General features: G+C 70.5%; 195 protein-coding genes, 6 tRNA genes, 1 other RNA gene and 8 pseudogenes (1 of these 210 cut by a window edge). 73 read left to right on the top strand and 137 right to left on the bottom strand.

All coding sequences use genetic code 11. The annotated features are described in order from the left end of the window. Positions 1-433, bottom strand: partial view of a PH domain-containing protein gene (locus tag ACFQWG_RS01050; RefSeq protein WP_380971330.1) — the 5' end (the start) only. 1,208 nt of this gene lie to the left of the window's left edge; only the first 433 of its 1,641 coding nucleotides appear in the window; it begins with the start codon at positions 431-433; the stop codon falls past the left edge of the window. Next, on the bottom strand, positions 430-912 hold the full coding sequence (locus ACFQWG_RS01045) for a PH domain-containing protein (RefSeq protein WP_380971328.1): 483 nt from the start codon (positions 910-912) through the stop codon (positions 430-432). The genes ACFQWG_RS01050 and ACFQWG_RS01045 overlap by 4 nt, the downstream gene beginning before the upstream one ends. A 164-nt stretch (positions 913-1,076) precedes the next feature. Here ACFQWG_RS01045 and ACFQWG_RS01040 point away from each other — a divergent pair, with 164 nt between their 5' ends. The 4 genes from ACFQWG_RS01040 (at position 1,077) to ACFQWG_RS01025 (ending at position 4,967) form a co-directional block, all read left to right on the top strand. Next, a complete protein-coding gene (locus ACFQWG_RS01040) occupies positions 1,077-1,796 on the top strand; it encodes a response regulator transcription factor (RefSeq protein ID WP_291496285.1) in 720 nt (239 codons plus the stop codon). A gap of 4 nt (positions 1,797-1,800) precedes the next feature. Then, a complete protein-coding gene (locus tag ACFQWG_RS01035; RefSeq protein ID WP_380971327.1) occupies positions 1,801-3,375 on the top strand; it encodes a sensor histidine kinase in 1,575 nt (524 codons plus the stop codon). 77 nt (positions 3,376-3,452) lie between these two features. Next, entirely contained in the window at positions 3,453-4,514 is a 1,062-nt protein-coding gene (locus ACFQWG_RS01030) for an HD domain-containing protein (protein ID WP_380971326.1), read from the top strand. A 159-nt stretch (positions 4,515-4,673) separates the two neighbouring features. Next, on the top strand, positions 4,674-4,967 hold the full coding sequence (locus tag ACFQWG_RS01025; RefSeq protein WP_380971324.1) for a WXG100 family type VII secretion target: 294 nt from the start codon (positions 4,674-4,676) through the stop codon (positions 4,965-4,967). Between the two features lie 115 nt (positions 4,968-5,082). Here ACFQWG_RS01025 and groL read toward each other — a convergent pair whose 3' ends face one another. Next, positions 5,083-6,705, bottom strand: a complete 1,623-nt coding sequence (gene groL / locus ACFQWG_RS01020; protein ID WP_380971322.1) for a chaperonin GroEL — start codon at positions 6,703-6,705, stop codon at positions 5,083-5,085. A gap of 252 nt (positions 6,706-6,957) precedes the next feature. Next, on the bottom strand, positions 6,958-7,575 hold the full coding sequence (locus ACFQWG_RS01015) for a LytR C-terminal domain-containing protein (protein ID WP_380971320.1): 618 nt from the start codon (positions 7,573-7,575) through the stop codon (positions 6,958-6,960). Positions 7,576-7,689: 114 nt separating this feature from the next. On the opposite strand from ACFQWG_RS01015, the gene ACFQWG_RS01010 reads away from it, so the two are divergent. After that, a complete protein-coding gene (locus ACFQWG_RS01010) occupies positions 7,690-8,391 on the top strand; it encodes a uracil-DNA glycosylase (protein ID WP_380971318.1) in 702 nt (233 codons plus the stop codon). Positions 8,392-8,418: 27 nt separating this feature from the next. On the opposite strand, the gene ACFQWG_RS01005 is transcribed toward ACFQWG_RS01010, so the two are convergent. The 4 genes from ACFQWG_RS01005 to ACFQWG_RS00990 all read right to left on the bottom strand — a co-directional run bounded on the left by ACFQWG_RS01005 (position 8,419) and on the right by ACFQWG_RS00990 (position 11,624). After that, complete coding sequence (locus tag ACFQWG_RS01005; protein WP_380971316.1) at positions 8,419-8,586, bottom strand: hypothetical protein; 168 nt, start codon at positions 8,584-8,586, stop codon at positions 8,419-8,421. Between the two features lie 232 nt (positions 8,587-8,818). Then, positions 8,819-8,894: transfer RNA gene (locus ACFQWG_RS01000), tRNA-Thr, on the bottom strand. A 103-nt stretch (positions 8,895-8,997) separates the two neighbouring features. Continuing rightward, positions 8,998-9,879, bottom strand: coding sequence for a thioredoxin domain-containing protein (locus tag ACFQWG_RS00995; RefSeq protein ID WP_380971314.1), 882 nt, complete (start codon positions 9,877-9,879; stop codon positions 8,998-9,000). 101 nt (positions 9,880-9,980) lie between these two features. Continuing rightward, positions 9,981-11,624 carry a serine/threonine-protein kinase gene (locus tag ACFQWG_RS00990; protein WP_380976156.1) on the bottom strand — a complete coding sequence of 548 codons (1,644 nt, stop codon included), beginning with the start codon at positions 11,622-11,624 and terminating at the stop codon, positions 9,981-9,983. 172 nt (positions 11,625-11,796) lie between these two features. Between ACFQWG_RS00990 and ACFQWG_RS00985 the strand changes: the two genes are divergently transcribed. The 3 genes from ACFQWG_RS00985 to ACFQWG_RS00975 all read left to right on the top strand — a co-directional run bounded on the left by ACFQWG_RS00985 (position 11,797) and on the right by ACFQWG_RS00975 (position 15,134). Continuing rightward, positions 11,797-12,927: an ABC transporter ATP-binding protein gene (locus ACFQWG_RS00985; protein WP_380971312.1), complete on the top strand. Its 1,131-nt coding sequence runs from the start codon at positions 11,797-11,799 to the stop codon at positions 12,925-12,927. Positions 12,928-13,051: 124 nt separating this feature from the next. Beyond that, positions 13,052-14,386 (top strand): DUF4032 domain-containing protein, encoded by a 1,335-nt coding sequence (locus ACFQWG_RS00980; protein ID WP_380971310.1) that lies wholly within the window; start codon positions 13,052-13,054, stop codon positions 14,384-14,386. Continuing rightward, complete coding sequence (locus ACFQWG_RS00975) at positions 14,379-15,134, top strand: glycerophosphoryl diester phosphodiesterase (RefSeq protein WP_380971308.1); 756 nt, start codon at positions 14,379-14,381, stop codon at positions 15,132-15,134. The genes ACFQWG_RS00980 and ACFQWG_RS00975 overlap by 8 nt, the downstream gene beginning before the upstream one ends. A gap of 24 nt (positions 15,135-15,158) precedes the next feature. Here ACFQWG_RS00975 and ACFQWG_RS00970 read toward each other — a convergent pair whose 3' ends face one another. From ACFQWG_RS00970 to ACFQWG_RS00960, 3 genes are all read right to left on the bottom strand, one after another. Continuing rightward, the gene (locus ACFQWG_RS00970; protein ID WP_380971306.1) at positions 15,159-15,593 is read right to left on the bottom strand and encodes a hypothetical protein; all 435 of its coding nucleotides are present in this window, start codon (positions 15,591-15,593) and stop codon (positions 15,159-15,161) included. A gap of 983 nt (positions 15,594-16,576) precedes the next feature. Then, a complete protein-coding gene (gene fbaA / locus ACFQWG_RS00965; RefSeq protein ID WP_380971304.1) occupies positions 16,577-17,602 on the bottom strand; it encodes a class II fructose-bisphosphate aldolase in 1,026 nt (341 codons plus the stop codon). A gap of 123 nt (positions 17,603-17,725) precedes the next feature. After that, a complete protein-coding gene (locus ACFQWG_RS00960; RefSeq protein WP_380976154.1) occupies positions 17,726-18,367 on the bottom strand; it encodes a TrmH family RNA methyltransferase in 642 nt (213 codons plus the stop codon). Between the two features lie 106 nt (positions 18,368-18,473). On the opposite strand from ACFQWG_RS00960, the gene ACFQWG_RS00955 reads away from it, so the two are divergent. Continuing rightward, positions 18,474-19,295, top strand: a complete 822-nt coding sequence (locus ACFQWG_RS00955) for an HAD-IIA family hydrolase (RefSeq protein WP_380971302.1) — start codon at positions 18,474-18,476, stop codon at positions 19,293-19,295. A 52-nt stretch (positions 19,296-19,347) separates the two neighbouring features. Here ACFQWG_RS00955 and ACFQWG_RS00950 read toward each other — a convergent pair whose 3' ends face one another. Further along, the gene (locus tag ACFQWG_RS00950) at positions 19,348-20,481 is read right to left on the bottom strand and encodes a LacI family DNA-binding transcriptional regulator (RefSeq protein WP_380971300.1); all 1,134 of its coding nucleotides are present in this window, start codon (positions 20,479-20,481) and stop codon (positions 19,348-19,350) included. A 170-nt stretch (positions 20,482-20,651) separates the two neighbouring features. Here ACFQWG_RS00950 and ACFQWG_RS00945 point away from each other — a divergent pair, with 170 nt between their 5' ends. After that, the gene (locus tag ACFQWG_RS00945; protein WP_380971298.1) at positions 20,652-26,741 is read left to right on the top strand and encodes a GH92 family glycosyl hydrolase; all 6,090 of its coding nucleotides are present in this window, start codon (positions 20,652-20,654) and stop codon (positions 26,739-26,741) included. A gap of 128 nt (positions 26,742-26,869) precedes the next feature. Here the strand turns inward: ACFQWG_RS00945 and ACFQWG_RS00940 are convergent, their stop codons facing one another. The 3 genes from ACFQWG_RS00940 to ACFQWG_RS00930 form a co-directional block, all read right to left on the bottom strand. Continuing rightward, entirely contained in the window at positions 26,870-31,804 is a 4,935-nt protein-coding gene (locus ACFQWG_RS00940; RefSeq protein ID WP_380971296.1) for an ATP-dependent helicase, read from the bottom strand. 83 nt (positions 31,805-31,887) lie between these two features. Beyond that, on the bottom strand, positions 31,888-32,676 hold the full coding sequence (locus ACFQWG_RS00935; RefSeq protein WP_380971294.1) for a MarR family winged helix-turn-helix transcriptional regulator: 789 nt from the start codon (positions 32,674-32,676) through the stop codon (positions 31,888-31,890). 115 nt (positions 32,677-32,791) lie between these two features. Further along, positions 32,792-33,349 carry a PPA1309 family protein gene (locus ACFQWG_RS00930; protein WP_380971292.1) on the bottom strand — a complete coding sequence of 186 codons (558 nt, stop codon included), beginning with the start codon at positions 33,347-33,349 and terminating at the stop codon, positions 32,792-32,794. 149 nt (positions 33,350-33,498) lie between these two features. Between ACFQWG_RS00930 and ACFQWG_RS00925 the strand changes: the two genes are divergently transcribed. The 4 genes from ACFQWG_RS00925 to ACFQWG_RS00910 all read left to right on the top strand — a co-directional run bounded on the left by ACFQWG_RS00925 (position 33,499) and on the right by ACFQWG_RS00910 (position 40,220). Then, entirely contained in the window at positions 33,499-36,564 is a 3,066-nt protein-coding gene (locus tag ACFQWG_RS00925) for a UPF0182 family membrane protein (protein WP_380971291.1), read from the top strand. A 187-nt stretch (positions 36,565-36,751) separates the two neighbouring features. Beyond that, a tRNA-Met gene (locus tag ACFQWG_RS00920) sits at positions 36,752-36,828 on the top strand. A 497-nt stretch (positions 36,829-37,325) separates the two neighbouring features. Further along, entirely contained in the window at positions 37,326-39,182 is a 1,857-nt protein-coding gene (locus ACFQWG_RS00915; RefSeq protein ID WP_380971289.1) for an AMP-dependent synthetase/ligase, read from the top strand. A 288-nt stretch (positions 39,183-39,470) separates the two neighbouring features. Next, complete coding sequence (locus ACFQWG_RS00910; protein ID WP_380971287.1) at positions 39,471-40,220, top strand: patatin-like phospholipase family protein; 750 nt, start codon at positions 39,471-39,473, stop codon at positions 40,218-40,220. A 41-nt stretch (positions 40,221-40,261) separates the two neighbouring features. Here the strand turns inward: ACFQWG_RS00910 and ACFQWG_RS00905 are convergent, their stop codons facing one another. Next, the gene (locus tag ACFQWG_RS00905) at positions 40,262-40,825 is read right to left on the bottom strand and encodes a TetR/AcrR family transcriptional regulator (RefSeq protein WP_380971285.1); all 564 of its coding nucleotides are present in this window, start codon (positions 40,823-40,825) and stop codon (positions 40,262-40,264) included. Between the two features lie 187 nt (positions 40,826-41,012). On the opposite strand from ACFQWG_RS00905, the gene ACFQWG_RS00900 reads away from it, so the two are divergent. Further along, positions 41,013-41,276 (top strand): hypothetical protein, encoded by a 264-nt coding sequence (locus tag ACFQWG_RS00900; RefSeq protein WP_380971283.1) that lies wholly within the window; start codon positions 41,013-41,015, stop codon positions 41,274-41,276. Positions 41,277-41,405: 129 nt separating this feature from the next. Continuing rightward, a complete protein-coding gene (locus ACFQWG_RS00895) occupies positions 41,406-42,134 on the top strand; it encodes an SGNH/GDSL hydrolase family protein (protein WP_380971281.1) in 729 nt (242 codons plus the stop codon). A gap of 17 nt (positions 42,135-42,151) precedes the next feature. Here ACFQWG_RS00895 and ACFQWG_RS00890 read toward each other — a convergent pair whose 3' ends face one another. Beyond that, positions 42,152-43,453, bottom strand: coding sequence for a YlbL family protein (locus ACFQWG_RS00890; protein ID WP_380971279.1), 1,302 nt, complete (start codon positions 43,451-43,453; stop codon positions 42,152-42,154). Positions 43,454-43,585: 132 nt separating this feature from the next. Between ACFQWG_RS00890 and ACFQWG_RS00885 the strand changes: the two genes are divergently transcribed. Further along, on the top strand, positions 43,586-45,157 hold the full coding sequence (locus ACFQWG_RS00885) for a zinc-dependent metalloprotease (RefSeq protein WP_380971277.1): 1,572 nt from the start codon (positions 43,586-43,588) through the stop codon (positions 45,155-45,157). 95 nt (positions 45,158-45,252) lie between these two features. Continuing rightward, positions 45,253-46,251: a hypothetical protein gene (locus ACFQWG_RS00880; RefSeq protein ID WP_380976364.1), complete on the top strand. Its 999-nt coding sequence runs from the start codon at positions 45,253-45,255 to the stop codon at positions 46,249-46,251. A gap of 21 nt (positions 46,252-46,272) precedes the next feature. Here ACFQWG_RS00880 and ACFQWG_RS00875 read toward each other — a convergent pair whose 3' ends face one another. From ACFQWG_RS00875 to nudC, 3 genes are all read right to left on the bottom strand, one after another. After that, entirely contained in the window at positions 46,273-48,513 is a 2,241-nt protein-coding gene (locus tag ACFQWG_RS00875) for an ATP-dependent DNA helicase UvrD2 (RefSeq protein WP_380971276.1), read from the bottom strand. A 438-nt stretch (positions 48,514-48,951) separates the two neighbouring features. Then, positions 48,952-49,395, bottom strand: coding sequence for a hypothetical protein (locus tag ACFQWG_RS00870; protein WP_380971274.1), 444 nt, complete (start codon positions 49,393-49,395; stop codon positions 48,952-48,954). 211 nt (positions 49,396-49,606) lie between these two features. After that, the gene (gene nudC / locus ACFQWG_RS00865; protein ID WP_380971272.1) at positions 49,607-50,773 is read right to left on the bottom strand and encodes an NAD(+) diphosphatase; all 1,167 of its coding nucleotides are present in this window, start codon (positions 50,771-50,773) and stop codon (positions 49,607-49,609) included. 36 nt (positions 50,774-50,809) lie between these two features. Between nudC and rph the strand changes: the two genes are divergently transcribed. Both rph and rdgB read left to right on the top strand, forming a co-directional pair. Further along, complete coding sequence (gene rph / locus ACFQWG_RS00860) at positions 50,810-51,607, top strand: ribonuclease PH (protein ID WP_380971270.1); 798 nt, start codon at positions 50,810-50,812, stop codon at positions 51,605-51,607. Further along, positions 51,607-52,230, top strand: coding sequence for an RdgB/HAM1 family non-canonical purine NTP pyrophosphatase (gene rdgB / locus ACFQWG_RS00855; RefSeq protein WP_380976153.1), 624 nt, complete (start codon positions 51,607-51,609; stop codon positions 52,228-52,230). The genes rph and rdgB overlap by 1 nt, the downstream gene beginning before the upstream one ends. A 44-nt stretch (positions 52,231-52,274) precedes the next feature. Here rdgB and ACFQWG_RS00850 read toward each other — a convergent pair whose 3' ends face one another. The 4 genes from ACFQWG_RS00850 to clpS are packed head-to-tail and all read right to left on the bottom strand — an operon-like array spanning position 52,275 to position 54,781. Continuing rightward, entirely contained in the window at positions 52,275-53,072 is a 798-nt protein-coding gene (locus ACFQWG_RS00850; protein ID WP_380971268.1) for an MBL fold metallo-hydrolase, read from the bottom strand. Further along, positions 53,069-53,905: a glutamate racemase gene (gene murI, locus ACFQWG_RS00845; RefSeq protein ID WP_291500598.1), complete on the bottom strand. Its 837-nt coding sequence runs from the start codon at positions 53,903-53,905 to the stop codon at positions 53,069-53,071. Before murI ends, ACFQWG_RS00850 begins: the two co-directional genes overlap by 4 nt. Before the next feature lie 10 nt (positions 53,906-53,915). Beyond that, entirely contained in the window at positions 53,916-54,494 is a 579-nt protein-coding gene (locus ACFQWG_RS00840; protein WP_380971266.1) for a DUF2017 family protein, read from the bottom strand. After that, a complete protein-coding gene (gene clpS / locus ACFQWG_RS00835; protein ID WP_380971264.1) occupies positions 54,491-54,781 on the bottom strand; it encodes an ATP-dependent Clp protease adapter ClpS in 291 nt (96 codons plus the stop codon). The genes ACFQWG_RS00840 and clpS overlap by 4 nt, the downstream gene beginning before the upstream one ends. Before the next feature lie 177 nt (positions 54,782-54,958). Here clpS and ACFQWG_RS00830 point away from each other — a divergent pair, with 177 nt between their 5' ends. After that, positions 54,959-56,302 (top strand): nicotinate phosphoribosyltransferase, encoded by a 1,344-nt coding sequence (locus ACFQWG_RS00830; RefSeq protein WP_380971262.1) that lies wholly within the window; start codon positions 54,959-54,961, stop codon positions 56,300-56,302. A gap of 33 nt (positions 56,303-56,335) precedes the next feature. Here ACFQWG_RS00830 and ACFQWG_RS00825 read toward each other — a convergent pair whose 3' ends face one another. The 17 genes from ACFQWG_RS00825 to prfB all read right to left on the bottom strand — a co-directional run bounded on the left by ACFQWG_RS00825 (position 56,336) and on the right by prfB (position 74,814). Continuing rightward, positions 56,336-58,087 (bottom strand): DEAD/DEAH box helicase, encoded by a 1,752-nt coding sequence (locus ACFQWG_RS00825; RefSeq protein WP_380976151.1) that lies wholly within the window; start codon positions 58,085-58,087, stop codon positions 56,336-56,338. Between the two features lie 62 nt (positions 58,088-58,149). Then, a complete protein-coding gene (locus ACFQWG_RS00820) occupies positions 58,150-58,524 on the bottom strand; it encodes a DUF3039 domain-containing protein (RefSeq protein ID WP_291498490.1) in 375 nt (124 codons plus the stop codon). Between the two features lie 76 nt (positions 58,525-58,600). Then, on the bottom strand, positions 58,601-59,374 hold the full coding sequence (gene nagB, locus ACFQWG_RS00815; protein WP_380976149.1) for a glucosamine-6-phosphate deaminase: 774 nt from the start codon (positions 59,372-59,374) through the stop codon (positions 58,601-58,603). Between the two features lie 203 nt (positions 59,375-59,577). Further along, a complete protein-coding gene (locus ACFQWG_RS00810; protein ID WP_291500766.1) occupies positions 59,578-59,862 on the bottom strand; it encodes an HU family DNA-binding protein in 285 nt (94 codons plus the stop codon). A gap of 153 nt (positions 59,863-60,015) precedes the next feature. After that, positions 60,016-61,539: an arabinosylfuranosidase ArfA gene (gene arfA / locus ACFQWG_RS00805; protein ID WP_380971259.1), complete on the bottom strand. Its 1,524-nt coding sequence runs from the start codon at positions 61,537-61,539 to the stop codon at positions 60,016-60,018. A 99-nt stretch (positions 61,540-61,638) separates the two neighbouring features. Further along, complete coding sequence (locus tag ACFQWG_RS00800) at positions 61,639-62,457, bottom strand: carbohydrate ABC transporter permease (RefSeq protein ID WP_380971257.1); 819 nt, start codon at positions 62,455-62,457, stop codon at positions 61,639-61,641. A 59-nt stretch (positions 62,458-62,516) separates the two neighbouring features. Continuing rightward, complete coding sequence (locus ACFQWG_RS00795; protein ID WP_380971255.1) at positions 62,517-63,458, bottom strand: carbohydrate ABC transporter permease; 942 nt, start codon at positions 63,456-63,458, stop codon at positions 62,517-62,519. 77 nt (positions 63,459-63,535) lie between these two features. Further along, positions 63,536-64,915: an ABC transporter substrate-binding protein gene (locus ACFQWG_RS00790; protein ID WP_380971253.1), complete on the bottom strand. Its 1,380-nt coding sequence runs from the start codon at positions 64,913-64,915 to the stop codon at positions 63,536-63,538. Positions 64,916-65,237: 322 nt separating this feature from the next. Further along, positions 65,238-66,746, bottom strand: coding sequence for an L-arabinose isomerase (gene araA / locus ACFQWG_RS00785; RefSeq protein WP_380971251.1), 1,509 nt, complete (start codon positions 66,744-66,746; stop codon positions 65,238-65,240). Continuing rightward, complete coding sequence (locus tag ACFQWG_RS00780) at positions 66,746-67,528, bottom strand: L-ribulose-5-phosphate 4-epimerase (protein WP_380976147.1); 783 nt, start codon at positions 67,526-67,528, stop codon at positions 66,746-66,748. Before ACFQWG_RS00780 ends, araA begins: the two co-directional genes overlap by 1 nt. 145 nt (positions 67,529-67,673) lie before the next feature. Then, the gene (locus tag ACFQWG_RS00775; RefSeq protein ID WP_380971249.1) at positions 67,674-68,747 is read right to left on the bottom strand and encodes a LacI family DNA-binding transcriptional regulator; all 1,074 of its coding nucleotides are present in this window, start codon (positions 68,745-68,747) and stop codon (positions 67,674-67,676) included. 781 nt (positions 68,748-69,528) lie between these two features. Beyond that, positions 69,529-69,904: a transfer-messenger RNA gene (gene ssrA, locus ACFQWG_RS00770) on the bottom strand. A 115-nt stretch (positions 69,905-70,019) separates the two neighbouring features. Further along, entirely contained in the window at positions 70,020-70,547 is a 528-nt protein-coding gene (smpB, locus tag ACFQWG_RS00765) for an SsrA-binding protein SmpB (protein ID WP_380971247.1), read from the bottom strand. A gap of 102 nt (positions 70,548-70,649) precedes the next feature. Beyond that, a complete protein-coding gene (locus tag ACFQWG_RS00760) occupies positions 70,650-71,948 on the bottom strand; it encodes a peptidoglycan DD-metalloendopeptidase family protein (protein WP_380971245.1) in 1,299 nt (432 codons plus the stop codon). A 12-nt stretch (positions 71,949-71,960) separates the two neighbouring features. Next, positions 71,961-72,875 carry a permease-like cell division protein FtsX gene (gene ftsX / locus ACFQWG_RS00755; RefSeq protein WP_380971244.1) on the bottom strand — a complete coding sequence of 305 codons (915 nt, stop codon included), beginning with the start codon at positions 72,873-72,875 and terminating at the stop codon, positions 71,961-71,963. Positions 72,876-72,879: 4 nt separating this feature from the next. Next, positions 72,880-73,569 (bottom strand): cell division ATP-binding protein FtsE, encoded by a 690-nt coding sequence (gene ftsE, locus ACFQWG_RS00750; protein WP_291497436.1) that lies wholly within the window; start codon positions 73,567-73,569, stop codon positions 72,880-72,882. Positions 73,570-73,695: 126 nt separating this feature from the next. After that, positions 73,696-74,814 carry a peptide chain release factor 2 gene (gene prfB, locus ACFQWG_RS00745; RefSeq protein WP_380971243.1) on the bottom strand — a complete coding sequence of 373 codons (1,119 nt, stop codon included), beginning with the start codon at positions 74,812-74,814 and terminating at the stop codon, positions 73,696-73,698. A 142-nt stretch (positions 74,815-74,956) separates the two neighbouring features. On the opposite strand from prfB, the gene ACFQWG_RS00740 reads away from it, so the two are divergent. The 9 genes from ACFQWG_RS00740 (at position 74,957) to ACFQWG_RS00700 (ending at position 84,333) form a co-directional block, all read left to right on the top strand. After that, entirely contained in the window at positions 74,957-75,976 is a 1,020-nt protein-coding gene (locus tag ACFQWG_RS00740) for an LLM class flavin-dependent oxidoreductase (RefSeq protein ID WP_380971241.1), read from the top strand. A 54-nt stretch (positions 75,977-76,030) separates the two neighbouring features. Next, on the top strand, positions 76,031-76,444 hold the full coding sequence (locus tag ACFQWG_RS00735) for a DUF4186 domain-containing protein (protein ID WP_380971239.1): 414 nt from the start codon (positions 76,031-76,033) through the stop codon (positions 76,442-76,444). Between the two features lie 55 nt (positions 76,445-76,499). Then, positions 76,500-76,880: a GntR family transcriptional regulator gene (locus ACFQWG_RS00730; RefSeq protein ID WP_380971237.1), complete on the top strand. Its 381-nt coding sequence runs from the start codon at positions 76,500-76,502 to the stop codon at positions 76,878-76,880. Then, the gene (locus ACFQWG_RS00725; protein WP_380971235.1) at positions 76,859-77,839 is read left to right on the top strand and encodes an ABC transporter ATP-binding protein; all 981 of its coding nucleotides are present in this window, start codon (positions 76,859-76,861) and stop codon (positions 77,837-77,839) included. The genes ACFQWG_RS00730 and ACFQWG_RS00725 overlap by 22 nt, the downstream gene beginning before the upstream one ends. A gap of 1 nt (position 77,840) precedes the next feature. Beyond that, a complete protein-coding gene (locus ACFQWG_RS00720) occupies positions 77,841-78,494 on the top strand; it encodes an ABC-2 transporter permease (protein ID WP_380971233.1) in 654 nt (217 codons plus the stop codon). A 181-nt stretch (positions 78,495-78,675) separates the two neighbouring features. Then, entirely contained in the window at positions 78,676-80,040 is a 1,365-nt protein-coding gene (gene gdhA, locus ACFQWG_RS00715) for an NADP-specific glutamate dehydrogenase (protein ID WP_380971231.1), read from the top strand. Positions 80,041-80,114: 74 nt separating this feature from the next. Further along, positions 80,115-82,853 (top strand): PEP/pyruvate-binding domain-containing protein, encoded by a 2,739-nt coding sequence (locus ACFQWG_RS00710; protein WP_380971229.1) that lies wholly within the window; start codon positions 80,115-80,117, stop codon positions 82,851-82,853. A gap of 77 nt (positions 82,854-82,930) precedes the next feature. Continuing rightward, positions 82,931-83,737, top strand: coding sequence for a thymidylate synthase (locus ACFQWG_RS00705; protein ID WP_380971227.1), 807 nt, complete (start codon positions 82,931-82,933; stop codon positions 83,735-83,737). Further along, positions 83,734-84,333, top strand: coding sequence for a dihydrofolate reductase (locus ACFQWG_RS00700; RefSeq protein ID WP_449329127.1), 600 nt, complete (start codon positions 83,734-83,736; stop codon positions 84,331-84,333). The genes ACFQWG_RS00705 and ACFQWG_RS00700 overlap by 4 nt, the downstream gene beginning before the upstream one ends. Here the strand turns inward: ACFQWG_RS00700 and rmuC are convergent. The 3 genes from rmuC to ACFQWG_RS00685 form a co-directional block, all read right to left on the bottom strand. Next, positions 84,308-85,606 (bottom strand): DNA recombination protein RmuC, encoded by a 1,299-nt coding sequence (gene rmuC / locus ACFQWG_RS00695; RefSeq protein ID WP_380971225.1) that lies wholly within the window; start codon positions 85,604-85,606, stop codon positions 84,308-84,310. The two genes, ACFQWG_RS00700 and rmuC, sit on opposite strands and share 26 nt — an antisense overlap. Before the next feature lie 83 nt (positions 85,607-85,689). Continuing rightward, positions 85,690-87,234, bottom strand: coding sequence for a lactate/malate family dehydrogenase (locus tag ACFQWG_RS00690; protein WP_380971223.1), 1,545 nt, complete (start codon positions 87,232-87,234; stop codon positions 85,690-85,692). 129 nt (positions 87,235-87,363) lie between these two features. Then, positions 87,364-88,590 (bottom strand): NAD(P)/FAD-dependent oxidoreductase, encoded by a 1,227-nt coding sequence (locus ACFQWG_RS00685; protein WP_380971221.1) that lies wholly within the window; start codon positions 88,588-88,590, stop codon positions 87,364-87,366. Between the two features lie 243 nt (positions 88,591-88,833). On the opposite strand from ACFQWG_RS00685, the gene ACFQWG_RS00680 reads away from it, so the two are divergent. The 3 genes from ACFQWG_RS00680 (at position 88,834) to ACFQWG_RS00670 (ending at position 93,804) form a co-directional block, all read left to right on the top strand. Then, positions 88,834-91,407, top strand: a complete 2,574-nt coding sequence (locus tag ACFQWG_RS00680; protein WP_380971219.1) for a sodium-translocating pyrophosphatase — start codon at positions 88,834-88,836, stop codon at positions 91,405-91,407. 13 nt (positions 91,408-91,420) lie between these two features. Continuing rightward, the gene (locus tag ACFQWG_RS00675) at positions 91,421-92,476 is read left to right on the top strand and encodes a glycosyltransferase family 1 protein (RefSeq protein ID WP_380976143.1); all 1,056 of its coding nucleotides are present in this window, start codon (positions 91,421-91,423) and stop codon (positions 92,474-92,476) included. A 263-nt stretch (positions 92,477-92,739) separates the two neighbouring features. Continuing rightward, positions 92,740-93,804, top strand: a complete 1,065-nt coding sequence (locus ACFQWG_RS00670) for a DUF559 domain-containing protein (protein WP_380971217.1) — start codon at positions 92,740-92,742, stop codon at positions 93,802-93,804. A gap of 118 nt (positions 93,805-93,922) precedes the next feature. Here the strand turns inward: ACFQWG_RS00670 and pyrE are convergent, their stop codons facing one another. The 6 genes and pseudogenes from pyrE to ACFQWG_RS00640 all read right to left on the bottom strand — a co-directional run bounded on the left by pyrE (position 93,923) and on the right by ACFQWG_RS00640 (position 98,370). Beyond that, complete coding sequence (gene pyrE / locus ACFQWG_RS00665; RefSeq protein ID WP_380971216.1) at positions 93,923-94,489, bottom strand: orotate phosphoribosyltransferase; 567 nt, start codon at positions 94,487-94,489, stop codon at positions 93,923-93,925. Between the two features lie 104 nt (positions 94,490-94,593). Then, on the bottom strand, positions 94,594-95,382 hold the full coding sequence (locus tag ACFQWG_RS00660; RefSeq protein ID WP_380971214.1) for an SDR family NAD(P)-dependent oxidoreductase: 789 nt from the start codon (positions 95,380-95,382) through the stop codon (positions 94,594-94,596). 24 nt (positions 95,383-95,406) lie between these two features. Then, entirely contained in the window at positions 95,407-96,159 is a 753-nt protein-coding gene (locus ACFQWG_RS00655) for a TetR/AcrR family transcriptional regulator (protein WP_380971212.1), read from the bottom strand. After that, on the bottom strand, positions 96,156-97,061 hold the full coding sequence (locus tag ACFQWG_RS00650) for an MFS transporter (protein WP_380971210.1): 906 nt from the start codon (positions 97,059-97,061) through the stop codon (positions 96,156-96,158). The genes ACFQWG_RS00655 and ACFQWG_RS00650 overlap by 4 nt, the downstream gene beginning before the upstream one ends. A gap of 130 nt (positions 97,062-97,191) precedes the next feature. Beyond that, a pseudogene (locus tag ACFQWG_RS00645) lies at positions 97,192-97,707 on the bottom strand (MFS transporter); the annotation flags it as partial. 99 nt (positions 97,708-97,806) lie between these two features. Next, positions 97,807-98,370 carry a GNAT family N-acetyltransferase gene (locus tag ACFQWG_RS00640; protein ID WP_380971208.1) on the bottom strand — a complete coding sequence of 188 codons (564 nt, stop codon included), beginning with the start codon at positions 98,368-98,370 and terminating at the stop codon, positions 97,807-97,809. Between the two features lie 120 nt (positions 98,371-98,490). Here ACFQWG_RS00640 and ACFQWG_RS00635 point away from each other — a divergent pair, with 120 nt between their 5' ends. Then, on the top strand, positions 98,491-99,285 hold the full coding sequence (locus tag ACFQWG_RS00635; RefSeq protein ID WP_380971206.1) for an exodeoxyribonuclease III: 795 nt from the start codon (positions 98,491-98,493) through the stop codon (positions 99,283-99,285). Positions 99,286-99,316: 31 nt separating this feature from the next. Here ACFQWG_RS00635 and ACFQWG_RS00630 read toward each other — a convergent pair whose 3' ends face one another. From ACFQWG_RS00630 to clpB, 3 genes are all read right to left on the bottom strand, one after another. Continuing rightward, entirely contained in the window at positions 99,317-100,138 is an 822-nt protein-coding gene (locus ACFQWG_RS00630; RefSeq protein WP_380971204.1) for a serine hydrolase domain-containing protein, read from the bottom strand. A gap of 49 nt (positions 100,139-100,187) precedes the next feature. After that, entirely contained in the window at positions 100,188-100,934 is a 747-nt protein-coding gene (locus ACFQWG_RS00625; protein WP_380971202.1) for a TetR/AcrR family transcriptional regulator, read from the bottom strand. Between the two features lie 148 nt (positions 100,935-101,082). Then, positions 101,083-103,737: an ATP-dependent chaperone ClpB gene (gene clpB / locus ACFQWG_RS00620; protein WP_380971200.1), complete on the bottom strand. Its 2,655-nt coding sequence runs from the start codon at positions 103,735-103,737 to the stop codon at positions 101,083-101,085. A 285-nt stretch (positions 103,738-104,022) separates the two neighbouring features. Here clpB and ACFQWG_RS00615 point away from each other — a divergent pair, with 285 nt between their 5' ends. The 5 genes and pseudogenes from ACFQWG_RS00615 (at position 104,023) to ACFQWG_RS00595 (ending at position 112,782) form a co-directional block, all read left to right on the top strand. Continuing rightward, entirely contained in the window at positions 104,023-105,639 is a 1,617-nt protein-coding gene (locus ACFQWG_RS00615; protein ID WP_380971198.1) for a methyl-accepting chemotaxis protein, read from the top strand. A gap of 8 nt (positions 105,640-105,647) precedes the next feature. After that, a complete protein-coding gene (locus ACFQWG_RS00610; protein ID WP_380971196.1) occupies positions 105,648-106,799 on the top strand; it encodes a sugar ABC transporter substrate-binding protein in 1,152 nt (383 codons plus the stop codon). Between the two features lie 1,359 nt (positions 106,800-108,158). Further along, a pseudogene (locus ACFQWG_RS00605) lies at positions 108,159-109,271 on the top strand (radical SAM protein); the annotation flags it as partial. Beyond that, the gene (locus ACFQWG_RS00600; protein WP_380971194.1) at positions 109,268-110,599 is read left to right on the top strand and encodes an MFS transporter; all 1,332 of its coding nucleotides are present in this window, start codon (positions 109,268-109,270) and stop codon (positions 110,597-110,599) included. The pseudogene ACFQWG_RS00605 and the gene ACFQWG_RS00600, both read left to right, overlap by 4 nt. After that, positions 110,587-112,782, top strand: a complete 2,196-nt coding sequence (locus ACFQWG_RS00595) for a prolyl oligopeptidase family serine peptidase (RefSeq protein WP_380971192.1) — start codon at positions 110,587-110,589, stop codon at positions 112,780-112,782. The genes ACFQWG_RS00600 and ACFQWG_RS00595 overlap by 13 nt, the downstream gene beginning before the upstream one ends. 59 nt (positions 112,783-112,841) lie before the next feature. On the opposite strand, the gene ACFQWG_RS00590 is transcribed toward ACFQWG_RS00595, so the two are convergent. Further along, entirely contained in the window at positions 112,842-113,273 is a 432-nt protein-coding gene (locus ACFQWG_RS00590) for a hypothetical protein (RefSeq protein ID WP_380971190.1), read from the bottom strand. Positions 113,274-113,314: 41 nt separating this feature from the next. Between ACFQWG_RS00590 and ACFQWG_RS00585 the strand changes: the two genes are divergently transcribed. After that, positions 113,315-113,497 (top strand): hypothetical protein, encoded by a 183-nt coding sequence (locus tag ACFQWG_RS00585; protein WP_380971189.1) that lies wholly within the window; start codon positions 113,315-113,317, stop codon positions 113,495-113,497. A gap of 359 nt (positions 113,498-113,856) precedes the next feature. On the opposite strand, the gene ACFQWG_RS00580 is transcribed toward ACFQWG_RS00585, so the two are convergent. From ACFQWG_RS00580 to dnaK, 6 genes and pseudogenes are all read right to left on the bottom strand, one after another. Beyond that, positions 113,857-114,660 carry a type 1 glutamine amidotransferase gene (locus tag ACFQWG_RS00580; protein ID WP_380971187.1) on the bottom strand — a complete coding sequence of 268 codons (804 nt, stop codon included), beginning with the start codon at positions 114,658-114,660 and terminating at the stop codon, positions 113,857-113,859. Then, positions 114,657-116,030: a Mur ligase family protein gene (locus ACFQWG_RS00575; protein WP_380971185.1), complete on the bottom strand. Its 1,374-nt coding sequence runs from the start codon at positions 116,028-116,030 to the stop codon at positions 114,657-114,659. Before ACFQWG_RS00575 ends, ACFQWG_RS00580 begins: the two co-directional genes overlap by 4 nt. A gap of 42 nt (positions 116,031-116,072) precedes the next feature. Then, complete coding sequence (locus ACFQWG_RS00570; RefSeq protein ID WP_380971183.1) at positions 116,073-116,693, bottom strand: heat shock protein transcriptional repressor HspR; 621 nt, start codon at positions 116,691-116,693, stop codon at positions 116,073-116,075. 85 nt (positions 116,694-116,778) lie between these two features. Then, the gene (locus ACFQWG_RS00565) at positions 116,779-117,828 is read right to left on the bottom strand and encodes a DnaJ C-terminal domain-containing protein (RefSeq protein WP_380971182.1); all 1,050 of its coding nucleotides are present in this window, start codon (positions 117,826-117,828) and stop codon (positions 116,779-116,781) included. 60 nt (positions 117,829-117,888) lie between these two features. Continuing rightward, entirely contained in the window at positions 117,889-118,617 is a 729-nt protein-coding gene (locus ACFQWG_RS00560) for a nucleotide exchange factor GrpE (RefSeq protein WP_380971180.1), read from the bottom strand. Next, positions 118,614-120,484 (bottom strand): annotated as a pseudogene (dnaK, locus tag ACFQWG_RS00555) (molecular chaperone DnaK). Before dnaK ends, ACFQWG_RS00560 begins: the two are co-directional and overlap by 4 nt. Before the next feature lie 296 nt (positions 120,485-120,780). Here dnaK and ACFQWG_RS00550 point away from each other — a divergent pair. The 4 genes from ACFQWG_RS00550 (at position 120,781) to ACFQWG_RS00535 (ending at position 123,918) form a co-directional block, all read left to right on the top strand. Then, entirely contained in the window at positions 120,781-121,383 is a 603-nt protein-coding gene (locus ACFQWG_RS00550; RefSeq protein ID WP_380971178.1) for a MarR family winged helix-turn-helix transcriptional regulator, read from the top strand. 35 nt (positions 121,384-121,418) lie between these two features. Further along, positions 121,419-122,606 carry a methyltransferase domain-containing protein gene (locus tag ACFQWG_RS00545; RefSeq protein WP_380971176.1) on the top strand — a complete coding sequence of 396 codons (1,188 nt, stop codon included), beginning with the start codon at positions 121,419-121,421 and terminating at the stop codon, positions 122,604-122,606. 128 nt (positions 122,607-122,734) lie between these two features. After that, positions 122,735-123,433, top strand: coding sequence for a hypothetical protein (locus ACFQWG_RS00540; RefSeq protein ID WP_380971174.1), 699 nt, complete (start codon positions 122,735-122,737; stop codon positions 123,431-123,433). A 32-nt stretch (positions 123,434-123,465) separates the two neighbouring features. After that, positions 123,466-123,918, top strand: a complete 453-nt coding sequence (locus tag ACFQWG_RS00535; RefSeq protein WP_380971172.1) for a GNAT family N-acetyltransferase — start codon at positions 123,466-123,468, stop codon at positions 123,916-123,918. A 71-nt stretch (positions 123,919-123,989) separates the two neighbouring features. Here ACFQWG_RS00535 and ACFQWG_RS00530 read toward each other — a convergent pair whose 3' ends face one another. Then, positions 123,990-124,502 (bottom strand): MarR family winged helix-turn-helix transcriptional regulator, encoded by a 513-nt coding sequence (locus ACFQWG_RS00530; protein WP_380971170.1) that lies wholly within the window; start codon positions 124,500-124,502, stop codon positions 123,990-123,992. 82 nt (positions 124,503-124,584) lie between these two features. Next, entirely contained in the window at positions 124,585-125,427 is an 843-nt protein-coding gene (locus ACFQWG_RS00525; protein ID WP_291497812.1) for an aldo/keto reductase, read from the bottom strand. A gap of 62 nt (positions 125,428-125,489) precedes the next feature. Here ACFQWG_RS00525 and ACFQWG_RS00520 point away from each other — a divergent pair, with 62 nt between their 5' ends. Further along, positions 125,490-126,797 (top strand): M18 family aminopeptidase, encoded by a 1,308-nt coding sequence (locus ACFQWG_RS00520; protein ID WP_380971167.1) that lies wholly within the window; start codon positions 125,490-125,492, stop codon positions 126,795-126,797. A 22-nt stretch (positions 126,798-126,819) separates the two neighbouring features. On the opposite strand, the gene ACFQWG_RS00515 is transcribed toward ACFQWG_RS00520, so the two are convergent. Both ACFQWG_RS00515 and ACFQWG_RS00510 read right to left on the bottom strand, forming a co-directional pair. Further along, on the bottom strand, positions 126,820-127,260 hold the full coding sequence (locus tag ACFQWG_RS00515; RefSeq protein ID WP_380971165.1) for an organic hydroperoxide resistance protein: 441 nt from the start codon (positions 127,258-127,260) through the stop codon (positions 126,820-126,822). 107 nt (positions 127,261-127,367) lie between these two features. Next, positions 127,368-127,853: pseudogene (locus tag ACFQWG_RS00510) on the bottom strand (NUDIX hydrolase); the annotation flags it as partial. A 59-nt stretch (positions 127,854-127,912) separates the two neighbouring features. Here ACFQWG_RS00510 and ACFQWG_RS00505 point away from each other — a divergent pair. Continuing rightward, the gene (locus ACFQWG_RS00505) at positions 127,913-128,956 is read left to right on the top strand and encodes a hypothetical protein (RefSeq protein WP_380971163.1); all 1,044 of its coding nucleotides are present in this window, start codon (positions 127,913-127,915) and stop codon (positions 128,954-128,956) included. Between the two features lie 22 nt (positions 128,957-128,978). Here the strand turns inward: ACFQWG_RS00505 and ACFQWG_RS00500 are convergent, their stop codons facing one another. After that, on the bottom strand, positions 128,979-129,602 hold the full coding sequence (locus tag ACFQWG_RS00500) for an FMN-dependent NADH-azoreductase (RefSeq protein ID WP_291497801.1): 624 nt from the start codon (positions 129,600-129,602) through the stop codon (positions 128,979-128,981). A 134-nt stretch (positions 129,603-129,736) separates the two neighbouring features. Continuing rightward, positions 129,737-130,738, bottom strand: coding sequence for a DUF5692 family protein (locus tag ACFQWG_RS00495; protein WP_380971161.1), 1,002 nt, complete (start codon positions 130,736-130,738; stop codon positions 129,737-129,739). A 251-nt stretch (positions 130,739-130,989) separates the two neighbouring features. Between ACFQWG_RS00495 and ACFQWG_RS00490 the strand changes: the two genes are divergently transcribed. The 4 genes from ACFQWG_RS00490 (at position 130,990) to ACFQWG_RS00475 (ending at position 134,475) form a co-directional block, all read left to right on the top strand. Further along, positions 130,990-131,601 carry a TetR-like C-terminal domain-containing protein gene (locus ACFQWG_RS00490; RefSeq protein WP_380971159.1) on the top strand — a complete coding sequence of 204 codons (612 nt, stop codon included), beginning with the start codon at positions 130,990-130,992 and terminating at the stop codon, positions 131,599-131,601. 64 nt (positions 131,602-131,665) lie between these two features. After that, positions 131,666-132,715, top strand: coding sequence for a hypothetical protein (locus ACFQWG_RS00485; RefSeq protein ID WP_380971157.1), 1,050 nt, complete (start codon positions 131,666-131,668; stop codon positions 132,713-132,715). A 4-nt stretch (positions 132,716-132,719) separates the two neighbouring features. Next, positions 132,720-134,006, top strand: coding sequence for a DNA glycosylase AlkZ-like family protein (locus ACFQWG_RS00480; RefSeq protein WP_380971155.1), 1,287 nt, complete (start codon positions 132,720-132,722; stop codon positions 134,004-134,006). A 43-nt stretch (positions 134,007-134,049) separates the two neighbouring features. Then, positions 134,050-134,475, top strand: coding sequence for an RNA-binding S4 domain-containing protein (locus tag ACFQWG_RS00475; RefSeq protein WP_380971153.1), 426 nt, complete (start codon positions 134,050-134,052; stop codon positions 134,473-134,475). A gap of 132 nt (positions 134,476-134,607) precedes the next feature. Here the strand turns inward: ACFQWG_RS00475 and ACFQWG_RS00470 are convergent, their stop codons facing one another. Next, the gene (locus ACFQWG_RS00470; RefSeq protein WP_380971151.1) at positions 134,608-135,147 is read right to left on the bottom strand and encodes a PadR family transcriptional regulator; all 540 of its coding nucleotides are present in this window, start codon (positions 135,145-135,147) and stop codon (positions 134,608-134,610) included. Positions 135,148-135,582: 435 nt separating this feature from the next. On the opposite strand from ACFQWG_RS00470, the gene ACFQWG_RS00465 reads away from it, so the two are divergent. From ACFQWG_RS00465 to ACFQWG_RS00450, 4 genes are all read left to right on the top strand, one after another. After that, positions 135,583-137,322, top strand: a complete 1,740-nt coding sequence (locus ACFQWG_RS00465; RefSeq protein ID WP_380971149.1) for an ABC transporter ATP-binding protein — start codon at positions 135,583-135,585, stop codon at positions 137,320-137,322. After that, positions 137,319-139,307 (top strand): ABC transporter ATP-binding protein, encoded by a 1,989-nt coding sequence (locus tag ACFQWG_RS00460; protein ID WP_380971147.1) that lies wholly within the window; start codon positions 137,319-137,321, stop codon positions 139,305-139,307. The genes ACFQWG_RS00465 and ACFQWG_RS00460 overlap by 4 nt, the downstream gene beginning before the upstream one ends. A 173-nt stretch (positions 139,308-139,480) precedes the next feature. Continuing rightward, entirely contained in the window at positions 139,481-140,347 is an 867-nt protein-coding gene (locus tag ACFQWG_RS00455; protein WP_380971145.1) for an aldo/keto reductase, read from the top strand. A 31-nt stretch (positions 140,348-140,378) separates the two neighbouring features. Then, positions 140,379-141,077: an LmeA family phospholipid-binding protein gene (locus ACFQWG_RS00450; RefSeq protein WP_380971143.1), complete on the top strand. Its 699-nt coding sequence runs from the start codon at positions 140,379-140,381 to the stop codon at positions 141,075-141,077. A 250-nt stretch (positions 141,078-141,327) separates the two neighbouring features. Here the strand turns inward: ACFQWG_RS00450 and ACFQWG_RS00445 are convergent, their stop codons facing one another. Next, the gene (locus tag ACFQWG_RS00445; RefSeq protein ID WP_380971141.1) at positions 141,328-141,768 is read right to left on the bottom strand and encodes an Hsp20/alpha crystallin family protein; all 441 of its coding nucleotides are present in this window, start codon (positions 141,766-141,768) and stop codon (positions 141,328-141,330) included. 245 nt (positions 141,769-142,013) lie between these two features. Between ACFQWG_RS00445 and ACFQWG_RS00440 the strand changes: the two genes are divergently transcribed. Beyond that, complete coding sequence (locus ACFQWG_RS00440; protein WP_291497779.1) at positions 142,014-142,424, top strand: ACT domain-containing protein; 411 nt, start codon at positions 142,014-142,016, stop codon at positions 142,422-142,424. A gap of 41 nt (positions 142,425-142,465) precedes the next feature. Here the strand turns inward: ACFQWG_RS00440 and ACFQWG_RS00435 are convergent, their stop codons facing one another. Beyond that, positions 142,466-143,602, bottom strand: coding sequence for an NADH:flavin oxidoreductase/NADH oxidase (locus ACFQWG_RS00435; RefSeq protein WP_380971139.1), 1,137 nt, complete (start codon positions 143,600-143,602; stop codon positions 142,466-142,468). Between the two features lie 98 nt (positions 143,603-143,700). Here ACFQWG_RS00435 and ACFQWG_RS00430 point away from each other — a divergent pair, with 98 nt between their 5' ends. Beyond that, on the top strand, positions 143,701-145,023 hold the full coding sequence (locus tag ACFQWG_RS00430; protein ID WP_380971137.1) for a DUF4921 family protein: 1,323 nt from the start codon (positions 143,701-143,703) through the stop codon (positions 145,021-145,023). A 15-nt stretch (positions 145,024-145,038) separates the two neighbouring features. On the opposite strand, the gene ACFQWG_RS00425 is transcribed toward ACFQWG_RS00430, so the two are convergent. Next, on the bottom strand, positions 145,039-146,196 hold the full coding sequence (locus ACFQWG_RS00425) for a substrate-binding domain-containing protein (protein WP_380971135.1): 1,158 nt from the start codon (positions 146,194-146,196) through the stop codon (positions 145,039-145,041). Positions 146,197-146,342: 146 nt separating this feature from the next. Here ACFQWG_RS00425 and ACFQWG_RS00420 point away from each other — a divergent pair, with 146 nt between their 5' ends. After that, on the top strand, positions 146,343-146,594 hold the full coding sequence (locus ACFQWG_RS00420) for a DUF4235 domain-containing protein (RefSeq protein ID WP_291497772.1): 252 nt from the start codon (positions 146,343-146,345) through the stop codon (positions 146,592-146,594). 25 nt (positions 146,595-146,619) lie between these two features. Here ACFQWG_RS00420 and ACFQWG_RS00415 read toward each other — a convergent pair whose 3' ends face one another. From ACFQWG_RS00415 to ACFQWG_RS00400, 4 genes are all read right to left on the bottom strand, one after another. Beyond that, positions 146,620-146,877: an HPr family phosphocarrier protein gene (locus ACFQWG_RS00415; RefSeq protein WP_380971133.1), complete on the bottom strand. Its 258-nt coding sequence runs from the start codon at positions 146,875-146,877 to the stop codon at positions 146,620-146,622. Positions 146,878-146,954: 77 nt separating this feature from the next. Next, positions 146,955-148,994, bottom strand: a complete 2,040-nt coding sequence (locus ACFQWG_RS00410) for a PTS fructose transporter subunit IIABC (RefSeq protein WP_380971131.1) — start codon at positions 148,992-148,994, stop codon at positions 146,955-146,957. Between the two features lie 64 nt (positions 148,995-149,058). Next, the gene (locus ACFQWG_RS00405; RefSeq protein ID WP_380971129.1) at positions 149,059-150,015 is read right to left on the bottom strand and encodes a 1-phosphofructokinase family hexose kinase; all 957 of its coding nucleotides are present in this window, start codon (positions 150,013-150,015) and stop codon (positions 149,059-149,061) included. Continuing rightward, complete coding sequence (locus ACFQWG_RS00400) at positions 150,012-150,809, bottom strand: DeoR/GlpR family DNA-binding transcription regulator (RefSeq protein WP_380971127.1); 798 nt, start codon at positions 150,807-150,809, stop codon at positions 150,012-150,014. Before ACFQWG_RS00400 ends, ACFQWG_RS00405 begins: the two co-directional genes overlap by 4 nt. 204 nt (positions 150,810-151,013) lie before the next feature. Between ACFQWG_RS00400 and ACFQWG_RS00395 the strand changes: the two genes are divergently transcribed. Beyond that, the gene (locus tag ACFQWG_RS00395) at positions 151,014-152,774 is read left to right on the top strand and encodes a phosphoenolpyruvate--protein phosphotransferase (protein WP_380971125.1); all 1,761 of its coding nucleotides are present in this window, start codon (positions 151,014-151,016) and stop codon (positions 152,772-152,774) included. A gap of 49 nt (positions 152,775-152,823) precedes the next feature. Here the strand turns inward: ACFQWG_RS00395 and ACFQWG_RS00390 are convergent, their stop codons facing one another. The 20 genes and pseudogenes from ACFQWG_RS00390 to ACFQWG_RS00295 all read right to left on the bottom strand — a co-directional run bounded on the left by ACFQWG_RS00390 (position 152,824) and on the right by ACFQWG_RS00295 (position 173,992). Beyond that, a complete protein-coding gene (locus ACFQWG_RS00390; protein ID WP_380971123.1) occupies positions 152,824-154,209 on the bottom strand; it encodes an Nramp family divalent metal transporter in 1,386 nt (461 codons plus the stop codon). Between the two features lie 208 nt (positions 154,210-154,417). After that, the gene (locus tag ACFQWG_RS00385; protein WP_291497760.1) at positions 154,418-154,792 is read right to left on the bottom strand and encodes a sterol carrier family protein; all 375 of its coding nucleotides are present in this window, start codon (positions 154,790-154,792) and stop codon (positions 154,418-154,420) included. 89 nt (positions 154,793-154,881) lie between these two features. Continuing rightward, entirely contained in the window at positions 154,882-155,892 is a 1,011-nt protein-coding gene (gene gap, locus ACFQWG_RS00380; RefSeq protein WP_380976141.1) for a type I glyceraldehyde-3-phosphate dehydrogenase, read from the bottom strand. A 162-nt stretch (positions 155,893-156,054) separates the two neighbouring features. After that, a pseudogene (locus ACFQWG_RS00375) lies at positions 156,055-156,528 on the bottom strand (TetR/AcrR family transcriptional regulator); the annotation flags it as partial. 179 nt (positions 156,529-156,707) lie between these two features. Next, on the bottom strand, positions 156,708-158,012 hold the full coding sequence (locus ACFQWG_RS00370; RefSeq protein WP_380971121.1) for an NAD(P)-binding domain-containing protein: 1,305 nt from the start codon (positions 158,010-158,012) through the stop codon (positions 156,708-156,710). Positions 158,013-158,015: 3 nt separating this feature from the next. Continuing rightward, positions 158,016-158,567, bottom strand: a complete 552-nt coding sequence (locus ACFQWG_RS00365; RefSeq protein ID WP_380971119.1) for an NADPH-dependent FMN reductase — start codon at positions 158,565-158,567, stop codon at positions 158,016-158,018. A 150-nt stretch (positions 158,568-158,717) separates the two neighbouring features. Then, entirely contained in the window at positions 158,718-161,090 is a 2,373-nt protein-coding gene (gene purL, locus ACFQWG_RS00360; protein ID WP_380971117.1) for a phosphoribosylformylglycinamidine synthase subunit PurL, read from the bottom strand. A gap of 283 nt (positions 161,091-161,373) precedes the next feature. Continuing rightward, positions 161,374-162,084 carry a phosphoribosylformylglycinamidine synthase subunit PurQ gene (purQ, locus tag ACFQWG_RS00355; protein WP_291499272.1) on the bottom strand — a complete coding sequence of 237 codons (711 nt, stop codon included), beginning with the start codon at positions 162,082-162,084 and terminating at the stop codon, positions 161,374-161,376. Then, positions 162,081-162,362 (bottom strand): phosphoribosylformylglycinamidine synthase subunit PurS, encoded by a 282-nt coding sequence (locus tag ACFQWG_RS00350; protein ID WP_380971115.1) that lies wholly within the window; start codon positions 162,360-162,362, stop codon positions 162,081-162,083. Before ACFQWG_RS00350 ends, purQ begins: the two co-directional genes overlap by 4 nt. Positions 162,363-162,438: 76 nt before the next feature. Further along, positions 162,439-163,410 (bottom strand): phosphoribosylaminoimidazolesuccinocarboxamide synthase, encoded by a 972-nt coding sequence (locus ACFQWG_RS00345; protein ID WP_380971113.1) that lies wholly within the window; start codon positions 163,408-163,410, stop codon positions 162,439-162,441. Between the two features lie 36 nt (positions 163,411-163,446). Continuing rightward, positions 163,447-164,778 carry a phosphoribosylamine--glycine ligase gene (purD, locus tag ACFQWG_RS00340; RefSeq protein WP_380971111.1) on the bottom strand — a complete coding sequence of 444 codons (1,332 nt, stop codon included), beginning with the start codon at positions 164,776-164,778 and terminating at the stop codon, positions 163,447-163,449. A 233-nt stretch (positions 164,779-165,011) separates the two neighbouring features. Further along, complete coding sequence (locus ACFQWG_RS00335) at positions 165,012-166,103, bottom strand: hypothetical protein (RefSeq protein WP_380971109.1); 1,092 nt, start codon at positions 166,101-166,103, stop codon at positions 165,012-165,014. Next, complete coding sequence (locus ACFQWG_RS00330; protein ID WP_380971107.1) at positions 166,093-167,133, bottom strand: VWA domain-containing protein; 1,041 nt, start codon at positions 167,131-167,133, stop codon at positions 166,093-166,095. Before ACFQWG_RS00330 ends, ACFQWG_RS00335 begins: the two co-directional genes overlap by 11 nt. Further along, a complete protein-coding gene (locus ACFQWG_RS00325; protein ID WP_380971105.1) occupies positions 167,130-167,831 on the bottom strand; it encodes a TetR/AcrR family transcriptional regulator in 702 nt (233 codons plus the stop codon). Before ACFQWG_RS00325 ends, ACFQWG_RS00330 begins: the two co-directional genes overlap by 4 nt. A gap of 9 nt (positions 167,832-167,840) precedes the next feature. Further along, positions 167,841-168,860 carry a hypothetical protein gene (locus ACFQWG_RS00320; protein ID WP_380971103.1) on the bottom strand — a complete coding sequence of 340 codons (1,020 nt, stop codon included), beginning with the start codon at positions 168,858-168,860 and terminating at the stop codon, positions 167,841-167,843. Beyond that, complete coding sequence (locus ACFQWG_RS00315; protein WP_380971101.1) at positions 168,857-169,378, bottom strand: hypothetical protein; 522 nt, start codon at positions 169,376-169,378, stop codon at positions 168,857-168,859. The genes ACFQWG_RS00320 and ACFQWG_RS00315 overlap by 4 nt, the downstream gene beginning before the upstream one ends. Then, positions 169,368-170,249 (bottom strand): DUF58 domain-containing protein, encoded by an 882-nt coding sequence (locus ACFQWG_RS00310; protein WP_380971099.1) that lies wholly within the window; start codon positions 170,247-170,249, stop codon positions 169,368-169,370. The genes ACFQWG_RS00315 and ACFQWG_RS00310 overlap by 11 nt, the downstream gene beginning before the upstream one ends. 17 nt (positions 170,250-170,266) lie before the next feature. Next, a complete protein-coding gene (locus ACFQWG_RS00305; RefSeq protein ID WP_380971097.1) occupies positions 170,267-171,256 on the bottom strand; it encodes an AAA family ATPase in 990 nt (329 codons plus the stop codon). Between the two features lie 38 nt (positions 171,257-171,294). Beyond that, positions 171,295-172,008: a hypothetical protein gene (locus ACFQWG_RS00300; RefSeq protein ID WP_380971095.1), complete on the bottom strand. Its 714-nt coding sequence runs from the start codon at positions 172,006-172,008 to the stop codon at positions 171,295-171,297. A 124-nt stretch (positions 172,009-172,132) separates the two neighbouring features. Then, on the bottom strand, positions 172,133-173,992 hold the full coding sequence (locus tag ACFQWG_RS00295; protein WP_380971093.1) for a phosphoenolpyruvate carboxykinase (GTP): 1,860 nt from the start codon (positions 173,990-173,992) through the stop codon (positions 172,133-172,135). Between the two features lie 208 nt (positions 173,993-174,200). Here ACFQWG_RS00295 and ACFQWG_RS00290 point away from each other — a divergent pair, with 208 nt between their 5' ends. Genes ACFQWG_RS00290 through ACFQWG_RS00280 form a run of 3 tightly spaced genes read left to right on the top strand, consistent with a single transcriptional unit; the run spans position 174,201 to position 176,394 of the window. Continuing rightward, complete coding sequence (locus tag ACFQWG_RS00290) at positions 174,201-174,830, top strand: DUF47 domain-containing protein (protein ID WP_291499298.1); 630 nt, start codon at positions 174,201-174,203, stop codon at positions 174,828-174,830. Between the two features lie 4 nt (positions 174,831-174,834). Next, entirely contained in the window at positions 174,835-175,893 is a 1,059-nt protein-coding gene (locus ACFQWG_RS00285) for an inorganic phosphate transporter (protein ID WP_380971091.1), read from the top strand. Between the two features lie 51 nt (positions 175,894-175,944). Further along, positions 175,945-176,394 (top strand): septum formation family protein, encoded by a 450-nt coding sequence (locus tag ACFQWG_RS00280; RefSeq protein WP_380971089.1) that lies wholly within the window; start codon positions 175,945-175,947, stop codon positions 176,392-176,394. Between the two features lie 121 nt (positions 176,395-176,515). Here ACFQWG_RS00280 and rplA read toward each other — a convergent pair whose 3' ends face one another. The 5 genes from rplA to ACFQWG_RS00255 all read right to left on the bottom strand — a co-directional run bounded on the left by rplA (position 176,516) and on the right by ACFQWG_RS00255 (position 179,307). Beyond that, entirely contained in the window at positions 176,516-177,232 is a 717-nt protein-coding gene (gene rplA / locus ACFQWG_RS00275; protein WP_291499304.1) for a 50S ribosomal protein L1, read from the bottom strand. Between the two features lie 70 nt (positions 177,233-177,302). Next, on the bottom strand, positions 177,303-177,734 hold the full coding sequence (gene rplK, locus ACFQWG_RS00270) for a 50S ribosomal protein L11 (protein WP_291499305.1): 432 nt from the start codon (positions 177,732-177,734) through the stop codon (positions 177,303-177,305). A gap of 141 nt (positions 177,735-177,875) precedes the next feature. Continuing rightward, complete coding sequence (gene nusG, locus ACFQWG_RS00265) at positions 177,876-178,745, bottom strand: transcription termination/antitermination protein NusG (protein WP_380971086.1); 870 nt, start codon at positions 178,743-178,745, stop codon at positions 177,876-177,878. A gap of 97 nt (positions 178,746-178,842) precedes the next feature. Continuing rightward, positions 178,843-179,193: a preprotein translocase subunit SecE gene (secE, locus tag ACFQWG_RS00260; RefSeq protein ID WP_380971084.1), complete on the bottom strand. Its 351-nt coding sequence runs from the start codon at positions 179,191-179,193 to the stop codon at positions 178,843-178,845. Positions 179,194-179,231: 38 nt separating this feature from the next. Continuing rightward, positions 179,232-179,307: transfer RNA gene (locus ACFQWG_RS00255), tRNA-Trp, on the bottom strand. A 170-nt stretch (positions 179,308-179,477) separates the two neighbouring features. Here ACFQWG_RS00255 and ACFQWG_RS00250 point away from each other — a divergent pair. Next, positions 179,478-180,692 (top strand): pyridoxal phosphate-dependent aminotransferase, encoded by a 1,215-nt coding sequence (locus ACFQWG_RS00250; RefSeq protein ID WP_380971083.1) that lies wholly within the window; start codon positions 179,478-179,480, stop codon positions 180,690-180,692. Between the two features lie 68 nt (positions 180,693-180,760). Here ACFQWG_RS00250 and ACFQWG_RS00245 read toward each other — a convergent pair whose 3' ends face one another. The 7 genes from ACFQWG_RS00245 to ACFQWG_RS00215 form a co-directional block, all read right to left on the bottom strand. Further along, a complete protein-coding gene (locus ACFQWG_RS00245) occupies positions 180,761-182,170 on the bottom strand; it encodes a nuclear transport factor 2 family protein (RefSeq protein ID WP_380971081.1) in 1,410 nt (469 codons plus the stop codon). 19 nt (positions 182,171-182,189) lie between these two features. Next, a complete protein-coding gene (locus ACFQWG_RS00240) occupies positions 182,190-183,521 on the bottom strand; it encodes an MFS transporter (protein WP_380971079.1) in 1,332 nt (443 codons plus the stop codon). A 17-nt stretch (positions 183,522-183,538) separates the two neighbouring features. Then, positions 183,539-184,312 (bottom strand): SDR family NAD(P)-dependent oxidoreductase, encoded by a 774-nt coding sequence (locus ACFQWG_RS00235; RefSeq protein ID WP_380971077.1) that lies wholly within the window; start codon positions 184,310-184,312, stop codon positions 183,539-183,541. Positions 184,313-184,392: 80 nt separating this feature from the next. Then, positions 184,393-185,340 (bottom strand): sugar kinase, encoded by a 948-nt coding sequence (locus ACFQWG_RS00230; RefSeq protein WP_380976139.1) that lies wholly within the window; start codon positions 185,338-185,340, stop codon positions 184,393-184,395. Between the two features lie 53 nt (positions 185,341-185,393). Further along, positions 185,394-186,374 (bottom strand): C-terminal binding protein, encoded by a 981-nt coding sequence (locus ACFQWG_RS00225; protein WP_380971075.1) that lies wholly within the window; start codon positions 186,372-186,374, stop codon positions 185,394-185,396. A gap of 52 nt (positions 186,375-186,426) precedes the next feature. Continuing rightward, entirely contained in the window at positions 186,427-187,128 is a 702-nt protein-coding gene (gene eda / locus ACFQWG_RS00220; protein WP_380971073.1) for a bifunctional 4-hydroxy-2-oxoglutarate aldolase/2-dehydro-3-deoxy-phosphogluconate aldolase, read from the bottom strand. Then, positions 187,125-187,922: an IclR family transcriptional regulator gene (locus tag ACFQWG_RS00215; RefSeq protein WP_380971071.1), complete on the bottom strand. Its 798-nt coding sequence runs from the start codon at positions 187,920-187,922 to the stop codon at positions 187,125-187,127. The genes eda and ACFQWG_RS00215 overlap by 4 nt, the downstream gene beginning before the upstream one ends. A 303-nt stretch (positions 187,923-188,225) precedes the next feature. Here ACFQWG_RS00215 and ACFQWG_RS00210 point away from each other — a divergent pair, with 303 nt between their 5' ends. Genes ACFQWG_RS00210 through ACFQWG_RS00195 form a run of 4 tightly spaced genes read left to right on the top strand, consistent with a single transcriptional unit; the run spans position 188,226 to position 191,878 of the window. Next, a complete protein-coding gene (locus ACFQWG_RS00210; protein ID WP_380971070.1) occupies positions 188,226-189,011 on the top strand; it encodes an alpha/beta hydrolase in 786 nt (261 codons plus the stop codon). Next, positions 189,011-190,243, top strand: a complete 1,233-nt coding sequence (locus ACFQWG_RS00205) for an adenosine deaminase (protein ID WP_380971068.1) — start codon at positions 189,011-189,013, stop codon at positions 190,241-190,243. The genes ACFQWG_RS00210 and ACFQWG_RS00205 overlap by 1 nt, the downstream gene beginning before the upstream one ends. Continuing rightward, positions 190,230-191,072 (top strand): esterase/lipase family protein, encoded by an 843-nt coding sequence (locus tag ACFQWG_RS00200; RefSeq protein WP_380971067.1) that lies wholly within the window; start codon positions 190,230-190,232, stop codon positions 191,070-191,072. Before ACFQWG_RS00205 ends, ACFQWG_RS00200 begins: the two co-directional genes overlap by 14 nt. Next, a complete protein-coding gene (locus ACFQWG_RS00195) occupies positions 191,069-191,878 on the top strand; it encodes a Rossmann-like domain-containing protein (protein ID WP_380971065.1) in 810 nt (269 codons plus the stop codon). The genes ACFQWG_RS00200 and ACFQWG_RS00195 overlap by 4 nt, the downstream gene beginning before the upstream one ends. Here the strand turns inward: ACFQWG_RS00195 and ACFQWG_RS00190 are convergent. The 3 genes from ACFQWG_RS00190 to rpmG form a co-directional block, all read right to left on the bottom strand. Then, positions 191,856-193,004: a UDP-N-acetylmuramate dehydrogenase gene (locus tag ACFQWG_RS00190; protein ID WP_380971063.1), complete on the bottom strand. Its 1,149-nt coding sequence runs from the start codon at positions 193,002-193,004 to the stop codon at positions 191,856-191,858. The genes ACFQWG_RS00195 and ACFQWG_RS00190 overlap by 23 nt on opposite strands. Before the next feature lie 133 nt (positions 193,005-193,137). Continuing rightward, positions 193,138-194,676: an MFS transporter gene (locus ACFQWG_RS00185; protein WP_380971061.1), complete on the bottom strand. Its 1,539-nt coding sequence runs from the start codon at positions 194,674-194,676 to the stop codon at positions 193,138-193,140. A gap of 41 nt (positions 194,677-194,717) precedes the next feature. After that, complete coding sequence (gene rpmG / locus ACFQWG_RS00180; protein ID WP_366109415.1) at positions 194,718-194,888, bottom strand: 50S ribosomal protein L33; 171 nt, start codon at positions 194,886-194,888, stop codon at positions 194,718-194,720. Positions 194,889-195,271: 383 nt separating this feature from the next. Here rpmG and ACFQWG_RS00175 point away from each other — a divergent pair, with 383 nt between their 5' ends. After that, entirely contained in the window at positions 195,272-195,967 is a 696-nt protein-coding gene (locus ACFQWG_RS00175) for a deoxynucleoside kinase (RefSeq protein WP_380971059.1), read from the top strand. 38 nt (positions 195,968-196,005) lie between these two features. Here ACFQWG_RS00175 and ACFQWG_RS00170 read toward each other — a convergent pair whose 3' ends face one another. The 5 genes from ACFQWG_RS00170 to ACFQWG_RS00150 form a co-directional block, all read right to left on the bottom strand. After that, entirely contained in the window at positions 196,006-197,235 is a 1,230-nt protein-coding gene (locus ACFQWG_RS00170) for an ADP-dependent glucokinase/phosphofructokinase (RefSeq protein WP_380971057.1), read from the bottom strand. 24 nt (positions 197,236-197,259) lie between these two features. Beyond that, positions 197,260-198,120 carry a ketose-bisphosphate aldolase gene (locus ACFQWG_RS00165; RefSeq protein WP_380971055.1) on the bottom strand — a complete coding sequence of 287 codons (861 nt, stop codon included), beginning with the start codon at positions 198,118-198,120 and terminating at the stop codon, positions 197,260-197,262. Positions 198,121-198,153: 33 nt separating this feature from the next. Continuing rightward, entirely contained in the window at positions 198,154-198,963 is an 810-nt protein-coding gene (locus ACFQWG_RS00160) for a carbohydrate ABC transporter permease (RefSeq protein ID WP_380971053.1), read from the bottom strand. A 35-nt stretch (positions 198,964-198,998) separates the two neighbouring features. Further along, on the bottom strand, positions 198,999-199,817 hold the full coding sequence (locus ACFQWG_RS00155; RefSeq protein ID WP_380971052.1) for a carbohydrate ABC transporter permease: 819 nt from the start codon (positions 199,815-199,817) through the stop codon (positions 198,999-199,001). 203 nt (positions 199,818-200,020) lie between these two features. Continuing rightward, positions 200,021-201,337 carry an ABC transporter substrate-binding protein gene (locus tag ACFQWG_RS00150; protein WP_380971050.1) on the bottom strand — a complete coding sequence of 439 codons (1,317 nt, stop codon included), beginning with the start codon at positions 201,335-201,337 and terminating at the stop codon, positions 200,021-200,023. A 141-nt stretch (positions 201,338-201,478) separates the two neighbouring features. Here ACFQWG_RS00150 and ACFQWG_RS00145 point away from each other — a divergent pair, with 141 nt between their 5' ends. Together ACFQWG_RS00145 and ACFQWG_RS00140 are read left to right on the top strand one after the other, a co-directional pair. Next, positions 201,479-202,294 carry a DeoR/GlpR family DNA-binding transcription regulator gene (locus tag ACFQWG_RS00145; RefSeq protein WP_380971048.1) on the top strand — a complete coding sequence of 272 codons (816 nt, stop codon included), beginning with the start codon at positions 201,479-201,481 and terminating at the stop codon, positions 202,292-202,294. A 66-nt stretch (positions 202,295-202,360) separates the two neighbouring features. Continuing rightward, positions 202,361-203,575: an AGE family epimerase/isomerase gene (locus ACFQWG_RS00140; RefSeq protein ID WP_380971046.1), complete on the top strand. Its 1,215-nt coding sequence runs from the start codon at positions 202,361-202,363 to the stop codon at positions 203,573-203,575. 68 nt (positions 203,576-203,643) lie between these two features. Here ACFQWG_RS00140 and ACFQWG_RS00135 read toward each other — a convergent pair whose 3' ends face one another. From ACFQWG_RS00135 to ACFQWG_RS00105, 7 genes and pseudogenes are all read right to left on the bottom strand, one after another. After that, positions 203,644-204,336 carry a hypothetical protein gene (locus ACFQWG_RS00135; protein ID WP_380971044.1) on the bottom strand — a complete coding sequence of 231 codons (693 nt, stop codon included), beginning with the start codon at positions 204,334-204,336 and terminating at the stop codon, positions 203,644-203,646. Between the two features lie 174 nt (positions 204,337-204,510). Next, positions 204,511-204,903 (bottom strand): annotated as a pseudogene (locus ACFQWG_RS00130) (NAD(P)H-dependent oxidoreductase); the annotation flags it as partial. Between the two features lie 157 nt (positions 204,904-205,060). Further along, a complete protein-coding gene (locus ACFQWG_RS00125; protein ID WP_380971042.1) occupies positions 205,061-206,017 on the bottom strand; it encodes a DMT family transporter in 957 nt (318 codons plus the stop codon). Next, complete coding sequence (locus ACFQWG_RS00120) at positions 206,014-206,580, bottom strand: TetR/AcrR family transcriptional regulator (protein WP_380971040.1); 567 nt, start codon at positions 206,578-206,580, stop codon at positions 206,014-206,016. Before ACFQWG_RS00120 ends, ACFQWG_RS00125 begins: the two co-directional genes overlap by 4 nt. 207 nt (positions 206,581-206,787) lie before the next feature. Next, on the bottom strand, positions 206,788-208,713 hold the full coding sequence (locus tag ACFQWG_RS00115; RefSeq protein ID WP_380976138.1) for a heavy metal translocating P-type ATPase: 1,926 nt from the start codon (positions 208,711-208,713) through the stop codon (positions 206,788-206,790). A gap of 17 nt (positions 208,714-208,730) precedes the next feature. Beyond that, positions 208,731-209,099 (bottom strand): Cd(II)/Pb(II)-sensing metalloregulatory transcriptional regulator CmtR, encoded by a 369-nt coding sequence (gene cmtR, locus ACFQWG_RS00110; RefSeq protein ID WP_380971038.1) that lies wholly within the window; start codon positions 209,097-209,099, stop codon positions 208,731-208,733. Between the two features lie 344 nt (positions 209,100-209,443). Then, positions 209,444-209,893 carry a hypothetical protein gene (locus ACFQWG_RS00105; protein WP_380971036.1) on the bottom strand — a complete coding sequence of 150 codons (450 nt, stop codon included), beginning with the start codon at positions 209,891-209,893 and terminating at the stop codon, positions 209,444-209,446. Between the two features lie 140 nt (positions 209,894-210,033). Between ACFQWG_RS00105 and ACFQWG_RS00100 the strand changes: the two genes are divergently transcribed. Beyond that, positions 210,034-211,644, top strand: a complete 1,611-nt coding sequence (locus ACFQWG_RS00100) for an InlB B-repeat-containing protein (protein WP_380971034.1) — start codon at positions 210,034-210,036, stop codon at positions 211,642-211,644. Between the two features lie 415 nt (positions 211,645-212,059). Here ACFQWG_RS00100 and ACFQWG_RS00095 read toward each other — a convergent pair whose 3' ends face one another. After that, a complete protein-coding gene (locus tag ACFQWG_RS00095) occupies positions 212,060-213,316 on the bottom strand; it encodes an IS256 family transposase (RefSeq protein WP_380971033.1) in 1,257 nt (418 codons plus the stop codon). Next, complete coding sequence (locus tag ACFQWG_RS00090) at positions 213,313-213,543, bottom strand: helix-turn-helix domain-containing protein (RefSeq protein ID WP_380976137.1); 231 nt, start codon at positions 213,541-213,543, stop codon at positions 213,313-213,315. The genes ACFQWG_RS00095 and ACFQWG_RS00090 overlap by 4 nt, the downstream gene beginning before the upstream one ends. Positions 213,544-213,638: 95 nt before the next feature. On the opposite strand from ACFQWG_RS00090, the pseudogene ACFQWG_RS00085 reads away from it, so the two are divergent. Continuing rightward, positions 213,639-213,860 (top strand): annotated as a pseudogene (locus tag ACFQWG_RS00085) (hypothetical protein); the annotation flags it as partial. A 104-nt stretch (positions 213,861-213,964) separates the two neighbouring features. Here ACFQWG_RS00085 and ACFQWG_RS00080 read toward each other — a convergent pair. The 3 genes from ACFQWG_RS00080 to ACFQWG_RS00070 form a co-directional block, all read right to left on the bottom strand. Next, positions 213,965-214,041 (bottom strand) — tRNA-Met (locus ACFQWG_RS00080). A gap of 36 nt (positions 214,042-214,077) precedes the next feature. Further along, positions 214,078-214,150, bottom strand: a tRNA-Thr gene (locus ACFQWG_RS00075). A 95-nt stretch (positions 214,151-214,245) separates the two neighbouring features. Continuing rightward, positions 214,246-214,327 (bottom strand) — tRNA-Tyr (locus ACFQWG_RS00070). A 98-nt stretch (positions 214,328-214,425) separates the two neighbouring features. Between ACFQWG_RS00070 and ACFQWG_RS00065 the strand changes: the two genes are divergently transcribed. Beyond that, positions 214,426-214,935, top strand: a complete 510-nt coding sequence (locus tag ACFQWG_RS00065; RefSeq protein WP_380971031.1) for a YajQ family cyclic di-GMP-binding protein — start codon at positions 214,426-214,428, stop codon at positions 214,933-214,935. A gap of 57 nt (positions 214,936-214,992) precedes the next feature. Here ACFQWG_RS00065 and htpX read toward each other — a convergent pair whose 3' ends face one another. Together htpX and ACFQWG_RS00055 are read right to left on the bottom strand one after the other, a co-directional pair. Then, positions 214,993-215,865: a zinc metalloprotease HtpX gene (gene htpX / locus ACFQWG_RS00060; RefSeq protein WP_380971029.1), complete on the bottom strand. Its 873-nt coding sequence runs from the start codon at positions 215,863-215,865 to the stop codon at positions 214,993-214,995. A 154-nt stretch (positions 215,866-216,019) separates the two neighbouring features. Next, on the bottom strand, positions 216,020-217,543 hold the full coding sequence (locus ACFQWG_RS00055; protein WP_380971027.1) for an FAD-dependent oxidoreductase: 1,524 nt from the start codon (positions 217,541-217,543) through the stop codon (positions 216,020-216,022). Between the two features lie 337 nt (positions 217,544-217,880). Between ACFQWG_RS00055 and ACFQWG_RS00050 the strand changes: the two genes are divergently transcribed. Further along, positions 217,881-220,106 (top strand): bifunctional metallophosphatase/5'-nucleotidase, encoded by a 2,226-nt coding sequence (locus ACFQWG_RS00050; protein WP_380971025.1) that lies wholly within the window; start codon positions 217,881-217,883, stop codon positions 220,104-220,106. A 262-nt stretch (positions 220,107-220,368) separates the two neighbouring features. Here the strand turns inward: ACFQWG_RS00050 and ACFQWG_RS00045 are convergent, their stop codons facing one another. From ACFQWG_RS00045 to ACFQWG_RS00005, 9 genes and pseudogenes are all read right to left on the bottom strand, one after another. Next, positions 220,369-221,382: a polyprenyl synthetase family protein gene (locus tag ACFQWG_RS00045; RefSeq protein ID WP_380971023.1), complete on the bottom strand. Its 1,014-nt coding sequence runs from the start codon at positions 221,380-221,382 to the stop codon at positions 220,369-220,371. Next, the gene (gene nuoN / locus ACFQWG_RS00040; RefSeq protein ID WP_380971022.1) at positions 221,379-222,941 is read right to left on the bottom strand and encodes an NADH-quinone oxidoreductase subunit NuoN; all 1,563 of its coding nucleotides are present in this window, start codon (positions 222,939-222,941) and stop codon (positions 221,379-221,381) included. The genes ACFQWG_RS00045 and nuoN overlap by 4 nt, the downstream gene beginning before the upstream one ends. Then, a complete protein-coding gene (locus ACFQWG_RS00035) occupies positions 222,938-224,593 on the bottom strand; it encodes an NADH-quinone oxidoreductase subunit M (protein ID WP_380971020.1) in 1,656 nt (551 codons plus the stop codon). Before ACFQWG_RS00035 ends, nuoN begins: the two co-directional genes overlap by 4 nt. 17 nt (positions 224,594-224,610) lie before the next feature. Beyond that, positions 224,611-226,602: an NADH-quinone oxidoreductase subunit L gene (nuoL, locus tag ACFQWG_RS00030; protein ID WP_380971018.1), complete on the bottom strand. Its 1,992-nt coding sequence runs from the start codon at positions 226,600-226,602 to the stop codon at positions 224,611-224,613. A gap of 13 nt (positions 226,603-226,615) precedes the next feature. Beyond that, the gene (gene nuoK, locus ACFQWG_RS00025) at positions 226,616-226,915 is read right to left on the bottom strand and encodes an NADH-quinone oxidoreductase subunit NuoK (protein WP_291496058.1); all 300 of its coding nucleotides are present in this window, start codon (positions 226,913-226,915) and stop codon (positions 226,616-226,618) included. Next, positions 226,912-227,988 (bottom strand): NADH-quinone oxidoreductase subunit J, encoded by a 1,077-nt coding sequence (locus ACFQWG_RS00020; RefSeq protein ID WP_380971015.1) that lies wholly within the window; start codon positions 227,986-227,988, stop codon positions 226,912-226,914. The genes nuoK and ACFQWG_RS00020 overlap by 4 nt, the downstream gene beginning before the upstream one ends. After that, positions 227,985-228,623 (bottom strand): NADH-quinone oxidoreductase subunit NuoI, encoded by a 639-nt coding sequence (nuoI, locus tag ACFQWG_RS00015; RefSeq protein ID WP_380976136.1) that lies wholly within the window; start codon positions 228,621-228,623, stop codon positions 227,985-227,987. The genes ACFQWG_RS00020 and nuoI overlap by 4 nt, the downstream gene beginning before the upstream one ends. A 97-nt stretch (positions 228,624-228,720) precedes the next feature. Next, complete coding sequence (gene nuoH / locus ACFQWG_RS00010; RefSeq protein WP_380976134.1) at positions 228,721-230,079, bottom strand: NADH-quinone oxidoreductase subunit NuoH; 1,359 nt, start codon at positions 230,077-230,079, stop codon at positions 228,721-228,723. A gap of 14 nt (positions 230,080-230,093) precedes the next feature. Beyond that, positions 230,094-230,686, bottom strand: a pseudogene (locus ACFQWG_RS00005) (NADH-quinone oxidoreductase subunit G); the annotation flags it as partial.

Below are 230,686 nucleotides of genomic sequence, written 5' to 3'. Positions count from 1 at the left end.
ACAGGCGGCCCAGGCCGAAGAGCCGTCCGAGCAGGGGGTGGACCATGTCCACCGACTGCACCCGGTCCAGCCGGGCATGGCGCTGGGAGCGGAAGAGGATGCCCGAGCGGTACCAGACGGCCTCGTCCGTGACGGCGTAGGAGGTCGAGCGCCAGGCGAGCCACGAGTACGCGGCGGCGATCAGCAGGAAGACGATCAGGCCGGCGACCACGATGAGGGCGACGACGCCGGCTCCCCTCTCCCGGGCCCATGAGGAGCTGAGGACGTCGGCGACCAGGTCCGCGTTCTGGTAGACGATGACCGCGAGCAGGGCTGCGAGCGCCTTCCACGCGTTGAGGACCGGGGAGACGGGGTGGACGCGGCGCCACTGGTCGGCGGGGACCCCGGCATCGACGGCCCGCACGCGCTCCGGGGCCCGGCCCCCGCCGCTCACAGCCCCGCCTGCTCTGCTGAACCGCGGTGGGCCAGCATGTCGCGCAGGCGGGCGGCCTCTTGGGCCGGCAGGCCGTCCAGCGACCCGGAGGTCTCCGCGGACGCCGTGTGCAGCGCGATGGAAGCGATGCCGAAGTGCCGGGCGATCGGCCCCTCGGACACGTCGACGTACTGGATGCGCCCGTAGGGCACCACGGTCAGGCTGCGGAACATGATGCCGCGTCGGATCATGAACTCGTGGTCCGTCTCCGCGAACCCCTGCGCCCGCACCTGGCGCGGAATCAGCCACAGCAGCCAGACCATCAGGACGAGCAGTGCGGCGGCCCCGGCCCAGATCCAGGGGGTGAGCACCACGGCCAGCACCGCGCACACGACCGCGGGCAGCGCCGTCCACAGCAGCACCGCGATGACGCGCACCGTGACCAGGGCGGATGAGACCGGGGCGAAATGGACGTCCAGCGGGTTGAGGGGGTCTGGCATCGTCGGATCTCCTGTCTGAGGGAAGCAGAGCCCTCGCAGGAACCATCGTCGCACAGCCCGCCTCCGGCTCCGTCCGCCGCCCGTCGAGGGCGCCGCCGCCCTCGTCCCCATCGCTCCCAACGAACACCCAGCGAACACCCAGGGTCGACCGGCAGACTGTCCCCATGCCGATGCGAGACACCACACCCAGCGAGGGCGAGGCCCGCCTCCTGGTCGTCGACGACGAGCCGAACATCCGCGACCTGCTGGCCTCGTCGCTGCGCTTCGCCGGATTCGAGGTCCTCTCCGCCGCCGACGGCGCCACGGCCTACCGTCTGGCCAGCGAGGAGCGCCCGGACCTCATCGTCCTCGACGTCATGCTCCCGGACATGGACGGCTTCACCGTCACCCGCCGGCTGCGCGAGGCGGGCGTCGACGTGCCCGTCCTGTTCCTCACCGCGCGCGACGACATGCGCGACAAGATCCAGGGGCTCACCGTGGGCGGGGACGACTATGTGACGAAGCCCTTCGGACTGGAGGAGGTGGTCGCCCGGATCCGCGCGATCCTCAGGCGCACCCGCCAGAACAGCGACGAGGACGGGACCCTGCGCGTGGGGGACCTGGAACTGGACGAGGACGCCCACGAGGTCCGTCGGGCCGGCGTCGAGATCGACCTGTCCCCCACCGAGTTCAAGCTGCTGCGCTACCTCATGATCAACGAGGGCCGCGTGGTCTCCAAGATGCAGATCCTCGACCACGTCTGGGAGTACGACTGGGACGGGGAGGCCGCCATCGTCGAGTCCTACATCTCCTACCTGCGCCGCAAGCTGGCGGTGGAGGGCTCCAGCGGCGAGATCATCCACACCCGCCGGGGGGTCGGGTACATCCTGCGCGAGGAGAGCTGAGCCGATGCGCTGGGTCGACGGCATCCAGGAGGCCTGGCGGGCCAAGCCGCTGGTGACGCGGCTGGTGGCCCTCATCATCGTGCTGCTCGCGGCCGGGCTGGCGCTGGCCGGGACCGTGATGATCGGGCTGCTCCAGCGACACCTCATCGCCCAGGTCGACGACCAGTTGGAGAACTCGGCCCGCAGCCTGGTCGCCGACACGTCCGGGCCGGTGAGCACCCAGCCGAACGTGCCCACCCCCTACTACATCCGCCGGACCCTGGCCGACGGGTCGACCTCCGTCCTCGTCTCCGCCGACACGCTGCAGCGCTCGGGCACACCGATCATCCCGGACCTGCTGGGCCTGGGGGAGGTGGCCGACACCGACAGCCTGTGGACGCATCCCGTCACAGTGCGATCGACCCAGCCGGGCTCCACCTGGCGAGCCGTCGCGATCCCGCTGGTCTACGAGGACACGACCACCCCGGCCGGCGTCATGACGATCGCGCTGCCCCTGGGCGACGTCCAGCGCACCCTGGCCAACACCGGCTCCTATTTCCTCATCGCCTCGGCCGTCATCGTCGCCGTCGGCGGCTCGCTCGGCCGATACCTGGTGCACCGCTCCCTGTTGCCGCTGCGCAGCATCGAGTCCGTCGCCGGCAAGATCGCGGCCGGCGACCTCACCCAGCGCGTCGACGCCGAGCCGCCCACGACAGAGGTCGGATCCCTGGGGCTCTCCCTCAACACGATGCTCAGCCAGGTCGAGCAGTCCTTCGAGGCCCGCGAGCAGTCCGAGCGCAAGATCCGCCGTTTCGTCTCCGACGCCTCCCATGAGCTGCGCACGCCCCTGGCGGCGATCCGCGGGTACGGCGAGCTCTACGAGATGGGCGGCGTGCCCCCCGAGCGCGTCCCCGATGTCATGGGGCGCATCCACTCCGAGGCGACTCGCATGGGCAGCCTCGTGGAGGACCTGCTCACCCTTGCCCGCCTGGACGAGGGCCAGCCCCTGGCCCTCACCGAAGTGGACCTGGTCAAGCTGGCGGACAACGCCGCCTTCGACCTGCAGGCGCTGGACCCCACGCGGGGCGTCCGCGTGATGTCGCTGAGCGGGCACAAGCCCCCGATGACGCTGGTCGTCACCGCCGACCGCGACCGGATCCAGCAGGTCTTCACGAACCTCATCGGCAACATCGACCGGTACACCCCGGCCGGCTCGCCCGTCGAGCTGGCCCTGGGCGTCCAGGACGGCCAGGCGGTGGCCGAGTTCCGCGATCACGGGCCCGGCATCGCCCCCAAGGACCAGGACCGGGTCTTCGAGCGCTTCTACCGCGCCGAGGACTCCCGGGCACGCGCGACCGGGGGCACCGGCGTCGGGCTGGCCATCGTGGCCGGCATCATGTCGGCCCACCACGGGGCGGCCTCGATCTCGCGCACGCGCGGAGGCGGGCTGACCGTGCGCGTCGCCCTACCGCTCACTCAGCCGGCGGTGCCGCCGTCGCCGTCACCAGCGGCGACGCGCCCGGAACCGGATTTCGCTCCGATCCCGGGCGAGGCCGGCGCGGCGGGAGAGGACCAGAGGCCCCGAGGGGGCCGCCAGTGAGGCGCGCCATGTCATGTGACGGGGCTCTGCGACCCGGCTAGCATGGGCCGGTATGACCCCTGACAGGAGCGATCGACATGGGTACTGAAGCACCTCAGTGGCTGTACCGTTCGTTCATTGACGCCATGCGCGAGATCGGCGCGACGGCCTCCGACGCGGAGCTCCTGACCGAGGCCCGGGACCTCATCGGCCGGTGGAACGAACCGATCCGGCACCTCCACAACATCCACCACCTCATCAATGTGCTCGCCCATGTCGATGAGCTGTCGGCCACCGCCCACGACCCCGACCTGCTGCGCGTGGGCGCGTGGTACCACGGGGCGGTCCTCAACACGGCCGTCGAGGCGGCGTTTGCCGGCTCAGACGCCGATGAGATCGCGCGGCGTTGCGCCGGCTTCACGTCCCAGCGGCTCTCCCGCCTGGGCGTGGGGCGAGAGGCGAGCGAGCGCGTCGCCGAGCTCATCCGCGACGTCGCCCTCCACGTGGCGCCCCGCGACGATGTCGACGCCCAGGTGCTCGTGGACGCCGACCTGGCGACCCTGGCGTGCAGCCCGCAGGAGTACAAGAAGTACCGGCAGACGCTCCGCCAGGAGTACTCCGACCACGACGAGCTCGCGTTCCTGCGGGCACGCCGGCGCGTCGTGCGCCACCTGCTGTCCCGTCCGGCCCTGTTCCAGTCGCCGCGCGGCCAGGCCTGGGAGTCCCGGGCGCGGGAGAACCTCGAGGCGGAGCTCGCCAAGACCGAGGAGACCATCGCGAAGCTCGACCCCGGCGACCCGGAGGCCACGACCGTGGAGCGCCCGGATCCCGATGTCGAGGTCGTAGCCGGTCCGACGCGCTCGGGCCAGGACCCCGACGAGGCCCTCACCGCCACCGGCACGCTCATCATCCGCCGCCGCCACGTGCTGCGAAAACCGGGCCCGGGCGGCTCCGACACCGCTGCCGCCCCGGTCACCGGGGACGAGGCCGGCGCCTCCGCGGGGCCGGACCGCGACCATGAGGCGCCCCAGCGGCGCCTGCCCGACCTGCGGCCCGACCCCGCGGAGGAACGCCACCCGGTGGAGGATGAGGAGGACGCCTCCTCCCTGGAGACCGCCATTGACGCCCTGGACGTGCCCTCCCGGCCCGCCGAGCGCTGAGGGACGGGGCCACCCGCGCCAGGCGTCGTCCACAGACCCGCCCCGGGACGGCATCTGAATCCACAGCCCTCCGGACCGCGCATCGACGCCCAGTCCGCATCCTCGTAGCGTCGTCCCGACGGGCTCCGCCGGGGAGCCCCGTTGGAGAGGATGACCACGATGGCGACCTTCACTGTGAACTCCGATGAGGTCGCGGCCTCGGCCGCCCGCACGACCGCCACCGGCGAGAGGATCCGAGCGGAGGCGGCGGCCATGATGACGGATCTCTTGACGCTCCAGGGCTCCTGGGGAGGCGTCGCGGCGGCCAGCTTCGCCGACTGCGCGGCCCAGTGGCGGGCCACCCAGGCGCAGGTGGAGGCCTCGCTCGAGGCGATCGCCTCCCAGCTGGCGGCCGCGGCCGGCGTCTACGCGGATGCCGAGGCCCAGTCGGCGTCGCTGTTCTCCGCCCGCTGACCGGAGCGCCGCGAAGACGGAGCTGCCCCCGTCCCGGGTGGGGGACGGGGGCAGTCCGACGGCGGGCCGGGGGCCCGCGGTCAGGGTCTCAACCGACAGGCGGGACCGGCTGGGCTCAGTACATGCCCATGTCGTCGCCACCGGCGGCCGGGGCCGGAGCCGGGGGCTCCGGCTTGTCGGCCACGACGGCCTCGGTGGTGAGGAACATGCCGGCGATCGAGGCCGCGTTCTGCAGGGCCGAACGCGTCACCTTGACCGGATCGGCGATGCCCTCCGCCATCAGGTCGGCGTACTCGCCCGTCGCGGCGTTCAGACCGTGGCCGGGCACCATGTCGGCCACGCGGTCGGCGACCACGCCGCCCTCGAGCCCGGCGTTCTCCGCGATCTGCTTGAGCGGAGCGGACACGGCGATCCGGACGATGTTGATGCCGATCTCCTCGTCGCTCTCGGCCTCGAGGCTCTTGAGGGCCTCGTTCGCGGCCTGGATGAGGGCCACGCCGCCGCCGGCGACGATGCCCTCCTCCGAGGCGGCGCGGGCGTTGCGCACGGCATCCTCAATGCGGTGCTTGCGCTCCTTGAGCTCGACCTCGGTGGCGGCGCCGGACTTGATGACGGCGACACCGCCGGCCAGCTTGGCCAGGCGCTCCTGGAGCTTCTCGCGGTCGTAGTCCGAGTCCGTGTTCTCGATCTCGGTCTTGATCTGGCGCACGCGGCCGTCGATGGCGTCCTTCTCGCCGGCGCCCTCGACGATCGTGGTCTCGTCCTTGCTCACGACGACCTTGCGGGCGCGGCCGAGGAGATCCAGGTCCGCGTTCTCCAGGGACAGGCCGACCGTCTCGGAGATGACCTGGCCGCCGGTGAGGATGGCCATGTCCTGCAGCATCGCCTTGCGGCGGTCCCCGAAGCCCGGGGCCTTGACCGCGACGGACTTGAAGTTGCCGCGGATCTTGTTGACCACCAGGGTGGCCAGCGCCTCGGCCTCGACATCCTCCGCGACGATGAGCAGCGGCTTGCCGGTCTGCATGACCTTCTCGAGCACGGGCAGCAGGTCCTTGACCGAGGAGATCTTCGACTCGACGAGCAGGATGTAGGCGTCCTCCAGGACGGCCTCCTGGCGCTCGTTGTCGGTGACGAAGTACGCCGACAGGTAGCCCTTGTCGAAGCGCATCCCCTCGGTGGTCTCCAGCGTTGTGTCGAAGGAGTTCGTCTCCTCGACGGTGACGACGCCCTCGGCGCCGACCTTCTCGAAGGCCTGGGCGATGAGATTGCCGATCTCGGGATCGTTGGCGGAGATGGAGGCCGTGGCCGCGATCTGCTCGGTGGTCTCGATCGGCTTGCCGTCCTTGTGCAGCTGGGCGACGATCGCCTCCACCGCCCGGTCGATGCCGCGCTTGAGGGCGATCGGGTTGGACCCGGCGGCCACGTTGCGCAGGCCCTCGTGGACCAGGGCCTGGGCGAGAACGGTCGCGGTGGTCGTGCCATCGCCGGCGACGTCATCGGTCTTCTTGGCGACCTCCTTGACCAGCTCGGCGCCGATGCGCTCGTACGGGTCCTCCAGGTCGATCTCCTTGGCGACGGACACGCCGTCCTTCGTGATCGTGGGCGCGCCCCACTTCTTGTCGAGGACGACGTTGCGGCCCTTGGGGCCCAGGGTCACCTTGACCGTGTCAGCCAGGAGATTGAGGCCGCGCTCCATGCCACGGCGAGCATCCTCGTCGAACTTGATGATCTTCGTCATGCTGTCTGCATTCCTTCCGCGGTGCGGATCGGGTCCCGGCGCCCGCGACGGACGATCGCCTCGGTGACGTTCTGGTCACGTCCCCGCAGCGACCTCACCGGATCCCTGGGTTGTTATCACTCTGCCTTGGCGAGTGCCAACACACAGTCTGGCACTCGCCCCCCAGGAGTGCAAGACGTGGGACGCCGGACGACGCGACGGGCGGGATGCCCGTCCGCATCCCGCCCGCCCCATGGCCTCCGCCCGCGCCGCTCAGCGCAGCAGGACGATGATGTCCGCTCCGCCCAGGTCGGCGTCGTCCGTCGTCGACACCGCGTCGACGCCCAGGACCCGCGCGACCTCGTTGGCCGTCGCCTCGAGATCGGGGTCCGAGTAGTAGACGACCGAGCTCTGTGACGCCCAGTCGCCGGCGTTGGCCGCCGAGGTGCCCGGGAAGCCCGCATTGTTGAGCTGCGCGGCGGCCTCGGCCGCGTATCCCTGGACGGTCGTCCCGTTGAGGACGGAGATCACGACGTTGTAGTCGACGCTCTGGGTCGGTGTCGGCGTGGGGGTCGGAGTGGTCTCCTCCGGCGTCGCCGACTCGCTCGGCTCTGGCGTCCCGCTGGGCGACGCCTCGCTGGAGCTCTGGCCACCGGAGGACTGGGAGGACTGCGCCGACTGGCTCGTCGGCGCGGTCGTGTCCGACTGGGCGCCGCCCAGGCCCTGCGAGGTCAGCAGGTGGCTGGCCCCCCATCCCAGGAGCGGGACGACGACGAGGATGACCAGGAAGGGCAGGACCGAGCGCCACCGGGACGGCTGGGGCCGGTGCATGCCGACAGGCATGTCCTCGCCCGCGCGGTCGAATTCATCCTTGGGGTACTGAGAGCTCACGGGGACAGACTAGCGGCAACGTGCCGCCCGCGGGCCTTCCGCGCCCCTCGCGCCGCCTGCCGACGACCCCGCGATCCCCCCGCCACCAGCCCGCCGCCCGTCTAGGCTGGGCCCGTGACCACTCCGTCCCCGTCCCCCGCCCCCGGCGTCCATCCCCTGTCCGAGATCCTCGATCCGGGTTGGGCGCGCGTCCTCGCCCCGGTCGAGGACCAGGTCCACCACCTGGGCCGGATGCTCCGCGAGGAGATCGCCTCGGGCAACGGCTACCTTCCGGCAGGCACGGATGTGCTGCGCGCGTTCACGTATCCCTTCGACGGCGTCAAGGTCCTCATCGTCGGCCAGGACCCCTATCCCACCCCCGGCCATGCGATGGGGCTGTCCTTCTCGGTCGCCCCGGGCGTGCGCCCGCCGCGATCCCTGGAGAACATCTTCACCGAGCTCGGCGACGACCTCAGCGTCCCCCGCCCCACCTCGGGCGATCTCACCCCGTGGGCGCGCGAGGGCGTGTGCCTGCTCAACCGGGTCCTCACCGTGCGTCCCGGAGCGCCCGCCTCCCACCGGGGCCGGGGCTGGGAGCAGGTCACGGACTGCGCGATCGACGCGCTCGTGGCGCGCGGCCGCCCGTTGGTCGCCATCCTGTGGGGCCGCGACGCCCAGACCCTGGAGCCGCGGCTCGGCTCGACGCCCGTGATCAAGTCCCCCCATCCCTCGCCGATGTCGGCGCGCTACGGGTTCTTCGGGTCCCGCCCCTTCTCCCGCGCCAATGAGCTGCTGGCCGCCCAAGGCGCGGAGCCCGTGAACTGGGCCCTGCCCTGATCCCGCCTCCGCGCACCGGACGACGGCTCAGTTCTGCTGGACGGCGCCGCCCGCGGCATCCGCGCTGGAGAACGCCGACCGGTAGTCGCCGGTGATCCCCGTCGCCATCCGCACCGGCCCGCCGTCGGCCGTGGGCGACCGCTCGACGTGCACCAGCTGGACCTCCTCGTCGAGCTGGTCGGCGCGGATCGCCACCTCGTCGAGGGCTCGGACTGGATCGTCCCTGGTTGGGAACCCGGCCAGGGCGGGCGCCCGCCCGCATCGGCACCGGGGGATCCTCGACGAGGATGATGTCGGGCGCGGCCGCTCCGAGGCGCACGATCGCGACCAGCGCGAAGAGGACCGGCCCGGCGACGAAGGCCGCGACACCGACCCGGCCGGCGGCTCCGCGAGAGCGTCGAGCGGGAAGGGGCCGTTCCCACAGACCTGGAGCCACCTGCGAGATTCGAACTCGCGACCGTCCGCTTACAAGGCGGGTGCTCTACCAGCTGAGCTAAGGTGGCGGGCCCCCACAGTGTGCCATGCGCCGGAGGGCGGAACCGAATCGGGTCCGCGCCGCGGGTCGGTCCGGCGGCGCCCAGCCCGATCCGCGGTGTCAGGCTGCGGTCACTCGCCCGAAGAGCTCCCCGACTGGTCGCCCGACCCAGACTCGGGGGCGGAACCGCTCATCCCCTCGGTGAGGGAGCCGAGGATCTCGTCGGCGCTGGTGCCGCTCAGCGTGATGACCGACGTGCCGTCCCTGACGAACTCCGGGGTGCCGAACTGCTCGACCCGCCCCTCGGGGTCGAGGGCGATCCAGGCGTTCGTCGTGGTGGTGAGGTAGGCGTCCACGGCGTCCTCCGTGAAGGTGGAGATGACGTCCTGGGACACGCCGGCATCGGCCGCGATGGACTTGACCTGCGCGAAGGACGCGTCCAGATCATTGATGACGGTGCCGTCTCCCCCGTTGTACTGGGTCTGGAAGTAGGCGAGCAGTGCGTGGTGGAAGTCCACCCAGTGCTCCGGGTCCTTCTGGGCGACGATCAAGGAGGCGGTGGTCGACGGCTTCTGGTACTCCATGCCCACCGTCGTCACGGACTGGTAGGCGATGTTGAACGCCCCGGACTCGGCCTTCTCGCTGAGCTGCGGCCCGACCATGACGTCGACGTTGGCGCACACGTGGCACGTGTAGTCGAAGTACTCCGTGAGCGTGGGCAGCGACGGATCCGAGGTTCCCACGCCGTCGGGGCCCAGCAGCACCGGCGCCCCCGAGGCGAACGGCCCCAGGACGGCGGCGGACTCGCCCGACTGCTCGCTCTGCGCGGCGTCCTGCGCCTTCCTCTGATTGACGATGACCAGCGCCACCGCCACGACGATGGCGACGACCAACACGGCGACCACGCCGATGATGGTGTTGCGCGTGCGCCGGTCCTTGCGCGCTTGCTCCTCACGCATGCGCTGAGCCTTCAGACGCGTCGCGTCGGTCGCGGTCGTGCTCTTCTTGGCCATGGAGGTCCTCCGCAGGATCGATGATGGTCACAGCCTAACGACGCTCGCCCTCAGCCGCCTCCCGCGCCCGCGTGAGGCCGCACTCTCCCCCGTCCGGGGGATCACAGCCCTCCGGTGGTGATCAGCCAGGTGCCCGCCAGGACGGCCACGATGATCGCGCAGAAGGCGATGCGCGCCCACAGCGGCCCGAGAAGCGTCCCCACGACCAGTCCCGCCCCGTCGCGCAGGCCCGTGCTGGTCGGCATCGCCCAGGCGACCGCGAGGACGAGCAGCACGAGCCCCCAGGCGAGGGGTTGGAGCACCGGATCCAGGATCCGGGCGCCCGGATCGTAGTTCGCCGACGCCCGGAAGAGCGCCTCGAGGGGCCAGGCCAGGGGCGGGGGGTTCGCGAGCGAGGGCCGGGCCCCCAGCCAGACCGCTGCGGCTGCGCCGCTGCCGACCGCGAGGCCGAGGACGAGCTGGGCGAGTGCACGCAGGACGTGCAGCGGAGCGGCCGCCAGCGCCATCGCCGTGTCCGAACGGCGCGGTCCCCCCGCCCGCTCCCGTCGACGCTCCCGCCAGGAGAATCCCTCTCCCAGCGCGGCGAGGACGCCGAGGGCGAGGAGCGTCGCCGCCGTGCCCCTCGATGCGGCCAGCACCGGCGGGGCCGCGAGCGCCGCCAGGAGGACCAGCCCGACGACGGGCACGCGCCGGGGCCGCCGGCGCAGGTACGGCACCGGCAGGACGCCCGCCTCGGGCGGCGCCCACGAGGAGGGGAACGCCGCCGCGGGACCGGTCCCCGGCATCGGCGAGGGCGGCCACTGCCGCTCCTGCCACGCGGGCGCCTGCTGGAGGGGCATCGTGCGGGTGGGTGAGGTCAGTGCCCGGGTCTCCTCCTCCGCCTCCCCCGGCAGGCCCGCGGGATCGTCCGAGGCCTCCATCACCTGTGTCGCTCCCGGATCGGCGACGGGCGCGCCGTTCCATGCGGCGGGATCCTCCAGCAGCGCGCAGAGCCGATCGGGCCCTGCCCGGCCCGCCGGATCGACGGCGAGCGCCCGGGTCAACGCCGCGGCCACGGGGCCGGGCAGGCCCTCGACGTCGGGGCGCCCCTCCAGCACGCGCACCGCGATCGCCGCGGGCTGCCCGGGTCCGAAGGGCGGGCGCGCCGTGGCCGCGTCGAGCAGGGTCGCCGCCCACGCCCACCAGTCCGTGGCCTGAGAGGGCAGGCCGCCGCGCAGCAGCTCGGGGGCTGCGAAACCCGCGGTGCCGGAGACCATCCCCGTGGCGGTGAGACGGTCATCCCCCTGCTCCTGGGCGATGCCGAAGTCGATGAGGACGGGGCCGGTGGGGTGGAGGATCACGTTGGAGGGCTTGACGTCGCGGTGGACGATGCCGGCGGCGTGGACGGCCTCGAGGATACGGCGCAGGGCCTCCGCCAGCGCGGCGACCTCGCGGGCGGACAGGGGTCCCGACGCCAGGCGCGACGCCAGCGTCGGGCCCTCGATGAACTCGGTGACGACGAAGGGCTGGGTGGCGTCCGTCTCGACGTCGACGACGTGGGCGACGCCGGAGGAGCGGACGCGGTTGACGGTCGTGGCCTCGCGGGTGAGACGGGTGCGGGCCTGCTCCGTGTCCGCCAGGGCCGGGTGCAGGAGCTTGAGGGCCACGCGGACGCCCCCGCCGTCCTCCGCCAGCCACACGGTTCCCGCCCCGCCCGTCCCGAGACGACGGATCAGGCGGTATCCCCCGAGCCACTGGTCCTGCATCACCGCCCCAGAGTATCCGGGGGCGGGACGTGACGCCGACGACACCGGCGTGATACGTTGACCCCGGTTCCCCGTCCGAAGCCCGGATGCCGAACCGGCGCCGGTGAAGCAGCCGACGTCACCGCTCTCTACTCGGATCGTCCGGCACGTACCTGCCGGTGGAGGAGACATCATGGCAACCGTCACATTCGACCACGCGACCCGGATCTACCCGGGGTCCGACACCCCCGCCGTCGACCAGCTCAACCTCGAGATCGCCGACGGCGAGTTCCTGGTCCTGGTCGGCCCATCCGGCTGCGGCAAGTCCACGTCCCTGCGCATGCTCGCCGGCCTCGAGGACGTCAATGCGGGCCGCATCTTCATCGGCGACCGCGACGTCACCGACGTCCAGCCGAAGAACAGGGACATCGCCATGGTGTTCCAGAACTACGCGCTGTACCCGCACATGACGGTGCGCGACAACATGGGCTTCGCCCTCAAGATCGCCGGGCGCCCGAAGGACGAGATCCGCAAGCGCGTCGACGAGGCCGCCAAGATCCTGGACCTCGAGCCCTACCTCGACCGCAAGCCGAAGGCCCTCTCCGGCGGCCAGCGCCAGCGCGTCGCCATGGGCCGCGCGATCGTCCGCAAGCCCCAGGTCTTCCTCATGGACGAGCCTCTGTCCAACCTGGACGCGAAGCTGCGCGTGCAGACCCGCACCCAGATCGCCTCCCTGCAGCGCAACCTGGGCGTCACCACGGTCTACGTCACGCACGACCAGACAGAGGCCCTGACGATGGGCGACCGCATCGCGGTCCTCAACCTCGGCGTGCTCCAGCAGGTCGGCACCCCGGAGGACATGTACGACCGCCCCTCCAACGTCTTCGTCGCCGGATTCATCGGCTCCCCCGCCATGAACCTGGGCACCTTCGACGTCCAGGGCAGCTGGGCCCAGCTGGGCCCGGCCCGCGTGCCGCTGTCCGACGCCACGGTCGCCGCGCTCGTCCCGGAGGACAAGGGGCAGATCACGATCGGGTTCCGCCCCGAGAGCCTGCAGGTCGTCTCCGCCACAGCGGACGGCACCATCCCCGTCGAGGTCGACTTCGTGGAGGAGCTGGGCTCCGACGCCTATGTCTACGGCCACCTGGCGGGCGTGGAGCAGGGCCACGGCCTGGGCTCCGGGTCCGAGGGCGGCGCCGAGCAGCTCATCGTCCGCATCCCGCCGCACACCGCCCCCGAGACGGGCTCGGTGCTCCACGTCCAGGTCAAGCCGGGCGAGCAGCACAACTTCTCGGTGGCCACCGGCCTGCGCCTGCCCCAGTGACGCACCGGTACGGCTCTCGCCGCTGAGACCGCACGCCGCCCCGCCCTCGTCGATCGAGGGCGGGGCGGCCGCATGCGGAGCGGACGCCGTTCCCCGGACCCGCCCACGATGACAGAATGGACCCATGCCCCAGTCGTTGGAGATCACCGCGGCGAACGTCGATCCCGCGCTGCTGGACCTTCCCTGGGAGCTGCCACTGGAGGAGTGGCCGCGGAGCATCCTCGCGGCGCTGCCCCGCGGCCTGTCGCGCCACGTCGTGCGCTTCATCAACCTGTCGGGCCGCGTTATCGCCGTGAAGGAGATCGGCGAGTCGGTCGCCCACCACGAGTACGAGATGCTGCGCGATCTCTCGCGCCTGGACGCCCCCTCCGTCCTGCCCACAGCCGTCATCACGGGACGGCGCGACTCCTCCGGCGAGGAACTCGCCGCCGCTCTGGTCACCGAGCATCTCCAGTTCTCCCTGCCCTACCGCGCGCTGTTCAGCCAGTTCATGACGCCGGACACGGCCAAGCGCCTCCTCGACGCGCTGGCGGTGCTGCTGGTGCGCCTGCACCTGCTCGGCTTCTACTGGGGGGACGTGTCTCTGTCGAACACCCTGTTCCGCCGCGATGCGGGCGCGTTCTCCGCCTACTTGGTCGACGCGGAGACCGGGGAGCTCCATCCCTCCCTGACCGTCGGCCAGCGCACCTACGACGTGGACCTGGCTCGCACGAACATCATCGGCGAGCTCATGGACCTCCAGGCGGGCCGCTACTTCCCCGAGGACGAGGACCCCATCGCGGTGGGCGACCGCATCCGCTCCCGGTATGAGGACCTGTGGCGCGAGCTGACGGCACCGGAGTCCATCGAGGCGGACCAGCGCTGGCGGGTCGCGGCGCGCATCGAGCGCCTCAATGAGCTGGGTTTCAACGTCGGGGAGCTCCAGATGGTCTCCGACCTGGACGGCACCCGCCTCACCATCCAGCCGAAGGTCGTCGACTCGGGGCACTACCATCGCCAGATCATGCGTCTGACCGGCATGGACGTCGGCGAGAAGCAGGCTCAGCGCATGCTCAACGACCTGGAGACCTACCGCACGATGACGGGCCGGGCCGATCAGCCGATCGAGATCGTGGCGCACGAGTGGATGCGCGATGTCTTCGAGCCCGTCATCGAGGCCGTGCCGCCGTCCCTGGCCCGCAAGCTCGAACCCGCGCAGATCTTCCACGAGTTCCTCGAGCACCGCTGGTTCCTCGCCCAGAAGGCCGGCCGCGACCTGCCCCTGGACGAGGTCATCGACTCCTACGTCCGCAACGTCCTGCCCGCCAAACGCGACGAGGCCGTCCTACTGGACCCGGGCCCGCAGGACACCTCGGAGATGTCCGCCATCGACGCGGGCGACCCGAAGGCCCCCCGCCCGGGCCCTTCCTCCCTGTGGGGAGACAACGCACACACCGAAGGAGCATCCTCCAATGCCTGAGTTCCCCCGCGTCTACGCCCACCGCGGCGCCTCATCCCTGGCCCCCGAGAACACGATGGCGGCCTTCGTCAAGGCGATGGAGGTGGGCGCCCGGAGGTTCGAGTTCGATGTCGACATCATGGGCGACGGCACGCTGCTGGTCATCCACGACCAGACGCTCGACCGCACGACGAACGGCTCGGGGCCCTACTACGACCTGGGGTTCTCCGACCTGCGCCGCCTGGACGCGGGAGCGTGGTTCTCCCCCGCCTACCGCTTCGAGCGCATCCCGGAGCTGGCCGACGTCGTCGAGTTCCTCAACCGGTACCCGCAGATGGGGGCGAACCTGGAGATCAAGCCGTGCCGTGGCGGGCGCGACCTCCGGGACCGGCTCGTCGGCTCCGTCGCGGTCGCCGTGGACGCGCTGGAGGACCCCTCCCGGCTCCTCGTCTCCAGCTTCGACCACGACGCGCTGACCCGCTTCCACGCGGCACGCCCGGCCGTCGATCTGGGGTGGCTGATGGACCGCGACGGCCGGCCCGGCCCCGATTGGCGCTCGGGGGCGTCGGAGCTGGGCTGCCGGGCCGTCCATCCTGACGACACGGGGCTCACCGAGGCCGGCGTCGCGGAGATGACGGCCGCAGGTTTCGAGGTCAACGTGTGGACCGTCGACGATCCGGACCGCGCGCGGGAGCTGGCCGGCTGGGGCGTCGCCGGCGTCTTCACCAACCGTCCCCAGGACTTCCCGGCCTCCGCCCTGGCACGCTGACCCGGCGGGGCGAGCCCCGGCCCGTCAGCGGTCGGCGTCCCCGCGATCGCGGCGGCGCCTCTCCGCGCGCAGTCCCAGGTACTTGGCCAGGGAGACCTCGGCGACCGAGTCGACCACCAGGAAACCGCCCAGCACGCCGCCGAGCCTCGTCCATCCGGAGCGCGGGGACTCCGCGCGGATCGCCAGGGCCAGCAGCGTGGCGCCGACCGCCGCCTCGACGGAGGCCCCGATGCGGACGATCCAGGGCCGGTCGACGGCCGTGGCGTGATAGGCGTCCCAGATCGGGAACGAGGGCGAGTCCGGTTCCTTGAGCATGATGTCGACGCTGCGGCCGATGGCGTTGGAGATCCCGCGGGCCAGATGCATCTCCGCGCCGGGGACCTCCTCCAGCGGAGTGCGTCCGAGCAGGAAGTCCGACGTGGCCGCGGGCAGGGCGAGCGCCGCGACGACCGCGCGCACCGCCTCCTCCCCCCGAGCCGCGTCGAGGCGTACAGCGCGTCGGCGTCCGCGCCGGGGACCTGGGCGGCGATGGCATCTGTCTCGCTCCGGTCGCCCACCAGGTCCGCGATGTCAGCGGGCAGGGCTTCCGCGCTGCCCAGGGCGCCGGGGACCAGTACGCGCAGCATCGCCCAGTTGTGGGTGACGACATGCTCGATGTGCTCGTCGGTCACCAGGAAGGCCTGAAACTCCTCGTGGGACATCGACAGGGTGACCAGGGGGAGCTCGCCGAAGTTCCAGCCCAGACGCTCCGGCGGCAGGACCGCCAGCAGGGCGCGCCTGCCGTCTCTGAGGGTCATGTCGGCCAGGTCCACGCCCTCCAGGGCCGCCAGCAGGGGAACCGAGGAGGCCGGCGTCCGGCCGATCTCGACGATGCGCGAGGTCCCCGCCACGTCCAGGTCGTCCTCCTCCTCGGCCTCGGCGCGGGCGTCGTCCTCGGAGAGGGGCGACGCGCCGGCGGGCAGGTGGTCGGCCTCGGCCTCGCCCAGGCGCACGTCCGCGTCGAAGGCGGCGGCCAGCGACTCCGCGAGGTCCGCGACGGTGGGGCCGGGCACGGGCTCGCCGCCATCCGCCGCGACCGTGGCGACGCCCTCCGCGCCGCCGGCCACGCAGATGCCCAGCAATTGCGGGGAGCGCTCGAACCACTCCAGCTGCGCCAGCACGCCCCGCGACCCGAGGTCGGCGGCGACCTCCTGCGGATCGAGCTCACGCGCGACGATCATGCCCTCGATGCGCTCCCACTGGTTCGCCGTCATGACTGTCCTCCCAAGTCGTTGTGCCCCTCCCATCATGCCCGCATCGGCCGCGTCCTGTCCTGGGACCCGCGGATGCGCACAGACGTGCGACGGGTCCGCCGCGGGGCGATCCCCGCGGCGGACCCGTCCGTCGTCCCCCTCTGCCCGGGTCGATCCGGGCGGGCGGCGATCAGCTTCGCCGCATCCGGCTCACTTGATCTTCGTGCCGACGGCGCCCAGGCGCTCGGCGGCCTCGACGACGCGGGCGGCCATGCCGGTCTCGGCGGCCTTGCCCCAGGCGCGCGGGTCGTATTGTTTCTTGACGCCCACCTCGCCGTCGATCTTGAGGACGCCATCGTAGTTCTTGAACATCCAGTCGGCCACCGGGCGGGTGAACGCGTACTGGGTGTCGGTGTCGACGTTCATCTTGATGACGCCGTTGGCGACGGCCGTGGCGATCTCCGTGTCGGTCGAGCCCGATCCGCCGTGCATGACCAGGTCGAAGGGGCGGTGGTCGAGCTTGTAGTGGGCCTGCACCTCCTCCTGGATGGTGCCGAGGATCTCCGGGCGCAGCTTGACGAATCCCGGCTTGTAGGCGCCGTGCACGTTGCCGAAGGTCAGCGCCGTGATGTAGCGGCCCTTCTCGCCCAGGCCCAGGGCCTCGACCGTCTTGATGGCGTCGGCGGTGGTGGTGTAGAGCTTGTCGTTGATCTCGCCGGTGACGCCGTCCTCCTCGCCGCCGACGGCGCCGATCTCGACCTCGAGGACCGTGTGGGACCGGACGGCCAGGTCCAGCAGGCGCTGGGCGATCTCGAGGTTCTCATCCAGCGGGATCGCGGAGCCGTCGAACATGTGGGACTGGTACCACGGCAGGCGCCCGGCCTTGACCTCCTCGACCTCCAGGCCCATGAGCTGCTCGGTCCAGGACTCGAGATTCTGCTTCGCGCAGTGATCGGTGTGCAGGGCGACGGTCACGGGGTAGTTCTTGGCCACCTCGCGGGCGTAGGCCGCCATGGCCAGCGAGCCCGCGATCCGGTCCTTCACCGAGGAGCCCGACCAGTACTCGGCGCCGCCGACCGACACCTGGATGATGCCGTCGGACTCGGCGTCCGCGAAGCCCCGGAGGGCCGCGGTCAGGGTCTGCGAAGAGGTCACGTTGATCGCGGGGTAGGCGAATCCGCCGTCCCGGGCGCGATCGAGCATCTCGTTGTAGACCTCAGGGGTTGCGATGGGCACAGGAGCCTCCTAGACGAGTGGATAGTGTCCGCGTCCGATTCTCCCACATCGCGGGCGCCGTCCAGAAGCGAACTTGGTCCCAGGTCGGCGGCCCGCCGGCCCCGTCCCAGCCGTCGCGTCCGGTCACCGGGCGCGCGTCGTCCACGCCCACATCGCGATGGCCGCGGCATGCCCGACGTTCATCGAGCGCGTCGACCCGCGCTGGGTGATGTGGAGGATCCGCGCGCACTCCCGCCGCATCTGGGGGCTCAGCCCGCCTGACTCCTCGCCGAAGACCAGGCACGCCCGTGACGGCAGCCGCGCCTCCTCCAGAGGCAGCGAGCCCTCGACGTTGTCGATGCCGATCAGCTCCAGACCGCGCGCCCGGCACTCCTGCGCCAGGCCGCCCGCGTCCTCCAGGTGATCGACCGGCAGGTACCGGTCCGTCACCATCGCCCCGCGGCGGTTCCACCGGCGCCGGCCCACGATGTGGACGCGTGAGACGCCCAGGGCGTTCGCGGTGCGCACGATCGACCCGATGTTGAAGTCGTGCCCCAGGTTCTCCACGGCGACCTCGAGGCCGAGCGCCCGCCGCGCGACGTCGGAGCGGATCGCGTCCATCGTCCAGTACCGGTAGCGGTCCTCCACGTTGCGGTGGTCGCCGTGCTCGAGCAGGTCCGGATCCAGCCGCGGATCGTCGGGCCAGCCGGGCCTGCCTCCCGGCCACGGCCCCACGCCCGCCCCGCCCCGGGCGCGAGGGGGGTCGTCCTCGTCCATCGGGGGCATCGGCGAGGGCGCCTCCCCCGGGCATGCGGTCACGCGGTCACCCTACCCGCCGCACGTGCGAGCGGATCGGGCGCCCCCTCCGCGCCGCGGCGTCTAGATTGGAGGCATGACGAACACAGCAGCACCGATCCCTCTGGACCAGATGCCACCGGTCACGGCGTGGCTGTCGGACATGGACGGCGTCCTCGTCAAGGAGAACCGCGCCCTGCCCGGCGCCCAGGACTTCCTGGACGCGCTGGAGCAGCACGGCATGCCCTTCCTCGTCCTGACGAACAACTCGATCTTCACCAACCGCGATCTCTCGGCGCGCTTGGCCAACTCGGGGCTCACCGTGCCCGAGGACCGGATCTGGACGTCGGCGAACGCGACGGCCGCCTTCCTCACCCAGCAGTCGCCGAACTCGACGGCCTATGTCATCGGCGAGGCCGGGCTCACCACGGCCCTGCACGGCGCGGGCTATGTCATGACGGATATGGACCCCGAGTTCGTCGTCCTGGGCGAGACCCGCAACTACGACTTCAACGCGCTGACCCGGGCGATCCGCTTGATCGAGGGCGGAGCCAAGTTCATCGCGACGAACCCGGACGTCACCGGCCCCTCCGACCAGGGAACGATGCCGGCCACCGGGGCGATCGCCGCCATGATCAAGGCCGCGACAGGACACACCCCCTATTTCGTGGGCAAGCCGAACCCGGTGATGATCCGCGCCGGCCTCAACCGTATCGGCGTCCACTCCGAGGACGCCGCCATGGTCGGCGACCGCATGGACACCGACATCCAGGCCGGGGTGGAGGCGGGGCTGCGCACGCATCTGGTGCTCTCCGGATCCACCCGTCGCGAGCAGGTCGCGAACTACCCTTTCCGCCCCTTCGGCATCCACGCCGGCATCGGCGACCTCATCCCCCTGGTCGAGGCCTCGCGAGGCTGAGGACCGCGGGCCCCGCCCCGTCGCGGAGACGGGATCCCCGCGCCCGGGAGGGTCAACGCGTCGGCGGGGGAGCGAGCTCGCCGGAGCCCCGCGCGATGACGCGGACGGGCAGGACCAGCGACACCGGCGCCCGGTCGGGGTTGCCCAGGCGCCCCAGGACCAGGTCCACGGCCCGCCGGCCCATCTCCCCGGCCTCGTGGGCGATGACGGTGAGGCCGAGGACCTCCGCCCACTCGACGTCGTCGAATCCGACGATCGCCGGGCGGCTCGCGGGCTGCGGGAACCTGCTGACCAGCTCCTGGAGCACCGCCAGAGACGAGCGGTTGTTGCCCGCGACGAACGCCGAGGGCGCCCGCGCCCCGGAAAGGAGGTCCTGGACCGCCTCGCGCGCGCCGGGCACGTCGTGCGCGCCGGTGCGCACCAGGTCCCGCCACGGGCCCGCCCCCGACCGGCCCATCGCGCGGGCGAATCCCTCGAAGCGCTCACGCTGGGTGGGCAGCCAGTCATAGTCCCCGATGTAGGCGATGTCGCGGTGCCCCTGGGCGAGCAGGTGCTCCGCCGCCAGCTGGCCACCCCGCACGTTGTCCAGCACCACGGAGTCCGCCTCCACCCCGCGGGCGGGACGGTCGACGAAGACCACCGGCATCCCGGTGCGCTGAAGCTCCCCATAGCCGGCGTGGTCGGACATGGAGGACACGACGATCAGCGCGCGGCAACGCTGGTCGGACAGGCTCCGGGCGAGCTCCCACTCGGTCTCGGGCGACTCCCCGGAGCTTGAGAGGTTGAGGCGCAGGTGGTGGACGCGCGTGCTCTCCTCGATCTCCTGGGCGAGCGCCGCGTAGAAGGGGTTGGTGAGGTCCCCGGTGATGAGCCCGAGGTAGTCGGCCCGGCGCCCGCTGGCCAGGAGGCTCGCCGCCGTGTTGCGCTGGTAGCCCAGCGACCGGGCGGCGGCCAAGACGCGTTCGCGGGTGGCCGAGGCGACATGGGGCTCCCCGCCCAGGACGCGCGAAGCCGTCTTCAGGCTGACATCCGATGCCCGAGCGACCTGGGCCAAGGTGACCCTCCGCGCGGGTGGGAGGGCGGCCTGCGGCGTCGCGGGCGAGGGGGTCCCCGCCACGCGGGCTCCGCCGGGCGCGGCCGGCCGGGGCGAGTGGGCCGCCGGACGGCCGCTTCCCGAGGTGTGCATGGCTTCCATTGTCCGTGAATGAACGGGTTCTGCGAAGCCCGATCGGATGCTAAGCTCGTCACCGTCTGTGACAGCGATGTCATCACGGGAATCCCCGTGACGGATCCGCAGACGATCCCGACACCACGTGTGCGCATCAACGATGACGACAGCGAAGGAGACACACGTCCATGGCACAACAACACAGGACACGGGCCCGATCCGGGCCGGCACGCGCCGCAGCCGCGGCGCTCGCAGGAGCCGTGGGGCTCTCCCTGGTCCCGAGTCTGGCGCTCGCCGCCGATCCCCCGGCGGGGACGGCGCCGTCGTTCTCCTCCTCGTTCGAGGACGCCGGCGGACTGAAGGAGTCCACGCCGTTCGGCGACGGTCCGTCGAACCTCACCGGCAGCCCCTTCGCCCAGGGGAGCCTGCTCGGCCTCGTCACGGACGTGACGGCATCCGGCAACAACGGGGCCGGCGAGAACGAGTGGAAGCTCGTCGACGCCAACTCGCGCAGCAAGTGGCTGACCAAGGACACCAAGGGGTGGGCGCAGTACCGGCTGTCGGAACCGGCCGCGATCGACTCCTACACCCTGACCTCGGCCAACGACGCGGCCGGCCGGGACCCGAAGGACTGGACGGTCCAGGGTTCGAACGACGGGCAGGCCTGGACCACCCTCGACACGCGCACCGGCCAGGCTTGGAAGACCTCCTCCGGAGACAACCGCTACCAGGCCAAGACCTTCGCTCTCACCGCTCAGACGGCCCCCTACACGTACTACCGGCTCGACATCACGGCGAACAACGGCGAGCCGCTCACGCAGCTGGCGGACTGGGAGCTGTTCGACTCCACCCGCCAGGAGCCCGCCACCGCGATGACGACTCAGCAGGCAGGCGGCCCCTCGAGCTCCTCCACCGCGAAGACCGGCGTGGGGTTCACCGGGATCAGATCGCTGGCCTATGGCGGCCGCATCCTGGCCGACGGAGCAGCCTCCTCCACGAACGTCCTCTACGACGACGTCGACGTGGCCGTCACCGACGGCATGGAACTGACCTACAAGATCTTCCCCGTCCTCGACGACGGGACCACCTACGCCGCCACCTACGCCGCCGTCGACCTCGTCCTCGACGACGGGACGCGCCTGTCCGGCCTGGGCCTCACCGACCAGAACGGATTCGGCGCCGACGCCGTCTCCCAGGGGGCCTCGGACTCGCTGTGGCCGGACCAGTGGAACTCGATCAAGGTCGACCTGAGCGCGCTCGCCGGCAGGACCGTCACGAAGATCCTCCTCAGCTACGACATCCCCGCCGACGCCGAGGGCGCCCGGGCGGACACAGTCGTCGCGGGATACCTGGACGACGTCACGCTCGACCAGGCTCCGGTCCGCGACACCACGGACGGACTGGTGTCCTACGTGGACACGAGACGCGGCACCAACTCCTCGGGAGGCTTCTCCCGGGCGAACAACTTCCCGGCGGTGGCCTGGCCCAACGGCTTCAACTTCATCACCCCGATGACGAACCCCGACTCCCAGGGCACGCTCTACCAGTACCAGGCGAACAACAACGCCGAGAACCGCCCGACCCTGGGCGGCATCGGTTTCTCCCACGAACCCTCCATCTGGATGGGCGACCGCAACCAGCTGGCCTTCATGCCCGAGGCCACCGCCACACCGACCTCGAAGATCGAGGACCGCCGCCTGTCCTTCAGCCATGACAACGAGATCGCACGCCCCGACCTCTACCAGGTGGCCTTCGACAACGGAATCCAGACGGCCGTCACCGCCACCGACCACGGCGGCCTCTTCCGCTTCACCTTCGCCGAGGGCCAGGACGCCGGCAGCGTCCTCGTGGACCAGGTGGGCGGCGACGCGACCTCCTCGCTGACCGTGGGGGCCGACGGGTCCGTCACCGGCTGGGTCGAGGGCGGATCCGGCTACCCGGGCAAGACGCGCATGTTCGTCTCCGGCCGCTTCGACGCCACGCCGACGGCATCCGGCAAGGCGCCCGAGGGCGATCGGGGGGGCGCCCGCTACGCGGCGTTCGACACCCGTTCCGACAAGACGGTGGAGCTGCGCGTCGCGACCTCGATGATCTCCCTCGACCAGGCCGGCAGGAACCTCGACCTGGAGCTCACCGGCCGCACGTTCGAGGACGTCCAGGCGGCCGCGACGGCCGCGTGGAACGCCCGCCTGGGCGCCATCACCGATATCAAGGGCGCCACCGACACCCAGCTCGTCAACGTCTACTCCGACCTGTACCGCATGAACCTGTACCCGAACTCGCAGTTCGAGAACACTGGCACCGCCGAGTCCCCCGTCTACCGGTACGCCAGCCCCGTCTCCCCGACGACAGGCTCCGCCACCGACACGGAGACGAACGCGAAGATCGTGGACGGCAAGATCTATGTGAACAACGGGTTCTGGGACACCTACCGCACCGAATGGCCGGCGATCGCCCTGCTGTACCCCGACCTCACCGAGGAGCTCGTGGACGGGTTCGTCCAGCAGTACCGCGACGGAGGCTGGGTGGCCCGCTGGTCCTCACCGGGCTACGCGGATCTCATGACCGGCACCAGCTCCGACGCGGCCTTCGCCGAGGCCTACGCGAACGGGCGGCTGAGCACGCAGACGGCCCTGGACGCCTACGACGCCGCGCTGAAGAACGCGACCGCCCAGCCCGCCTCGAACGCGGTGGGGCGCAAGGGCCTGGAGAACGGGATCTTCCTGGGCTACACGAGCGCCGACACCCACCAGAGCGCCTCCTGGGGCCTCGAGGGCTTCATCAACGACTACGGCATCGCCCAGATGGCGCGCTCGCTGTCGGAGTCCGACGACCCGCTGATCACGGACGCCCGGCGCGAGCAGCTCGTCGACGACGCGGCCTACTTCGAGGCCCGGTGCAAGGACTACGTCAACATGTTCAACCCTGAGGCCCGCACCTTCGCCAGCCGCAACGCGGATGGCAGCTGGGTCGACGGCGCCGACATGGACAAGAAAGCGTGGGGCGGGGCCTTCACGGAGGCCTCCGGATGGACCTTCGCCTACCACGCCCCCTTCGACGTGGACGGCATGGCCGCCCTCTACGGGGGGCGCCAGGGGCTCATCGACGACCTCGACCAGTTCCTCACCACCCCCGAGAAGGCCGCCTACTCCGGCATCCACGAGGCCCGCGAGGCGCGCGACGTCCGCCTGGGGATGCTCGGCATGAGCAACCAGGTGGCCCACCACATCCCCTACGTCCTCACCGAGGCGGGCGACGCCTCCCAGGGGCAGGAGCTCATCTCCACGATCCAGGACCGCCTCTTCGTGGGATCCGACATCGGACAGGGGTACCCGGGCGACGAGGACAACGGCGAGTTCTCCGCCTGGTACGTGTTCTCCGCCCTCGGCCTCTACCCGCTGAAGGTCGGTTCCGGCGACTACACGGTCGGCAGCCCGATGTTCGACTCCGCGACCCTCCACATGGGCGACACCACGCTCGTCGTCAACGCCCCGGGTGCGTCCGAGGGCAAGGACTACGTCGCGGGCGTCGACATCAACGGGACGCCGATCACCACGACGACCTTCGACGGGGACCTGGTCCGCGCAGGCGGCACGCTCACCTTCACGATGAGCGATGAGCCCCAGACCTGGGGCGACAAGGACCTCAGCGAGGACCTCGCGGTGCCCGAGACGCAGATCGACGCCACGACCAGCGGATTCGGGACCCTGGCCGCCGAGGACGGCACCCCCGTCGCGGCGCTGACGGACAACACGATGAGGACCTCGGTCGCCTTCCCGGGCGACTCGGCCTCCCTCGTGTGGACGTCCGCCTCGGGCCCGGTGTCCGTCAACCGGTACACGCTGACCGGCGTGTCGGGCACGAGCGCTCCCAGCTCATGGATCCTGTCGGGATCGATGGACGGCGGCGCCACCTGGACGGAGCTGGACAGTCGCGAGGCCCAGTCGTTCCCGTTCGGCACCCAGACACGGCCCTTCGGCGTCGACGCGCCCGCGGCCTACACGAGCTACAGGCTCGAGGTGACGTCCGCCGGCGACAAGCCGCTGAGCCTGGCCGAGGTGGAGCTCTTCGCGACGGCGGAGGCCTCCGACGACCTGAGCGTCACACCCGCGGACGGACTCGCCGCGCGCGTCGGCCAGGAGGTCTCGGGCGCCCTCGCCACCGTCATCGGACCCGACGAGGACGCCTCCGCCTACACCGTCAAGGTGTCCGCGGGCGACGGATCGGAGCCGACCGACGCCACGCTCACCCCCAACGGGCTGGGCGGCTTCGCCGTCTCCGCGCCGCACACCTACGCCGCGGCCGGCACCTACACGGCGACCGTGTCCGTCACGGACTCCGCCGGCCACGCCGCCCAGACGACCACCTCCGTCACGGTGGCCCGCGACACGACACTGGCAGGCACGTTCAACAACATCTGCCTGGCCGACTCGGCCCACCCGGCGAGCTGCGACGGGCAGTCCTCAGGATTCAAGCGCGAGGACCTGGCCGCCAGCGGCTTCGAACAGGGGACAACCGTGCCCGTGGGCGAAACCGGCTTGACGTTCGACCTGCCGGAGTTCGTTCCCGACGCGCCCGACAACGTCACCACGGACGGGGCGGTCATCGCCCTCGACCTGGGGGCGGGAGCGACCAGGATCAGCCTCATCGGCACCGCCACGGAACACGCGAAGGACCTCACGGCCACCCTCACGTTCTCCGACGGGTCGACCCAGCAGATCCCCGTCCAGTTCGGCGACTGGGTGGGGGCGTCCTCGAACCCGTCATACGGCAACACGGTCGTCGGACGCTCCCAGGGCCGCTACATCGGCACCTCTCTGGAGGGGTCGGTGAAGAACTCGGCCGTCTACGCGACCACCCCGGTCACCCTGGACACGGCGTCCGGCGCCCCGAAGACGGCGGTCTCCCTGACGCTGCCGAAGGAGGCCGGCACCCTGCGCACGGACGGCCGCGCGCATCTCTTCGCCATCGCCTCCGACGGCGACCGCTCCCAGGCCCCGTGGCTGGAGATCACCCCGTCGGAGGGCCTGGCCGTCCAGGCGGGCGACGAGCTCTCCGACGCGCTCGCCTCCTTCACTGGCGGCGTGGGAACGGCCACGGCGACGGTCAACTGGGGCGACGGCTCGGCGACCTCCCCCGCGGACGTCGCCGACGGCATGGTCTCCGGCACCCACGCCTACGCGGAGGCCGGCGCCTACACCGTCATCGTGACGGTGGACGACGGAGTGAGGTCGGCCTCCACCGAGGTCGCCGTCGCCGTGTCGGAGCCGCCCTCCTACACGCCCACGATCTCAGTGGATCCCGCCATGGCAGCACCCGGGGACACCGTGGGGATCTCGGGCGCCGGATTCGCGCCCGGGGAGACGGTGACCGTCACGAGCGGCGGAACGACCCTGGCGGTCACCGCCGGTCAGGACGGCGGGATCTCCTCCTCCGTCACCATCCCCGAGGACGCGACCGACGGCGCCTGGACGATCACCGCGATCGGCGAGGTGTCCGCCGTCGCGGCCTCCACCGACGTGACGGTCAGGACCGTGGCGCCCGGACCGGTGGAGACCGGCATCCAGCTGAACGCCACGCCGTCGGACCCGGTGGCGGGTCAGCAGGTCCGCCTCACGGCGACGGTCGATCCCACGGCGGCGACGGGAACCGTCACGTTCCTCGACAACGGGAACGCGATCGGGACTGCGCCCGTCGCAGGGGGCACCGCCTCGGCGGACGTCTCCTTCGCCTCCAGCGGCGGCCACGCCCTCACCGCGGTGTTCAGCCCCGACGACGAGGCCGCCTACACGGCCTCCACCTCGCCGGTCCTCACCCTGACGGTGGGCGAGCCGCCCGCGGGCCGCGCCTCCATCGCCCTGTCCGACACCGAGGTGCAGGCCGGCGAGTCCCTGACGGTCACCGGCACCGGCTTCAGCGCCGGGGAGAAGGTGCTGCTCACGCTCGCCTCCGACCCGGTCACGCTGACCACGACCACCGCCGCCCGGGACGGGAGCCTCTCGGTGGTCGTCACGATCCCGGCCTCGACGCCCGCCGGGGACCACACGATCACCGCCGCGGGCCAGAGCTCCGGGCTGACGGCCACGGCCGCGCTCGTCGTCTCGACGACGAGCACCGGCGGCAACGGTGGGAGCACGATCTCCACCGATCCCGGATCCCTGACCTCGACCGGGGCCCACGGGATCCTCTGGCTGGTCGCGGGCGCCGTGCTGCTGCTCGCCGCCGGGGCCGCGACCCTGGTGGCGCGCCGCAGGAGAGGAGGCGCGCAGGAGCGATAGCCGCCTGAGGCGGTGAGGCGGGGCCGGTGCCGACAGAGCGCCGGCCCCGCCCTCGTGCGCCCGCGCGACCGGACCAGCGGGCGAGCCTTCGACGGACCCGCCCCGCCGGGCAGGGCCAGCCAGAGGTCTCAGGGGTAGAGCCGCAGCCCCTTGGGCGTCTCGACGAAACCGGCCGCGCGCAGCGACCGCGCCGCCCTCGCCGAACGCACGGGGGCGCCATCGACCGTCTCGACCGTGAGCGGAGCCGCCCCGCCGGCCCGCAGGGCCCCCGCGAGCGCCTCCGCCGCCTCGTCCAGCGCGACAGGATCCGCCGTGAACGTGAGGAGCGCGCGCCCTCCGCGACCGATCCAGGCCACCGCCCTCCCCTCCCGGATGACGACGAAGGCGCCGGCGCGCCGAGCGGGCGTCGCCGCGCCGCCACCGTCCCCACCCTCCGGCGCACCGGCCACGTCCGGCCAGGCCAGAGCCGATCCGAACGGATTCGCCGGATCCACCGCGGACAGGGCGACCGCGCCCGCCGCCCCCCGGCCCGCGTCTCGGCCCTCGAAGGAGCGCAGCAGGTCGATGGCGTCGCGCCGGGCGAACTGTGCTCCGCCCAGGCCGTCGACGAAACGGCCGCGCAGCACGCGCCCGGAGTCCTCCAGCACCCGCATCACGGGGATCACCGCGCTGAATCCCCCGGGCAGGTCCTCGACGACGGCATGCGCCCGCGCGACAACGCCGTACCGCTCCACCATCCCCTCGGCTGCAGCCAGCGCCCGGGCCGTCGGCGTGGCCCCACCGCGCGGGACCAGCGCCCACCGACCCCCGTGGGCGATCGGGGCGCGCAGCCGGACACGGGCTCGCCCGCGGCGACGCGCGGGTCGCGGGGCCCGGGCCGTCCTCCCGCCGGTGAGCGCCGCCCGCACCGGGGCGTACGTGTCCGCCGTGACGTATCCCGACCACATCAGCTCGCGCAGGCCGTCCCCCACCTCCGTCGACGAGGGCGGGGCCGCGGGCTCGTCCGGGGAGTGGGCCGCCGCGGACGGGCGGTCGGCCCCCTCCGACAGCAGCCGGGCGATCTGGTCGGGGAAGTAGGCGCCGCCGTCGGACAGGACGTCCAGGACGCGGGCCGGAAGACCGGCGGGGCCGGAGGCGGCCGGAGGCGGGAGCGGGTCCGGCAGGAGCTCCTCGGCCAGGTCGCTGGGGCAGAGGACGACCAAGCCGCCCTCGTCGCCCAGGCGTCCGGCCCCGCACCAGACGACGGCGCCGGAGGACACGAGCTGGTCCAGGATTGCGGGCCGATACCCGGGGACCCGGGCGGGCAGGACGGCCGACTCCCACACGGAGGCGGGCAGGGCCAGGCCCGCCAGCTGGTCGATCGCCTGCTCCGTCGCCTCCACCGGGTCGACCGCGGGCGCCTCCCCCATGGGACCCGGCGCGGCGGAGAACGCTCCGACGCCCTGCCAGTCCAGGAGGAACCGCGTGTACGCGGCGCCGTCGACGGGTCTCGTCGCGGCCCGGGCGGCGGCCAGGGAACGGAGGCGCAGGACCCGCAGGATGCCGGCCGACACCCAGCCCCGGGCCGCCCCCGGCCCCGGCGCGGGGTCGCTCCTCGGACCGCCCGCCGCGCCGCCGTCAGGCGCTTCGCCAGGTGCCGCGTGGGCGATGCGGACGCCGACGACCTCCCCGCCCACGCGCAGCCGCTCCAGGAGGCCACTGGCCACCGCGGTCCCGATCCCGAGACGCGCCGCCACGTCTGCCGCGGTGAAGGGCCCGTGGGTGCGGGCGTACCCGCGCACCAGGTCTCCCAGCGGATCACCCGGGCCGGGCCCCCGGAACGCCACGGGTACGGTCTCGGGGATCGGCGTCCCCAAGGCGTCGCGCAAGGTCGCCAGCTCCTCGACGGCGGCCCATCTCTGCTCGCCGCCGACCATGACGCGGACCGCCCGCCGTTGGGAGGACAGGGCCTCCAGGCATCGCTCCGCCTCCGCGGCCCCGGCCGACCCCGGGTCCTCGTCCGCGTCGCCGTCCCGGTCCCCGGGGCTCCGCAGCCGGCGGCCGACCTCGTCCGCGGACAAGGGGCCCAGGACCCGCAGCAGATCCGCGACCCCCTCCGGGCCGCGTGCCCTCCGTTCGGGCGTCAGCCGCTGGATCTCGCGTCCGACGCGCGCGACGACATCGGGGTCGAGGATCTCCGCGAGGTCCGACTCGCCGAGCAGCTCCGCGAGCAGCGCGGTGTCCAGGGCGAGCAGCGACGCCCGGCGCTCAGCGACCGGCGTGTCCGTGTCGTAGACGTGATCCGCCACGTAGCCGAACAGCAGGGTCTGCGCGAAGGGCGAAGGAACGGGCGTCTCGGCCTCGACGATGCGGACCTCTCCGGCCTCCAGGGCGCCCATCAGAGCGGATAGGGCGGGGAGGTCGTAGACGTCCTGGAGGCATTCGCGTGCGGCTTCCAACAGGATGGGGAAGTCGGGATGGCCGCTGGCCACGGACAGCAGCTGGGCGGCGCGCTGGCGCTGCTGCCACAGCGGCATGCGCTGGCCGGGGTTGCGTCTGGGGAGCAGGAGGGCCCGGGCCGCGCACTCCCGGAATCGGCCGGCGAAGAGGGCGGACTGCCCGACCCCGTCGCGCACGATCTGCCGGATCTCACGGGGGTCGAATCGGAACGCCTCGGCGCCGGGCAGGCGGCCCGTGGTGTCGGGGACCAGCATGACGATCCCGTCGTCGGCGGCCATCACTTGCGGGTCGATCCCGAGCCGCTGCCGCAGGCGGTCCCCCACGGCCAGCGCCCAGGCCGCATTGACGCGCCTGCCGAAGCACGAGTGGAGGACCAGGCGCCAGTCGCCGGCCTCGTCCCGGCAGCGTTCGAGCACCAACGTGCGGTCGGTGGGCAGGACGCCCGTCGCGCCGCGCTGCTCTTCGAGGAGGGCCTGCAGGTTGCGTCGAGCGGAGTCGTCCAGTCCTGTCCGGGCCAGGCGGAGTCCCGCAGCGCCGAACTTGGGGGCACCGGCTTCCCCGACCTCGCGGATGAAGGCGCCCATCGCGGCCCCGAGCTCGGCCGGGCGCCCCGGACCATCCCCGTGCCAGAAGGGCAGGCGCGAGGGCCGGCCGGGCGCGGGAACCACGACGACTCTGTCCGTCGTGATCTCCTGGATGCGCCAGGTCGCGGCGCCCAGGGTGATGACGTCGCCGACGCGCGACTCGAAGACCATCTCCTCGTCGAGCTCGCCCACCCTCTTCGCGCCGCGGGCCCCTTCTTCCTCGGGCAGGACGACGCGGTACGCCCCGCGATCGGGGATGGTGCCGCCGCTGGTCACCGCGAGCCTGCGCGTACCGGGGCGGGAGCGGAGCGTGCCGGTGGCACGGTCCCAGACCAGGCGGGGTCGCAGCTCGGAGAACGCCTCCGAGGGGTAGCGGCCGGCGAGCATGTCCAGGACGCCGTCGAAGACGCCGCGCGGAAGATCGTGGAAGGGCGCCGCGCGCCGGACGGCGGCGAACCAGTCGTCGACGTCCAGACCGGGCCCCTCCGGCGGCCCTCCCCCCGAGGCTGCCGAGACCCCGGCCACAGCTGGGTCCGAGGCCGTCACCGCCGCCGCGACCGTCTGCTGGGCCAGGACGTCGAGGGGGTTGCGGGGGACGCGGAGTTCCTCGATGAGGCCGTCCTCCATGCGCTCGACCGTGACCGCGGCGTCGATGAGCTCGCGCCGCGTGCGCGGATAGACCAGCGCCTGACTGGTGCCTCCGACCTGGTGCCCCGCGCGTCCGGCCCGCTGCAGCCCCGAGGCGACGGAGGGAGGGGCGGCGACCTGGATCACCAGGTCCACCGCGCCCATGTCGATGCCGAGCTCCAGGCTGGAGGTCGCCACCACGCACCGCAGGTCGCCGGACTTGAGGTCGTGCTCGATGAGCTCGCGCCGCTCCTTGGAGACGGATCCGTGATGGGCGCGCGCGATGTCCGGCACCGCGCCGCCCGACGACGGGGCGCCCGGGGGGAGGGCGAGGTGCGCGAAGGTCCCGCCGGTCCTGGGCTCCCGCGCCGGTGAGTCCGCGTCGAGCGGGCGCGGGCCCGTCAGCTCGGGGTGGACGACGCGCTCGGCGTGGAGCTCGTTGAGGCGAGCGGTCAGCTTCTCGGCGAGCCCCCGCGAGTTGACGAACACGATGGTCGAGCGATGCGCCATCACCTGGTCGAGGATCGCCGCCTCGACGTGCGGCCAGATCGACCCGGGTCCGCCCGCCTCTCCGCCCCCGGAGGGGACGGCGGGCGTCTGGGGACTGCCCCGTCCGCCGCGCACCGCGAGGTCGGTCATGTCGGCCACGGGCACGACGATCCGGACCTCCAGGTTGGCCGCGGCTGGCGGCGCGACGATGCCGACCGGCCGGGCTCCGCCGAGGAAGCGCGCGGCCTCCTCGCGCGGGCGCACCGTCGCCGACAGCCCGATACGCTGGGCGGGACGGCCGGTCAGCAGGTCCAGCCGCTCCAGGCCGATCGCCAGGTGCGCTCCCCGCTTCGAGCCCGCGACGGCATGGACCTCGTCGACGATGACGGTGTCGACCCCGCGGAGGATCTCCCGGGCCCGCGAGGTCTCCATGAGGTACAGGGACTCCGGCGTCGTGATGAGGATGTCCGGCGGATGGCGCAGGAGCCGCCCTCGTTCCGAGGAGGGCGTGTCCCCGGACCGGACTCCGACGCGCACGTCGGCGCGGGGGGCGCCGGAGGCCTCCCGGCGAGCGGAGATCCCCGCGAGCGGGTGGCGGAGGTTGCGGGAGACGTCGACGCCCAACGCCTTCATCGGCGAGATGTAGAGGATGCGGGGGCCGCTGGTCCCTGAGGGCGCTGGCCCGAGGGCGGGGGCCGGGTCCTCGCCGCCGCCCATCAGGCGATCGATGGCCCACAGGAATGCGGCCAGTGTCTTCCCGGAGCCGGTGGGCGCGACCACCAGGACGTCGCCGCCGCCGGCGATCGCCTGCCAGGCCTCGGCCTGGACCGGGGTGGGGCCCTGCGGGAACGACTCCTCGAACCAGGCGCGCGTGGCCGGCGAGAAGCGCCCGAGGACGCCTCGTCCCCCCTCCGTGTCCCCCATGGCGCCATTGTGCCCCGTCCCCGCGGGACCGCGGGCGATCGCCCGCACGCGCCCACTCGTCGGGGGCAGCGCGCCGCCCCCGGTCACTCCCAGCCGCGGCGCCCGTCGCGGCGATCGGGGCGCGGCATCCGGCGGCGCCGCTCCCCTTCCCAGCCGTCGCGGCCGCGGCCCGGCTCCCAGCCGTCGTCGAACGGGGCGCTCCCACCGGCGTGCGGCCCACAGCCCCCGCCGCGGGACCGATGCCCGCCATGCGGGCCGCCATGGTGCCTGCCGCGGGGACCGGGCCCGGCATCTGGGTCGAAGCCGCCGCGCCGGTGCGGCCAGTCTCTGTCGGGCTCGGCGCCGACGGCCTGTTCCAGCCCCTCGATGATGCGGTCGGCCATCGCGAGGAAGGTCGCACGCTCGTCTTCGGAGAGGGGGGCGAGGGGGTCGATGCCTGGCCGCGCGGCCAGCTCCCTCGCCGCGGAGCGGCCGGCCTCGGTGAGCTCGACCAGGCGGGCCCGAGCGTCATCGGGGTCGGGGAGGCGGCGGACCAGGCCGACGCCCTCCAGCTTCGCCAGGAGCTCGCCCATCGATTGGGGGCGCACTCCCAGCAGGTAGGCCAGGTCGCGTTGCGCGATCGGGCTGTGGAGCGTGAGCAGGGCGAGGACGCGGCCCTGTCCGCGCGTCTCGTCGTGCGGTCCGGGACCGCGGCGGCCTCCGTGGGCGCGCCGTAGGAGCCGGGAGAGAAGGTGGAGCCTGAGCTCCACGGCGTGCGCGTCCGTGTCCGCCTCCGCCGGCGCGGGCTCCTGCGCCGGGACCGGTTCATCGGGATCCGGTTGCCTCGCCTCGTCCGGCGGTGCCGCTGAGTCGGGTGTGATGTCGTCGTTCATGACGGCCTCCTTCAGATGTCTGTGATGCCCCTATTCTTGAAGGGACCTTCAGATCATACGAAGGTACCGAAAGATTGTCAACAGGTACCTGACTACGTGGCCCGACCGCCGGACCTCAGTCCACGGGCGCGAAGGAGGCCATCAACGCCTGGGTGAGGCCCGGCACCAGGTTCGCCCCCTGGCCGACCTGGTCGTCGGCGTCAAAGGCCCGGGTGCGCACCGCCGTCCACGTCTCGCCGCTGCGCAGGACCCCGACCGCCAGACGCACATCGGTACGCGAGGGGTGGGAGGAGATGAAGGCGAGGGCCTCGTCCGGATCTTCCGGCGCCTGGGCCTCGACCTCGGGGGGGACGATGATCCGCTCGACGGTCAGCGCCGCCCCGGCCACGGAGTCCGGCCAGGCCAGATGGCCGAGCACCTCCTCAAGCTCATCGTCGGGGAGATCCTCCTGGATGATCGCCGAGAGATGGAAGGGCGTGCCGTCCCATCCGCGGCGCAGTTGCCCGGCGACGTCGGAGGGAACCCCCTGCTGGCCGATGAGGTCCCGGGTCGGGACCAGGGCGTACAGCGAGGGCGCGTGGTCCCATCCCACCCGGGCGGCGGAACGCTCGATGTCGCGCACGACGACAGCTAGGGCGGAGGCGGCCGGCGAGGCCAAGGGATCGTCATCCATGCCCCCATGGTGTCACGTCGCCGCGCCGCGTCTCCCGCACCAGGGGCGTCGCCCTCGTCACGAGCGTCCCCGACCCTCCCCCGGGCGGGCGCGGGACGCACAGGTAGACTGGTCGGCGTCCATGGACGCACAAGTGAGAGGACGACGCGGTGAGCGCCTTCCCGACAGCACGACCGTCACCACGGAACCCGAGGAGGGGTTCGGGCACGGGCAGGCGAGGCCCCAACCCCTGGGTCATCACGGTGGCCGTCCTGGCGGCGATCGTCGCGCTGATCGCAGCCGCCTCCCAGGTGTGGACCGAGGTGCTCTGGTTCGAGCAGATGGACTCCACCCGCGTGCTCCTCACCCGGTGGGGAGCCGTGGCGGGACTGTTCGTCGTGGGGTTCCTGCTGGTCTTCGGCTTCACGTCCTTCAGCATCCAGTACGCCTACCGCCACCGCGGCAGGACCGTCCGCGGCGAGATGGGCGCGAACCTCAGGCAGTACCAGGAGGCGATCGAGCCTCTGCGCGGCTTGCTGTTCTGGGGCGTCCCCGTGCTGCTCGGCCTCACCAACGGCGGCACGCTGGCCGCGAACTGGCAGACGATCCTCACCTTCTTCAACAGGACCTCCTTCGGCACCACCGACCCGATCCTGGGCAAGGACGCCTCCTTCTACGTCTTCGTCCTGCCGCTCTTCCAGATGCTGGCATCATTCGCCCTCACCCTGCTGGTGATCGGCCTCATCGCCGCGCTGGTCGTCCACTACCTCTACGGGACGATCGGCGTCACGCCGCGCCCCTACGCACTGCGCCCGGCGCGTCTGCAGATCGGGTGGCTCGCCGCGGGCATCTCCGCCGTCATCGGTGTGCGGTACTGGCTGGGCCGCTACTCGCTGCTCACCCAGCAGGGGGAGCCCGCCGACGGAGCCCTCTACTCCGATGTCAATGCGGTCCTGCCCGCCCACTCGCTCCTGGCCGTGATCTCCGGGCTGGTCGCCATCCTGTTCGTCGTCGCGGCATTCAGGGGCACCTGGAGGCTGCCCACCACCGGAGTCGTCGTCACGATCGTGTCGGCGCTGGTCATCGGGGGGATCTATCCCGCGCTCATCCAGCAGTTCCGCGTCACCCCGAACGCTCGTGAGCTGGAGTCCCCCTATATCCAGAACAACATCGACGCGACGCTGACGGCCTATGGCCTGGACGACCTCGAGTACCAGACCTATGACGCGGAGACCGACGCCCAGCCGGGTCAGCTGCGCGAGGACTCGGAGTCCACGTCCCAGATCCGTCTGCTCGACCCGCTGGTCATCACGAAGACCGTCCAGCAGCTCCAGCAGTCCCGCCCGTACTACGGGTTCACGTCAGGGATGGCGGTCGACCGCTACACCGTCGACGGCGAGCTGCGCGACACCGTCATCGCGATGCGCGAGCTCAACCTGGCGGGGCTCTCCTCTGAACAGCAGACCTGGGTCAACCAGCACACCGTCTACACGCACGGCTTCGGGGTCGTCGCCGCCTACGGCAACACCGTGACCTCCTCGGGGCTGCCCTCCTACTGGGAGCAGTCGATCCCGTCGGTCGGCGAGATGGGCGACTACGAGCCTCGGATCTACTTCTCCCCCTCCTCCCCCGACTACTCGATCGTGGGCGCCGAGGAGGGCGCCGATCCCCAGGAGCTCGACTACCCGGACGACGCGGCGTCGGGCGGTCAGGTGCGCACGACCTTCACGGGCGACGGCGGCCCGAGCGTGGGCAACGTCTGGAACAAGCTGCTGTACTCGATCAAGTTCGGATCGACGGACATCTTCTTCTCCTCGCAGACGAACTCGGCCTCACAGATCCTCTACAACCGCTCGCCACTGGACCGCGTGGCGAAGGTGGCACCCTACCTCACCCTCGAGCAGGAGCCCTATCCCGCCGTCGTCGACATGGACGGGGACCCCTCGACCCCCAAGCGCCTGGTGTGGATCGTCGACGCCTACACGACGTCGAACTCCTACCCGTACTCCGAGCACCAGTCCCTTGAGCAGTCCACCGTGGACTCGCAGGCCAATCAGGTCGGGCAGTACGTCCAGGCGACCACCGTCAACTACATGCGCAATTCGGTGAAGGCCGTCGTCGACGCCTACGACGGGTCGGTGCGCCTGTTCCAATGGGACCAGGACGATCCGGTCCTGCAGACGTGGATGAAGGTCTACCCGGACTCGGTGGAGCCCCTCAGCAACATCTCCGGCGACCTCATGAGCCACCTGCGCTACCCCGAGGATCTGTTCAAGGTCCAGCGCAACCTGCTGACCTCGTACCACGTGACGGACGCCTCCCAGTTCTACACGGGCGGCGACCGCTGGCGCCTGGCCCAGGAGACCTCGACCGCGGCCTCGACCTCGGAGAGCGGCGCCCAGCAGACCGACCTGTCGGGCAACACGGCGACAGCCTTCCAGCCGCCGTACTACCTCACGATGCAGATGCCCGGCCAGGACTCGGCCGCGTTCTCCCTGACGTCAGTGTTCGTCCCCGGTGGCACGTCCCAGCGCGAGGCGATGGCCGGCTTCCTGGCCGTCGACTCGGAGACGGGCGACGAGGCCGGGAAGGTCGCCGACGACTACGGCAAGCTCCGCCTCATCGCCCTGCCCTCCTCGACGACCGTCCCCGGACCCGGTCAGGTGCAGAACGCCTACGACTCGAACCAGGACATCGCGACCGAGCTCAACCTGCTCAACCAGTCCGACTCGACCGTCATCAGAGGCAATCTGCTCACCCTGCCCGTGGGCGGGGGGCTCCTCTACGTCCAGCCCGTCTACGTCGAGGGCAAGGGCAGCGCCTCCTACCCGGTGCTGCGGGCCGTCCTCACCGCGTTCGGCGACCAGGTCGGGTTCGCGGACACCCTGGAGGAATCTCTGGACCAGACCTTCGGCGGCGACTCCGCGGCCGAGGTCGCCGGCGAGCAGTCCGACGACACCGGAGGCGGATCGGACACCGGCGGCTCCGGGTCGGCCGCGCTGACGGCCCAGCAGAGGCTCAATCAGGCGCTCGTCGCGGCGAAGAACGCGATAACGGCAGCGGATGCCGCTCGGACCTCAGGGGACTGGACCGCCTACGGCAAGGCGCAGGATGATCTGGACTCGGCTCTGTCGGAGGCCCTGGCGGCCCAGCAGGAGCTCGGGCAGGACACGTCGGGCCTGGTGGGCGACCAGCAGTCCGGCGCCGCGGGCTCGGGCGCCCAATCCGGGGACTGAGCCCTCGCCGTGTCCGGCGTCCGACCCCGGTCGGGCGGCGGACGCGGTCCGGGCCAGGCCCCGACGAGGGCGGCTCGGCCTGCCCGAACGGACACGTCAAGCCGGGGGTCCGCATCCGACCATGAGTCATGTCACCCGCGCTCCTGTTGAAGCGCGCCGGTCGAACAGGTAACTTTGTGGATGTCGACGCGGGGTGGAGCAGTTCGGTAGCTCGCCGGGCTCATAACCCGGAGGTCGCAGGTTCAAATCCTGCCCCCGCTACCACCGCCGATGAGGCGCTCGAAGGCCCGGTCCCGGAAGGGATCGGGCCCTTCGTGTATGCGGGCACATAGGGCGCGGAGGCCCAACCGCCCTGGCCGGAGCTGGCCGCGCCGTCATCGCTTTCGTCCGGCACAGCACAGAATGCGCCGGACACCGGACACCGCCGTCCCCATGGGCGCCGCACAGATGCAGGTCACGACGGGTATCGAGCCGTGAGTCCGATTGACGCGCGCCGGCATTCTGTGTCGTTCGCCTCCAATTCGGCGTCGTCCGTCCCGCCCGATGAGGAACGCCGGGCGCGCCGGCCTCGTCAACGCGATCCCGCCCTCGTCGCCGGGCCGCACGGCCGCGACCGGTCCGGCGACGTGAAATGAGAGACTACTCTCTGTTGGGGTATCCTCTGCGAGTCATGTGCGACGCGCCTCCTTCCCAGGAGGCGCCCGCGGGACTCTGCAGCGCACCTGGACGAGCCAGGCCGCGGAAACAGGTTGGGGACGAGTATGAGCACGGGCGAAGAACGGGCCGCGAACGGCGCGGTGCAGACGACAGCCTCGGGCGCGGTCGAATGGCACGCGCCCGTCCTCGTCCGCACGGACGAGTCGACCACAATCCCCCTGCTCCTGCGGCAGCGGGTCCAACGCTCCGCGCGCCGGGCGCTGGTGGAGGTCAAGCGGGAGATCGGCGGCGTGTGGACCCCGATCAGCGCCGCCGACTTCTACGAGCAGGTCCAGGACGCGGCAGCGGGGCTGATCGGGCTGGGCCTGGCGTTCGGCGATGCCGTCGCCATCATGTCGCGCACGCGATACGAGTGGACGCTGCTCGACTACGCCTGCTGGTTCGCCGGCCTGGTTCCCGTGCCGATCTACGAGACATCGTCGATCGAGCAGATCGCCCACATCCTCGCCGACGCCGACGCGAAGGTCGTCGTGACCGAGACCATCACGATGGCCGAGCTCGTGCGGTCCGCCGCACAGGATCGCGAGCGCGATCTCCTCCACGTGCTGTCCCTCGACTCGGGGGCCATCCGGACCATCGTGGACGCCGGCGCGGCCACAACCCGCAGCGACGTGGAGGCGCGCACCCGCCGCCTCCGGGCCTCCTCGACGGCCACGATCGTCTACACCTCCGGCACGACCGGGACCCCGAAGGGCGTGGTCATCACCCAGGGGGGCATCGCCACGCTCGCCGTCAACGCGAACGCGTGGATGCCGGAGATCGCCATGGGCAAGGACTCGCGGCTCCTGCTGTTCCTGCCGCTGGCGCACATCCTCGCCCGCTTCCTCGAGGTGTTCCAGCTCAGCGGCGAGGGCGTGCTCGGGCACACCTCGGACACGAAGAACCTCGTCTCCGACCTCTCCTCGTTCCGCCCCACTTACCTCCTCACCGTGCCCCGCGTCCTCGAGAAGGTCTACAACACGGCGGACGCCCAGCAGGCGGGAGCCCGGAACCAGGTGTTTCGGTGGGCCGCGCACGTCGCCGTCGGCTACTCGATCGCGTCCGCCACCGCGGAGGGCCCCTCCCGGAGCCTGAGCGCCCAGCACGCCGCCGCGGACGTGCTGGTCTACCAGAAGATCCGCAAGCTCTTGGGCGGCAACGCCGACTACATCATCTCCGGCGGCGCCCCGCTGTCTCCGCGACTGGCCCACTTCTACGCCGGCGCCGGCGTGCAGGTCCTGGAGGGCTACGGGTTGACCGAGACGATCGGGCCGGCGTCCGTGAACACCCCGCGCCTGAGCAAGATCGGCACGGTGGGCCAGCCTCTGGCCCCCGCCGCCATCAAGATCTCCGAACAGGGCGAGGTCCTGGTCAAGGGGCCCACCCTGTTCGCCGGCTATCACAACGATCCCGCGGCCACCGCGGGCGCTTTCACTCCCGACGGCTGGTTCCGGACCGGAGACCTCGGGCAACTCGACCGCGACGGCTACCTGCGCCTCACGGGACGCGCCAAGGAGCTCATCGTGACCGCCGGCGGCAAGAACGTCTCCCCCGCAGCGCTAGAGGACGACCTGCGCGGACACCCGCTCATCAGCCAGATCGTCGTGGTCGGGGACCAGAGGCCCTTCATCGCGGCGCTCATCACCCTGGACGCCGAGATGCTGCCCCTCTGGCTGTCCAACCACGGCCTGCCCGCCATGTCCGTCCGCGAGGCGGCCACCAACATCGAGGTCCGCGCCAGCCTGGAGCGCGCCGTGGAACGGGCCAACCGCCACGTCTCGCGCGCGGAGTCGATCCGCAAGTTCACGGTCCTCACGACGGACCTCACCGAAGCCAACGGCATGCTCACGCCCTCCCTCAAGGTCAAGAGGAACGCGGTCCTCAGCTACTACGCCGACGTCATCGACGGCATCTATGAGTGACGGGCCGGGACCCGGCACGGGGCGGACCGGAACCGCGATGGCATGACCGGCATCGGTTCCACGGTCCTCGCGTTCTTTGCCTACGCGTGGTGCGGATGGGCCCTGGAGTCCATCGTGCTGCCCATATCCGATAGTAAGCTATCGGATATGACGGAACACCCGCGGAACGACCGAACGAGGACCGCCGAGACCACGCCCGCACCGGCTCCCGCTCGGGGCTTCGCCAGATCGAGCGCCCCGGAGGCGCCTGAGCGGAGACGGGATCCTGCGCCCGCGAGCCGGAAACCGATGGCCGAGGATCGCGATCCCCGGCTCGGTATCGCCCTGGCCAGCGGCGCAGCCTTCGGCGCCGCTCATGCCGGAGTCCTGCTGGCCGTGGAGGAGGCCGGCCTCCGGGTCGACGTCGTGACGGGAGCCAGCGCGGGCGCACTCGTCGCAGGCGCCTGGGCCGCGGGGATGTCCGCCGGCGAGATCATCGACCGGCTCCTGGTCGCCGGCTGGCCCGACATCGCCACACCGAGGCCGTCGCTGCGCCTCGGCCTCCTGGACACCCAGCCACTGCGGTCCACTCTCAACGAGTTCGTGCGCGACGTACGCATCGAGGACATGCCGGTGCGTTTCGGCGCAGTCGTCACCTCGCTCGTCGCCGCTCGCCCCCAGGTGATCACCAGCGGTCCGCTCGTGGACGCGCTGCTGGCCAGCAGCGCTGTTCCCGGCCTGTTCCCGCCCGTCGAGGTGGATGGCCGCCCCTCCATCGACGGAGGCCTGCTCCTCCCCCTGCCGGCCCGGACCGCGCGCATGCTGGGCGCGCAGCGGGTGATCGCCGTGACCTTCAACAACCGGCCCCGATGGCGGCAGTACTACGAGTCGCACGCCTACAAGGCCGTGGATTCCGGCGATATCACGGTGAGCATCGACACCGAGGGCATGTCGCACTGGAGTTGCGCCAGCGTGCCGCAATTGATCGACATGGGCCGCCGGGCCGGCAACGAGGCGCTGAGCGAAGGGATGGCCGCGGCCCTGCTCGAAGCCGTGTGACCGCGACGGAGGACGCCGCCGGGCCGCGATCCGCGCAGCCTTCAGGCCATCGACCTCGCGTCCCCTCCGTCGGTCGGGCGCAGCGAATCCAACAGGACGTCGATCATGCGTCGGCGCTGGACGTCGTCCTCGGCGACGAGCCCAGATCCGAGGGCGATGACGCCGAGCAGGCGCGCGAGCTCTCCTCCTCCCAGGTCCGAGCGGAGATGACCGGCCGCCCGACCTCTGCTGGACAGATCACCGAAAAGCCTGTCGTGACTGCTGATGAGCGAATCCGTGAGAGGTCCGACGTCCTGGACCGAGGCCATGAGGTTGTGCTCCCGGGTGAAGACCGCGCTGATGCGGTCCAGAATGTCCACGAGGCTCTCATGGTCACCATCGGTGTCCTCGAAACGCATCAGCAGCGGCACCACCGCTTGGGCGAACACGCGCTGATAGACCGAGCTGGCCAGCGCCCGCCTGTTGGGGAAATGGCGGTAGAGGGTGGCGACGCCCACTCCCGCCTCCTCGGCGATCCGCGAGAGGCTGGCGACTCCCCCGCCGACCAGCGCGGCGTGGGCGGCATCGAGAATGCGCGAGATGCTCGCCGCGGCGTCCGCGCGCAATGTTCCTTGCTGCATATCACTCCCCGCCCAGACGGGCCGTCGCGACCCGCCATCGGCCCCGCCCCCATGATACGGGAGTCTCAGGCCGGGACCTCGATCCGCCCCGCCCGGATCTGGACCGACAAGACCGTGTCCATGTCGGACTAAGGCCATCGATCTGGTCGCTCTCCTCGACGCCTCGTACTCGATGAACCAGTGCGACGGCAACGGGTTCCCGGCGGCGATGACCGCCTCCTTCCTCAAGAGCGGGATCACCGACGCCGACAACGACGAGGACGACAGCGCCGCTCACGGGATGGACGCCGTCGCAGCCCGGGTGCTCACCGTCGGGCTGGGGGCCCTGGCCGAGAACGGCCGGCAGCTGGCGTACGCGACACCGGATCCCTCGGACCGCTACGGGGATGCCAGCCACAGGCCGCCATCGCGGAGACCAGCACGACCCACTGCCTGACGACGCTCAACGCCGGATGGGTCACGGGCGTGGACTGGGCAGCGGGGAGACGGCCCAGTCCCGCGCGACGGTCGACGCGGACGCCCGCGGATCCCCCACGGCCGTAAATGGGACACACGCATAGAATGCATGACCGTGAACGTCGTCGAGCACGCTGTGATCACCGCGGAGGCCCTGTGGGCCCGGCGCCATGTGTCCCTGGCCCCGGAGCCCCCGGGGGAGCGTTCCGGAATGGCCGGCAGCGTCGATCCGGCCGGGGCCGGCGGGCCGGGGACGCCGGTGCGGCTGGTGGCCGTCGGCGACTCGCTGGTCGCCGGCTGCGGGGTCGGGGACCAGGCCGAGGCGCTCGTCCCGCGCATCGCCCGCCTGCTCGCCGGGTCCGCGGGGACGCCGGTGCAGTGGGAGGCCCACGGGCGTCTGGGCGCCACCATGCGGCGCGTGCGCTACCGCCTGCTCCCCGAGGTCGCCGGCACGCCCGACATCCTGTTCGTGTGCGCCGGCTCCAACGACATCATGGCCAGACGCAGCCGCGGGGAATGGGTCGAGGACCTCACCGTCGTCCTCGAACAGGCCTCCCGGATGGCTCGACGGGTGGTTCTGTGCAGCTCCGGCCAGCCCCACCGCAGCCCGGCGTTGCCTCCCCTGCTGCGCCGAGAGCTCGGCCGGCGCGTCGACGCCCAGACTGCCGACTTCGAGCAGGTCTGCCGGCGGCTCGGCGTCAGGTTCGTCGACGTCGCCCACGCCGAGCTGATCCCCGGATTTTGGGCCTCCGACCGTTTCCATCCCGGAGCCGCGGGCTACGAGTTCGCGGCCGGAAAGGTCGCGGAGGCCATGGTCGCCCGCGAGCGCGCGGTCTGAGTCCGTCGGCGGCACTCTCAGGACTTCGCCGATCCCGACTGGGCGTCGGAGGCGGTGCAGGTCGGCAGCGTGTCCCCCTGGCCGGCCGCGATGGCCTTCACGGCTGACACCGCGTCGTCCAGGGTGGAGACCTTGACGACTCCCAGCCCGTCGGGGACGTGGCCGACCACCTCGTCGCAGTTCGCCGACGGGGCGAGGAACCATGCGGCGCCGTCGCGCACGGCGCCCCACATCTTCTGCCGGATCCCGCCGATCGCCTGGACCTGGCCGTCATAGCCGATGGCGCCCGTCCCGGCGATCGACTGGCCGCCCGCGAGGTCGCCGGGCGTCATCCGATCGATGATGCCCAGGGCGAACATCGTGCCCGCCGACGGGCCTCCGACCTTCTCCAGGTTGACGGTGATGTCCACGGGAAGGTCGACGTCGGCGCTGAGATAGACCCCGAGCTTGGAGCCCTGGGAGCCGTCGTCACCCGCGGACGTCACGATCGGCACGGCGACCTGCTCTCCGTCGCGCGTCATCGTCGCGAGCACTGTCGAGCCGACGGGGACGTCACGCATCACGGAGAACGGGACGGAGGCCGAGTCGACGGCATGGACCTGCCCGTCAGGCGTCGTCAGCGAGACCAGGACGTCACCCTGCTGGACCTTCCCCTCGGCATCGGATCCCGCCACCGCGCCCTCGACGGTCATCGTCGCGGGGACGTCCCATCCCAGGTACTCCAGGGCGGACACCTCAGCCGTCGACTGCGAGCTCTCCATCTGCGCCTGCCCCGCCCGGGTGACGTCCTCCTGGGTGACGTCTCCGGGATAGGCCTCGTCGTAGGGGACGACGACGTCGCGCCGATCCAGTCGGGCCTCGATGAGCTGGACCAGGTTGAGACGTTGGCCGGGACCGCCCTGCTCGGAGACGGTCACCATGCGCAGCTCGCCCGTCCCGTCCCCGGCCGTGCGCACGGGGTCCAGGGAGACCGCCTGCCCCGTGGACGGATCGGTGCCCGAGATCTCGATCATCGGCGTCCCGTCGGAGGACCCGGTGACGTCGAAGGTCGGGCCGGGCCCCTCCACGACATAGGGCATGGGCACGGTGAACGAGGCGATCAGCGCCGCCGCCAGGACGGCCATCCCGGCCAGGCCCGCGAAGCGGCGGGCCCGTCCCGGCCGGCGGCGCGCCGTCCGCCCCTCGCCGGCCGGCGCGGCCTCCTCCGGCCCTCCGGGTGCCGTCGGTCCCGGCCTGCCGGGGTCTCCCTCGTCATCGCGCGGGAGGATCGGGGACGGCGAGGGGGGCAGCGGCGACCGGCCGGAGGAGACGTCATTCACCCGCCCATTGTGGCCCGCGGCGAGGGCACGGTCGCGCCCAGACAGGCGGGCGGGGTGATTTCCCCGTCCGCTCTCAGCTCACTTCCGGTCTCCGCCCAGCCCGGAGTCCGATTCAGACAGTAGAGTCGGGACATGAGCGACTCAGGGGACACCCCGACCGACGGGCCGACTGACGCGTTCGAGGAATTCCTGCGCCGGATGCTCGGCGACCAGGCCGGTGCCGAGGCCGCGCGGTCCATGCGCGAGCAGGGGTTCGACGTGTCGCCCGTCAACGCCATGTTCGGCGACCCCGCGCAGATGCAGGCCGCCTTCACCCAGTTCCAGTACCTGTTCAACGCGACCGAGGGCCCCGTCAACTGGCAGATGGCCACCGATCTCTCCAAGCAGCGCGCCTTCCAGGCCGGGGATCCGTCGCTGACGGAGGCCGAGGCGCAGCGCGCCCGCGACGCCATGGTGGTGGCGGATCTGTGGCTGGACGCCGCCACCGACTTCGGGCCCGGTCAGGTCCAGCGCGCCGCCTGGACGAGGTCGCAGTGGATCGACGAGACGCTTCCGATGTGGAGGCGCATCACGGAGCCCGTCGCCTCGAATGTCTCGCGCGCGCTGTGCGAGGCGCTGTCCTCCCAGCTGCGCGACCAGGACCCGGGGTCTCTGGGCGACGCGCTGCCGGAGGGGCTGCCCCCCGGGATGGCCGACATGCTGGGCCGGACCACGCAGATGATGCCGAGGCTGGCCGCCATGATGTTCGCCATGCAGATGGGGCAGGCTCTGGCGGCGCTGGCGCAGGAGGCCATGGGCTCCACGGATGTCGGCCTCCCCTTGGCCGACGGGCACACCACGGCGCTGGTCGTCCACAACATCGGCGTCTTCGGGGAGGGGCTGGAGATCCCCTACGAGGAGGTCCAGCAGTTCATGGCCGTGCGCGAGTGCGCCCATCAGCGGCTGTTCGCCTCCGTCCCGTGGCTCTCCCACGATCTGGTGCGGGCCGTGGAGAACTACTCGTCGGAGATCGCCATCGACACCGACGCCATCGCCGACGCCGCCCGCGAGATCAATCCGACGGATCCGGCCTCGCTGGACTCCGCGCTGTCGCGAGGCGTGTTCTCCCCGGAGCCGACGTCGCGCCAGCAGGCGGCGCTCGAGCGCCTTGAGACGCTCCTCGCGCTGGTCGAAGGATGGGTCGAGGTCGTCGTCGCCCGCGCCGCGGCCCCCTATCTGCCTCACGCCGACCAGCTGCGCGAGATGATGCGCAGGCGCCGCGCGGCAGGCGGCCCCGCCGAGCAGGTGCTCGGCCAGCTCATCGGCCTGCAGATGCGCCCGCGGCGTGCGAGGGGCGCGGCCCGGGTGTTCACCCTGGTCGAGGACGCCCGCGGCCGTGAGGCCCGTGAGGCGCTGTGGCAGCATCCCGACATGGCGCCCACGGCCGCCGAGCTCGACGCGCCGGACGGCTTCCTGGACGGCCGGGACGCCTCCGCCTCCCAGGACGCGGAGATCGACGCCGCACTGTCCCAGCTGCTCGACGGGACGCTCGGATGGGCCGACGGGCTCTCCCCCGACACCGATCCGGAGGCTGACAGCCTGCGCCGGGCCGGGTTCCTCCCCGATGACGGATCCGACGGGGAGGACGGGGCGGGCCCGGAGGGCGGTCCGCACGATCCGACGGGCCCGGAGGGCACGCCGGGTACGCCGGACGCTTCCGCCTGACCGCCGGGCCCTCCGCGTCGCCGGCCTGTGGACCGTCCGTCCACAGATCCCCGCCGGGGCCGTCCGGCCCCTCCCCGCCGCCGCACAATGGCGCCATGGCATCTCGGCGAGGGGACGCGCGTCCCGGGGGGAAGCGGGTGGAGCTGGCACCCGGGACGGCGGTGCTGCCGCGCGGGGCCGAGGGCGTGCAGATCGGGGCGGACCCCGACCATCATCTGGTGCTCACCGGGCTCACAGCGCCCCAGAGGGCCTGGCTGTTGCGGGCGGCCCGCGCGGCGGTCCCGCCCCAGCCCGGCGCGACGGATCTCCCACGAGCGGCCCGCGCGGACGCGCCGCCGCCCGGAAGCGACCACCTCGTCGCCCTCATCGGCGCGGCCGGCCTGCTTGCGGCGGGCCCCGAGCCGCACGCGCGTCCGCCGTCGGTGCGCATCGACGGCCTCGACGGGGTGACGGCTCCCGCGGCCGTCCTCCTGGCCCGTTCCGGCGTCCGATCCTTCGACCTGGTGGATCCCCGCCGCGTCGACCTGTCGATGAGGGGAACGCTCCCCACCGCCATGTACGCCCTGCCGCGCCCCCGCGCCGTGCGGGACCTGCTCGCCTCCGCCGACGCGCAGACCCTCTGCGGCCGACTGCCCGCCCCCGATGTCGTCGTGGTCTCGCGCCCCCGCCGCCTCGATGACGCCGCCGGCATGCTGCTGGTCGAGGACCGCCGCCACCTGCTGGTCGTCCAGCACGAGCGCAGCGTCGTCGTCGGCCCGCTGGTCCGCCCTGGGATCACAGCCTGCGCCCAGTGCCTGGACCTGCGCCTCGCCGACGCGGACCCGTCGTGGCCGATGCTCGCCCGGCAGATGGGCGACTGGCCGCTGCCCGCCCCGCCCGCGGCCGCGGCCCATGTCGCCGCCCTGGAGGTCGCCCGGTGCGTGCTCGCCCGGGGCGCGGGACCGGAAGCGGGCTCCTCCGCGCTGGGACCCGCCCTGGGCGGGGACCCGGGGCGCACCCGCGCGCACATCGACCCATCGGGTCGCGTGAGGTTCGAGGCGGTGAGTCCCCACCCTCGCTGCGGGTGCGGCGCCGCGGGGCGGCCCTTCGCATGAACGAGGCCGACGCTGCGGGGCTCACTCCTGTCCGGGCTGCTCCACCACGATGTCCTCTCCCCGCACGATCGCCAGCACCTGGGCGCCGTAGCGGTCCAGCTTGACGGCCCCGATGCCGCGGATGACGCCCAATTGCCGCAGCGTCCGAGGGCGGGCGATGGAGACGTCGCGCAGCGTCTGGTCCGCCAGAACGGTGTAGGCCGGTTTCGAGGCCGCCCGGGCGACACGCGACCTCCACTCTTTGAGCCGAGTGAACAGCTCGATGACCTCGGGAGGGTTCTCCTCCTCGAACTCTCGGGCGCGGGCTCTGGCCTGGTGGCGGGGGGACCCCCGGTCCGGCGCGCCCGCGCTCCTGCGCGGCCCGGGCGCCTCCTCGGGCCAGATGCCCTCGAGGAAGCGGCTGCGCGTCCGCGAACCGCGTCCGCGACCGGCGCTGCGCGCCCGGGCCCATGAGATCTCCAGGTGGTCGCGGGCACGGGTGATGCCGACGTAGAGCAGGCGGCGCTCCTCTTCGCGGGCGGCCCCCGTCTGCGCCATCGAGATCGGCAAGAGCCCCTCGGAGACCCCGATGAGGAAGACGGCGTCCCATTCGAGGCCCTTCGCCGCATGCAGCGTCGAGAAGGTCACGCCGGCGACGGCGGGGGCGGCCTGAGCGGCGGAACGCTCCTCCAGCTCCGCCACGAACTCCGCCAGCGACAACGGCCCTCGCTCCCCCGCCAGCTCGACGAGCGCATTCAGGTTGTCCCACCGCTCCCGGAGGGCGCCCGTCCCGGAGGGCGGCTCCGGCGTCCATCCGGCGACGCCGACGATCTCCTGGACACGGTCCAGGAGCGCCGCTCCCGCGGCCTCGCCCCCGTCCGACCGGGCCTCCCCGGGCTCGCCCGCATCCGCCTCCGCTCCGGCGGCGGCCCCCTCGCCGCCCTGCGCGACGGCGGTCCGGGAGCGTTCGGCGAGGGCCTCCCGGCGCAGGAGCAGCATCGCGCGCCGGATCTCGTCCCGGTCGAAGAAGCGCGCTCCGCCCCGCACGACGAAGGAGACGCCGGCGTCGGAGAAGGCCTGCTCGAGCGCCTCGGACTGGGAGTTCGTGCGGTACAGGACCGCGATGGAGTGGATGGGGATCCCGTGGGCGACCAGCTCGGCGGCCCGGCCCGCGACGCCCGCGGCCTCCGCCTGGTCGTCGTCGTAGGCGCGGAAGGACACCCCCGGCCCCATCGGCCGCTGCGAGACCAGGTGGACGACCCCGTCCGGCGCCCCTCCCCGGGCGGCGGGCGCTCCGCCCGATCCTCCGGCCGGCGCCCCCGCCGCCCGGCTCATCACCTGATTCGCGACCGACACGATCTGGGGAGTGGAGCGGTAGTCCCGGTTGAGCCGGACCAGGTTCGCCCCGGGATGGCGCTTCCGGAAGCCGACGAGATGGCGGGGATCGGCCCCCGCGAAGGAGTAGATCGTCTGGGCGACGTCGCCGACGACGCAGATGTCGTGGCGTTCCCCGATCCACAGGTCCAGCAGATGCTGCTGGAGGAGCGAGACGTCCTGGTACTCGTCGACGACGAACGTCCGGTACTGGGAGCGGACCTGGCGGGCGATGTCCTCGCGGTCCTGAAGGATGCCGCACATGAGGAGGAGGACGTCCTCGAAGTCGATGGCTCCGCGGTCCTGCTTCGCTCCCTCGTAGGCGTCCATCACGCGGGCGAAGGCCTCGGAGTCCAGGCCTGCCGGCGGGTCGCGGCGTTCCGCCCTGGCGCGCTCGGCGTACCGGGGGGCGTCGGTCATCGACACCTTCGCCCACTCGATCTCCGCGGCGATGTCGCGAACCGCGGCGCGATCCACCGTGATGCCGGTGCGCGCCGCGGCGGCCGCCACCAGGGAGGCTTTGTGCTCGACCAGATGGGGCACCTGGCCGCCCACCGTGCGCGGCCAGAAATAGCCGAGCTGGCGCAGGGCCGCCGAGTGGAACGTCCGCGCCTGGGCGTGCGGCACGCCCAGGTCGCGCAGGCGCTGCCGCATCTCCGCCGCCGCTCGGGAGGTGAAGGTCACCGCGAGCACCGTCGTCGGGTCGAAGGCGCCGACCGCTGCCCCGTAGGCGATCCGGTAGGTGATCGCCCGGGTCTTGCCCGTCCCCGCTCCGGCCAGCACCGCCAGGGGCCCGCTGACCTGCTGGGCGACCGTCCGCTGCTCGGGATCCAAGGCGTCCAGAAGCTCCTCGGGATCACGCAGGCGGCGGGTCAGCGGTTCAGGATCGGAGGTCGAGGCTGAGGTCATGACCTGATTCTCCCAGCCTCCACCCCGTCTGCGATCCGCAGCGCTGTCGCGCCCTGAGTCATCCTGTCCCGGTGGCACGCGGTGCCGGGCGAATGCTCGTCTGCCGACAGCGATCCAGCACTCCAGAACGACAAGCGCGATGAGGAGGTCGACAGGCCATTGCACCGAGAACAAGGGGCTGGCCAGGAAGGAGCACGCGCCCGCGACGAAGACTCCGACGAACTCGACCAGGCCCTCGACTCGTTGACGACTCACGCCGCGTCGTCCGACCCACCCCGGCCCGAGGCCGACGGAGCAATTCGACGAACGATGGATCTCCAAAGCCTGGCGACCAGGATCCCGAGGACGAGCGCCCAGATCAGCGGGTGCGGGAGGAACCTGAAGGACAGATAGGCCGTTGCCATGACAAGGATGACAGAGAGGTCGCCCAGTAGCTCCTCACGCGACATCCGCACGGTACCGTTCCTCCGGTGTCGGCAGCGACTCGACCACAGCGACCTTCAAGTTGAATACCTTCCGACAGATCGCTTGAATCGTCCCGATAGTGATCGGGCACGCCACGGGATGGGTACTGCAAAAGCTCTCCATCGCGTTGTCGAGGCGAGTGAAGGAGTCCCAGGCGCTGGGACCCTGGGAAGCGCGGAACGACGCCAGATTGATGGAGCCCTGGTAGCGCCCGTCCATGTACGTGTCCAAGGTGCCGTAGCACCCCTTCGGGTTGAGGATGACGTGCTGTCCGGTCCCCTCGTCGCAGAAGTAGTCAGGCACCCCCGTCTGGATGACGACGACTGAGTCCGAGGACGATCCGTCAGGTTCTGGATCGTCAGAGACGGGAGCGGCATTCGCCGCCACCCCGGCCGTCAGCGACATCGCAACGGTCACCAGCGCAGCAGAGATTCGAGACATGACATGACACGGTGGAGCATCGTCTTCTCCTTTGAGACGACAGAACAGATTCTGGCCACGCCTCTGGCGTGACGGAGTCGGATGAGGTCCGCGCACAACCGCCTCGCGAAAAACACCGTATGTCCAGCCTCACACACGGTCAAGCAACGCTGACAAGAACATCCGATATTGACGGCTCCGCAGCCTTTCACCTTCTCCGCAGGGCATCGATGCTCCGAGGCGACGCCGGGAGCGTTCCCCCGAACCAGTCCTCCAGAAGGTACCGGGCGATCGCGGTGGGGCCGGGCGGCTCCACCTGCCCCGAGCTGATCGCCTCGGCCAGCTCGGCCCGGGTGAAGAAGCGGGCGTGGTCGATCTCGGCACCGTCGGGGTGCGGCTCGGCGTCCGAGCCCGGCTCCAGTCGGGCGGTGTAGCCGAGCATGAGGGAGCGCGGCATCGGCCAGGGCTGGGCCGCGAAGGGGCGGACGTCTCCCACTCGCAGCCCGACCTCCTCCAGGACCTCCCGGCGCACCGTGCGGTCGGGAGACTCCCCGGCCTCGACGAATCCGGCCAGGACGGACCAGAATCCCTCGCGCCAGGCCGAGTTGTGGGCCATCAGCACCCGGTCCTGGTCATCGACGACCGCCATGATGACAGCCGGGTCCTGGCGCGGGTACTCGATGGTCCCGCAGCCCGGGCACATTGTCGCCCACCCCGCCGAGATCGTCCGCACCGCCTGCCCGCACCGCGAGCAGAAGCGGTACTGGGCGTGCCAGCGCACCAGCGCGACCGCCTGGAGCGCGAGCGCCGAGTCGTCGTCGGACAGCAGGTGCCCGCACCACCTGATGTTCGCCCAGGTGACCCCCGGACGCTCGACCGGCCCGGGCACGCGCACGGCGACGTGGACGGTGCCGTCCGCCGTGCGCCCCATCAGCATCGCGCGCTCCGCCTCCCCGTCCGCGTCCGCGTCATCCGGCCCGGCTCCATCGGCCCCACCGGGGAGACCCGCCAGCTCCAGCGCCTCGTCAGCGGGCGGCCGCCACAGAGCGAGCGTCTCCGAGGAGGTCGCGAACGGGGTGTCCGTGTCGGATCCCTCACGCGACCCCGGACGTCGGACGGGCGGCGGGTCCGCCGCCCCGCCCGGCTCCACGACGGCGACCAGTCCGGAGGGCTCCACCAGGAACGCGCTGACGCGGCTCCCCGGCACCCCGGACAAGGGTCTCGGCGCCGCGGCGTCCCCACCCAGCCCGGCCACGCGGGCACCCTCGTCGATCGCCCCGCGCCCGCCCCGCAGGAGATCCAGGGGATCCACACTCTCCCGGGCGGCGGGCATCGAGTCCAGGATCCCGCGGGCGAAGGGCAGCGCAGACGTCATGTGACCACCGTATCCGCCGCCGGGTACGGTGGCACCATGACATCCGCACCGACTGCCCCCGTGCCCCCCTCCGCGTCCCGCGCCGACGGCCGTGCCGTCGACCAGCTCCGCCCCGTCTCGATCATCCGGGGATGGGCGGGCACCGGCGAAGGCTCCGTCCTCATCGAGTCCGGCAGCACGCGCGTGCTGTGCGTCGCCTCCCTGACCGAGGGCGTCCCCCGCTGGCGCAAGGGCAGCGGCCAGGGCTGGGTGACCGCCGAGTACTCGATGCTGCCGCGCGCGACGGCGGAACGCTCCCAGCGCGAGTCCGTCAAGGGCAAGATCGGGGGGCGCACGCAGGAGATCTCCCGGCTCATCGGACGCAGCCTGCGCGCGGTCATCGACGTCTCCGCCCTGGGGGAGAACACGATCGTGCTGGACTGCGACGTCCTGCGCGCCGACGGCGGCACGCGCACCGCCTCCGTGACCGGCGCCTACGTCGCCCTGGCCGACGCCGTGTCCTGGGGGATCGCCCACCGGCTCATCGCCGAGCGCCCCGGGCGCCCCGTGCTCTCCGACTCTGTGTCCGCGATCTCCGTGGGCATCATCGACGGGATCCCGATGCTGGACCTGCCCTATGTCGAGGACGTCCGCGCCCAGACCGACATGAACGTCGTCCAGACGGGGGCGGGCGCCTTCGTCGAGATCCAGGGCACCGCGGAGCATGCGCCCTTCGACCGCTCGGAGCTGGGGGTCCTGCTGGACCTGGCCTCCGCCGGCAACGCGCGGCTCGCCGACCTGCAGCGACGCGCGCTTGAGGCGCCCGAGGGCCGGCCGGTCGCCCTGGAGGCATGATGCTGGCCCCGCGGCTGGTCTTCGCCACCTCGAACCCGCACAAGCTGACCGAGCTCGAGGCGATCCTCGCGCCGATCCTCGGCGAGGACGCGGTGAGCGGCCTCATCGCCCCCATGAGCGACTTCGCCGTGGACTCGCCCGTCGAGGACGGCGCCACCTTCACGCAGAACGCCCTGATCAAGGCGCACGCGCTGTGCGAGGCGACGGGTCTGCCCGCGGTCGCGGACGACTCCGGCCTGGCGGTGGACATCATGGGCGGCGCTCCGGGGATCTTCTCCGCCCGGTGGTCGGGGCGCCACGGCGATGACGCGGCGAACCTCGACCTCCTGCTGGACCAGCTCCGGGACGTGCCCGAGGCTCTGCGCGGCGCCGAGTTCGTCGCGGCGGCCGTCCTGGTCCGGCCCGATGGCCGGGAGTTCACCGAGGAGGGGCGGGTGCGAGGGCGTCTCCTCCAGGAGCGGCGCGGCGGCGGCGGATTCGGATACGACCCGGTGTTCGTCCCCGAGGGATCGACCCGCACGACCGCCGAGATGCCGTCCGAGCAGAAGAACCGGATCAGCCACCGGGGCATCGCCTTCCGCGCGCTGGCCCCCCGCATCGCGGAGGTCCTCCAGGCCCGCTGACGAGGGCGTCTCCGACTCCGCGCCGGTCGCGCCGGATCCCGGGATCAGATCGTGTGGATCTCGCCGGCGTGGACGACCCCGAGGGGACCCGGCCACGTGGTGCGCGCCTCGGCGACGGGCACCGCCGGGTCGGTCCAGGGCTGGATGTGGGTGAGCAGGACACGTCCCACGCCCGCCAGGCGAGCCATCTCCCCCACGCGCGCCCCGGTCATGTGGATGCCGCGAACCGTCTCCTGCTCCGTGAACCCGCATTCGGCGAGCAGCACGTCCGCTCCGCGCGCGCCAGCCGTGATCGTGTCGCACTGGTCCGTGTCCCCGGTGTAGAACAAGCTGGCGCGGCGCCCGGGATCGCCCTCGGAGGGGCCTTCGACGCGGACGCCGAACCCGGGCACCGAGTGCCACGCCGTGGCCGGCGTCACGGTGAGGGGGCCGATGCGCAGCGCTCTGCCGGCGACCAGGGACCGTTCGCAGAACTCGCCCTCATAGGCCTCCTCCGGACCGACACCGTCGATCTGGCGGACACGGTCGAGGACGCCCTCGGGCCCGGCCAGGACGATGGGGGCCAAGCCGCGCCCGGGGCCCCACCGGCGATGGACGTGCAGCGAGATCACGTCGCCGATGTGGTCGGCGTGCCCGTGGGAGAAGACGACGGCGTCCAGGTCGCAGGGGTCGACGTGGGTCCACAGCTGGCCGAAGGCCCCCGGGCCCATGTCCAGAGCCACGTTCCAGGTCCGCGTGGCGCCGGTCACCGGATCCGGCCCCTCGGCCTGGACGAGGTAGCAGGAGGCCGCCGACCGCGGTCCCGACATCGATCCGGTGCACCCGACGATGCGCAGTCTCATGGGATATCCGCCCCTCCGGCCAGAGCCACCTCGCCCGCCTGCTCCACCTCCGGCCCCAGGAAACGGCGGGCCAGCTTCCTGAAGGTCGCCGGCCCCCCGGTCGTGAGGAAACGGTGACGCGGAAGGTCCTCCGCCCCGCGCGGCTCGTGGAGCAAGTCGCGGTCCACCAGCTCGTTGTAGGTGACGTTGGCGGTCGACTCCGAGGAGGTCACCAGCGCGACGCCCTCGCCCATGACGCGCCCGATGGCGCCGGTGAGGAGGGGGTAGTGCGTGCACCCCAGGACCAGTGTGTCCACGTCCGCCTCGCGGAGGGGATCCAGGTAGTCATGGGCGACGGACTCCAGCTCGGACCCGGTGGTGATCCCGGCCTCGACGAACTCGACGAACCGCGGGCAGGCCCGGGAGACGACCGTGAGCCCCGGCACCGCCGCCAGGGCATTCGTGTAGGCCTCTGACTGGATGGTGGCGATCGTGCCGATGATGCCGATGCGCCGGTTGCGCGTGGTGACCACGGCTGCGCGTGCGGCGGGGGTGATCACCTCGACCACCGGGATCCTCTGGTCGATCCAATACCGTTCCCGGGCATCCGACAATGCGGCGGCTGTCGCCGTGTTGCACGCGATGACCAGGACCTTCACGCCGCGGCGGACGAGCTCGTCCAGTCCAGCCAGCGCCAGGGAGCGCACCTCGGCGATGGGGCGGGGCCCGTAGGGCGAATGGGCGGTGTCTCCGAGGTAGAGGACCTCTTCATCCGGCAGCTTGTCCATGACCGCCCGCGCGACCGTCAGCCCTCCGAGCCCGGAGTCGAAGATCCCGATCGGCGCATTGTCCATGTCTGGGACCCTAGTGCGCGCGCGTCCCCTCCCGCACCGCCCGCAGCAGTGAATCCTGCCACCACGTCACGGCCACGTACATCACGGAGGCCACCCGCCGCCGTGCGTCCCCGGAGACCAGCCCCTGGGCTGTTTCGCGCACCCTTTCGGCATCACTGTCCGATCGGATCCCGAGCTCTCCGGCCAGGGCGAGGCGGAGGTCGTTGAGGGCCGCGAGCCAGCTCCACGCCTCGCCGCGGCCCACCAGGACGCAGCCGGGGTTCGCTCCCTCGGTCGCCTGGAGCGCGAGGGACAGGCGGCGCAGGCGCGCGGACTTCTCCGAGCGCAGGAAGTCCTCGGTAAGCGCGCGCAGCTCCGCGGCCTCGGGCGGGTCGTCGCTCATCGGGGGCAGCAGGTTGGTCAGCGCCGGGTCGCGGGGCTCCGCCCGCGAGTCCTCGAGGTCGGTGGCAGCGCGCACGAAGGAGGTGAGGTCGCACGGCTCGTCGAGGAGCACCAGGATCTCGCGCACCAGCTGCTGGAGGAGCCGGTTGTCCTCCGCGTCCACCTCCGCGCGGTAGCCGTCGCCCCACGCCTCGAACCCGCCGATCATTCCACCCGCTCCAGGGTGGCGCGCAGCCCGTAGGAGTGCATGGCCAGGACATCGGCCTCCATCCGCTCGCGCAGACCGGTGGAGACGACCGCCCGCCCGCGATGGTGGACCTCGAGCATGAGCGCCTCGGCATGCGCGCGGGTGTAGCCGAAGTGACGCCGGAAGACCTCCGTGACGTAGTCCATGAGGTTGACGGCGTCGTCCCACACGACCGTGCGCCACTGCGGGAGCATGGAGGTCGTCGTGTCCGCCCGCTGCGAGGGTGCGGGCGACGGGCGCGCTGGCATGTGTCCAGCGTAGGCACGACGTCCCGGTGGCACGCGGATTTCGGGGCCGTTCCCCGGCAGGACGGCTCCCAGGTCATGGCCTGCAGGGTGTTTCTACGGGAATCCGGCTGAAACCGGGGGCCGGCCATGACCTGGGAGCCTACGCCGCGGGAGCCCGCCCTGTCCTAGGGTGTGTGTATGCCTGCGTCTGCCTCCACGGCCCTGCTCACCGACATGTACGAGCTCACGATGCTCGACGCGGCCCTCCACCACGGGACCGAGGGTCGACGCGCCGTGTTCGAGGTCTTCGGCCGCCGCTTCCCGGCCACCCGCCGATTCGGGGTGGTCGCCGGCACCGGGCGCATCCTGGAGGCCTTGGAGCGTTTCGAGTTCTCCTCCGATCAGATCGACTGGCTCCACGACCAGCGCATCGTCTCCGATGAGGCGCTGGACTACCTCAGGGGCTTCCGCTTCTCCGGCAGCATCGACGGCTACGCCGAGGGCGAGTGCTACTTCTCCGGGTCCCCCCTGCTCACCGTCGAGTCGACCTTCGCGGAGTGCACGCTCCTGGAGACGCTTCTGCTGTCCATCCTCAACCATGACTGCGCCGTGGCCTCGGCCGCCTCGAGGATGACGATCGCCGCGCATGGAAGGCCGTGCGTGGACATGGGCGCCCGGCGCGCCCACGAGCGCAGCGCCGTCTCGGCCGCCCGCGCCGCCGTCATCGGGGGATTCGGAGGCACCTCCGACCTCGAGGCCGCCAAGCGCTACGGGATCCACCCGATCGGCACCGCCGCCCATGCCTTCACGTTGCTCCACAGCTCCGAGCGCGAGGCCTTCGACGCCCAGATCGCCCTGCTGGGAACCGGCACCACCTTGCTGGTCGACACCTATGACGTCACCGAGGGCGTGCGCAACGCCGTCGAGGCGGCGCGCGCCGCCGGAGGCGAGCTGGGATGCGTCCGCATCGACTCCGGCGACCTGGTCGCCCAGGCGTTCAGGGTGCGCGGCCAACTGGATGCGATGGGCGCGACGACCACGAAGATCACGGTGACCAACGACCTCGACGAGTACGCGATCGCGGCGCTCGGCGCCGCTCCCATCGACTCCTACGGGGTCGGCACGCGCCTTGTGACGGGATCGGGCGTGCCCACGGCCGCGCTGGTCTACAAGATGGTCGCCTGCGAGGGCCCGGACGGGCGGACGCGCGGCGTGGCCAAGAAGTCCGAGTCGAAGTCGACGGTGGCGGGGCGCAAGACCGCCGGGCGCGTGTTCGATGCGGACGGGTACGCCTCGGAGGAGCTGCTGGTCGCCGGCGGCACGCCGGAGGAGGGACTGGCCGAACTCAAGCGCCAGGGGGCCAGGCCGCTGCAGGTCCCCCTCGTCCGCGCCGGGCAGATCGATGCCGCGGCCTGGAGCCCCGAGGCGCTCCAGACGGCCCAGGAGCGTCACCTGCGCTCACGCAACGAACTCCCCTACCAGGCCTGGCGCCTGTCCGAGGGCGAGGCCGCGATCCCGACCCGGTACGCCGCCCTGTCCTGAGGACGCCCCGGTCCGGGGACCATCTCCCGCGCCTCACCCGCGGCCGGCGAACCACTCGCGCAGCAACGCGATGCGCGCCTCGATCTGCTGGGTCGTCGCCTCGGCCACGGACGGCCCCCCGGTGCGCTGCCTGAGCCGGGTGTGGATGACGGCATGGGCGTCCCCTGAGCGACGCGACCAGTCCGAGACCAGGCGCGACAGCTCCTTGCGCCTGGCGGCGCGCAGCCGGTGGTCGGAGACGCCGGAGTTCTCCTCGCGGGCCTTCGCGGCCTCGACGGAGCGGGCCTGATGGCGCACCTGCTCGGCCTGACGGGCCCGCAGCAGCGTCGTCACCTGGTCGGGGTCCAGCAGGCCCGGGATTCCCAGGTACTCCTGCTCCTCGACGGAGCCGACCTCCGCGCCCGTGCCCCAGGCGGCGCCGTCGAACAGGACGGAGTCGAACTCGGCGTCGGCCCCCAGGGCCTCGAAACCGGGCAGCAGGTCGGAGGACGCCTTCTCCTCGCGATTGGCCTGGGCGACCAGCGCGTCCTCCGGGTAGCCCGGGTCGCCGTCCGCGTCCTGGCGTGCCGGGCGGTCCAGGGCGTGGTCGCGCTCGACCTCCATCTGGCCGGCCAGCTCCAGCAGGGAGGACACGGAGGGGACGAACACCGTGGCCGTCTCCCCGCGGCGCCGCGCGCGCACGAAACGACCCACGGCCTGCGCGAAGAACAGGGACGTCGAGGCGTTCGTCGCGTAGACGCCCACCGCCAGACGCGGCACGTCGACGCCTTCGGACACCATGCGCACCGCGACCATCCACCGATCGCGCGAGGAGCGGAACTCGTCGATGCGGTCGGAGGCGTCCGCGTCGTCGGAGAGCACGACCGTGGCCGGACGGCCGGTGATCGCGCGCAGGTGGCGGGCGTAGGCGCGGGCGGCCTGTTGGTCGGAGGCGATGACCAGCCCGCCCGCATCGGGGATCTGGCGTCGGACCTCGGTGAGGCGCTGGTCGGCGGCCGCGAGGACCGAGGGGATCCACTCCCCCTTCGGGTCCAGCGCCGTCCGCCACGCCTGCTTCATCAGGTCCTTCGTCAGCGGCTCGCCCAGCCGGGCGCTGAACTCCGCGCCCGCCGAGGTCCGCCAGCTCATGTTGCCCGAGTAGGACATGAACAGGACGGGGCGAACGACGCCGTCGCGCAGGGCATCGCCATACCCGTAGGTGAAGTCGGCCTGGGAGCGGCGCACGCCCTCCCCGTCCTCGGCGTAGCGCACGAACGGGATGGGGGAGGTGTCGGAGCGGAAGGGCGTGCCGGTCAGCGACAGCCGCCGCGCGGCGTCCGCGAAGGCCTCGCCCACGCCGTCGCCCCAGGACAGGGAGTCCCCCGCATGGTGGACCTCATCGAGGACCACCAGCGTCGGCGTGGCCCGTGTGCGTGCCGCGTGCAGAGCCGGATTGGCCGCCACCTGCGCATATGTGACGGCGACGCCGTCGTAGTGGGATCCGGCGCGCCCCTGGGCGTTCGTGAAGGCGGGGTCGATGTGGATGCCCACGCGCGCCGCCGCATCGGCCCACTGCCCCTTGAGATGCTCCGTCGGGCACACGATCGTCAGTTTGGAGACGCGCCCCGATCCCAGCAGCTCCACGGCGACGCGCAGCGCGAACGTCGTCTTCCCCGCCCCGGGCGTCGCCACAGCGAGGAAGTCGCGCGGGCTCTGCTCGAGGTACGTCCGCAACGCGGCCGCCTGCCAGGCGCGCAGGCTGCCCGCCGTCCCCCAGGCGGCGCGCTCCGGGAACGCCGGGGGCAGCTGCTGGGCTGCGGAGGAGGAGACGCGCGCGGGTCCGGCCGAGGGGCCGTCACCGCCGCGCGTCAACGTTCAGACCCGCCCGAGCCGTCCGAGCCGCCTCCGGATCCGCCGGACCCGTCGGAGAACGGCCAGTTCCTCCCGTTCTTCCCCATCCCGTCGCGCAGCGCCTTGCACTTCGGGCACACCGGGTACTGGGAGGCGTCGCGTGAGGGGATCCAGACCTTTCCGCACAGGGCGACCACGGGCTGGCCGGTGACCAGGGAGGCGTCGACCCGGTCCTTGCGCACGAAGTGGGCGAACCGGTCGCCGTCGCCCGGCGACTTCTCGCGCTCGGTCTCGGTGCGCTCCAGGAGCCCCACCGAGGACTGCGGGTCCGCCGGCGGGACGCCGGGGGACTGGGGGACGCCGGGTCCCTGGGGTTCGTCCAGTGCTCGCATGCGGACCATTGTAGGTGCCCCCGGCGGGCGCGCTCGGGCGGAGGCGGGGCCGGGCGTTCCGCCTGGCCCGCCCGGCTCAGTTCCGCTCGATGTCCCAGATCTCCCGGTAGTAGTCCGTCCGGTCCAGACGGGCCGCGGCCTCCTCGTCGACGAGGACGAGGGCGTCGGGGTGGAACTGGAGGACCGTCGCGGGCCATGACGCGGAGACGGCCCCCTCGACCATCTGGCGGACGGCCTCGGCCTTGTTCCCGCCCGTGGCCACGAGGACCAGGGAGCGGGCCTCCATGATGGTGGCGATCCCCTGGGTGAGGCACTGGGCGGGCACCTGGGAGATGTCCCCGTCGAAGAACCGCGCGTTGTCGCGGATCGTCTGGGCGGTGAGGAATCCGCGGTGGGTGCGCGAGGCCAGCGATCCCCCGGGCTCGTTGAAGGCGATGTGGCCGTCCGCGCCGATGCCCAGGATCTGCAGGTCGACGCCTCCCGCGTCGCGGATGGCCCGATCGTAGTCGGCCGCCGCCGCGTCGAGGTCCTCGGCCCAGCCCTCGGGGCCGCGTACCGCGCCCTCGGGGAAATCGACGTGGTCCGCGATCGAGGTGCGGATCACCTGGCGGTAGGACTGCGGGTGCTGCGGGGACAGACCGACGTACTCGTCCAGGGCGAAGGCGCGGCCCCGGGCGAAGGAGATCCTCCCCGCCCGGTGCCGGGCGATCAGCTCCTGGTAGATCGGAAGCGGCGAGGAGCCCGTGGCAAGCCCCAGGACGGCCTGCGGTTTGCGGGCGTAGAGCCGTTCCACGGCGTCCGCTCCGATACGTCCGATCGCAGCCTCGTCGGGCAGGATGGCGACCCTCATCATCTCTCCTTGATCTCGGGGCCGGTCGCGGTCCCGTGGTGGACCGGGATCCGGCTGACCCGCGGAAATCTCCCACCAGTGTAGAGAGTCCGCCTTCCGACGGGACAACGCTGTCAGGCCAGGTCCGGCGGGATCCCGGAACGTGGGAGGGGGCGGGCGCCGGAACCCCGGCGCCCGCCCCCTCCAGGCCTCTCAGTCCACGCTCACTTGGTGGAGACGGCCTTCTTCAGCGTCGAGCCCGCCGAGATCTTGACGCCGTAGCCGGCCGGGATCTGGATCTCCTCGCGGGTGCGGGGGTTGCGACCCGTGCGCGCCGCGCGCTCGACGCGCTCGACGGACAGCAGACCGGTGACCTTGACGGGCTCGCCCTTGGACAGGGAGTCGACGAGGACCTCCTGGAAGGCGGACAGCGCCGCGTCGGCCTGGACCTTGGTCAGGTTGGCGCGCTCAGCGATGGCGGCCACGAGCTCAGTGCGGTTGACGGACATGTAGAACCTCTCCTCTAGCAGATTCAGGGGCCACTGCCGTGGCCACAGGCACACATTACGGAACGAGGGCGGGGATTGTCAGCACCGAGCCCGAATTACGGCGTTTCGTGACCGATCTGGCCGGGTGCGGGCGGATCGGGGCGCCGCCGGACCTCACATCCTCAGCTCGACGAGGGACCAGGACGCGGGCGGGAGCGCCACCGCCACCCCCTCTCCGTCGGCCTGCGCGGACCGGTTGGCCCACGGGCGGCCCGTATCGGCGTCGGCGGAGGCCGTGCGGTCCAGGTCGCGCCCGCCCACGGACACGGCCGAGACGGCCGTGGGCATGCGATCTCCGAAGGCGTTCAGCCCGACCCGGACGGATGCCTCGTCGTCGACCGAGCGGTTGACCAGGAGGACGGCGAGCGCCCCCGTCTTCTCCTCCCAGGTGGCGACCGCGTCGACCGCCGGAACGTCCCCGTAGCGGGGCGTGGGGATGGTGGGGACTCTCACAACCGTGCGCAGGACCTCGCCTCGAGCGGCCCGGGACGTCGCGGCGAAGGGGTGGAAGATCGTCTGCCGCCAGGCCGGGCCTCCCGGCTCCGCGACGATCGGGGCGATGACGTTGACCAACTGCGCCAGGTTCGCCGAGGCGACCCGGTCGGCGTGCCGCAGCAGCGTGATGAGGAGATCGCCGACGACCACGGCGTCGGCGACCGTGTAGCGGTCCTCCAGCAGCCGGGGGGCGACGGGCCAGTCGTCGCCCTCGGGCACTCGGGACTCGGCCCGGTCCTGGTACCAGACGTTCCACTCGTCGAAGGCGATGTCGAGCCGACGTCTCGATCCGCGCGCCACCCCGGCGGCGTCGATCACGGCGACCAGCCGTTCGATCATCCGGTCCATGTCGACGCCTGAGGCGAGGAAGCTGGCGAGGTCCCCGCCCTCCATCGCGTAGTACTGGTGGGCGGACACGGCGTCGACCGCGTCGTAGGCCTCGGCGAGGACCGCCGACTCCCACGTGCCGAACGTCGCCATCGCGGAGTTCGACGATCCGCAGACGACCAGGCGCAGATCCGGATCGATCATCCGCATCGCACGGGCCGTGCGCGCCGCGAGCGCGCCGTACTCCTGAGGAGGGCGGTGCCCGATCTGCCAGGGTCCGTCCATCTCGTTGCCCAGGCACCACGTCCGGATCCGGTAGGGGGCCTCCGCGCCGTTCGACCGGCGCTGGTCGGACAGGCGTGTCCCGGACGAGACGTTGCAGTACTCGAGCAGGTCGAGTGCCTCCTGGGCGCCCCGCGTCCCCAGGTTCACGGCCATCACGGGGTCGGTCCGAGTCCGGCGCGCCCACCGGGCGAACTCGTCGAGGCCGAACTCGTTGGTCTCGAGGCTGTGCCAGGCCAGATCGAGCCGCCGAGGCCGCTGGCCGGGCGCGCCGATGCCGTCCTCCCACCGGTACCCGGATACGAAGTTCCCGCCCGGATAGCGGATGTCGGAGACGCCCAGCTCCCCGACCAGGTCCATGACGTCGGTGCGGAATCCGTCCCCGTCCGCCGCGGGATGCCCCGGCTCGTAGATCCCGCCGTAGACGCACCGCCCCAGGTGCTCGACGAAGGACCCGAACAGCTCCTTCCTGACCGGTCCGACCGTGAACCCGGGGTCCACCCGGAGCTGGGCCTCGAGAGAACCATCGACCATGAGAGTCTCCTTCCTCGTCCTGTCCTGCCTCTGATGTCCATTCAAGGCGCTCGGCACCGCCCTCGCCCTTCGTTCCGCCCAGGCGGCGGGGCCCGCCCCTCATCGGTCGCTCCCCAGCGCGACGCCGCTCTGCCAGTAGCGTTGCAGCCAGATGAAGAGGACGACCAGGGGGAGGACCGACACGAGGGCCCCCGACGTGATGAGGTTCCACACCTGTTCGTTGCCGGCGCCGGCATTCGAGTGCGCCTGCCAGTTCGTCAGGCCCACGGTGATGGGCAGCAGGTCCTGGCTCCTCAGCATGACCAGGGGGAGGAAGAAGTTGTTCCAGCATCCGACGGCGCTCAGCAGGAAGACCGTGACGATGGAGGGCCTGAGCATGGGGACCGCGATCCTCCAGAAGATCGTGAGCTCCCCGGCGCCGTCGATCCGCGCGGCGTCCAAGAGCTCGTCGGGGATCGTGTCCTCCGCGGCGATCTTCATCAGGTAGACGCCGAAGACGGTGAGCAGGGACGGGATGATGACCGCCCAGCGCGTGTTGACCAGGCCGACCGCCGAGAAGAGCACGAACAGGGGGATGACCAAGGCGGTGTTGGGGATCATGATCGCGCCGACCACCGCGTCGAACATCGCCGAGTTCCCGCGGAACCGGAACTTCGCGAAGCCGTATCCCGCCGCCAGGGCGAGAGCCGTCGCCCCCGCTCCCCCGACGATCCCGTAGAACAGGGAGTTGCCCATCCAGCGCCAGAAGATCCCTCCGGAGTATGTGCCCAGCTGCGCCAGGTTCTCCGCGAGGTGGGGTTCCCCGAACCACATCGGGTTTCCGGTGAACAGGCCGGAGTTGGACTTCGTGGAGGCGACCACCAGCCACCACAGCGGGAAGAGGAAGTAGACGACCAGCGCCGCGATGATGACGGACATGGCGGGATGGCGGGGCCGAGGACCGCGGCCGGGCACCTGGCGTGGGGCGGGGGCGGCGCTCATCGTGCGGCCCTCCGGCTCCGCCGGCGGGAGAGGGCGAGGAACCCGAAGGAGATGACCGCCACGACGGCTCCGAGCGAGAAGGCGATCGTGGAGGCATAGTTGAATTGGTTGTACGAGAACCCCAGCACGTTCGCATACATGTTCGGCGTGTAATCCACTGGGATGACGGACATCGCCGCGTTGCGCAAGACCGTGGGCTCCGTGAAGAACTGCAGGGTGCCGATCACCGCGAACAGGATGATCATCACGGTCGACGAGGCGATGAGCGGGAGTTTGATCCTCAACGCCATCTGCAGGGAGTTCGCGCCGTCCATCGTGGCCGCCTCGTACACGGACCGGTCCACGCCCTGCAGCGCGGAGTAGACGATGACCATGTAGTAGCCCGACCACTGCCAGGTCACGATGTTCACGAGGCTCTGGAACACATGGGACGACGACAGGAAGTCGACGCGGCCGATCCCCAGGGACTCGGCGATGGACGACAGCGGTCCCATGTCCGGGCTGTAGAGGAAGCTCCACATCAGGGCGCCCACGACGGCCGGCACCGCGTAGGGCAGGAAGATGAGGACCCGCGCCACGGCAGCGAAGCGGTTCCTGAGCTCGTCGAGGATGAGGGCCGCCACCACGCCGAGGATCAGCTGGATCGGGACCATGACGATGGTGAACCGCCCCACCGTCGCAAGCCCCCTGAGGAATGTCGGGTCGGTGAAGGCCCGGACGTAGTTCGCGAAGCCCGTGAACAGGTTCCCCGCGACGAGCGTCTTGGAATACAGGCTCAGGACGAAGGCGTAGCACAGTGGGACCACCAGGGTTCCCACGAAGACGATCATGAACGGCGTCGTGAAGGCGTAGCCCCACCGGCTGCGCGTCCCCGCGATCGTCCGTCTCCTGCGATCGGAGCCGACGGGCCCCGCGGGTCGACGTGTCTGGATGGGCACGGCAATTCCCTCCTTCCCCGGAGCGGGCCGGACGGATCGGCGAGGCCGTCCCCGCCGCTCCCCCCGGCCGTCCGGAATCAGCGGCCCTCGGTGACGGTGAATCCCTGCTGCTCGGCGTAGGTCACGAGCGTCTGCTGCAGCGCGTCGAGCGCGTCGTCGGCGCTGGAGCTCCCCGAGGCGATCGCCGCCCAGGTCTTCGCCTGCTCGTCATAGGCGTAGGTCTGGAACGGCGACCACTGGTAGCCGGCGTACCCCTGGGAGGCCGGGACATAGACCTCGTTGACCTTCTGCCCGCCGAAGAAGGGGTCCTCACGATCGAGGAACCAGTCGGCCTCCAGGGCGGCGGTGTAGGTGGGGAACAGGGCGGCCTGTTCGACGCCGATCTTCCAGGCCTCCTCCGAGTCGAAGAGCCCCATGGCGACCTCGGCTGCCAGGGCCTTGTCCGAGGCCTGCGTCGTGACCGCGAAGGAGGAGCCGCCCTGATTGACCTCCACGGGATCCGAGGCGTCCCACTGCGGAAGAGGGGCGACCTGCCACACGGCGTCCGAGTCCGCTCCCGAGGCCCCCTGGAGGTAGCCGGAGGCCCACGCTGCTCCCGGATAGGTGGCATAGGCGCCGCCCACGGTGTTCGTCGTCCAATCGGTGGTGTTGGCGTCGTCAGCCGCGACAAGGCCCTTCTGGATGAGATCGCTCCAGTACCCCATGACCTTCTTGCTGGCCTCGCTGTTGACGTCGAGGGCGACCTGGTCGCGCTGGGCAGCGTCGAAGCCATACAGATCCGCGCCCGCCTGCGCGACGAGGGCGACCTGCAGCGCCGTGCCGTTGGGTGGGAAGTCGCAGATGTCACCGCCATATCCCGCGTCCCTCAGCTGCTGCGCGGCATCGGCGAACTCCTCCCACGTGGCCGGGACCTCGACCCCGTACGCGTCGAAGATGTCCTTGCGGTACATCATCGCCATGGGGCCCGCGTCCACGGGGATGGCATAGACGGCATCGCCATTCGTCACGTCCTTCCACGCGCCTTCGGTGTACTTTCCGGCGGCGTCATTCGCGCCATATCCGGAGATGTCCTCCAGGGCGTTCTGCATGATGAACGTCGGAAGGACTTCGTATTCGAGCATGATGACATCGGGAGCGCCCGTTCCCGCTTGGATCGCGGTCGAGAACTTCGAGTATTCGTCCAGTCCTTGACCGGTGTTGTTCCAACAGACCTGCACATCCGTGTGGGTCGAGTTGAATGCGTCGACCACCTGTTCGAACTTCGGATACCACGCCCAGACGCTCACCTGCGGGGCATCCGAGTGGACGATCGCGTTGGAGCAGGAGGCCCCCGATCCGCCGCTCTGCGAGCCACCCGATGCCCCCGATTCCTCGCTCCCGCCGCATCCGGCAAGGGCACCGGCCAGCGCGAGGACGACGGCGCCGGAAATGACGGGACGCGCCATTGAATTCCTCATTGGATTCTCCTCAGTCTTCCTCTTCTTGATCATCAGCGTTCAATCCGAGTCGCGCCGCCGGAATTCGGCGGATCGCATTTCTCTGTCCGCCACGGCAGAACCGGCGGAGCGAAGACGACCGTCCAGCTCACATGTCGACGGCCTCTGTCCGAATGGATGATACTTATCAGTATCATCATGGGCAAAAAACATTTATGCCCACATAGAGCCGCGGCGCCTCCCGCACCATGGCGCACGCCATTCCGGGCGGGCATTCCATCCTGTTTGCCTCCCTCTCCTCCCCCTCCTCTCATCCGCGGTCGAAACCGGCCCCCGCGTCAGTTCACAGCCCCTCCGCCAACCGGTAGTACGCCTGGTTCCACCGCAGTTGGTCCCGGAAGCCGCGAGCGGTCGTCGCGTCGTCGATGACCAGCAGTTCCATGCCTGCGATGCGGGCGAACATCTCCCACACCTCGACGTCGATCTGCGTCGACAGAGCCGTGTGATGGGCCCCTCCCGCGCTCAGCCACGCCTCCACCGATGTGGAGAAGTCCGGGGCAGGCTTCCAGACGGCTCGCGCCACCGGCAGGCGCGGCATGTCGTGCGGCGGCTCGACCACCTCGACGGTATTGGCCGTCAGACGGAAGCGATCGCGCATGTCCGCCATCGATACGACCACGCCGGGCGCGGCGTCCGCAGTGAACACCAGGCGCACCGGGTCCTCGCGGTCGCCGATGCCCAGCGGGTGGATCTCGACGCGAGGCGTGGACGTGGTGAGAGAGGGACAGACCTCGAGCATGTGGGCGCCCAGGATCATCTCCTGTCCCTCCACGAGGTTGTAGCAGTAGTCCTCCATCAGGGACGCTCCGCCCGGCAGCCCCTCGCCCATCACCTTCGCGACGCGCACCAGCACCGCCGTCTTCCAGTCGCCCTCGGCGGAGAATCCGAAGCCGTCGCCGGTGAGGCGCTGCACCGCGAGCCCCGGGAGCTGGCGCAGCCCCCCCAGGTCCTCGAAGTTCGTCGTGAACGCCGTGGCGCCGCGTTCCTCCAGGAAGGCGCGGATCGCAGCCTCTTGGCGCGCGGCGTAGCGCAGGGACTCGTGACGCCCCCCGCCCCTGCGTAGTTCGGGAGCCACGTCGTAGCGTTCCTCGTACTCCTCGACGAGGGCGTCCACCACCGGCTCGCCGACGGCGTCGACGGCCGCCACCAGGTCGTTGACGGCCCAGGTGCCGACGGAGACGCCGAGGCGGCGTTCGGCCTCGGTCTTGTCGCCCTCGGTGACCGCGACGCCCCGCATGTTGTCGCCGAAGCGGACCAGGCGCATCTCGTGCGCCGCGGCCCACCCGGCGGCGGCGCGCACCCACTTCTCCACCCGCGCGACGACCCTGGGGTCGGAGGCGTGGCCGACGACGGTCGTCCGGGCCACACCGAGCCGGGTGAGGATGTAGGCGTACTCCCGGTCGCCGTGCGCGGCCTGGTTGAGGTTCATGAAGTCCATGTCGATGGTGTCCCACGGGATCTCCATGGTCGCCTGCGTGGCCAGATGCAGCAGCGGCTTGGAGAGGACCTCCATTCCCCGGATCCACATCTTCGCCGGGCTGAAGGTGTGCATCCAGGCGATGACGCCCAGGACGCGGTCGTCGCCGGAGGCGTCCAGCATCGCGCGCCGGATGGAGTCGGAGTCCTTGAGGACGGGCTTCCACACCACGGGGGCCGGAAGCGCCCCCGAGGCGTTGAGGAGGCGGACGACCTCCCGGGACTGCTCGGCCACGCGGGCCAGCGTCTCCTCGCCGTAGAGATCCTGGCTGCCGGTGTAGAACCACACCTCACGGCCGTCGTAGAAGCTGGACATCACTCGGACTCCTTCTGGGTGCCGACTGAGGAGGTGGCGCCGCCCTCGTCCGGTCCGGCCGAGCCGGAGCCGTGCTGGCCGTAGACGAACTGATAGCGCTCGTAGAGGTGGTCGATGCGGTCCTGGGGGATGGGGATCGGCTCGCCGAGCTGACGAGCGATGTGCACAGTCCGCGCGACCTCCTCGACCATGACGGCGGCCTTGACGGCGTCGCGGGCGTCCCTCCCGATGGTGAACGGCCCATGGTTCTGCATGAGCACCGCCCGGCTGCGCGAGCGTTCGAGAGTGTGGACGATCCCCTGCCCGATCGAGTCGTCTCCGATGAGGGCGAACGGGCCCACGGGGATGTCTCCGCCGAACTCGTCGCCCATCATGGTGAGCACGCAGGGGATGGGCTCGCCCCTCGCGGCCCACGCCGTCGCGTAGGTGGAATGCGTGTGGACCACGCCCCCGACCCGGGGCATGTGCCGGTAGACGTAGGCGTGCGCCGCTGTGTCCGAGGAGGGCGCCCCCTCACCGAGGACGGGCTCGCCGTCGAGGGTGCACACGATCATGGACTCCGGGGTCAGCTCGTCATAGGGAACGCCCGAGGGCTTGATGACGAGAAGGTCCTCGGAGCCGTCGGCGGCCCGGCCGCGCACCCGCTGGGAGGCGTTGCCGGCCGTCCACACGACCAGCTCCCACCGCAGGAGCTCCGCGTTCTGCGCGGCGACGGTCTCGCGGGCGCCGCGGACAGAGCTCACACAAGCATCGTCCCACGTGCCAGGTTGACGAGGGTCCATCTTCAAGCCTCCTTGCCGATGCGCCCCGTCAGCCGACGACTCCATCGCAGCCCACCCGGGACGCAGTGTGCCTGCCCATAAGGTTAACGTTCACACGCCGCGGATGTCCAGCGTGTCGGAGGAGTCACCCCGACGGATCGGGCGGCTACGGCCGTCGGGGCCGATGAGGCCCACGCGCCCCGACATCGCGGAGGCGCGGGGGCGCCGTCGAGGCCCGCACGACGAGCTCGGCGGGAACCGTGACGGGCTCGACCCGGGAGTCCCCGCGTATCGCCCGCACCATCGTCTGGACCACTTGGTCGCCCAGAGCGGAGAAATCCTGACGAACAGTCGTCAGGCGCGGAAGGTAGAACGCCGTGCCCGGGGCGTCATCGAAACCGACGACGGAGACATCCTCGGGCACCCTCAGACCGACGTCGTGGAAGGCGTGGATGAGCCCCAGCGCGATGTCGTCGTTTGCCGCGAAGACCGCCGTCGGCGCGCCTTCGCGCGCCATCTCGGCCCCCGCGTCGTAGCCCGTCTGCGCATCCCATCCCCGCACCGACGACTCGCGGGCCGGCAGGGACACCTCGGACAGGGACTCGCGCCAGGCGGCCTCGCGCGCCTGCGCCTCGAACCAGTCCGCGGGACCGGGAACGTGGGCGATGTCCCGGTGTCCCAGGTCGATGAGGTGCTCGACGGCCGCCCGGGCGCCGCCGTGCTGATCGACGCTGACGGGAGTGACGCCGCCTGCCAGCGGGGTGGTCCTGCGGGCCGTGACCGCGACGACGGGCACCGGGACGTCGAGGGCGGACAGGTCGCGAGCGATGTCCTCCGTCGGTGCGAACACGACCAACCCCTCGGCTCCCAGACGAAGGAAGTGGTCGACGGCCGCGGTGACCGTGTTCCCGGAGATGCCGCTGACAGGCGCCACCCCGGTGAAGTACCCGGCGCGGCGGGCCGCCAGCTCGACGGCCAGCAGCATCGAGCTCGGCCCGTAGGCCACCGACGTCGTCGTCACGAGGCCCAGGATCTCCGTCCTGCCCGTCACAAGCGCGCGCGCCATCGAGTTGCGGTGGTAACCCAGCTCGCCGATCGCTTGGAGGACCCGTTCACGGGTGTCCGGGGCGACCTTGCCGAATCCGTTGATCACGCGCGACACCGTCTGATGGGAGACGCCGGCGCGGGCGGCGACATCGATCATCGACGGTGGCCGGCCGCCTCGCGAACCCACGCCCATGGACTCTCCTCGCCACCCGTCTGCCGCCAGCCTGTCGACATCCATCGTGGCACACGCCGGCGCCGCGACAATGCCAGGCGCGCGATCGCGTCAGGGAAGGAACGCGTCCCGAGGCTCGGCGATCCGCCCTGCCTGGGGCAGAGGCCCCGGGAAGCAGGAGTCTCCCCCCGGTCAAGGCGGTGACCGGGGAGACACAGTGTGACAAGCGATTCGACCTCGTTGTCGCACGCTCACACTATACGTCACGCCAGCCCGGACATGTGCGCAGGTGGACAGGGATTGGCGCCCACCCCGCCCGGCGAGCGCCAACCCCATTCACGGTACGAGACCCGCCGCCGCTTCGTGACCGAACGGTCTGATTGTTGCCGGGTTCACCCCTGCTTGGCGCAGGTCACACGTCGCCGGAGGCAAGCCATGGGCGCGGATCCAGAGCGGCTTTCCCCGTGGTCAACCGAGGCGCGTCGGCACGGCGCTGGGTCAGCCGCCCCGGACGGGACCGCGTCTCCCACCGGTGTGGAACCGGCAGCACAGAATGCCGCCACCTGGACGCCGGGCACCTCCCGCTCCGCCTCCATGACCTGCGCACATGTCGGCGTCCATCCGAGCGACCCACCTGGCTCCCCGCGCACTCTGTGCCGCGCCGGCGCGGCGCACCATCTCCGGCGGGGTCTCCGGCCATGGCAGGCCGGCCCTCAGATGCCGCACGCACACCCGGCAGTCGCGGACAAACCGCTTCTTTTCACAGGAAAACCCCGGAACCATGCGGTTCCGGGGTATCCCAGTGTGGAGATGGGGGGAATCGAACCCCCGTCCGACGGCCGGCCCCGAGTGATTCTCCGGGCGCAGTCTGCGAGACATTTCTCAGCCCCCGGCGCCGTGCAGACCCGGCCTCCGGATGGGCTCAGTCAGCTGAGTGTCGATGCGGACCCGCTGACGCGGTCCGCACCCAGTGGCTCCCTGAGCGACGCCAGGATCCGGGCTGGGAGCACCACCCGGGCTGACGGACTAAAAGTTCAGGCTGCTATCAGGCAGCGAGAACGTAGTCGGTGCGATTCTGTTCGGCACCTATTGGTTTGCACGCATCGTTCACGAGCTGAGCGCGCGTCCTCGACCCGCTTCCCCTCGATCGACGACCGCCGTCGAAACCGATCATCCCCTGTTCACTTCTTCAACACCCCGACATCAGTTCCCTGCGCCGGGCCCACCAGCATACCGGCCACGCCCTCGCCGATCAACAGCGCGGGGCCCGGTCCCCGCCCTCGGCGAAAGCGCTCAGTGCACCGCCTGCCTCGTGTAACGGCGCATCGCGCGCTCCGCCTCGCGCCGGTCCTGCGCCTCGCGCAGAGCCTGGCGCTTGTCCCACTCCTGCTTGCCCCGGCCGAGCGCCACCTCGACCTTCACGCGCCCGCCGACGAAGTAGAGCTCCAGGGGGATGATCGTGTACCCCTTGGCCGCGACCTTTTGCTCCATGCGCACGATCTCCGACTTGTGCAGGAGCAGCTTGCGTTTGCGGGTGGGCGCGTGGTTCGTCCACGAGCCCTGCGCGTACATCGGGATGTTCGCCCCGTACAGCCAGGCCTCGCCGTCCTTCGCCTCGACCCACGCGTCGACCAGGGACGCGCGCCCCATGCGCAGCGCCTTGACCTCGGTCCCCATGAGGGCCAGCCCCGCCTCCCAGCGCTCCTCGACCTCGTAGTCGTGCAGGGCCTTCTTGTTGCGCGCGATGGTCTTCTTCGCATCCGAGGCGGCCTTGCGCCGCTCCCCCTCGGTGGGCTTCGATTTCTTCCACTCCTTGGGCATGATCCCTCCCTCCCGCATCGACGAGGGCGACCCCTGCTGGACGAGCCGCCCGCGCCCCGCGCCCGTGGGCTGCCGGGCGCTCAGGGCAACCGCACGATTCTCCTACAGATAGTCCATCGGGTCAACGTCGGAACCATCCATCATCAGCGACAGGTGCAGGTGGCATCCGGTGGCGTAGCCGGTGGCCCCCACCAGTCCGACGACGCTGGAGCGGTCGACCTGCTGCCCGACGGAGACCAGGGGCTGCTGGAGGTGGACGTAAGCGCTGACCCAGGAGTGCCCGTCGATCATCCCGTGGTTGACATAGACGACGTTGCCGCCCGCCGTCTCCACCGTCACCGCGATGACCTGGCCGGGCGCGATCGGAAAGGCGTTCGTCCCGCAGCCCGCCGCGAAGTCCGTGCCGTTGTGGTATTTCTGGACGCCCAGCACCGGGTGCATGCGCCACCCGAAGGGCGACGTGATCTGCAGGGCCACGGGAAGAGGGCTGGAGAACATCCCGCCGTCGGTGGTGTAGACCCGCCCCTGCGCCCGGTTCTGCGCATCGATGTCGGCGAGCTTGCGGCTCTGGGCGTCGTACTCGGCCTGCCAGGCGTCCAGCTGGTCGGAGGCCGCGGTTTTCTGGGACTCCCACTGCTCTTTCTTGTCCTGTGCCTGCGACTTGAGGCCCGCGAGCTCCGCGACCTTCGACTGAGCGGTGGACTGCGCCGTTTCCGCGGCGTCGGCGGCGTCCTTCGCCTTCTGTTCCAGGGCCGAGATCCGCTCGGTGACGGCTTTCTGCTTCTCCGCTTGGTTCTGCTGGACGACCTCGGCGTTGCGGGCGTCCGCCAGCACCTTGTTCTGCGATCGGGCGAGGGCCTCCGCCGCGGAGGCTCGGTCCGCGATGTCCTGGGTGGAGGACCCGGTCATCGCGACCGCCATCGGCGATTCCACCTCGCCGCGGTACATCTCGCGGGCGAGGGCGGCCACGGCCTCCGAGGCCTGCGTCTGCTGATTGCGCGAACGCGCGATCGCCGTGTCCAACCGGTCGCTCTCCGCCTGAGCGGACTCCAGCTGGTCCAGGGCCACCTCGTGCTCGCGCGTGGCCGCGGTGTAGGCGCTCTGAGCGCCGGCGAGCTCCTGCTGGGCGACGGGGATCTGGGTGTTCAACGCGTCCAGGTCCAGGTAGACCTGCGCCAGGTTCGCGTCGATGTCGCCCAGCTGGTTCTTGAGGTCCTCGACGTGGGCGGCGGACTCCTGCTGCTTCTGGGCCACCGCATCGCGGTCGTCGTCCTCGGCCAGCGCCGCGCCGGCGGACGCCACGCACAGCGCGCCGCTCAAGCCGCACACGGCCAGCGCCGCCGCGAGGCGGCGCCGTCCTCGTGAACGGGCGGCTCGCGCGGAGGGGGGCCTCTCTGCCATGGCCGTTCCTCCTCAGACCTTCGTGTACTTCGTCAGCGAGACGGCCGACGCCACCAGGGACAGCGCCAGCGCCGCGAGGACCAGGAAGGGCGCGAGGATCCAGACCTCCCGCGCGCCCACGAAGGCCGTCCACTGGAAGGCCTGGGCCAGCCAGCCGTCGATGATGAAGTGGACGCCGGCCAGCAGCGCCGCCACCGCCAGGACGGCTCCGCCCAACGCCGCGAGCGCCCCCTCGATCATGAACGGAGCCTGGATGAACAGGGCCGAGGCGCCGACCAGGCGCATGATCGAGGTCTCCTCCTCGCGGCTCATCGCGGACAGGCGGATCGTCGTCGTGATGAGCAGCACGGCCGCCACGACCATCACGCCGGCGAGCCCCAGCGCCATCACCTTCGCGCGGTCGATGACCTGGAACAGGGGCTCGACGATCTCACGCTGGTCCTGGACCTGGGAGACCCCGTCCATCCCGGAGAACTCTTCCGCGATGATCGAGTACTGCTCGGGGTCCACCAGCTTGACGCGGAAGGACACCTGGAGCATGTCGGCCGTGGTCCACTGGCCCAGCGACGAGTCCCCGTACTGCTTCTGGAAGTTCTCGTAGGCCTCTTCCTTCGACTCCTCGTACATCGTCTTGACGTATGGCTTGAGGTCGGCGGAGTTCAGCTTGTCGCGCACGGCGGCGATCTGGTCATCGGTGGCCTCCGCGCCATCGCAGTCCGCGTTCTCGTCGTCGATGGCGCACATGTAGATCGAGACCTCGATCTTGTCGTACCACTCGTCCTTCATGCGGTCGATCTGCATCTGCGCGATGCCGGCCACGCCGACGAACAGCAACGACACAAAGGTGACGATGATGACCGCCACCGACATCGCGCGGTTGCGGGTGAGCCCCTTGCCGACCTCCGAGAGGATGAAACGCAGCTTCATCGGTTCACCTCGCCGCCCCGTAGACGCCACGGGCCTGGTCACGGATGACGTCGCCGTCCTGGAGCTCGATGACGCGCTTGCGCATCTGGTTGACGATGTCCGCGTCGTGGGTCGCCATCACGACGGTCGTCCCCGTCCGGTTGATGCGGTCCAGCAGCCGCATGATTCCCAGGCTCGTGTCGGGGTCCAGGTTGCCGGTGGGCTCGTCGGCCAGGAGCAGCTGCGGGCGGTTGACCATGGCGCGCGCGATCGCCACGCGCTGCTCCTCGCCGCCGGAGAGCTCGTGGGGCAGGCGCTTCTCCTTGCCCGACAGCCCGACGAGGTCCAGCGTCTCGGGCACCGCGGTCTGGATCGCGTGCCGCGGCCGGCCGATGACCTGCATGGCGAGCGCGATGTTCTCGTAGACCGACTTGTTCGGCAGGAGCCGGAAGTCCTGGAACACGGTGCCGATCTGGCGCCGCAGCTTCGGCACCGCCCAGCGCGACAGCTTGCCGACGTCCTGGCCCAGGACCCACACGTGCCCCGACGTCGCCGAGATCTCGCGCATCACCAGCTGGAGGAAGGTCGACTTGCCGGAACCGGACTTGCCGACGAGGAACACGAACTCCTCGCGCTCCACCTCCAGCGACACGTCCTCCAGGGCCGGACGCGCGCCCGGGGCGTAGACCATCGTCACGTGGTCGAATCGAATCATGGCACCATCTCGATCAGGGGCTTCAGTCACTGGCCAGAGTAGGTGCCCCCCAGGGCGACCCCGTTCAGCGACACGCGAACCCGGCGCGGTTCGCAGGCGCGAGGCCGCGGCCGGCCCGCCCCCGTCTCAGCTCTCGGCGTTCTGCTGGTTCTTGCGCCAGCGGATCCCCGCGTTGATGAAGCCGTCGATGTCGCCGTCGAAGACGGCCTGCGGATTGCCGGACTCGTACTCGGTGCGCAGGTCCTTGACCATCTGGTAGGGCTGGAGGACGTAGGAGCGCATCTGGTCGCCCCAGCTGGCCTTGACGTCCCCGGCCAGCTCCTTCTTCTTGGCTTGCTCCTCCTCGTGGCGCAGGACCAGGAGGCGGGACTGCAGCACGCGCAGCGCGGCGGCGCGGTTCTGGATCTGAGACTTCTCATCCTGCATGGACACGACGATGCCGGTGGGCAGGTGGGTGATGCGCACGGCGGAGTCCGTCGTGTTCACGGACTGACCGCCGGGACCCGAGCTGCGGAAGACGTCGATGCGCATGTCCGTCTCGGGGATGTCGATGTGATCCGTGTCCTCGATGAGCGGGATGACCTCGACGGCGGCGAAGGAGGTCTGCCGGCGGCCCTGGTTGTCGAAGGGGCTGATGCGCACGAGGCGGTGCGTCCCGCCTTCGACGGACAGCGTTCCGTAGGCGTAGGGCGCCTGGACCTCGAAGGTCGCGGACTTCAGTCCGGCCTCCTCCGCGTAGGAGGTGTCCATGACCTTCGTGGGATAGCCGTGGCGCTCGGCCCAGCGCAGGTACATGCGCAGGAGCATCTCCGCGAAGTCGGCGGCGTCGACGCCGCCCGCGCCCGAGCGGATCGTGACGACGGCGTTGCGCTCGTCGTACTCCCCGTCCAGCAGGGTGCGGATCTCCAGGTCCGCGAGGTCCTCCTTGAGGCTCGCGAGGTCCGTCTCCGCCTCGGCGAGGACCTCCTCCGCCTCGTCGGGGTCCTCCTGCGCCATCTCGACCAGCGCCTCCAGATCGTCGATGCGCCCGGTCATGCGCGTGACGCGCTCCAGGTCCGCCTGACGGTGGCTGAGCTCGGAGGTCACGGCCTGCGCGCGCTCGGTGTCGTCCCAAAGGTCGGGGGCGGACGCCTTCTGCGACAGCTCCGCGATCTGGGTGCGCAGGACGTCGGGCTGCGTCACGGCGAGGATGTTCTCCATCGACTGGCGCAGGGCATGGATCTCTTCAGGAAACTCGATGGCCACCCGCCCAGCGTAGTCGATGGCCCGCCGCCCGCCCGCGGCCCCGGCTCCGGGAGGCCGGCGGCACGCACGGCGGGGCGCCTGCCCGCGCCCCGATCGCGCAGCGACCGGGAATAGACCGGGTCGCCGCGCGTTCACACCTATTATGAAGAGAATCGGCTTCCTCTCCTTCGGCCACTGGAGCGACGTCCCGGGGTCCCAGGTCCGTTCGGCCTCGGACTCCCTGCTCCAGTCCGTCGAACTCGCTGTCGCCGCCGAGGAGGTCGGAGCCGACGGGGCATTCTTCCGGGTCCATCATTTCGGACGCCAGCTGGGCTCCCCCTTCCCACTGCTGGCCGCCGTGGCGGCGCGGACCTCCCGCATCGAGATGGGCACCGGCGTCATCGACATGCGCTATGAGAACCCGCTGTACATGGCGGAGGAGGCCGGGGCGACCGACCTCATCAGCGGCGGACGGCTGCAACTGGGCATCTCCCGCGGCTCGCCCGAGCAGGCGGACCGCGGCTACCGCTACTTCGGATACGTACCGGAGGAGGGCTCCACCGACGCGGAGATGGCCCGCGCCCACACCACGGTCCTCCTGGAGGTCCTCAAGGGCCGCGGTTTCGCCACGCCGAGTCCGCGCCCGATGTTCCCGAACCCGCCGGGCCTGCTCCGCATCGAGCCGTACTCCGAGGGGCTGCTCCACCGCGTGTGGTGGGGCGCCGGATCGCGGGCGACCGCTGAGTGGGCGGCCGGGGAGGGCATGAACCTCATGAGCTCGACGCTTCTCACCGAGGACACCGGCGTCCCCCTGCACGTCCTGCAGGCCGAGCAGATCCGCCAGTACCGCGCGGCCTGGGCGGAGGCCGGCTGGGACTGGGAGCCCCGTGTCGCTGTGACCCGCTCGATCTTCCCGATCGTCTCGGAGGAGGACCGTCGCCTCTTCGGCGGTCAACGTGACGACGAGGACCAGGTCGGCATCATCGACGGCGGCGCGGCCCGCTTCGGGCGCAGCTACATCGGCGAGCCCGACGAGCTGGTGGTCGACCTCGCCCGCGACGAGGCGATCGCCGAGGCCGACACGTTGATGCTCACCGTGCCGAACCAGTTGGGCGTCGGCTACAACGCCCACGTGCTCGAGGCGGTGCTGGCGCACCTGGCGCCGCAGCTGGGGTGGCGCTGAGACGCGCACGGATGCGGATGCCGGGGGCCGGGCCGACCGGACGACAATGGTCGGGTGACCGCCTCAGATCGGATGCGCCCAGGCACCACGGAGGAGCCGCCCTCGTGGGAGCCCATTCCGGCCGCACTCGAACGGCTCAGCCGTTCGACGTTCCGTTCTCGCTTCCATCTGAGCGCCACCGACAAGGCCTATGCGCGGGCCAAGGGGCGCGAAACGGTCGTCCGGCACGCCCGCGAGCTGCTCGCGGGGAGGATCGGGGACGCGCGCCCGCGCAACGATGGCAGGCAGACGCCGATGCGCGGGCACCCCGTCTTCATCGCCCAGCACGCGACCGCGACCTGCTGCCGCGGATGCCTCGCGAAGTGGCACCGCATCGCCCCCGGACACGACCTCTCCGAGGCGGAGCTCGACCATCTCGTCGACCTGGTCATCGCCTGGATCGAGGCCGAGCTGCGCGCGGAACGGTGACCCGAGCCGGCCGGGCAGAATTGCACCTACTGTCCATATGCGATATAAACAGCATGTGCGCATCGTCCTGTCCAAGACCTCCGGAACCCCGCTCTACGAGCAGATCGTCGACCAGGTCCGCACCGCGATCCTGACCGGCGGCCTGCGCGCCGGAGACCCGCTGCCGTCGCTCCGCCAGCTGGCGCGCGATCTCGAGGTCAGCCTCATCACGACGACGCGCGCCTACAACGATCTGGCCTCGCAGGGGCTGATCGCGAACCATCAGGGCCGGGGCAGCTTCGTCCTCCCCCTCGACCCGGAGCTCGTCCGCCGCCGGCTGGAGGCGCGCCTCGACGAGCAGGCGGCGGCCCTGGTCGCCACCGCACGCCTGGCGGGCATGCTCCCCTCCGACCTGCACGAAAGGATTGATTCCGCATGGACCTCCGCGACGTCGTGACCTCCCCGGGGCCCACCGCCCCCTCACCGGTCGGCGTGCCGTCCCCCCTCCCGGCACGCGCCGCCGACGCGGCGATCTCGTTGGAGGGGGTGACCAGGCGCCAGGGGTCCTTCGCCCTCGGCCCGCTCGACGTCGTCGTCCCGCGCGGCCTCGTTACCGGCTTCGTCGGGCCCAACGGCGCGGGCAAGACGACGACGATCAGGACGATCCTGGGCATGGCCTCGCCCGACGCCGGCGTCGTCGACGTCCTCGGCGCGCCCCCGGGCACCCGGCAGGACCGCCTCGGCGTCGTCCTCGACACCCTGGCGCTGGCCCCCGGGTGGACGCCTCTCTCTGCGGCGCACGTCATCTCCCGCTTCTACCCCGCCTGGAACGATGCCCGGATGCGGGACCTTCTCAGACGCTTCGAGATCCCCGCCGGGACCCGTGTCTCGGACCTCTCGCGCGGACAGCGCGTCAAGCTGAGCCTCGCGCTCGCACTCGCCCACGATCCCGAGCTGCTCGTCCTCGACGAGCCGACCAGCGGGCTGGACCCCGTCGCCCGCCTCGACGTCCTCGACGTCTTCCGCGAGTTCATGGTCGCCCCCACCCACACCGTCCTCTTCTCCACCCACGTCCTGTCGGACCTCGATCGCATCGCCGACAGGCTGGTCGTCATCTGCTCTGGGCGGATCGCCTTCGCCGGGACGCCCGACGCCCTCGCCGAGACCTACGCGATGGTCCGGGGCGCCCGCGACGACCTCACGCCTCGCGCCGCCGCCTCGCTGATCGGCGCGCGCCTCTCCCCCTCCGGGACCTTCGAGGGCCTGATCCGCACCTGCGACACGGCCCTGTTCCCCCCGAGCGCGCTCATCGAGTCCCCGGCGCTCGACGAGGCGGTCGCCGCCTGGGCCCGGAACGCCGACAGCCCCGCGGGTGCCCCGCGAACCGCCGCCGCCCGTCCGGGAGAGGAGCGCTGACATGGGCCGTCTCTTCGCCTTCGTCCGTCTCGACGCGTCCGCGTTGAGGGGGAACGCCCTGTCCTTTGGCCTTATCGGGCTCTTCGCCACGGCCATGGCCTGGATGGGATCCGACAGGGAGCCGCTGGTCGCCGTGCTGGTCCCGATGGCGCTCGCCGCCTTCACCCCCATGCACTTCTTCGCGTCCGACGAGCGCGGGCACCTCGACGTCCTCTTCTCGGTCCTGCCGATCGGGCGACGCCAGGTGGTGGCGGGGCGCTTCCTCGGAATCGCCCTGCTCCTCGCGCTCATCGCGGCGACCTCCGCGGCGGCCGCCGGCCTCATCGCCCGCGTCGTCGGCGCGCCCCTGCCGGCACACGACCTCGCTGCCGCGCTCGCGATGTCGGTGGCGGCGGCGAGCGTGCTGATCGGCGTCCAGGTCCCCGTCTACTTCGGTCTCGGGATGGCGCGCACACGGGCGTGGCCGCAGCTGGCGATCCTGCTCGTCTTCTTCGGCGGCTCCTGGGCGGCCGGCCGCCTCGACGGCGTGCCGCAGTGGGCGACCCAGGCCGTGGGATCGGCATGGCTCCCACCGGCGGCCATGGCCGTCGCGGTCCTGGTCCTCCTCGTCTCCTGCGCCGTCTTGACGCGCCTGTACACCCGCCGCTCCCTGTGACCGCCCGGACGACCACCCGGAGGCCATGCGCGCACCATGCGCTCGCCTTCAGCGCCACCTCGCCCGCCGTCGCGACCCGAGCCGCTCGCCTCGACACCCAAGCATGTGCCAAGCGCTCTCAAAGAGTTCACAATTCGGTTGACAGCTCGTGTCCAAGCCGCCGAACTGCCACGATGGGCGGGTGGCGCATCCAGAGATTGAGCGACTGTCCGAGTCCCTGCGACCCCAGTACGAGGCCGTGCTGAAGCGCAACCCCGGCGAACCGGAGTTCCTCCAGGCCGTCTTCGAGGTCCTGCTCAGCCTGGGCCCGCTGGCCCAGCGCCGGCCGGAATACGCGCAGTGGTCCATCCTCCAGCGCATGTGCGAGCCCGAGCGCCAGATCATCTTCCGCGTCCCCTGGGTCGATGACTCGGGGGCCGTCCAGGTCAACAGGGGGTTCCGGGTGGAGTTCAACTCCGCGCTTGGCCCCTACAAGGGCGGGCTCCGCTTCCACCCCTCCGTCAACCTGTCGATCATCAAGTTCCTGGGCTTCGAGCAGGTCTTCAAGAACTCGCTGACCGGCATGCCGATCGGAGGCGGCAAGGGGGGATCCGACTTCGACCCGAAGGGGAAGTCGGACGCCGAGGTCATGCGCTTCTGCCAATCCTTCATGACCGAGCTCCAGCGCCACATCGGCCCGACCACCGACGTCCCCGCCGGTGACATCGGCGTGGGCGGACGCGAGATCGGCTACCTGTTCGGCCAGTACAAGCGCATCCAGAACCGCTACGACTCCGGTGTGCTCACGGGCAAGGGCCTGACCTGGGGCGGCTCCCTGGTGCGCACCGAGGCCACCGGCTACGGCCTGGTGTTCTTCGTCGAGGAGATGCTCAAGGCCGCCGGCCAGACGATGGACGGCCAGCGGGCCGTCGTCTCCGGTTCCGGCAACGTCGCCCTCTACGCGATTGACAAGGTCCAGCAGCTGGGCGGCACGGTCGTCGCCTGCTCCGACTCCGCCGGCTACATCGTCGACGAGGCCGGCTTGGACTTCGAGCTGCTCCGCGACATCAAGGAGGTCCGCCGCGGCCGCGTCCGCGACTACGCCGAGGAGAAGGGCGGATCCGTCGGTTACGTCGAGGGCGGCTCGATCTGGGACGTCCCCTGCGACCTCGCCCTGCCGTGCGCGACCCAGAACGAGCTGGACGCGGATGCCGCCGGCGCGCTGATCGGCAACGGAGTCCGGCTGGTCGCCGAGGGAGCCAACATGCCGACCACGCCCTCGGCCATCGACACGCTGCGCGCAGCGGGCGTGCTCTATGCCCCGGGCAAGGCCTCCAACGCTGGGGGCGTCGCCACCTCCGCCCTGGAGATGCAGCAGAACGCGAGCCGGGACACCTGGACCTTCGACTACACCGAGCGGCGCCTCGAGACCATCATGGATGACATCCACCACCGGTGCCTGGCCACCGCCGACGAGTACGGCGTGCCCGGCGACTACGTCGCCGGCGCCAACCTGGCGGGGTACACCAAGGTGGCCGACGCGATGGTGGCGATGGGCGTCATCTGAGCCCCGCGGCCTGGCGGGGCCCGCCAGAGCGACCGCCCGGCCCGGATCCGCGACCCGCGCGTCAGGAGGCGCCGATGGAACCCTCCGGCTTGGCGAGCACCGGCATCTCCGGGCTCGACCGGACGATCGACCGACTGCGCCTGGGCGACAACGTCGTGTGGCAGGTCGACTCGGTCGCTGATTTCGAGGAGGTCAGCGCCCCCTTCGTGCGCCGCACGCTGGCCGAGGGACGCCAGGTGCACCGGCTGCGCTTCCGAGCCTCCGCGCCGGCGGCCAGGGGCGCCCTCGTCGCGGAGAGCGGGGCCGGGGCCCCGCCCGGGGACGGGGACGAGGACGGAACCACCACCGGGGGGACGGTCACGCACGTGCTCGACCCCTCCGAGGGCTTCGAGGCGTTCACGACGCACGTGCACCGCCTCATCCACCGGCTCGGCGCGGCGGCGCGCTACGTCGTCGACCCGCTCACCGCGCTGGAGGACGCGTGGCACTCCGACGCGATGGTCGCGAACTTCTTCGCCGTCACCTGCCCCCTCCTGTTCCAGCTGGACACCGTCGCCTACTTCTGCCTGGTGCGGGGACGGCACGCGCCCCGCACCATCGCGACCGTCCGCGACACCACCCAGGTCCTCTTCGAGCTCCACCGCATCGACGGGCGCCTCTACGTCCACCCTCTCAAGGTGTGGGCGCGGTACTCGCCGACGATGTTCTTCCCGGCGCGCCTCGACGGCGACGAAGTCCGGCCGATCACCTCCTCGGTGGAGGCCTCCCGGCTGTTCGCCGCCCAAGACGGGCGCACCGGGATCATCGATCCCTGGGCGCAGGCCGTCGACGCCGGGGACCGCGGGGCCCTGATCGCCCTGCTGGTCGGGACCGACCGGGACGACCGGATCGCGGCGCTGTGCCGCCGGTGGATGACCCGCGAGGACCTGGTCGCCATCGCGCGCCGCGTCGTCGGCACCGGGCGCATCGGCGGCAAGAGTGTCGGCATGCTGCTCGCGCGCGCGATCCTCCGACGCTCGCCCGCTTTCCCTCGCCGCGACGGGGACGCTCCGGCGGAGCGCCTGGCCGACCGGTTGGAGCCCCACGACTCCTTCTTCATCGGCTCCGACTTCTTCTACTCCTACGTCGTGGCCAACGGCTGGTGGCAGCTGCGGATGCGCCAGAAGGAGCCCGGGCGCTTCCTCGACGCCGGTGCGGAGCTCCACGACCGCCTGCTGACCGGCGCCTTCCCGCCCGCGATGCGCGACGAGTTCTGGCGCGTCCTCGACCACTTCGGGCAGTCCCCGATCATCGTGCGGTCCTCCTCCCTGCTGGAGGACGGCTTCGGCAACGCCTTCGCCGGCAAGTACGACTCTGTCTTCCTGGCGAACCAGGGCTCGCCCGAGGACCGCGAGCGCGCCTTCGAGGACGCCGTCCGACAGGTCTATGCCTCCTCGATGTCGCCCGAGGCCCTGGCCTACCGACGGACGCGCGGCCTGGAGTTCCGCGACGAACAGATGGCGATCCTGGTTCAGCGCGTCTCCGGGGACCGGCACGTGGTGCCGGCCGGGCCGGACGGCGCGGACGAGACCCTCTTCCTCCCCCACGCGGCCGGGGTCGCGAACTCCTCGAATCTGTACACGTGGTCGCCCGACCTGGATCCCGACGCCGGGATGCTCCGTCTGGTCGTCGGGCTGGGCACCCGCGCCGTCAACCGCACGGGGCGCGACTACGCGCGGGTCGCCGCCCTCGACGCGCCCCTGTCCGGCCCCTCCTGGGACGGGGAGGGCGGGCGGGCCTCCGCGCGCACCACGCAGCACCGGCTCGACGCGCTGCTCTTGTCCCGGGCCGGCTCCCCCGGGCCGTCGGCCGGGGGCCTTCCGGCGTGCGCGGTCCCGCCGGAGGAGGCGCCCGCCCCGCCCGCCGTGGTCACGCGACCCGTCAGCCTGCTCCGGGGACTCGGCCTCGCCGACGCCTGGAGGCTGTTCGCCTCCCCCGACGAGGAGGCGCGCCGGCGTCTGCGCGAACTCGGGCGCGATCCCGACATGGCCTCGGATCTCATCGATTTCCGGGGTCTGCTCGCGCCGGGCACGGGGTTCACCGGGTGGATGCGCTCAGCGCTGACCGCTCTGCGCACCGCCTACGACCATCCCGTCGACGTCGAGTTCACCCTCAACATCGACGCCGACGGCTCGTGGCGCGTCAACGTCGTCCAGTGCCGGCCCCTCCAGACACGCGGGCCGTCCTCGTCGGCAGGGACGGTGTCCGTCCCCGAGGACCCGGGCGACGCGCTCGTCGCCCTGCGCGGGCACTTCATGGGCGGTTCCGCCGCGCTTCCCCTCACCCACGTCATCCTGGTGCGCCCCGAGGCCTATGCCGAGTTGGGCGCTCGGGATCGCCACGAGGTCGCCCGCAAGGTCGGCGCCGTCACCCGCGCCCTCCGGGAGTCCCCGGTCCCGGCCTCCGCCCTGCTCCTGGGGCCCGGACGGTGGGGCACGACGACCCCTTCCCTGGGCGTGCCGGCGCATTTCGCGGAGATCGCAACGGTCGCGGCTCTCGGGGAGCTCGCCGGCGGCGCCGAGGACTTCCGCCCCGAGCTGTCCTGGGGCAGCCATTTCTTCCAGGACTTGGTCGAGGCCGGCATCTTCTACCTCGCCATCGACCCGGAGGTACCGGGCACCGCCTTCCGGCCCAGCCGGGTGCTCGACCGGCCGAACCTGCTGGCCGGCCTGGTCCCGGACGCCGCGCCTCTGGCGGATGTGCTCCATGTCGCTGCCACGGACGGCATGGAGCTGCGCGCCGACGTCGTCTCGCAACGGGTCCTCTGCCGCTGACGGGGACGGGGACTCCGGCGAGGACGCGGCCCGGTCCGTGGAGTGCGCGCGGCCCGGAGTCTTGGCACACTGGAGGCATGCCGGAACGCGCTGACCACAGTTACGAGGACCTGCTCGCCCGCGTCATGGCGGAGGGCTCGGCGAAGGGCGACCGCACCGGGACCGGGACGCGCTCGGTCTTCGGCGCCCAGCTGCGCTACGACCTCGATCGGGGGTTCCCCCTCGTCACCACCAAGAGGGTCCATCTGAGGTCCGTCGTCGGCGAGCTGCTGTGGTTCCTCTCAGGGGATTCGAACGTGCACTGGCTCCAGGAGCATGGCGTGCGCATCTGGAACGAGTGGGCCGACGAGGGCGGCGAGCTCGGCCCCGTCTACGGCGTCCAGTGGCGCCGGTGGACGGCCCCCGACGGGCGCCACATCGACCAGATCGCCCGAGTGCTGGAGACCCTGCGCACCGACCCGGACTCCCGTCGCATGGTCGTCTCGGCATGGAACGTCGCGGACCTGCCCCGCATGGCGCTGGAGCCCTGTCACGCCTTCTTCCAGCTCTACGTCGCCGACGGGCGCCTCAGCCTGCAGGTCTACCAGCGCTCCTGCGACATGTTCCTCGGCGTGCCCTTCAACATCGCCAGCTACGCCCTGCTCGCCCACATGTTCGCCCAGCAGGCGGACCTCGCGGTGGGCGACCTCGTGTGGACGGGCGGCGACTGCCACATCTACGACAACCACGTCGACCAGGTGCGCGAGCAGCTCTCGCGCGAGCCCTACCCCTTCCCGCGCCTCGAACTGCGTCGGGCGCCCTCGATGTTCGACTACGACTTCGACGACGTCGAGGTCGTCGACTACCGTCACTGGCCGACCATCAAGGCTCCGGTGGCGGTGTGAACGGCGACAGGGATCCGGCCGCGCGCGGACGGGGCGGCGCCGCCGGCCCGTCCGCGTCGGACCGGCCGCCTCTCGCCTCGATCTGGGCGCAGGACCGCACGCGCGTCCTGGGGTCGGGACACGGGATGCTCTGGCACGTCCCGGCGGACTACCGGCATTTCCGCTCGTCGACCGTGGGCTGCCCCGTGTTGATGGGCCGGGCGTCGTGGGAGTCGCTGGGCGGCGCGCTCCCCGACCGCGCCAACATCGTCATCACCCGCACGCCCGGGTACTCCGCCCCCGGCGCCCTCGTGGTGGGATCGCTGGAGGAGGCCATCGACGAGGGCGTCTCCGCTGCCCGCAGGGACGGCGCCCCCACGGTGTGGGTGACGGGCGGCGGCAGGGTCTACGCGGAGGCCATGAGCGTGGTCGACGAGCTGGTCGTCACCGATCTGGACCTGGACGTCGTGGCCGGCGGCTGGGGCGGCCCGGTCGTGCGCGCCCCGCGGATCGATCCCGAGCTGTGGGCCGTCGATGAGACGCGCTCCGACGGCGACTGGCGACCGGTGTCCGGCGAGGCCCGATGGCGTGTCACGACGTGGATCCGCCGCCGCTGACGTCGTCCCGGCCCCCCGCCGCGACCTCCGGCGCCGTGAGCAGACGGGGCGACTGCTCCACCGCATGCGTCTCGGGGATCACTTTGGACTCGTCGAGCACCTGGAGCCGCCGCGCGGTGACGAGCACCCGCGTCTCCAGGGAACCGGCGAACCTGTTCCACGCCTCAACGGCCTTCCCCAGGCTGGAGCGCATCGACTCCGCGTGCCCGGCCAGCGCCCCGATGCGGTCGTAGAGCTGGCGGGAGAGGTCGAAGAGCTCCTTCGCCTGGTCGGTGAGGACCTGCTGCTGCCAGGCGTACCCGACCGTGCGCATGACCGACCACAGCGTCACCGGGGACGCCAACGCCACCTTCTTCCCGAACGCGTAGTCCAGCAGCGGGGGATCGGCCTCGAGAGCCGCCGAGAGCAGGGACTCCGAGGGGATGAAGGCGATGACGAAGTCCGGGCTGGCGTCCAGCGCCTCCCAGTAGGCCCTCTTCGCTAGCGCGTCCACGTGGGCGCGCAGGGCCTTGACGTGGGCCGTCATGAGCTCCTCGCGGCGACGGCCCTCCTCCCCGCCGGCGCCGGCGGGGATCTCCATCGCCCGGATGTAGGAGTCGAAGGGGACCTTCGCGTCGATGGGGAGCGACTTGCCGCCCGGCAGGTGCAGGACCATATCGGGGCGCTTGCGCCCCTCCTCCGTGGGCACCGAGGACTGGACATCGAAGTCGACGTGCTCGACCAGTCCGGCGGACTCGACGATGTTGCGCAGCTGGGCCTCCCCCCACGCCCCGCGCACCGAGGTGTTGCGCAGCGCCGCCTCCAGGGCGCTCGTGGCGGCCCTGAGCCGGTGGTCGGCGTCGCGCGCCTGGGCCATCTGCGCCTCCAGGGAACCGTACTGGCTCTGCCGCTGCTGCTCCATCTGGGTGATCGCGGCCTGCATGGCGGCGAGCCGGTCCTGGACGGGCGCCAGGGCCTCGAGCACCCGCCCGCGCTCCCGCTGCTCGCGGAGCGCCCGCTGGGAGTCCGCGGCGAGCGTCTGCTCGCGCGCCTGCGCCTGTTCCTCGATACGCGCCTCCAGGTCGGCCCGCCTGCGCTCGACCAACTCGATCTGCTCGCGCCAGTGGGACTCCCGCTCCTGGCCGGACCGCTCCATGGCGTCGATCGTGGCCCGCGCGGCCGCGAGATCCGCGGCCGTCTCCGACCGGCCCGAACGAGCCCCGCCCACCCACCCCAGGATGGCGCCCGCCGCGACGCCCGCGCACACCGCCACCACGATCATCATCCACGTCATGCCGACAGGGTACGAGGCGGCGCCGGCATCTGGAGGGCGGGCCCCGCCCGACGCGATCCGGGCAGGCCGACGCGGCTGGTCCCTCACACGGCGAAGACCACCACGCCCGTCGCCGAGGCGACGCCGGCGGCGCCGGAGACGAATCGGCGCACATCGAGCAGCTGCCCCTCGGCCAGCATGGGCTCGCCCTCGCCGGCGGCACCCGACCAGTGCAGGGCGAGATCCGGCTCAGGAGCCCAGGTCCGCCCCGGCGGCATGACGACCACGGCCGCGGCACGCACCCGGGGATCTCCGTCGCGCCGCACGATGACATCGCGCACTTCCTGGAGACGCTCCACGGTGCGGGCCAGGAGGCGGCACCGCCTCTCGGAGGCGCAGAAGGTCAGCGTGATGACGGCGTCGCCGCCCGACAGGCCCGACGCGATCGAGTCGACGCTCACGCCTCGGGTGGAGAAGACCCCCGCGAGGTCCGACACCACCCCGGAGCGGTCCGCCGTCCGGATGACGGCCACCCACCCCGGATCGGCGCCGCCGTCCTCATCGCGATCCGCCATCGGACACCTCCCCGTGTAGGGCGCGCACACCGAACGGATGCGCCGTTGCGCGGCCAGGAGCAGCGCCTCCTCGTCGGGCGCGAGGCCCTTGAGGAGCACGCCGGACCAGCCCTCCGGCCCCAGGACGACCGGGACGCCCAGCACTCCCCGGACGGGCGCCCCGCCCAGGGCGATCTCCCCGTCGAGGGCCACCTGCCCGGCGACGACGATGTCCCGGCCGTCCATGAGCGTGGACACGAGCTCCACCGTGGCGTTCGCCGTCCCGGCGGCGGTGCGCGCCCCCGACTGGTGGGTCATCCACGGGCCCACCACCATGCGGAGGTCGGGCGGCAGGGACTCGACCAGGTCGAACGCGGCGCCCATGTCGCGTCCCGCCGCCTGGGTGAGTCGAGCCTGGGCTTCGGCGATCTCCGCGGCGAAGCCGTCCAGGGGCCTCGGACCGCGCACGCGCGCGACCGCCGAGGCGCGCTCGGCGGGATCCAGACCCGCCACGCGAACCGTCGACCACAGGGGGACCACGCCGTTGCCGTGCTGGCCGCCCGCGAAGCCCGAGATCCGGTGGCGGCGGACGCCCAGCGACTGGGCGATCTCGCGGCGCATCCGCAGGGTGTCCAGCCACGCGCCCATGCCCACGACCCGATGCCGGCCCAGGGCCTCCGCGAACACGGCGACCCCGAGCTCCACCGGGTTGGTCACCATGATGACGACCTCGTGGCCGGAGCCGTTGCGGGCCAGCGCATCGGCGTAGACGTGGAGGAGTCGGGCGTTCTCGCGCGCCAGGGCATCGCGGTCCGAGGATGCGCCGGGGCGGTCGGGGGCGGTCGCGCCGGCGGCCACGATGATGACATCGGCGACGACGTCCTGCGGCCGCGTGGCGACGTCGATGAGGGGCGCGACCTCGTCATAGGCGTCCAGGAGATCGGCGCACAGCCCGTGGACGGCGGGGCCGGAGCGCCCGCCGTCGCGGCCGACGAGCTGCAGTCGGGACGATGCCGGAAGCACGTGGCGCTCGATGAGCTGGAGGCAGACGGCGCGCCCCACCGCCCCGGTCGCGCCGATCACAGCCACATCCATGACTGGAACTATAGACCGGTTTGGTGATCCCTTGACTGTTGGGTGGAGTGGGGCAGAGGACTCCGATGCGATCCGGGACCCCGGAGCCCAAGCGGCGCGCCCGGGGCCCCGGCCCCGGGTCGGCGGGCGTCAGATGCGCCCGAGAAGGTCCTCCGCGGCGCGCGGGGAGCGGTCCGCCAGCAGGCGCGCCGCGATCGCCTTCGTGTCGTGGGCGTCGTCGCCCCACACGTTCCACATCAGCACGCCCTGGAGCACTCGGTCCGCGTCCAGATAGTAGATGACGGCCTCCGAGCTCCCCTCGGCGCCCTCCGACCGGGACTTCCAGTCGATGACGGTGTCCAGGGAGGCGTCCACGCGCCCGAGCGCCTCATAGCCGTCCTCGAACAGGTCCGAGTAGAAGAAGGGCACGTGCTCGTCCACGACCCGGCCTCCCGCCGCATTCCGCCCGGCCGCCAGCCCGCCGGTCACGGCGGCGTCCTCGTGCTCGATGCGGCGCCTCCCGAAGATGGGGTCCGGCACGGCCGCGACGTCCCCGACCGCGAAGACGTCCGGGTCCGAGGTCCGCCAGAGCCCGTCGACGACGACCCCGCCGTCGACCTCCAGGCCGGCGCGCTCCGCCAGGCCCGTATCCGGCTCCTGCCCCAAACCCACCACCACGGCATCGCCCGAGAGCACCCGGCCGCCGGCGAGCGTCACATGGACGCCCGAGCCTGTGTCCTCCACGGACTCCAGACGGGAACCGGGGACCAGCTCGATGCCGTGGTCCGCGAAGACGGCGTCGAGATGGTCGGTGATCTCAGAGGGGAACTGGCGGGCGCCCACCGCCCGGCGCGAGAACACGTAGGTGACCGTGGCCTCGGTGGCGGAGAGCACGGCGGCCAGCTCGGAGCCGATGAAGCCGGCGCCGACCACGATGATGCGGGCGCCCCGGTCCGCGAGGGCGCGCAGCGCCCGGTAGTCGCCGAGGTCATGGAAATGGATGACGCGCGGTCCCGGGGTGGCCCCGGACCGGCGAGGGCGGCCCCCGGTGGCGAGGATGAGACGCCGGTACCCGATGGTGGCGCCCGAGTCGACGGTCACGGTCCGGGCGGCGGTGTCGAGGGCGGTCACCGTCGTGGAGGGCCGGAAGTCGACCCCTGGGAGCCCAGGCCCCTCGAGCCCGATCGTGTCGACGGTGGTCGTCTCCGGCTCTCGCCACAGGGCCTTCGACAGGGCCGGACGGGTGTAGGGGGCGTCGGGTTCGGCGCCGATGAGGGCGATGGCGCCCTCGGGATCCCGGGACCGGATGCCTCTCACCGCCGCGGCGCCCGCCATCCCCGCCCCGACGATGACGTACTCGAAAGACTCGTTGCTCATGCAACTACCGTAGGCCAGCCCGCGGGCGCCGAGGCGCGTTTCCGGTCACATCGCCCGTCCCGGGGACCCGCGTCGCCGTCCCGCCTCATCTGGGACCAAGGTCGCAGACGGACGCCCTCGTCGAGGCCGGGCGCGCACCCCACGGCAGAGTGCACGTCCACCCAGCCCCGGAGTTCCCGCCTGCACGCATGTGCCGATCTACGCTGGATGCGCCAGCAATGAAGCTCGACTCATCGAGGACTGATGACACCTATCGATCTCGGTCGCCAGTCGACCGATCCCCAGACCACCCCGGCGCGCATCGCCGCGCACCGGGCCCCACGCCCCTCCCGCCGCCGCAGGCGCGCCCGGGGCAGCGCCCTGCTCCTCGCCGCGGCACTCCCCCTGGCCGGATGCGCCTCGGGGGGAGGCGAGGGATCGGACGCCACCGTCGGGGGCGGCGAGGCCAGCCTCGTCCTCCCCGACCTCTCCCAGGCCTCCATCACCGGCGGGGTCGACGGCCGCGCGCTCCTGTCGATCGGGCTGATCGTGTGCGCCCTCGGCCTGCTCTTCGGGCTGTGGACCTATATGAGGCTGCGCGATCTGCCCGTCCACCACGCCATGCGCGACATCTCGGAGCTGATCTACTCGACCTGCAAGGCGTACCTGCTGCGCCAGGGGCGGTTCCTGCTCATCCTCTGGGCGTTCATCACGGTCATCGTGTTCATCTACTACAAGCTGCTCGTCGACTTCACGTGGGGGAAGACGCTCACCGTCATCGGATTCAGCCTCCTGGGCATGGCGGGCTCCTACTCGGTGGCGTGGTTCGGCATCCGGGTCAACACCTTCGCCAACTCGCGCACGGCCTTCGCGTCGCTTCGGGGCCGGCCGATCGAGACGCACCGCATCCCCATGCGCTCGGGCATGTCGATCGGCATGGTGCTGATCTCCCTGGAACTGCTGATGATGCTGGTCATCCTCCTGTTCCTCCCCGCCGACACGGCGGGCGCCTGCTTCATCGGCTTCGCGATCGGCGAGTCCCTGGGGGCCGCCGCCCTGCGCATCGCCGGCGGGATCTTCACCAAGATCGCGGACATCGGCTCCGACCTCATGAAGATCGTCTTCAAGATCGACGAGGACGACCCCCGCAACCCCGGCGTCATCGCCGACTGCACCGGCGACAACGCCGGGGACTCCGTCGGCCCCTCGGCGGACGGCTTCGAGACCTACGGCGTGACGGGCGTGGCCCTGGTCACCTTCATCATCCTGGCGGTGCCGGACCCCGTCCTGCAGGCGACGCTGCTCGTGTGGATCTTCGTCCTCAGGTCCGTGATGATCCTCGCCTCCGCCCTCGCCTACGGCATCAACTCGAGGATCGCGACGGCTCGCTTCGCTGAGGCGAAACGGATGAACTTCGAGGCGCCGCTGTCCACGCTGGTGTGGCTGACCTCGGGGCTGTGCATCGCTTTCACGTACCTCACCAGCTGGTACGTCCTGGGCGGCGTCGCGGGGATGATCTGGCTGAAGCTCGCCACAATCATCACCTGCGGCACGCTGGCCGGCGCGCTCATCCCCGAACTCGTCAAGGTGTTCACCTCGACGAAGTCCCGCCACGTGCGTGAGACGGTGAAGAGCTCACGCCAGGGAGGCGCTTCGCTCAACATCCTCTCCGGCATCGTCGCGGGGAATTTCTCGGCCTACTGGCTGGGCATCACCATCGTGGGACTCATGGGCCTCGCGTTCCTCATCTCCACGACGATGCCCGCCGACATCATGCTCGCCCCCGCCGTCTTCGCCTTCGGCCTGGTCGCCTTCGGGTTCCTGGGCATGGGGCCCGTCACCATCGCGGTCGACTCCTACGGCCCGGTCACCGACAACGCCCAGTCCGTCTACGAGCTCTCCCGCATCGAGCACATCGACGGCATCGACTCCGAGATCGAGCGCGGCTTCGGCTTCGCCCCCCAGTGGGAGAACTCCAAGCTCATGCTGGAGGAGAACGACGGGGCCGGCAACACCTTCAAGGCGACGGCCAAGCCGGTCCTCATCGGCACCGCCGTCGTGGGGGCCACCACGATGATCTTCTCCATCATCATCGGTCTGACGGAGGGCCTGACGACGAACACCGAGATGCTCTCGATCATGCACGCCCCGTTCCTCCTGGGACTCATCACCGGCGGCGCCGTCATCTACTGGTTCTCCGGCGCGTCCATCCAAGCGGTCACCACGGGCGCCTACCGGGCGGTGGAGTTCATCAAGGAGACGATCCACCTGGACGCCTCCACGGAGCGCGCTAGCGCGAAGGACTCGCGCAAGGTCGTCGACATCTGCACGCAGTACGCCCAGCAGGGGATGATCCAGATCTTCCTGGCGGTGTTCTTCGGGACGCTCGCCTTCGCCTTCGTCGAGCCGTACTTCTTCATCGGCTACCTCATCTCGATCGCCCTGTTCGGCCTGTACCAGGCCATCTACATGGCGAACGCCGGCGGCGCCTGGGACAACGCCAAGAAGATCGTGGAGACGGACCTGCACGCCAAGGGCACCGCCCTCCACGACGCCACGATCGTCGGAGACACGGTCGGCGACCCTTACAAGGACACGGCCTCGGTCGCGCTCAACCCCATCATCAAGTTCACGACGCTCTTCGGGCTGCTGGCCGTGGAGCTGGCCGTCAGCCTGTCCGCCCAGGGCCTGGGCGTCCTGGTGAACGTCCTCGCCGTCGTGTTCTTCCTGGTGTCGGCCTTCTTCGTGTACCGGTCGTTCTACGGGATGCGGATCAAGGCCGGTATGACCGACGAGCCGGACGACGAAGGGGCGCCGGCGCCCCAGGCCGTGAAGTGAAAGGAGCGACATGATGAGAATCGCCATCAAACGCGGCGCCACCCTGGTCGACGATGAGGGCCACATCGCCGGGCACGACTCCGGCGCCACCCTGGTCCGCCGTCTGCTGCGCATCTTCCCCGAGGCCTCGCTGATCGGACCGGGAGCCCGCCGTTGCGACGGGTTCGACCAGGTCCCCCTGGAGTTCATCGACCCGGAGCAGACCGTCATCATTAACATGGACGTCCTCGACTCCCTGGGAGTGTGGAACACCGTGTTCCATTCCTCTGGCGGGGTTCCCCCGAGGATCATGAACTTCGTGTGGTGGTCCACGGCCTCCCTCAGCGAAGACGTGCAGACCGCCTCCTTCGCGCTGTCATGCGCCCTGTTCCCGACCTTCGCGAACTCGGAGCGCACCGCCACCGAGACCCGCGAGTTGGTCGCGAGGTGGACCGTCCCGAAGCTCGCCGAGCAGGCACGGCTGGCATGGGTCAACCTCGGCTTCCGGCTCGACCACGTCCAGCCGCGACAGGAGCCCGAGATCCCCGTGGTCCTCTACCCGGCGATCTACCTCTCCGAGCGCAAGCAGCCCCAGGTCTTCATGGACGTCGTCGACCAGGTCCGCCGGCGCACGCCCATCGAGGTCGAGATGCGCCTGCACGAATCGCACCTGGTCAGCGAGCTGGCCATGTCGATCTCGCGGCGCAACTGGGTGTGGGTCGGTCCGCTGACGGCGTCGCGCACCTCGTACTGGGCGGCGCTAGCGCACACGACGGCCTTCCTCGCCACCGCCACCGAGGAGTCCTACGGGCTGTCCTACGTCGAGGCCATGGGGGCCGGGGCGATCGGGATCCTCCCCGACCGGCAGTGGGCGCGGGCGTTGGTGCCAGAGCGCTACCCGTTCCTCTACTCGACGCCCTCCCAGGCCGCCGACATGCTGGAACGCGCCGTCACCGAGACCGAGGACTGCCGCGAGGAGCTGGACGGACTGGTCGGCGGGAGCTTCCGCCGGTGGATCCAGGACCATCACAGCGACGACGCCTTCGATCGCGAGATCGTCGAGAGGGTCCGCGACTGGTTCGGAGAGTGAGCACGCCTGCCGGGCGGCCCGGACTCCGGACCGCACGGCAGGCCGGTACTCTGGCGGCGGGGTTCGCGCGGGATCGCGGCGCCGGGCGCGGGGTTGACGGCCGGATCCGGCCTTCGGAGCCCCTCAGATCGCGTTGAACCCCGCCACCGGCGTCGTCAGGCGTCGCCACCCCCGCCTTCAGCGCGCTCGCCCCTGCCGACGGCTCGTCCACAGGCTCGCCCCCGATACTTGATACTTCATGCCGATTCGTGTCGACTGGTGTCATGAACGAGCTGGAACGCGCGCGAGCCCACATCGTGGTGTCGACGCATGCGACTTCCCACCGGTGTGCCGCTCGCCGCGACGCCGGGGAGATCGTCCGCGTCCACCGAAACGTGTACGTCCACTCCTCCTACCTGGCCGATGCCGCCGACCGGTGGGATGCCGCCCGGCGTGCCACCGCCGCGCGGACCTGTGCCGTCGCGATGGCGCTCGGCCCCGGGGCCGTGGTCGTCGGCCAGGCCGCCGCCGCGGCCCACGGCATCGAGGCGGCCTCCGACCTCGTGGATGTGCATGTCTGCGTTCGGTCCCCTTCTCATCGCAGTCGGGAGGAGCTTCCGGCGCTCCCGTTCCCCGGTGGGCGGATCCGCGGCGGCGTGGTGCCGCCTGTCCGATTGGTCCGGCACGAGACGGCGCTGGAGGATTCGTGGACCGCCTGGGTGGCACCCGGAGTCCGGGCGAGCGACCTCCCGACGACGGGAGCGATGTGCGCGCAACTGCTGGCTCCTCGCGACGGGACGGTCGCGGTGTCCGGGATCCTGCAGGCGATGAGCGGCTTCACCCGGTTCGCGGACCGCGTCGGCGCAAGCCGCATCCGAGAGGGACAGGCGCGGCAACAGATCGCCGACCGTCTCGATCGGATCACCGCGCGACGCGGAAGGAGGAGGGCCCGCGCCGTCATCTCCGCCGCCGATGGGGCGTGCGAATCGGTTCCCGAACGGGTGCTCCTGTGGATTCTCAAAGCCGCCGGATTCGCCGGCGTTCTGACCCAGGTCCATCATCGGGTGGGAGGCCGCGACTACTACGTCGACTTCGAGATCCCTCCCTATCGCGTCGTCGTCGAATCCGATTCCGACGGCAAGCACCAGAAGCACGGTGAGACCGCCGCGGACGTCCACGGGTCCTATGACAAGCAGATGCGTCGCCAGAAGGCGCTGGAGTCGATCGGCCTGGCGTTCGTCCGGTTCAAGCCCAACGAGTACAACGACCCTTCCCTCGTCATCGAGGAGATCGCCCGCCGGTGCGGGCTGCGCACGCCGCCGAGGGCAGTCCCGTCTCTTCTTCGCTGAAGGCGGGGTTCGCGCGGGATCGCGGCGCCGGGCGCGGGGTTGACGGCCGGATCCGGCCCTCGGAGCCCCTCAGATCGCGTTGGACCCCGCCACCGGCGCCGCCCTACGCCCTGAAGCCTCAGGCCAGCCCCAGGTCGGCCAGGCGCAGGGCGCTGAGGTAGGGGTACCCGGCGGCCTCGATCGCCTCCCGCGCGCCGGTCGCCCGATCGACGATGACGGCGACGGCCAGGACCCGGGCGCCCGCCTCGGTGAGCGCCGCCGCCGCCTCCAACGGGGATCCCCCCGTCGTGGAGGTGTCCTCCAGGACGACGACCCGTCTGCCTGCGACGTCGGGCCCCTCGATCCGGCGGCGCATGCCGTGGTCCTTCGCCGCCTTGCGCACGACGAAGGCGTCCACGTCCAGCCCGCGCGACGCGGCGGCGTGCAGGATCGCGGTGGCCACCGGGTCGGCGCCCATCGTCAGGCCGCCCACCGCGTCGTAGTCGCCGGGCGCGAAGCCGGACTCCTCCAGGAGGTCCAGCATGACGTGGCCGATCAGCGGTGCCGCCTCATGGTGGAGGGTCGCCCGCCGCATGTCGACGTAGAAGTCGGACTCCCGTCCGGACGCCAGCGTGACGTGCTGGCGGATGACGGCCAGGTCCCGCACCAGTTCGGCCAGGCGCGCCCTCTGCGAATCGTTGGTCATGGACGCCAGCCTATCGGGATCGGCCCCTCCCGCCTGCGGGCGTCGGCATCGTGGCGCGGCCATCGACGAGGTCGTGGCCGGTGCGGGCTGCGGCACGCACCGCCTCACATGTGCGGCAGGCGCCGGACCGCGCCGCGCACGGCCCATCTGGGCGCCAGCCGGGCGGCGCGGCCCGCCGCCTTGTACAGCGGTGTCGGGGTGACCAGGACCCGGCCTCGGCGCACGGCGTCGAGGGCGGAGCCGACGACCTGCTCGGCCGAGCACCACGCCCACCCGGGAGTGCCGGACACGTCGACGCCCGCCGCGTCGTGGAAGCCGGTGCGCGTCAGCCCCGGGCACACCGCGGTCGCCGTGACGTCGCTTCCCGCCAGCTCCACCGAGAGCCCCTCCGTGAACGCCCGGACCCACGCCTTGTGCGCCGAGTACGTGCCCATGCCGGTGTCCGCCGCGACCGAGGCCACGTTGAGGATCGCGCCGTGCCCGCGGCTCCCCCGCGCCAGCATCGCCCGGCCGGCCCTGTGGCTGAGGACCATGACGGCGCGCACCATGACGTCCAGGGCTGCCTGCTCGCGCCCCAGGGAGTCCTCCAGGAACGGCCGCCCCAACCCGAACCCGGCGTTGTTGACCAGCAGGCCGACCGGCGCGAGCCCCGTTCCGTCGCCCCGTTGCGCGTCCAGGCGGACGGCCACCCGCTCGACGTCTTCGGGCCGGGCGAGATCGGCGGGGACGACCTCCGCGCGGACGCCGGCGACCCAGCGCAGCCGCTCGGCCATCCGGTCCAGGGCATCCCGGTGTCGCGCGACGAGGACGAGATCGTGGCGCGCGGCGGCGAGCTGCCAGCAGAACTCCTCGCCGAGCCCCGAGGTCGCGCCCGTCACCAGTGCTGTGCCCATGGGAGGATCCTAGACGCGCCCGCCTCAGGGGAGCACCGGCCCGCCGCGCAGGCGCCGCGCCTCCGTCATCATCCTCAGCAGGTCGTCGCGCCCGCCGGGCTCCTCCTGTCCACCCCACCACAGGAGCACCTCGAGGAGGGTGGCGATGACGAGCCGCGCAGCCACATGGACGGCGAGGTCCGAGGGGCCATCGCCGCTGGGATCTCCTGGAGCACCCCGCCCGGAGGAAGCGGCTCCGCCGCGAGCACCGGCCGGGAGAATCCGGGCGACGGCCCCGGTCCACGTCGCGGATCGCGCATACAGCGCCGACCGGAGGGACGGTGTGCGGGCGACCAACCTGACACTGGACCGCAGCCGGCCGAAGGCCTCGTCGTCGACATGGCGGACATGGGCCTCGAGCAGGTCGAGCGCCAACGTGACAAGGTCCCCTCCCGGCGGCGGCGCCACCGAGGCGACCAGGTCCTCCACGGTGAGGAGATCGGGCGGGCCGACCACCACATCCTCCTTGCTGGAGAAGTGCCGGAAGAACGTCACGCGGGATACGCCCGCCGCGCGGACGATCTGATCGACTCCGACGTCGGAGAAGCCATGGGCCTCGAACAACTCGAAAGCCGCAGAGCGGATGCGCCGGCGGGTCTCTCGGCGTTTGCGCCGCTGCCACTGCTCGCGGGCCGTCACGGCCCGAGGGGTGAGCCCGCGTCCGTCGAACCGCCGGTCGCCGTCACCCGAGTCGTCCCCGTGGTCCTCGCCACGCGCAAGGGCGTTCACGTCGTTCATGCCTGGGGCTCCTCCGAGATCTGTCCCCGCGAGCAGCCCCGCCCGAGGGCGAGGCCGGCCACACCGACGATCATGCTCACCGCGACTCCCATCAGCAAGGCCCACACCAAGGCGTCAGCATAAGCGGTTCCCGCCGCCGCGCGGATCGCGTCGGCCAGGACGGGGGGTTGCCGGTCGGCGGCGTCGAAGGCCTGGGCCACAGTGGTTCCCAGATCGCCCTCGACGGCGCTCCCCGGCAGAAGCCGCGGCAGCCGTCGCAGATAGACGAGGCCCGAGACGCCTCCGATCATGGTCACCCCGAGCACGGACCCGAAGGTCCGCAGGACGTTGAGCAGGGCTGACCCGCGTCCGCGGGAGGCCGAGGGGATGTGGTCCATTCCCAGCGCCATCGCAGTGGACTGCCCGATGCCGGCTCCTGATCCCACGACGAACTCCCCGATGAGGACTCCCGCCAGGAGGTTGTCTCCGATCCCCCAGGCCATGGCCCCGAGCCCGGCACCCAGAGCGACGACGCTCGACAGGCAGGTCCGGATCGCACCGTGGCGCCGGACGACATGTTCCGTGGCGCTTCCTGCGAGGATCGCTCCCAGGAGGAGGGGAAGCAGAAAGGCGCTGCCGACCATCGCGCTGTGTCCGAGCACCGTCTGGAGGTAGCTGGGAAGCACGAAGATCAACCCGTAGAGGACGACGTTGAGCAGTCCGAGGACCAGGGCGGCCAACGCGAAGCGACGATCTGCGAACAAGCCGAATCCGACGACGGGGTCGCCCGACTGGAGGTCGAGGACGACGATGACCGCGAGCAGGACTGTGCCTGCGAGCACCAGGATCCCGGCAGGAACGACCGCGGGTTCCTCCCCCATCCGGATCAGGCCGGCCGTGAGAACGGTGACCGCGAGCGCCATCGCGACCCCTCCCCCACACGCGTGATCCTGCCTGCCCGGACACCGCTCCTGCGGGCTCGGCGGACGAGGCGGGGACAGCGCGCACGATACATGCCAGCGCTATCCCCATGGCGAGCAGGTCGAACACGAAGATGGTCCGCCATCCCCACAGCGTCACCAGGCCTCCGCCGACGAGCGGTCCGAGCGGAGTGGCGAGGACTGTGACCAGCGTCCACACGGTCATGGCCCGCTGCCGGTACTGGGGGACGAAGAGGGACGGGATCATCGCCATCGACATCGGGGTGAAGACGCTGGCTCCGCACCCCATGAGGGCGCGCCCGACCATGAGGACTCCCACGCCCGGGGCGATCGCACCGGTCACGCATCCGACCAGGAAGAGCGACGCCCCGGACAGGAGGACACGCCGGTGACCGAACCGGTCGCCCAAGAATCCCCCGGGGACCAGGGCTGCCGCGAACACCAGGTTGTAGACCGCGATCAACCACTGCTGTTCCCCGGTCGAGGCGTCGAGGTCCACGGATAGCACCGGAAGGGCGACATTGAGTGCCGACGTGTTGAGGAAGAGGACGGCAACAGCCCCCGACAACGCGGCCAGGGCCTTCCAGTCAGCCGTCGGGGGGCACGAGCCAGTTCCCTCATTTTTCATATGAAACATAGTATCATATGAATCCCCCCCCCCCCCCCCGGCTCCTGCAGGTGACGACCGAGCATTCGAGAGCAGGCGGGCCGATCCCCGCCATCGTGATCACCGCATCACGGCGTCGCGCTGAACCGCCGTGAGCGGGCGGTCGGCGTAGACGAGGCGCACCGCATGCGGATCCGGGTTCCCCGAGTCGGGGCCGCGGTGCTGGAGCGTCAGGCCCAGCTTCTCCGCCACGCGGGCCGACGCCCGGTTGTGCTCAAGCAGATAGGCGACGACGGGCAGCGCGGAGTCGGTCCGGTGGGCTTCGTCGACGGCCCGGCGCCCGACCAGCGTCGCGATGCCCCGCCCGTGCGCCTCGAATGCGATCCGGTAGCCAAGGTTCCAGAAGGCGCCCCGCCTGGCCGAGCATCCCACGTGGCCGAGGAGCTCCTGGCTGGAGGCCGCGCGCACGATCCAGTAGGACAGCCCGTCCCGCGCCCAGGCGTCGATCCACCCGCGCACCATCTCTCGGGTCTGCCGGATGTCCCTGTGCCGCCCGGACGGAAGATGGGTCCACACCCGCGGATCGCCGTAGATCGCGTGGAGCGCCGGCACGTCGCCGAGCGTCGGCACGTCCAGCTGCAGGTCCTCGAGGCGCATCGGCAGTCCCTTCACACTTCCCGGCATCCGCTCTCCGATGAGCACGGTACAGGGCCGGCATGGACGCGGCGGGCCCGCCCGCCCGGCTCACCCGTCCTCCCCGCCCCCGGGCGCGTCCGCTCCCCGCTTGGTCCCTAAGCTGGGGGCATGAGGATCGCCACCTGGAACGTCAATTCCATCCGCACCCGCGTCGACCGGGTGATCGCGTTCCTGGAGCGTTCAGACACCGATGTGCTGGCGATGCAGGAGATCAAGTGCCGCCCCGACCAGTTCCCCCGCGCCGCCTTCGAGGAGGCCGGCTACGAGGTCGCCGTCCACGGGCTCAACCAGTGGAACGGGGTGGCCGTGGCCTCCCGGATGCCCATCACGGACGTCCGGGACCGCTTCGCCGCCCAGCCGACCTGGGGCGAGCCGCCCGTGGTCGAGGCCCGCGCCCTCGGCGTCACCGTCCAGCGCCCCGGCGAGGCGTCCTCGACGATCTGGAGCCTGTACGTGCCCAACGGACGCGAACTCGACCACCCCCACTACCGGTATAAGCTCGCCTGGCTCCGGGCTCTGCACGCGGACGCCCGCACGTGGCTGGCCGCGGACCCCGGAGCGCGGATCGCGCTGGTCGGGGACTGGAACGTGGCCCCGACCGACCAGGACGTGTGGGACATGGGGTTCTTCGAGGGGAAGACCCATGTCTCCGGACCCGAGCGCGCCGCCTTCGCCGCCTTCGCCGACGACGGATGGGTCGAGGTCACCCGGCCCCTCGTCACGAACTACACCTACTGGGACTACCAGCAACTGCGCTTCCCCCGCAATGAGGGGATGCGCATCGACTTCGTCTACGCCTCGCCGGCCTTGGCGGCGGCCGTGACCGGCGCGGCGATCGACCGCGACGAGCGCAAGGGGAAGGGCGCCTCCGACCACGTGCCCGTCCTCGTCGACGCGGATTGAGACTCGCCGCGGGCCCCGGCGGGGTCGCCCGTCAGTCCGAGGCGATGAGGCCGAGGACCTCCTGGTTGAGCCGCGACCAGTGCTCCCTGTGCCAGGGTCCGAAGGGCTCGACGCCCAGGAACGCCGCGGCGGCGTCCAGCCGGCGATCCACCCACAGGAAAGACCCGGACTGGCCGAAGTGCCCGAAGACCCATGGCGAGGCGTCGGGCGCCGTCCAGTGGGGATGCTTGTGCCCGCGGATCTCCACGCCCAGGCCCCACGGGTTGGGCGTCTGGCGCCCGTATCCGGGCACGACGCCGACCAGATCGGGGAAGACCGGCTTCGTCGCCTCCTCGTCCAGCGCCGGGGAGACCAGCACGGGATGGAGCAGCTCTCCGGCGAGCGCCATCAGGTCCTCCACTGAGGCCCGGCCCGACCAGGCGGGCGAGCCCGGCACATCCGCGGTGGCCATCCCCAGAGGCTCCAGGACCGTCTGCTCGATCCACCGGTCGAGTGCGGTGGCGGTGGCGGCCTCGACGGCGCGGCCCATCACCTCGATGCCCCGGTTCGAGTAGATGCGGCGCGCCCCGGGAGCGGCCAGCACCACGTCGGAGTCCTGGGACAGGCCCGAGGAGTGGCTCATCAGATGGCGCAGCGTCGCCCCAGGCGGCCCCATCGGGTCGTCGAGGCCCAGGTATCCCTGGTCGACGGCGACCAGCGTCGCGCGCGCGGCCAGCACCTTCGTCACCGACGCCAGGTCCAGGACGCGGGCCGTGTCGCCCTCGACGTGGAGGACCCGGCCGCGGTGGAGGACGGCCAGGGAATGCTCGAAGGGGACGGGGAACAGATCCGTGGACGGGCTCGCTTGCTCCATGGCTCCGATCATGCCAGCCTGCGAGAGCGGCCGGGAGCCGCCGGGAGGCTCACGCGTCCGCCATCCCCGTGTACATCCGCATCGAACGGGCGAAGATGTCCCCCAGATCCTCCGGGACGCTGGCCGCCGCCAGCAGAACCGTCTCCGGCGTGAGGGCCAGCAGCCGCGCACTGGTCGCCAGGAACGTCGAGATCGGGTAGCGGCCGGCGTCCGTGTCGGCCAGATAGCGCGTGTGAACGGCGAGGCCGTACCAGGTGCGGATCAGGCAGTCCGCGAGGGCGTCGGCCCGGAGGTCGCTGCGGCACCGGCCGTGGTCTGCCAGGACTCCCAGCTGTTCGACGAGGAAGGCCCGCAGAGCGCGGAAGCGGGAGACGTAGTGGGCGTGGGCGGGATGGGAGGGACACGCCGATTCCACGGCCAGCGCGGAGTCCACCGACATCATCAGCGTGGCCGCCTCCGGGTTCTTGGCCAGCCGCATCAACTGGAGTGACAGCGCCCCCAGGTCCCCCGGGATCACGCCGCGCTCGACGAGGCCGGCGCCGCCCTCGTCGATCTCCACCCCCACGAGTCCCATCTGCTGCTCGAAACGGTGGATGACCGCCAGCAGCAGGGCTTCCTTGGAGGGGAAGTGGTAGATGACGGCGGGGTGGGAGATCCCAACCTCCCGGCCGACGTCGCGCAGGGAGAAGCCGTGGTAGCCGGACTCGGCGATCAACCGCATCGCGGCGTCGAGGATGGACTCCCTGGTGGCCTGCCCAGCGGAGTAGGAGCCGCGAGTGCGGTGCTCAGCCGGCATGGCTCCCCTTCCCCGAACTGCGATGACGTCTGGCCATTGTCGCACGGCCGGGAGGGCGCGGGGGCGGCACCTCGGTCCCAGGACGTCGCGCGCCCCAGCCGCCCGGGACGGCGTCGGGCCCCGGGGCGGGGCCCCGGAGCCCGGGGCCTCACCAGTTCACGGAGACGTCCGCCGGCTCGACCACGGGTTCGCCGCGCACGACGGTGAGCGACGTGAGGTCGTCGGAGACGTCGACGCGCACCGTGTCGCCGTCCTGGGCCTCCCCGGCCAGCAGCAGGCGGGCCAAGCGGTCACCGATCTCGCGCTGGACGGTGCGCTTGAGGGGGCGGGCGCCGTAGGCCGGGTCGTACCCCACCCGCGTCAGCCACCCCTTGGCGGGCTCGGAGACGTCGAGCGTGATGCGGCGCTCCCTCAGCCGTCTCGCCATGAGGTCGACCTGGAGGTCGACGATCTGGGACAGGTCCTCCTGGGAGAGCGGGTCGAAGATCAGCACCTCATCCAGGCGGTTGAGGAACTCCGGCTTGAACGCGGCGTGCACCGTGTCCATGACCGCCTGCCGCTTCTGGTCGCGGTCCAGCCCGGGATCCACCAGGAACTGCGAGCCCAGGTTGGAGGTGAGGATGAGGATCGTGTTGCGGAAGTCGACCGTGCGGCCCTGGCCGTCGGTCAGGCGGCCGTCGTCGAGGACCTGCAGGAGGATGTTGAAAATCTCCGGGTCGGCCTTCTCCACCTCGTCGAGCAGGATGACGGAGTACGGACGGCGGCGCACCGCCTCGGTGAGCTGGCCGCCTTCCTCGTAGCCGACGTATCCCGGGGGCGCGCCCACCAGGCGGGACACGGAGTGCTTCTCCGAGTACTCGCTCATGTCGATGCGGACCATGGCGTGCTCGTCGTCGAAGAGGAAGTCCGCCAGGGACTTCGCGAGCTCCGTCTTGCCGACGCCCGTGGGCCCGAGGAACAGGAACGATCCCGTGGGGCGGTTGGGGTCCGAGATCCCCGCGCGCGACCGGCGCACGGCGTCGGCCACCGCGTGCACCGCGGACTTCTGCCCGATCAGGCGGCGCCCGATGACCTCCTCCATGTCCAGGAGCTTCTCAGTCTCGCCCTGGAGCAGCCGCCCCGTGGGGATGCCGGTCCACGCCTGGACGACCTCGGCGATCTCGGCGGGACCGACCTTCTCCGCGATCATCGGCTCGGGGGCGTCGCCGCCCGCGGTCTGCGCGTCCGCCTGGGCCTCGGCCTCGGCGATCTGGCGCTCGACGGTCGGGATCTCGCCGTTCTGCAGGCGTCCGGCCTCCTCCCACCGGTTCTCGCGGATGGCCAGGTCCAGCTGGGTGCGCAGCTCGTCCAGCCGGACCCGCAGGTCGCCGACGCGGTTGTGCCCGGCCTTCTCCGCCTCCCAGCGGGCGGTGAGGGCGTTGAGCCTCTCCTGCTTGTCGGCCAGGTCGCCGCGCAGCTTCGCCAGCCGGTCCTGGGTCGCCTCGTCGGTGGCATCGGGATCGGACTCCGTGAGGTAGGACTCCTCCATGCGCAGGCGGTCGACCTGGCGGCGCAGCTCATCGATCTCGACGGGGCTGGAGTCGAGTTCCATGCGCAGGCGCGAGGCGGCCTCGTCGATCAGGTCGATCGCCTTGTCGGGCAGCTGGCGTCCGGTGATGTAGCGGTCGGAGAGCTGGGCGGCCGCCACCAGCGCGCCGTCGGAGATCGTCACCTTGTGGTGGGCCTCGTACTTCGGCGCGATGCCGCGCAGGATCGCGACGGTGTCCTCCACCGAGGGCTCGCCGACGAAGACCTGCTGGAAACGGCGCTCCAGGGCGGGGTCCTTCTCGATGTGCTCGCGATACTCGTCCAGGGTGGTGGCGCCGACCAGACGCAGCTCACCGCGCGCGAGCATCGGCTTGAGCATGTTGCCGGCGTCGGTGGACCCCTCGGCCGAGCCCGCGCCGACGACGGTGTGGAGTTCGTCGATGAAGGTGATGATCTGGCCGTCGGAGTTCTTGATCTCCTCGAGGACCGCCTTCATGCGCTCCTCGAAGTCGCCGCGGTACTTCGCGCCGGCCACCATCGAGGTGAGGTCCAGAGCGATGAGCCGCTTGTCGCGCAGGGAGTCGGGGACGTCGCCGGCGACGATGCGCTGGGCGAGGCCCTCCACGACCGCCGTCTTGCCCACGCCCGGCTCTCCGATGAGGACCGGGTTGTTCTTCGTGCGCCGGGACAGGACCTGGATGACGCGGCGGATCTCCGTATCGCGGCCGATGACGGGATCGAGCCTGCCCTCGCGCGCGGATTCGGTGAGGTCGCGCCCGTACTTCTTGAGCGCCTCGAAGGAGCCCTCCGGGTCCTTGGTCGTCACGGGGTCGGGGCGCAGTTCCTTGAGGCGCGCCTCCAGGGCGTCGGGGGTCGCTCCCGCCTGGGTGAGGATGCGGCCCGCCTCGTCGCCCGAGGCCCCGCCCGCCGCGATGGCGATGAGCAGGTGCTCGGTGGAGACATAGGAGTCGCCTCCCTGCGCGGCCCGCTTCTGCGCGTCGGTGATGACGCTCATGAGCCCGCGCGATGTCTGGGGCTGGGCCACCGCCGCCCCCGAGCTGGCCGGCAGGGCGACCAGCGCGTTGCGCACGCGCGAGCCCACCGCCTGACGGTCGGCGCCGACGGCTGCGAGCAGCGACACCGCGATGCCCTCCTGTTGGCCCAGCAGAGCCTCAAGCAGGTGGAGGGGCAGCACCTGCGGGTTTCCGGCTGCCGCCGCCGACTGGACAGCGGAGCCGATGGCTTCCTGGGCCTTCGTCGTGAATTCCTCGTTCACGTCTTCCTCCTGATGCCTCGCGGATGCGCGGCGATGAGATGTTCCGAGGTCCGCTCGGCATGTCGGCCGGTCGGACACCTACGGTTCTCAACGCGCTCAATCTTGAGTCTATTCCACTCAACTTCGTTCTGCTCGCCCTCGCGCCCCCGGAATCCGCCCGCGCCGGATCCCGGCGCGGCTCGGCCGGCCGGCGCCCGGCGGCCGCATACCTCACAATCAGCGCCGCTGTGCCGATGACGCTGGTGTAGTGCCATTTGCGCGTGTGGCAAGGAGGACACCGTAACGATGGATCGTTCAGCACAGCCAGGATGGCGACAACGGGTCGCCAGCATGTCGGTGGGCGTCCGTTTCATGGGAGCCCTGGCGATCGGAGGGCTGGCGGGGTTCGTGGCGGTCGGCGTGGGACTGGTCGGCATGGGGGACATCAGCGCCTACGCGCAGTCCATCTACTCCGACGCCCTGGTTCCCAACCAGACGCTCGCCGAGGTGAGGGCCGAGGTGGTGGCCACCCAACGGGACCTGGCGAACCTGGCGCTCGCACCCGACGACGCCGCATACGCCGATCTGGAGGCCGGCCTCGAGGAGGATGACTCGTCCCTCGACGCGCTGGTCGCCGACTACGGCGCGCTCCCGCTCACGGAGGACCAGGGCGTCGCTCTGCGCAAGTTCAACGCCTGGTGGGAGTCGTATCGCGCGGTCCGCGACCGCTTTCTCACCCCGCTGGCCCGGTCGGGGGACTCCGCCGCCTTCCAGGAGCTCTACCTCGGGACGATGTCGACACTGGCGGCGAACGCCCAGAACGAGCTCGACACGCTGGAAGATCTCTCGGCGACCGTCGCCGAGCAGAGCGCGCAGCAGGTGGGCGACGTGTACCAGCGGGCACGGCTGTCGATGGCGGCCTGCCTCGTGGTGGGCAGCGTCATCGCGCTGGACGTCGTCAGGCGCGTCGTGCGCGGCATCATGCGGTCCCTCCGCCGGATCGAGGAGGCGGTGCGGCACGTCGCCGACGGCGACCTCACGACCGCGGTCCATCTCGACTCGACCGACGAGATCGGCCGCATGGGCATCGCCCTGAACCGAGCGACCGAGTCGATGCGGCAGATGGTCCACGGCATCTCCGAACGCGCCACCGCCCTGGCCGCGGCCAGCGAGGAGCTCACCGCGACGAGCCGCTCCATCGCCTCCGCCACATGGGAGGTCTCGAAACGCGCGGAGGACGTCAGTTCGGCGGCCGGGGGGATCTCAGCGCACGTCGCCACGGCCGCCGCCGGAACAGAGCAGCTCGGCGCCTCGATCCAGGAGATCTCGGCCAGCGCGGCGCGAGCGGCCGACGTCGCCGGCCGAGCCGTCGGGCTGGCAGAGTCCGCCCACGCGACGATGGACGCGCTGGGCCGCTCCTCCACGGAGGTCAACGAGGTCGTCGACACCATCACGACGATCGCCAAGCAGACCAACCTGCTGGCGCTCAACGCGACGATCGAGGCCGCGCGCGCCGGCGAGGCCGGGAAGGGCTTCGCCGTCGTCGCCGGCGAGGTGAAGGACCTCGCCAACAGCACATCGGAGGCGACGGATGACATCGCCCGGAGGATCGGGGCGATGCAGAACCAGGTGCAGCAGGCGGTCGAGGCGATCGAGACCATCAGCGCCGTGATCGGGGAGATCTCCGACCACCAGACCACGATCGCCGCAGCGGTGGAGGAGCAGTCGGCGACGACGGGCGAGCTCGGCCGGACCTTCTCCGAGGCCGCCTCCGGCGCCTCCGGCATCGCCTCCACGATCGGCGAGGTCGCCCGGTCCGCCACGTCGACGGGCCAGGGGGCCGCCGATTCGGAGAAGGCGGTCGTCGAACTCGCGGACATGGCGGCCGCGATGTCGGCCGACGTCGCACGGTTCAGGATCTGAGGATGACGATGAGAGCACGAGCACGCATGTCAACGACGACGGCCTTCCCTCCCGGCCGGTTGCGCCGGCGCGGCGCCGCACTCGCCGTCCTGGCCGCCTGCGCCGGCCTTGCCCTCGGCGCCTGCTCCGCCGGTCAGAGCCGGTCCGGCGCGCCCGGCCAGTCGGGCGGGGGCTCCCAGTCGGGCGGCCCCGCGGTGCATGTCGCGTTCATCGCCGAGCAGACCTCTGTGCGCTGGGTGGCCTCGGACGTGCCGAACTTCGAGGTCGCCGTCATCGACGACTGTCCAGACTGCACCGTGGAGACGGCGGTCGCCAGCTCGCAGGACGAGCAGAACCAGTTGGCGGCCCAGTCGATCTCGAACGGCGCCGATGTGCTGGTGGTGGCCTCCATCGATTCCGCGGGAGCCGCCGACATCGTGCGCCAGGCCTCCGACGCCGGCGTGCCCGTCATCGCCTACGACTCGCTCATCACAGGTGCGGCGGTCGACGCGTTCGTCACCTTCGACTCGGGAATGGTCGGGCAGATCGGGGCGCAGGCGATCCTCGACTCCGACCCGCCCTCCGACGGGGTCGTGGTCGTCCTGGGGGGCGACGAGGGCAGCGCGAACGCCGCGTGGGTGGACGAGGGCGCCTCCTCCGTCCTCGACGGGAAGATCGAGGTCGCCTACCACGCGTACGTCCCGGGCTGGTCCTCCGACGAGGCCCGCACGCTGATGAAGGACGCGCTGGAGAAGATCGGGGACAGGCCGCTCGCGGGCGTGCTGGCCGCGAACGACGGGATCGCCTCTGGAGCGGCGCAGGCTCTCCGCGAGTCCGGGCGGGCTGCTCCCCTACCGCCGATCTCCGGGCAGGACGCGGAGGTCTCGGCCCTGCGGCGCATGTTGTCGGGCGAACAGGCGGTCACCGCCTACAAGCCGATGAAGGACCTGGCCCAGGCCGCCGCCGGTGTCGCGCTGCAGCTGGCCCGCGGGCAGCAGCCCTCCGCGGCCACGACGACGATGGACAACGGGGCGGGGCAGGTGCCCACCGTCCTCCTGGAGCCGACGGCGGTCACGGCGGACGACATCGCCTCGACCGTGCTGGCCGACGGCTTCACCACGGTCGACGCCCTGTGCGCCGGATCGGCCAGCGCCCTGTGCGAGGAGGCGGGGCTGCGCTGACGATGACTTCCCAGCCGCTGGTCCGCGCCCTCTATCGAGCCAGAACCGGGCGCCGGGCTGTCGACAGAAGTTCAACAGACATTCGGAGCCGTGGGAGCCTGCGAGCAACCCCAAACAGATCACGGTTAAGTGTCGAAATCAGACAGGCTCTTGTTGGATAATCGAAAGCAGCGATGTAAGAAAGAAACCATTGGACAGAGCTGTCTACGATAGGTTTTATCCTCAGCATCTCCGAAAGGTGAACAAATACGCGTCGAAGCAACCACGTCCTCTGGTTGCCCCTCATCTGTGCAGGTGCCCTGACCTGTTCGTCTGCCCTGAGTTCGTTCATCGGGTTAGTGACCACATTTCGACCTGTCACAGTGCGTCTGCGCAGGTCAGGTGGAGTACGAGGGGGTTCTCTTCGCACTCACCGACGACGGCCGCGCTACGACTGAGCTACGCGCCCGCGTCGAATTTGGCTTGCCTCGGACTTGAGCTGCATCGATACGGCTCGTGAGACGCCGTCCGTCGCGCTACCCGGTCTTCACTCAGGCCCGCCACCAGTGTCGCGCGGTCAATTCTTAGTGACCAGACCGCCGAGCAATCGTCGATATAGCCGCAGTTCAACGACCCTTACGCCCCCGTGCGTTACCCAACAGTGAACAAACTCAGGTCTGGGAAGAACCACAAGGTTAGGACAAAAGTCCCTCGACATTCAAGCAGACGTAGGCCGATCATTGAATTGATCTTGTCTTGAATCTATGTGGCACAACGGCGACCCTCCGAGAGGAGAGCTCGAGATCGAAGGCCCGCGAAACAATGCTATTGACCGATAGCCCAGTTCAATATGCCAGAGCGCATTATCGCCTTCTCCATCTTTGCCAAGAACTTCCCGAGACCCCAACGGGATCTCCGGGTCCTTCGGAGCCAATTCGTGCACCTCCGAACAATTTTATCCAAACGACTATTCTTCGCCAAGATCGACACGAAAGGACACACTCCCATGAGGGAAACCATCATCGCCGACAAGCTCGAAGAGGACTTCAGTCGGCTGACAAAGGACCTGCTGACTACCGCTTGCTTCGGAGTCGGCTGCCAGGGCATGGGCCGCGACTGACCACATACCGACAAACTACACGTTCATGGGGGGTGAAGCTCAATATTCTTCACTCCCCATGAACTGTTTCTGGTCGACTTCCATAGTTAGCAGACAAGCCAGATGATTGCAAATGACCCCGCATCAATTCTCCAGCTCCGCCGTCGCTTCTCTATACTCAACAATTCGAAAACGAGCTGAAGCCAGACACGACCAAATATACCATGGAGACGCCGCCGTCAGAGAGCTCGTCCTCAACATCTCAGTAAGGATGCAACCTCAGATGTCATTACTGCTTCGCCAACGACGGCACATATCACCATGATGAAACCCGATGGATGACGGAGGAAACCGTCCAAGAAACGCTCAGATACGCGATCGATCGCTTTCCTCACCTCGTCCGAGTCAAGCTATTCGGCGGCGAACCGCTGATGAACGTTCGCGCGATCCGATCCGTTGTCGAAACGCTTGAAGCAAAACGGAACGAAGATATCGACAGAAGAATCCGTGTCGGCTGCGTCACGAACATGACGATTTTCAGCCGCGAATTTATTGATCTCGCGAGACGCTGTGATATGGACGTCACTATGTCCGTCGACGGCCCTCGCCAGATCCATGACAAGAACCGATTCTTCTCAAATGGTCGCGGTAGCTACGACCGCGTTGTCCAAACGTGGCATCGATATCAAGACGAGGGACTCCGGATTGCCGCGATTGCCTGCACCTACACACCCGACCACATGGCTGCCGGGCTGTCGCTCGCCAATCTCTATCATTTCCTTCAGGAGAGATTCGAGAACCGATATGTTCGGTTGACCGTAGTCAACGGCTGGTTCAAAGAGGGAGACCCAGAGGAAGAACGCTTCGCCGACTACATCCGCGACTCGACGTTCGATCTCTTCTACGAAGCGGGAATCTCGAGGACCGACGCATACGATCCGCTGGTCCGCAACATCTTAGGCGCGCTTTTCTCCCCACACTTTTCGATGGGATGGTGTGGACTGGGAAGGACAACTCTCACGATCTCCGCCGACGGGTCGGTTCTTCCATGCTATACACTGATCGGCTGCGGGACGGAGTGGGAGATGAACAGCAGACTTCCCAAGCCAGGGATGCCAGTCACCCTCTCCACGAAAGCAGCGCATCTTCTCGATCTTGCCGATCCCGAGAAGGCGCCGGAGTGCATTCGATGCGTGATCCGAGATTCCTGTCGAGGTTGTCCAGGAGGAATATTCCGCGCGTTCCACCGGTTTACAGGAGCCAGCCCGGAAGCATGCGCCTACAAGATCGGAGCTGTCGACGGGTTCCTTCAAGGAAGTCTCGACGCCTCCCGATCCGAGACTCTCGATCCCGAAAAACCGGTTTTCCATTCAGTTGCCGGTAGCGCCCGATGAACCCTTCGTCTCAGGAGACGGGAAATACAGCGGGCGCGGATTCCCCGGATGGATCAGAGTCATACAGGCGTTCCGATCTGTGGCACCGGGCGGACTACAGATGGTGGTTCGCCGGCGACTCCTCCGTGGACTTCGGAGACGGCATCCGAGCCTTTGCATTGCCGTTGATCGCGTTCGCCCTCACCGGCCGAACGGCCGCATCGGGGGCACTCGCCACCGCGATGTCGGCGACCAGTCTCGTCACCTCGCTCATCGGAGGCTCTGTCATCGACGCCATCGACCGGAGGGCCGGAATCCACCTCCGCTGCGCGACGGGGATTCTGATCTGGACCTGTGCCGTCGTTCTCTTGGCGACTGGCAACATGGGCTTCGCCGCACTCGTCTGCATCGGTGTGCTTTCCTCCCTCACGACGGGCCTGTTCGGATATGCTTCCGACGCCGCTCTGAAGTCACTGGTCCCCACGCAGGCCTATCCGCAGGCGTCGTCGAACAACGAGGGCAGGAGCGCCGCCGTCTCCCTGATGTCGGGCCCCCTGTCGGGGGCGCTGTATTCCATCGCCACCTGGATCCCCTGTGCCGTTCCGGTCGCGGCCTTCGCTGTCGGGTCTCTGTCCGCCTCCCGTATCAAGGCCGATCTTCGGCCGGACGCCTTCTCCGATACGGTCGCCTCCACTCGGAGGGGTCCCGCCGAGTTCGTCAGGACGGTGGCAGACGGCCTGGTCGAGGGCATCCGCTGGATGATCGCCCGGAAGCGGCTGCTGTCGATCCAGTTGTGCTTCTGCGTGTTCAATCTGGGGTTCTCCTCGGCCTTCTACGCCGTCAACTACCACCTCATCTCCGCTGGCGAGCAGCCGTGGCGCATCGGACTCATCAGCACGGCGACGGCGGTCGCGACGCTTATCGGAGCCATCGTCGGTCCGACGCTCATCAACAGGATCCCCACAGGGATCCTGGACATCGCGCTGTTGGCATGGATCGCCGCCTGCGTGGCGCCCTTGGCGCTCACGCAGTCGCTCGTCTCTGCCCTTGTCTGCTTGGGGCTCGCCTTTGTCGCCAACCCGATCCTCAACTCCGGGATCTTCTCCTACGCGCTCTCCCAGGTTCCCACTGACCATCAGGCGCGCGTGACAACCGTCATGAACTTCGTCAGCTCTGCCATGACCATGATCAGTCCCGTCCTCGTCGGTCTCGCCCTGGAGAGGTGGACGGCGGGACCCATCATCGCCGTGGCGGTGTGCGCGATGCTCATCGCCCTCGTGATCGCCCTCGCGAACCCACTTTTGCGTGAGATCCCCACCCCTGAGCAATGGGACCAGTGCGCTCTGTAGAATCGGGCGGGTACCGGCCGTCCATCCGGCCGCACGAACAAGGAGCACAGACCACGACCACGACATCCACGGACTCCAGCGCGCCCTCCTGGCTCGAGGACATCACCGGGGACCGGGCACTGGCCTGGGCCCGCGAGCGCAATGCCGAGACGGAGCAACGGTTGGGCGGCTCGCGCCTCGATGGACTCGAGCGATCGATCCGCGCCGCCCTGGACTCCCCCGACCGCATCCCGATGGTGAGCGTGCGAGGGGAGTGGGCCTACAACGTCTGGACGGACGCCGACCACCCGCGCGGCCTGTGGCGCCGCCAACTCCTCGACTCCTACCTCGACGGCGGCGAGGACTGGGAGGTCCTGCTGGACGTGGATGCCCTGGCCGACGGCGAGGGCGTCTCCTGGGTCTGGCACGGCGCGCGCCTGCTGGACCCCGACAACGACCGCGCGCTCATCCACCTCTCCGAGCGCGGCTCCGACACGGACACGACCCGCGAGTTCGATCTGGTGTCCCGTTCCTGGGTCGAGGGCGGCTTCTCCCGCCCCGCCGCCAAGGGCTCGATGTCGTGGATCGACCGCGACCACGTGTGGGTGTGCACGGACCTCGGCCCCGGAACGGTGTCCTCATCCGGGTATCCCCTCCAGGCCCGCGTCCTCACCCGGGGCGGGCGGATCGAGGACGCCCGCGTGGTCCTCGAGGGCGCGCCGTCCGACATGACGGTCGGGGCCGGGCACGACGCGACGCCCGGCTTCGAACGCTCGTGGATCGAGGTCGCCCACGACTTCTCCCACTTCACCACCTATCTCCTTCCCGACCGGCCCGGCGGGTCCGGTGCGGCGACGGACACGGAGGCGGTCCGTCCCGCGCCTCGGCGCATCGAGGCTCCCGCCGACGCCGAGGTCACGGGATGGCGCGAGTGGCTGCTCATCCTCCTCCACGGCGACTGGGAGCTGGGCGGGCGGATCTGGCCGGCCGGGTCCCTCCTCGCCTTCGATCTGGAGGACCATCTCGCCGGAGACCGCCGAGCCCACCCCCTCTTCGTCCCGGACGGGCACGCCTTCCTCCAGGGGTTCACGGCGACCCGCCACCACGTGGTGATGACCGTGATGGTCGACGTCGTCTCGCAGGTCCGGGTCGCCACGCCGCCGTCCGCGCGCCCGGCCGGGGGCCGATGGGAGGAGGGGGATTGGACCGCGTCCGTCCCGGACCTCGCCGGCGCGTCCGTGCCGCCGCTGTGCACGATCTCGGTGGGAGCGGTGGCGCCTCGCGAGGACGACCGCCTGTGGCTGACGGTGTCGGGCTTCACCACGCCGACGACCCTGTTCCTCCTGGACCTCGACCCCGGCACGGGGGCGGTCGCCTCCACCCGGCGCGTCCGCCAGGCCCCGGCCCTGTTCGACGCCGCCGGCGTGGAGGTCTCCCAGCATTTCGCCACCAGCGCCGACGGCACCCGCGTGCCGTACTTCCAGGCCGGGCGCCCGGGCGGCGACCCCGGCGCTCCGACTCTGCTGTACGGATACGGAGGCTTCGAGGTCTCGTGCCTACCCGGCTACTCTCCCGTGGTCGGGCTCAGTCTGCTGGAGCACGGCGGCACCTACGTGGTCGCCAACATCCGCGGCGGCGGGGAGTACGGCCCCGCCTGGCACCGCGCGGCGCTCACCCGCAATCGTCCACGCGCCTACGAGGACTTCGAGGCCGTGGCCCGCGACCTCATCGCGCGCGGCGTCACCACGCCGTCCCGCCTGGGCATCCAGGGCGGCTCGAACGGCGGCCTGCTGACCGGGAACATGCTCGTGCGAACACCGGACCTGTTCGGCGCGGTCGTCATCCAGGCGCCCCTGCTCGATATGCGGCGCTACCACACCTGGCTGGCCGGCGCGTCATGGATGGCCGAGTACGGGGATCCCGACGACCCGGGGCAGTGGGAGTTCATCCGCGCCTTCAGCCCCCTCCATCTCTTCGACCCGGCGCGCGCCTACCCGCCGGTGCTGCTCACGACGTCCACGCGCGACGACCGCGTCCATCCCGCCCACGCGCGCACCATGGCGTGGAGGATGCGCGAGGCCGGCTGCGACATCCTGTTCTTCGAGAACATCGAGGGCGGACACTCCGGGGCGGCCGACAACGCCCAGCGTGCCCACGTGCAGGCACTGGTGTGGGAGTTCCTCTGGCAGCAGCTCGGGGCGTGAGAGGGCGGGCCGGCGCATCCACCCGGGATTGCGGACGGCTCCGGGCCCCCTTGGTACGGCTAATACAGCGGGCGTCCGCCGTATCCGGATCCTCCGGGCGCGGCGCCGTATCCCCCGCCTCCCCACGTCTGGCGCTGGAGGTCGCGGCGCTGCCGGTTGACGCGAACCAGCAGGACGATGCCGACGATCGTCAGCGCCAGCCCCGCCAGCCCGACCAGGCTCGCCCACAGGAGCCCGCGGACACCGGCCTCGGTCATCTGGTCGGCGGACACCCCGGTCACCCCGACGAGGCTGGTCGCCGCCCCGCAGTCCAGGGTGTAGGTCCCCGGCTCGATCCCCGACCCCATGGCGACGGACCCGTCATCCGGCGACTGGAGCTGCAGGACCGTCCCATCACTGCCGGTGAGCGTGCACGAGATCGTGTCACCGGCCGTGGAGGTGACGACGTAGGTGCCCGACTCGTCGACCTGGACGCTGGAACCGCTGGCCACCGTCGTCGCGCTGCCCGTGATCTCCCCCAGGTTGAGTCCCCATGACGGAGCCGACGAGGACCGCCGGCGCCACGATCAGCATGAGGACCGCGCCCGCGACGATCATCACGATCGGCCACGCCCGCGAGGGCAGCGAGGAGCCCGGAACGACGGGCGGAGCATATCCCGCAGCGCCCGCCGGCTGCTGCGGGGCCGCGAAGGGAGACGGCCCGGGCGCGCCGTAGGGTGGCCGCCCCGGCGGTGTCGCGCCCGGAGGCGTCGGCTGGGCTTGGCCGGCCCCGGCCCCGGAGGCGCCCGACGAGGGCGACGCCCCCGCCTGCGGCCACGGCGATCCCTGCGAGGCCTGGGACGTCTGGCCATACTGCGGCCACGGCGTGTGCGGGGCGCCGGACTGGGGCGAGCCCGCGGCCTGCGCGCCGTCCGGCGTCCACTGCGACGAGCGCTGGCCGTAGCGCGGCTGACCAGAGGCGGGCGCGCCCGCGCTCTCGGCGTTCGGTGACTGCTCGGTGGGACCCGTGGACCCGTCAGGGGTGGACATCGCAACCTCGTTCCATGAGTGCCGGTGACCGCTGCTGGCCTCAGTCTAACCGCGGACCCCCGAGCCGGCCCGGAGGCGCTCTGCCCGCAGGGCCGGGACCCCGGGGACGTCGAGCGGAGCCAGCGACGCGGGATCCCGGCCGATCGCGCGCGCCAGCAGCAGGTCCGCCAGCTGAGGATTGCGGGCCAGCGCGGGGCCATGCATGTAGGTGGCGATGATCGGGCCCTGCACGACGCCGTCGCAGGGGGCCTCGGGCGCGGGAGCACCCTGCGGCACGCCGTTCCCGGTGCCCGCCACCACCCGCCCCAGCGGCGCGGCGTCGGGCCCCAGGACGGTGCCGCCGCCGTGGTTCTCGAAACCGGTGAGCCGCTCGGTGAGCCCCTCGATGAGGGGGTCAGAGGCCAGCTCGCCGATCGTGCGGCGCCCCTGCGGGTCGGTGGTGACATCCAGGACGCCCAGTCCCGCGACGCGCTGACCGCGGGCGTCGCGGTACCAGTGGCCCAGCACCTGCAGGGAGGCGCAGATCGCCAGGAGAGGGCGTCCGGCCTCCACGGCCCGGCGCAGGCCGGGCTCCCGGTCGAACTTCTCCGCGGCGAGCGCCTGAGCGGTGTCCTCCCCGCCGCCCATCGTGTAGAGGTCCAGGGAGGAGGGGATCGGCGTGTCGAGGTCGATCGTGAGGATCCGGGCGTCGATGCCGCGCCGGCGCGCCCGCTCGCGCAGGATCCAGGCGTTGCCGGTGTCGCCGTAGGTGCCCAGGACCTCCGGCAGCAGCAGGCCGATCGTCAGCGTGGACTCCGAGGCGGGACGTCCGCGCCCCTCGGCGCCGGTCCCGGCGACGGTTCGGCTCATCGGGAGGCCTCCTCACCGGCGCTGGCGCCCCGGTCGTCGAGCGCGCGTCTGAGGTCGCGGAACGCCGTGTAGTTGGCGAGCAGCTCGACATGGCCCGGACGGCAGCGCGCGATGGCCTCCATCGGGGTTCGGGCGCGCTCCCAGGAGAGCCCCGCGTACTCCATGCGCACGCCCAGGTCGGCGCCCCGCTCCCCCGTGGCGATGATCCTCCGCGGCCGGCCCGTCTCCAGCACCGCGAAGTCGACGTCCCACAGCCAGGAGAGATCCTGTCCGTCGGCCACCTGCCCGTTGACGGCGACGACCACCTGGTCGGCGTCCGCATCCACCATCGTGAGCGCCTCCTGCCAGCCCGCGGGGTTCTTCGCGAGCATCATGCGGACGTCGCGCCCGTCGACGTCGTAGTGGGCGTAGCGCCCGGCGACCTCGCGCACCGCGCCCACGGCCGCGGCCGCGTCCTCCGCCCGGGCGCCCATCGACACGGCCGCGGCCACCGCCTGCGCGGCATTGCCGAGGTTGGCGCGACCCGGCAGCGACAGGCGCAGGTCCGCCCGGACGCCGTCCGGACCGCGCAGCACGGCCCGGGCGCCCGACTCGGGGCGGGCGTCGGCGGTCGTGCCGGGATCCGCATCCTCCAGCCACCAGTCGGGATCGGGCCTCCGGTATCCGGTCGCGGCCTCGGCGTCCGACACGACCCGCCAAGGCCCGCCCTCGTCGCGCACGACGCGCCCGCCACGGGGGAAGCCGACGGAGTCGGCGCCCCATCCCGACCCTGCGGCGACCCAGACGACCCGGCCGGAGTCCCAGGCGGCCGACGCGATGAGCGGGTCATCGCAGTTCGCGACGACCGTGGATCCGGGGTGGGCGAGGACCGCCTCGCGGAGGCGCCTCTCGACGGTCCCGATCTCCCCGACTCGGTCCAGCTGATCGCGAGAGAGATTGAGCAGCACCATGACCTCGGGGTCAACGTCGCGAGCCACCACCGGCAGGTGCATCTCGTCGACCTCGAGGGCGGCCAGCGGGGCGTCGGGCGTCGCCATGAGGGCCGTGACGATCCCCGAGGGCATGTTGTCGCCATTGGTGTTGGAGGCCACCCGGCCGGGGGCGGATCCGGCCCGACTTGGGATCGCGGCCAGGGCGGCGCGCACCATCCGCGTCGTCGTCGACTTGCCGTTCGTCCCCGTCACGGTGACGGATCGACGGCCGGCGGCCAGCTCCGCCAGCACCCGCGGGTCGAGGGCCAGGGCCACCTCGCCCCCGATCATCCCCCCGGAGCCGCGTCCAAGCGCCCGGCTGGCCCCTCGCGCCAGGCGCCCGGCGCCGGTGGCCAGGTGCGAGCGCAGCGAGCGATGCACGGAGTCCTGCACGGTCATGGGGACACACTAGATGATCGGCCCCCTGGGGTGCGCGCACGCTCAGTCGTCGCTGGCGGCGCCCTCGATGACGCGGGCCGTCGCCGTGCCCGGCCGGCTCTCCAGCATCCGGCCGTTCAGGAGGCTCCTGCGCATGCGCAGAGCCGCCGCGACGGCCTGGAGGTTGAAAGCCTCCCACGGGTCCCACGGCACGAGGGCGCCGACCCCCTCGGGGGGCTGGGCCGAGGCGTCCGGCGCCCACATGCGTTCACCCCGCCGCAGGGAGGACACCTCGCCGGAGGAGGAGGCCGCGAAGACGCGGTCCTGGCGCTCCTCGAACCGCGCCAGACGGATCCTCAACGAGGACCGCTCGGCCTCCAGGATCTCGACGCGGCGCTGGAGCTCCATGATGCGCTGGATGCCCGCCAGGTTGATGCCGTCCTCCTGGGACATGCGCTGGACGTCGCGCAGACGCTGGATGTCCCGGCTGGAGTAGCGGCGCCCCCGGCCCTTCGTCCGTGCGGGCGTGACCAGGCCCAGTCGGTCGTACTGACGCAGGGTCTGGGGGTGCATGCCGGCCAGCTCCGCGGCCACCGAGATCACGAAGACAGGCTGGGCGGACGGTGCCGGCGCCTCATCGCCGGCACCGGCGCCGGGCCCTGCTCCCGCTGCCCGTGAGGCCATCCTCCTCGTCTCCCTCCGAGTCGTCTCCTGCACTGTCCGCCCCGGCCCCGTCACCCCGACCGGGGCGGCGGGAGAGCGCCGGCGCTCATGCCTTCGCGCGTTCGGCCAGTCCCTCGCGGGGATCCCAGTCGCCGAGCGACCGGGCGAGCTCCTCCACGGCCCCGCGCTGATCGCGGGTCAGGGACTTCGGGCCGGTCACCTCGATCTCGACGAGGAGGTCGCCGACGGAGCGGCCGCGACGGACGCCGCGACGGCGCAGGCGCAGCACCGACCCGGAGCTCGTGCCCGCCGGCACCTTCAGTGCGACCGTGCTCCCGTCCGGCAGCGGGACCTGGACCTTTGCGCCCAGCGCCGCCTCCGGATAGGACACCGGCAGGTGCATCCGCAGGTCGTCGCCGTCGCGGGAGTACACCGGGTGCGGCTCGACGCGGATGGCGACCACCAGGTCGCCGGCCGGCCCGCCTCCCGCGCCCGGCCGGCCCTTGCCGCGCAGACGGATCTTCTGGCCGTCGCGCACGCCGGCGGGGATGCGCACGGTCATGGAGTCGCCCTCGACGCTCATGCGCACGGTCGCGCCCTCGAGCGCCTGGCGGAAGGACAGCGACGTGGAGGCGCGCAGGTCGCCTCCCGGCCGTGCCGCCGGGGAGGCGAATCCCGTCCGCTGGCCGGCGCCGCCCATGCCCGCCCCGAAGGGCGCCGTGCGCCCGCCGGCGGAGCCCGTCCCGCCGAAGAGGTTGGACAGCAGATCCTCGAAGTCGGCGCCGCCCGCCCCCGTGCCGTTGGTCGAGTAGCGCACGCGGGCGGCTCCGGGGCCGCCGCCGAACATCGCGGAGAAGACGTCCTCGAACCCCCCGGCGCCTCCCGAGCCCGCCGGGCCCGCGGAGAAGCGGGCTCCCCCGCCGGCCATCGCGCGGATCGCGTCGTACTGCTTGCGCTGCTCGGGATCGGAGAGCACCGCGTAGGCCTCGCCGATCTCCTTGAACTTCTCCTCGGCCTTCGCGTCGCCCGGATTCTGGTCCGGGTGCCACTTCCGGGCGAGCTTGCGATAGGCCTTCTTGACGGCGTCCGCGCTCGCGTCCTTCGGGACGCCCAGCGTCTGGTAGAAGTCCTTCTCCAACCAGTCCTGTCCGCTCACCGCATCTCACCCCCTCTGCTGTCTGTCATGTTGGATTCGGATCGATCGTGGAAGACGGCCTCACTGCGGGTTGTGGACCATCACCTTGGCCGCGCGCAGGATCCTCTCGCCCATCCGGTAGCCCGGCTGGAGGACCTGTCCCACCACGGGATGGTCGACCTCGGGACTGGCCTGCGCGAGGAGCGCCTCGTGGACCTGCGGGTCGAAGTCATCGCCGGCCTCGCCGTAGCGCTCCAGCGCGAAGCGGGTGCCGAGGGTCTCCTCCAGCTTCCGGGCGATCGCGGCGAACGGCCCGTCCGCCAGCTCCCCGTGGCTGCGTGCGGCGTCGATGTCGTCGAGGACGCTGATGAGCGCCGAGACGACCTCCTCCTGCCCCGCGACGCGCGCCTGGGAGGCGGCCTCCTTCGAGCGGCGCACGTAGTTCCCGTACTCCTGGTTGAGGTTGTACAGGTCGGCTCTGGCGTGGGCCAGGTCGTCGCCCAGCTTGTCCACCTGGACGACGGCCGCGGCGAGCTCGGAGTCCTCCACGTCCTCCTCGAAGGCCGACATGTCCGGTGCCGCGTCCTGCGGCGAGGCGGGGCCGTCCTCGTCCGCCTGCCGCCCGGACGAGGACGACGCCTCCCCTGCGGGAGGCTCCCCCGGCGCGGGGGCCGCCTCCGCCGCGTCCGCGGCCGCCGGATCCGGAGCGGTCGAGCCGGCGTCACCCGACCCGGCAGCCGCCGGGTCCGCCGACCCGTCCGGCTCCTGCCCGGGCGCCGGGTCGTCGCGCCGATGCGGGTCCTCTGTCACTTGTCGTCATCCTCGTCCACGATCTCGGCGTCGATGACGTCGTCATCGGCGGGCTTCGTCCCCTCCGACGGCGCGCCGTCCTGGTCCGGCGCGGCGCCCTGGGCCTCGGAGGCCTGCTGCGCGGAGTAGACCTCCTGGCCGATCTTCATTCCGGACTCGTTGAGCTTCTCCATCGCGGCCTTCACGGCCTCGATGTCCTCGCCCTTCAGCGCCTCCTTGAGCGCGTCGACGTCCTTCTGGACGAGGTCGCGGGTGCCCTCGGAGACCTTGTCCGCGTTGTCCTTGAGCAGCTTCTCCATGGAGTAGACCGTCTGCTCGGCCATGTTGCGGGTGTCGGTGTCCTCGCGGCGCTTCTTGTCCTCGGCCGCGTGCGCCTCGGCCTCCTTGACCATGCGGTCGATGTCCTCCTTGGGCAGGGCGGACCCGCCGGTGATCGTCACCGACTGCTCCTTGCCGGTCCCCCTGTCCTTCGCGGAGACGTGGACGATGCCGTTGGCGTCGATGTCGAAGGTGACCTCGATCTGCGGGACGCCGCGCGGGGCCGGCGCGATGCCGCCCAGCTCGAAGGTGCCGAGCAGCTTGTTGTCGCGGGCGAACTCGCGCTCCCCCTGGTAGACCTGGATGAGCACGGAGGGCTGGCCGTCCTCTGCGGTGGAGAACACCTCGGAGGACTTCGTCGGGATGGCCGTGTTGCGCTCGATGAGCTTGGTCATGACCCCGCCCTTGGTCTCGATGCCGAGGCTCAGAGGCGTGACGTCGATGAGCAGGACGTCCTTGCGATCGCCCTGGATGACGCCGGCCTGCAGGGCCGCGCCCACGGCCACGACCTCGTCGGGGTTGACGCCCTTGTTGGGCTCCTTGCCGCCGGTGAGCTCCCTGACGACGTCGACGACGGCGGGCATACGGGTGGAACCGCCGACCAGGACCACGTGGTCGATGTCGGACACCGTCACGTTCGCGTCGCGCAGGACATCGTGGAACGGCTTCTTCGTGCGCTCGAGCAGGTCGGAGGTCAGGTCCTCGAGCTTCGCGCGGGACAGCGTCTCGTTGAGGTGGATCGGGCCCTCGGCCGTCATCGACAGGTACTGCAGCGAGATGTTGGTGCTGGTCGCGGAGGACAGTTCCTTCTTCGCCTGCTCGGCCGCCTCCTTGAGCCGCTGAAGCGCGACCGGATCCTTCGACAGGTCGGCGCCTGTCTTGGATTTCACCTGGCCGATCAGCCAGTCGACGATGCGCTGGTCCCAGTCGTCGCCGCCGAGGCGGTTGTCGCCGGCGGTCGCGCGCACCTGGATCGTGGAGAACCCGTCGTCGTCCTTGCCGATCTCCAGCAGAGACACGTCGAAGGTGCCGCCGCCCAGGTCGAAGACGAGGATGAGCTCGTCCTCCTTGCCCTTCTCGAGGCCGTAGGCCAGCGCGGCCGCGGTGGGCTCGTTGACGATGCGCTGGACGTTGAGGCCGGCGATCTGGCCGGCGTCCTTCGTAGCCTGACGCTGCGCGTCGTTGAAGTAGGCGGGGACGGTGATGACCGCGTCGGTGACGGGCTCGCCCAGGTAGGCCTCCGCGTCCCGCTTGAGCTTCATGAGGATCTGCGCCGAGATCTCGGGGGCCGTGAACTTCTTGCCGTCGATCGCCACGCTCCAGTCGGTGCCCATGTGGCGCTTGACGGAGGAGATCGTGCGGTCGACGTTGGTGACGGCCTGGCGCTTGGCGATCTCGCCGACCACGACCTCGCCCGACTTCAGGAACGCCACGACCGATGGGGTCGTTCGCCCCCCTCGGCGTTGGCGATGATGGTGGGCTCGCCGCCCTCCAGCACCGCAATCGCGGAGTTGGTGGTGCCCAGGTCGATGCCGATTGCTCGTGCCATGTCTGATGTTCCTTTCGTGCGGCCGCCCGGCGGACCCCGCTGTGGCGGCGATCCCGCAGCCGTTCGAGATGTATGATTGAGCCTGTTGCACTCAAGTCTAGAGGTTCGGATGCGGTGTGGCAAGCGCGGACGCTCAGACTTGAGTCTCATGTACTCAACTCTGGACGCGGGCACCTCATTCCCTGCCCGCTGGAAGCGCCTGCCGGGCCCGCCCTCGACAGGCGCGCCGACGCCCCCGTCCCGGACGTCCCCGACTCTTTTTGCGCGCAACCGACCGGAATGCGATACTGCGCGGCATGGGCACGTCACATGCGTTGTCGGGACCCGGACCCGCCTGGCGCGGGGCGGGGACGCCCGAAGGAGAGGCCGCTCCCCCCGGGGAGGCCGCCGGATCCGCCGCCTTCCCCCGCAGCCCGCTGCCCGTGGTGCGCGACTCGCCGCTGAACGATCCGAAACCGGATGCGACTCTGCTGGACCGCCAGGTGTGTTTCTCCCTGTATCGCGCCTCCCACGCCCTGGGCGCGGTGTACCGATCCATCCTGGATCCCTACGGCCTCACCTTCCCCCAGTACCTGGTGATGCTCGCCCTGTGGGACCGCGACAGGGTCCCGGTCCGCGACCTGTCGGACCGCGTGTGCCTGGACTCCGGGACGCTCTCGCCCTTGCTCCGCCGGCTCACCCAGCATGGACTGGTCCTGCGGACCCGCGACCGCTCCGACGAGCGCCGCGTGGTCATCACCCTCACCGAGCGCGGGGACGCGATGCGCGTCCACGCCCAGGAGATCCAGGAGCAGCTCCTCTCCGCCACCGGCCTCGACGCCGACGAGTTGTTCACCCTGCGGTCGCTGTCGACGAAGCTCGCCGACACGACCATCGCGCCCCACCGGCCCCCGCACTGACCGGCGCCCGTCCCGCGCCATGGGACAATCGCCGCGTGGAGTGCGCGTACCACCGCTCGGGAGTCTGCCGGTCGTGCACCTGGATCGCGCGCCCCTACGCCGAACAGGTCGCCGCCAAGCAGGACGCGGTCGTGCGCGCCCTGGCCGCCGCCGGCGTGACCGGCGCGGAGGGGATCGCCTGGCTCCCCCCGGCCACCTCGGCGCCCGCCGGATTCCGGACCAAGGCGAAGATGGCGGTGGGCGGGACCATCGACCGGCCGACGCTCGGCGTCCTCGACGCCGGGCTGCGCGGCGTCGACCTCAGCGCATGCCCGATCATGGCGCCCCCGCTGGCCAGCGCCATGCCCGGCCTCTCGCGGTTCATCCGCCGGACGGGCCTCCTCCCCTATGACGTGCCCCGCCGCCGCGGGGAGCTCAAGTACATCCTCGCGACCTGCGCCGACGACGGTGCCCTGCTGATCCGGTTCGTCCTGCGCTCCCGCCGCCAGCTGGGCACGCTGCGACGCGGCCTGCCCCTCCTGCGCGAGCTCGTCCCCGGCGCGACCGTGGTCACCGCGAACATCCATCCCACCCACGAGGCCATCATCGAGGGCCCCGAGGAGGTCGTCCTCACCGACGCGGCCACCCTGCCGATGCCCGTCGGGGACATCGTGCTGCGCGTCGGGCCGCGCAGCTTCACCCAGACGAACACCGCCGTCGCCTCGCAGCTGTATCGTCAGGCGTCCGCCTGGCTCACCGGGGGGGCGCCCGCTGGCGGCGCCGACGGCGCAGCCCCGGGGGCGCCGCGTGAGCTGTGGGACCTCTACTGCGGGGTCGGGGGCTTCGCCCTGCACGCGGCGCGCGCCGGCGTGCCCGCCGTCACCGGGATCGAGATCTCCGGTCAGGCCATCGACTCCGCGCGCGAGGCCGCCGCAGGTCTGGGACTGGCGCCGGACGCCGTCCGCTTCGTCGCGGCGGACGCCACGCGCTGGGCCCGCTCGCAAGGCCGCGTCCCCGACGCCGTCGTGGTCAATCCCCCGCGCCGGGGCATCGGGGAGGATCTGGCCCGGTGGCTCGACGGATCGGGGGTCGCCCGCGTGGTCTACAGCTCCTGCTTCCCAGCGACCCTCGCCAGCGACCTGGCGGCCATGCCCCGCCTCCGCCCCGTCGCCGCCCGGCTGTTCGACATGTTCCCCCACACCGCCCATGCCGAGGTCGCGGTCCTCCTCCGACGCGCCGCCTGAGCGCCTCCGCCCCGGCATCGGGACGCCGGCCCGACCCGAAGGAGGCGCCCTCGTCCCCGGTGCGCCTCCACAGGTCCGCCACAGCAGGGCCACATTGCGCGCCGAGGTCCGCCGGGAAGCCTGTGACCATGACAGATGACCGCTCAGCGAGCGCCTCCGGCCGCCCTCCGACACTCCTCCGCGCCACTGTGCCCCGGACGGAGGGCCCGGCCGTCGTCCTCATCCCCGTCTTCCGTCCCGGCCAGCGGCTGGTGGACCTGGTCGGGGCGCTCCACCGCAGCACCGCCGACCCGCCCGTGGTCGTCGTCGACGACGGGTCGGCTCCCGGCCGGCGAGGGTTCCTCGACGCGGCGCGGGCGGCCGGGGCGGAGGTCGTCGTCCGCTCCCGGCACGGCGGCAGGAGGCGGGCCCTGCGGACGGGCCTCGCCCACGTCGTCGCCGTCCACCCCGGGCGGGGCGTGATCGCGGCCGACGCCGACGGGCGGTCCACCGTGGACGACATCCTGTGCGTGGGCGCCGTCCTGGCCCGGATGGGCAGGATCACGCTCGCGGTGCACGAGGCCTCCGGCGGGACGCTCCGGCGTCGGCATCTCGGCGATGCGGCCGCGAGCCTCGCCACAGGCGTGACCCGCGGGCGGATCGCGGACGCGCCCACGGGCCTGTGCGGCGTGCCCGCGGACCAGGTGGCGTGGCTGTCCACGGCGGGGGGAAGCCGTCTGGGCCTGGCCCTGGCGGGGCGCCGGGTCCCGATGGTCCGGGTCCCGATCCGCCTGCCCGCCGAATCGCGGGCCTCTCAGCGAACCGTGGACCTCGCGCCGACCCTCTAGACTCGACGCGCACACACCACACGAGGAGCGCCATGTCCGTCGAACTCGTCACATCCTCCACCCCGGAGCTCGTCCAGGCCATGTCGCGCCTGATCCCGCAGCTCTCGCGCACCGCCGCGCCGCTGGACGCCCCGGGGGTCGAGCGCCTCGTCTCCCAGCAGAGCGTCCATCTCCTCGCCTTCCGCCCCGACCGGCCCGACGGCGACGGCGCGGGCCCCATCCTCGGGATGCTCTCGCTGGCCGTCTTTGAGATCCCGACCGGCCTGCGCGCCTGGATCGAGGACGTCGTCGTCGACCAGGAGGCGCGCGGCCAGGGTGCCGGGCAGCGGCTCGTCGAGGCGGCGCTCGCCCACGCCCGGTCCCTGGGGTGCCGGACCGTCGACCTCACCTCGCGTCCCTCGCGGGAGGCCGCCAACCGGCTCTACCGGCGCTGCGGGTTCGTCCAGCGCGAGACGAACGTCTACCGCTTCGCCCTGGAGAGCTGACCGCCCCGGACGCGGGCTCCCCGGAGACGCCCCGCGACGAGGGCGGCCCTGACTCCGGCGGACGGGCCGGATCAGCCCGCCAGCTCGCTGCGGCAGATCGGCGCCCCCATCACCGAGCGGCGGATGAGGTCCGACGTCCGCTCCAGGACCTCGCGGTCGTCGGCGCCCAGCAGCGCGAAGAAGTGCTCCTGCGTCACGCGCGCGAAGACGCGCGACGCGGACGTCTGACGCCTGCGGCCCTCGGGCGTGAGCTTGACGACGGTCGAGCGCCCGTCGGTCGGCGAGGGCAGGCGCCGCACGAGGCCGACCTTCTCCAGGCGCGTGATCGCACGGGTCGCGCCCGAGCGCGTGAGGGCCACCGAGGCTCCGAGGTCGCACATCCGGCAGGCCTCCTCCGACCCGCGCAGCTCCGTGAGCAACTCGAAGTCGATGAGCGTGAGCTGCTCCTCCTCGCCCAGCGTCCGGTCCAGGGCGGTCGTGAGCGCGCGGCCCGCGAGGACCCAGCTGCGCCAGGCCCCGGAGTCCTCCGGTGCCAGGCGCGTCTCGGAGCGGATGGGCGCGGCGGCGGTCGTGGTCTGGGACATGCGGCCATCCTAGCAATCGTTGATCGCGCAACAATGGACCAACGTCTCACATCCGACGAGGGCGGGAAAGACCCGAAGGCGGTCAGAACTCCTCGTGGACGGCGGGATCCAGGTCGAGGGCGCGCCCGTCCGGCCGCCCGAGCGCCGTGATCGCCGCCATCTCGTCCTCGGAAAGCTCGAAACCGAAGACGTCGAGGTTCTCCCGCTGGCGCTGCGGATGGGAGGACTTCGGCAGGGGGATCGTGCCCAGCTGCGTGTGCCACCTCAGGATCGCCTGGACCGGGGTGACCCCGTGGGCCGCCGCAACGCTGACGACCACCGGATCGGAGGCCACCGCGTTGCCTCGGCCCAGCGGGCTCCAGGACTCCGTGCGGATCCCGAGCTCCTCATGGAGGCGGAGCCGGTCGGTCTGGGGGAAGGTCGGCAGCAGCTGGATCTGGTTGACGGCAGGGACGACGCCGACCTCGTCGATGACGCGGCGGAGGTGCTCGGGCAGGAAGTTCGAGACGCCCACGGAGCGGATCAACCCCTCCTTCTGCGACTCGACGAGCGCCTGGAAGGCCTCCACGTACCGGTCGACCCGCGGGAGCGGCCAGTGGATGAGGTAGAGGTCCCAGTAGTCCAGTCCCGCCCGGTAGAGGGACTCGCGGACGGCGGCGACGGCCAGGTCGTGCTCCTGGTAGCGCCCCGGCAGCTTCGAGGTGAGCCGAAGCTCCTCGCGGGGCACGCCCGCCCGGCGCACGGCCTCGCCCAGCGCCCCCTCGTTGTCGTAGTTGAACGCCGAGTCGAGCAGCCGGTAGCCGGCGCGGATGCCGGAGACGATGGCGTCCACGCCTTGGGCGCCGCGGAGCTTGTACGTCCCCAGTGCGATGGCGGGAAGTGAGTTGCCGTCATTGAGCGTGTACGTCGGGATCTCGATGTCCATGGGGCAAGCGTAGCCGCGCCGCCCTCGTCGGGCGGGCCGGGCGCCCCGCCTACCATGGAGCCATGCCCGCCCGCCGCGAACTCACTCCCGCCCAGTCCCACGCCGTCGACTACGCCCATTTCCTGGCCGACAGCCCGACCTCCTTCCACGCCGCCGACCTGGTCGCCCAGCGCCTCGTCGACGCCGGGTTCGCCCGCCAGGACGAACGGCGCCCCTGGGACGCCTCCCCCGGCGGGCACGTCATGGTCCGGGACGGGGCCGCCCTGGCCTGGGTCGTTCCTGCGACCGTCGCGGAGGACGCGGGATTCCGCATCGTCGGCGCGCACACGGACTCCCCGATGTTCTCGCTCAAGCCCAATCCCTCGACAACGACCCCCGACGGGTGGGGCCAGCTGGGCGTCGAGGTCTACGGCGGCATGATCTGGAACTCGTGGCTGGACCGGGAGCTGGCCGTTGCCGGCCGGGTCCTCACCCGCGACGGACGCCAGGTGCTGGTGCGGACCGGCGCGTTGGCCCGCATCCCCCAGCTCGCGATCCACCTCGACCGGAGCGTCAACCCCGACGGGCTCCGGCTGGACCCGCAGCGCCACCTGCACCCCGTGTGGACCGTGGACCGCCCCGGCGCCGACGTCATGGACATCGTGGCCCGCGACGCCGGGCTCGCCTCGGCCGCCGACATCGCCGCCGCCGACCTTTTCCTCGTGCCCTCCCAGGGCCCCGGGTTCTTCGGGCCCGAGGGCGAGTTCCTCGCCTCGGGCCGCCAGGACGACCTCTCCTCCGTCCACGCGGGGCTCACCGCGCTGGAGCGGATCGCCGGCGCCGGGCTGCCCCGGGCCGGCGACGTGGCGGTCCTCGCCTGCTTCGACCACGAGGAGGTCGGCTCCTCCACTCGATCCGGCGCGGCGGGACCGGTGCTTGAGGACGTCCTGCGGCGCACGGCCGGGGCGCTGGGGCGCGACGCCGATGAGGCGGCGCGGATGCTCGCGGCGTCCTCGTGCGTCTCCTCCGACGCCGGTCATGCGGTCCACCCCAACTATCCCGACCGTCACGACCCCGACACCCAACCGGTCATGGGCCGCGGCCCGATGCTCAAGATCAACGCGAGCCGGCGCTACGCGACGGACGCGGTGGGCACGGCCCTGTGGAACCGCGCCTGCGAGGCGGCTGGGGTCGCCCACCAGAAGTTCGTCTCGAGCAACGCGGTGCCCTGCGGATCCACGATCGGCCCGATCACCGCGACGCGCCTGGGCGTGACGACCGTCGACGTGGGGATCGCCCTGCTGTCGATGCACTCGGCCCGCGAGATGAGCCACGTCGACGATCTCGCCGGCCTCTCCCGCGCGATCGAGGCCTACTGGCAGGGCGCCTGAGCCCTGCGCCCGCTGGGACGGGTCAGAGGGCGTCCACCGCCCTGACGGTGACGGGGACGTTGCCGCGGGTGGCCTTCGAATAGGGGCACAGCTCGTGGGTGCGCTCGACCAGGCGCTGCGCCTCGGCCGGGTCCAGGCCCGGCAGGCGGACCTCGATGGTGACGGCGATGGCGTAGGACTCGCCCTCCGGGCCGAGAGACACGGAGGTCCGCACGACGGAGTCCCGGACGGCCGCCTTTGCGGCCGGATCCTTGGCCGCCAGGCCCATCGCGCCCTGGAAGCAGGCGCCGTAGCCCATCGCGAAGAGCTGCTCGGGGTTGGTGCCGTCCCCGCGCCCGCCCATGGACACCGGTGTGCGCAGGTCGAGGGCGATGTCGGGGTCGGTGGACGTCGAGCGCCCGGTGCGCCCGCCTGTGGTGTGGGCGACGGCGGTGTACACGATCTTCTCTGGGGTGTTCGTCATGTGACCCATCCCACCACCCCCGGGCCGCGCCCGCAACGGGAGGGCGAGGCGCCGGAGGCCTCGGCGCCGCGTCCGCGATCGGCGGCCGGCTCCCGACCTCCGCGCCCGGCGGCCACGAACTGCGCCTCGGGCGCGCCCGAGAGCGCACGGGAGATGACGCGTCTGAACCGCTCGTTCATCTCCGGCAGCCTGTCCTCGGGCGCGAAGCGCGCCGCCGTGTTCTCCCCGTCCGCCGGATACGGCTCTCCCGAGACCCACTCCAGCCAGAACGCCGTGTCCAGGTAGGTCGAGACGTCGCCGTTGGCGTAGATGACCGGTCCGACGACCTCCAGGGAGACGACGCGCCTGGCCCGCGCGACCACGCCGGCCTCCTCGAGCACCTCGCGCTCGCACGCGGCGGCAGGCTCCTCGCCGGGGTCGACGATACCCGTCACCGGCGTCCACGCCCCGTTGTCCGCCCGCCGCACGCACAGGACGTCGACGCCGGGGGCGTCCCGGCGAGGGCGCGTGACGACGGCCGTGCATCCGGGCATCCACAGGGGCGCGTTGCCGATATGCCGGCGCAGCTCCAGGACGAAGTCGGGAGTGGTCATGGTCGCAGCCTACCCAGCCGGCGAGTCACGCGGCGGAGCAGGCCGATACAGTGGGAACCATGACACTGACCGGGGCCATCGGCCGTCTCGAGCCGGCTCCCTCCCAGCTTCCCGGCATCAGAGCAGGCTTGGAACGGCTCACCGCGAACCCCGGTGGCGCCCTGGTCCCCGTGAGCCGCCCCTACCCGGCCGGATGTCTCGACGGGCGCCCCTTCGAGATCCCCGATATGCCCGCCGCCGCGCGTGTGCCCGACGGCGGGCCCACGCCGAGGGTGGCGGGGGGAACGCTCACGACGTGGGTGGTCGATGTCCTGCTCACCGGCGTGTTCCGCCCTGTCGCGGTCCCCGGCCGCGGCACCGGGGCGCGGCGGCGGGGAGAGCGCCCGGAGGGGCCGCCGCCGGTCCGGGCGACGGGGGCGGACCCGGCGGGTCTGGGCGAGGAGATCGCGACCTGGGCGCCCGCATGGCTCTCGCTGACGTGCGCGTCCCTGAGAGCCGCGGACCTGCCGGTCTCGGCCCACGGGGACGACCATGCGGCGCCCGGCAACAGCGGATGCGGGGCTGTGGACTCCGTCGCCACCATCCTCGGGCTGCTCGGCCAGCGGCCGCCCGGCGTCGTCGCGCTCATGGAGTCGTGGGGCATCGACGTCGCGGACGTGCCCGAGGCCGTCCTGCGCCGATGCGGGGCCCTTGCCCTGACGATGCCCGGCGGGGACGACATCGCGGGCGTCATCTCGGGATACGCGGACTCTCCGATGCCGATCATGCACGGGCCCCACCGGGAGGTCGCCGTGGTCGCGAACACGGTCCCGGGCACCACGATCGACGCCGCGGCGGTCGGCGCGGCCCTCGACGCGGCCGGGGTCGGCACGGGAGCCACCGATGCGGAGCCCCCAGAGGAGGCTTGCGCCTGGCAGGTCTTCGCGGTCGACACCTGGTCCTTCGGCTCGATCGCCGACTTCTACCGGGACCAGGCTGCCGACGGCGGGCGCGCACCGGCCTCGCACGACCAGATCGTCGCCACGGCGGCGGCGTTCAACGCCGCGGCCCTGCTCACGTTGTGCGCGGCGGACATGCCGGTCGCGGTCCTGCGCACCCGCTAGGCGCGCCTCCCGAGGCACCCGGTCAGAAGGTGCGGGCGAAGGCCACGAGGCGCCGCATCGCATCGTCGAGGATGTCCTCGGCGTGCTCGGGGTCGTGGTCCATCCCCTCCGCGGAGATGTCCGTGACGTCGGTGATCCCGAGGAACTGGAGCAGACTGCGCACGTAGACGGACGCCGGATCCCGGTGGGCGAAGACGCCGCCGCTGGTCTGGATGTGGAGCGCCTTCTTGTCGTGGACCAGTCCCTCGGACGCGCCGGTGTCGGTGTAGCGGAAAGACGTGCCGGCCACGCAGGTGGTGTCCAGCCACGCCTTGAGCCGGGTGGGGACCTGGAGGTTCCACAGCGGATTCGCGATGACGAGCTTGTCCGCGGCCATGAACTGGTCGGTGTAGTTGTTGAACAGGGTGATCTTCGCCTGCTCGTTGAGGTTGAGATGGACGAAGGGCGTGCCCGCGCTCAGCTCCCGCCAGCCGTTGAGCAGATCGAGATCGATCTCGGGGACCGCCACGTTGTACAGGCGCAGGTCGGAGATCTCGTCGTCCGGATTCGCGGCGCGGTACGCCCGCACGAACCCGTCCGCGAGCCGCATCGTCCTCGACGCCTGCGCATTCAGCGGGTGAGCCCGCACCACCAGTACCCGTGCCACTTCAGCTCCCTTGTGCCGTGTCCGCGTCCGAGGGCGCGACACGCGTGCTCGTGGCCCTCGGGAGCGGGGGAGGCCCTCACGTGAGCCCGCGCTCGACGTCGCCCGCGTGGGTGGCCCCCGCCACTCCCTCGAGACTACCGGGAAGATGCCTCCGTGTGGCGGGACGTTCCGGCCACCCCGGCGCCCGCCCCGGCCGTCTCGCGGTCCCCGGCGCCGTTGGCGGCGCGGACACGCTGATAGGCGGGCAGCTCGACGTAGAGCTCATCGGTCAGCGGATTGCGCCGGCGCCTGGCCACCGTGAGGACCTGGAAGACCAGCACCGCGACGTTGGCGGCGAGGGACACCGCGGACACCGTGAGGAGAGCGGCGGGCCTGTGCGAGGCCGCCACCGAGAACGGCGAGTCGGTGACGAAGGTGGGGACGGCCATCGTGAACATCATCCACAGCGCGAGGGTGTGCGCGCGGTGCTGGAGCCAGGCTCCCCTCTTGATGAGGAAGGCGGCGATCGTGCAGGACAGCAGCAGGGCGGCGCCCGCGTAGAAGGAGTGGTCGCCGACGCAGTTGTAGACGTAGGCGAAGTTCCACAGGTCGTAGGCGATGATCCAGAACCACAGCATGTCGGGCCAGACCATGTCCCGCGTCTTGTCCCTCGACACGAAGATGCCGAACCATCCGCAGATGGTGACGAGGTTGATCAGCCCGGCCACGCCGTTCATCCAGTTCCAGGGTCCCGAGACCATGACGACGCCGTCGACGACGCCGCCGTCGGCGCCCATCGCGCCCACCTGGAAGTCGCGGAGGCAGGCCTCGACGATGTTGATCGCCAGGATCGCCGGCGGGAAGCACAGCGCCCACCTGTTCGCGGCGATGCGGGGGATATAGCGGATCAGCATGAAGCCCAGGCACCCGGCCAGGGCCGAGTACACCTTCACCCAATGGAACCAGGTGCCGGTGGAGGACCCGGCCCCCGCCGTCGCCGGCCACACGAAGACCGTCAGGAGTACCGGCAGGACCACGAAGATGGCGACGCCCGCCTGCTTCCAGCGGCGCGTCACCTCGTTGAGGCCGATGAGGGCCGCGAGGACGGCGAACCACGCCAACCACGCGTGCCACGGGATCGAGTCGAACAGGAACATGGCGAGGTGCCTCCTTCAGCCGGCGCCCGCGTCGGCGTCGCGGCGAGTCGGTCGATGTCAATGGGACGCCGGGCGACCGGGAGAGGGCCCCCCGCGCGGAGTCACGCTAAGCGGGGGAGTCGTCGGCGGTCACTGGACACTTCGGTGCACCTGTCGAAAACCCGGCACCGACGCTGGGCGTCCGGGACAATGGGAGCAGCGCCAGTGGGACCTCGGTCCCAGTTCCCGCCCACCGCGACCGAAGAAACCCGATGCCCGCGCCCGACCAGACCGTGCCCCCCACCCGAGAGCGCCTGCGCGCCGCTCTGACCAGTCAGCTGCGCGGCACGCCGTTGTCCCGGATCACGGTGTCCGGACTGGCGGAGGAGGCCGGCATCACCCGCCAGGCGTTCTACTACCATTTCGCCGACGTCCGCGACCTGGCAGCGTGGGTCTTCCGCACCGACGTGGCCAACGGGATCCTCGCCCACGCCTCCTACGGCCAGTGGGCGGACGGCCTGCTCGAGCTCCTCGTCTACGTCCGGGACCACGCCGCGGAGGCGGACGCCGTGGTCCGCTCGCTCAGCCACCGGGAGCTCGAGTCCTTCTTCTTCCACGCCCTGCGCCCGATGATGGACGCCATCGTCGGCGAGCTCGAGGAGGGCCTCCGGGTCGACGGCGAGGACCGCTCGTTCATCATCGACCACTACACGCTGAGCGTACTCGGTCACTTCATGCACTGGCTGGCCACCGGCATGCGCGACGACCCGGCTGCGCTGGTCGACCGGATGGAGACGCTCATGCGCGGATCCGTGCGCGCCTCGCTCGAGCGCTTCGACCGTCGTCGCGGCACGCCGGCGCCGCCCTCGTCGACGCAGAGCTGAGGGGCCCGGCCCGTCGCCAGCCGGATCGGCGGCGAGCAGGCCCCGCGGGGCCGACAATGGGCGGGTGGCCCTCCCGTCCCAGCACCCGCTCCCATCCGGCGCGCCCGCCCTCTCCGAGGACTGGGAGGGCGCCGCGGCGGTCGCGCTGGGCCGGCACGCGCTGGCGCTCGTCGCCCAGGACCTGCGCGCCCGCGGGATCACCCGGATCGCCGTCCCCGACTACCACTGCGTCACGATGACCCTGCCCTTCCAGCTGGAGGGCCTCCACATCGCGCACGTGGCCGTGGGGGAGGACCTCATGGCCGATCCCGCGGCGCTCGAGCGCGCGATCCTGGGGGACGGGCCGACGTGCCGGGGCCGACCGGCGTGCCGAGATCGCTCCGGCGGCGCGGCTCCGGCCTCCTGGGCGGTCCTCCACTGCGAGCTGTTCGGCGCGACGCCGTCCCCTGGGCTGTCCCGCGCCCTGGGCGGCCTCCGGGAGGCCGGAGCGGTCCTGGTCCTCGACGACACGCACCGGTGGCCCCTGCCCGCCCTCGTCGACGCCGACTACCTGGCCGTGTCGGCGCGCAAGCTGACCGGGCTCTCCGACGGGGCCCTCGCCCGCGGTGGCGCCATCGGGGAGCCCGGCGGCCCCCGGCCGCTCCCGCGCGGGGGGATCGACCGCGCCGCGACCGCCGCCTGGCTCGCCGGAGACCGTGACCGCGCCGAAGACCTCATGGACCTCCAGCTCTCCCCCGCCGCGATGTCGTCGCAGGCCCGCGCCGCCCTGTCCGGGCTGGACCTGCCCGCCCTGACGGCGGCGCGCAGGTCGGAGGCCGCCCGCCTCCATGACGCGCTGGAGGACCGCGGGATCGCGCCCCTCTCGCCGCGAGACGGGCACTTCTGCGTCGCCTTCCGCGACCCGGCGGGGCCCGTCCATGCCCGGAGGCTGGTCCGGGACCTGGCTCTGGCCGGAGTCGACGGTCCCGTGTGGTGGCCGCGCCCGGCGGGGTGGTCTCGCGACTGGCCCGAGGACGTCGTCACCCTTCCTCTCGCCGACGACGAGGGCGGCGCCGGCCGCCGAACGGGGACGGCGGCGCGCGTCCTGCCCCTGCTTGACTCCCTGCTACGCTGACCGCATGTCGTACACCTGTTCGATCGACCAGGCGCGCGGACTGGCCCTCGCCGGCGCCGGGCTGGCGGCTTCCCGGCCTCCTCGGGCCCGCAGCCATGCCGAGGCCCGTCGCCGGGCGCTCGCCGCCGTCGAGAGCCTGGGCTATGTGCAGATCGACTCCGTCAACGTGATGGCGCGGGCCCAGGACATGGTGCTCTTCTCGCGGATCGGTGCGGTGCCTCGGGACATCCTCACGACGCCCACGCCCCCGGGCGGCGACCTCGTCGAGCACTGGGCGCATGAGGCCAGCGTCCTCACCCCCGCGATCGCCCGCCTAACCTGCGTCTTCCCACGTTCAGGACTGTGGGGCTCGCGGGTCCGGTACCGCGAGCATGCCGACTGGGAGGCCTGTCGCAGCCGTGTCCTGAGACTTCTGTCCGACCAGCCGGCGACCGCCCTGACGGTCGCCGATCAGATCGCGCCGGGGGATCGAGAGGGGCGGCGCCTGGCCGAGTCCTGCGTGCGGGACGCCTTCGCCAGTGGCGAGCTGGTGGGGATCGGACGCACCCGGACCTTTCAACGGCTCCTCGCCCGCCCGGAGCTGCTGTGGCCCGATCTCTGGGACCGGGACGCCGCCCCCGGACCCGCCGACGCGGCCCGGGAGCTCACCCGCATCGCCTTGCGGGGGCTCGGCATCGCGCGGACCTCGACCGTCGCCGACTGGTTCCGCCTGCCCGCCTCCGTCGTCCAGGAGGCGCTCGCGAGTTTGGAGGCCCAGGGACTGGCCCGCCGCGTCGAGGTCGCGGGGACATCCTCCCGGCCCGACGACCCCTGGTGGGTGCCCGTCCCCTCTGCCCTGGACGAGGGCGCCCAGCCTCCGCGCCCGCGAGCGCCCGCCACGGCCGCCGGTCTCCTCGCTGAGGACTCCCCCTGGCGCGGCCGGACCCGGCTGCTGTCGCCCTTCGACCCGCTGGTCGCGCACCGCCCCCGGCTGTTCGACCTGTTCGGCGTCCACTACCGGATCGGGATCTACACGCCCGCTCCGAAGCGCACGTACGGCTACTACGACCTGCTGGTCCTGCGCGGGGCGGACATCGTCGGCAGGATCGACCTGCGGGCGGATCGGGCCGCGGGCGTCCTGCGCGTCATGGGTTTCTGGCTGGAGCCCGGCCCCGACCGCTCGCCCGTCGGCCAGGCGCGTGCCCTGCGCGGCGAGCTCGCCCGTGTGGCACGGTGGCAGGGGCTCTCGGACATCGCCGTGGGCGACGCCGCCCGCGGCAACGGCGCCGCGGCTCTCGCCCGGGTGCTGTGACCCGGGCGCGTCCCCGCAACGGCTGCTCATCTAGACTCGCCGCGTGAACGGTGATGGACCCGCCCCTCGACTCCCGCGGGGGGCACCTGCCCCCGGGGACTCGGTGCGCGTGGACACCTGGCTGTGGGCGACGCGCCAGACGAGATCGCGTTCGCAGGCCACGGCGGCCGCGCGCGCCGGCCACGTCAGGGTCAACGGCGCCACCGCCAAGGCCAGCCAGCAGGTGCGCATCGGGGACGAGGTGCGCCTGCGCGTCGAGGGGTTCGACCGCGTTCTAGAGGTCGCGGGGCTGGTGATCAAGCGTGTCGGGGCGCTGCAGGCGCGGCTGTGCGCCGTCGATCGCACACCGCCGCGCCCGAGGCTAGGGGGAGCCGCGCCCATCCGCGACCGCGGAGCCGGCCGCCCCTCGAAACGGGAGCGCCGCGAACTCGACCGCCTGCGCGGACGCGACTCGCACGAGCACTCCTGACGTCGCCCGCCCGAGCCTGCGCGCCCTCTCCGCATGGCCGGACCCAGGACCCGTTCCAGCAGCCGGACTCCCCGTGCCGGTCAGCTGGGCCGTCCCCGCCCAGGAGGAAGGCGGGCGAACGTCAGGAACCGATCAGTCCTCCTTCTCCTGCGCGTCCCCGGACGCCGCGAGCTTCGACTCCACGGCGTCGAGCCAGCGGAGCTCAGCGCGCAGTTGGAAGATTTGGCGGTCCACGACCAGGTTGTAGGGGTCGCCGTTCTCCTCGGCGGCGTCCTTGGCGTGGACGTACTCACGCAGCGCCTTCGAGGTGGCCTTGCGCTGACGCTGGATCATGCCGGGCACGTCGGCATCGGGGTTGTCCACGGCGACAGCCAGCTTGATGACCAGTTCGTCGCGGTCGGCGGTGTCGCGGGCGACCGGCTTCGCCAGCCAGGCGTCCAGTGCGGACTGCCCGACCTCGGTGAGCGTGAAGACCTCCGACTCCCGACCTCCGTGGGTCTCCCTGTGGGAGTCGACGAAACCGTCGCGCTCCAGGCGCTGCATGGTCTGGTAGACCTGACCGATGTTGAGCGTCCAGGTGCCTCCGACGTGTTCCTCAAATGTCTGCTTGAGGCGGTAGACGCCTTCGGGTTTCGTGGCGATGAGCGCCAGCATGGCATTTCGAACGGACATGGGACCTCCGAGAAATGAATGGGTGGTGCGGACTGGGTAACCCGTTGTCGGGTGTACTCATCGTAGGCGGAATGGATTACCGAGAAGGCCGGAACACGCTGTGAACGCGCTGTGAACGCGCGAAGGGTGCGCGACCATCGTCGGGAACGATTCCCTGGACCCCCGTCCGCGCCGCGGGCCTGCCCCGCGTCGGTCGCGGGGGGCGTCTTCCGCGACGGCCCTGTGGCGGCAGATGCCCCTGACCCGTCCTACCATGTCACTGGCCTCACGGGAGGACGTCGGGCCGGAGACGGAGATCATCTCCGCATGGCGGGCCATGCGGAGGCGGCTGCGGCCCGGTTGACAGGCATGCGACCCCTCCCTACCATACTGAAGGTACCTTCAAAAAACGAAGCGACTCGCACGCGCGGAGGAGTCCGCCATGAATGGACGCACATGCTCGCCAAACTGACTTGGGAATACCTGCGGACCCGCCTCTGGGAGGTCCTCGCCGTCGTCGTCCTGCAGACGATGGCCGCCATCGCCTCCCTCAACCTCCCCGACCTCAACGCCCGGATCATCGACGAGGGCGTCGCGCTGGGCGACACGGACCACATCTGGCGGCTCGGAGCCGTCATGCTCGCCGTCACGCTCGGGCAGTCCGTCGCCACCGCCGTCGCCGTGTTCCTCGGTTCCCGCATGGCGATGGGCCTGGGCGCCTGGCTGCGCCATCGCGTCTTCACCCACACCCAGGACTTCTCCGCCCAGGACGTCCACGAGTTCGGCGCCCCCTCGCTGGTCACGCGCGCGACCAATGACGTCCAGCAGATCCAGATGGTCGTCCTCATGACCTTCCTCATCATGATCCAGGCGCCCATCATGGGCGTCGGCGGCGTGGTGATGGCCCTGCGTCAGGACTCGCACCTGTCCCTGCTGCTCGTCGTCGTGGTCCCCGTCCTGGCGCTGGTCGTCGGCCTGATCATGGGCCGCCTGGCCCCTCTCTTCCAGGTCCAGCAGACCCGCATCGACGCGATGAACACGGTGCTGCGCGAGGAGCTGTCCGGCATCCGCGTCATCCGGGCCTTCGTGCGCCAGCCGCTGATCCGCGCCCGCTACCGCGACGCGAACGACCAGCTGCGCCAGGTCGCGCTGCGGATCGGCACGTTGTTCGCCCTGATCTTCCCCGCGGTGACCGTCATCATCTCGCTGTCCAACATCGGGGTCCTGTGGTACGGCGGGCACTCCATCGAGAACGGGGAGTCGCAGATCGGCGCCCTGTTCGCATTCATCAACTACCTCGGGCTGATCTTCATGGCCGTCATGATGGCCGCGATGATGTTCATCATGGTGCCCCGCGCCAATGTCTCGGCGATTCGCATCGCCGCTGTCCTCGACCACGACGTCTCCGTGAGAGGCCCCGGGAGGCCCGCGCCCGCTCCCGAGGGCCGCTGGACCTTCGCCCTCCGCGACGTCTCGCTGCGCTACCCCGGCGCCGAGGACCCAGTCCTCGACGGCGTCTCGCTCGAGTTCGCTCCGGGCACCACCACCGGCGTCATCGGCTCGACGGGCTCGGGGAAGACGACCCTGGTCAACCTCATCCCGCGGCTCATGGATCCCACCGGCGGCTCGGTGACCGCCAACGGCGTGCCGACGACCGAGTTGGACCCCGCCGAGCTGCGGCGGCACATCGCGATGGTCCCCCAACGCGCCTACCTGTTCTCGGGCACCATCGCCTCGACCGTGTCCGGAGTGCCGGACCCGGACCAGGCCCAGCGCGAGCGCGTCATCCGGGCCCTGGAGGGCGCCCAGGCCATGGAATTCGTCTCGGATCTCAACCAGGGCATCGACGCCTCCGTGGAGGCGGGGGGCACGAACTTCTCCGGCGGGCAGCGCCAGCGGCTCACGATCGCCCGGGCCCTGTACCGATCAGCTGACCTGTTCGTCTTCGACGACTCCTTCTCGGCCCTGGACTACTCCACGGATGCGCGCCTGCGCATCGCTCTCCCGGCCTACACCGAGGGCGCCGCCACACTGATCGTCGCCCAGCGCGTCGCGACGATCCGCCACGCCGACTGCATCGTCGTCCTGGACGACGGGCGCATCGTCGGGCGCGGGACCCACGCCGAACTGATGGGGAGCTGTCCGACGTATCGCGAGATCGTCGCGTCGCAGATGAGCGAGGAGGAGGCCGCATGAGCGCCGCCCACGGGAGCCCGAGCCGCGGTGTCGCCCCCGGCGCGCGGTCCAAGGACTTCGGAGGTTCCTTCAGGCGATTGATCGGCGAGCTCCGCATGGATCTCCCGCGCATCCTCCTGGCCCTCCTCGCCACCGCCGTCGCGGTGGTCCTCTCGGTCGCCGCCCCGAAACTCCTCGGGAACGGCACGAACCTCATCTTCGAGGGCGTCATCGGCCGCATGATCGCCCAGGCCCCCTCCAAGGAGGCAGCTGTCGCGGCCCTCGAACAGCAGGGCAACGGGAAGCTCGCCACGATGCTGGCGTCGATGGACGTCACGCCCGGCCAGGGCATCGACTTCTCAGCGCTCGGCCGCGTCCTGATCGAGGTCGGCGCCATCTACATCGCGGCCGCCGTCCTCCAGTTCATCGCCGGGCTGCTGCTGCGCCACGTCATCCAGGCCACGGGCTGGCGGATGCGCGACCGCATCCAGCGCAAGATCGAGGACCTGCCGTTGTCCTACCTGGACCAGAACAGCCGGGGCGACCTGATGTCGCGCGTGTCCAACGACGTCGACAACGTCACCCAGGTGATGAACCAGACGCTCAACCAGTTCTTCCAGTCGGTGCTCACCCTGGTCGGGATCCTCGTCATGATGCTCACGCTGTCCTGGCAGCTCACGCTCCTGGCGATGGTCGTCATCCCCCTGGGCGCGTGGGCCGCGATCGTCCTGATGAGACGCGCCCAGCCTCAATTCCGGGAGCAGTGGCACGCGACCGGCGAGGTCTCTGGCCTCGTCGAGGAGGCCATGACCGGACACGAGGTCGTCGCGCTCTACGGCCTGGAGGAGCGCTTCACCGACGCGTTCAACCAGTCCAACACCGCGCTGTACACCTCGTCCTTCAAGGCCCAGACCCTGTCCAACATGACCCAGCCCGTCATGTCCTTCATCTCGAACCTGTCCTACGTGATCGTCGCCGTCGGCGGCGGCCTCAAGGTGGTCAGCGGGCAGATGACGCTCGGCGACGTCCAGGCCTTCATCCAGTACTCCCGGAACTTCACCCAGCCGCTGGGGCAGCTCGCCTCGATGGCGAACTCGCTGCAGTCCGGCGTCGCCTCGGCCGAGCGCATCTTCGAGTTCCTCGACGCCCCGGAGATGGAACCCGACCGCGGCGCCTCCTCCTTCACCGAGGCGTGGCGCAACGCCCATCCCGGCGCCGACTTCGACGGGCAGGCGGAGGCAGGCCGCATCGTCTTCGACCACGTGAGGTTCGGGTACGTTCCGGGCACGCCCGTCATCAAGGACCTCTCGCTGAACGTCGAGCCCGGCCAGATGGTCGCGATCATCGGCCCCACGGGCGCCGGCAAGACGACCCTGGTCAACCTGCTCATGCGCTTCTACGAACTCGACTCCGGGTCGATCTCGATCGACGGGGTCGACATCCGCGATCTCCAGAAGGACGCGCTTCGCCGGCACATGGGCATGGTCCTCCAGGACACCTGGCTGTTCGAGGGGACGATCGGCGACAACATCGCCTTCGGGCGCGAGAGCGCCACCGAGGAGGACGTCATCCGTGCCGCCACGGAGACCGGCGCCCACCGCCTGATCCGCCAGCTGCCGGAGGGCTACCGCACCCAGGTCAGTGACGACGGCGAGACGGTCTCCGCCGGCGAGCGCCAGCTGCTGACCATCGCGCGCGCCTTCATCGCGCAGCCCGACCTGCTCATCCTCGACGAGGCGACGTCCTCGGTGGACACGCGCACGGAGGTGCTGGTCCAGCGGGCCATGGATCAGCTCCGCCAGGGCCGCACGGCCTTCGTCATCGCGCACCGTCTGTCCACCATCCGCGACGCGGACCTCATCCTGGTCATGGAGGACGGCGACGTCGTCGAGAAGGGCCGCCACGACGATCTCCTGGCATCCGGCGGGGCGTACGCCCGCCTCTACCGGGCCCAGTTCGCGGGCCCCGCGGTGGAGGATCCCCCGGACGGCGCGAGCGGCGACTGAGCCCGGAGCTCTCGGCGATCTGGTTCGTCGACCGGGCCGTCTCCAGGATCTCCGCGCGGCGGCCGCAGGGCCTCGGGGAACCGGCTCCCGCGCGCCCGCGGGGAGCCCGGGCGGCGCCGACCTCGTCCCCGGGATCTAGGCTGGACGAACGTCACACGGAAAGGACCATGGCCATGGCACCTGCGAGCACTCCACATCCCGCGCCCGACATCCCGACGCTGACACTGGCGACCGGGGCCGCCATCCCCCAGCTGGGTTTCGGCACCTACAAGGTCACCGAGAAGGTCGTCGAGGTCGTCTCCTCCGCCCTCGCGCTGGGCTACCGCCACATCGACACCGCGCAGATGTACCACAACGAGGCCGAGGTCGGGCAGGCCTGGGCCGGATCCGGAATCGCGCGGGAGGACCTCTTCCTCACCTCGAAGCTCGACAACCCGAACCACGAGCCCTCGGCCGCCCGGCGGAGCTTCGCCCAGACGCTGCTCGACCTGCGCACCGACTACGTCGACCTCTTCCTCATCCACTGGCCCCTGCCCATGCACTACGGCGGCGACTTCGTCACCACCTGGAAGGTGCTCGAGGAGTTCCTCGCAGACGGCCGCGCGCGGGCGATCGGCGTCTCGAACTTCGAGCCCCATCATCTCCGGAGGGTCCTCGACCACGCCGACATCACGCCGATGGTCAACCAGGTCGAGGCCCATCCGTACCTGCCCAACCGCGCGGTGCACGACTTCGACGCGGAGCACGGGATCCTCACGGAGGCGTGGTCCCCGCTCGCCCGCGGGCGCGCCGCCTCGGATCCTGTGCTGGCCGAGATCGGGGAGGCCCATGGCGCGACCGCCAGCCAGGTCGCTCTGCGGTGGGCGCTGCAGCGCGGGGACATCGTCTTCCCGAAGTCGGTCACTCCCGCGCGCCAGGCGGAGAATCTGCAGGTCTTCTCCTTCGAGCTGTCCGCGGATGAGGTCCAGCGCATCGACGCCCTCAACGAGGGCGAGAAGGGGCGCACGGGCACCCACCCCGACCTGATGGATCGCCTGTGATCCGCCCCGCTCACGGGGCCGGGGCCGGCCGATGAGGACCGCGGGACGCCTTCTCGCGGCGGCGCTGGCCCTTGCGGCCGTGCTGGCGGGCGCCGACCGGTTGGTCGCCCACGAGCTCGAGGCCGGAATCGCCCGAGGCCTCGCCTCGACGCGCGGGGTGATCTCGGGCGAGGCGGCGGGACTCGGGGATGTGGAGGTCGCCGTCGAGGGCTTCCCGGTCCTCACCCAGCTGGCGGGCGGCAGCCTGGAGGAGCTGGACGTCGGCATTCCCGCGTACGCGGTGACGTCGGGCGATGTCGCCGTGACCCTCCATGACGTCACCGCCGAACTCGGGGACGTCTCGACCGGCCTCCCCCGCGTCGCCGGGTCCGTTCGCGCCTCCGGCGTGCTCACCGAGGAGGAACTGGCCGCCGCCGCGACAAGGGCCGGACTGCCCGGAACGGTCTCGATCACCCCCGATGGGATCTCCCTCTCGGGCGAGGCGCTCGGCATGGGCGCGTCCGCCTCGCTCGCCCTGTCCATTGGCGAGGGCGGGCGCGGGCTGCTCCTCACCCCCGTCTCCGTCCGACTCGACGACCGCGAGCTTCCGACGGGCGCCGCAGGCGCTGATGCGCTGCCCGCCGTGACGATCCCTCTCGACGCGCTGCCGGCGGGCGTGGTCCTGCAGAAGGTCACTCCCTCGCAGGGGCGGTTGTCGGTCACCCTGACGGGCGCCGACGTCGGTCTCTGAATCTGCGCGGAGAATGGCGCCCGGTGCGAGGTTCGGCGCCCTCTGGACGGCTCCGAAGGCCGATCTGAACGCCGAACCTCGCGCCGGGCGCCCCGCCGGCATTCCGCAACCGCACCGGGAGCCAGCGGCCAGCGCTCGGGTCGCGGATGGGCGGAGGGGCGGGACCCTCGGGTCCCGCCCCCCATCCTCTTGAGTTCCGACGCCGCGCGGATCCGGCCGAGGCCGCTCCCGCCACGGCGAACAGGCTCCGTCAGACGCTGGCCGCGGCGGCGGCGCCTTCGATGGCGTGATCGCCGGACTGGACGTTGACCGTGATCTTGCGCGGCTTGGCGGCCTCAGCGACCGGGATGGTCAGCGTGAGCACGCCGTCCGTGTAGGCGGCGCTGATGTTGTCCAGGGCCACGCCCCCGCCCAGGGTCAGCTGGCGGGCGAACGTCCCCACCGGACGCTCATGGGTCAGCCACTGCAGGCTGTCGCCCGACTCGCCCTTCCGCTCGGCGCTGATCCTCAGCGTCCGGCCCTCGACATCGATGTCGATCGTCGAGGGGTCGATGCCCGGCAGATCCACCTTGGCGATGTAGTTGTCACCGTCGCGGTACAGGTCCAGGGGCAGCCCGGGGACGGCGGGCACCTGACGCAGGGTCGAGTTGAAGATGCGATCGAGCTCAGTGAACGGATCGTAGAGAGCCATCTGAATCCTCCTCCGAGGTCTGGGCCCGGACGGTCCGGGCCGGTTCGGATCCCCCTTTTGGGGTCTCTTTCGCGAACACCCTCAGTGTGGCCCCCCGCCCTCCGAGCCGCAAGCAAAGTTGAGCCGCGTTCACTCAAGGCTGAAACTTGAGCGCCATCGACTCAATGTTGATCGGAATGTCGGGTCCCCCACGTGCGGTGAGACGGGGCAGCACACGGACGCCCTGCCGGGGTAGGTTGCATGGCATGTCCGGAATGAAAGATCTCGATCGGGCACTTGCCTCCCTGGATGCGACCCAGCAGGGAATGTACGTGTTCGCCACTGTCTCCGAGATTCCCGAGGGGCTCACCCCCTTCGCCACCATCGCCGAGGATGAGGGCATCACCGTCGTCGTCGCCGAGGACCAGGCCCGCGACGCGGGCCTGCCCCTGGACGAGCGTTTCGCCCGCATCACCCTGGGCGTCCACTCCGCCCTGGACTCCATCGGCCTGACTGCGACGATCGCGCAGACGCTGGCGAGCCGCTCGATCTCATGCAACGTGATCGCCGGGTACTTCCACGATCACCTCTTCGTCCAGGCCGAGCGCGTCACCGAGGCCACCGAGGCGCTGGCCGAGCTCACCCGGCAGGCCAAGGGCTGGCTGCCCCGGCAGTGAGCCGGGGCCCCGGAACTCCGGGCCACGGGACCGCCGCGGGATCAGCGCCTGGTGGCGCGCAGGTACTGCCGGGGGGCGTCCGGCGTCGCGCGCAGACGCGCGGCCCAGGCCATCGGCGCCATCGGGTCGCTGAGCAAGACACGCCCGATCTCGATGACGTCCGCGTCGCCGCCCACCAGGATCTGCTCCGCCTGCTCGGGGGCGACGATCAGCCCACAGGCCGACACCGGGATCCGCGGTTCTCCGGCGGGGACGCCCTCGTTCATGCCCAGCGCGCGGCGCACGCCCGCCGCGGCGAAGACCTGGTAGCCCACGCCGCCGCCGACGGCGGCATCGGGGACGTTCCCGCCGGTGGAGACGTTGAGCATCGACGCCCCGTCCCGGGCGAGCAGCGGGGCCAGGCGCTCCGTGTCGGCCAGGGTCCACCCGGGCCGCCCGTCGGAGGGGTACTCCTGCGTCCAGTCGGTGGCGGAGATCCGCACGAGGACGGGGGCGTCCCCGATCCGGGCGCGCACCGCGCGCACGACCTCGCGGACGAACCGCGTGCGGCCCTCGAAGTCGCCGCCCCAGCGGTCGGTTCTCCGGTTCGAGGCCGGTGAGAGGAACTGGTGGATGAGGTACCCGTGGGCGGCGTGGATCTGGACGCCGTCGAAGCCCGCCTCGATGGCGCGGCCCGCGGCGTCGGCGAAGGCCCCGACCAGACCGAGGATCTCCTCCTCCATGAGCTCGCGAGGCGTCGGGGAGCCCGCGTCGAAGGGGATCGGCGAGGGCGCCACGACCTGCCAGCCGCCCTCTTCCGGTGCCGCCGCGCCGGTGAGCCAGCCGGCGCGCGAGCTGCCCTTGCGTCCGGCGTGGTTGAGCTGGATGAAGGCTGCCGCCCCTCCCGCGTGGATGCGCTCAGCGACAGCCGAGAAAGAGGGGATCTGGGCGTCGTCGTGCAGGGACAGGCAGTTCACCGAGATGCGGCCCTCCGGGACCACGCCCGTCGCCTCCACGATGACGGCGCCCACGCCCCCGATCGCTCGGGCCCCGTAGTGGACCTGGTGCCAGGGGGTCGGCCGGCCGAGCTCCTCACCCAGGGGAGCGGCGGAGTACATGCACATGGGCGGCATCCACAAGCGGTTGCGGGCAGTGAGACCGGCGATGGAGACGGGTGTGAACAGCTGCGCGTGAGGCATGCCTCCAGACTATCGCCGCCGGGCCGGTGGATGGGGCTCCCCCCCCCCCCCGACCCGGCCCGAGATGCGCGCTCCCGGGGGCGAATAGACTGGGCGGCATGGCAAAGGAGCACGCCCCCCGCCGGGATCACGCCCTGGTGCGTCTGGCCGATGGCACGGTGAAACAGCACAACCTCCTGACGGGGACGGAGGTGTGGACCGTACCCGGCCGCGGCAACCGCCCCTTGTCCGTCCACCACGAGGCGCCGCAGCCGCTGGATCCGGATCGTGAGGGACGCCACTGCGCCTTCTGCGAGGAGCGCTACCTGGAGACTCCGCCTGAGAAGTCGCGGCTGGTCCGCCGCGAGGACGGCTCCTGGGAGCAGCTGGACGCGCTTCCCGCCGATCGTCTCCACGACACGGTCGCCGAGTTCAGGCGCATCCCGAACCTGTTCGAGATCGTGTCCTACAACTACTGGCACCTCAACCACGACCACACGCCGTCCGAGGCCGAGCACCGGCGCATGGCGGAGTACCTGTCCTCGGGCACCGGATACGAGCATGTGATGAATGTCGTGCGGGCGAGGATGCTGGCCGGCGGCCTGTCGGAGGCGGAGTTCGCCGCCCTGACGGACTCAGCGAAGCTCCAGCAGGCCAACGGCTTCTTCTCCGGCGGGCACGACGTCATCGTCGCCCGCCGCCACTTCGTCGACGGGGCGACCCAGGACACGCAGCTGGCGGGATCGGGCACCCTCACGCCTGAGGAGCACTACCGCTACATGGCCTTCACCGCCCACTCGATGGCGGACCTCTACGGACTGGACCCGGCCGTGCGCTACGTGGCCACGTTCCAGAACTGGCTGAAGCCGGCCGGCGCCTCCTTCGACCACCTCCACAAGCAGCTGGTCGCCATCGACGAGCACTCCGTGCAGACCGAGGCCGAGATGCAGCGCCTGCGCGCCGATCCCGCGATCTACGACGACATCCTGCGGGTCGCGGTGACCCGCCGCCTCGTCATCGCGCAGAACGACCATGCCGTCGCGCTGGCCGGATTCGGCCACCGCTACCCGACCGTGTCCGTATGGCCGCTCCACGCTCCGCTCAACCCGTGGGAGGTGGACGACGAGCAGATGCGCGCCGCCTCCGACCTCCTCCACGCGATGCACGCCGCCACCGGCGTCGACGTGCCGTGCAACGAGGAGTGGTACCACCGCCCGCCCGACGTCTCGACCCCGATGCGGTGGCGCATCCTGCTCAAGTGGAGGATCTCGACGATCGCGGGGTTCGAGGGCGGGACCCGTATCTACCTCAACACCATCGATCCGTGGGATGTCTGCGCCCGCGTCGTCTCCCGTGTGCGCGACCTGCGCGACAGGGGGCTCGTCGCGCCGATGCGCGTGGGCGAGGAGTGCCACGTCACCGCGGAGATGCTCCACGACTGACCGGCCGCCGGAGCGTCAGCGGGACGACAGCTCCTTCTCCCATGCCGCCAGCCAGTCCTTCGTGCGCCCCAGGTCCTCCTCGGACAGGGCGACCGCATCCCCGGTGGGCGTCGAGAACCAGCCGATGGGCGTGTCCTGGGCGGCGGCCGCCACCAAGGGGGTGGCGATCGACTCCTCGGCGAGAGCCTGCTGGGCGCGCGCGCCGAGCAGGTACGCGAGGAAGGACTCCGCCCCGTCGGGATCGGCCGGATCGGCAGTCCGCGCCGCGTACAGGTACCGCGTCAGGCACGTCGATCCGACGGGCGCCGCGGAGGACTCGGTCGCGGTGTTGTTCACCGTCGTCGCCGCCAGCGACTCGGGGGCGACCAGAAGCGGCCTCGCGCCCGACGCCGACGCGGCCGTCCAGGCCTGGACGGCGGCATCCCCGCTCTGCACCTGCGCTCCCGACGCCAGGAGCTGCGCCCACCAACCCGACGCCCCATCCCCCTTCGCCTGGCCGGTGAGTTGGACGAAGGCGCGCCCCTCGGCCGTGGCGGACGGGTCGGGGATCTCCAGCAGCGGCGCATACGCCGAGGACGCCAGGTCGTCGACGGAGCTGGGGGGATCGATCTTGTTCGCCGCGAACCACTGCGTGTCAGCCAGGACGCACACGTCGTCGCGCGCATAGGCGATGGCGCCGGGCGCGCCGGCCAGCTCGGTTCCCTCCGGGGTCGCCGCGTCCTCGGGAGCGCTGCCCGAGAGGACGGAGGAATCCGTCCCGGTGAGCGCGTCCGTGGCGTCCAGGCCGATGAGCACATCGGCCGAACCCGCCGCGTCCTGCCCCTCCGGCGTCGCGACGGCGGCCGCCGCGAGCCCGTCGTCGTCGATCTCGACCTGGACCAGGGTGAACCCCGTCGCCCGCAGGAAGTCGCGGGCGAGTTCGTCGGAGAAGGCCTGACCGGCAGGCACCGCCACGGTCACCGTGCCGGATCCGCGGCGGGGCGTCACGGCGAGAAGACCCGACTGCTCGTCGCCGCCGGTGACGACCGTGGAGGACAGGCCCGGCACGATCGGCGCGGCGAACGGGTCCGACGCGGGGTCCGCCGCCGGGTCGACGGAAGGCGTGCACCCCGCCAGCGCCGCCGCGATCACCACCGCGATGCACCCGACCCCGGCCTGATGCACACGTGCCACGGCGGTCCCCCCCTCTCTGGTCCACACAACCCGCACAGCCTATCCCGCCTGCGCCGCCCGGCCGCGGAGGCGGCGACGCGGGCGGGTGTGCGGCATGATGGAGCCCGGAGCCGGGCCCGACCCGGTGTGCCCCCGAGGAGGACGACATGGACATCGGCTGGAAGCTCGCGAGCGCCGGGGCGGCGGCGATCGCCACGATCATCTCCGGCAGGATCGCCGAGGCGGGGTGGCGGCTCGTCACCGGACATGACGCGCCCCGCGACGATGATGACGACGCTCCGGTGGTCCAGCTGGTGGTCTTCGCGGCTGTCTCCGCGGCGGTGGCGGCTCTCGCCCAGAGGTCCGCCGTGCGGGGGGCCCGGAAATGGTACGGCCCGCGCTCGCTGCCCAAGCCCTGAGGACGGGCGCGGAGGACGCCGCGCGTCAGGCGTCGAGGTTCGCCGCGACCAGGTCCGCGATCCGGTTCATGGCCGCCTCGTCCTCGGACTCGACGGTGACCTGGGCGCCGTGCTCGGCGCCCAGCGTCATGATCATCATGACCGAGGACGCGTCCACTGGGTCCTCGCCCTCGACGCTGAGCAGGACCTCGGTGCCGAGTTCGCCGGCGGCCCGGGCGATGAGGGACGCGGGGCGGGCGTGCAGCCCGACCGTGGATCCCACGGTGACAGTGCGTGCGGACATGGGTGCCTCCTGGGTTGTGCGGGTGGCACGGGTGGCGCGGGATTGCGCCGCCCGGGGACGGGTGACGGGACGAGCGGTCAGACGGCAGTGGGGGCGCCGGCCGGCTCGGCGGCCCCCGCCGCCTTCCTCCGGGCCGCCGCCTTGAGCAATGTGACCAGCAGGGCCGACACGATCATGCCAGCGACGATCGAGAGGAGGAAACCCCAGATCGGATCGACGGCGAAGAACACGAAGATCCCTCCGTGGGGGGCCTTCGAACCGACGTGGAGGGCCATCGACATGGCCCCGGTCACAGCGCCGCCGGCCATCATCGAGGGGATGACGCGCAGCGGGTCGGAGGCCGCGAAGGGGATCGCGCCCTCGGAGATGAACGAGGCGCCCAGCAGCCATGCGGCGGTGCCGTTCTGCCGTTCGGCCGAGGTGTACAGCCTGGGACGCAGCGCGGTCGACAGGGCCATCGCCAGTGGCGGCACCATGCCGGCGGCCATGACGGCCGCCATGATCTGGTAGGAGGCGTCTGTGGCCGAGGACAGCCCCGCGGTGGCGAACAGATAGGCGGCCTTGTTGACGGGCCCGCCCAGGTCGAAGCACATCATGAGGCCCAGGACGATGCCCAGGAGGATCGCCGACGATCCGGTCATGCCGGTCAGCCAGCTCTGCAGACCCGTCATGACGGCGGCCAGCGGCCGCCCGAGCAGCATGAGCATGAGGGAGCCGACCACCAGCGTCGTCACCAGCGGGATGATCGCGACGGGCATCAGCCCGGACAGCCAGCGAGGAGCCCCGAGGCTCGCCAGCCACATCGCGATCAGACCGCAGAGGATGCCGGTGACCAGTCCTCCGATGAACCCGGCGCCGATCGCCACCGACAGCGCGCCCCCGATGAACCCCGGGGCGATGCCGGGGCGCCCGGCCAGGCCGAAGGCGATGTAGCCGGAGAGGGCCGCCACCAGGAATCCCATGCCCCATCCGCCCAGCGCGTTGAACACGGCGCCCAGGTAGAGGGACAGCCCCGCGTGGTCGGTGATCAGCGTCGCCCCGTTCGAGACGTAGGACTGGGCCTCGGGGAGGTTCCACAGCGAGTACTTGAGCGCGACGTCTTGGGACACGAAGGCCACGTCGTAGCCGCCGACCAGGAATCCCAGGGCGGTCAGCAGGCCGCCTGCGGCGACGAAGGGGATCATGTAGGACACGCCGGTCATCACGGCCTGCTGGATGCGGCGCCCCCAGCCGAGATGCGCGCCGGACGCGCCCGCGCCCTCCGCCGCGGAGGCGTCGCCGGAGCGGGACGCCGCCACGCGGGGCGCGGAGGGATCCGCGATCGCGGCCAAAGCCCGGTCGACGAGGGCGGGCGCGTCCGAGATCGCGGTGTTCGTGTCGGATTCGATGACGGGCAGCCCGGCGAAGCGCCCGCGCCCCGTGATGTTGACGTCGGCGGAGACGATGAGGGCGTCCGCCCGGTCGATGACCTCCTGGGGGAAGGGGGTGATCCCGCCGGACCCCTGGGTCTCCGTGTGGATCTCGGCGCCCCTCTCAGCGCCGGCCTGCTCGATGGCCTCGGCCGCCATGTACGTGTGGGCGATGCCGGTCGGGCAGGAGGTGACCGCGAGGATCACCGGCCGATCGCCCTGCCGGGCGGCCGGGGGCGCGGCGGGCGCCGTGGCGGGCGGCTGGACGACGCCGAGCACGAGGTCCGCGGCCTCCTGAGGTGTGGACGCCCCGCGCAGGGCGGCCACGAAGTCGGCTTTGACCAGCGCGCGGGAGAGCTTGGCCAGGAGCTTCATGTGCTCCGATCCTGACTCATCGGGGGCGGCGATGCCGATGACGAGGTCCGCCGGCCCGTCCCCGGCCCCGAAGTCGACGGGCGTCGACAGACGCAGGAGCGCCAGAGAGGCCTCGCGGACGGCGGCCGTGCGGCAGTGCGGGATCGCGATGCCTCCGGGCATCCCGGTGGCGAACTGGGCCTCGCGCTCCTCGAAGGCGGCCTCGAGGCCGTCCCGGTCGGCGCGCCCGGCGGCGGACACCATGTCGGCCAGGCGCGCGATGACGGCGTGCTTGTCGCCGGGGTCCTCCACCCCGAGCCCGACCAGCTCGGGGGTGATCAATCGGTGACTCATCGGTGTTCCTCTCCTGTGGGGATCCATCTGGATGACGACATGCGGCGCGACGCCCGGGTGGGCGTCACAGCGGGCGGACAGTGGATGTGTCGGCCAGGACCTGGTCGCGCGCGGGGATCGTCGTCCCCGGCAGCGACACGGCGACGGCCCCGTAGGCCACGGCCAGGGCGAGGCGCCCCGGCCCGTCGTCCCCCTGCGCTCGGGCAATGAGGTAGCCGGCGACCGCCGAGTCACCGGCGCCCACCGTCGAGACCACAGGCGCGTCCGGGGAGGGGGCGTACCAGCAGCCCTCCTCGGTGGCCAGCACGGCCCCGGCGCCTCCCAGCGTGACGAGCACATCGGCCACGCCGGCCTCCCTCAACCGTCCGACCGCGTCGCGCACCCCGTCGAGGTCGCCGACCCGGGCGCGAGCCTCCAGCACCGCTCCATCGACCCCGGTGAGCTGGCCCAGCTCCTCCGCGTTGGGCTTGAGGAAGTCCGGGGCGGCCTCGCGCCCGTCCTCCGCGAGCGCGGCCAGCGGGTCGTCGGAGGTGTCGACGCCCACCCAGACGCCCCGCGCCCGCAGCGAACGGACCAGCCGCGCGTACTCGTCAGCGGGGATGCCGGGGGCCAGCGACCCCGACAGCATCGCGGTGTCGCCCTCGGAGACGACGTCTGCGAGCGCCTCTTCGAGGGCGGCGACCTTCTCGGGTGTGAGCGTCGGACCCGGCTCGTTGATCTTCGTCGTGACCTCCGGATCGGACAGGACCGCGAGGTTCGTGCGGACCGGCCCGCCCAGGGGCGTGGCCCGGTACCGCAGGCCGCTCCGGTCGACGAGGCCGCGCAGGGGGTCGCCCTCGTCGGCGGGGAAGACGGCCAGCGCGCCGAGCCCGGCCCCGGCGGCCCCGAGCGCGACGTTGATGCCCTTGCCGCCCGGCCCGAGGCGTTCGGAGACGATGCGGTGGACGCCTCCCGGAGTGAGCGCGCCGGCGACGCGGACCGTCCGGTCCAGGGACGGGTTGGCGGTGAGAGTGACGATCATGCGCGGACCACCTCGATTCCGGAGTGCTCGAACAGTTGCAGGGAGGAGGCGGGGAGGGCCGTGTCGGTGACCAGCACGTCGATGTCGGCCAGCTCCGCGAAGGTGACGAACTGCGTGAGGCCCGCCTTGGACGCGTCCGCCATGACGATGCGCCGTGAGCTCTGCGCGACCATGGCGGACTTGGCGGAGGCCTCGTCCGGATCGGGGGTGGTGAACCCGGCGGCCCCCATGCCGTTGCACCCCAGGAAGACCGTGTCGGGGTGCAGCCGGGACAGGGCCCTCACGGTGTCCGCGCCGACGGCGGCGTGGGTGCGGCCTCGGAGCCTGCCGGGGAGGATGTCGACGGGCTCGACGTCGGCGTCGAGCAGCGCCTGGGCGATGTCCAGCCCGTGCGTGGCGACCCGCAGCCCGCGGCCCGCCAGATACGGGACCAGCTCGACCACGGTGGAGCCCGCGTCCAGGACGACGGAGGCGTCCGGATCGGTGGGCAGGAAGTCGGCGGCCGCTGCGGCGATACGGTGTTTGGCCTCTGTGTTCGTCGTCAGCCGGGTGCGCAGGTCGGGCTCGATGTCCCCGTCGAGGCGAGGGATCGCGCCCCCGTGGACGCGCCTGATCAGGCCACGGCGGTCCAGGGCGTCCAGGTCGCGCCTGATCGTCTCCGTGGCGACGTCGAAGCGGGCGGCCAGTCCGGAGACGGACACGCGGCCGTCGGACGCGCAGGCCTGGAGGATCTGGCGGTGGCGCTCCTCCGCGTACATCTGTGGCGTCAGCTCCCTTGTCTGTGCGGTCGGCATCGGCGGTCCGCGCGACCGGTGCGCGGATCGGCGGGCGCCCCGAGACGCCCTTCCGATCACACTACACACAATTCCCACACGTCACAACAGTGGTTTTATGTGGTTTTATGGAGAGGAGTCTGAGCCCGTCTGGCAGGCCCCGTCCGCGTCATCGGCGCTACGCTGGGCTCCGATCCACCACTGTCACTGGGGAGGAACTCGGACATGACCGACTCGATCGACCTCACCGGGGCCACGACCCCGCCGAGCGCGCCCGAAGCCGGATCCGGCGACGCCACGCGGGTCGTCTACGGGACGCCGGTCGTCCCGGGCGTCGCATGGGCCCCGGCCGCCTGGACCCGGCGCCCTCCCCTTCCGCCCGAGACGGCTCCCGAGCTTCCCGAGGACCAGCGCGAACAGGGCGTCGCCGACTTCGAGCGCGCTGCGGCCGAGGTCGCAGACGGCCTCAACGCCCGCGCCGAGGCGGCCACCGGCCACGTCGCCGAGGTCCTCGCCGTCACGGCCTCCCTGGCCACCGACCGCGCCTGGAAGAGGGAGGCCGCGGGGCGCATCCGCCGGGGCACGCCCCCCGTCCAGGCGACGATGGCCGCCACCGAGAAGTTCGTCGAGCTGTTCCAGAAGGCCGGGGGCCTCATGGAGGAGCGCACGACGGATCTGCGGGACGTCCGCGACCGCGTCATCGCCCACCTCACCGGCGAGCCCGAGCCCGGCATCCCCGTGACCGGCCATCCGGTGGTCCTCCTGGCCGACGATCTCTCCCCCGCCGACACGGCGGGTCTGGACCCCGTCAACTACGTCGCGATCGCCACCCAGGTGGGCGGTCCGACCTCCCACACGTCGATCATCGCCCGCCAGCTCGGGATCCCCTGCATCGTCGCCGCCCGCGAGCTGGCTGAGATCCCCGAGGGAGCGCCTGTCCTGGTCAACGCCCACGAGGGCTCACTCACCCTGGGCGTGGACGAGGCCGCCGCGCGGGCCCTCGTGGCCGACGACGCCGATCGCGTCGCCCGCATCCGCGCATGGCGCGGCCCCGGCCGCACCGCCGACGGCGTGTCGATGCAGCTCCTGGCCAATGTCCAGGACGGGGCCGGCGCGGTCGCCGCCGCCGGCGGGCAGGCCGAGGGCATCGGGCTGTTCCGCACGGAGCTGCTCTTCCTCAACACGCAGGTCGAGCCCTCGGTCGACTCCCAGGCCGGGTCCTACGCGCCGGTGTTCGCGGCGTTCCCTTCCCAGAAGGTCGTGGTGCGCACCCTCGACGCGGGCTCCGACAAACCCGTCCCCTTTGCGACGCTCTCGGAGGAGTTCAACCCGGCGCTGGGTGTGCGCGGCATCCGCACGACCGGCCAGAACCCGGACCTGCTCGTCCACCAGCTCGACGCCGTCGCCCAGGCCGCGGCCCTCCAGCCGGGGACGGACGTGTGGGTCATGGCCCCGATGATCTCGACGATCCCGGAGGCCCGCTGGTTCGCGGGTTTGGTCCGCGAGCGCGGCCTCCGCGTCGGAATCATGATCGAGGTGCCCGCCGCGGCGATCCTCATCGACCAGTTCCTGGCCGAGGTCGACTTCGTCTCCATCGGCACCAACGACCTCACGCAGTACACGATGGCCGCCGACCGCATGTCGCCGCATTTGGCCGAGTACACCGACCCGTGGCAGCCGGCCGTCCTGTCTCTCATCGCCCGCACGGCCGAGGGCGGGATGGAGGCCGGCAAACCGGTCGGCGTGTGCGGCGAGGCGGCTGCCGACCCGCTGCTGGCGTGCGTTCTCACGGGCATGGGCATCACGAGCCTGTCGATGGCGGCGAGCGCCATCCCCGCCGTGGGGGCCCAGCTCGCCCGCGTGACGATCGAGCAGTGCCGTGCTGCGGCTGCGGCGGTCGTTGGCGCCGAGGACGCGGGGGATGCCCGCAACCGGGCTCGTTCCGCCTTCGAGACGGCGCCCGAGGAGGCTCCGCGGCAGGACTGACGTCCCGGCCCGCCGCCCCACGGCCCGCCAGTGCCGGCAGGCGTCGGGATCAGATGAAGTCCTGCACCAGGCTCCAGATCAGCTGCAGATTGAGCACGGTCAGGACGGCCGTCGCGACCCATCCGAGCACGCTCACCCACGTCTTGTTCGCGAAGCGCTCGCCCATGATCCTCTTCGAGGACGTGAACCACACCAACGGGACCATCGAGATGGGCAGCGCCACGCACAGGAACACCTGGGAATAGACGAGGAGCTGCTCTAGGGCCACTTCGGAGCCGTTGAAGACGATCGTGCACACCACGACCGGGATGACCGCCAGGAGCCGGGTGACCACCCGGCGCATCCACAGGGGGATCCGCATGTGGATGAAGCCCTCCATGACGACCTGACCGGTCAGGGTGCCGGTGATCGTCGAGTTCTGGCCGGAGGCCAGCAGGGCCACGGCGAAGAGTGTTGACAGGACAGGACTGGCCACAGCGCCGGCCAGCGCCGGGTCCTGGAGCGCGTCGTAGAGGGAGCCGAAGGTGGACAGATCGCCCGGCTTGCCGAAGAACAGGGCCGCGCCCAGGAGCAGGAGCAGGCAGTTGACGAAGAACGCGGCGCCCAGCTGGATGTTCGAGTCCCAGGTGGCGAAGCGCACGGCGTGGGCGCGCCCCTCATCGGTGCCTCGGTCGTAGGCCCGCGACTGCACGATGGCGGAGTGCAGGTAGAGGTTGTGGGGCATGACGGTGGCGCCGACGATCCCCAGGGCCATGATGAGCTGCCCGTGGCCGAGGGTCTGCGCCGAGGGGAGGAAGCCGGTGGCGACCTGCGCCATATCGGGCCCCGCCAGGGCGACCTCGTAGACGAAGACCGCGACGATCGTCAGGATCAGTGTCGCCACGATCGCCTCGATCTTGCGGAACCCGACCCTCATGAGGAGCAGCAGGAGCAGGACGTCGAAGACGGTCAGGCAGACGCCGACGACCAGCGACATCCCGAAGAGCAGGTGCAGGGCGATCGCCGCGCCGATGACCTCGGCGATGTCGGTGGCCATGATGGCCAGCTCCGTCGTGATCCACAGGACGATGCCCATCCGCGGCCCCGTGTGCGCACGAGTGGCCTGGGCCAGGTCCATGCCGGTGACGATGCCGAGCTTGGCGGCCATGTACTGCAGGAGCATCGCGATGAGGCTCGACAGCAGGATGACGTTGAGCAGGAGGTACCCGTACTGCTGGCCGCCGCCGATGGAGGTCACCCAGTTCCCGGGATCCATGTAGCCGACCGCCACCAGCGCGCCGGGGCCGGAGAAGGAGACCAGGCTCCGGAGGAAGCCGGCCTCCTTCGGGGCGATGGAGACGGTCCCGTTGATCTCCTCCAGGGAGGGCCCGTTCGCGGGACGGATGAGTCGGCGGCGTCCGGTGTCCGTGGGGACGTCGGCCTCGGCGATGGACATGGCCGGTCTGCTCCTCAGTGCGCCGCTCGGGATCGGACCGACGCCGGCGCCTCGGCGATTCGTATATCCACATCATATGTTTCGGCCGTCCGAATTCCCAAACCGGAAGCGGGGACGCCGAGGCCGAGGGATCGCCATCGGCCCGATCCCGGGCAGGGATCCTCGCCCGGGGGCGCGGGGCCCGGGCGAGGGAGGCGCCGGAGTGCGCTCAGACCTCGGCGGCGGTGAACACCGGCAGCAGCGGCGCGAGATCGGCGCGCTGCCCGGAGGCCTGGACGCGCCCCCGGGCCTCCGCCTGCGACCACTCGAGGTCACCGACCGCCAGCGCCAGCCACGTCGCCATGTCGGTCTCGACGACGGCGGGCGGCGTGCCGCGCCGATGCACCGTGCCCCGGAGGATCTGGACCGCACCGGCCGGAGGCACCCGCACCTCGACGGACCGGCCCGGGTGGGACTCCTCCAGTTCCTGGAGGCTGAAGCGGACGGCCAGCAGGACGGTGGCGCGCGGCGCGCGCCCCGGATCGGCGTGCCAGCTCCGCAGGGCGGCCATCCCCTGAGCCGGATCGATCCGTCTGCGTGCCACGGGGCGATTCTAAGACCGCGCGGCGCGGCAGATGAGAGAGCCCCGCCCGGTCGCGCGACCGGGCGGGGCCTCATACCGTCCCCGGGGGATCAGCGCGCGATGCCGCGGCCGATCAGCTCGGAGAACTCGACGAGCCGGTTGGAGAAGCCCCACTCGTTGTCGTACCAGCCGAAGACCTTGACCTGGCGGCCGATGACCTCCGTCAGGGGCGCGTCGAAGATGGACGAGGCCGGGTTCCCGACGATGTCGTGGGACACCAGCGGCGCCTCGGAATACTGCAGGTATCCGGCCAGGGGGCCGCTCGCGGCGGCCTCGCGGAAGGCCTCGTTGACCGACTCGGCGCTCGCGTCCTTCCGGACGACCACCGTGAGGTCCGTGATGGATCCGTCCGGCACCGGCACACGCAGCGCGGCCCCGGTCAGACGGCCGTCAAGCTCGGGGATGACCTTGCCGATCGCCTTCGCCGCGCCCGAGGACGTGGGGATGGTGGACACCGCGGCCGCCCGCGCCCGCCGCAGATCACCGTGCGGGGCGTCGTGGAGGCGCTGGTCGCCGGTGTAGGCGTGGACGGTCGTCATGAGCCCGGACTCGATGCCGAAGGCATCGTTGAGGACCTTCGCCAGGGGCGCGAGCGAGTTCGTCGTGCACGATCCGTTGGAGAAGACGTCGGACGCGCTCACATCCAGGGTGAAGTCGTTGACGCCCAGGACGAAGGTGGGGACGTCGCCCTTCGCGGGAGCGGAGATGATGACCTTCTTCGCCCCGCCTGCGAGGTGGGCCAGGGCCTTCGCGCCGTCGGTGAAACGGCCCGTGGACTCGATGACGACGTCGGCCCCGACGCTCCCCCACTCGATGGCAGAGGGGTCCGCCTGGGAGAAGACGGTGATGGGGCGGCCACCGACCGTGATCGTGCTGCCTTCGACCTCGACGCCGTCCAGATGGCCGGACACCGAGTCCCACTCGAGCAGGGTGGCCAGGGTCGCGGCGTCGGTCAGGTCGTTGACCGCGACCACCTCGACGTCGGCCTGGTTGGCCAGGGCGGCGCGCAGGTATGTGCGCCCGATGCGCCCGAAGCCATTGATGCCAATGCGAACAGTCATGATGGTGCCTCTTCTGTTGTCACGCCGCAGGGCCTGCGGCGACGACCCGGGCCCAGCGGGCCCAGGACGATGGATGATCGGGGAGGCGGCCGATTCCTCGGGTGCCCCCGGCCTGCGCTCGGCTGCAGAGTCCAACAGATCGAGCAGGCCCGAGCATGCCTGGTCGAACGGGGCGGGGTCCTGGGCGGCCAGCGCCAGGACGTAGCCTCCCTGGATGGTCGCGAAGCACAGGCGCGCGAGCCGGTCGGCGTCCAGGGACACCGGCAGGTCGCCTGCGTCGATCGCCTCGCGGATCGTGCGCGCCAGGTCCTCGTGGACCGTGGACACCGACCGCGCCACGGGGGCGAGCAGATCGGGGTCGTGGGCGACGACGGGATCCTGAGTCATCCGGCCGACCTTGCATCCCTTGAGCGCGTCGCGGGGTCTGAGCAGATAGGCCCGCAGACGTTCCAGAGGGGCCGCGGAACCGTTGAGCACCGCGTCCGCGGCCGTTGTGACGTCGGCGCAATTGCGCTCGATGGCCGCCACTCCGAGGTCCCGTTTCGTCGGGAAGTGGTAGTACATACTCCCCTGTCCGACCCCGGCGCGCTCCCTCACCTCGCGCGGGGTCGTCGCGGCGAACCCCCGCTCCCACATGAGGTCGCCCATCGCCTTGATCAGTCGTTCCCGTGAACCCACGACTGCTAGCGTACCTACCTCTAGGTACAGAGGCAAGGGGCGTCTCTCTCGCCTTCTCTTCCCCCGCCCTGGAGCGACGAGGGCGGCCCTGCCCTCGCAGGATCGGCAGCCGCCCCGAACGGCCGGCGCCAGCCTCCTCATCGTCGCCGCGCGGCCGGGCCCAGGCGCTCGACGGCGACGCGCCCGGCCTCGCGCCCCGCCCGCGTCGCCCCCAGGGTCGACGCGGAGGAGCCGTACCCGACCATGAGCACCCGGGGATCGCGCGCCACCGCCACCCGGCTCGACATCTGGATCCCGCCGCCCGGCTCACGCAGCCGCAAGGGCGCCAAATGGGTCAGGGCGTGGCGGAAGCCGGTGTTCCAGAACAGGACGTCGGCCTCCACCCATGTGGGCTCCTCAAAGGGCCGCCAGGACTCGGGCACGACCAGCTCGCCCGCCCCGCCGGACCCGTCGCGGGCGGATGGGCCCAGTCCGCCGCGCGCCTGCTCCCCGGTCAGAGCATCGGGGGAGAACCGCACGCCCTCCAATCCGACGCGGTCGAACATGCCGCGGCTCACGAGCACGCCCTCGCGCACGCCCCGGAGGTACTCCGGAAGCAGCGGGATACCCGTCGTGCGCACCACGGAGGCGGGCGGCGTCCCGGACGCCGTGCGCCGGTCGACCGCGCGCTCGACCTCCGCGCCCCACTGCTCGTCGAAGGCGGCGCGGGTGAAGTTCGGCGGGCGCCTCGTCGCCCAGGTCGTGCTCGCGGCGACGGGGGCGAGTTCGAGGAGGAACTGGACGGCGGACAGTCCGCCGCCGACCACGACGACACGGGCGCCCGCGAGGTCCTCCGCGCGCCGATAGCCGGCCGTGTGCATCTGCCGGCCGCGGAAACCCGGCGCGCCCGGGACCCACGGCACATAGGGGTGCGTCCACGTGCCCGTCGCCGAGATCACCATCCGCGCGAGGAGGGTCCGCGGCCGTCCCGCGGCCTCGGCCTCGACGGCGAGCCACGTGTCGCGGGGGACGCCGCTCTCCCCCGTCTGCCCGGGCGCCCGGGAGCGCAGGGAGGGCCGCCCCAGCCGCAGGGCCGGCGCCGCCAGGCCGCTCGCGCGCACCGCCCGGACCCGCACCGGGCGCTGGACACGCAGGTCGAAGACCCGCTCATAGCGGTCGTAGTAGTCCGAGACCACTCGGGAGGCCGGAGCCCGCGGATCCGGTGAGCCCAGCGGGAGGCCAGGGAGATCCGCGACGCGGTGCGCGCGGCCGAGCGTCAGGGAGTCCCATCGTTCCCGCCAGGCCCCGCCGGGGCCCGGGGAGGCGTCGAGGACCGCGAAGTCCTCGCTGGGCCGCAGGCCGCGCCGGGCCAGCTCATGTGCGGCCGCCAGCCCCGCCTGGCCGGCGCCGATGACGACCGCCTGCCAGCCCTCCCCGCCGGCGCGCTCGTCAGGGGCGGCCATGGCTCAGCGGGACTGGTTCCCGACGTACTCCGCGAAGAGGCCCATGACCTTCTCGAAGTGCTCCTGGGTGCCTTCGGTGAGGGCGTGCCCGTCCGATCCGAACTGGTCCTTGCGGATGTTGACGAACAGCTCGGGCTGGCTCATCAGGTGGACATTGAACATCGTGAGCATGCTGCGCAGCTGGACGACGGCCACCCCCGCAGACGTCGCCCCTCCCGAGGCCCCGGCCACCATCACGGGCTTGCCCGCCAGGGACATGTCCCCCGCCGGACGGGAGAGCCAGTCCAGCGCGTTCTTGAGGACCGCGGGCACGCAGCGGTTGTACTCGGGCGTCACCATGAGCACGCCGTCGGCGTCCTCGACGATCTGCTTGAGGCGGGTTCCGGCCTCGGGGAAGTCCCGGTCGAGCTCGGGCCGGTAGAAGGGCAGGTCGACGATCGGCGCCTCGACGAACTCCAGGCCCTTCGGGGAGGCGAGGATCAGGGCGTTGGCGAGGCGGCGGTTGAGCGAGTCCTCCGAGGCGGAGCCGACGAGGTAGGCGATGGTCTGAGTCATGAGGTGGCATCCTTCCGGAGCGGGCTCCGGCAGGGGCCGCTCCCAATTTTGTTGCGATGGCAACAACCAGTATGCACCTGACGAGGCCGGACCCGGCCTCACAGAACCGAGGGATTGGGCACAGCGCGACCGCCGGCCCGGGCGCCGGCCTCAGAACCTGTCGTCGAGCGCCGCTTCCGACAGCGCGCGCAATTCGTCCAGGTCCGCCGTCCATCCTGAGCCGTTGCCCAGCCCGGCCAGCAGGTCGGCGCCCGTCACCGCCAGCATGTCCCCGCCCGTCGTCCCGATGCGGACGGCGGGCACGCCCTCCGCCTCGCAGGCCGCGAACGCCGCCGGGACCGCGCCCTCGGGCACTGCGACCAGCGCGCGGGCCTGGGACTCGCCGAGCAGCATGAGGAAGTCGCCGATCCCGTCGCGGGCCTCCGCCCGGGAGAGGTCGAAGGTGCCGCCGACCCCGAAGCGCAGGGAGGCGTCGACCAGGGCTTGGATGAGGCCGCCCGAGGACAGGTCATGAGCGGCGCGCACGAGCGGCCGCCCGTCGGGGCCGTCGGCCTCGCCGAGCGCGCGCACGACGCCGCCCAGGGCCGACTCCGCGCCCAGGTCGACCGCCGGCGGCAGGCCGCCGAGGTGCCGGTGGACGATGCGAGCCCACGCCGAGCCGTCCAGTTCCTCGCGAGTCTCCCCCAGCAGCAGGACCGCCAGCCCCTCCTCGGTCCAGCCCGAGGGGATGGCCCGGGTGACGTCCCCGAGGATCCCCAGCATCCCCACCACCGGCGTCGGGTTGATCGAGGAGTCGGGCTGCCCCTTGACGGTGCCGGAGGAGTTGTACAGCGACACGTTCCCGCCGGTGACGGGCACCCCCAACTCGACGCAGCCGTCGGCCAGCCCGGCCATCGCGGTGACCAGCTGCCACATGGCGTCCGGGTCCTCGGGGTTGCCGAAGTTCAGGCAGTCGGTGATGGCCACGGGCCGGGCGCCGACCATGGAGACGTTGCGGTAGGCCTCGGCCAGCGCCTGGCGGGCCCCCTCGCGCGGATCCAGCTTCGTGTACCACCCGTTCGCATCGGTCGACAGGGCCACGCCGAGGCCCGTGGCCTCGTCCACACGCACCACGCCAGCGTCGTCCGGCTGGGCCAGGGCTGTGTTTCCCTGGACGTAGCGGTCGTACTGGTCGGTCACCCACGCCGAGGAGGCCTGGTTGACGTCGCCGAGCACCTCCCGCAGCGCGCCCTCGAGCTCCTCGGGCGTCCCCGGTCGCGCGAGCCGTTCGCTCGTGTCCGCCTGGAGGGCGTCCTGCCAGGCCGGGCGCGCGAAGGGCCGGTCGTACACGGGGCCGTCGTGCGCCACGGTCTTCGGGTCGACGTCGACGATGCGCGCCCCGAAGTGGTCGATCGTCAGCCTCCCGTCGTCGGTGAGCACCCCGATCACCGAGGCCTCGACGTCCCACTTGTCGATGATCGCGAAGAAACTGTCGCGGTCCCTGGGGGTCACGATCGCCATCATCCGCTCCTGCGACTCCGACATGAGGATCTCGCCGGCGGTCAGCGTCGGGTCGCGAAGGAGGACCTTCTCCAGGTCCACGTGCATGCCGGTGTCGCCGTTGGAGGCCAGCTCCGAGGTGGCGCAGGAGATCCCGGCCGCGCCCAGGTCCTGGATGCCCTGGACGACGCCGGCGGCGAAGAGCTCGAGGCAGCACTCGATGAGGACCTTCTCCATGAACGGGTCGCCCACCTGCACGCTGGGCCGTTTGGCGGGCATCCCGTCCTCGAAGGTCTCCGATGCCAGGATGGAGGCTCCTCCGATGCCGTCGCCGCCGGTGCGCGCCCCGAAGAGGACCACGAGGTTGCCGGGCCCCGTCGCGTTCGCCAGGTGGATGTCCTCGTGGCGCATCGTCCCCAGGCACAGGGCGTTGACCAGCGGGTTCCCCTGGTAGGAGGGGTCGAACTCCGTTTCGCCGCCGATGTTGGGCAGGCCCAGGCAGTTCCCGTACCCGCCGACGCCCGCGACGACGCCGTGGACGACGCGCTGGGTGTCGGGGTGGTCCGCCGCCCCGAAGCGCAGCTGGTCCATGACGGCGACCGGCCGCGCCCCCATCGCGATGATGTCCCGGACGATGCCGCCCACCCCCGTGGCCGCCCCCTGGTAGGGCTCCACGAAGCTCGGGTGGTTGTGCGACTCGACCTTGAAGGTGGCGGCCCACCCCTGTCCGATGTCCACCACGCCCGCGTTCTGCCCCATGCCGACCATGAGACGCTCGCGCATCGCGTCCGTCGTCTTCGCGCCGAACTGCTCGGCGAGGTGTTTCTTCGACGACTTGTAGCTGCAGTGCTCGGACCACATCACCGAGTACATCGCCAGCTCCGCGTCCGTGGGCCTGCGGCCCAGGATCTGCGTGATCCGCAGGTACTCGTCCTCCTTGAGGCCGAGCTCCGCCCACGGCATCGCGCGCGCGGGCGTCGCCGCGGCGTCCTGGACGGTGTCGGGGGTCTCGCGGGGAGTGACGGGGGAGGCCTGCGTGCTCATGACATGCTCCAGTCGGTCGGAGGATGGGGTCGTGGGAAGGGTCGCACCGGGCGGTCAGCCCCGTGCGGGGACGAGGGCGTCCTCGCCTCGGGAGGCGGAAGGACGACGATGTTGTCCACAGGTTTCTTCCACAGGGGTGTGGATGACGACGGAATCCTGCTCCACACGTGTGGACGGCCTTGTGGACGAAGCGGTGGACACGGATCCGGTCAGACGCCGGCCGGTCCGGAAGACGGCCAGGCGGTCGACGATCTCGCTGCGGGGGCGACGCATTCCCATGGCCTCAGCCGACCAGCGCGCGCAGCACGGAGGCGAACAGCGCCAGACCGTCCGTGCCGCCGTGGGCGGCGACGCCCTCTCCCACGGACTCCGACCGGGGCCCGAATCCGGCCTCGACGGCGTGCTCCGGGTGGGGCATGAGCCCGACGACGGTCCCGGACCGGTTCGTGATCCCCGCGATGTCGTGGGCGGAGCCGTTCGGGTTCCCCTCCGTGTACCGGAAGACGACGCGCCCCTCGTCCTCCAGGCGCGCCAGGTCCTCCGGCAGGGCCTGGAAGGAGCCCTCGCCGTGCTTGAGGGGGATCGTCAGCGTCGTCCCGGCCTCCAGGTCGCGGGTCCAGGCGGTGTCCGCGTTCTCCACCAGCAGAGCCTGGTCGCGGCACACGAAACGCTGGCCGCTGTTGCGGACCAGCGCGCCCTCGAGCAGGTGGGCCTCGCACAGGACCTGGAATCCGTTGCAGATCCCGAGCACGGGCAGCCCCCGGCGCGCCTCCTCGACGACCGCGCGCATGACCGGGGCCACGGCGGCGATCGCCCCGCAGCGCAGGTAGTCGCCGTAGGAGAACCCGCCGGGAAGCACCACGGCGCGGACGCCGTGCAGGTCGGGATCCTTGTGCCACAGCCGCACCGGCTCCCCGCCGGCCAGCCGCACCGCGCGGGCGGCGTCGCGGTCGTCCAGGGTTCCGGGGAAGGTGACGACGCCGACGCGCGTCACAGGGCACCGCCCGTGGACGCGGCGCCGTCCTCGTCGATCTCCTCCACGCGGACGACGTCCTCGATGATGGGGTTGGACAGGACCTCCTCGGCGGCCCGGCGCGCCTGGCCCAGCAGCTCCCCGGTCACGGGGCCGTCGACGTCGAGGTGGAAGCACTTCCCCTGGCGCACGGCGGTGAAGCTGGCGATGCCCAGACGCGGCAGGGCCGAGCCCACGGCCTTGCCCTGGGGATCCAGGATCTCCGGTTTCGGCATCACTTCGACGATGATTCGCCCCACGGCGTTCTCCTCGGGTCGGATTGTGGATGGGTGAGTGGGCGGGTGGGCGGCGCGGATCGCGTGCCGCGGGAGAGGCTCAGAGCCGGGGCTCCTCGCCGGTGATCCGGTGGAAGGCCTCCAGATAGCGCTCGCGCGTCGCGGCGACGATCTCGGAGGGGAGCGCGGGCGGCTCCGCGTCGCCGCCCCGGTCCCAGCCCGAGGCCGGCGAGGTCAGCCAGTCCCGGACATACTGCTTGTCGAAGCTCGGCGTGACCTCCCCGGGAGCCCAATGATCCGCCGGCCAGAACCGCGAGGAGTCGGGGGTGAGGATCTCGTCGGCCAGCACCACCTGACCCGTCGTGCGGTCGACGCCGAACTCGAACTTCGTGTCGGCGATGAGGACGCCGCGAGCGGCTGCGATCTCGGCGGCGCGCCGGTACAGGGCCAGCGAGATCTCGCGCAGGCGGGAGGCCAGGTCCTCCCCCACGAGCTCGACGACGCGCGCGAAGGAGATGTTCTCGTCGTGGGATCCCAGTTGCGCCTTCGCGGCCGGGGTGAAGATCGGTTCCGGCAGGCGCGAGGCCTCGACCAGGCCCGGGGGCAGAGCGACGCCGCACACCGCCCCCGTCGCCCGGTAGTCGGCCAGGCCGGACCCCGTGAGATAACCGCGCACGACGCACTCGATGGGCGCCATGGCCAGCGCCCGGCACACGACGGCCCGGCCGACGACCTCCTCGGGCACCGGCGGCTCGCCGCCCGCGTCCGTGGAGACGACGTGGTTGGGGACGATGTCCTCCAGACGGCCCATCCACCACAGGGCGAGCTGGTTGAGCACCTTGCCCTTGTCCGGGATCAGCGAGGGGAGGATATGGTCGTAGGCGCTGATCCGGTCCGAGGTCACCATGAGGAGGTGTCGGGGGCGTGCCGCCCCGCGGGCGCCGGGCGAGGCGGCCGGCGCGGAATCGGGCGCGGTGTCCTCGACGGGCGCGTAGATGTCGCGGACCTTGCCCGAGGACAGGTGCACCCATCCCGGGAGGTCTGGTGCGGGCGATCCGTTCATGTCGGTCATGTCGATCGGTCCTTTCCTCTCCGGGGTCGCGCCCGGTCAGGGCAGCGGATGCGCCGGGGTCGTGGAGTGGGCGCCCGTGGCCCCGGCCAGGCCCTCCATGAGGTCGGGGTCCCAGGTGGCGATGTCGGTGCGGTGCTGGTCGCCGCCGTCGAAACGGAGGCGGTCGACGCCGCTGTAAGCGGCGGCTCGGGCCTCGGGGAGGGTCCGCCCCCGCCCCACGACGTCGAGGACGCGCCCGCCCGCCGTGACCAGATCGTCTCCGGCGCGCGCGGTGCCGGCCTGGAGGACGTGGACGCCAGGCAGCGCCCGCGCCTCGGCGAGTCCCCTGATCCGTCTGCCCGTGCGCGGCGCGTCCGGGTAGCCCGGCGCGGCCATGACGACGGCGACGGCGGCGTCCTCGGACCACCGGGGCGCCTCGGCGACGGCCAGCGCGCCCGTGGCCGCGGCCAACAGCAGGTCGGCGAGAGGGGACTCGAGCCGTTCGAGCACCACCTGGGTCTCCGGGTCCCCGAAACGGACGTTGAACTCGACGACGCGCAGGCCGCGGCTGGTGAGCGCCAGTCCGCAGTAGAGCAGACCCTGGAAGGGCGTGCCCCGGCGGCGCATCTCCTCAAGGGTCGGCTCGGCGACGGTGCGGAGAACCTCGTCCGTGAGGCGGGCGGGCAGCCAGGGCAGAGGCGAGTAGGCGCCCATGCCTCCGGTGTTGGGGCCTGCGTTGCCGTCCGCGAGCCGCTTGAAGTCCTGGGCCGGCACCAGGGGGACGGCCCGAGTCCCGTCGCACAGGCAGAACAGGGAGACCTCGGGACCGTCCAGGTAATCCTCGATGACCACGGCGCCATCGGGACGCGCCAGGCATTTCGCGGCGTGGGCTCGCGCGGCATCCGCGTCCGAGGTGACGACGACGCCCTTGCCTGCTGCAAGAGCGTCGTCCTTCACCACGTGCGGAGCACCGAACTCGGCCAGTGCCGAGTCGACCTCTGCGAGGTCGCGGCAGGTGCGCGACCGGGCGGTCGGCACTCCGGCGTGGGCCATGACGTCCTTGGCGAAGCTCTTGGAGGCCTCCAGCTGGGCGGCGGCGCGCGACGGCCCGAAACAGGGGATGCCGGCGGCGCGCACGACATCGGCGACACCTGCGACCAGCGGGGCCTCCGGCCCCACCACGACGAGGTCGACCGCTTGCCTCCGGCTCACCGCGGCGACCGCCGCGGGATCCGCCGCGTCGAAGGGCACGGCCTCGCCGAGGCCGTCCATACCGGGGTTCCCGGCCTGGACCACCAAGTCGGTGGGGATCGCCGGATCGGATGTGCGGATGAGGGCCCGGGCCAGCGCGTGCTCGCGCCCGCCTGTTCCCACCAGGAGGACCTTCACGGGCCCACCTTACCGGCATCCGGGGGATGGTCCTGACCCGCGCCCGGATCCTGGGCGCGGGGACGGCCGACGACGGCCCTCAGCGGCGCGCGGATGGCCGACGCTCGGCGCGCCTCCATCGCTCCCGGGTCATGGCGCACACGCCGTGAAGGCGCCCGAGTCATGGCCGGCCCCGGGTCCCGGCGCGGTTCTCGCGGAGAACGCCACCTGGCCATGATCTGGGAGCCCGGAGGTCACCACCCGCCGTTGGAGAGCCCCGGACGGTTCTGGTCGTAGTCGTCCTCCTGGTCGGAGTCAGATCCGCGGAGCCTGTCCTCGAGCTGCTCGCGCCGCTCGCGCTCCGCCTCGGTCTCCCCCGCGAAGGGGTCCGGCGTCGAGGCGCCGGGAGACGGCTCGGGCGAGGACGATCCCGGGGACCCCGGGGCGTCCGCCTCATCCGGCCCGCTGCCCGAGCCGCCGGACCCGTCCGAGGGCGACGGGGACGGCTCGCGGCCCTCCGCACGGTCGCGGGCGTCCTGGGCCTTCCCGTCGACCCGGTCCTTCGCCGAGCCCGCCTGCTCGCCGGGGTCCGTCTGCGCGTCGCCCGACTGGCCGGACTGGCCGGACTGCTGGCCCTCGCCCGACTGGCCGGACTGGCCGCCGGATCCGCCGCTCTGCTGCCCGGAGCCCTCGGCCTGGCACGGGCCCAGCAGATCGGAGGACCGCTCATAGAGTTCAACGGCCTGCGACCACTCCCGCGCCGTCGTCTGGACGTCGCCCTGCGCCTCAAGGCCCAGAGCCAGGTTCGTGCGCACCCGGCATTCGTAGGAGTAGGCCTCGAGATATCCCTCCGCGACCTCCGTGGCACGCGGGACGCGCTCCATCGCGCGCTGAAGGTAGTCCACACCGGTGTCCAGCCATCCCTGGGCGAGCAGCGTCGTCCCCAGGTTGTAGTCGGCTACCCACCGTTCCGGGCCGTGCGCAGTCGCCGCCATCTGGCCCTGATACCCCTCGCGCGCCGCGCTGAAACGATCGTCCTGATAGGCGCGGCCCGACTGGTAGGACCATAGATGGAGCCCGATGAGGAACACGGCGGCCGCCAGCATGAGCACGATGACCGGCAGCGACCACCACAGGGGACGCAGGGCCGCGCGCGAACGCCGCCTCGGCCGGACGATCCGCCCTCGTCCCCCCTCCCGGCTCCCGGACGACGAGGCCGACGACTCCCCCTGGGCGCCGGGCACCGAAGCGGGCGCCCCGAAGGGCAGCAGATCGGCGTCGTCCCCCGCCTTCCCCCGGCCCGCTGGTCCGGGACCGGGACCGGCGTTGCCCGTCTCAGATGGCATGGGACCTCCTCAGCGCCCGGACGCGGCCCGCCATCGACCACGCCTCCCAAGCGACCAGGGCGGCCAGCGCGATCGCGAACGGCCAGACCGCGTAGCGGTAGGTCGACAGCTCCTTGCGGGACTCGGCCACGACCTGCGCGCCGTCCATCATGGCGGAGGACTTCGAGGCGATCGCCGCCGTGTCGGGAGAGTGGACGTAGCCGACCCCCAGTGCTCCGGCGATTCCGCGCAGCGCCGACTCGTCGATGCGCGAGATCGCCTCCGGCGCGCCGGGCTGGGAGTAGTCGCGGATGTACTCGGGCGCGCCGCCGGTTCCGCCGGACTGGCCGGCCGCGTCGCCGTCGCCCACGCGGTAGACCCGCATCCGGCCGCCCTCCTCGGTGCCGTACCCGATGACCATCCCGCCGTCGATGTGGCCGGCCAGGATGTCCCAAGTCGAGGGGTCGAAGGACTGCTCCGTGTTCGAGGTCTCCCCGTCTGTGAGGACGAAGACGTTGCGGACGTTCTGCGGGTTCGACTGCTCGGCGGCCTGGAGGCGTTCGAGCAGCGCCCCCACCGGGCGGTCCGGAGAGGACCCCTGGGAGAACTCGGAGGCCTCCTGGTGGAAGGTGTCCAGATAGGACTGGACGGCCGACTCGTCGGTCGTGAGAGGGACCACGGTGCGCAGGTCGGAGTCCCACGTCAGGACGCTGAAACGTGCCCCGGCCATCGAGGCCAGGATGGTCTCCGCGTCCTCCCGCACGCCGTCGAGGCGGGGGCTGTCCTCCGTTCCCCAGTCCTCCGCCGCCATCGAGCCCGTGCGGTCCAGGACCAGCCAGACCTCCGTGTCCGAGGTGACGGGCACGGCCTCGCCCGGCACCGAGGGGCCGGCGAGCATGACGGCGGTGACCGCGACCATGAGGGAGCGCCTCAGCGTCGCCCACCTGGCCCGGGGCCCCGAGCGGCGCGCCCCCAGGACCACCAGCGCCGCCCCGCACACGGCGAACAGGGCGATCCACCACACGGGCTCGATGACGGGACGGAGGATCATCGGGCGGCGTCCTCCCGCCCGCGCGGGTCGGCGGGGGCAGAGCCGGGTGCCCGCCACTGCTCCTCGATGAGCCCGCAGACCAGGCGCGTCTCGGCGGTGAGGTCCCGCCCCCCGTCCCCGCCCGCTCGCGAGGCGCTCCACTGGATCTGCGTCCCGTCCGACACCGCCACCAGCGTCCGGGCGATCAGCTCCGAGGGCGCCTCCGGCCGGACCGTGCCCCGCTGCTTCCCGCGCTCGACGGCCCCGCGCAGCCATTCGACGGCGTTATCGAGGTGCCTGAGGAGCCACGCGTGAGCCGGGTGCGCCGGATCGACGGCCGCATCGGAGAGCGCCACGTAGAGCGCGACCCCCTCGGGGTGCCGCGCGTTGTCCTCGATGAGCGCCAGCCAGCGGTCGACGATCTGCCAGATGTCGCCGTCGGACCCGTTGAGGACGCCTTCCATGGCCAGCCGGTCGCGGCGTTCCAGGACAGCGGCGAACAGCCGGTCCTTCGACGAGAAGTGATGGAGCAGCCCGGCCTTCGAGATGTCCGCGGCCTCAGCGATCGCCCCGAGCGACGTTCCCGCGTACCCGTGCGCGGCGAACAGGCTCATCGCCTCGACGAGGACACGCTCGCGCTTGTCCTCCCCGCCCGCTGGGGGCCGCCCAGGGCCGCGAGGGCGCCCGCTGCGCCGGGTTCGTCGAGATGAGGCTGCCATGGTGCGATCTTAGAGCCGCGCCCACGCCGCGAGGCCCAGCAGGACCAGCAGGGACAGGGCGACCCAGGCGAGGGCGCGCTCGGGCCGGTCCGCCTCCACCGTCGTGGCGGAGCCCTGGACCTCCGCCACCTGCTGCGCCTCGATGTCGGCGATGATCCCGTCCACCGACAACGGGTCGTGGGCGTCGTAGAAGTCGCCGCCGGTCAGACGCACTTGGTCGCGCAGTTCCTCGCCCTCCGCGCTCAGATGTGCGGTGTCGCCCGGATACAGGGCGGTCACGAGGACGTCGTGGTCGCGTGCGAGGTCGACGGCTTGGCTGAGGGTGTAGATCTGCGCGCCGAGCACCTCGTTGTCGGTGGCGAGGATGACCATCCGGGAGCGCTGCTGGTCCGTGTGGTCGAAACCGAGCACGCAGCCGGCCAGCCCGTCGCCGGCCAGGGAGGACACCTCCATGTTCGGATCGTCCGTGGCCTCGAGGAACTCGTAGAGCTCATTGGTGACGTACACCCCGGAGTCGTCCTGCCCCTGGTACCCCTCGCCCATGAGCCGCCCGACCTCGTCCAGCGTGTCGCCGGCCATGTCGTAGTCGTCGGTGAGCGGGAACATCACCATCGTGCGGGCGCTCCACAGGTGCAGCGCGATCCGCTCCCCGGAGAAGTGGTCGACCATCTGACGGAAGGCCCCGGCGATCTCCGCGTCGTAGGGGATCATCGACCCGGAGGAGTCCAGGCACAGCACGATGTCGCGGCTGGAGAGGCGCCGGTCCTCCACCCGGCGGTCGACCGGGGCCCCCGCTGACACGGACACCGCCGCCGTGAGGACCGCCAGGCAGGCGGCCGTGGCGGCCACCGCCCACCTGGTGCGGCGCATGAGCGTGCGGTACTTGGGCAGCTCGCGCACATATCCCGAGTTCGCCACCCACCCACGGGCGCCCGAGCGCCTGCCGGCCTCTCTCAGCGCCATCCATCCGGCCGCCGCGACGATCGCCACCGCGGCCAGGCACGCCCACCCGAGCCAGGGGAACCTCATGCCGACACCGCCCTGCGGGCCAGCTCCAGCGTCCGCGCGATCGGCCCGGAACCGTCCGGAGCGCCCGCCGTCCCGTCCGCGGCCGCCGGCGCACCCGGGGCGCTCCCAGCGAAGCTCGGCTTCTCGCATTCGCGCAGGACATCGACGAGCTCGGGCCAGGAGGGCACGAGCGCCTCGACCTCCTCGACGGTGGCGACCTCCAGATCGCGCCCCGAGCGCGCCGTCCCGAGCGCCCGCATCAGACCGGCCACGGCCAGGTGAACCCCGCGTCCGTCCAGCTCGCCGCCGCAGGCGCGCCCCTGGATCTCGTCGAGGAGGCCCAGGTACCGGCGCCGTTCGGCCTCGGAGATCGTGAGGAGCTCGGGGACGTCGGTCTCCTCCGAGCGCCACCACCGCCACAGGCACACGCCGACCCACGCCACGGCCACGACGGCCAGGACGGTGCCCGCCACCCACATCCAGTTGGGATAGGCGACGGGGTCGCGCAGGGAGTCCCCCAACCCCGTGCTACCGGACATGGCTCCCCCTCTCCAGGGCGGTCACGAAGGAGCGGGCGACGGCGGCCCCGGAGTCCAATGAGACCTGGGTGATCCCCCGCCGCCACAGCATGGCCGCGACCTGGGTCTTCCGCAGCGCGGCCGCCTCGTGGGCCTGCGCCGCCAACTCGCGGTCCCCCAGGACGAAGTCGGGCAACGGCCCCGCGTTGACGTCGATGACGGGCGTGCCCCGCGGGAACGAGGTCGGGTCGGCGTCCGCCACGGACATCACGATGACCTCGTGACGGGTGCGCAGCCGCTTGAGGACGTCCTCGTTGTCCGGGGCCGGCTGCGTCTCATCGGTGACGATGACCACCAGGGAGCGTCGCCGCGTCGCCGCGAGCGCGCGCTGGAGCAGCCGGCGCGTGTCCGAGGGCGGCGAGGCCAGGTCGATGTCGGCGGCGACGCGGCGCAGGATCGTCTCCGCGTGGGCGTTGCCCGACCGGGCGGGCATCTGGCGCATGCGTTCGGCGTCCCCGGCGACGAGGCCGATCTGGTCCCCGCGCAGCGTGGACAGCCACGCGATGGTCTCGCAGGCGACCAGCGCGATGTCCTCCTTGGTCTCCCCTGACGGCGCGAGCGCCCCCATGGACCGGCCGGTGTCGACGACCAGGATCATCTGGACGTTGGCCGTGGCCTCGAACCGCTTGACCACCGTGCGCCCCACGCGCGCGGACGCCAGCCAGTCGATGTCCTTGACGTCGTCGCCGACCTTGTACTCGGCCATGTCGAGGAACTCCAGGCCGCGGCCCGCCCGCAGACCGGCGTGCTGCCCCTCCATGAGGGACAGCAGCCGACGCAGGACCGGCAGCTCGATCCGGCTGGCGACCGCCTCCAGGCCGTGGGCGCGCATGGGTCAGGCGTCTCCGCTCACGGCACCGGCACCGCGTTGAACACGGCGTCGATCAGGCCGTCGACGGACACGTCGTCCGCGATGGCGTCGTAGGTGCGGATGAGCCGGTGGCGCAGGATCGCGTGCCGCATCGCCTTGACGTCCTCGGGGATCGCGTAGTTGCGGCCTGCCATGAGGGCGAGCGCCTGGGCGACCTGCATGAGGGCGATCCCCCCGCGCGGCGACGCCCCGACCCTCACATGCGTGCCGAAACCGGGCAGGGGGTTGGGGCCGGCGCCCCGGGTCGTGTTGACGAGGTCGACGATGTAGGTCTTGATCGTGCGGTGGATGAACACCCTCCGCGCCATCTCCTGGAGCTCCTGAAGGTCCTCCAACGAGATGGGGTCGCCCTCCAGGTCCGCGCCGAGTCGCCCGTCGTCGATGCGTTCGAGGACCTCCAGCTCCTCTCGGGGCTCCGGGTAGGTGATGACCTGTTTCATGAGAAACCGGTCCATCTGCGCCTCGGGCAGGACGTAGGTGCCCTCCTCCTCGATGGGGTTCTGGGTGGCCATCACCATGAACGGCTTGGGCAGGGGGTGCACGACGCCCCCGATCGTCGTCTGGGCCTCCTGCATCGCCTCGAGCATCGCGGACTGGGTCTTGGCCGAGGACCGGTTGATCTCGTCGAGCAGCACGATGTTGGCGTGGACCGGGCCCAGTTGCGTGGTCATCTCTCCGGTCGCCTGGTTGTAGACCTGTGTGCCGATGATGTCGTTGGGCATGAGGTCGGGCGTGCACTGGATGCGGTGGAAGGTTCCCGACACGGCCAAGGCCAGTGTCTGCGCGGCGGTGGTCTTCGCCAAGCCGGGGACGGATTCGATGAGGACGTGGCCCCTGGACAGCAGGCCCGCCATCAGGGAACGGCGCAGATCGGTCTGGCCGACCACCCGCTGGGAGAACATCGCCTCGATCGCGGACAGCCTGGTCTTCGCCGTCGCCAGCTCCGCGTCGCTGAGGTATGCGTCCACAGGGTTCCTCCTCCGTGCCGGGCGGGTTCCCGGTCAGTCTAGACGGGTGGTTCCGGGCGACGAGGGCGGCGCCGGCGGGAGCGGGCCGAATGCGCCACGAGGGCGACGGCTCCGAGGAGCAGGGCGGCGGCAGCGGCGAAGGTGACGAGGAGCCAGGTCGGGGTGCCCGTGGAGTCCTGGGCCTCACCTGTGCGGATGTCCAGGTCGGTGACCATCGACTTCACGCCCGTCACCGTCACCGTGTCGCCCTGGATCGTGCCCTCCGAGGCGGAGGTGACCGGCGCCGGCATCGTGACGGTGAGGGCGACGTCCGCGTCAAGGCCCAGGGTGCCGAGGTCGGACGGGGAGAGCGATCCCGAGCCCGTGCCCTGGGAGAGGGGCAGGAGGAATCGGTAGGACCCGGTCGAGGCGTCCGCGCTCCACAGCGGATTGCCGGACTGGCCGTCCCAGCCGGCCGCCGGCAGGGACACCTGCTCGGTGAGCCGGCATCGCAGGGCGTCGGCGTCGTCGACCGCGGTGATGCTCGCCGTCGGGTCGTCGACGGGCAGGTAGCCCTCCAGCACGCCGTCCATCACCTGCTGGCAGGACAGGTCCGGGTCGTCGATGAGGTCCCGGTCGATGCCGACCTCCAGCGTCACGTCCGCCACGCCCTCCGCGGACACCCCGACCGTCGCCTCGAGGTCACAGGCCGACAGCGCGAGTCCGGACCCCAGGGCGAGCAGGGACGCGGACAGGACACGGGTGCGGCGCATGCCTCCAGTATCCCCGCTCCCCCGTCGGGACCCACATGGCGGCCCGGAACGCGGGACGGGCCCGCGTCCCGGATGAACCGGGATGCGGGCCCGTCGACGCGTGCCTGCCGAAACCGGGCGGGGCTCAGCCCTCAGCGGGGATCGGCTCGCCGGCCTTGGCCGCGGCGATGCGCGCGCGCAGGGCCGTCAGCTGGTCCTTGATCGCCTGCGGGAGGCGATCGCCGAACTGCGAGAAGTACTCCTCGGTGGAGTCGGCCTCGGCGGCCCAGGCGTCGGGGTCGATGGTGTACATCTTGTCCCACTCGGCCTTGCCCACGTCGACGCCGTCGAGGTTGAAGTCCTCGAAGTGCGGGTAGCGCCCGGTCACCCCGTTGATCGCCTCGACCTCGCCGGCGGAGCGGCGGACGATCCAGTCGAGCACGCGGGAGTTGTCTCCGTAGCCCGGCCACAGGAACTTGCCGTTCTCGTCCTTGCGGAACCAGTTCACCTGGTAGATCTTCGGGAACGCGGTCCCCAGCTTGGCCTGCATCTCCAGCCAGTGGCCCCAGTAGTCGGCCATGTTGTAGCCGCAGAAGGGCAGCATGGCGAAGGGGTCGTGGCGCAGCGAGCCGGCCTTGACGTCGGTCGCAGCGGCCGTGACCTCGGAGGCCACCGAGGCGCCGATGAACACGCCGTGGGCGGCCGAGTACTGCTCGGCGACCAGGGGCACGTTCGTGGCGCGGCGTCCGCCGAAGAGGATCGCGTCGACCGGCACGCCCTGCGGGGCCTCCCAGTCGGGGCAGATGATCGGGCACTGCGAGGCCGGCGTCGTGAAGCGGCTGTTCGCGTGGGCGGCCGGCTGGCCGGACTCGGGCGTCCAGTCCTTGCCGTGCCAGTCGATGAGGTGCTCGGGGACGTCCCCGTCGATGCCCTCCCACCACACATCGCCGTCATCGGTCAGGGCGACGTTGGTGAAGATCGTGTTGGTCCGCATGGTGTCCATGGCCATCGGGTTCGTCTTGTAGGACGTGCCCGGGGCGACGCCGAAGAAGCCGGCCTCGGGGTTGATCGCGTACAGACGGCCGTCGGGGCCGGGGCGCATCCACGCGATGTCGTCGCCGACCGTCTCGACCTTGTAGCCGGGGATGGTGGGCTGGAGCATCGCGAGGTTCGTCTTGCCGCAGGCGGAGGGGAAGGCCGCGGTCACGTGGAACTGCTTGTTGTCGGACTGGCGGGTCAGGCGCAGGATCAGCATGTGCTCGGCCATCCAGCCGTCGCGCCGGGCCATCGTCGAGGCGATGCGCAGCGCGTAGCACTTCTTGCCCAGCAGGGCGTTGCCGCCGTAACCGGAGCCGTAGGACCAGATCTCGTTGGTCTCGGGGAAGTGGGTGATGTACTTCTCGTCGTTGCACGGCCACGCCGTGTCCTTCTCACCCGGCTCCAGGGGCTGGCCGACGGAGTGGACGGCCGGGACCCACAGGCGCCCCTCGTTGATGAGGTCCATCGCCTTGGCGCCCATGCGGGTCATGATCCGCATGTTGCACACGACGTAGGGCGAGTCCGTGAGCTCGATGCCCAGCTGGGAGATCGGTCCGCCCAGAGGCCCCATGGAGAACGGCACGACGTACAGCGTGCGGCCCTTCATCGTGGCGGTGAACTTCTCCTTGAGGATCGCCTTCATCTCCTTGGGATCGGCCCAGTGGTTCGTCGGGCCGGCGTCCTCCTCCTTCTCGCAGCAGATGAAGGTGCGGGACTCCACGCGGGCGACGTCGGAGGGCAGGGAGCGGGCGAGGAACGAGTTCGGGCGCTTCTCGGGGTTGAGCCGCGTGAACATCCCGTTGTCGACCATGAGCTGCGTGAGGCGGCCCCATTCCTCCTGGGACCCGTCGCAGAACTCGATGGCGTCCGGGGTGGCGAGCTCGGCGATCTTCGCCACCCATGCGATGACGTCTTCGGGAGCATTCGACGGCGCGGCCGCGCGCACGTCCTTTTCGGTCACGGACATTTTGCCTCCTGAGGCAGTCAGTCTTCCCGGGTGCCTTGCACCCTCGTCGTACAAGTCACATCATCCCAGACTGCGGATGCTCCCGCGAGGGAGGATGGTCCCGACGGGTGTGTGTCCGGGGACACAACGGCATGAGCACGTCACTCGGTGCTCTAGTCTGTGTCGTGAGTGTGACACCGTTTCGCCACGTGACGTTGGGAGTTTCACCGTGGGATTGCGTTCTCCCGAAGGGCCCACCTTCTTCGATCTTCTCTCCGCCCAGGCGGATCAGCTCGTCACCGGCGTCGGGCTGCTGGCCACCATGCTCGGGGCCTCCCCCGAGGAGCGCGTCGCCCTGCGCGACCAGCTCCACGAGGTCGAGCACGCCGGCGACGAGGTCAACCACCAGGTGGTCCGCCGGCTCAACCTGTCCTTCGTCACCCCTTTCGACCGTGAGGACCTGGGCTTTCTGGCCGCCCGCCTGGACGATTGCATGGACCTGATGGACGAGGCCGGCGACCTCATCGTCCTCTACGGCCTCAACGAGATCCCGGACGACGTCAGCGAGCTCATCGCCCACCAGGTCGACGTCCTCACGCGATGCGCCGACCAGACGGCGAAGGCGATGCCGGGCCTGAAGTCGCCGCTGGACCTGCGCGAGTACTGGGTGGAGATCAACCGCCTGGAGAACGAGGGCGACCAGGCCTACCGCCGCACCCTGACGACCCTGTTCGACTCGGGGTTGGACCCCGTGATGATCATCAAGCTCAAGGACGTCATCGAGGTGCTCGAGTCCTGCGCCGACGCGTTCGAGGACTTCGCGAACGGCATCGAGTCCATCGCCGTCAAGGAGTCCTGAGACCGTGGACCTCAACCTGGTCCTCGTGCTGCTGGTCATCGGCATCGCGCTCGCCTTCGATTTCACGAACGGGTTCCACGACGCCGCCAACGCGATCGCGACCTCCGTCTCGACCCGCGCGCTGACGCCCCGGGTCGCGCTGCTGATGGCCGCGGCGATGAACGTCATCGGCGCCCTCCTGGGCACCGAGGTCGCCAAGACGATCGGCGAGGGGATCATCGACATCTCCGTCTACTCGACGTCGAGTGATGTCACGATGCAGCGGGAGGGGCTGATCATCGTCCTCGGGGCCCTGCTGGGCGCCGCGGCCTGGAACCTCGTGACCTGGTGGTTCGGCCTGCCGTCCTCGTCCTCGCACGCGCTCATCGGCGGGCTCGTCGGGGCGGGCCTCATGGCTTCCGCGACGGTGAAGTGGGGTGGCATCCTCACCCACGTCATCATCCCGATGTTCGCCTCGCCGGTCATCGGCTTCGTCCTCGGCTATGTCGTCATGAAGATCGTCATGCGCCTCCTCGCGAATGCGCCCTACCACCGCACGATGCGCCGGTTCCGCCTCGCCCAGACCGTCTCGGCGGCCGCGATGGCCCTGGGGCACGGCCTGCAGGACGCCCAGAAGACGATGGGCGTCATCGTCATGGCGCTGGTCGCGGGCGGGTACGGCGAGCACCACAACATCTTCGACCCCGCCACGGGTGACATGACGATTCCCCTGTGGGTCAAGCTCTGCGCGGCCGGAGCCATCTCGCTGGGCACCTATTCCGGCGGCTGGCGCATCATGCGCACCCTCGGCCGGCGCATCATCGACTTGGACCCCGCGCGCGGATTCGTGGCGGAGACCGTCTCGGCGACGATCCTCTATCTGTCCGCCTACGTCCTGCACGCGCCGATCTCGACGACGCACACGATCACCTCGGCGATCCTCGGCGTGGGGTCGACGCGGCGATTCTCGGCCGTGCGGTGGGGAGTGGCCGGCAACATCGTCGGCGCATGGTTCCTCACGCTCCCTGCGGCGGGCGCCGTGGCGGCCGTCATGTACCTCGTGGTGCACGCTATAGTCATGTGAGGCGCGGGACACCGGTTCCTGCCTGTCCCACGACCGGAATCGAGGTTCCCCATGCACCTGTCCTCCTCCGCCCTCGTCGCGCTCGCCGCCGCGGGCGTCCTGGCAGCGGGCGTTCTCATGGGCGGATGCTCCTCGACCAGCGCGCTGGCCCTCAAGGAGGGGGACTGCTTCCTCTACCCCGATGAGGGGGACACCGAGATCTCCGACGTCACCACGAAGGCCTGCACCGAGGAGCACGACGCCGAGATCATCGGCGTCACCACCGTCGACGGCGACGAGATGCCGCAGTCCGACGCCCTGGACGCCCAGGCCCAGGACGACTGCCTGGCGGCCTTCCAGGACTATGTCGGCACGGCCTACGAGGACTCCACGCTCGGACTGACCTGGCTGGTGCCGACCCAGGACTCCTGGGACAAGGCGGACGACCGGGAGATCGTGTGCGTCGCCCTCACCTCCGACGGCTCCTCCCTGACGTCGAGCGTCAAGGACTCCAGGCTCTGACCGCCTGCCGCCGGCCCCGCGGGCGGGGCCGGCGCGCACGGCGAAGGGGCGGGCCCTCCCTCAGGGGAGGACCCGCCCCGCATGTCTCACGCCGAGACGGCGCCCGGCCGGAGGGATCTGATCAGGCGGCGTCCTCGGAGGCGAGGTTCTTCGTCTTCGTGACATCCAGCGGGATGCCGGGGCCCATGGTCGTGGACACCGTGCCCTTGGAGATGTAGCGGCCCTTGGCGGTGGCCGGGCGCAGGCGGAGGATCTCCTCCAGGACGGCCGCGTAGTTCTCGGAGAGCTGCTCGGCCGAGAACGAGGCCTTGCCGATGACGAAGGCGAGGTTCGAGTGCTTGTCGATGCGGAACTCGATGCGCCCTCCCTTGATCTCCTTGACCGCCTTGGCGACATCCATCGTCACCGTGCCGGTCTTCGGGTTCGGCATGAGGCCGCGGGGGCCCAGCACCCGGCCGAGGCGGCCGACCTTGCCCATCATGTCGGGCGTGGCGACCGCCACGTCGAAGTCGGTGTACCCGCCCTGGACCTTCGCGATGAGGTCGTCGTCTCCGACCTCGTCGGCTCCCGCATCGATCGCCTGCTGCGCGCGCTCGCCAACGGCGAAGACCAAGACCCGGGAGGTCTTGCCGGTGCCGTGCGGCAGCGTGACGGTGCCGCGGATCATCTGATCCGCCTTGCGGGGGTCGACTCCGAGCCGGAACACGACCTCCACGGTCGAGTCGAACTTGGTGACCGTGGTCTCCTTGGCCAGGCGCATCGCCTCCAGGGGCGCGTACAGCTCGCCCTCGTGGATCTTCTCGGCGGCTGCCCGGTAGCTCTTCGAGCGCTTCGTCATTCTGCTGTTCTCCTTGCAGTCGTGGTCAACGGGCGGCGCCCCGCCCTGCCACGGATTCGTGTGTGGTGGTTCAGGCCTGGACCGTGATGCCCATCGAACGGGCGGTGCCCGCGATGATCTTCTCGGCGGCGTCGAGGTCGTTGGCGTTGAGGTCGACCATCTTGGACTGGGCGATCTCGCGGACCTGGTCGCGCGTGATGGTGGCGACCTTGACCGTGTTCGGCGTCGAGGAGCCCTTGGGCACGCCCGCGGCCTTCTTGATCATCTCCGCGGCGGGAGGCGTCTTGAGGACGAATGTGAACGAGCGGTCCTCGTAGACGGTGATCTCGACGGGGATGATCGAGCCGCGCTGGGACTCGGTCGCCGCGTTGTACGCCTTCGTGAACTCCATGATGTTCACGCCGTGCTGGCCCAGCGCAGGCCCGACGGGCGGGGCGGGGTTCGCGGCGCCGGCCGGGATCTGAAGCTTGATCAGGCCGGTGACCTTCTTCTTCGGTGCCATGTGTTCGGGTCTTTCGTCAGAGATGGGTGATGCAGTACGCCCGAAGGCGCACGAACACCGATGATATCGCGGCGCGGCCCCCGTCCCAAGCCCAGTCGCGAACATCACGCGGAGCGGGGGCGGGATCGGCCGCGGACGCGCTCAGCCCTCGATGCGCTCGACCTGGTCGAAACCGAGTTCGAGCGGGGTCTCGCGCTCGAAGATCGTGACCAGGACCTTGAGCTTCTTCTGCTCGGGCATGATCTCCGAGATCGTCGCGTTCATGGTCTCGAACGGGCCGTCGGTGACCATGACGACCTCGCCGACGTTGAAGTCGACCTTGACCTCCTGGACGGGCGCCGGTCCCGTCTTCTGCTGCTGGGAGGCCTCCTCCATGACGTTCGGGGTGAGCAGCATGACGACCTCGTCCTCGGACAGGGGCACGGGGTTGTGCTGGTCGCCGACGAAGCCCGTGACGGCCGGGGTCTCCTTGACGACCCTGTAGGACTGGTCGTTGAACTCCATGCAGACGATGACGTAACCGGGGATGCGCACCCGGCGCACGCGCTTCTTGGCGGTGCCGCGGTACTCCATGACGTACTCGTCGGGGACCTCGACGCGGAAGATGTAGTCCTCCGCGTTCTGGCTCTCGATGCGCTGCTCCAGATTGGCCTTCACCTTGCGCTCATGGCCGGAGTAGGTGTGGATGACGTACCAGTCTCCCGGGAGCAGGCGCAGGTCCTGGCGCAGCTTCTCGATGGGATCGGGCTCCCCCTCCTCCGGCGCCTGCGCGTCCTGGGCGCCATCGGCCGCGCCCTCGTCGGCGGCCTGCTCAGCGGTCCGCCCGGCGTCGCCCTCGGGCGAGGCCGTCTTCTCGGGCTCCGCGGCCGGGGCGGGCGCGGCGGCGGCCGGGTCGTCGGCGGTGTTCAGCGCCTCGGCGTCGACCTGCTCCTCCGTGAGGGAGGCGTCCAGGGGCTCGGCGCCCGCGCGGTCGAGGCCATCGAAGTCGTCGGTCCAGAATTCGTTGCTCACGGGTCTCCTCCAGGGTTGCCGACCCCCCGGTCGGCGCCAGGGCCGATCCGTAGAAGAAACCCGCCTCCAGCCAGCAGCTGTGAGGCGGGTCGACGGGTCAGCCGAATATCACTGCGTTCAGTTTACCGAACAGAAGGTCGAGAAGCCCCGTGTACGCCATGATGACCGCCACAAAAACGATGACGACCGTGAAATAGGTCCACGTCTCGTTCCTCGAGGGGTAGCGGACCTTTTTCATCTCGGAGACGACCTGGGAGATGAAGATCCGGATCCGCGCGAACACGCCGGGGCGCCGCCCGCCCGCGCCCTCGTCCTGCGCCTGGCCGCGCGAGCGCGTGGAGGAGCTCTTCGTCCGATCCGCGCGAGCAGCCTTCGCCTCGCCGCCCTCCGGCAGCGAGGGGAGCTCCGGGTCGGCGTCGTGCCCGCCCAGTGCGCGGCTGTCGCTCATGTCACCCCTCCAGAATCGGGATCGTTGCCGATGGAACCTGGCAGGGCAGGCGGGACTCGAACCCACAACCTACGGTTTTGGAGACCGTTGCGCTACCAATTGCGCCACTGCCCTACTGCGGGCCGACATGCGACCCGCCCGCATGAGTCTAGGGAAACCGGCCCCCACTGTCCAACCCGCGGGCGAGGCCCGCGCTGTCCAGGATCCGGTCCGGATGGGCCCCGCGCTGCCCGGATAGCGGGCGGACTCGCCTCTCCAGTCTGTGCACGTGGAAGCATGTCGGCGTGACCACGACTCCACGCTCCCGCGTCTCCGCCCGTCTCGCCGCCATCACCCCGTCCGCGACCCTGGCCGTGGACGCCAAGGCGAAGGCACTGAAGGCCCAGGGCCGCCCCGTCATCGGCTTCGGCGCCGGCGAGCCGGACTTCCCGACCCCCGGCTACATCGTCGAGGCCGCGATCGCGGCGGCGAAGGATCCGGCGATGCACCATTACACGCCGGCGGCCGGCCTTCCGGCGCTGCGCGCGGCCATCGCCGCGAAGACGGCGCGCGACTCCGGCTACGAGGTCGACCCTGCCTCGGTCCTGGTGACCAACGGCGGCAAGCAGGCCGTCTTCCAGGCCTTCGCCGCGCTGCTGGATCCCGGCGACGAGGTGCTGCTGCCCACTCCCTACTGGACGACCTATCCCGAGGCCATCGCCCTGGCTGGAGGTGCGACGGTTCCCGTGTTCGCCGGCGCCGACCAGGAGTACAAGGTCACCGTCGACCAGCTCGAGGCGGCCCGCACCCCGAGGACCAAGGTGCTGCTCCATTGCTCTCCGTCGAATCCCACGGGCGCGGTCTACACCCCCGAGGAGACGGCGCTGATCGGCCGGTGGGCGCTTGAGCACGGGATCTGGGTTGTCACCGACGAGATCTACGAGCACCTACTCTACGACGGGGCGCTGCCCGCCCACCTGGTGGCACTCGTCCCGGAGCTGGCCGATCAGACCGTCGTCCTCAACGGCGTCGCGAAGACCTACGCGATGACGGGTTGGCGCGTGGGATGGATGATCGGGCCGAAGGATGTGATCCGGGCGGCGACCTCCTTCCAGTCCCACCTCACCTCCAACGTGAACAACATGGCGCAGCGCGCCGCGATCGCCGCCGTGTCTGGCCCGTTGGACGCCGTCGAGGCCATGCGCGAGGCCTTCGACCGGCGGCGCCGCACGATCGTGTCGATGCTCTCGGAGATCGACGGGTTCGAGGTGCCGACGCCGAAGGGGGCGTTCTACGCCTATCCCCGGGTCGAGGGCGTGCTGGGCCGCACGATCCGCGGTGTCACACCCTCCACCTCTGCGGAGCTGGCCGACCTGATCCTCACGGAGGTCGAGGTGGCCGTCGTGCCCGGCGAGGCCTTCGGCCCCTCGGGCTACCTGCGCCTGTCCTACGCGCTGGCCGACGAGGATCTGGCCGAGGGCGTCGGGCGCATCCAGGAGCTGATCGCCGAGGCGAAGTAGGGCGACGGCCCCTCGGTCAGCGCTGGACGCGGGCACCCGTCGCCACGGCTGATTGCTCTCCCACCCGATCAGTCAGCCGCTCCGCGTCTTGACAGCGAGGCGAGACCGACTCGGCACGCCACAGGGGTCCACGCCGCCCCCACCAACCGCAAGGCTACTGAGGCGCATCCTGTGATCCGCCTCAGAGATCTCACCTCTCCGGCGGGCCCTTCTCCCGTCAAAGCCCAGAATTGGACATAGATGCGCGGAGGCGACGTCGACGCGGTCTGTTGGGAACAGCGTGGCGGCTGCGATGAGCCGGGCCATATGAGGCAGTTCGCGATCCCCATCGGCGCGGTGGATGGGAGGAAGGAGCCCAACTCCGCTCTGATCACCCCGATCAGTGCCTGCCGGTCGATCCCATGATGCGCGTCGCCCCCCGGCATCGCCATCATCCGGTCTTCGACGCCAGAGCGGTGGACGCCCTCGACCAGTTCCCGGACCCTGGTCCGCGTCACGCGCATCGCTGTTCGGTCCTCCTCGGAGGAGGCCGTCGGGGCTGTCAGGCGGATGGACTCGTTCTCCGCTCGCTCGACGAGCCTCCAGCAGGCGTCCTCCTGGCGGGCGAAGCGATCCTCCCTGACCCCGCCGACGAGGACATCGAGCGGCCTCTCTCCGACGGGCTCACAGACGAGCCGCAACTCATAGGCCGACCTCGCACGCGCGTTTCCGGCGTCCACCTGGAGGTCGAGCGGGGACGACGACGCCTGACAGGAGACGACACCGAGTTCTCGGAATCTCTCGTTTACTGATCGGGCGAGTTCAGTGCCGCACATCTCGGCGAGCCTGTCCCACCAGAAAAGTGAGAGGCAATGGTCGATCTCGTAGAGGCACTCGACGATCTCGTCGCAGGCGCCTCCGGATCCCCTCATGTCGGCTGACTCCGACCAGGGTCCCGGCCCGGCCTCGTCGGACACTCCGTCGACCATGACTCTCCCGCGACGCAGACGAGTGAGTTCACTGATGTCAAAGCTACGGAAGACCGGCTCCCTGATCTGGAGGAAGACCCTCCGCCGCACAAGCCTCCAGAGCCCATTCTCCCAACGGAGATCGTCGACGTAGAGACCTTCCGAACCGGTCTGGACAAGTTCGCCGTCCAGTGCCGGATCCTCCGATTCCTCCGCGACGAACCGTCCCGAGAACTGTGTGAGGGCCCGAACGCCGTCGGCGGTATGACCTGCCACCCATGTGTCAGAGAGCGAGTGCTGGGCGAGGAGCCGTCCCCTTGCGCGGGTTCTGGCAATCTCGAAATACTCCTCACGATTGAGGACATCCCCGGGCATAGCGGATTCATCGAATACGGCGTCAGGAACGACGAGGTCGTCAACGCTGCCGCGGCACCGGGTGTCGAACCCGAGCTTGAGGAGCGCAAGCGTGCGAGCGACCTCGGATGCCACTCCCGCACCGCGTCGGATCTCCCTCTCTTCATCAGAGAGCATCCGAACCGCGCTCGTGGGCTCACGCATCGGGAGAGGTCCCCACCGCGACCGGGTCCGGCACGACGCTGCCGTCGAAGGACTCCTGGGACCCCACCCACCGCACAACGGCCACCGTAAAGCCGATGGCGACAGCGACGAAACAGGTCATGATCCAGAACATGGGGAGGTAGGAGCCGTAGACGGTGTGGAGGTAACCGGATCCGAAGGTGCCGGCGAAAGAAGCCACGATCGAGTAGACGTTCATCAACGAGAAATGGAGAGCGAACTGCGAGTCACCGAACATTGCTCGGACGAAGAACGTCATTGTGACCACTATCACACCATGGGACATTCCCACCAGGCAGTATCCGATGGCGAGCAGGACGATGTTGTTGACCAACTGCGCACAGACCATGAAAGTGATCGCCACGACGTACATCCCGTTGACGATCGGGATCAGCCTCTTGACTCCCAGATTGTCCAGAAGAGGTCCCGATCCCAGGCGCCCCAGCCCATTGCCGATGCTGGCAAGCCCAGAGACGACGGCCGCAAAGACGGAGACCCCGGCCGGAAGGTTGGCGACCGTGACACCGTGGACCACCGCGAGGATCTCTTCCGAGAGGGTTTTGCCCACCCCCAACGAGCCCAGCGAGACCGTGCCGAGAAGGCACATCCAGACGAAGAAGAGGAGGAACCCCTTGCTCCTGAGCATCTGCCCCGTCGGGACATCGATGAATGCATGGGAACTGTCAGCCGTACCTCGGGCCCTGACCGTGGCCTTGAAGCCAGCGATCTCATCGGAGCGGGGAGCTCGAATGAGCAGCGTGCATAGGACGAGGAGACCCGGGATAAGGACCGCGAACAAATGGAAGACATTGCGCCAGCCGAAGGAGGACTCGAGCAGGGCCGTGATGATGGGCTCAAGGAGGAATCCCCCCAGGCCGTATCCCATGAGCAGGATCCCGGACGCCATTCCCGAGCGGTCGGGAAACCACTGGAGAACGGTTGGAAGGATGATGTTATAGGCGACGCCTATTCCGATCCCGCAGATCAACCCGTATCCCAGATACATCTGTGTGAGCGAATGGACTCCGCTGGTGCACAAGAATCCCACACAAAGGACGACGGCACTCATGATCGCGATCTGGCGGAAACTGTGGCGCCGCAGCAGCCAACCGGAAACCATGTTGCCAATGGTGAAGGCCAGCATCGAGACGGCGAAGACAACAAGCGTCTGCGTGCGCTCCCAGTGGAACTCCGCCTCAAGAGGTTTGATGAACACCGACCATGAGAAGAGAATTCCCATGGAGAGCAGCATGAGGGTGCCGACGAGGAGGATCCACGCCCGTCGCGTTCTAGGTTGCATGATCATGTACTCCGTTCTCGTCTTCAGCGTTCCAGGTATCCGCCGTCAACGGGAATGACCGCCCCGCTGAGGTAATCGGCGGCATGGGAGCACAGGAACACGGTCACCCCTTTGAGATCATCTGCGGTTCCCCAGCGATGGGCGGGGATCCTGGCTGTGATCTCGACGTAGCGGGGATTGTCCTCGCCCATGAGGTTCTTGTTCATCTCGGTTGCCATGTACCCCGGGGCCAATGCATTGACATTGATCCCCTTCGAGGCCCACTCATTGGCGAACGCCTTTGTGAGTTGCGCGATAGCCCCCTTGGATGCCGAGTAGGCGGGAACTGTGAAGCCGCCGAAGAACGAGAGCATCGAGGCCATGTTGACGATCTTCCCATGCCCCTGCGGGATGAAGATGCGTGCAGCCATCTTGCAGAGTTCGAACGGTGCAGTGGCGTTGACGTTCATCACGAACTCGTAGTCCTCCAGGGGGAAGTCCTCCGATGGATGACGCCTCTGCGCTCCAGCCGTGTTGACGAGAATGTCGAGTCCGCCGAGGATCTCGACGGCTCGTTCGAAGGCCTCCGCACGTTGGACGGGGTCGGCAAGATCGACGGTGACACCGTCGGCGGCAAGTCCACGGGCGCGCCAGCCCGCGACGGCGGCGTCGATCTTCTCCTCCGTGCGGGCCATGATCACCACGTGGACGCCGGCCTCAAGAAGGCCTTCGGCCTGGCCGTAGCCGAGGCCTCGATCTCCGCCGGTGACGATCGCCCGGCTTCCGTCGATATCGAATGGTGATGCGATAGCTGTCATGATGGTGACTCCTCCTTGAGATACCTGCATGTGTTATCCGTGACAATTGCTGGGCGAGGGACCCGGCGCCTTCGGGGTCCTCACTCCTCCTCGGAATGAAGTCCCTCGGGATCTGGGCCCGTACCTCGGGCCATGAACGCTTCCAGCCGCCGGCGGTCGGGCAGCCCCTCGTTATCGCCCCGGCTTCCGACCTGGATCGCGCCGATGGCATTCCCACGGGAGACGGCCTCAGCCAAGGAGAGGCCATCCCGCATCCCTGAGATGACTCCGACGGCGAACCCGTCTCCGGCGCCGACGGTGTCGATGAATCGTTCGAGGGGGAATCCCTCGAGTTCGCGTACGGAGCCCTTCTCGGCGAGAACGGCGCCCTTCCGGCCGGCCTTCAGCGCCACTGCCCGTACGCCGCGCCCGAGGTACCAGTCGGCGACTCCGCGCACGTCGTCGGCACCTGTGAGTTCCTTCCCCTCGGAGAGGCCCGGGAGGACGACGTCGGCACGAAGAGCGAGACGGTTGACCTCTGCGATCATGGTGGCGCAGTCGCTCCACAATTGCGGACGCAGGTTCGGATCGAAGGTGACGACCAGCCCGTGGTCGCGCGCCTGATCGATCAGCGCGTGGCACATCTGGAGCGTCTGAGGGCCCAGCGCTGGCGTGATCCCCGTGACGTGGAGGAAGCCGAACCGATCCCACTCGAGTTGCGGGATGTCCTCTGGCCGCATGGACGAGGCCGCTGAGCCCCGGCGGTAGTAGTCGATCTCAGGATCGCCGGCCATGTTGCGCGCCTTGAACATGAGACCGGTCGAGAGCCCTGCGCTCCAGGTGATCCCGGTGGTGTCGATGCCCTCTCGGACTAGTCCCTTTTCGATCCGGTGGCCGATGGAGTCGTCACCCAGTTTCGTGACATACGTGACGGGAACTCCGAGCCGCGCCAGACCCAGGGCAACGTTGTACTCGGCTCCGGCGACCGCCATCGAGAAATGCTCGACCTCCGACAGGTCCCCCGTCTTATCGGCCATCAGAAGCCCCATGGCTTCGCCGGCGAGGAGGACACCTCTGGTCTCCGGACCACCCGCGCCCCGCTTCATCGAGCATCTCCCCGGCGGGCGAGGATCGCCCCGTTGACGACATTGCGGGGCTCACCGCCGCTGAGGTAGTCGACGATGTGTTCCGCCGCCTTCCTCTTGAGGTCGACATAGGCGGCGTCGGAGTACCACGAGGCATGCGGGGTAAGGACGACGTTGTCGAGAGTGGTGAGCGGATGGTCTGCGGGAAGCGGCTCGGACTCGAAGACGTCAAGCCCGGCTCCGTGGATGAGGCCGCCAGACAAGGCGCCCACCAGCGCATCGGTGTCGACGACCGCCCCACGGCACGTGTTGACGATGATGGCCGTGTCTTTCATTGATCGCAGGAAACCCCAATCCACCATATGGCGCGTTTCCCGGGTCAGGGGCACGTGGAGCGAGATGACGTCGGACCGCGCGATCACGTCGTCTCGATCAGTGACCTCGACTCCGTCATCGAGGTCAGTGCCCGCTGGGATGAACGGATCACAACCGATGACATGGAATCCGACTCCCGCCGCCTTCCTCGCCGTCGTCCGCCCGATAGCTCCGAGACCGATGATCCCGAAAGTAGACCGGGAGATGCGGGGGACGGGTTTGATGGTCTCGAGGTCGGTCAGACCCACACGCAGTCGCCTGTCAAGTTGGGTGACTCCGCGCAGAACGGACATCGTCAGCGCGATCGCCTGGTCTGCGACCTCTTCTGTCCCATAGTCGGGAACGTTCATGACGACGACACCATGCGAGGTCGCGGCATCGAGATCGACGGTGTCAACGCCGACGCCGTACCGCACGACGCCCTTGACTGTCGGAAGCGCATCAAGCACCCGCGACGTGACGGGTGCGTACTGGACGATCAGCCCATCCGCTCCCGCGCACATCGCGATCACGTCATCCTCCGTGTGCGCCTGCCGGAGGACGAGATCACCGCCCGCAGCGCGGACGACCTTCTCCTCGATATCGATCGAGTCGTGGTCGCAGTCGGCAATGGCGATCCTCATGTGTCTCTGTTCCTTTCCGAGAGAGCGATGGAGCGGGCTCCGGTGCGCCGAGTCAGCGGTGGCGAAGGTCCGATTGGCGGCGCACTGCGCCAGCGGCGTCCAGCCCCGCTGGCTTCTGCGCGCCATTGCCGCAGACGCTCGACGCGATGACCAGCGCCTCGCGCGAGAGGCGGGTGATCTCATTCCACTTCCCGTTGCGGATCGCGCTGGCTGGGACCATCCAGGATCCGCCACAGGCCGGTACGCACGGCAACGAGAGATAATCGGCAAGGTTTGCCGTGCCAACTCCCCCAGTCGGTACGAAGCCCAGACCGGGGAAAGGCGCCGAGAGGGCCGCGAGCGCCGAGGCGCCCCCCAGCACCTCAGCGGGAAAGAACTTGACCGTGCGAACCCCGAGGTCGAGCGCTGCCATGATCCAGGAGCCGTCTGTGCACGCCGGCAGCACGGGGATGCCACGGGTCGTGCAATGTCGGACGATGTCCGCGCTGAACCCGGGCGAGACGACGTAGCGCGCACCGGCCGCGACGGCATTGTCGACCTGCCGGACGTTGATGACGGTACCGGCGCCCACGACAAGTCCCGGGATCCGGGACATCGCGCGGATGGCGTCCTCGGCTGCGGGGGTCCGGAAGGTGACCTCCGCAGTGCTGATCCCGCCCTCGAGAAGCGCCTCTCCGACATGCCGTCCGTCCTCGGCGGAGTCGACCACGACCACCGGGATGACGGGATTGCCAGCGAGCAGGTCCTCGATCATTCGTCCTCACCGCCTGTTTGTTCGTCTTCGGATGTCGTCGGCATCGTGACAATCTCGGGTAGATCCGCCTCACCGACCCTCCTGGTGATGCACTCAGCGAGCCGCTCCATCCGGTCGGGCCCCATTCGTTCGACAGGCGCGCTCACCGAGATCGCAACGAGAGGATGGCCTCCGACCTGGAGAGGGACTGCGACGCAGGCGATCCCGCTCTCGTTTTCTTCGACTTCGCTGGCATACCCGCGCGTACGAACCGCCTCGAGTTCGCCCAGCGTCCGCTCATTGAACCCCTCCGGGGGCGTCCCCATCTCGTCGAGCCAAAGACCGACGTCATCGCGCCCGACTTGGCGCGCCCCCAGGAGCGCCCGCCCCAGCGCCGTGCGTACCGCCGGCGCGCGGGAACCGATGCGGGACCAGACCCTCAGAGCGAGTTCAGGCTCGACTTTGTCGAGATAGAGGATGGAGTGGTGTGACAAGCGGCCGAGGTGGACGAGCTCGTTGGTCTCTGCCGAAATTCTCTCGAGAACCGGGTGCAGGACGGTGCTCACTCGCTCATCGGAGGTCCACCATCTCAGGATCGGACGGGTCCCGGGACCGAGGAGATAGTTTCCATCAGGATTTTGTTCAACCCATCCGCGAAAACGTAAAGCTGCGAGCGTGTGATGAAGTGTCGCCTTGTTCATATGGAGATCTACCGCGAGTTCCTTGAGCGACATCCCCGTTGAGGCCGACTGCGCCAGTCTCTCCACCGTCACAAGCGCCCGGTCAACACTGGCGACAGGTGAGACGTCCGTCACGCACAGATCCACCTCGGTCCCGCTGCCCGCCGTTGCCGCACGCTTCATCGCATGACCTACTGTTTCTCCTATAGAAACGCTCATCTGAGCTGTCGAAATGATGATAAGCCCGACTCGCACACCCATTCGCAACCTGACTGTTTCGCCCTCGAAAACGATCGATTCCCGCACGTGAACGGCTGTTTGTCGATCATCGCCAGACCCGGATAGTGTCTTATCTCACAGTTCTTAAAGCCTCGTCCAGCGACCAGCCGGTCTCCCCATGCCAGTCGATGGCCCGTCGACCCCTGCCACAATGGCATCATGGAACTCCAGCAGCACCGGGCGTCGACCGGCACTCCCCGCGGGACCGTCCTGATCACCCACGGGTATGCCGAGCACTCCGGACGCTACCAGCGTCTCGTGGAGACGCTGAACGCCGCCGACTACGACGTCGTCGCCTTCGACCTGCCGGGGCACGGCACCACGCCCGGACCCCGCGCCCGCGTTGACGTCGGCCGCCTCATCGCCGGCCATCCGACGATCCGCCGCCGCGCCCTCGAAGAGGCCCGGACACCGGATCTGTTCCTCTACGGGCACTCGATGGGCGGAGCGATCACCGCCGCCTCCACTCTGCTGGACCCCTCTCATCTGCGCGGCACCGTCCTGACGGGCCCCGCGCTGCGGCCCAGCCCCCACGTCCCCGTCACCCTGGCCCGCGCGCTGCTCCCGCTCGCACGCCTGGCCCCGTGGGCCCCCTCCGCCCGCCTCGACTCCCGGCTGATCTCGCGCTCGCCCTCCGTGGTGCGGGCCTACCTCGACGATCCCCTGGTCACGACCGGGCCCGTTCCCCTGCTCACCGGCATCACCATGACCGTCCAGGGCGACCAGGTCATCCGCAACGCCGCCTCGCTTCGAACCCCCACACTCATCATCCACGGCGGCGCCGACGCTCTGGCCGGGCTCGACGGTTCGCGCGAGTTCGTCGAGGCCACGCGCGACGTGGAGATCCAGCTGCGCGTCGTCGACGGCGCCTACCACGAGGTCCTCAACGAGCCCGAGGGGCCGGCGCTCATGCAGGACATCATCATGTGGCTGGACCGGCACTGATGGCAGACTCCACCGATGCCGGGCGCGGTGCGCCCGGCCGCCCTCGTCGATCCGGGACCGCGTTCCCGCGCCGCGGCGCCGAGGAGGACCTGCCCGTCCAGCCCTCGCTGACGATCCCCCCGCCCACCCCGCCGGGGCGGCGTGACCTCGCGAGCCTGCCCAAGGCGCACCTGCACCTGCATTTCACCGGCGCCATGCGGCCTCAGACGATGGTCGAATTGGCTCTGGAACAGGGCGTCCGCCTTCCCCCTCACCTGCTGGACCTCGACCCCCTCCGGGTGCCCGCCGACGCCCGCGGGTGGTTCCGCTTCCAACGCAGCTACGACGCGGCCCGCGCCCTCGTGCGCTCCGAGCCCGTGATGCGCCGCATCGTGCGCGAGGCCGCCGAGGACGAGGCCGTGGAGGGCTCGGTGCATCTCGAGATGCAGGTCGACCCCACCTCCTACGCGCCCTGGGTCGGGGGGATCACCCCGGCGCTGGAGATCATCCTCGACGAGGCCGCGAGCGCCTCCGCGGACACCGGCGTGCACATCGGGATCATCGTGGCGGCCTCGCGCATCCGCCATCCCCTGGACGCGCGCACGTTGGCCCGCCTGGCCTCGCGCTACGCCGGGCGTGAGGCTGGCCGGGTCGTCGGCTTCGGGCTGTCCAACGACGAGCGGGTGGGAACCACGTCGGAGTTCTCCACCGCGTTCCACATCGCCCACGACGCGGGGCTCGCCGCCGTCCCCCACGGGGGCGAGCTGCTGGGACCGGAGTCCGTGCGCGAGGTCGTCGCGGCACTCGCTCCCCAGCGCCTGGGCCACGGGGTTCGCGCCACGGAGGACCCGGACCTGCTGGACCGCCTGATCGACGAGGGCATCGCCTTCGAGGTCTGCCCCACGTCCAACGTCCACCTGGGCGTCTACACCGACCTCGCGCACGTCCCGCTGCCCACGTTCATCCGCCACGGGGCGACGGTGGCGCTGGGGGCGGACGATCCGCTGCTGTTCCACTCCCGTCTGCTCGCCCAGTACGCCGCCGCCCGGGAGGTCGACGGACTGCCGGATGCCGCGCTGGCGGACCTGGCCCGCCAGTCCATCGACGCCTCTCTGGCGGCGGACGGGCTCAAGGCCTCGTGGCGCCGGCGAATCGACGCGTGGCTGGAGGCGCCGCCCCAGCACGCCGCGCCGTCCGCGCTCCCGTCCGAGACGCCCGACGAGCAGGCGGGCCGCCCGGATGTCCCGCGCTGACGAGGGCGTCCCCGCCCCGCCGGGACCGCAACCCACCGGGACCGGCGCGCCGCCGCGGCCCGGCGCGCTGGACCGCGTCCTCATCGCGTTCACCGACTGGTCGAGGGCGGCGGCCGCCCATCTGTGGGTGACGCGATGGCGCACGCGCGGGATGAGCCCCGAGGACGTCCGCGCCCCCGCGCCGGCCGACGGCGCAGGGGCCCCCGTCCTCATCGGGCTGCCCGGCATCCATGAGGAATGGCGTTCGATGGCGGTGTGGGCGCGGGCGTTGCGCGAGGACGGGTGGGACGTGCGCCTGTTGCCCGAGCTGGGCCGGATGGTCGACCCGGTCGTAGAGCTGTCGGAGGCGGTCGCCGGTGTGCTCTCGCGCGGGGATCTGCGCGGCGTCGTCCTGGTCGCCCACTCCAAGGGAGGGCTGGTGGGCAAGGCCGTGCTCTGCGGCCCCGAGGGGTGGCGCGTGCGCGGGATGGTGGCCGTGGCTGCCCCTTTCTCCGGGTCCCCGGCGGCGCGGCTGGTCCCCCTGGTCCCAGGCTTCCGGGAACTCGCCCCCGGCTCCCCCACGATCCGGGCCCTCGCCCGCCGCACGCGGGCCGACGCCCGGATCATCCAGGTGGAGGCCGCCTGGGACCAGAGCGTTCCCGCCGGCCCTCTGCCCGGAGCGCTGGAGCGCGTCGTCCTCCCCCTGGCCGGCCATGAGTCGATGCTGGAGGATCCCCGCGCTGCCCGCGTGATCTGCGTCCTGGCCCGCCGTCTCCTCGCTCGGCGGCCCGGGGCGAGCCCCGGCGCCCACGTCGGCCTCGCGAGCCGGACGGCGATAATGGGCCGGTGAACGCGAACCCCTGGCAGTTGTACGACGACCTCATCGACCTGGTGCCCGCCGATCTTCGGGTGAGCGCCTGGGCGCTGGGGGAGGTGGCCCTGGTGCGCGACGACGCCGGCGGGTGCGGGATCGCCTCGCGGCAGCGCAGCGGCCCCTCCGTCGGGGATCCCATGCCTCGCACGGGCGAGCGCCTGCGCGATGTCGCGGCGCTGGTGAAGTCCTGGGACTTCGCGACCGCCAGCCTGGGGTCCGCGGCCCTGAACTGCGCGCTCAACACCTCGGCGCGCGTGACGGCCCTCTCCGGTTCCGGAACCAGCACGGGTGACCGCGATGTCTTCGCCCGCGACGCCCCGCGCCTGCGCGGACGGCGTGTCGCGATGGTCGGGCATTTCTCGCACGGGATCCGCGCGCTGGAGGGCCTGTGCGATCTCACCGTCCTGGAGCGCGATCCGCGCGGCGATGACCTGCCGGATCCCGCCTGCGAGTACGTCCTGCCGGCCTGCGACGCCGTGTACATCACCGGGATGACCCTCGCCAACAAGACGCTGCCGAGGTTGGCGGCCCTCTCCGCTCAGGCGCGCACCGTCCTCACCGGCCCGTCCTCGCCCTTCGCCCCGGAGGTCCTTCCCGGATGGGGCATCGACCAGATCGCGGGAAGCTGGGTCACCGACGCGGGACTGGCGGCCGACCTGGTCGCCCACGGCGCCACCCTGCCCCGGACGCGCCCGGCGACCCGCCGGTTCTCCGCGGCGCTCGCCGGGACGGTCGCGGTCCCCCGCGCGCCGGAGGCGCTCAGAGGTCGATCCCGACGGTGACCGGCTCCGGCGCCAGGTCCACGCCGAAGGCCTCGCGCACGCCCGCGCGCACCGCGCGGGCCAGCGCCTCGATGTCCGCCGAGGTCGCTCGCCCGCGGTTCGTCAGGGCGAGCACGTGCTTGGTCGACAGCGACGCCCTCGGCCCGGCCTCGTCGCCGGACCCCGGGAGCGCAAAGCCCCGGCCGAACCCGGCATGGTCGATGAGCCAGGCGGCGGAGGTCTTGACCAGCCCCGCCCCCGCCGCGAAGCGCGGGGCGTGGGGGGGCAGCAGCGCGTCTGCGACACCAGCGGGCAGGATCGGGTTGGTGAAGAACGAGCCGGCGCTCCACGTGTCGTGGTCGGAGGGGTCCAGGACCATGCCCTTCGAGCGGCGCAGCGCCAGGACGGCCTCGCGCACGGCGCTCGCCGGAGCGCGGTCCCCGATCCCGACCCCGAGGCGATGCGCGAGCTCCGCGTAGCGCACGGGGGCGGACATCCCGGACTCCGACAGCGCGAAGGTCGCCTCCAGCACGACCCATCGCCCCGTCGGGCCCCATGCGCGTCCCCCCGCCGGCCCGGAGCCCGGCTCGAGGATCGATCGCTTGATCGCCGAGGTCCGGTACCCCAGTCCCAGGTCCTGCGCGGACAGCACGGCGACCTGCTCCAGCGCCCGGTCCCATGTCCGCACCGACACCAGCGTCGCCGCGACGTCCCGCCCGTAAGCGCCGATGTTCTGGACGGGGGCGGCCCCGACGGTCCCCGGGATCCCGGACAGCGCCTCCAGGCCCGACAGCCCCCGGTCCAGTGTCCAGGCGACCAGGTCGTCCCACGGGGTCCCGGCGACCGCCGTCACGTCGACCGTGGCGCCTCCGCGCGGATCGGCAGCCGTCCGGGCTTCCGCGCGGACGCCGCGGCGCCCGTCGCGCACGACCACCCCGTCGAAGGGGCTGTCGGAGGCGAACAGGTTCGAGCCCGCACCCAGCACGAGGACGGGGCGGCGATCATGGTCCGCGGCGCGCACGGCGCCCACCAGCGCCCATTCGGCTCCCGCCTCCGCCCACACCGACACGGGCCCGCCCACGCGCAGCGTCGTCGCCTCGCGCAGCCAGGGCAGCCGCGGGGTCATGGGGTCGCTCGGGTATGTCATCGCTGTGCCTTCCATCGCTCCGTCGTCCGCCGACGAGGGCGTCCCTGGCAATCCGGATCCGAAGCCGGCAGGCCGAACGGACGCCCCTGATCAGTGTCCCACCTCCGGGGCCAGGCCCCAGGACGGGCCGACGTCATGCCCCCACAGCGGGCGCGACGGTCTCAGCGGTCTCCCGAGCCTCGACGGCCGGCGCGCCGGATTGGGCGACCGGTGTGTCAGCCTGGTCCGCGCCGGGAACGCGACGCACATTGGGCGCGAGGGCGATCGCCAGCGCGACGGGCGCGACCAGGACGATCATGGCGCGGTGGTAGCCCACCGTCTCGGCCATCAGCCCCAGGACCGGCGGTCCGATCAGGAAGGCGCCGTAGTTGATCGTCGACAGCACGGACACCCGCGCGGCTGTCATCTCCGGCTCCTTCGACAGCGCCGAGGCGCCGGTGGGGAACACAAGCGCGGCGCCCGCCGCCCACAGCACGACGCCCGCCAGCGCTAGCCAGGTCGCGGGCGCGAAGGACACCAGCGCCAGCCCGGCGCAGGCGGACAGCATGAGGACCTGGAGCAGGCGGTCGGCGCGGAAACGCCGGTGCAGTCCCGTCGACGCCAACCGCACCGTCGCCATGACGGCCAGGAACAGGGAGAGCACGGCCGAGGCCTGGGCGGCGGGCAGGCGATACCCGTCGATCATCGACAGGGCGAGCCAGTCGTTGGCCGCGCCCTCGAGCAGCCCCCCGGAGAGCACCATGAGGGCCACGAGCACCGTGCTCCTCTCACGCCATGCCCGCCAGGTCCGCCCCCCGGCCCGTTCCCGGTCCCCTGCCGCGGTGGCGTCCGCCTCACCGTCTCTCGGCCCGCCGACGGCCGAGAAGGAGGCGACCTCGTCCTCGGAGAGGTAGAAGTGGGAGGACACGAACGTGACGATGAGGACCAGAAGGCCCGTGACCAGCAGATGCGCTGTCACGGAGACTCCGATGCCCGCCAGGGCCGCCCCCGCGAGGGCGCCCGCGACCATGCCGGCGGAGAACATCGCATGGAGCTTGTCCAGGATGACGCGACGGCGCGCGGCCTCCACGAGCCCGCCTTCGATGTTGCCGGTGGCCGACCACAGCGACGAGCCGCAGCACACCGCGATCAGACACAGGGACAGCGTCATCCGCGATCCGACATGCGCGGCCAGGGCGACGCCAACGATGCCCGCCGTCCACATGCCGACGCCGACGCGCGTCGTGGCCCGGGCGCCGATGCGTCCGACCAGCGGCCCCGAGGAGGGCAGCGCGACCAGCGAGCCGAGCGAGCCGACGAGCAGCATCTGCGCGAGGTCCGTGGGGGCGAGGTGCAGCGCGTCGCGCAGGGCGGGCAGGCGCGACACCCACGACGAACTGGAGACGCCGAGGATGAAGAAGACCATGAGGCATGCCCAGGTGGCACGCACGGTGCGGGTGCTGGAGATGGCAGGGGACACAGCAGGCTCCGGGGGACACGGCAAGGAGGGATCCAGGGGATGGGGACGGCCCTTCGGCGGGTGCCGGGGGCGTCCGCTGCGGCGGGACCGTCCGATCCGATCATCGGAACCGGCCTTGCCACTGCGAGTGAGTGATGGGAGGAGATGGGTCGAGGACAGCCGGGACGCAGACGGGCGGGAGGCGCCCCAGAGGAGAACCCCCGGTGAGTCCACAGGGACTGACCGGGGGCGACGGAGTTGCGGGGAGGCGGGACTCAGCGGGTCTCGCGGTGCAGAGTCGACGTCCGGCAGCGCGGGCAGTACTTGTTCAGTTCGAGGCGGTCCGGCGTGTTCCGCCGGTTCTTCTTCGTGATGTAGTTGCGCTCCTTGCACACTGAGCATGCCAGCGTGATCTTCGGGCGCACATCCTGCGACTTGCTTGCCACGGTCCGTACCTCGCTTGATGATTCGTTCGCCGCCCGGCCACCCCGGTCGCCCGGACGATTCCACCTGGTAGCGGGGCGGATCGGAACCCGCGACCTCACGATTACAGGTTTCTTCGCCTCGGGCTCTCACGCGGCCGGGACGCTTGTCGGCGTTTGTCGCAACGATCCTAACCTACGTCAGCGCCGGCCTCCTCATCCATGTGGCCGCTCGCACAGTGCGAAGGGGCACATTCTGCTCTCCGGCGGCCCGCAGATGGGAGCTGAGGGGAGTCCGCAGGCCGGGCCGATGGCGGCCCGACGACATAGCCTTCTGTGTGGCAGCGGGGCGCGCCCGCTCCTGCGCCTTCTCATCCGCGCATGCACCCAGGGAGGCAACGACGGTCGTGATCACACTCGCAGGGCCCATCGGCAGCGGAAAGACGACCCTCACCCGCATCCTCGCCGAGGATCTGCACACCCGGGCCTTCTACGAACCGGTCGAGGGCAATCCGATCCTCGACGACTTCTACCGCGGCAACGAGGTCGCCGCTCGCCAGCGTGCCGCCGGGGTCGCGGACGCGCACAACCCCTACGCCTTCCTGCTGCAGGTCTACTTCCTCAACCGACGATTCAGCGCCATCAAACGGGCGATGGAGGACGACAACAACGTGTTGGACCGCAGCATCTACGAGGACCGCATCTTCATGCGGATGAACTACGACCAGGGCAATGTCACCCGCGTCGAGTGGGAGACGTATGACTCGCTGTTCGAGAACATGATGGAGGAGCTCGCGTTCGCCGCCCACAAGAAGGCACCGGACCTCATGGTCCTCATCGAGATCAGCTACCCGACGATGATCGAGCACATCCGCCGGCGCGGACGCCCCTACGAGCAGATCGAAGAGGATCCGAGCCTCGTCGGCTACTATCACTCCCTCCTGGACTACTACGCGCAGTGGAAGCGCGACTATCTGCGGCAGGGCATCAGCGACCTCATCGCCATCGACGCCGACAAGTACGACTTCACCGACGACGCCCACGACCGGCAGGCGGTCCTCGACCAGGTCCGCGCGCGCCTGCGCGCTCTCGGCAAGATCTAGCGACAGCGATCGCAGGCACGCCGCTCATGCTTGGCCGGTCAGGCTCCCTGAGCATTGGCGGCGGAAGAAACGAGGGGCGATCCCCTCGTCACCAGCGCCTTCATGAATCCGCCCATGAACGAGTCGCCAAGTCCGATCGTCGTTGGCAGAGTCGTGCGGACTTCGCGGCTGGGCGCGATCAAGATGCCTGCCCGGCAAACCGCGGAGTCGCGAGCCAGGGTCTTCCCGAGGGGATCGAGAGGCTCCGAGGCGACTCTCCTCAGATCTGTCTCGGTTATCGCGTCACCGCGCAGGAATCGCGCCCCCGCCATCACACAGCCTTCCTCGGCGGCTAATCTCATGCGGGCGGCGTCAGCTCCCATGACGGCCACGTAGTGGGAGGTGTGGACCACGATCGTCGAGGCGCGAAGGAGTCCGCGAAGCTCCCCCATCATCGAGACCAGGGACTCGGCACGCTCCAGATCGACATTGCGTCCGATATAGTCCTGAGCCTCGTCCTCGTTCAGGGAGTGAACAGCCACGATATCTGGAATAAGTTCCAGGACGACTGATCGCAATGGCGGATTATGGAACCCAGCATCCTCGTAGACCACCGGCACCCCCTGAGCCATGCCCGCCATCATGCCCTTCAGTTCGAGCAGACGGCCGCGCAGCAACGTCGAGGACTTCATGGTGTTGAGACCGGAGATGAGGAATGCGTCGGCCTCCGAGAGAACCCCCGGAAGATCCGGGCTGAGCCTCATCAGCTCGTTCGGTTCGTCATTGACGAGGATGACCCGATTGGGGCGGGTCGAACGGACTTCGACACCATCGGACAGCCTCACATGTGTCCCTTTCGGATACTGCACGATGAGATGCGGATCCACGGTGTCACGGTCGGCGCTCGAGACGATCGACACTTCGGGGGGCAAAAGCTGTCTCACCTCATCCGACGTCGAGACGAGGTGGACGGTCGATCGGAATCCGATCTTCGCGAGGCAGATTGCGCTTCGGACGCATGTTCCCCCCAAAGTCACCTCATAGGTGAAGTGGGCCTCGAACGCCCGCAATGCCCTCTTGTCGGTGACGTGTCGCTCTCCACCTGCACTGCGCGCGACGAACCGCAGCAGTGCGACGAGCACATCTCGCTGGGTCGCGAGCGGGCCTTCGCGCTCGAGCTCGGCCGATCCGATATCGGCAGTATCCACCAGTTCTTGGACGACTCCCTGATCCCACCTGAGCTCGTGGTCGACGGTGCCGCCGAGCCCGAGCACGAGATGCCCGCTCATCTCATTCCTGTCCGTTCACCACGATCAGTACAGAGCCGCCTTGCCTGCGGAGCCGAAGAGATCGATCTTCTGCCCAGCGCACTCACGTAGCGCTTCCTGGCAACTGGGCTCGATCATGTTTGGCTCTCTCAGGTCCCGGTCCTGGAGAACCTCCCGCATACGGCGGAAGTAGACGGCCTTGATGTCGGAGGAGATGTTGATCTTGTTGATGCCCGTTCGCGCGGCGATCCCGACCTCCTCATCTGGATTGTTCGACCCTCCATGGAGCACCAGAGGGATCCCCACCCGGGCCTTGATGTCCTTGAGCAAGTCCAGCCTCAGCTCCGGCCGAAGTTCCCTCGGGTACAGCCCGTGCCGTGTCCCGATGGCCACGGCCAGCGAGTCCACTCCCGTCTCCTCGATGAAGCGGGTCGCATCCTCCGGATTGGTATAGACGATGTCGTCGGTTCCGTCTTCGGCGAACCCGTCCGTCTTCCCGATCGTCCCGAGCTCGCCCTCGACCGAGAGGCCGACGGCATGTGCGGCCTCAACCACACGACGCGTTTCCAAGACGTTCACCTCCCACGCGTCGCGCGACCTGTCGATCATCACCGAAGTGAAGCCCGCCTGGATAGCTAGCAGAACCTGCTCGTAGGTCGCTCCGTGGTCCAGATGGATGGCCGTCGGGACCGACGATCGATTCGCTTTCTGGATGATCGCGGGAAGCATATCGACACCGATATGGCGAAGCTCGTCCGGGTGGATTGCCACGATATGCGGAGACCTCTTCTCTTCACAGATCTCGAACACAGCGTTCAGCATCGAGAAGCTCGAGATGTTAAACGCCGGGACCGCGAATCCGTTCTCGTTTGCAACATTCAGGATCTCTGAACCTGTTGTGAGCATCGGGAGCGCCTTTCTCTAGTGGAATCGTCAAGATCAACTCTTGACGGATCCAGCGGTCATACCTCCAATGAAATGCCGCTGGAAGAAAATAAACAAAATGACGACGGGAATCGAACCAAGAACAGACATCGCCATCATCTGGCTCCAATCATAGGAATGCTGCCCCATCAGCAGTTGAATTCCGATCGGAACCGTCCTCATATTGTTCGTCTTGGTCAACGTCAGAGCGAATAGATACTCGTTCCACGCGATCATGAAGGTGTACAACGCCACTGACACGATCCCCGGAATAGAAACCGGCACGAGGATCCGCCACAATGCTCCGAACGAACTCGCGCCGTCCATGTTCGCAGCCTCGTCGAGTTCTCTTGGAAGCGTGTTGAAGTATCCCGTGAGCATGATGATCGCGTAGGGGAGTGTCAGCACCATGTACGTCAGAATGAGGCCGGGATATGTGTTGTAGAGCTTGAGTTTCACCATCAGCCCGAAAAACGGGATCAGGAGCGTGATCGGAGGGACCGCCTGCATGGAGATGATGACCACGTTGATGACGCGCTTTCCCGGAAACTCGTACCGACTAAAGGCAAAAGCGGCGAGAACAGCCACGAGGACAGTCAAGAGCGTCACCGAACCCGCAACGAGATAACTGTTGAGGAAGAATCGGATCTTCTCCGGGTCATGGAGGATCTCCGCATACGCTTCGAACGTCGGCGAGGAGAACAACTCAGGTGGATCCGCGAATATCCTCGAGTTCGGTTTGAAGGAGGACAGGACCATCCAGAGTATGGGAAGCACGGCAAAACAGGCACCCAGGAGGAGACCGATGCTGACGCCAATCCTCACACGGACGTCATGCCGTCTTCTTGAAGCACCCATAATCAATTACTCGCCTCCTGAGTTCGGACATATCCGATGGCCAGGATCATCGACAGCGCCAATGTGACCACCGCGGACGCCGACGCACCAGAGAAGTCGTACTGAGAGAACGCCAGCTTGTATGTGAACGTCGAGAGCATCTCCGTCCGATTGAGAGGACCACCCCCCGTCGTCATCCATATGAGAGCGAATTGCTGAGATGTCCAGATAAGGTCCAGCATCGCCATCGAGACGATGATCGGCTTCAATTGAGGGATCGTGATATGCCAGAACTTGCGTGCGCCACCTGCTCCGTCCACCTCCGCCGCCTCATAGAGGTCCATGGGAATCCCCTGCAGACCGGCGAGCAAACTGATCATGAAGAACGGGTAACCTGCCCAGATGTTGATGAATGTGACAGCTGGAAGCGCCATGGACGGATTCGACAGCCACTCGATCTGACCGCTGGCCAGCCCCAAGCTGTCCAGAACGAAATTGACGACTCCATTGGGATCAAGCAGCAGCCTCCACAGGATGGCGATGATGGCCACCGTGAGCAGCCACGGAAGCACGAAGAGCGTTCTGAAAACCGTTCGCGTCATCCGAGATACGTGGCCGGAGTTCAAGAGCATCGAGAACACGAGGCCCAGGATCAGATGTGCGACGACGCTCACGATGGTGAAGATCGCCGTGTTCTTCACCGCCGTCCAGAATTTTGCGCTTCCTAGAATCTCGAAGTAGTTCTCGAGTCCCACGAAAGTCGAGTGGTTGCTGGTGATCACGGAATCCATCAGAGAATAGGAGATCACCATGGCGATCGGCACAACGAGAAGCACCGTCATGACCAGGATCGTGGGACTGAGATAGGCATATGGCACAAGCCTTCTCAACATGGACTTTCTCCGCCCCGGCTCACGGAGTCCAGTCGGGACTCCGGGCGCCGGTGTTCGGTTGGTGCTCATGAAAGATCTCTCTTCTTCGCGGGGGGCAGACCGCCTCCGGGACTGCCCGCCCCCCGCGCGTCGTCGCTTCGGCTGTCCCCGCCTCAGAACTCGCCCTCCCAGGCCTGTTGGACGTTGCTGAGCATTGTGTCGACATCGACATCACCATTGAGATAGCCCTGGAATTGCTCGTCGAATTCACGCATGAGAGTCTCCGAGACAGGAAGTCCCACGAACTCATTCGCCGGAGTTGAGCTGTTCCAGATCTCGAACGCTTCCTTGTAGATCTGGTTCTCGTCAACGAATTCGGGTTTCGCCTCCGTGTTCCCCGGGAACGCCATGGCGTCATTGCTGAGCTCGGAGTTCACATCCTTGGAGAGAAGGAATTCCACAAGCTTCCAGGCCTCCTCAGGATGCTCGGTGTTGGCCGAGATCCCGATCCCCCACGAGGCATATGGCATGCCTCTAGTTCCCGTGTAGCCATCTTCGGCTGGAACCGCGGAGATCTTGAAGTTCAGATCCGGATTCGCCTCCTGGATCGTGGTGATATGGGCAAGGGAGTCGATCATCATGCCGACCCGGCCGTTGGTGAAATTCTCGACCTTGTCCTGTTCCTTCATCGTGAATGCGCCCTCGGCGATGTCGCCGGCGTCCCACATCCCCTTGATGAACTCGACAGCGCTCTTGACATCGCCGTTGTCGACGTCGGGCTTCCCGTCGGATGTCAGCATCGAACCGCCCGAGGCCCACACCCAGGACATCACATCGTTCTGAACTCCATTGGGCGACTCCTGCGACAGTGGAAGGATCCAACCGCTCGCATTGTTCCCTGTGGCAGCGATCTTCGAAGCCGCATCGGCGAACTCGCTGCGTGTTGTCGGAACGGCCTCAACTCCGGCGGACTCCATCAGGTCGGTGTTCGTGAACATCGGATACACGAAGTTGACCAGGGGAATCATGTAGGCCTTGTCGTCGATCTTCACCTGGCTGGCGAGTTGCGAATCATCGTACGAATGGTCCGACATGACCTGGGAGAGATCCTGAATCGCTCCTTGTTTGGCAAAGTCTGAGACCCATGCGCCGTCGAGGCCGACCACGTCTGACATGGTGCCGGCAGCCGCTCCCGCCACCAGTTGCTCTTTGGTATCGGCGTAGGGGCCAGACAGCAGCTTGACCTTGATGCCCGGGTTCTGTTCCTCGAACTGGTCCATCAGTCCCCTGAGGGCTCCGTCCGGGAGTTCCGGTTCCCACCATTGCGCCAACTCGATCGTGACATCACCTGACGCGGTCCCCGACGTGCCGCTCTCTGCGCCTCCGCCGCACCCGGCGAGCGCCAGTGCCGCAACCATCGCGGTGGCAACCGGGGCCATTCCCCTTGTCTTGTCTCGCATCGTTCCTCCATCTCCATCGATGTGCAGCATTTTGCGTTCTTTTGCTCTCTATCGCTGCCATCGAAGAATCTAGCGACCCACTCCTCGCAAAAACAGCATCTTCAAGTAACAATCTAGTAACAATCAGGGTCTTGCCGCACGATCAGTCATGGCTCTACTACGATGAGGGCTGTGAGCGAGACAGCACAACGACTCCCTGCGGGCCGCAAGGCCGAGGTTGCCTCGGCGGTCTCAGAACTAGGCCAGGTGACAGTAACCGAGCTTGCCGATCGCTTCGCCGTGTCCGTGGACACGATCCGTAGAGACCTGGACCAATTGGATGCGGAAGGTCTGGTCATCCGCACCCGTGGTGGTGCGATGTCACTCTCTGCCGTCCCATGGCACGACACCGGGTTGGACGACCGATCGAGGCTCCGGCCGACGGAAAAGGACGCCATCGGCCAGCTGGCGGGCACTCTCGTTCCCGATGGCGCCGTGCTCTTCATCAACGCGGGGACGACAACGCTGGCGGCCGTCCGTCACCTCTCCCGGCGCCGCGAGCTCATCATCGCGACCAACAACCTGAGAATTCCCCTTGAGATCTCGCCCGACTGCTGCCGAGATCTCTACGTGCTCGGCGGCCAGGTTCGGCTCTCCGGAGCCGTTGCAATCGGCCCCGTCACCTTCACCAATCCGCTGACGGGCACCGAGGTGGACATCCGTGTCGACCTCGCACTGCTCGGCGTCGGCGCCGTCGACGCCGAGAACGGCTTCTCGACGTCGAACCTCAGCGAAGCCTCAATGATCGCCGAAATGGCGGCAAGAGCCAAGAAGGTCGCCGTTCTCGCAGATTCGACGAAGTTCGGGAAGAGCCTGTTCGCTGCCATCGGAGGACTGTCCATGGCGGACTACCTCATCACGAACGCCGCGCCGGACCGGCTGCTCGCCGAGGCCCTCAAAGCGCACAACGTCGAGGTCCTGTACCCCTCTGACGGGGATGGCAGCTGACGACTCTCTTGTCCACACACTCGACGCCGACCGCACGCGAGCGGCCCGGCGACAGAGGAGAACCCGATGAACGACCCAGTCCTGCAGTCCGACTTTGACGCCGAGACCGATGCCCTCCTGAGGTTCGGAGCGCGCTCGCAGGCCCAACACGGATTCGGATGGCTCACCGACGACGGCTCGATCGATCCCGGTCGCGGTGTCCAGCTGTGGGTCACCGGACGGATGACCCATTGCTTCGCCCTCGGACGACTTCTGGGGGAGGACTGGTGCGGACCTGTCGCCGAGCACGGCGTGCGCTGTCTCCTGGACGGCCCTCTGGCCAACGCCCCGGGCAACGGCTGGTCCACCGTGGTCGGCATTGACGGCACGGACAGACGTCTTCCCCAGCAGGCCTACGACCATTCGTTTGTCATCCTCGCAGCCTCTTCCGGACTGGCCGCTGGAATCGACGGTTCTGCGGACCTTCTTGACCGCGCACTGCGCAGCTTCGACTTGCTGTGGTGGGACGAGACCGCAGGAATGGTCCTCGACTCACGGGACCCCGTGACGGGTGTCGTCGACCCCTATCGCGGGGCAAACGCCAACATGCACACGGTTGAGGCGCTTCTCGCGGCGTGGGCGGCAACCGGTGATCGCGTTCATCTGTCCCGCGCGCTTCGGATCACCAGCCGCATCCTGAAATTCTTCATGTCGCACGACTTCAGGTTGCCCGAGCACTTCAACGCCTCATGGGAGCCGCAGCTTTCCTACAATTCCGATGCCCTCGCTGACGCGTTTCGCCCGTTCGGCTCCACCATCGGGCATTGGCTCGAATGGTCACGGCTCATCCTCGAGGTCAGGAACGAATGCCGTTCGCAGGGCGTCGTCTATCCCCCTGCCTTCGACAACGCCCCGAAGCACATGTATCGAAAGTCACTGGCGGAAGGGTGGGGACCGGACGGGCATCCCGGTTTCGTCTACACCGTCGATTTCAAGGGGAGGCCCCTCGTCCGTCAACGCATGTACTGGGTCCTGTGTGAAGCCATCGGAGCAGCCGCGACCTTGTCGCACGTGAACCATGACGAGTCCTATGCCCTCGACATCCGCGACTACTGGTCATATGCCAGAACCTGCCTGATCGAGAGACCCGGTCAGTGGCATGAGGAACTCGACGAGAACAACACCCCTTCCGACCGCACCTGGTCGGGCAAGCCCGACATCTACCACGCCCTGCAGGCGATGCTCATCTGCAAGCTCCCCGTCGGGCCGTCGTTCGCCGCTGCTCTGGCAGGCCAGCGATGACCCCGCACACCCCGTCGCCCCGTTCCTCCGGCTCGCAGAAGGTCGGTGCGCGGGCGGCGGGCCCGCATTCAGTCCAGCAGCCATTCCCCGGTGAGGAGGAAGCCGGCGAGGTCGACCGTCAGCACCAGGCCCGCGAGGGCGATGACGGCCGTCAGAAGCCCTGACAGACGCGCGCCGTACCGGCTCTGGATCCGGTCGAACCATGCCGTCAGCCGTTGCGCGCCGCCTGCCAGGAAAGCGCCGGTGAAGACGAACAATGGCGCCTGGCTGACCAGGATCCAGAGCACCTGGGCGCCGACGACGGTCGGAATGGAGCCGTTGTGACCGGACAGGGCGATCAGGGCCAGGTATGACGGATCGGTGAGGGCGCTGAGGGAGAACAAGATGCCCGCGCCCAGCAGGCTGCGGCCCGCCCAGCGCTCGGCCCGAGGGCTGTTCTCCGGTTTCCCCGGCGCGGCCGTACTGCGTCGGCGCCAGCGTCTGGCGGCCCAGAACCACAGCAGGCCGACCGCGACGGCCTCCACGATCACCCAGATCTTGTTGGAGACGCCACCGAGGAGACCGGCGGCATCCGTGACGAGCGCGCCCAGGAACAGTGAGGAGACGGTGCCCACGAGCACGGTCCCGACAAAGACCGTCCCGGCGAAGAGCGCGAGCGAACGGCGTGTGGCGCCTATTCGAAGCGCGGTCACCGCCAGCACGACCCCCAGAACGTCGACGCCGGCGACGCCCAGGCCGGCTGCGATGAGGATCAGGTCCATACAAGCATGCTGCCAGACATCCGTGGGGGCCGCCGGCCGCGCCTGCGGTCACCGGGCGTGGCCGGCGAGACCGGGGGCGAGCGCGGCGAGGAGGCCGCCCGCCGCGAGCCTGGCCTGGGAGCGCAAGCCGGCGACATGCGCATCATGGTCGGCGACGCCCTCGTCGAGATGTTGTCAAGGATCTCCACGCGACTGTCGCTCACACCGCACAGGCCGGCGATGCCGACGTTGAGGTGGCGCTCCATGAGCGGTGTCGTAGCCGCGCTTGGCGAAGGCCTCCGGCGCCTCCCCCGCCAGACCGATCCACCGCACCGCCTCCAGACCAGATCGTCGTCCTCCGCCATAGAACAGGCCGTTGTTCCACACGCGGTCGATGAAACCCTTCGTGATCACCGGAAACGAGTACGACCACGCCGGGAACACGAAGACGACGGCGTCGCAGCCCCGCATCCGCTCGGCCTGGCCCATGACCTCATCCGAGTAGCGTTTGTCGAGGTCGCCCCCGTCCGGCTCGTCCGGTTCACGGAGCACCGGGTCGAATCCCGACCCGCGCAGGTCGAGGACGTCGACGTCGGCACCTCACTGGCCAAGCGTCTCAACCACGTCTCCTGCGATGGCCGCGGCCAGAGACTGGGCGCGCGGGTGGGCCCGGATCACCTCAATGCGCGGCACGACGGTCATCGCAGTTCTCTGTCGGGCCTGCCGGGACTCGGCCTCGACCGGCTCATGCGACATCAGGGGGCGGGAGCCCGCGCGACGGGGGTGTCTCGGCGGCGCGGTCGGCCGGATGCGAGGTGCCGGCAGGCAGGACGGTGAGGACGAGCAGGGCGCCCGCGATGACCGCCAACCCTATTCCGGCAAGGGAGGTGAGGCGTTCGCCGACCACGGCGACCGCCAGAATCGCGGCGATGGCCGGCTCCAGCAGCGTCACGGTCGTCGCCGTGCTCGCCGGCACGCGGGCCAGACCGATCCCGAAGAGGAGGTACCCGCAGAACATGGGGATCAGCGCCATGTAGCCGGCGACGAGGAATGCCCGCGGCGACTCCACGAGGGGCGCGCCGGTGAGGAGGAGGACGGGAACCAGCAGCGCGCCTCCCCCGCCGAAGACCGCTCCCATCGCCGCCGCCCGGTCGACGCCGCTCCTCATGAGCCGGCTGGCCGCCCACGAGTAGGCGGCGTAGGTCGCGCCGGCGACCAGCCCCAGGCCGATGCCGGCCAGGATCCCGATCGCCGAGGACTCCGGCCCACTCATCCGGGAGGCGCACAGCAGGACGCTGCCAGCGACGCCCAGCGCCGCCGCGAGCATCCACGACCGGCTCAACGGCCGGCGCTCCGCGAACCGTTCGAGCAGGCCGGAGACGAGCGGCGCGGAGGCCAGCGAGACCACCGTTCCCACGGCGACCCCCGCGGCGCGCATCGAGCTGTAGAAGGCCAGCGGGTACACGCCGACCGACACCGCTCCCCACGCCACCACACGACCCTGGGCGCGCAGCGATGGCCAGGCCGCCCGAAGAGCCGGAGCCGCGGCCGCCGCCTGGAGCAGGCCGCCGGCGCCCAGCGCGGCCGCGCCGATCGCCAACGGGCCCGCCGCCGGCGCGAAGGTCGCCGCCGTGCCCGTGGTCCCCCACAGCACCGAGGTGACGGCGATCGCGGCGATGCCGACCAGCCGCGTCCGGCTCACGACCCAGCCAAGAGCGTCTCGGCGATCGACCGCGCGTGCAGGAGCCGCTCGGAGCGCCCTTCGAGGCCGGCACGGCTGACGGCGCCCTCCAGGACGAACGCCAGGTGCTCCGCCAGCCCGGCGGACTCGTCCGTCGAGGCCATCTCCTTCAGATGCCCCCGGAGAATCGACTCGACCTGCTCCTTGTGCCGGCGTACCGCTTCACGGCCCGGAGAGCCTGCAGGCAGTTCAGCGGCCGCGTTGAGCAGCCCGCATCCCCGGAATCCGTGCTCGTACACCGCCTCTGCGTGATCGATGTAGGCATCGAACACGGCCAGGACGCCCTGCTCGGCCGTGGTCGCGTGCGTCAACCGCGCCCGGTACAGCTCCAGCCATTCCTCGTGACGCGCCTCGATGTAGGCCCGTACCAGTTCGTCCTTCGAGGCGAAGTTGTTGTACAGGCTCATCTTCGCGACCCCGGCCTCCGCGATGATCGCATCGATCCCGGTCGCTGTCACTCCGTTCGCATAGAACAGCCGAGCCGCCGCCCCCAGCAGGCGCTCCCGCGCTGACCCGGCTCTCATCGCCATCCCTGTCCTCCCCGCTCACCCGCCAACGCGGCCACGCTACCATTAGGTAGATCAGTCTACCTATTCGGACGGAGAAACCGTTGCCCCCGATCCGGCGCAAATTCGTCGCGCCGCCCGGCGAGGATCCGGATGGGCTGGCGCACGCTCGATGAGGACGTCGATGGTCCACGTCTGCCGTCGGCCAAGACCCCGGTCACGTCCTCATCGAGAGCCGGCCCGACCATCGACGTCCTCGTCAGCGACCCGGTTGCCCCGGATCCGCGCGGCGCGCAGGCCGTTGAGGATGACGACCACCTCGGCGCCCTCGTGGATCAGGACGACCTGGGCCAGGCCGAGCACGCCGGTGATGGCCAAGGGCAGCAGACACGCGATGATGAGGATCGCGAGGACGAGGTTCTCGTTCATGATCTGGCGGCCCCGTCGGGTGTGGGCGAAGGCCTGGGGGAGCAGCCGCAGGTCGCGGCCTGTGAAAGCCACGTCCGCCGACTCGATCGCCGCGTCGGATCCGGTCGCTCCCATGGCGATTCCGAGGTCTGCGGCAGCAAGCGCCGGGGCGTCGTTGATGCCATCCCCGATCATCGCAGTCGGCGTCGACCGGCTCATCTGCCGGATCGCCTCTGCCTTGTCCTGCGGGCGCAGTTCCGCCCTCACGTCCTCGATCCCGGCCTCGAGGCCGAGGGCGCGCGCCGTCCGCGCGTTGTCGCCCGTCAGCATCGTGACGCCGATCCCCGTGCGCTCCAGGGTGGCCACCGCCTCCGCCGACTCCGGCCGGAGCTCGTCGCGGATGCCGATCACGCCGACGCTGACGCCGTTGCGGCGCACGATCACGACGGTCGCGCCCTCGGCCTCGAGGCTCTCGACGCGATCGGCCAGGCGCCCGGCGTCGAGGCGGCGTGGGCTCCCGATGGCGACCCGTGCGCCCCCGACGAGTCCGCCGATCCCCTGGCCGGCCGTCTCCACGATGTCCTCGGCACGCGCCGCGCCGGGGGCTGCCGCGCAGATCGCCGCGGCCAGCGGATGGACGCTCCCCCGTTCCACGGCCGCCGCCCAGGAGAGAAGCTGGTCCTCGGAGATCCCGTCGACCGTCTCGACATGGGTGACGGCCGGCCGGTTGCGCGTCAGCGTCCCCGTCTTGTCGAGGGCGACGTGTCGGATCTCCCCGAAACGCTCGAAGGCGGCGCCCGACTTGATGACCACGCCGAACCTGCTGGCCGCCCCGATCGCCGACACGACGGTGACGGGCACGGCGATCGCCAGCGCGCAGGGCGATGCCGCGACGAGGACGACCAGCGCCCGCGTGACCCACACCTGAGGATCGCCCAACACGGATCCGAGCGCACCGACGAGGACGGCGAGGACCATCACCCCGGGGACCAGGGGCCGAGCGATGCGATCAGCCAGACGCGCACGCTGCCCCTTCTCCGTCTGGGCCTGCTCGACCAGGCGGACGATCGTCGTCAGGGAATTGTCGGCCCCGGCTGCGGTGGCCTCGATCTCGAGAGCGCCCGTCGTCGCGATCGCACCGGCTGAGATAGCCTCGCCCGGCCCGGCCTCGACCGGGATCGACTCGCCGGTGATCGCCGAGGTGTCGAGGCTGCTGTGCCCGGCGCGAATGATCCCGTCTGTGGCCACCCGTTCACCGGCACGGACGATGAGGACATCGCCGACCTGCAGATCCGCTGCCGGGACGTCGAGGGTCGTTCCCCCGCGCTGGACGGTCGCGGTCTGCGGGACCAGCCTCAGCAGCGCACGCAGACCGGAACGCGCCCGATCCATGGCCTTGTCCTCAAGGGCCTCGGAGATCGAATACAGGAACGCGAGCGCGGCAGCCTCCTCGATCTGGCCGAGCAGGACCGCCCCGATCGCGCTGATCGTCATCAGCAGCCCGATCCCGAGCTTGCCGCGCGTCAGCAGATCGCGGACGGCCTCGGGGGCGAAGGTCGCCCCGCCGGCGATGAGCCCGATCCAGAAGACGACCGACGCCGCCGTCCGGGCCCCCGCCCATCCGCACACGAGCCCCGCCGAGAAGGCCGCCGCGGAGACGATCGGGAGAACGACCTCGGGATCGCGCCACCACGGGCCGTCCCCGGCCTCGTCACTGTCCAGATCGGCGACAGCCCCGGGCATGAGGTCTGCCCCCGCCCTCACGACTCCAGCCCCTCGACTGCCCGATCGGCCGGGCACGCCGGAGAGCACCCATCGTCCACGCAGGGCGCGTCGACGTCGACGGCGAGCGTGACCTCGACCAGCTCTCCCAGCGCGCGGACCAGATGGGCGTCGGCGATTTCGTAACGGGTCCTCCGCCCTTCCGGCTCGACCACGACGAGGCCGCAGCCCCGTAGGCAGGCCAGGTGGTTGGACACGTTCGACCTGGTCAACCCGAGGTCGCACGCGAGGATGGCGGGATAGGACGGCCCGTCCAGCAACGTCAGCAGGATCCTCGACCGGGTCGGGTCCGCCATCGCGCGGCCCAGTCTGTTCATCGCGTCGAGGCGAGAGGCAATGGTCAGCATAGGCTGAATCATACAGCGGCAGCTGACCAATGGGTATCGCGTTCCCATCCGCTTCTGGGCGACCACCGGACGCGCGGGAGCGCCGACAGCACAGAATACCGATGCGGGAAGACCCGGACGTCCTCCCTCTCCAGCCTGTGACCTGCACACATGAGAATGCAGGCAACGTCCGCCGACCAGGCCTCCCGGACATTCTGTGCTGCCTCGAGCCGAGATCGCCTGTGAGCGCTCACTCGGAACGCCGCCCACCGGACAGAGGCGCGATGCGGAGGTCGCGTGGGCCATGCGGAGATCCCCACACGGGATGCGAAATAGGCGCATCCACTCCGATGGAGCGCGTCCGCCTACCCGCTCTGTGACGTCGTGACATCCTCGTTGTCGGCGACGACCGTCAGCGTGAAACTGATCTTCGCGTTGTCGGGCCCCGTCAGGGTCGCGGCCGTCGTCCCCTCCCTCTTCGCGTCGAAGGCAGGATTCACAGAATAACTGCCCTTCGAGCCGCCGGCGGAGAAGCCTGCGATACCGGGATCCCCGACCGCACCCGTCCAGAGGTCCAGTTCGGAATCGTCGACCTGGAGGACCAGGGGGATGTCCCGAGAGATCTTGATCGTCCTGCCCTGCAGGCTGGCCGGGTCAAAGAAGATCGGGGCCGGCAGCGACGCAGGCGAGGAGGACTCCGCGGAGGATTCAGGGCTTTGAGCCGAGCCCGCCGACTCCGCCCCTGAGGAGCATGCCGCGGCCACGAGGAACACCGAGGCGAGCGTCCCCGCAAGGACAACGGCGGAACGCCTCATGGCGGATCCTCCTTGACGCGACAACTACTACCAACAATGAACATCATACTCTCTTGCCAACACAAAGGTGACGTACGAGACTTCTGACTCGCCGTCGAGCCAAGTCCAGATTGCGCAGACACAAGAGCCTCTTCCCGAGGATGGCCAACGGGACAGCGACTCGAACATGCCCTGGAGGCATTCCCCCCGGGGTCGGCATACAGGGAGGGTCCGGTCCTTCTGGGACCGGACCCTCGGCTGGTAGCGGGGGCGGGGATCGAACCCGCGACCTCACGATCACCACGTCAACGAAGGCCCGGCCCAGCACGCCGACAGACACCTACGCCCGCGGCACCGAGACCTTCACCACGACCGTCACCAACACCGGCAACGTCGACCTCACCGACATCACGATCGAGGGAAGCCTCGACAACCACACCCGCGACAGCCTCCAAGTCCCCCACTTCACCTGCCCCGCCCACACTCTCGCGCCCGGCGCCTCGATGGAGTGCACGTCCACCATCGAGATCACCGACGACCTCATGTCCACAGACACCCTCAGCCTCGCAGAGACAACGACGGCCACGGGCGCGATCCTCGGTGGCAAAACCAAACAGGTCACCGACTCCGACATCGCGATCGTCAAGCCCCGCTACACGCTGACCTATGACGCGAACACCGCGGGCGGAACCGTCTCAGGCAATCCGATCACCCGAGCCCGAGGCCAAAACTGGAACATCCTCTCCACCGCGCGAGCCGCAGGGAAGACCTTCCTCGGATGGTTCACCACCCCGACAGGCGGCACCCAGGTCACCTCCTCCACCAAGGCGATGAGCGACCTCACCGTCTACGCCCACTGGCAGGCCAAACAGTTCACCGTCGCCTTCCTCCCCAACGCCCAAGGCGGCACCGTCACCGGCGAGATGGGCTCCACCGCCTTCCAGGTCGGCTGCGCCACCTGCCGACTCCCCGCCAACACCTACCAGAAGACCACCGGGGCGAAAGCGTTCATTGACGAGGACGGCGGCGAGACAACGGAACTGAACAGCGTGTTCCTCGGGTGGAGCACCGACCCCGACGCCCGCGCCGCCACCATCGCCGACCACGCCCAAGCCGGCGCCCTCTCCACCCGAAACCGCGTCGAGCTGTACGCCATCTGGGACGACGCCCCCCAATTCCTGTACAAGGAGTACCCGAACCGCTACTTCACCCTCGACCAAGCACGCGCCGGCGACATCACCGAAGAGGAACTGCTCTCCACCGTCCGCGCCTTCGACCGCGAAACGACCCCCCTCCAACGCAAGACACAGGCGGACGTCGCCGCGACCGGCTCCGACATCGGCATCACGCTCTTCGACTACGACCCGGACGACTACACCTCCATGACCGCAGACGGATCCGTCACCCTCACCTACAAGCTCAAAGACGAGGCTCGCAGCGTCGCCTTCCTGCGGATCCGTGTCACCGTGAGCACCGGCAACCCAGAGGCCCCCGAGGTGAACTACGTGCGCGGGATCTCCAGCCAGTACCTCGACAAGCCCCCCGCCGAAGGCGGCCTCGCAAACGACAGCGGCTGGCGCACCGACCCCACACTCCGCGCCGCCCTCAACACAGCCCTCACCGACACCGACGCCACCTGCTACCAACTCGACCCCGACGCGCTGGCCGGAATCCGCGCCCACATCGAGAGCCACGGCTTCGGAAACTCCGAAGATCAAGGCGGATTGGCAGAGGTAGTGGGCCGTTGGTTCGAATCGGCAACATGCAAGTAGAGCGCCGACGGCAGAGAAATACCCTGCATCGCCATTGATGCAGGATATTCCTCGTACTGGAGGTGGAAGATCAAGCGGAGACAACGATCATGGATTCCCCCTCCGTTCAGGATCGCATCGCGGAACCGGCTCCTGTCTCCCAGAATGTCGAGATGCCTTGCTGAAGAACCAGCGAACGATCGCGAGCACGATGACGACAGTGACCACGAGACCGACGATGGCAACCACCATCCATAGGACTTGAAATTCCCACCCCCCGGTTACGATAGACACCCCATCCATTGAATTCAGCGCCACGATGACTCACCTCGATCTTCGCTCAATCTCAGCCCAAGTCGTTCCCAAATCTCAAAAACGCGATCCAATCCTAGGGTCTGGGTGTGTCAGATTAACGGTGGATCTGGCCTGGCGCATTTCAGTTGATTCGGCCTTCGAAGGTGATCGCGAAGGCGTTGAGTGCGGGCTTCCACCTCGTCACCCAGCGTGCCCGACCCCGGCCGGTGGGGTCAAGCGACCTCGTCACGAGATACAGACACTTCACCGCGGCGGCGTCGTTCGGGAAGTGTCCGCGTGCCCTGACCGCGCGGCGGTAGCGGGCGTTGAGGGACTCGATCGCGTTGGTGCTGCAGATGATGCGGCGGATCTCGACGTCGTAGTCCAGGAACGGGATGAACTCGCTCCAGGCGTTCTCCCAGAGCTTGCGGATCGCGGGATACATCGTGCACCACTTCTCCGCGAACTCCTCGAATCGAGCTCTCGCGGCAGCCTCGGTCGGCGCGGTGTAGACCGGGCGCAGGTCGCGGGCGATCTGGTCCCAGTACTTGCGCGACGCGAAGCGGAACGTGTTGCGGATCAGGTGGATGATGCACGTCTGCACGACCGCGAGCTCCCACGTCGTGGTGATCGACTCCGGCAGTCCCTTCAGACCGTCGCAGACCACGATGCACACGTCCTCGACGCCGCGGTTCTTGATCTCGGTGAGCACGCCCAGCCAGAACTTCGCGCCCTCGCCGCCGTCGCCGGCCCAGATCCCGAGGATGTCCCGTTCCCCGGCCGTGGTGACGCCGACGGCGACGTAGAACGGCTTGTTGCGGACCTGCCCGTCCCGGACCTTCACCACGATCGCGTCGATGAACACCACCGGGTAGACCCGGTCCAGCGGCCGGTTCTGCCACTCGGTCATCTCCTCGATCACCTTGTCGGTGATCTTCGAGATCGTGTCCTTGCTGACGCTCGCGCCGTAGACGTCGTCGAAGTGCGCCGCGACCTCACCAGTCGTCAGCCCGCGCGCGGTCAGCGACAGGACAATCTCGTCGATCCCGTCCAACCGCCGCTGCCGCTTGCGCACGATCTTCGGCTGGAACGACCCGTCACGATCTCTCGGCACGTCGATCTCGACGGCACCGACCTCGGTGAGCACCGTCTTCGAGCGGGTCCCGTTGCGCGCGTTCTCACCGATCGAGGACGCGTGCTTGTCGTAACCGAGGTGCTCGGTCATCTCAGCTTCCAGCGCGGTCTCCAGCACCGTCTTCGTGAGCCCGCCGAGCAGGCCTCCCGGCCCGACGAGGCTGACTCCCTGCTCCTTGGCCTGCGCGAGCAGCTGCTCGGCGATCTGTTGCTGATCGATGATCTCTCCTGTCACAGGATCGATCATCTCGATGGTCTGGCTCATAGCCCTTCCTTTCGGTCAGGCCAGTCCCAGATCCACCGTTCTCCTGACAGTCCCATCTCGACCGGACGCAACAGGGCCTCGATGTCCGCCTCATAGAATCGCATCTGCCCCGATGGGAGCAGGATGTGGCGCAACCGGCCGCTCTTCGCCCAACGACGGATCGTGTCACGGGAGACCCCCACGATCTCCGCGGCGCGACCTGTACCGATCACTTCACATAGTTGCATTTCTTGCGACCGCATGGCTTAGATCATGCCTGCGCACCTAGGTGCTGTCAAGTACGCCAGTTGCAGTATTTGCTACAGTGCCCTATCCTGGCAACATGACAGCACCCGCGGTCGGTACTCGCGACGATCTTCTGACGGCTGACAGAGCCATCGGCATCACGGTCAACCAGCACCTCTTCGTGCGCAGCATCCAGGCCCAAGAGCTTGCTCACGCCCTGGAGGTCACCAAGTCATCGGTCAGCCGCAAGCTGCGCGGAACCGTTGGCTGGTCTGCAACAGAGCTGCTCGCAACGGCCGCGTTTCTCGGGCTCCAAGTCCAGGATCTGATGCCCTCCCCCGACGGCCGGGGCGGGTGGATTCCCGCCGCTTACGTGCCGGCGTACAGGGAGGGTCCGGTCCCTTCCGGGACCGGACCCTCGGCTGGTAGCGGGGGCGGGGATCGAACCCGCGACCTCACGATTATGAGTCGTGCGCTCTGACCGGCTGAGCTACCCCGCCGCTTGGGCCGTGGGCCGCCAGGCGCCCCACAACCGGAGCCCCGAAAGGGAATCGAACCCTTGACCTTCTCCTTACCATGGAGACGCTCTGCCGACTGAGCTATCGGGGCAACGCGGAAAACCCTATCCCAGCGCCGATCACGTGGGCAATCGACGACGCTGAGAAGGACCTCACACGTTCGGCCGCAGGAAACCTGCGGCCTTGTGGCGGGGGAGGGATTCGAACCCCCGAAGCATTCCGCGGCTGATTTACAGTCAGCTCCCTTTGGCCACTCGGGTACCCCGCCATGCGCCGCCAGGGCGGTGCCGTGAAAGAATACCAGCGATCAGGACCGGGGCGCCAATCGCGGCACCACGGCCGCGACGCACAGAGAGGAGCATCGTCATGGCCGACTCGTCGTTCGACGTCGTCTCGAAGATCGACCGTCAGGAGGTGGACAACGCCGTCAACCAGGCCGCGAAGGAGATCTCCCAGCGCTACGATTTCCGCGGTGTCGACGCCGCCGTCCGCCTCTCGGGAGACGAGATCGAGATGCAGGCCAACACCCCCGAACGGGTGAGGGCCGTCCTGGACGTCCTGGAGTCGAAGCTCATCCGCCGCGGAGTCTCACTGAGAGCGCTGGACCTCGAGGGCAGGGAACCCAAGGCCTCCGGAAAGATCTTCATCCTCGCAGTCCCCCTGCGCGAGGGCATCAGCCAGGACAACGCCAAGAGGATCACGAAGCTCGTCCGCGACCGCGGCCCCAAGGGCGTCAAAGCGCAGATCCAGGGCGACGAGGTCCGCGTCTCCTCAAAGTCCCGCGACGATCTGCAGGCCGTCATCGCTCTGCTCAAGGGCCCCGAGGCGGAGTCAGCCCACATCGACGCCGCCCTGCAGTTCGTCAACTACCGCTGAGGCCGTCCTCGTCCCGCACCGATCCGGCACCGGCGAGGGCGTCCCCGCCTCAGGAGCTCAGTAACCCGCCATCTTCTCCAGGCGGGCGATGCGCTCCTCCATGGGGGGATGCGTGGAGAACAGCCGTTGCACGCCACGCCCGCGGAACGGGTTGGCGATCATCATCGCCGCGACGTTCTCCGTGGCCGGCGTCGGCTCCATCGGCACCCGCGTGGTCATCTGCTCGATCTTGCGCAGGGCGCTGGCCAGGGCCAACGGATCCTGGGCGAGCTGTGCCCCGTTCTCGTCCGCGTCGAATTCCCGCGTCCGCGAGATCGACAACTGGATGAGGGTCGCAGCGATCGGGGCGAGGATCGCGGTGGCCAGCGCCGCCAGGGCGTTCATACCGCCGCCCTCGCGATTGCGCCCGCCGCCGAAGAACATGAGGAACTGCGCGATCGAACTGATCAGACCGCCGATCGCGGACGCCACCGACGAGGTGAGGATGTCGCGGTTGTAGACGTGCATGAGCTCGTGTCCCAGGACGGCTCGCAGCTCCCTCTCCCCCAGGATCGCGAGAATCCCCTCCGTGCAGCACACAGCCGCGTGGTCGGGGTCCCGCCCGGTGGCGAACGCATTGGGCGAATGCGTGGGCGCCACCCAGATCGTCGGCATCGGCTGGCCCGCCCGCTGGGAGAGCTCGGTGACGATCGCGTACAGGACCGGCTGTTCGGTGGGTCCCACCTGACGGGCGCGCATTTGGCGCAGTGCCAGTGTGGCCGAGTTCCAGTAGGAGTACGCCGTCGACGCGAGGCCCATGACCGCGAAGACGCCGATCCAGACGGCGTTGCCGGTGCCCTGCGCGATCAGCCACCCGATGACCAGGAGGACGGCCCACAGCGCCAGAAACAGCCCCGCCGTCTTCAGCCCGTTGTGGTACCGGTGGCCCATCGCATTCCCTCCCCGCGCGTCTGCGTGTCCACGCTACCGGCGGTGCCGGTCCCCGGCACGGCGAGACGGACGTTCCCAGCGTTTTGGCAGGTTGCGTTCCGGTCTCGGTCCGGCGCGCGGGGACGCCCTCGACGCCGCGAGGCGGGCGGCCGGTTCACCGGTTGTTGCGGACGCCCTCCGGGCCGGAGTAGTCCTCCCCGAAGCGATCGACGGCCGTGGGCACTCCCATCTCGCCGGGATGGCCGATGAGGTCGGCGGTGGCCGAGTGGTCGTCGGGCACCTCGTCGCGCGAGATCCGCGTCATCGCCTCGCGCGAGACCACCTTGACCCTCTCGCGGATGCCGCGCCCGCCGGGCAGCTCCCCGAAGTCGGAGCCGAGCTGCTGCTCGTAGGCGTCCAGCAGCTCCCATCCCTGCCAGGTTGTGAAGGCGACGCCGCGCTCCTCCAGCAGACGGACCATGGCGTCGTGGCCCACCGCGGCGGTCCCGGCGTGCAGGCGACCCTGCTCCGCGTCCTCCACCAGGTGCGCGATCGTCTGCTGGGCGTCCGACTTCGTGGAGCCGATGAGGCCCACCGGTCCGCGTTTGACCCAGCCGGTGGCGTACAGGCCGGGGATGGCGTCCCCCGGGTCCGCGCCGGGCCGCCTGAGGACACGGCCCTCGGCGTTGGCGATGACGCCCCTGCGCTCGTCGAAGGGGACCCCCGGCACAGGGGAGGAGAAGTAGCCGACGGCCCGGTAGACGGCCTGGACGGGCCACGTCGTGCGCACGCCGGTGCCCCGGACGGACCCGTCCCCCGTGAGCTCCGTGCGCTCCGTGACGAGGGCGCGAACATGCCCGTCCTCGTCGGCGAGGACCTCGACCGGGGCTTGGAAGAGGTGGATGTGGATGCGGCGGCTCGCCGCGCGTTCGGAGGGATCGACAGAGGCGTAATTCGTCAGCGTCTTGACGACCTGGCGCTGCTGGTTGGACTCGCGCAGCGCCTTCTCGGAGCCCTCGTCGAACTCGAAGTCCTCCTCGTCGACGACGACGTCGACATCGGGGACCTTGCCGAGCTCCCGCAGCTCCAGGGGGGTGAACTTCACCTGCGCGGGCCCGCGCCGACCGAAGATATGGACGTCCGTGACCTGGTTGTCCGCGAGACCCTCGGCGACGTTGGCCGGAATCTCCGTGACCATCATGTCCTCCACGTGCTTCGACAGCACTCGCGAGATGTCGAGGGCGACGTTGCCGACCCCGACGACCGCCACCTCCCGCGCGGCCAGCGGCCAGGTGCGCGGATAGTCCGGGTTCCCGTCGTACCAGGAGACGAAGTCGGCTGCGCCGTAGCTCTCGGGCAGACCGATGCCGGGGATGCGCAGGGGAGCGTCCCGATCGGCGCCGGTGGCCAGGATGATCGCGTCGTAGTGGTCACGGAGGTCCTCGATCGAGACGTCACGTCCGATCTCGACGTTCCCCAGCAGACGGATGTCCCCGCGTTGGAGGATCTTGTACAGCGCCACGATGATCTGCTTGATGCGCGGGTGGTCGGGCGCCACACCGTATCTGACGAGTCCGTAGGGGGCGGGCAGCCGTTCGAACAGGTCGATGTTCACGTCCAGACCGGATTTAGACAGGATGTCCGAGGCGTAGATTCCGGCTGGGCCCGCGCCGATCACGGCGACGTTCAAAGTGGTCACGCGTCAGTTCCTCTGCTCGTACTCGATGCCGCCTCGGGGCCCTCCCCCGCCGCCCGGTGACAGATCCCCCGCGGGCGGCCGACACACAGCCCGTCCATTCTACCCAGGACCGGTCGCGCGCAGCCGAGGGCCGCCTCACCCTCTCGTCGCCGCCCGCATCGCCGCGCGTCCGCCTGCCCGTCCGGAACGAACAGGACAGAGACAGCGGGGACCAACGTCCCGACAATTCCTGAATGGCGCATGGGTCCGGCGACCGGGGATATAGGGTCGAGAATCACTCGTGACAGCGCAGATGCGCCACGAGTGATTCCCTCAACACCTGACGATCGGACACACAATGAGCGTCAAGAGCTGGAGAGCGCCCGCCACCGCGTGCGCTCTCCTGGCAGCAGCGGCAATGACGACGACGGGACTGACCCCCGCACTGGCCGCCGAGACAACCCCCACGGACACATCGCAGTCCGGCACCGTCGAGGTCTCGACGGACGCCGAGGCGCCGGAGTCCGGCCTCACCCAGGCCGCGCCCACCAATGCGCAGACGCCTGTCGCGCGGGCGAACGAAGACGTGGATCCCAACACACTGACGGTGCTCAGCACCACGGACACCCATGGTCACATCTATGACTGGGACTACTACACCGCACAGGTCCCGCAGCCGAAGAAGGGGGTCCGGCAGGACGTCGGCCTGGCGCGCCTGAGCACCGCGATCCAGCAGATCCGCGCCGACCGCGGCGCCGGCTCGGTCCTGCTCTACGACTCCGGCGACACGATCCAGGGCACGCCGCTCACCTACCTGGCGGCCATGCAGCCGGACAAGCTGGAGACGGCCTCAGGCTCCGACGTCCACCCGATGGCGCAGGCCTTCAACGACCTGGGCTACAACGCGGGATCTCTCGGCAACCACGAGTTCAACTACGGGCTGGACACGCTGCGCGCCTACGAGGAGGACCTCGACATGCCGCTGCTGGGCGCCAACGTCATCGACGACGCGACGGGCCAGCCGGCTTTCACCCCCTACGTCATCAACCACGCCACGGTCGCCGGCCACGACGTCAAGGTCGGCGTCCTGGGCCTGGTGACCCCCGGCGTGCGGATCTGGGACAAGGCGAACGTCTCCGGCAAGCTCCTCTTCGAGGATCCGACCGAGGTCGCCCTCAAGTACGTGCCCGAGATGAAGGCGGACGGCGCCGACATCGTCATCATCGCGACCCACACGGGCCACGGCGACGCGCAGGACTGGGAGCCCAGCGATCTCCAGGAGAACACCGCGCAGTTCCTCACGACGAAGGTCGACGGCGTCGACATCGTCCTGGGCGGGCACACCCACCAGGACGTCCCCGGCACCGTCACCCACTCGCCCGACGGGTCCCCGGTCCTCTACACCCAGTCGTGGATGTGGGCCCAGGTGCTCTCCGACATCAAGATCCCGCTGACGTTCTCCAGCGATGACGCGGACGCCACGGTCGGCATCGACTGGCCCACCAAAGCGGACGGCTCCTCCGACGATGCCGCCATCGCCAACTGGGTCTCGAAGGACTACGCCCGTGACCTCACCGACGACACGCTGCTCACCGATGATCCGATCCTCCAGGCGGATCACGGCGCCACTGTGGACTACGTCAACACGAAGGTCGCCACGGCGACGGAGGACATGTCCGGTGCGGACTCCCGCTGGAAGGACACTCCGATCATGGACTTCGTCGGCAAGGTGATGACGGACGTCGTCTCCGCCGACATCGCCGACGGCAAAGGCCTCACCGACGCCTTCCAGCCCTCGGACGCGAACCTGCCGGTCGTCGCGCAGGTGTCCCCCTTCTCCCGCGACGCGTTCTTCCCGAAGGGCGACGTCACGATCAAGGACATGGCCGGCCTCTACATCTACGAGAACACGTTGATGGCCTCCCGGATCACCGGCGCGCAGATGAAGGACTACCTCGAGTTCTCGGCGATGTACTTCTGCCGGACCGAGGTCGGCGCCACCTTCGACCCGGAGACGTGCACCGGTGCTCCGCGGCCCTCGCTCACGCGGGGTGCGGATCCCACTCAGGGGATCCCGGACTACAACTACGACGCCCTGACCGGGGTCGACTATCTCATCGACGTCTCCCAGCCGGTGGGTTCCCGCATCGAGAACCTCACGTATGAGGGAAAGCCGGTGGCCGACGACGATCAGTTCATCCTGGCCATCAACAACTACCGGCAGTCCGGTGGTGGCGACTACGTGAGCTACGTCGGCGACATGCCGCTCGTCTACGACGCCCAGAAGGAGATCCGCCAGGAGATGATCGAATACGCCCAGGACAAGGGTGTCATCGATCCTGCCGATTTCTTCGTCGACAACTGGCGGATCACGACCGCCCCCTACGTCGCCCCGACACCGGAGCCCTCCGACACGCCCACGGACCAGCCGACCACGCCGGCGCCGTCCACGTCCGGTTCGGCCTCTCCCGCCGGAGGGCTGGCCTCCACGGGCACGGATGCCGGAGTCCTGGCCATGCTCGCGGTGCTGGTGGCCGCGATCGGCGCCAGCGTGACCGTGTCCGTCCGCCGCCGCCGCAGCTGACGGCCCGTCGACGCAGGTGCGGGGTCCAAGTCGTGTCCGGGCATCGGGAACGCGCCCAGTCGAGTGCTGAGTCCGCGCCTCGCCGTCGGTGACGAGGGCGGCGCCCCCGGGAGGCTCGATCCCCCTGGGGGCGTCGTCCATTCCGGGCCCCCGCGAACGGGCGCGCGGTTCGAGCACCGACGGGCGTCCGCTTCGGGGCCAGCCCGGCCCAGCCATGCGGAGAACCTCGTCGATCCCGACTGGCGTGAACACGCGGGCCGCGTCAGGCCACGCGCTCGACCATGAGCCTCGCGAAGGAGATCAGCGCGGTCCGCGGCTCGCCCTCCGGCAGGGGGTCGAGGCTCTCCACGGCCGCCAAGGCCCACCCGCGCGCCATGCCGCGCGTCTCCGCCACGACGCCGTGGGTGCGCAGGCGCTCGACCACCGAGGCCAGCGCCTCATCGGAGTCCAGGTCCCCCTCGAGGTCCGACAGGATCGCGCGGCCCTCCGCGTCCAGCGTCCCCTCGCTCGCATGCCTGCGCAGCAACAGGACGGGCAGCGTGTCGACACCCTCGCGCAAGTCCGTGCCGGGGGTCTTCCCCGAGGTCTCGCCGGATGACACGAGGTCCAGCACGTCGTCGGCGATCTGGAAGGCGACGCCGACCTTCTCCCCGAAGTCCGCGACCACCTGCGCATACTCCCGCGGGGCATGCGCGTGGTACGCGCCGAAATGGGCCGCTGCGGACAGCAGGGACCCCGTCTTGTCCGCCAGCACCTGGACGTAGAAGTCGACCGGGTCGTCGCCGGGCCGGGGTCCGAAGGTCTCGTTGAGCTGGCCGAGGCACAGTCTCTCGAAGGTCCGCGAGTGGTGCGCCACGGACTCCGATCCCAGCGTCGCGATGAGCCGGGACGCCCGCGCGAAGAGGATGTCACCCGCCAAGATCGCGCGGTTGTTGCCCCACAGGTGCTGCGCCGAGGGGACGCCGCGCCGCGTCGGAGCGGAGTCCATGACGTCGTCGTGGTACAGGGACGCGATGTGCGTGAGCTCCATGGCGGTGGCGGCGGCGATGACCTGGTCGGACAGCGCCAACTCCGGCGATCCCAGCTGGGCGCACACGAGCGTGAGCAGCGGCCGGATCCTCTTTCCCCCGGCCTGCGCGAGGTGCGCCGTCAGGTCGTCGACGAGATCGCGGGAGCCCGCGACGGACCGGTGGAGCAGGGCCTCCACGGCATCGAGGCCGGGCGCGATCGCGGCCTCGAGGGCGGGGACGTGCAGATCGGGAGGAGTGAGTGTCACGGCAGGAGTATGACCACCTGATTCAGCAGGGATAGGACCGGGTTCGGGAAGACACCCAGCACGATCGTACCCACCGCGCACACCGCGATGGCAACTGCGGACAGCCCCTCCGACGTCACGACCACCGTGCGGCCCGTCGGCTCCGTGAAGAACATCAGGCGCACCAGGCGGAAGTAGAAGAACGCTGTGACCACCGAGCAGGCCAGGGCGATCCCCACCAGCCAGCCCAGCCCGCCGGCGAACCCGTCGGAGAAGATGACGAACTTGCCCACGAACCCGGCGGTCAGGGGGATCCCCGCGAAGGACAGCAGGAAGACGAGCATGGACCCCGCCACCCACGGGGAGCGCTTGCCCAGGCCCGCCCAGCGGTCCAGGGCGGTGACCTCTCCGCCGGTCGAGCCCTCGGCGTCCGCCGATCGCACGAGGGTCACGACGCCGAAGGCTCCGACCGTGGCCACCGCATACCCCAGCGCGTAGAACAGCACCGATCCGGCGGAGCCCTTCTGCAGGGACAGGATGCCGATGAGGATGAAGCCCGCGTGGGCGATCGAGGAGTACGCCAGCATGCGCTTGACGTCGTCCTGGACCACGCCGGCGAAGGTGCCGACGACGATGGTCAGCCCCGCGATGACGGCCAGGACGGGCAGCAGGTTCCAGGACAGGTTCCCGGCCACCACCTGGTAGAAGCGCAGCATCGCGGCGAACGCCGCCACCTTCACCGCGGCCGCCATGAAGCCCGTCACCGGCGTCGGAGCGCCGGTGTAGACATCGGGCGTCCAGGCGTGGAACGGCACCGCCGCCACCTTGAACAGCAGCCCGACCATCACCAGCAGGGAACCGGCGACGACCAGCCAGTCCATGCCGTTCGTCGTCGGCAGGGCGGTCGCGACCTCGGAGATCGTCAGGGACCCCGAGTACCCGTACAGCAGGGCGGAGCCCATGAGCAGGAAGGCGGAGGCGAAGGCGCCCAGCAGGAAGTACTTGAGGCCCGCCTCCTGCGACAGCTGCCGGCGCCGGCGGGCCGTGGCGGCCAGGATGTACAGGGGCAGCGACATGACCTCGAGGGCCACGAAGAGCGTGACGAAGGAGTCCGCCGCGGGGAACACCATCATGCCGCCCAGGCTGAACAGGGTCAGCGGGAACATCTCGGAGCGCTGGTAGCCCTTGGACAGGGTACGCTCCTCGTCTCCCGATCCCGGGCGGTCGGAGGGCTGGCCCGCGAAGGCGCCGTCGCCGACCTGCGTGCGGTCGGCCATGACGAGGATCGCGACGACGCCCACGACCGCCAGGATGAACTGCGCGGCGAGGGTGAGCGGATCCTCGACGTACTCCCCGAGGGTGGAGGGCTCGGCCTGGACCCATCGCACGGCGGCGGCGATCGCCGCCCCCAGCGTGGCGAGCAACGCGACGCCGATCCCGATCGGACGGCGCAGCCGCTGGGGCGCGAAGGACTCGACGAGGACGCCCACGACGGCAGCGCCCAGCACGATGAGGACCGGGGACAGCGACGCCCACCCGATCGTGGGCGTGGCGAAGTCGGCGGTGCTGAACAGGTTCACTTCGTGCTCCCTTCGCCAGCGCCCGCCTGGGTGCCGGCAGACTGTGCGTCGACGATCGTCCCGTCACCGACGAGGGCGGCTCCCGCGTGCGAGGCCACCGGCTCCGCCTGGGCGACGGCCGGCGTCTCGACGGCCGCGGCGGCCTCCTCGGCCACCGGCGTCAGCGACCCGACCAGCGGGGCCGACCAGATCCCCAGGACCGCCATCGCGGCGATCAGGGGGGTGGCGACGAGCTTCTCGCGCCCGTCCATGTCGGGCAGCGCGTCCACCCCGGGCTTCTTCGGTCCGGTGAAGATCTTCTGGTAGGGCAGCAGGATGTACAGGGCCGCCACGACGACGCCGAGGACCGCCAAGACGGCGAGCAGCACGTTGACCTTGTAGGTGCCCATGAGGACGAGGAACTCCGGCACGAACCCGGACAGTCCCGGCAGCGCGATCGACGCGAGCCCCGCGACCAGCCAAGTGCCGGCGATCAGCGGCGTCACGCGCTGCATGCCGCGGTAGTCCGCGATCTGGCGGGACCCGCCGCGCTCGGTCAGGAAACCGGAGATGAGGAACAGCGCAGCGATCGACACCCCATGGGCGACCATGTAGAACATCGCGCCGGTGAGGGCCACGGACGATCCGATGAAGATGCCCAGCACCATGAACCCGAAGTGGGACACGGAGGTGTAGGACACCAGGCGCATGACGTCCTTCTGCCCGATGGCGGCGAGCCCGCCCCAGAGGATCGACAGGACCGCCAGGGCGCACAGCACCCACTTCGCCGAGACCGCGGCATCAGGGAACAGGCGAAGGCACAGGGTGATCATCCCGAAGGTGCCGATCTTGTCCAGGACGCCGACCAGCAGCGTCGAGGTCCCCGGCCGCGAGACGGCGGCCGTGTCGGGCAGCCATGTGTGGACGGGGACCATCGGGGCCTTGATCGCGAAGGCGATGAGGAAGGACACGAAGATGCCCATCTGCAGGCCGGAGCCGAATCCGGGGGCCACCTGAGAGGCCGTGTCCAGGCGGAACAGGGTCTCGCCCGGGGCCGTGTCGGGGGCGTAGGCGGCGAACGCGACGAGCCCGCCCAGCATGGCCAGGCCGCCTGCCAGCGAGTACAGGAGGAACTTGATCGCCGCGTGGCGGCGGACCTCCGGGTCCCCCACCCCGTAGCGTCCGATCATGAAGTAGAGCGGGATCAGCATGCCCTCGAAGGCGATGTAGAACAGGACGATGTCGAAGGCGCCGAAGATCACGATCATGAAGGTCTCGAGGAGGAGCACCAGAGCCGAGTAGGCCCCGGCATCGCCGGGCGAGTCCGCGTCGTCCTTCCAGCCCGCCAGGAGCACCAGCGGCACCAGGGCGGCCGCGAGGATGATCATCACCAGGCCCAGGGCGTTGACGCCGAGCGCCCAGGACACCCCGATCTGGGGGATCCAGCGCGCCGACTCGACCATCTGGTAGGTGGAGGCCTGCGACCAGTCGAAGGCCGCGGCCGCCGCGACGATGACGAGCGCGAGCTCGACGACCGAGACCCCCAGGGCGATCTGGCGGCCCCGTCGGCGCAGAGCGGGCACGAGCCCCACCAGCGCCCCCGCGACCGCAGGCAGGGCGACGAGCAACGTCAGCCACGGGAAGGAGGCATCGGTGAATGCGGTGATTTCCATGAGTTCTCCTCCCGCCCTCACAGCATGAAGCTGAGGACGATGGCCAGGGCGACGACCACGCCGCCCAGGATGTAGGACGCGTAGGCGCGCACATACCCGGTCTGGGTCGCCGCAACCGCCTTGCCGGTGCCGCGGGCGACCGTCCCGAGCCCCTCGGCGGCGCCGTCGACGACCACGCGGTCCCCGACCGTCGCCGCCTCGACCAGGGCGACGCCGGGAGCCATGAACAGGCTCTCGTTGACCGCGTCCTGGTAGAGGTCGTTGCGCGCCGCGACCGTGAGCGCGTTGCCGGCGGGCACCGCGACCGGCACCTCGGAGGCCCCGTACCTGCGCCAGGCGATCCAGGCGCCGGCGAGCACGAGCACGAGCGTGGCGATCTGGATGACGATCTCGGGGAGGACGGGCTCCCCGTGCTGCAGGGTCCCGATCGCGGGCGTGAGCCAGTCCGTGAACGCCCCGCCGATCGACAGCGCCCCGCCGATGACGACCGCGCCGATCGCCAGGATGATCATCGGGACGGTCATCAGCGGCGAGGACTCGTGCGGGTGCACGGGAGCGCCCTCGGCCTCGGTGGTCCAGCGGGCCTTGCCGTGGAAGATCATGAAGAACAGGCGCGACATGTAGAACGCGGTGATCCCGGCGCCGGCCATCGCGACCAGGCCGTACACCCAGCCGATCCAGGGCGCGCTGGCATCGCCGAAGGTCGAGGCCGAGAACGCGGCCTCGATGATCTTGTCCTTGGAGAAGAACCCGGAGAACGGGGGCACCCCGAGGATCGCCAGCCAACCCATCATGAAGGTGATCCACGTGGTCGTCATGGCCGTGCGCAGCGCGCCGAAGCGGCGCATGTTGACCTGGTCGGACATCGCGTGCATGACGGAACCTGCTCCGAGGAACATCAGCGCCTTGAAGAAGCCGTGGGTGAACAGGTGGAAGATCGCGAACGCCCATCCGATCGGCCCGAGGCCCGCGCCCAGCATCATGTAGCCGATCTGGGACATCGTCGAGGCCGCGAGGACCTTCTTCATGTCGTCCTTCGCGGAGCCGATGATCGCCCCCAGGAGCAGGGTGATCGCGCCGACGATCGCGACGGCGGTGGCCGCCGCCGGGGCGGCCAGGTAGACCGCTCCCGAACGCACGATGAGATAGACGCCGGCGGTGACCATCGTCGCCGCGTGGATGAGCGCGGAGACCGGGGTGGGGCCCGCCATCGCGTCGCCGAGCCAGGCTTGGAGGGGGAACTGCGCGGACTTGCCGCAGGCGGCCACCAGCAGGAAGACGCCGATGATCGTCGCCTGGGCCTGCGGGAGCGAGCCGACGGACCCGGCGACGTCCGCCATGTCGAGCGTGCCCAGGGACGCCACCATCGCCATCATCGCGACCAGCAGGCCCATGTCGCCCACCCGGTTCATGATGAAAGCCTTCTTCGCGGCCGTGGCGTTCTCGGGAACCTGGTTCCAGAAGCCGATGAGCAGGTAGGACGCCAGGCCCACGCCCTCCCATCCGACGAAGAGGACCGCGTAGGAGTCCGCGAGGACCAGGGTGAGCATGGAGCCGATGAAGAAATTGAGGTAGGCGAAGAACCGGCGGCGGTCCTCGTCGTGCTCCATGTAGGCGACCGCGTACACGTGGATGAGGGAACCGACCAGGGTGACCAGCATGACGAAGGTCATCGACAGCGGATCGACCAGCAGCCCGACCTCGACGTGGACGTCTCCGGCGGGGATCCAGGTGAACAGGTGGGAGTCGAGGCGCCGCCCGGCGGGGTCCGCGCCCAGCAGCTGGACGAGGATGACGACGCCGATGACGAAGGACGCCCAGGACGCGGCGACGCCCAGCCAGTGGCCCCACCTGTCGGAGCGGCGCCCCAGCAGGAGCAGCACCAGCGCGGAAGCGAAGGGGATGGCGATCATCAGCCATGCCAGGGAGGCGGCTCCCGTGGCCGCTGTGAGATCCGCCGCACCGTCGACGGCAGGCGCACCCGCGAGGGGGAGGTTCAAGAGCGACATGTGTGTTCCTCCCTCAGTTCTTCAGCAGGTTGACGTCGTCGACGTTGGTCGTGTTGCGCGAGCGGAAGATCGTGACGATGATCGCCAGCCCGACGACGACCTCCGCCGCGGCCACGACCATGACGAAGAACGCCATGATCTCGCCCGCGACATCGCCGTTGATCCGTGCGAAGGTCACGAACACCAGGTTCGCGGAGTTGAGCATGAGCTCGACGCCCATCAGCGAGATCACCGCGGATTTGCGCACCAGGACGACGGCCGCCCCGATGGAGAACAGCACCGCGGCGAGCCCCAGGTACCAGCCCAGAGTCACTTCTCCTCCTCCTTCGCGTCCTCGGAGGGCACGGCCGTGTGCGCCGCGCTCGCCCCCGGTCCGCTCACGTGGTCGGTACCGGGCCGGCCGGCATCGAGATGCTCGTGCTCGTCCTCGGCGAGGATCGCGGGGCCGGTGGGCTCCGCGGACGTGAGGGGACGCGCGGCCGGCTGGCGCAGGCCGCCGGGAGCCGAGGGCCCGGGCATGCCCCAGGCACCCGAGCGCGGCACGGACTCCGTGGCGGCGGCGCCGTGCAGCGCTTCGCTGGTGTCCCCGGCGCGCTCCAGCTGCAGGGACTCCGCGACCTCGGGAGCCACCTGCGACAGGGACCGGTCCAGGCCGCGCACGCGCAGCACGCGCGGGACCGACTCCTCGACGGGGCCCATCGTGGCCCCGGAGATGGCCGGCACGTCGACGGCGTTCGTCTCCGCGTACACACCGGGGGCGGGCAGCTGCCCGATCCGGCGTCCGGATTCCTTGAAGGCGCGCATCTTCGCCTCGACCGTCGCCCGCTGGCTGATGGACGGGCCCAGGCGGTCGGTGTGGGTCAGCAGCATCGCGCCGATCGCGGCCGTGATGAGCAGGGTGCCCGCGAGCTCCATCGACAGCCAGTGCTTGGAGAACAGCGACGCCGCCAGCGAGGTCACCGGCTCGTTGGAGTAGGGGTCGCCGGACAGGCCGACGGCGCTGGAAACGGAGGTGTGGGCGAGGATCCCGATGAGGATGACAGCCAAGCCCAGCGCCCCGATGACGGCGCCGACGATGTTGCCACGGCGCTGGCGCTGATACTCATCGGAGGCCCCGACGCCGATCATCATGAGGACGAACAGGAACAGCATCATGATGGCGCCCGTGTAGACGACCACCTGGACGGCGCCCAGGAAGGGGGCGCCGAGCGCGAAGTAGAGGACGGCCAGGCCGAGCATGACGGTGATCATGCTGATCGCCGCGTAGGCGGCCTTCTTGAAGAAGAGCACGCCCAGAGCGCCGCCCACCATGAGGACCGCCACGCACCAGAACAGGATCACCTCCCCCGTGCTGCCCATCGCGGGCCAAGAGGCCATGGGGTTCACAGCTGAGCCTCCTCAGATGTCGTGGAGACGACCTCCGCGGTCGCCAGGGACGGGTCGTCGGGACGGTGCTCGCGCACCCAGTCGACCTGGGACTGCGTCACCCCGCGCACCGCGCCGCGGTAGTAGTCGCCGTCCGAGAGCCCCTCCGCCATCGGGTGGGGCGGGGCGAGCATGCCGTCGGACAGGGGGACCAGGAGGTCCTTCTTCTCGTAGATCTCGGTCTCGCGCGTGTACTCGGCCAGCTCGAAGTCGTGGCCCATGGTCAGCGCCCGGGTCGGGCATGCCTCGATGCAGAACCCGCAGAAGATGCAGCGCAGGTAGTTGATCTGGTACACGTTGCCGAAACGCTCGCCAGGGCTGTACTGGGCGTCCGGAGTGTTCGAGGCGGCCTCGACCAGGATCGCGTCCGCCGGGCACGCCCAGGCGCACAGCTCGCAGCCGATGCACTTCTCCAGTCCGTCCGCATAGCGGTTGAGCTGGTGGCGGCCGTGGAAGCGCGGCTGGACGAACGGCCCCTCGAAGGGGTACTGCTCGGTGACCGTCGGAGAGAAGAACGAGGTGATCGTCACGCCGTAGCCGGCCAACGGGGCGAGGAACTCGCCCAGCGGGCCGCGCGGGTCGTGCTCGTAGAGCATCTCGTCGCGCCCGGCGGAGGGCCGGTCGACCTCGGCGTCCCGGCTCGGGGAGCCGGCCACGTCCCGGCCCTTCCCCGCCTCGTCGCGCGTGGTGTCCTCAGTCATCGGAGTCCTCCTCAGTGACGGTGCCGGTCGTGTTCGCCGCCCCCGTCGTCTCCGTGGCCACGGCTGCCACCGGGGCCCGGCCCGCACGGGGGGAGGCCGGGAGCACCTGCCCGGGCAGCGGCGGCACCGGGAAGCCGCCGGCGAAGGGGTCGAAGGGCGCCTCCGCCTCGTCCTGCTCGGCTGCTTCCTCGGCCTCCTCCTTCTTCGCCTCGCCGCGGTCCCACAGCCACATGACGAGCATGACCACGATGAACAGCGCGACGATGACGCCGAGGAGCTGAGGAAGCGTCAGGCTCACCCAGGAGGTGACACCGCGCAGGAGCGCGACGGCCACCACCCAGGCGAGCGACACCGGGATGAGGCGCTTCCAGCCGAAGGCCATGAACTGGTCGTAGCGGATGCGCACGAGCGTGCCGCGGGTCCAGATGATGAGGAACATGAAGAACCACACCTTGAGGATGAACCACAGCATCCCCCACCAGCCATCGTTGATCGGGGCGATGTGGCTGAAGGGCCACGGGGCGTGCCAGCCGCCGAAGAACATCGTCGTGGCCACCGCGGAGACGTTGAGCATGTTGATGTACTCGGACAGGTAGTACCAGCCGAACTTCATGCCCGTGTACTCCGTTATGTGGCCGGCGACCAGCTCGCCCTCAGCCTCGGGGAGGTCGAAGGGAAGCCGGTTGATCTCGCCGACCGCCGAGATGCAGTAGATGACGAAGGCGGGGATCAGCGGGATGAACCACCACAGGCGCCCCTGGTCCGCCACGATCTCCGAGGTCGACATCGATCCCGTCATGAGGAAGACGGAGACCAGGGCCAGCCCCATCGACAGCTCGTAGGAGATCACCTGGGCGGAGGAGCGGACGGCGCCGTACAGGGGCAGGGTCGAGTGCGCCGACCAGCCGCCGAGCACGATGCCGTACAGGCCCAGCGAGGTGATCGCGAGGATATAGAGGGTCGCCACCGGCATGTCCGCCAGCTGCAGCGGCGTGGAGTGGCCGAACATCGAGACGTTCGGCCCCATCGGGATGACCGCCATCGTGGAGAAGGCGCAGAACGCGGCCAGCGTCGGCCCCAGCCAGTACAGGAACTTGTCGGCGCGCTCCGTGGAGCGGATGTCCTCCTTGAAGAGGAGCTTGACAGCGTCCGCGACCGCCTGGAACAGGCCCAGCGGGCCCGCGACGTTCGGGCCGGGGCGCGTCTGCATGCGGCCCAGGCCGCGGCGCTCGACCCACAGCGCCATGAGGACGCTGACGATGAGGTAGACGACGATGAAGACCGCCTTGATGAGGGTCAGCCACCACGTCTCCTGCGAGAAGTCCGCGACCGTGTAGTCGGGGACCGCCATGGGTTCGACGAGATTCACCGGGCCACCTCCGCTGTGGCACTCAATGCCACCAGGGACCCGGCGGCCCCCAGCGACTCATGGACGAACGATCCCTGCGAGCATTCGGGCACCCACACGACGTGGTCGGGCAGATCCGCTGGCTCCGCGGGGAGTGTGATCGAGCCGCGGTCGGTGGACACGGTCAGGCGGCCGCCCTCCTCGACCCCCGCCTCGGCCAGCGTCCGGCTCGAGGCCAGGGCCACCGGGCGGCGGGCCGATCCCGCCAGCCACGGCGCGCCGTCCTGGAGCCGTCCGGCGTCGAGCATGGGCTTGTGCGTGGCGAGCACGGCCTGGCCCTCCGCGATCGCGGCGGGAGGCCGGGCGTCGACCAGGTCGAACGCGGGACGCGCACCCGACCAGTCCATCAGGGGGTTGACCTCGTCGTACAGGTCGGTCAGCGTCTCGACCCCCAGGTCGACCCCGAACTCCCCGGCGAGGCGCGACAGGACGTCGCGGTCGGTCAGCGAACGGGCGGAGACAGCCTGGCCGAACGGGCGGAGACGGCCCTCCCAGTTGATGAAGGTCCCGTTCTTCTCCAGCGGCGGGGCCACCGGCAGCACGACGTCGG

Origin of the sequence: Schaalia naturae (genome assembly GCF_042665795.1) — a bacterium.
In the GTDB taxonomy this organism is placed as follows: Bacteria; Actinomycetota; Actinomycetes; order Actinomycetales; family Actinomycetaceae; genus Pauljensenia; species Pauljensenia naturae.
Note: the sequence above shows the minus strand (reverse complement) of the source record. Positions and strands in the feature narration are given on the sequence as shown.

Coding starts and splice junctions, on each gene's coding strand:
- ACFQWG_RS00680 (WP_380971219.1), top strand. CDS start 88,834: ATGACACCTATCGATCTCGGTCGCCAGTCGACCGATCCCCAGACCACC.
- ACFQWG_RS00550 (WP_380971178.1), top strand. CDS start 120,781: ATGGGCACGTCACATGCGTTGTCGGGACCCGGACCCGCCTGGCGCGGG.
- ACFQWG_RS00240 (WP_380971079.1), bottom strand. CDS start 183,521: ATGATCATGCAACCTAGAACGCGACGGGCGTGGATCCTCCTCGTCGGC.
- ACFQWG_RS00460 (WP_380971147.1), top strand. CDS start 137,319: ATGAGCGCCGCCCACGGGAGCCCGAGCCGCGGTGTCGCCCCCGGCGCG.
- ACFQWG_RS00245 (WP_380971081.1), bottom strand. CDS start 182,170: ATGCTCTCTGATGAAGAGAGGGAGATCCGACGCGGTGCGGGAGTGGCA.
- ACFQWG_RS00585 (WP_380971189.1), top strand. CDS start 113,315: ATGACGGAGCCGACGAGGACCGCCGGCGCCACGATCAGCATGAGGACC.
- purL (WP_380971117.1), bottom strand. CDS start 161,090: ATGAGCACGCAGGCCTCCCCCGTCACTCCCCGCGAGACCCCCGACACC.
- ACFQWG_RS00190 (WP_380971063.1), bottom strand. CDS start 193,004: ATGACATACCCGAGCGACCCCATGACCCCGCGGCTGCCCTGGCTGCGC.
- ACFQWG_RS00170 (WP_380971057.1), bottom strand. CDS start 197,235: ATGAGCGGGCATCTCGTGCTCGGGCTCGGCGGCACCGTCGACCACGAG.
- ACFQWG_RS00955 (WP_380971302.1), top strand. CDS start 18,474: ATGACGAACACAGCAGCACCGATCCCTCTGGACCAGATGCCACCGGTC.
- ACFQWG_RS00490 (WP_380971159.1), top strand. CDS start 130,990: ATGCCCGCGCCCGACCAGACCGTGCCCCCCACCCGAGAGCGCCTGCGC.
- ACFQWG_RS00615 (WP_380971198.1), top strand. CDS start 104,023: ATGGATCGTTCAGCACAGCCAGGATGGCGACAACGGGTCGCCAGCATG.
- rplK (WP_291499305.1), bottom strand. CDS start 177,734: ATGGCACCGAAGAAGAAGGTCACCGGCCTGATCAAGCTTCAGATCCCG.
- ACFQWG_RS00625 (WP_380971202.1), bottom strand. CDS start 100,934: ATGCCGGCTGAGCACCGCACTCGCGGCTCCTACTCCGCTGGGCAGGCC.
- ACFQWG_RS00995 (WP_380971314.1), bottom strand. CDS start 9,879: ATGGCCAAGAAGAGCACGACCGCGACCGACGCGACGCGTCTGAAGGCT.
- ACFQWG_RS00035 (WP_380971020.1), bottom strand. CDS start 224,593: ATGGAAATCACCGCATTCACCGATGCCTCCTTCCCGTGGCTGACGTTG.
- ACFQWG_RS00935 (WP_380971294.1), bottom strand. CDS start 32,676: ATGAACGACGACATCACACCCGACTCAGCGGCACCGCCGGACGAGGCG.
- ACFQWG_RS00100 (WP_380971034.1), top strand. CDS start 210,034: ATGGCCAACGGGACAGCGACTCGAACATGCCCTGGAGGCATTCCCCCC.
- rplA (WP_291499304.1), bottom strand. CDS start 177,232: ATGACGAAGCGCTCGAAGAGCTACCGGGCAGCCGCCGAGAAGATCCAC.
- rdgB (WP_380976153.1), top strand. CDS start 51,607: ATGCTGGCCCCGCGGCTGGTCTTCGCCACCTCGAACCCGCACAAGCTG.
- ACFQWG_RS00840 (WP_380971266.1), bottom strand. CDS start 54,494: ATGATCGGCGGGTTCGAGGCGTGGGGCGACGGCTACCGCGCGGAGGTG.
- secE (WP_380971084.1), bottom strand. CDS start 179,193: ATGAGCGACAGCCGCGCACTGGGCGGGCACGACGCCGACCCGGAGCTC.
- ACFQWG_RS00445 (WP_380971141.1), bottom strand. CDS start 141,768: ATGGCTCTCTACGATCCGTTCACTGAGCTCGATCGCATCTTCAACTCG.
- murI (WP_291500598.1), bottom strand. CDS start 53,905: ATGGACAATGCGCCGATCGGGATCTTCGACTCCGGGCTCGGAGGGCTG.
- ACFQWG_RS00655 (WP_380971212.1), bottom strand. CDS start 96,159: ATGAACGACGTGAACGCCCTTGCGCGTGGCGAGGACCACGGGGACGAC.
- ACFQWG_RS00600 (WP_380971194.1), top strand. CDS start 109,268: ATGAACCCTTCGTCTCAGGAGACGGGAAATACAGCGGGCGCGGATTCC.
- ACFQWG_RS00370 (WP_380971121.1), bottom strand. CDS start 158,012: ATGGCCGCCCCTGACGAGCGCGCCGGCGGGGAGGGCTGGCAGGCGGTC.
- ACFQWG_RS00420 (WP_291497772.1), top strand. CDS start 146,343: ATGGACATCGGCTGGAAGCTCGCGAGCGCCGGGGCGGCGGCGATCGCC.
- nudC (WP_380971272.1), bottom strand. CDS start 50,773: ATGACGTCTGCGCTGCCCTTCGCCCGCGGGATCCTGGACTCGATGCCC.
- pyrE (WP_380971216.1), bottom strand. CDS start 94,489: ATGACCAACGATTCGCAGAGGGCGCGCCTGGCCGAACTGGTGCGGGAC.
- ACFQWG_RS00990 (WP_380976156.1), bottom strand. CDS start 11,624: ATGCAGGACCAGTGGCTCGGGGGATACCGCCTGATCCGTCGTCTCGGG.
- ACFQWG_RS00630 (WP_380971204.1), bottom strand. CDS start 100,138: ATGGAGCAAGCGAGCCCGTCCACGGATCTGTTCCCCGTCCCCTTCGAG.
- ACFQWG_RS00800 (WP_380971257.1), bottom strand. CDS start 62,457: ATGTCCGTCATCATCGCGGCGCTGGTCGTCTACTTCCTCTTCCCGCTG.
- ACFQWG_RS00155 (WP_380971052.1), bottom strand. CDS start 199,817: ATGACGGTGCTTCTCGTTGTGCCGATCGCCATGGTGATCTCCTATTCT.
- ACFQWG_RS00810 (WP_291500766.1), bottom strand. CDS start 59,862: ATGTCCGTCAACCGCACTGAGCTCGTGGCCGCCATCGCTGAGCGCGCC.
- ACFQWG_RS00690 (WP_380971223.1), bottom strand. CDS start 87,234: ATGGATGTGGCTGTGATCGGCGCGACCGGGGCGGTGGGGCGCGCCGTC.
- ACFQWG_RS00915 (WP_380971289.1), top strand. CDS start 37,326: ATGAGCACGGGCGAAGAACGGGCCGCGAACGGCGCGGTGCAGACGACA.
- ACFQWG_RS00580 (WP_380971187.1), bottom strand. CDS start 114,660: ATGAGCCGAACCGTCGCCGGGACCGGCGCCGAGGGGCGCGGACGTCCC.
- ACFQWG_RS00140 (WP_380971046.1), top strand. CDS start 202,361: ATGAACGACCCAGTCCTGCAGTCCGACTTTGACGCCGAGACCGATGCC.
- ACFQWG_RS00050 (WP_380971025.1), top strand. CDS start 217,881: ATGAGCGTCAAGAGCTGGAGAGCGCCCGCCACCGCGTGCGCTCTCCTG.
- ACFQWG_RS00400 (WP_380971127.1), bottom strand. CDS start 150,809: ATGCCGACCGCACAGACAAGGGAGCTGACGCCACAGATGTACGCGGAG.
- ACFQWG_RS00415 (WP_380971133.1), bottom strand. CDS start 146,877: ATGTCCGCACGCACTGTCACCGTGGGATCCACGGTCGGGCTGCACGCC.
- ACFQWG_RS00985 (WP_380971312.1), top strand. CDS start 11,797: ATGGCAACCGTCACATTCGACCACGCGACCCGGATCTACCCGGGGTCC.
- ACFQWG_RS00440 (WP_291497779.1), top strand. CDS start 142,014: ATGTCCGGAATGAAAGATCTCGATCGGGCACTTGCCTCCCTGGATGCG.
- ACFQWG_RS00315 (WP_380971101.1), bottom strand. CDS start 169,378: ATGTCCGGTAGCACGGGGTTGGGGGACTCCCTGCGCGACCCCGTCGCC.
- ACFQWG_RS00210 (WP_380971070.1), top strand. CDS start 188,226: ATGGAACTCCAGCAGCACCGGGCGTCGACCGGCACTCCCCGCGGGACC.
- ACFQWG_RS00710 (WP_380971229.1), top strand. CDS start 80,115: ATGGAACCCTCCGGCTTGGCGAGCACCGGCATCTCCGGGCTCGACCGG.
- ACFQWG_RS01045 (WP_380971328.1), bottom strand. CDS start 912: ATGCCAGACCCCCTCAACCCGCTGGACGTCCATTTCGCCCCGGTCTCA.
- groL (WP_380971322.1), bottom strand. CDS start 6,705: ATGACGAAGATCATCAAGTTCGACGAGGATGCTCGCCGTGGCATGGAG.
- ACFQWG_RS01030 (WP_380971326.1), top strand. CDS start 3,453: ATGGGTACTGAAGCACCTCAGTGGCTGTACCGTTCGTTCATTGACGCC.
- ACFQWG_RS00465 (WP_380971149.1), top strand. CDS start 135,583: ATGCTCGCCAAACTGACTTGGGAATACCTGCGGACCCGCCTCTGGGAG.
- ACFQWG_RS00320 (WP_380971103.1), bottom strand. CDS start 168,860: ATGAGGTTCCCCTGGCTCGGGTGGGCGTGCCTGGCCGCGGTGGCGATC.
- ACFQWG_RS00505 (WP_380971163.1), top strand. CDS start 127,913: ATGACACTGACCGGGGCCATCGGCCGTCTCGAGCCGGCTCCCTCCCAG.
- ACFQWG_RS00880 (WP_380976364.1), top strand. CDS start 45,253: ATGGCATCTCGGCGAGGGGACGCGCGTCCCGGGGGGAAGCGGGTGGAG.
- ACFQWG_RS00930 (WP_380971292.1), bottom strand. CDS start 33,349: ATGGATGACGATCCCTTGGCCTCGCCGGCCGCCTCCGCCCTAGCTGTC.
- ACFQWG_RS00575 (WP_380971185.1), bottom strand. CDS start 116,030: ATGACCGTGCAGGACTCCGTGCATCGCTCGCTGCGCTCGCACCTGGCC.
- ACFQWG_RS00470 (WP_380971151.1), bottom strand. CDS start 135,147: ATGTCCGTTCGAAATGCCATGCTGGCGCTCATCGCCACGAAACCCGAA.
- ACFQWG_RS00225 (WP_380971075.1), bottom strand. CDS start 186,374: ATGAGGATCGCCATTGCCGACTGCGACCACGACTCGATCGATATCGAG.
- ACFQWG_RS00455 (WP_380971145.1), top strand. CDS start 139,481: ATGGCACCTGCGAGCACTCCACATCCCGCGCCCGACATCCCGACGCTG.
- arfA (WP_380971259.1), bottom strand. CDS start 61,539: ATGGTCGATGGTTCTCTCGAGGCCCAGCTCCGGGTGGACCCCGGGTTC.
- ACFQWG_RS00945 (WP_380971298.1), top strand. CDS start 20,652: ATGGCACAACAACACAGGACACGGGCCCGATCCGGGCCGGCACGCGCC.
- ACFQWG_RS00345 (WP_380971113.1), bottom strand. CDS start 163,410: ATGACCGACATGAACGGATCGCCCGCACCAGACCTCCCGGGATGGGTG.
- eda (WP_380971073.1), bottom strand. CDS start 187,128: ATGATCGAGGACCTGCTCGCTGGCAATCCCGTCATCCCGGTGGTCGTG.
- ACFQWG_RS00280 (WP_380971089.1), top strand. CDS start 175,945: ATGCACCTGTCCTCCTCCGCCCTCGTCGCGCTCGCCGCCGCGGGCGTC.
- rph (WP_380971270.1), top strand. CDS start 50,810: ATGACATCCGCACCGACTGCCCCCGTGCCCCCCTCCGCGTCCCGCGCC.
- ACFQWG_RS00635 (WP_380971206.1), top strand. CDS start 98,491: ATGAGGATCGCCACCTGGAACGTCAATTCCATCCGCACCCGCGTCGAC.
- ACFQWG_RS00480 (WP_380971155.1), top strand. CDS start 132,720: ATGTCGTACACCTGTTCGATCGACCAGGCGCGCGGACTGGCCCTCGCC.
- ACFQWG_RS00135 (WP_380971044.1), bottom strand. CDS start 204,336: ATGGACCTGATCCTCATCGCAGCCGGCCTGGGCGTCGCCGGCGTCGAC.
- ACFQWG_RS00530 (WP_380971170.1), bottom strand. CDS start 124,502: ATGTCCCAGACCACGACCGCCGCCGCGCCCATCCGCTCCGAGACGCGC.
- ACFQWG_RS00120 (WP_380971040.1), bottom strand. CDS start 206,580: ATGAGAGCCGGGTCAGCGCGGGAGCGCCTGCTGGGGGCGGCGGCTCGG.
- ACFQWG_RS00495 (WP_380971161.1), bottom strand. CDS start 130,738: ATGTTCCTGTTCGACTCGATCCCGTGGCACGCGTGGTTGGCGTGGTTC.
- ACFQWG_RS00720 (WP_380971233.1), top strand. CDS start 77,841: ATGGGCCGTCTCTTCGCCTTCGTCCGTCTCGACGCGTCCGCGTTGAGG.
- ACFQWG_RS00515 (WP_380971165.1), bottom strand. CDS start 127,260: ATGACGAACACCCCAGAGAAGATCGTGTACACCGCCGTCGCCCACACC.
- ACFQWG_RS00610 (WP_380971196.1), top strand. CDS start 105,648: ATGAGAGCACGAGCACGCATGTCAACGACGACGGCCTTCCCTCCCGGC.
- ACFQWG_RS00760 (WP_380971245.1), bottom strand. CDS start 71,948: ATGGCAGAGAGGCCCCCCTCCGCGCGAGCCGCCCGTTCACGAGGACGG.
- ACFQWG_RS00740 (WP_380971241.1), top strand. CDS start 74,957: ATGAAGAGAATCGGCTTCCTCTCCTTCGGCCACTGGAGCGACGTCCCG.
- ACFQWG_RS00875 (WP_380971276.1), bottom strand. CDS start 48,513: ATGACCTCAGCCTCGACCTCCGATCCTGAACCGCTGACCCGCCGCCTG.
- ACFQWG_RS00090 (WP_380976137.1), bottom strand. CDS start 213,543: ATGCAACTATGTGAAGTGATCGGTACAGGTCGCGCCGCGGAGATCGTG.
- ACFQWG_RS00660 (WP_380971214.1), bottom strand. CDS start 95,382: ATGGGCACAGCACTGGTGACGGGCGCGACCTCGGGGCTCGGCGAGGAG.
- ACFQWG_RS00525 (WP_291497812.1), bottom strand. CDS start 125,427: ATGGACATCGAGATCCCGACGTACACGCTCAATGACGGCAACTCACTT.
- araA (WP_380971251.1), bottom strand. CDS start 66,746: ATGTCCAGCTTCTACGACGGCCGTGAGGTGTGGTTCTACACCGGCAGC.
- ACFQWG_RS00910 (WP_380971287.1), top strand. CDS start 39,471: ATGGCCGAGGATCGCGATCCCCGGCTCGGTATCGCCCTGGCCAGCGGC.
- ACFQWG_RS01035 (WP_380971327.1), top strand. CDS start 1,801: ATGCGCTGGGTCGACGGCATCCAGGAGGCCTGGCGGGCCAAGCCGCTG.
- cmtR (WP_380971038.1), bottom strand. CDS start 209,099: ATGCTGACCATTGCCTCTCGCCTCGACGCGATGAACAGACTGGGCCGC.
- ACFQWG_RS01040 (WP_291496285.1), top strand. CDS start 1,077: ATGCCGATGCGAGACACCACACCCAGCGAGGGCGAGGCCCGCCTCCTG.
- ACFQWG_RS00950 (WP_380971300.1), bottom strand. CDS start 20,481: ATGCACACCTCGGGAAGCGGCCGTCCGGCGGCCCACTCGCCCCGGCCG.
- nuoL (WP_380971018.1), bottom strand. CDS start 226,602: ATGTCGCTCTTGAACCTCCCCCTCGCGGGTGCGCCTGCCGTCGACGGT.
- rmuC (WP_380971225.1), bottom strand. CDS start 85,606: ATGACGTGGATGATGATCGTGGTGGCGGTGTGCGCGGGCGTCGCGGCG.
- ACFQWG_RS00395 (WP_380971125.1), top strand. CDS start 151,014: ATGACCGACTCGATCGACCTCACCGGGGCCACGACCCCGCCGAGCGCG.
- smpB (WP_380971247.1), bottom strand. CDS start 70,547: ATGCCCAAGGAGTGGAAGAAATCGAAGCCCACCGAGGGGGAGCGGCGC.
- ACFQWG_RS00820 (WP_291498490.1), bottom strand. CDS start 58,524: ATGCGAGCACTGGACGAACCCCAGGGACCCGGCGTCCCCCAGTCCCCC.
- ACFQWG_RS00640 (WP_380971208.1), bottom strand. CDS start 98,370: ATGCCGGGAAGTGTGAAGGGACTGCCGATGCGCCTCGAGGACCTGCAG.
- ftsX (WP_380971244.1), bottom strand. CDS start 72,875: ATGAAGCTGCGTTTCATCCTCTCGGAGGTCGGCAAGGGGCTCACCCGC.
- ACFQWG_RS00165 (WP_380971055.1), bottom strand. CDS start 198,120: ATGCTCACAACAGGTTCAGAGATCCTGAATGTTGCAAACGAGAACGGA.
- ACFQWG_RS00065 (WP_380971031.1), top strand. CDS start 214,426: ATGGCCGACTCGTCGTTCGACGTCGTCTCGAAGATCGACCGTCAGGAG.
- ACFQWG_RS00725 (WP_380971235.1), top strand. CDS start 76,859: ATGGACCTCCGCGACGTCGTGACCTCCCCGGGGCCCACCGCCCCCTCA.
- ACFQWG_RS00895 (WP_380971281.1), top strand. CDS start 41,406: ATGACCGTGAACGTCGTCGAGCACGCTGTGATCACCGCGGAGGCCCTG.
- ACFQWG_RS00335 (WP_380971109.1), bottom strand. CDS start 166,103: ATGCCATCTGAGACGGGCAACGCCGGTCCCGGTCCCGGACCAGCGGGC.
- ACFQWG_RS00975 (WP_380971308.1), top strand. CDS start 14,379: ATGCCTGAGTTCCCCCGCGTCTACGCCCACCGCGGCGCCTCATCCCTG.
- ftsE (WP_291497436.1), bottom strand. CDS start 73,569: ATGATTCGATTCGACCACGTGACGATGGTCTACGCCCCGGGCGCGCGT.
- ACFQWG_RS00570 (WP_380971183.1), bottom strand. CDS start 116,693: ATGGCCTCACGGGCAGCGGGAGCAGGGCCCGGCGCCGGTGCCGGCGAT.
- ACFQWG_RS00980 (WP_380971310.1), top strand. CDS start 13,052: ATGCCCCAGTCGTTGGAGATCACCGCGGCGAACGTCGATCCCGCGCTG.
- nagB (WP_380976149.1), bottom strand. CDS start 59,374: ATGAGGGTCGCCATCCTGCCCGACGAGGCTGCGATCGGACGTATCGGA.
- ACFQWG_RS00230 (WP_380976139.1), bottom strand. CDS start 185,340: ATGGGGCTTCTGATGGCCGATAAGACGGGGGACCTGTCGGAGGTCGAG.
- ACFQWG_RS00200 (WP_380971067.1), top strand. CDS start 190,230: ATGTCCCGCGCTGACGAGGGCGTCCCCGCCCCGCCGGGACCGCAACCC.
- gap (WP_380976141.1), bottom strand. CDS start 155,892: ATGACTGTTCGCATTGGCATCAATGGCTTCGGGCGCATCGGGCGCACA.
- ACFQWG_RS00410 (WP_380971131.1), bottom strand. CDS start 148,994: ATGAGTCACCGATTGATCACCCCCGAGCTGGTCGGGCTCGGGGTGGAG.
- ACFQWG_RS00705 (WP_380971227.1), top strand. CDS start 82,931: ATGCCGGAACGCGCTGACCACAGTTACGAGGACCTGCTCGCCCGCGTC.
- ACFQWG_RS00670 (WP_380971217.1), top strand. CDS start 92,740: ATGAACGAGCTGGAACGCGCGCGAGCCCACATCGTGGTGTCGACGCAT.
- ACFQWG_RS00775 (WP_380971249.1), bottom strand. CDS start 68,747: ATGGGCGTGGGTTCGCGAGGCGGCCGGCCACCGTCGATGATCGATGTC.
- ACFQWG_RS00900 (WP_380971283.1), top strand. CDS start 41,013: ATGAACCAGTGCGACGGCAACGGGTTCCCGGCGGCGATGACCGCCTCC.
- ACFQWG_RS00850 (WP_380971268.1), bottom strand. CDS start 53,072: ATGAGACTGCGCATCGTCGGGTGCACCGGATCGATGTCGGGACCGCGG.
- ACFQWG_RS00450 (WP_380971143.1), top strand. CDS start 140,379: ATGAGGACCGCGGGACGCCTTCTCGCGGCGGCGCTGGCCCTTGCGGCC.
- ACFQWG_RS00650 (WP_380971210.1), bottom strand. CDS start 97,061: ATGGCGCTCGCGGTCACCGTTCTCACGGCCGGCCTGATCCGGATGGGG.
- clpS (WP_380971264.1), bottom strand. CDS start 54,781: ATGCCAGCGCGCCCGTCGCCCGCACCCTCGCAGCGGGCGGACACGACG.
- ACFQWG_RS00675 (WP_380976143.1), top strand. CDS start 91,421: ATGAGAATCGCCATCAAACGCGGCGCCACCCTGGTCGACGATGAGGGC.
- ACFQWG_RS00390 (WP_380971123.1), bottom strand. CDS start 154,209: ATGTCCATCGCCGAGGCCGACGTCCCCACGGACACCGGACGCCGCCGA.
- ACFQWG_RS00115 (WP_380976138.1), bottom strand. CDS start 208,713: ATGCCCGGGGCTGTCGCCGATCTGGACAGTGACGAGGCCGGGGACGGC.
- nuoI (WP_380976136.1), bottom strand. CDS start 228,623: ATGCTCTACGAGCACGACCCGCGCGGCCCGCTGGGCGAGTTCCTCGCC.
- ACFQWG_RS00435 (WP_380971139.1), bottom strand. CDS start 143,602: ATGCCTCACGCGCAGCTGTTCACACCCGTCTCCATCGCCGGTCTCACT.
- ACFQWG_RS00295 (WP_380971093.1), bottom strand. CDS start 173,992: ATGTCCGTGACCGAAAAGGACGTGCGCGCGGCCGCGCCGTCGAATGCT.
- ACFQWG_RS00205 (WP_380971068.1), top strand. CDS start 189,011: ATGGCAGACTCCACCGATGCCGGGCGCGGTGCGCCCGGCCGCCCTCGT.
- ACFQWG_RS00365 (WP_380971119.1), bottom strand. CDS start 158,567: ATGACTCAGACCATCGCCTACCTCGTCGGCTCCGCCTCGGAGGACTCG.
- ACFQWG_RS00885 (WP_380971277.1), top strand. CDS start 43,586: ATGAGCGACTCAGGGGACACCCCGACCGACGGGCCGACTGACGCGTTC.
- ACFQWG_RS00430 (WP_380971137.1), top strand. CDS start 143,701: ATGGCAAAGGAGCACGCCCCCCGCCGGGATCACGCCCTGGTGCGTCTG.
- ACFQWG_RS00405 (WP_380971129.1), bottom strand. CDS start 150,015: ATGATCGTCACTCTCACCGCCAACCCGTCCCTGGACCGGACGGTCCGC.
- ACFQWG_RS00330 (WP_380971107.1), bottom strand. CDS start 167,133: ATGATCCTCCGTCCCGTCATCGAGCCCGTGTGGTGGATCGCCCTGTTC.
- ACFQWG_RS00685 (WP_380971221.1), bottom strand. CDS start 88,590: ATGAGCAACGAGTCTTTCGAGTACGTCATCGTCGGGGCGGGGATGGCG.
- ACFQWG_RS00960 (WP_380976154.1), bottom strand. CDS start 18,367: ATGCCCCCGATGGACGAGGACGACCCCCCTCGCGCCCGGGGCGGGGCG.
- ACFQWG_RS00105 (WP_380971036.1), bottom strand. CDS start 209,893: ATGAGGCGTTCCGCCGTTGTCCTTGCGGGGACGCTCGCCTCGGTGTTC.
- ACFQWG_RS00780 (WP_380976147.1), bottom strand. CDS start 67,528: ATGGACCCTCGTCAACCTGGCACGTGGGACGATGCTTGTGTGAGCTCT.
- ACFQWG_RS01025 (WP_380971324.1), top strand. CDS start 4,674: ATGGCGACCTTCACTGTGAACTCCGATGAGGTCGCGGCCTCGGCCGCC.
- ACFQWG_RS00940 (WP_380971296.1), bottom strand. CDS start 31,804: ATGGGGGACACGGAGGGGGGACGAGGCGTCCTCGGGCGCTTCTCGCCG.
- ACFQWG_RS00325 (WP_380971105.1), bottom strand. CDS start 167,831: ATGGCAGCCTCATCTCGACGAACCCGGCGCAGCGGGCGCCCTCGCGGC.
- ACFQWG_RS00235 (WP_380971077.1), bottom strand. CDS start 184,312: ATGACAGCTATCGCATCACCATTCGATATCGACGGAAGCCGGGCGATC.
- ACFQWG_RS00535 (WP_380971172.1), top strand. CDS start 123,466: ATGTCCGTCGAACTCGTCACATCCTCCACCCCGGAGCTCGTCCAGGCC.
- ACFQWG_RS00150 (WP_380971050.1), bottom strand. CDS start 201,337: ATGCTGCACATCGATGGAGATGGAGGAACGATGCGAGACAAGACAAGG.
- ACFQWG_RS00790 (WP_380971253.1), bottom strand. CDS start 64,915: ATGAGGAATTCAATGGCGCGTCCCGTCATTTCCGGCGCCGTCGTCCTC.
- nuoH (WP_380976134.1), bottom strand. CDS start 230,079: ATGGCGGTCCCCGACTACACGGTCGCGGACTTCTCGCAGGAGACGTGG.
- ACFQWG_RS00830 (WP_380971262.1), top strand. CDS start 54,959: ATGCCTGCGTCTGCCTCCACGGCCCTGCTCACCGACATGTACGAGCTC.
- htpX (WP_380971029.1), bottom strand. CDS start 215,865: ATGGGCCACCGGTACCACAACGGGCTGAAGACGGCGGGGCTGTTTCTG.
- ACFQWG_RS00520 (WP_380971167.1), top strand. CDS start 125,490: ATGCCCGCCCGCCGCGAACTCACTCCCGCCCAGTCCCACGCCGTCGAC.
- ACFQWG_RS00540 (WP_380971174.1), top strand. CDS start 122,735: ATGACAGATGACCGCTCAGCGAGCGCCTCCGGCCGCCCTCCGACACTC.
- ACFQWG_RS00310 (WP_380971099.1), bottom strand. CDS start 170,249: ATGCGCGCCCACGGCCTGGAGGCGGTCGCCAGCCGGATCGAGCTGCCG.
- ACFQWG_RS00300 (WP_380971095.1), bottom strand. CDS start 172,008: ATGCGCCGCACCCGTGTCCTGTCCGCGTCCCTGCTCGCCCTGGGGTCC.
- ACFQWG_RS00095 (WP_380971033.1), bottom strand. CDS start 213,316: ATGAGCCAGACCATCGAGATGATCGATCCTGTGACAGGAGAGATCATC.